Origin of the sequence: Larkinella sp. (assembly GCF_965227735.1) — a bacterium.
Classification (GTDB): Bacteria; Bacteroidota; Bacteroidia; order Cytophagales; family Spirosomataceae; genus Larkinella.
On sequence record NZ_OZ245776.1, the window covers coordinates 6,959,216 to 7,189,901 of the forward strand.

Below are 230,686 nucleotides of genomic sequence, written 5' to 3' on the forward strand. Positions count from 1 at the left end.
AACGATTCGCCCAGTTTCTCGGCAAATTTGGTTTCCTCCGGCGTGTAGATGACGCCACCCACCAGGCTCAGGTTTTTGTGCATCTGTTTCGCCAGGGTCTCAACGGGCAACAGGTTGTAGACACCGCCGATGATTTCGTATTCCATTTTGGTTTCCGTACCCATACCGGCTCCTTCAGCGGCTTTCACCATGCGCTTCCAGACATCCTGCAAAACCGTGCGGTTTTTGTGCCGGACGTAGTAATAGACCTCCGCAAAGTCCGGCACGACGTTCGGGGCCTCACCGCCTTTGGTAATGACGTAATGCACCCGCGTATCGGACGGAATATGCTCGCGCATCATGTTGATCATGTAGTTCATCGATTCCACGCCGTCGAGGGCCGACCGACCGCGATCGGGAGACGCGGCTGCGTGGGCCGCAATGCCCCGGAAACGGAATTTGGCGGTGATGTTGGCGAGCGAAGTCGACGGGTCCGCTCCGTTGCGGTCGGCAGGGTGCCAGTGTAAAACCACATCTACATCGCTGAACAGGCCGTCCCGCACCATGTACACTTTTCCCGAACCGCCTTCTTCCGCCGGGGTTCCGTAGAGCCGGATGGTGCCGCCTTTGCCGGATTTCTGCAACCAGTTTTTCACCGCAATCGCCGACGCTACCGAGCCGGGGCCGAACAGATTGTGTCCGCAGGCGTGTCCGGCTTTTTTGGTGTCGAGCGGTTTTCGGTCGGGCGTGGCATCCTGTGTAATCCCCGGCAGGGCGTCATATTCCGCCAGAATGCCGATGACCGGTTTGCCGCTTCCGAAGGTGGCCACAAAGGCGGTTGGAATACCGGCAACCCCGGCTTTCACCGAAAAACCTGCCTGGGTGAGTTCTTCCTGCAACAAGGCTGAGCTTTTCTGTTCCTGATACCCTACCTCAGCCCAGTCCCAGATCTGTTTGGAAAGTGTGCCGTAGTGGGCCGATTTGCTGTCGAGCCCCGCCAGAACCTCCTGCTGCTCTTTGGTTAGGGTCGATTGGGCGAGCAGGACGGTGGGGAGACAACCCAGTCCGAAGACCAGCAGTCGGAAAAGCGATTTTTTTTGCATGAGAAGTCGGTTAAGATGGGTTTGTAGACGTCATGCCGGCCGGAACCGGCACGACGCTACCGTTTCGCTGATGAAGGTATTGTTTTATTTCAAAGGTTGGTACAACGATTTCTTGTTATCCACGCGAATCACCAGACGACAATCGCCAACCTGCCCCCGGGTTTCGTCACAAATACCATCGTGAAACGCATCGAAACGACGACCGTCGTTGGTCTGGACAACAAATTTTAACTGAAACGTATCGTTCAGCACCAGACTCGTCGGCGACACGCCAACGGCCGCAGCGGCTTCGCTGGCTTTGATGGAAACCGTTGCCGGAAAGGTCGAGAAGGTCTTCCACAATTTATCGGTGGCGATCAGACGGCTGGGCAGCGGCCCCAGCGAACCACTCGGATACAGACAGCCGACACCGTTACCGCAGGAAGTCATGGAAGCCGCCAGCGTAATTTTGGGGCTATTCAGGCCGATCCAGACTTCGATGGCTTTGACGCCGACACCCTGCCCAAAATCCTCACCACTCAACTGAAACTCAAAATCCGTGGTCGCCAGATTCGTAACGTCAAAATACGCTTTGGCGGCATTGACCTTCGCCACCGCCACCGCTCCGGCGGGAGCCAGCGGAATGGGATCTTTGGTCTGGCAGGCGTCCGAAATGACCAGCGCGGTCATGAACAAGGTTATATAAACAAGTGATTTCATATGGTTCTGACGGTTTTTGAAACCGTGTTTTTAATGATAAATAGTTTCTCGCTTCTTGCCCCTAAATCCCCTAAAGGGGACTTGGACGCAGCTGATGCCAGATGAAAAGTCCCCTTTAGGGGATTTAGGGGCAATCCGATCTTACAAATCCCAGAAAACCGGGGTTACAAAATTGTTCTGGGCCGGGGCCGCCGTGTTGGTATTCAACTCACGCTGTGAATACGTAAACCGCAGCGGAAACGGATTCAGGGGCGAAATCGGTGCCATCAGCGTCGGGATGCCGGTTCGGCGGTAGTCGTTGTAGGACTCGATGCCGTTGCCGAACAGCGAAATGTACTTCTCGGTCATCACCACCGACAGTTTTCCGGCTGCCTGAGCCGCGTCGAATTTTGCCAGCCGGTCATTCACGAAATTGGTAATGGTCGTGGCCGATAGCTGCGTGCCGGAATTTCCCGGAGCCTGTACAAAGCTGTTGATGCTGTTGAGGTTCAGTGTCATCCCGTTCTTGAAATACTCTTTGGCATCGCCCGTTGTGCCGAGGGTCAGCGCGGCTTCGGCCAGAATGAAGTTGACCATCGAAGCCGTAACAATCGGGAAAATACCGGCGCCGGTGCCATCGGAGGTGGTCACCACCCGGAAATTGGCCGGGGTATTGACACCCGCATTGGTCAGAAATACGTTGGTAGTCGGCAAATTGCTGATAGGGTTGTTGTCGTACAAACCGCCGTAGGGATACAGTCCGAACGTAGCCCGAACGGCGTTGTCGGCGGGGGCACCGGTGGGATCACCCGTAAAGCGGCCGCCATACCCGTTGCTGGTGCGGGTGAAATTGACCCCGGCATTGCTCGTCTGGCGATATACGTAATAGCGTAGCCGCGGATCATCGGTATTGTACAGACGCTCCATAAAGCCCTGATCCATCCAGAAATCCTTCGTGGCGCGGTAGTCGCTGATGTGAATCGGGTGGCGGTTTTGGGGGGTCTCGGTCGCGCCAAATTTGAACGTGAAATCCTGCGCATTCGTCAGAATCAACTGTCCACCGGCAATGAGCGCATTGATTTCCTGCTTCACCCGCGCCTGTTCGCTCGGGACGAGCCGAATCTGATTCAGGAGTTTCAGCTTCAGGCTGTTGGCCGCCCGAATCCAGCCCAGCCGATCACCCCGGTAAAACAGATCCGCATTGCCCGGCGATACATACGGTGTTTTGTTCAGATCGGCAATGGCTTCGTCGATCAGCTTGAAAACAGCCGTGTAGATATCGGCTCCCTTGTCAAATTTCGGGCTGAGGTTGCCGTCTCCCTGCGACGCTTCCGAGAACGGCACATCGCCCCAGAGATCGACCAGTACACTGTAGACGTACGCTTTTTCGAGTTTGGCGATTCCGACGTAGCTCCACTGGCTTCTGGCGGTGCCTTCCCGGATGATGATTTCCAGGTCGTTCAGGGCTTCTGAGTAAATGCCGTTCCAGGGTGTCTGGAAGGTCGAACCGCTCATGTCGAAGCGGCTGGGGCCGTTTTGCGTGGCGTGTTGCATGATGACCGTCGCCACGCGGTTGGTGGCTCCCCCGCCGATGTGAACGCCGATGGAGACCTGGGTAGCCGGAAGAAGCAGATCCAGCACCGGTTGCGACGGGGTGTTTGGATCGACGTTAATGTCCAGAAAATCATTGCAACTGCTGAACGTGAGCGCGAAAAAGGCTCCGATAAACAGTTTAAATATTGTTTTCATAGTAAGTTTCGGTAAATGTTGGATGATTTGCTGTGCGCGATTTGCAATCGCGCACCACTCTGTCGCGGATTTGCAATCCGTAGCATTGTCACAGCCTTAGAACGTAAACCGCAGGTTGATGCCGTACCGTTTGGTGGTCGGAACCGCCACCAGTTCGAAGCCGTGGGCATTGCCCGCACCCAGTGAATTCACTTCCGGATCGAAGTTCATGTACTTGGGGAAGTTGGGGGCTTTGTACCACAGGTTGCGGCCGCTGAGCGAAATGGTTGCCGATCCAAAGGGCGTTTTCGCCAGCCAGAGCGCCGGAATCTGGTAGGCCAGCGACACTTCGCGCAAGCGGAAAACCGTCGCATCGAAAACCCGGAACTCGTCGGCGGTTCCCTGGCTGCCACTGAAAGCACCTGTACCGAAGTAGTATTCGTTGACCGAAATCGGAATGTTGTTGGGCTGTTTCTGGCCGTCGGCCGTCAGAATGGGCATTTTGGTATTCGGATCGCCCAACACGCCCACCGGCACCAGCACCTTGTTGCGGTCTTCATTGTCGCGCGTGATGCCGCGGCTCAGCATTTCGGCCACCGAAACCGACAGCAGATCCCCGCCCTGCTTCCAGTCGAACAACGCGCCGAGCGTGAAGCCTTTGTAGGTAAAGGTGTTGGTGATTCCCATCGTGAACTTCGGGTTCGGATTGCCGACCGGTCCCTGGCGATCCGCCAGAATGGCCTTGCCGGTGGCCGGGTTGATCAGCAGATTGCCTTCGTCGTCGCGCAGGTAATAGCTGCCCCGAATCAAACCGTAGGGCTGGCCCACGATGTGCATACTGCCGATTGTGTTGGTCGCATTCGCCTGACTGTAATAGAGTTCGGTGGCACCACCCAGATCCAGCACCAGGTTTCGGTTGCGGGTGAAAGCCGTGTAGATGTTCCATTTGAACCCGTTGGCCATCTGGATCGGCGTGATGTCCAGACCCAGTTCAATGCCTTCGTTGCGCACTTTTCCGAGGTTCACCACCCGCGTCAGGTACCCGGAGGACGGAGCGACATCGACCGTGAAAATCTGGGACGTGCTGATCTTCCGGTAATACGTCAGGTCGATTCCGATGCGGTCTTTCAGAAAACGCAATTCCGTACCGGCTTCAAATTCGCGGATAAACTCCGGTTTCAGCGTCGCACTGCCCAGCCGGTTGCTGTAGGTCATCGCGTTGACGCCGTTGAAGGGGGCCAGAATGTCGACCGGGCCGGGGTGGGTGAACGAAGGATTGATGTTATACACCGTCTGGGTCTGATACGGACTGGCTTCGTTGCCGACCACGGCGTAACCCAGGCGAATTTTACCGAATGACAGAATAGCCGGATTGGTTTTAAACAGTTCTGTGAAAACAAACGAGCCGTTGACGCCCGGATAGAAGTAACTGCGGTTGCCTTTCGGGAGGGTTGAGGAAATGTCGTTCCGGGCGACCACGTTCAGGAAGGCGAAGTTGCGGTACGACAACTGGAAATCCCCGAAAAACGCCATAAACCGCTGTTTGATCAGGTTTCCGCCGAACGTCTGCTGAATCCGGGTGTTGTCGAGGTCGTTGATGCCCGGCACAATAATCCCGTCGCCAAACACGAGCTGGCGGTCGGTCAGCCGTTGGTTGACGTTGTTGCCGATGATGGCCCGCAAGCTGAAATCCGGCCCGAAATCCCGGGTTGCCGTGATGAGCAGGTTGCCATCGAGTTCCTGGCGGTAGATGTTGTCGTCGGTGACGTTTCCGTTCGGATAAATCTCGCCGTTCTTCCCGTTTACGCTCCGGCGACGGTCGGTGTAGGCATTGAAACCCGCCGTATACTGGACGTTCAGCCACGAAAACGGATCGAAACCGAGGGTGAATTTTCCGTAATACCGGTCCACTTTGCTCGTAAACGGACTGTTTTTCACCGACCAGTAGGGGTTGTCGATACCGACCCGGTCGTAAATGCTGCCGCCGGTTTGCGGATTGGTGTTCGGGTAGTTGGTCAGGTCGTAGCTGGTTGGGGTCCAGGGCAGAATTTCGATGGCCGAGGGACCGTTCCCGATGCTCGACGTAAGCTGCGGAGAGCGCTGGTCGATGTTCACATACGTCAGCGACCCGTTGAGGTAGAAGCCGTTGTCCAATTGGGCATTCCCGCCGATGTTGAAACTGGTTCGGTTGATCTTGTTTTCAGGAACAATTCCTTTGTTGGCCGTCCGCGAAAAACCGGCGGTCAGACTGGCTTTTTCATTCCCCCCGGAAACACTGAATGCATTTTCGTAGACAAAACCGTTTTCGTAGAAATTCTCAAAGTTCTGCTGACCGAACGGTTCGTATTTGACCTTTTTATTGGCCAGTTCCGGGAAAACCGTTGGCAAACGAACGCCCAGCGGATGGAAAATGGAATCGATTTGGGAATAGGGGGCACCCCAGGAGCCAAATACCCCGTAGCGCGTATCCCACTCCGTTCCCTGGCCATACGTCGTCTGGTATTCCGGAGCTTTGGCGAGTTTTTCGTACGAGTAGGAGGTGTTGTACGTGATCTCCAGGCCCTTTTTTGACTTCTTGCGGTTGTTTTTGGTTGTCACGATGATGGCACCATTGGCCGCCCGCGAACCATAGAGCGCAGCCGCAGCCGCTCCTTTCAAAACCGTCATCGACTCGATGTTGTTGGGGTCGAGGTCAAAGGCGCGGTTGGTAAAACTCGCCCCGCCCTGCTGACCGCCATCGGTCAAAAAAGAGGAGTTGTCGAACGGCACCCCATCGACGACGAACAGTGGCTGGTTGTTGTTGGAAAGCGACGAGTTCCCGCGAATCGTGATGTTGGTCGAACCACCGGCGGCTCCGCCCGATCCCTGTACATTGACCCCGGCCACTTTTCCCGAGAGCGAACGAAGCGGGTCCGGTTCCGAAATCTGGGCAATCTTGCTGCTGTTGATGGTGCTCACCGAGTAGCCCAGCGCTTTCTTTTCCCGGGTAATCCCAACGGCGGTGACGACGACTTCGGTCAACTGCTTGGTGTCCGTGGGCAGGGAAACGTCGATGGTGGTTTGGGAACCGATGGTCACTTCCTGGGTCTGGAAGCCGATGGAGGAGAAAACGAGCGTGGTGGCACCCGCCGGGACGTTAATCTGGTACTCGCCCTGTGCGCCGGTCACCGTTCCAATTTGCTGGTTCCCTTTGACCGACACCGTCACGCCCGGCAAAACCGTGCGTTCTTCTGCTGTGATGACCTTACCACGAACGGCTTTCTGCTGAGCGTGGCTCAGGAAGGCACAGAGTAGCAGGAAAAATGTGAGCTGTACACATTTTGTCATAGAATTTAATAGAGTAAGTGAAAAAATAGGTTAGGTACAGTTCAAGACTGATTATTCCAAAATAAGCACAATATTTGGAATAATTGGTTTAATATAAAACACAATTTTTTTAAAATTCTATTTTTTAATATAAAATCATTGAATATTTAAACCTATTTTCTAATAATAGATAAAACTATATTTCGGATTTATTCGGTTTTATGTATTCGAAATGTGCAAAAATTTAGCTGGGATTGCAGGGTGGGCGGTAGTATTAATTTGAGCTAACCTCTATACGTCATTTTCATCCCTACGCGTAAAATGAATATCTTCACAATTCAAGGACGTTCGCTTTTGCCCCTTCGGGGTTTAGAAGCAAAAAATCCATCAAACGCAGAAGTTGTGGAAAATCAACTGAAGATTTTACTGGAAACGTTTCCCCGTTCGGGGCAAGTCGAGTGGATTGGGGTTCGACCGCAGAAACACGGCGCCATGGAGGTGGTCGGTGAGGTCGAAGTTTCGGAGAAAAAGGGCCTGTTGGGCGATCACTACAGCGGGCGGAATGGCAACCGGCATGTGACGCTGATTCAGGCCGAACACCTGCCGGTGGTGGCCGCCTTGACCGGGCGCGAATCGCTCGACCCGGCTTTGCTGCGGAGAAATATCGTCATCGCCGGGCTGAACCTGCTGGCGTTGAAAGACCATCAGATTCAGATCGGCGATGCGGTTATTCTGGAAATTACCGGACAATGTCACCCCTGTTCACGCATGGAATCCAACCTGGGGACGGGCGGTTACAACGCCATGCGCGGCCACGGCGGGCTCACGGCGCGGGTCGTCCGGGGTGGCAGTATTCACCTGAACGATCCGGTTACGGTTTTAAAAACCGATCAAACCGGGACCGAACGGTTGATCAATTCCTGAAATCGGTCGGGTGTCAGTTCCGTGAAGTCACGGATCACCTCGTCGGCTCCCACCCGGAGCAGTTCTTCGGCCGAGTCTGTGGTGGCCAAACCGATCACATAGGCGCCCGCGGCTTTGGCCGCCCGGATGCCGGTAGTTGAATCTTCAAAAATGACGCTCTCATGGGGTTCAACGCCCAGCAATTCCATCGCTTTCCGGTAAATTTCCGGGTCCGGTTTTGGCCGGCTGACCTTGCTTTCGTCGAGTAAAACCGTAAACCACGAACGCAGATCGAGCGCATCCATTACAAAATCAAGGTTTTCGAGCGGTGCCGAGGTGCCGACGGCTGTCAAAATACCGGCTTGGTGCAACGATTGGAGAAAGTCGGTCAACCCGGCCACCGGCCTGATGTCGGGCTGATACAATTCCCTAAACAAAGATTCCTTCTGGGCGGCCAACTGCCGGGATTCATCATCCGAAAGCGTGCGATCGGTGAAGAGGTGCGTCAGAATCTGGCTGTTGTGTTTACCCGAAACATACTGGACAAAATCAGCGTCGGACAACGGTTTACCGTAGCGTTCAAAATACTGGCGCCAGGCCAGGCGGTGGTGGGGATTGGTGTCGACAATGACACCGTCCATGTCGAAAATGGCAGCTTTCATGAAAGGATCTTGAGTGAATCTATAGGATAAAGCTATGAAATCACGTTTTGAATGTTTTAGGATTTTCGCTTTTGCCCCGTTCCCCTGAAGGGGACTTGGAGCATGCGGATTAAACCAAGTCCCCTTCAGGGGAACGGGGCAAAAGCGAAAGTTCTGGTTTTATCAGACGTTAACTTTTCGTGAAATAAAGGCAGAAACCAGCAGCACGACAACGACCAGACCCAATCCGTAGGCCAGCCCGTAGGCTTCGGCCACAAAACCGATGACAGGCGGCCCGGCCAGAAAACCGACAAAACTGAAGGTCGCAAAAGTGGCCAAACCAGTGGCAGCCGGAATGCCCGGAACGCGCATCGAAGCCGTATACAGAATAGGAGCGATGAGCGAACAACCCGCCCCCAGCAGAGCAAATCCCGCCAGCACCACCAGCGGAACCGGAATCAGAAGGGCCAGCAACAACCCCAAAGCTGCCACCAGACTGCCCACACTCAGGATGCGTTTGGCTCCAAAACGCGGAATGATGGCGTCGCCCATAAACCGGCCAATTGTCATCGCCAGCGAAAAACAGCCGAAACCCAGCGCGGCAATCTGGCTGGAGGCACCGGTGGATTCGTGGAGGTAAACGGCACTCCAGTCGAGGGCGGCCCCTTCGCCCATGGCAACGGCCAGGCCAATGAAAATCATGAGCAACAGCAGCATATTCGGTTTTACGAAAGCCGCCGACGATTCGGTAGGTGGTTGCGCCGGGATGGTCGCCAGAATGGGACGCAGCGCAACCGTCAGCACGAGCAGCGCGATGGTGACGGCGAGCATGTGAATAGACGGCGAAACGTGAACGGCAATCAGAATACCGGCCAGCAGCGAACCGACCATGCCGCCCAGACTCCACATGCCGTGGCAGGAGGACATGATCAGAATCTTATGCTCCCGTTCGACATCGGCTGCGCTGGTGTTCATCGCTACATTCAGCAAGGCCGCGCTCAGCCCCACCAGAAACAACCCAAAGGCCATCAGGGCTATATTGGGAGCATTGATAGGAATCAACGTGCTGAAACACAGCACCAGGGCACTTAGAAAACAGGTTCGGGCGGCTCCCAGCCGGGCAATGATCCATCCCGTCAGCGGGTTCATGAGCAGCAGCCCAACCGGCATGGCAAACAGGACCATTCCCAGACCGGCATCGGTTAGGTGTAATTTTTCTTTAACGTGCGGAATGTGCGCTACCCAGCCGCCCAGTGACAGACTTTCGGTGGTGAAAACGAGTCCGACGGCCCGCGCCTGCGGATTCGTAAAAAACGTTTGAAGGCTTCGGAAGAGGCTTGGTGTGGTGGTCGGTTTTTCGTCGAGTGTTACGTTCATTATATTCTGATTCATTCTGGTTACAAAAATAAGGCGGTTTTTCCACTTCTATTTTCGTTTAATTACCTTATTTTGGTGCTGCATTGATTTATTTTCTGAGGATCATGTTTCCAAAATGTTAACATTGCATCTATTTGGCCTTAAACAATGAAACCGCAGTTTGAAAAAATAGAACCGGAATTCGGGAGTTCGTTCCGGTTGATGCACCACACCCAGCCGGACAGTTGCTGGGTCTACTGGCATTATCACCCCGAATACGAGATTGTGTATATTCCGCGCGGCAGCGGCAAGCGCCACATTGGTCACCACGTTTCTACCTATTCGGATGGTGAACTGGTGTTTCTGGGACCGAACCTGCCGCACCTGAATTTCAGCCACGGAATCGTCGGGGAGTTTGAGGAAATTGTGGTGCAGATGCGCGAAGATTTTCTGGGGAAGGAATTTCTGCAAAAACCCGAAATGGAGGCCATTCGGCGGTTGTTCGAGCGGGCACACCAGGGCATGTCATTTTACGGGGAAACCAGGCGGAAGGTGGGGCAGCAGGTTGCGTCGCTGGTGACGCTGCCGCCCTTTGAACGGATGCTGGCACTGCTGACCATTTTTCAGCAACTGGCGGTTTCGACCGATTACCAGATCCTGAACGCCGAGAGCATTAGCCTCGATCTAAATGGTCGGGAGCAGGAGCGGATCAACCGCATTTATGGATTTGTGGAAACCAACTATGTTCAACCCATTGACATTCAGGATGTCGCATCATTGGCAAACATGACGGTACCGGCTTTTTGCCGGTATTTCAGGAAAATGACCCAGATGACGTTCACGGATTTTGTCAATGAGTTCCGCATCACCCAGGCTCGCAAGCTCCTGACCGGCGACCGCAGCATCGGCGAGGTCTGTTACGAAAGCGGTTTTAACAACCTGTCGCACTTCAACAAGGTGTTCAAACAGCGAACGGGGCAGACGCCGGGGCTGTATCGTAAGAGCCTGAAACTGTGAGTCGAACGAGCCTTTCCGGATGACCACTCGCTAAGACGCCGGGCCGGATGCGTAATTTTTGTCGTATACTTGCCCCGGTATGACCATTCACCAAACGATAAGAGTAGCCGTTGATGCCGTGGTTTTCGGGTATCGAAACCAGGCCTTGCACCTCCTGTTGATCCAGCGAAAGCTGGAACCGTATCGAGGGGGCTGGGCTTTGCCGGGTGGTTTTGTGTTGGATGACGAGAGCCTGGAAGCCGCCGTTCACCGTGAGTTGAGCGAAGAAACCAATGTGACTATTAATTACTTAGAACAACTTTATACCTTCGGTCGGCCCAATCGAGATCCCCGTTTTCGGACGGTTGCCGTTGCCTATTATGCCCTCGTAAAACCGGAAGCCTTTGCCATTGCCGCTTCGACGGATGCCGACGACGTCCGCTGGTTCGACGTCCGGGAGTTGCCCGGTCTGGCGTTCGACCATGCCGAAATCATTCAACACGCCTTGCAGCGTCTGCGCAGCAAATTGAGGTATGAACCCGTAGGATTTGGGTTGCTCAGCGAGAAATTTCTGTTCTCGGACTTCGAAAAACTCTACGCAACCATTTTGGACAAACCCATCGACCGGCGCAATTTCCGGAAAAAGGTGTTGAGCTTCGGGCTGTTGACGGAACTGGACGAAAAACGATCCGATGGGAAAGGGCGTCCGGCGAATCTCTTTCAATTTAATGAAAATCAGTACTTTAAGATGAAGGAGCACGGTTTTTACTTCGAGCTTTGAACGAGCGATTTACCGTTTGCTCAACAGTTGGCAAATTAAAAGCGCAAAATGTAGTTACTATGTGGTTTGTTTTGTTGATTTGCGTAAAAAATACGCAAAATGATTTATCTACACCTTTCTCCCGGTTTTGAACCCTACGGTCCGTCCGTGCCGTTCAAGGCGTTCACTTTCAATGGGGGAGAACCACATCTGAAATTAACCGGGCCTTTGCCCGAAACCAGCGTACTGATCACGACCCGCCTGAACACGTTTCAGGATGTGGGCCTGCTTCTGGTGGCAACGGATGCCCTGCGCCGGGCCGGTGCCGAACGCATCAGCCTCTTCGTTCCGTATTTCCCCGGCGCCCGCCAGGACCGGGTTATGGTGCCGGGCGAACCGCTGACGGTTAAAGTCTACGCCGATCTGCTGAACGCCCAGCAGTATCACCGGATTACAGTTTTTGATCCCCACTCTGACGTAACACCTGCTTTACTAAACAGGGTTCAAGTGATTGATAATCATCAATTTGTTGGAAAATGTCTCGCGGAGATCGGTGATTGTAAACTGATTGCGCCGGATGGGGGCGCCTTAAAAAAAATCTATAAGTTGTCCGAAGCTCTGGGCGGTATGGAGGTGGTGGAATGCAGCAAACGGCGGGATGTCAAAACCGGTAATTTGTCGGGCTTTTTCGTATCGGGGCCGGATTTGCAAGGCGCGTCCTGTGTCATCGTGGACGACATCTGCGACGGCGGAGGCACCTTTGTTGGCCTGGCCGACGAACTCAAAAAACACGGGGTTGGTGACCTGTATTTGATTGTCAGCCACGGGATTTTCAGCCGGGGCCTTGAGCCGCTGGCGACCTCGTTCAAACGGGTTTTTACGACGGATTCCATTCGCGAAATCACCCACCCACTTCTGAATCAACTCACATTTTCCAGCTTTTTACCACACCTTTCAAACCAATGACAACCCTCCATCTTTCCGACGGTTACAAAGTAGATCACCGTCGTCAATACCCCACCGGAACTGAACTGGTCTATTCGAACTGGACTCCCCGAAAAAGCCGCCTTGAGCAGGTCGATAGCGTGGTTTTCTTTGGCTTACAGTACTTTATCAAAAAATACCTGATCGAGGATTACAACCGGAATTTCTTCGCCCGCCCGAAAGAAACCGTCGTGGCCGAATACAAACGCCGGATCGAAAGCTACCTGGGGCCGGGCGCAATTACGTACGATCACATTGAAAAGTTACATGATCTGGGCTATTTGCCGCTCGAAATCAAAGCGGTTCCGGAAGGAACGCGGGTGCCGATGCGGATGCCGATGTTTACCTTCAAAAACACCCGGCCCGAGGAATTCTGGCTGACGAATTTTCTGGAAACCATCCTGTCGTGCATTCTGTGGTTGCCCTGTACCAGCGCGACAACGGCCTTCGAATACCGGAAAATCCTGAACGGCTATGCCGAAAAAACCGGTGGTGATCCGGCGTTTGTCCCCTGGCAGGGCCACGACTTCAGTTTTCGCGGGATGGGTGGTCTCGAAGCGGCTTTGTTGAGTGGAGCGGCTCATTTGCTGAGCTTTACGGGAACGGACACCATTCCCGCCCTGGATTTTCTGGAACAGTATTACGGTGCCAACTCCGACACTGAACTGATCGGCGGCAGCGTTCCGGCGACGGAACACTCGGTGATGTGTATGGGGATGCAGGATGGCGAAATTGAAACCTTCCGGCGGCTCATTCAGGATGTGTATCCGAAAGGTGTGGTCAGCATCGTGTCCGATACCTGGGATTTCTGGCAGGTCATTACCGGATATTTGCCCCAGCTAAAACCGCTCATTCTGGCCCGCGACGGCAAGGTGGTGATTCGCCCCGACAGTGGCGACCCGATCAAAATCATCTGCGGTGATCCGGATGCCCGGGAAGGAACGCCGGAACACAAAGGGGCCATTGAATGTCTGTGGGAGGTTTTTGGCGGAACCGTTACGGCCAAAGGCTTCAAGGTGCTGGACGCCCACATCGGGTTGATTTACGGCGACAGCATCAACCTCGAACGCTGCCAGGCCATTTGTGAAGGCCTGTACCAGAAAGGGTTTGCCTCCACGAACGTGGTGCTGGGCATCGGAAGTTACACCTACCAGTACGTGACGCGCGACACCTTCGGGTTTGCCGTGAAAGCCACGTATGGTGAAGTGAACGGCGAAGGACGCGCGATTTTCAAAGATCCCAAAACCGATGACGGAACGAAGAAAAGCGCGAAAGGGCTGATTCGTTTGGTGAGTGACGAAACCGGTACGACCGTGATGGAAGACCAGGTAAGTTGGGAAAAAGAAGGAACGGGTTTGCTGGAAACCGTTTTCAAAGATGGCCGGTTGCTGAAAGAACAGACCTTGCACGAAATCCGGGCCAGGCTGGCAACCCAGTAAGGAACCGTGCTAAAAGGAGCGGGTGATCGTCGGGGTGACGGATGCCCGCTCTTTCGTTTTCTTACAATTTTGGGCGGGGAAGAAGGTTGAAATTTGTCCTATCAAACCAACACAACCATGACACAATCAACTTCCCCTTCGATTCTTATTACGGGTGCCACCGGCACGATTGGTTCCGAACTCGCCACCCAACTTTCCGCCAAAGGCATCCCGTTCCGTGCCCTGGTGCGTTCTCTGGAAAATGCCAAAACGCTGGCGCAACTCGACGGTGCCGAACTGGTGGTCGGCGACTTGAACGATCCCGAAAGCCTGGCCTGCGCACTGGACGGTGTCGAGCGCGCCTTTCTGCTCACCAACTCGTCGGAACAGGCGGAAACGCTGCAAATGAACTTCGTTGCAGTGGCGCAACAAACTGGGGTTAAGCATCTTGTAAAACTTTCCCAATTTGCCGCCGACCTTCATTCGCCCGTCCGGTTTTTGCGGTATCATGCCGCCGTCGAGCAAAAAATCCGTGAATCCGGACTGTCGTTTACCTTTCTTCGCCCGAATCTGTTCATGCAGGCCCTGCTGGGTTTCCGTGATGCCATCGTAAACCAGGGAAAATTCTTCGCCACGGCAGGAGATGCCCAAATCAGTGCTGTCGACATCCGGGACATTGCCTTCGTGGCCGCCGAAGCCTTGACCAGGCCGGGCCACGAAGGCAAAACGTACAATCTGACCGGTCCCGAAGCGTTGACGCATCAGCAGATGGCGGCTCACTTTTCCGACGTTCTGGGCCGACCGGTTCTTTACATCGATGTGCCACCCGCCCACCTGCGGCAGGCGTTGCTTTCCGTGGGTTTCCCCGAATGGCAGGCCGATGGCTTGATTGAAGACTACGCCCATTATGCCCGCGGGGAAGCCTCGGCGGTTTCTTCGGCCATTCGGGAGGTGACGGGGAAGCCGCCCCGCGATTTCAAAAGTTTTGTGCGTGATTACACGGCGGTTTTTTCCTGATCGAGCCTACGGCAACGCAAAGGCGACGTAACTGTCGCCCTTTTTCGTCCCCAGCTTGGTGCCACCACAGGCGATGACGATATACTGTTTGCCGTTCACTTCGTACGTGCTGGGCGTTGCATAGCCAGCCGCCGGAAGCTCGGTTTGCCACAACATCGTCCCGGTTTTTTTGTCGATGACCCGGAACATACCGTCTTTGCTGGCGGCAATGAACAGCAAACCGCTGGCCGTAACGACCGGGCCGCCGTAACTCTCGGCCCCGGTCTGCGGAATGCCTTTGGCGGTCAGTTCCTTCAGTTCGCCGAACGGTTTTTGCCAGAGGTGTTCACCCGTGTTGAGGTCGATGGCGGTCAGCGTTCCCCAGGGCGGGCGGATGGCGGGGTAGCCCTTGCTGTCGAGAAATTTGGTATACCCGTTGAATTTATAGGGCACATACGGTTCCTTTTTGCCGGGTTTGGCGGAGGTTGCTTCCACTTTTTCATCACCGAACAGGAAGGAGGTCAGCGCCTGTTTTTCGGATTCGGAAAACCGGGTAAAACCGGGCATCATGCCTTTGCCGGAGGTGATGAGTTTACTGACAAACTCCCGGTCCCGGCGTTGCCCGATGGCAACCAGCGAAGGATAACCACTGGTCGGATTGCCTTTGCGGTCTGGCCGGTGGCAAACCGCACAATTGAGCGTGTACAATTTCTCGCCCGGACTCAGGTGAGCCAGTTCTTCGTCTTTTGGCGTATCGCGCAGACTCAGCAGCCACGCCATTTCATTGGCATTCACGTACATAATGCCATCGGGATCGACGGCGGCACCACCCCATTCGCCCCCGCCGTCCAGACCGGGATAAACGAGCGTCGGGGTTTTGCCGAGCGGTTGATACGGGCCGACTTTCGAACGTCGGTAGGTCGCCAGCAACGAATCCCGGTTTTCGGCCAGCGGACTTAAATCCGCTTCGGAGATGGTCTGGCGGGAAAAGGGCGCCGGTTTGGTCGGAACGGGTTGCGTAGGCCAGGTGTATTCATCGGGCAAGGATGATTTCGGATACGGGGTTTCCTTGATCGGGAAGAGCGGTTTTCCGGTTACGCGATCAAAAACAAAAACGTGTCCGGTTTTGGTGATCTGCGCGACGGCATCGACGGTTTTGCCCTGACTTTTAACCGTAATTAGATTGGGCGGAGCGGGCAGGTCGCGGTCCCAGATGTCGTGGTGAACAAACTGGTAATGCCAGATGCGTTTCCCGGTTTTGGCGTCCAGCGCCAGCAGGCAATTGGCGAACAGATTCTGGCCTTTGCGGTTTCCGCCGTAAAAGTCAAAAGCCGCCGAGCCGGTCGGAACATATACAATGCCGCGCTGTCGGTCGATCGACATCCCCGACCAGTTGTTGGCACCGCCGATGTGGGTATTTTTATAGGCGTCCTTCGGCCAGGTTTCATAACCGAATTCGCCGGGGTTCGGAATAGTCCGGAAAACCCAGGCGATTTTTCCGGTTTTGACATTGAAAGCCTGAATGTAACCGAGGGCCGCATCGGAGCCTTCGGAGAGACGCAACGGCATGATAATCATATCGCCAAAGATCGTTCCGGGCGTATTGGAGATGACAAACTTATCGGCAGCAGTAGGTCCCAGTCCGGCTTTCAGACTGGCTTTTCCATCCGTTCCAAAGCTGGGAATCAGAACGCCCGTTCGGGCATCGACGGCGCAGAGGTTGGAGCCGGAAGCGAAGAGAATCCGCTTGTCGTCGTTGTTACTCCAGTAGGTGACCCCCCGCGTCGTGTTGACTCCGCCCCGGTTGGCTTCTTTGTACCGCCACTTTTCCTGTCCCGTTGCCGCATCGAGTGCAAACACCTGACAGGAAGCCGTGATGCCGTATAATGTTCCGTCGACAATAATGGCGTTGCACTGCACCTGCCCGGAATCTTTGGCGTGATATTCCCACGCAATTTGTAACTTACCGACGTTGGACGCATTAATCTGGTCGAGTGGCGAGTAATGGTTCCGGTCGGGGCCGCCGAGGTATTCGGGCCATTCGCGGGAGGAAGCGGGCGATTGGTGGGCGTCGGAGAAGAACCGGGCCGCGGTCAACGATGCCGCCAGCACAACAGCCGCAGGGAATAAAAAACGTTTCATTCGATTTAGGAAAGCACGATCGTGCTAATGATTTCTTAATGATGACAAAAAAGCCACCCGTTACCCGTAAAAAGGTTCGGAAATATACAACTTCATCGACACTCCTGACGCTATTTCATGAATAATTCGCCCATTACTACTTCCATCTTCGATTTGTTTAAAGTCGGCCCCGGCCCGTCGAGTTCGCACACGATTGGACCCATGAAGGCAGCTTTTGATTTTCTGGAACGGTTGCGGCACCTTCCCGAGGCCACGGTAGAATCCGCGGATTCAATTCATGTTCATCTGTATGGTTCACTGAGTGCAACCGGCAAAGGCCACGGCACCGACCGCGCCATTGTGGCCGGTTTGCTGGGCTGGCAACCTGAATCGACGGACCCGGTGGCCTTGATGGCGATGCTGAAAGATCCGGCGGTGACGTATCCGGTGGTGGTTGGAAACCGGGCGTTTGACCTGGGCGCGGAGCACATCCATTTTGAGCGAAAAAAGTACGAGTCGCCATATGCCAACACCGTCGTATTCAAGCTGGTGGCGAATGGAAACGGGCTTTATGAGGAGGAATATTACTCGATCGGGGGCGGTTTTATTCTCCGGAAAGGGGAGGAGACCGTCGATCAATCTGACATCCAGTTGCCGTATAAGTATCAGACGATGAAGGAATTGAAAACCCGTCTGGCGGATCACCAACTGACGCTGGAGCAACTGATGCTGGCGAACGAAACCGCCGTAACGGGCCGCTCGGCCAAAGAGATCAACCTGCGGATTGATCAGCTTCTGGACTTCATGCACAAGGCCGTCCGGCGGGGTTTGCGGCATACCGGAACGTTGCCTGGTTCGATCAAGCTGCGACGGAAAGCGCCGGTTTTGTTTCAGCAGGCGCGGGGTTTGGCACAGTCGTCGGATAGTTTTCTGATCTTTTTGAACTCATATTGCCTGGCGGCTTCGGAAGAAAACGCGGCTGGCGGTATTGTTGTGACTGCCCCGACCTCCGGCGCTTCGGGCGTGATTCCGGGATTGACCTACCTGGCCAAACACCATTTTCATTACGATAAAACTACGCTGCGGAAAGGCATGTGGGCTGCTGCGGCTGTCGGTTTTCTGGTGAAACACAACGCCAGTATTTCGGGGGCTGAAATGGGTTGCATGGGCGAAATTGGCACCGCGTCGGCGATGGGAGCGGCTTTTCTAACCCAATGCGCCGGGCATTCCATCGAAGCCATCGAAGCGGCCGCTGAAATCGGCATCGAACACCACCTCGGCATGACCTGCGACCCGATTGGCGGGTATGTCCAGATTCCGTGTATTGAGCGCAACGCGATGGGCGCGGTCAAAGCCTACAATGCCTTTTTGCTGGCCACCGCCGGAACGCCCGCCAACCAGAAAATCTCGCTGGATGCCGTCATCAAGGTCATGAAAGCCACCGGACGCGACATGTCCACCAAATACAAGGAAACCTCGGAAGCCGGCCTGGCACTCAGCGCCACCGAATGCTAAAACTCCGAAGCCTGAAAGGCTTCCATCACTAGCCCCGGCTATAGGCCGGGGTGGCCATGGGGGCGGTATGCCGGGAAAAACCGGGGCGGTATGCCGGGGTGGGCATGGGTAGGATCGGAATTCGTGGAGGGGTTATTGTACGTAATGAGAGATTTCGTTTTTCTCCGGTTACGCGGTATATTCCCCCCGGTTACCGCGGTATATTCCCCCCGGTTACCGCGGTATATTCCCCCCTGTTACCCCGGCATATCACCCCGATCCCCCGGCCTATAGCCGGGGCTAGTGATGGAAGCCTTTCAGGCTTCGGGGATGGTTGGAATGGAGACGAATTTGCATTCTGCTCCCTAAACAACCGGTTCGGATCGTTAAAAACCGTACTCTGCAATTTTCTTTTTACATTACCGGCCACCTAATGGACCTTCGTGGGACATGAATCCGAAAACGGCCTACCGGTTAACCTCCCGCCAGATTGCGCAACTCGCTATGAGCGTGCTGGTGATCTATTACCCCATCCTCTTGTATGTCAACCTGCCGGAACGAAACGGGTCGTTTTTGGTGCAATCGCTACCGTTTTTGCTGGGGCAGGGCGTGGTGACGTTTGCGATCTACTACGTCTGGATTTACATCACGGAAATCATTCTGGATCGGACGTCCATCCGGTTTGGTGAGGAGTTTCTGGTCGATTTCAAATTGCCGATGCAGGTGCTGGCGTTGTTGCTGGCCATTACTGCCGGTCTGGTACTGAATCTGGCGGGAGATCAGGCCCGTCATCAACTGGTCCGGTACATTCCGCGACCGGAAGTGGGCAACCACCGGTCGGCTTCAGACCCGCAACCGGCGGAGGAACCACCCAACCGACCACACCGCTGGGAGTTTTTCGAACGATCCAACAACGGTTTGTCCATCGTAATCATGCTGTCGATCTTTTATCTGTCAGCCAACCGCCGGGCCAACCGACGACTAAAAGACGTTCAGATTCGGGCGGAGCGGCTGGAGAAAGAAGCGGTTTTGACCCAATTTGCGGCTTTGAAAAACCAGATCAGCCCGCACTTTCTGTTCAACAGCCTGAGTATTCTCTCGTCGCTGGTGCATGTTGATGCCGATTTGTCGGAACAGTTTATCGACCAGCTGTCGCGGGCCTACCGGTATATTCTGGAGCAAAAAGACAACGACAAAGTCCGGCTGAAAACCGAACTGGATTTCATTCGATCCTACACGTTTTTGCTCAAAATCCGCTTTGAGGACAGTTTCGACGTCAGGATCGATATTCCCGAAAAGACCGTCGATCAGTATTGCATTGCGCCGTTGACCTTGCAACTGCTGGTCGAAAATGCGGTGAAGCACAACCGGATGACGCCCGAAATGCCGCAGCACGTTCGGATTAGAACCGAGGGCGGGTACCTCGTGGTTTCGAACCGGATTCAGCCGCGCGAGCAACTGGAACACTCGACGGGGGTGGGCTTACAAAACATCATCAACCGCTACGCGCTCCTGACCGATCAACCCGTCTGGGTGGGTGAGCAGGACGGCGCTTTTGTGGTTAAAATCCCACTTATCGCATGAACGTAGTTATTTTGGAAGACGAAAGACTGACGGCCCAGCGACTGGAAAGTCTGCTGCATCGCTACGATCCCGAAATCCGGGTGTTGGCTACGCTGCCGTCGGTCGAAAAAGCCGTGGCCTGGTTTAGCCAACCCCAGCCGGAAAAACCGGATCTGGTGTTTATGGACATCCATTTGCAGGACGGTCTGGCGTTTCGGGTCATCGAGCAGGGGAAGCTGACGACGCCGATTATCTTCACGACGGCTTTCGATGAGTATGTGATTCAGGCCTTTAAGGTGAACAGCATTGATTACTTGCTAAAACCACTGAGTTACGACGAACTGGTTGCCGCCATTACCAAGTACAAAAAACTGAAGGAGCAGTTCGCTCAACCATCTTCGTCGCCACTACCGGTTGCTCCGATGGCGGTACCGGATATGGACGCGCTCGTTCGGATGCTGGGGGCGTTCAAGGAAACGACCTACAAAGACCGGTTTATGATTACCGTCGGATCGAAAATCCGGAGCGTGGAAACGAGCGAAATTGCGTATTTTTTTCTCGATGAACGCATGGCGTTTCTGGTGACCAGAGACGGCGCAACGCTGCCCGTCGATTACAGCCTGGACAAGCTGACGACGTTGCTCAACCCCAAACAATTCTTTCGGATCAGCCGGCAGTTTCTGGTGACCTTGTCCGCTATTCACACGATTCACACCTATTCGGCCGGGAAGTGGCGGCTTGACCTGCAACCCAAATCCCGGCTGGAAGCGTTCGTCAGCGGAGACCGGATTGCGGATTTGAAAGAATGGCTGGGGAAATAGACGGTTTTTCGGCACGACATCACCCGGCATTCTGCATTGAAAATCGCCGATTCAGCGCCCGAAAATCCCGGTTTTGCAACATTCTTTTTCGCCAGAAATTTTCGGCGGCAACCTTTGTAACCTGCTACGACAACGCAGGTCTATCATGAAAATCAAAGGATTTACGTCATCCATTCGCCCGGCCCTCCTCGCCGTATTTTTCTTCACCGGTCTCTCGGCTGCCGTGGCCCAGTTTGGCCCTCCCGGGGGTGGTCCTCCGGGTGGTGGTTTCGGCGGTCAGGACGAAAAGAAGAAGAAAGAATTTACCGGTGTAGCCGAGGATGCGCCCAAGGGAAACGGCAAAATTTCCGGTATTCTGATCGACTCGACGTCGGGAAAACCGGTCGAGTTCGCCACCATTGCCCTAATCAATCCCACCACCAATAAGCCCATCGACGGAACGACTTCCGACGAAAAAGGGAAGTTCTCCCTGACCAAACTGGCCCCCGGTCAATACCGCCTTCAATACTCGTTTATTGGCTACAAAAACACGGATTCCAAACTGATTACCATCGCCAAAGGCACGGAGTTAAATGTGGGAAATGTGCAACTTCAACCCGATGTTCGCCAGTTGAACGAAGTGGTCATCACCGGACAGGCACCCATGATTGAGGAGAAAGTGGACCGGCTGGTGTATAATGCCGACAAAGACGTCACGTCCAAAGGCGGTGACGCCACCGATGTGCTGAAACGGGTTCCGATGCTGTCGGTGGATCTGGACGGCAACGTGAGTCTGCGGGGTAGCCAGAATATCCGGGTGCTGATCAACAACAAACCGTCGACCATCGTCGCCAGTAGTGTGGCCGATGCGCTCAAGCAATTGCCCGCCGACATGATCAAGTCCGTAGAGGTGATCACCAGCCCGTCGGCCAAGTACGATGCCGAGGGAGCCGCCGGGATCATCAACATTGTGACCAAGAAGAACACACTGCACGGTTTGACGCTGAACGTCGACGCCGGAGCCGGGATTCGCGGTTCGAATCTGGGGCTGAACGGGTCGTATCGGCAGGGGAAACTGGGCATCAGTCTGGGCGGTTTTGGCCGGGCCTTCTACAACCGGGCGTCGTCGACCCTCGACCAGACGACGCTGATCGGTGGCGTCCCGATGCGAACCAGCCAACAGGCTACGGCCTTCGATAAACCGCTTTTCGGCCAGTATACGCTGGGTCTGGATTACGATCTGGCGAAAAACCAGTCTTTGACAGCAAATATCCGGTATGGCACCCGGAATTTCGTTCAGGAACAGAATCAGTTAACCAGCACCTATTTTGGGGATTCGCTGCTGGGCAAAACCAACCGCGATGTCGACCGGAAGGATTTGTCGAACTCGGTGGATATCAACTTGGATTACATCCGTACGTTCAAACCGCAGCAGGAGTGGAGCATTTCGACGCAATACAGCCGCACCGGTCTGGTGAATAATTTTTATGCCGACCTGCTCAACAACGGCGGAGAACTGACCGCCCGCCAGCGGAACCTGAACAACAACACCAACCAGGAAATTACCCTGCAAACCGACTACCAAACGCCGATTCAGAAAAACCAGTTGCTGGAATTTGGCGCGAAGGCGATTATGCGTCAGGTCGATAGCCGCTATCAGTATCAGGTGGGCGGCACCACCGGCGACCTGGTTTTTGACCCGACCAACCCATCCGGGTCGCTCAATTATTCGCAAAACATCGGTGCCGGTTATGTGTCTTATACCTACGTGACGCCTACGAAATACACCTTCAAAGTCGGGACGCGCTACGAACACACGGGCATCACGGCCACCAGCAACGAAACGACGCCCCTGGCCATTCCGAGTTACAGCAACCTGGTGCCGAGCATCAACGTGTCGAAGAGTTTGAAAGGGGGAGCAACGGTCAAAGCTGCCTACAACCGCCGGATTCAGCGGCCCGGTTTGCAACAGTTGAACCCGAACCCCAACGCGGCCAATCCGCAGAACATCAGTGTCGGAAATCCAACTCTGCGTCCGGAATTGACGGACAATGTGGAACTGAGCATCAGCTCGACCATCAGGAAAACGTACCTGAATGCCGCCCTGTTCGGACGCCTGACCAACAACGCCCTGACGCAAATCCGGCTGCCATCGGATACGCTGGCGGGGAGCATCATCACGACGTTTCAGAACATCGGCGTGCAGCGGACTTTTGGAGCCAACCTGTTTTTCAACACCAATCTGACGTCTAAATGGAGCATCAACGGTGGACTGGACGGTTATTTTGTATACATGCAGGGCATGACGGCCGGAGTCGACGGACGCTCGCAGCAGATTAGTAATCAGGGTTTAAGCATCGGTGGACGGCTGATGTCGCAGTGGACGCTCAACAAAGGCTGGGGAATTCAGGGATTCGGATTTTACCGCAGTCCGATGCCGCAGTTGCAGGGAACGATGGGCGGCATGTATATGTATTCGCTGGGTGTGAAAAAGGATTTTGCCAACAAGCGCGGCAGCATTGGACTGGCGGCTGAAAATTTCCTGGGGAATGGCGTAACCATGCGTACGACGCTCGACTCGCCCCTGCTTTCCCAGACGAGTGTGATGAATCTATACAACCAGAATGTGAAGGTGACCTTCTCGTATCGCATCGGTAAAATGACGTTTGAAGATAAAAAGAAGAAAAGCAAGTCGGTCAATAATGACGATGTGAAGGGCGAAATGAATTAATTTTCTGAATAAAAGTGCGTTTGGACTCACTTGCTGAAAAGGCGGGTGAGTCCATTATTATGTACAGGGTTTCCATAATTCTGTACGAAAAGCGGGGAATGAATCGCCGATCTTTGTAACGTGAAAATTTGACCATGCTGGTACTTAGGTCATTTATGAAAGACCGCTTTTTGATCCTGCTGATAATGACTTGTCTACTGAACTTAACGACTATTACCATGAAATCACTAAAAATAGGGATGGCAATCATGCTATTGCTAGCGTCATTTCTGTCGCAGGCAGCCATCAAAAACGCCGTAACCGAACAGGTAAAAATCCCGGGTGCGTGCTCCCAGTGCAAAGATGGCATTGAAGCGGCCGCATTTCAGAAAAATGCCTCAAAAGCAAGCTGGGATGTGAACACAAAAGTGGCTTCCATCACCTATGATCCGAAGAAGACGTCAGTGGATGCCATCCTGAAAAAAATGGCCTTGGCGGGCTACGACAATCAACAGTATTTGGCGCCTGACGATGCTTTTGCAAAACTGCCGGACTGTTGCCGGACTGCTCGGGCTGGTAAAAAAGAAGCACTGGTTGCCAAAAATGCGCCTGTTCATCAACGGGAGACGGCACCAGCTTCACCGGTCGAAACGGCTGATTCTGATCCTTTGAAACCGGTTTTGGAAGCATATTTCTCGGTGAAAGACGCCCTGGTCAATTCGGACGGAAAGGCTGCTTCGTCCCAGGCTGCCGTTCTGGTGCAGGCCATAAAAGCGGTGAAAATGGGGCAGTTGAGTACGGAGCAACACACGGTCTGGATGAAGGTGATGAAAGACCTCAGTCTGGACGCGGAGCACATCGAGGAAACCAAAGAGGTAAGCCACCAGAGAGACCATTTTACATCCCTTTCCGAAAATATGTACAAACTCATTAAGACCGGAAAACCGTCGGAAACGGTTTATTACCAGCATTGCCCCATGTTTAATGACGGAAAAGGAGCCAACTGGCTGAGCAAAATCTCTGCAGTCAAAAATCCCTATTACGGCGCACAGATGCTGAGCTGTGGTAAAACGACCGAAACCATCAAATAAAAACCGAGCTGTTCCAACTCCATTGCACTGCCGCGAATGAGCGACAACACAGTGGAATTGGAACAGCCCTTTTCTTTCCTCCTTTACAGAAAACATACGATGGATTTTGGTAAAAAACAGGCTGAAAGGCTGCTTCTCGCCTTCAGCCTGTTTCTGCTTGCCTTTCGCCCGGCATCGGCTCAAAAAGTAGTGCGGTACGACCTGTACGTGAAGGATACAACCGTCAATTTTACCGGGAAGCCCAAAAGGGCCATTGCCGTGAACGGGCAAATCCCGATGCCGACGCTCACCTTCACCGAGGGCGACACAGCCGAAATTTACGTGCATAATGAGTTGCATGAGGAGACTTCCCTGCACTGGCACGGGCTGTTTTTGCCCAACCGGTACGACGGTGTTCCCAATATGACCCAAATGCCGATCAAGCCCCACACGACCCATTTGTACCGGTTTCCCATTATTCAGAGCGGCACCCACTGGTACCACAGCCACACCGGTTTGCAGGAACAACTCGGCATGTATGGCTCTATGATTCTCCATAAGAAAAAAGAGCCGGTTATTCCCACGGTTCCGGTCATGCTGAGTGAGTGGACGGATATGAACCCCAACAATGTTCACCGGCTGCTGCACAATGCCAGTGATTGGTTTGCCATCAAAAAGGGGACGACACAAAGCTATTCGGAAGCGATCAGGCAGAGCTATTTTAAGACTAAAGTAGTCAATGAGTGGAAGCGGATGAACGCCATGGATGTCAGCGATGTCTACTACCACCAATTTTTAATTAACGGAAAAAACGAAAGCCAGCTTTCGCAGTTCAAAGCCGGTGACCGGGTGCGTTTGCGGATTTCGAACGGGGGAGCCTCCACGTATTTCTGGCTTACCTATGCGGGTGGAAAAATGACGGTGGTAGCCAACGATGGCAACGAGGTGGAGCCCGTGGAAGTCGACCGGTTGATTATTGCCGTTTCCGAAACCTACGACGTCATCGTTACCATTCCTTCGGGAAATGCCGACTCCCGCCCAACGGCGTATGAATTTCTGGTAACCTCCGAAGACCGGACTCGCTCGGCCTCGTTGTACCTTGGTGAAGGCGTGAAACAACTCGCATCGCCCCTGCCGAGATTGAACTATTTCGAGGGAATGAAAATGATGAACGGCATGATGAAAATGAACGGCGATCTGGATGATATGGGCATGAACATGAGCCTCAATCAGATGGATATGAACGTGGTCATGTATCCGGAAATTACCGGGTCTTCCAAGGGCAACCTGGTCCGGAAACGGGGACAAATGGATGGGATGAACACAGAAGATGAATATGCCCATCAGAACCGCTACAACAGCAATGCGTTATCGACGATTACCACCCTGAATTATGCAATGCTCAAATCGCCGGTTAAAACGTCTCTCCCCGGCAAGGCACTGGTCAGGGAACTGCGGTTTGTGCTGACGGGAAACATGAACCGGTACGTCTGGAGTCTGGATAACCGGGTGGTGTCTGAAACGGACAAAATCCGGATCAGAAAAGGGGAAACTGTTCGAATGGTGATTTACAACAATTCCATGATGCGCCACCCGATGCATCTGCATGGTCACGATTTCAGAGTGCTCAATGGGCAGGGGGAACAGGCTCCGCTGAAAAACGTCATCGACATCATGCCGATGGAAACCGACACCCTCGAGTTTGCCGCCACCGAAAGTGGCGACTGGTTTTTCCATTGTCATATTCTATACCACATGATGAGCGGAATGGGTCGGGTTTTTTCCTACGAAAACTCTCCTCCCAATCCGGAAATTCCCAACCCGAAACTAGCCCGGCGCAAACTATTTTCCGACGACCGGGAATTTCATTTCATGGCCGAAAATGATTTTGCTACCAACGGAAACGATGGGCAAGCGATGTTGCAAAATACCCGCTGGAGTGTTGGCGCCGAATGGCGACTGGGCTACAACGACCATCATGGCTATGAAACCGAAACCCACATCGGACGCTACCTGGGCAAAATGCAGTGGTTGATGCCCTTCATCGGTTTCGACTGGCGGTATCGAAAAATGGGGATTGACGAAGTCGAGCGCAATCTGTTCGGTCAGCGAAATACCAAAGACAAACGAGCGGTTTTCAGTGCCGGGATTAACTACACCTTGCCGATGCTGGTGGTAGCCCAAGCCGAAGTTTTTACCGACGGCAATGTTCGCTTTCAACTGGAACGGATGGATATTCCGGTTTCCAAACGCCTGCGAATGAGTCTGATGGTGAACACCGATAAGGAATATATGGCCGGACTTCGGTATATTCTCACGAAAAACAGTGGCATGTCGGCCCATTACGACAGCGATATGGGATTTGGGGTAGGGGTTACTCTGAATTATTGACCGCGGACAGGGCTTTCATAAACCGAAAGAAGATGGAACATCACCACGAGCATCATCACGACATGCAAAAGGAAACGACTTTGCATGCGCATTCCGCCAAACCCATGGACGACCATGCCGGTCATGACAAACACGCTGGTCACCACACCGGTGATTTCCTGAAGCGTTTCTGGGTATGTCTGGTTGTCACCGTTCCCGTCCTTTTGTTGTCGCCCATGATCCAGCACTGGGCGGGATTCCATTGGCGGTTTTCCGGAGATACGTATGTGCTCATGGTCCTGAGCAGCTTCCTGTATTTTTATGGCGGATGGCCTTTTCTGACGGGCCTGGTCGGGGAACTTAAAAACAAAAACCTGGGGATGATGACGCTGGTGGCCGTAGCGATTACGACGGCCTACGGATACAGTGTGGCGGTGGTTTTTGGCCTGGAAGGCATGGATTTCTTTTGGGAGCTGGCTACCCTGATCGACATCATGTTGCTTGGACACTGGCTAGAAATGAAATCCCAGATGGCGGCTTCGCGCGCGCTGGAATCCCTGGTGGCATTGTTGCCTTCAATCGTCCATGTGGAGAGAGGCAATCAGGTAATCGACATTGCTTTGAAAGACCTGCACACCGGCGATGTGTTGTTGGTAAAACCGGGAGAAAAGATTCCGGCCGACGGGCTGATTCTGGAAGGGACGTCGTATGTGAATGAAAGTATGCTAACCGGTGAAAGTGTTCCGGTGCAGAAACAGAAAGCGGGTAAGGTCATCGGCGGGGGAATCAATACGGACGGGGTTCTGAAAATCCAGGTCACCGACACCGGTGACGATACGTATTTGCAAAAAGTAATTAAAATGGTCAGGAATGCGCAGGGAGCCAAATCGAATACCCAGAATCTGGCCGACACGGTAGCGAAGTGGCTTACGTTGATTTCCATCAGTGTCGGCATCCTGACATTTGTCGTTTGGTACACGGGTGGTCAAAGCCTGGCCTTTGCGCTGGAACGCATGGTAACGGTGATGGTAACGTCCTGTCCACACGCTTTGGGTGTTGCGATTCCGCTGGTTATTGCGATTTCAACCACCCTTTCGGCTACACATGGGCTCCTGATCCGAAACCGAACGGCGTTTGAAAATGCCCGGAATCTTACCACGATCATCTTCGATAAAACCGGAACATTGACCAAAGGGTCTCATGAAGTCCAGGCGATCATCGTGCAGGACAAGCAGTTTTCGGACGACCAGATCCTGCAATTTGCCGCAGCGATCCAGCAAAATTCCGAACACCACATCGCGCACGGGGTGATCCGAAAACTGAAAGAAAAGAAGCTGGACCTGTGGCCTTCAACCAATTTTACCTACCTACCGGGAGTCGGGGTGACGGGAATTGTAAACGAAAAAAAAGTAATGGCGGTCGGCCCCACTTATTTTAAACAGGAAAACCTGCCCGTTCCCACCATTCCCGACCAAGTCGATCAAGCGACTGATACCGTCAATTTTATTTTGGTTGACGGAAAGCTCGCCGGTCTGATCACGTTTGCCGATAGTCTCCGGGAAAATGCGGCCGCAGCCGTGGCGGACTTAAAAAAAATGAATATCAAAACCTTCCTGTTGACGGGTGACAACGAGAAAATTGCCGAAGCCATCAGTAAAAAGCTACACATGGATGGGTATCTGGCGAATGTTTTACCCCACGAAAAGCAGGACAAAGTCAGGGCATTTCAGGAGAAAGGAGAGGTGGTTGCTATGACCGGCGACGGGGTGAATGATGCGCCAGCATTGGCACAGGCCGATGTGGGCATTGCCATTGGCTCCGGTACGGATGTAGCTGCCGAAACCGCCGATATTATTCTGGTCAACAGCGATCCAATGGATGTGGTGCGGATGATCACTTTTGGGCGGGCTACGTACCGGAAGATGGTGCAAAACCTGGCTTGGGCCGTTGGCTACAACGTAATTGCTATCCCCTTAGCCGCAGGCGTTCTGTATCCAACGTTTATGCTTAGTCCGGCGATGGGAGCCATTCTGATGAGTGTGTCTACCATTGTCGTTGCCATTAATGCCAAGCTGTTGCGAGTCCAATAATTCCCTAATGGGCTGTCGGTGGGGCTGGACTGAAAGAGAAATTCATTCCAAAGGTGATCTTATTCCAATTTACCTAAACAAAAACCAAGGGGAGTGGTGTTAATTAGATATATTACCTATTTCAACCGCCGATGGCCACCATTTATACCCCCAAACAACAGCGCGTTCTTTTAATTGTCAGTCTGATTATTATTGCCGGTTTTATCTTGATCGGACTGCGTCAATACACCATTGCCCTCCTGGGTTCCGGGATTATTTATGTCATTTTTCGTCCCTGGTTCACGAATCTGGTTCATAAACGGAAATGGAACCGCTTGCTAGTCACCATTTTACTCATCCTTTTTTCGGTTGTGGTGATCATCATGCCGTTTCTGGCGCTGAGCCTGTTGCTGATCAACCGGATTCAGTACTACAGCCAGCATACGGATCAAATTCTGCAATTGATCGAAAAACTGGAAAAAGCCACCGGGATTCAACTGACCAACCAGGCTAATATCAAGAATCTGGTACAGCAGGGTGCCGGTTTTGCCAGTCAGCAATTTCCTTCGATCTTGAGTGGTACTCTGGATGTTATTATTTCGCTGGGGTTGCTCTACGTTGGTTTGTATTTCATATTCATGGAAGAAGAGAAGTTTCTGAAGGGGCTGAGGAAATACCTGCCTTTCGAAGACGACACGCTCGACGAGCTGGGAGAAGACCTTAAAAACATGGTGAATGCCAATATTTTGGGGCAGGCACTGGTTTCTCTGGTTCAGTCGGTTTTAACCGGATTGACCCTCTGGATTTTTGGGGTGCCCGACGCAGCTTTTTGGGGAACGGTCGCCTTCTTTTTTGCTTTTATTCCCATTCTCGGAACGCCCATTGTCTGGGGACCTGCCGGTATTTTGATGCTTTCACAGGGAAATACCGGCGACGGAATTGGCATTCTGGTGGTGGGTGCGGTGGTGATTATCAACGTCGACAATCTGCTCCGGGTCATGCTGGCCAAGCGCATGGGCGATGTCCATCCGTTTGTCACCTTGACCGGCATCGTGCTGGGGGTACCCATCTTCGGCATTTTAGGTCTGGTCATCGGTCCGCTCTTGCTGGCCTATTTTATGGTTCTTTTCAAGGTCTTTGAACGCCAGAACGGCAAGTTGCGTCTGGAAGCCGCCAGAGAAGAAAAAGTGCTGGAGAAAAAAGCGGAGCGGATGTAAAGTAGGTTTAAATAGAAATCATAAATGAAAAATGATGAAGGTCGAATGTAAATGTGCTGGACCAGCCAATCCTTTTACATTTTACATTCATCATTTTTCATTTATGATTCATTTGTTTCAGACTAATTGAAACGTTATTTCGGCCGGTTTTTAGCCTTTTACATAATGTAACTCCATGAGTCCCCGCTCGTAGGTTTTGGTTTCTACCAACTGCCAGGGATGCGGTTTTTCCGTCGGCTGGAACATCGGAATGCCTTTTCCCAGAATAATCGGATGGACAAATACCTGAAGTTCGTCGATGAGCCCGGCTTCGAGTAAAAGGGCGTTGATCTGCCCACCACCCACCAGGAAAATGTCTTTCCCAGCCTGTTGTTTCAAATCCTGAACAAACGCCACCACATCGTCTGTTACAAACTGCACATAGGGTGCTTCGGGAGCGTTGGGATGGCGGGTAAAGACATAATTCGTCTGAAGCTTATACGGAAAATCAGGAAAGGTATCGATCAATTTGTACGTTTCATTCCCCATCAGTGTCGTATCGACGGTTTCCATAAACGCGTCGTATCCAAACTCTCCCTCAGTAAACAACCAATCGATTTCGCCGTTCGGTCCGGCAATGTAACTATCTAAACTCGTCGCGATGTACAGTATTACCTTTCTCATTGGAATTGTTTTTTGAGGCAAAAGTACACGATAGCGTCACCGGAGAATTGTATAAAAATTACCCATGATTGGCTGATGCCCGGATGTAACAGGGTGATGCGGGGTCGATGACGCCCGCCAGAACATGGTTTCGGTAGTCGCCCGGAGTCAGATTCGTCAGGGATTTGAAGAGGTGATTGAGGTGGGCCTGGTCGAAAAAACCGTGCTGGTGGGCGAGTTCCGTGAGCGACTGATGCGGTTTCTGAGCTAAATCGGTCGCGAGATCGTTGAGCAGTCGGAGGTGCAAAAAACGTCCGGGTGAAATACCGATGTGCTTTTTAAACGCCAGCGTGAGCGATTTCGGGCTGATTCGGAGGTCCTGGGCCAGCGCTTTGATGATTCCATCGTGCCAGTGGCTTCGCTGCAAAAAGTCAACTGCATATACCAAATAAGCCGGAATGTCTTTGTCGGTCAGGCGTTTGACCAGAAACCGTTCGAGCAATGCCAGTTTCTCATCGGCGGTTGATGCGTCCCGCATCCGTCCGTTGAGTTCATCCATCGACCGGCAAAAAACCGTACGCCCCGAAACGATTTGATTGGTGAGTTCCGACGCTGGAATTCCCGTCAGCGACTGCAAGGCCCAGGGTTTCAGAAAAACGCCGAAGGTTTCGTGCTGGCCCAATGTGACGGTTCGTTGCGGACGCGTATACAACCCGCTAACCCAGTTTTCCTCGTCCTGAACAATCAGCGCGTCGTTTGGATCGCTGACCGAAAAGTGTTCCGAAAAATTGAACATCAACTCGTACTGCAAAACGGGCAGGCAAATGTCCTGTTGATCGATGTGATCCGCCGAGATGTGCCAGAACTTGTGAACGAATATACGGAGAGATTCGGGTGGCTCCTGGACAATCACGTTCATGCGAATTTTTGGCGGTTTTTTCCGTCAACGCAGGCGGTTCCTGTTAAGTTTCTTCAGGAAGGAATTGGTGTAAACTGACTCTGAAAAATAATAAAATAAAAAAGTAACGCCGGGAGCGTTACTTTTCATGATTCGCTACGTCTAAGTTGACCGAATTTTAATATATGGAAAATAGCGCGGCAGTTTTTCAAATCCCATTATTTTCTTATTGAACCAAACCAAACTGCCATTTCAGTGGCGCCCCGGTTGTTCCAGGCATAATACGGAATCAGCGTAACCGGTTTTGCTCCCGCCGATTTCAAAACCGTTACACCACCCAGCAACTCTTTTCGAAATTCTGGCGTAAAAGACTGATTAATAGAAGTAGTAATGCCAAGTGCCTGCCCGTTGTTGTCTACTCCTTCGGCACAATACACAATCGGCCCCCGCTCGATGGCCACTTTCCCTTTGGTCGCTTTTACTTTCTCGTTTGCGACAACTTCACGAACCGGCATATCAAATGTCAGCGTCAGCACATCACCGGTTTTCCAGGTTCTGTACAATTTCAGATAGCCTTTTTCAACCGAAACCGGTGTCACTTTTCCATTAATTGTCAGCTTAATCGAAGGCGCGTTTTGCGTCGCATACCGATACAGATCCCCCGGCATGGGCTGGTTGGTGGCCCAGCCCGGAACGCGAATCAGGAGCGGGAAGGCCACGGCTTTTTTGGGCGAAACCGTCATCTTGATGGCACCATCCCAGGGATAATTTGATTGCTGCTGAATAGTGACCGGCGTCTCGTTCATTGTCACCTCCGTCTGGCTATCGGCAAAAAGGTTAACATACAGCTCGTTGTTGCGAAGGGCGTAGATATAACCCGGCAGCGACGGTAAAAACCGGGCGACATTGCTCGGGCAGCAGTTGATGCCGAACCAGGGCGAGCGCCGGGCTGGTTCGCCGTTGCTGAAGTCTTTTTTGCCGTTCGATGACATCGGATTGACGTAAAAAAACGAGTTGCCTTCAATCGAAACACCCCCCAGAAAACCGTTATACAACACCCGCTCGAAAACGTCCATGTACTTCGATTCGCCGGTCAACAGAAACAATCGGTGGTTCCAGAGCAAATTGGCCGTGGCCGCACAGGTTTCGGCATATGCCGCGTCGTTGGGCAACACATACGGTTCGTCAAAAGCTTCGCCGTTTTCACGCGCACCGACGCCCCCCGTAATGTACTGCTTGCGGGTCGTGGCATCTTCCCAAATTTTCATGACCGCATCCAGAATCGGCTGGTCGTGCTGAATGGCCGCCAGATCGGTCATGGCCGCATATAAGTATTGCGCCCGGACGGCGTGGCCAGCCGCTTCGGTTTGTTGGACCACTGGTTTCAGGTCCTGAAAATAAGTTGGACCCAGGTTGTGAGCATCCTGATACAACGACCGTTTATCGCCCCGGCCGCGCATGTCGACGAAAAACCGGGCCAGATCGAGGTAGCTTTTTTCACCGGTTAAGCGGTACAATTTAACGAGGGCGATTTCCGTCTCTTCGTGGCCCGGCACCACGATCATCTGTCCCGGTTTTGGGCCGATGGTTTTGACAAGGTGGTTGGCATTCTTGATGGCGACATCCAGCAGCGTACGTTTGCCGGTAGCCTGAAAATGGGCGATGGCGGCTTCGTAGAGGTGCCCCACATTATACAGTTCGTGACTGCCATTTTCGAACGAATACCGGCTTGGGCCGGCAATCCAGTCCTTCAAACCGGTGCTGTCTTTGAAAATCGTCCGGATTGTGTAAATGTAGCCGTCGGGTTCCTGAGCGGCCGCAAAGAGCGTAATCAGGCTGTCGAGGTAGCGGTCAAGTTTCGGATCATACTTGTTCTGGAGCGTATAGGCGGCTCCTTCCACGACCTTATACACGTCGGATTCATCGAAGCGAATGCCGTTGAACGTTCCCTTTTTCAGACCACCGGCCACGGCAAAATTGTCGAGTTTTCCGGTTTCTTCGATTTTATGAAACGCGTGCGGAATGGTGACGTTGCGGGCCGCTTCCAGGCGGTTATACCAGAATCCGGACTGAATTTTGACCTTGGAAAGCGGAACGGCGGTGATCGGATATTCCTGCGCAAAAGCGGCCTGCGTGGCTAAAAGAACCGATAAAAACCAAAAAGAATACTTCATAGGTTGAGCTGATTAAGTCAATTTAAGAACCGTGCCATTCTGAATGAACACCAGCCAGCCTTCCACTGAGGCATGGCCCATTTGATGATAGAGCTTCATGAAAGACCGCATTTTGGCCTGATCATTTTCGTCGGACTCTTCCGTCAGGTAGTTCACCAGAACCACTTTTCCCGGAAACTTGACCACCCGGTTGGGGCCATTCCGCTGCGGTTTTCCGTTTAAACCGGTGTTGACCAGAATCCGGCGGTTGTTATCCGCCCGGTTTGCCGGAGCAAAAAGTGGACTGATGTCGGGATGATTCAGCACGGTTTGCAAGGCTGACCACATCATATCCTGTTCCGACGCCCGCAAAAGCCCCTCGGCCACCATCCGCCGAATGGCGCGTTCAGTGTCTTCCGGTTTCTGAATCAGGGACAGGGCCGTACAGACTTTTTGCCGCCACGCCCGGCTTTTTTCAAAGGCTGAGGTGTCGATGGTCCGTTCGATGCGCCGGAGCCGGAGCGGTTGGTTTCCTTCGCGGTTGCCAACGGAAACCGCGAAAGAATCACTTAGGGTTAACGAATGTTTGGTCGGTTGGGTTACAAAATCGCACAGTGGATAGCTCATTTTCCCTTCTTCCCAAATGGGATCGCCCCGCAAATCAGTGAGATAGGTGTAGAGCCAGAAGTCGATGCCATTGGCATTTTTAAAGCTGCCGTCTTTGGCCGTTGGCGAAAAATCCTGCTTGGCCGCGATGATGTACAGCCGGTCGGTGGGGCGGGTGAAGGCCACATAGACCAGATTCATGCACTCGACAAACGTCCGGTACAGTTCGTCCTGGTACTGATCCGCCAGGGGTGTTTCGTCCAGGTCTTTTTTGATGGTGATTGATGCGGTTTGCAGCCGCCGGATTTCCTGGTGTCCCAAACCCGGAATGGTCAGTTCGTCCACCTCACCCAACGGCCACAAATCAGCCCACATGGTCTCGTTGTTACGCGGTTTATACGACCAGTCGGCATACGGAATGATAACGACGGGGTATTCCAGCCCTTTCGATTTGTGGATCGTCTGGATCGTGACGGCATTCTGATCGGCCGGGGTGCTGACCGACACTTTCTCCTGGGCGGTTTCCCAATACTTCAGAAAATCCGTCAGGTGACTGCTGTACCGGCTGCTGTAGGTCAGGACCTCGTCCATGAACCGGAACAGATAGGCACTATCCCGCTCATTTTCGTAGAGGTCGAAATAATCGGCCAATTTTTCGCACAATTCATAGATGCTGAGCTGCTGTAAAGCCGTCGGGTCGAGTTTGGCCTTGTCGATTTTTGAGACCAGCCCGAAAATATCTTCCTCATCTTCCGCTTTGGCCATCTTGTCCATGTACTCCATCCAGGCGGCATCGGGAAGGTTGGGGTTGATGAGCCGGTGGTACAGAAACAGCATATCGTAGCGCACCATCCGGTTTTCGGGCTGGTGCAGCAGTTGCAGCAGCGAAACCAGAAACCGCACCCGTTCCGACGATTGCAGCGTCAGCGAATCTTCTGAGGTGAGCGGAATGTCGTTGGCTTCCAGATAGTCGGCAATGCGCCGGGCGTTTTTCTTGAACCGGCACAAAACCGCTACATCGCCATACTGGTAGCCATCGGCCACGGCTTTCTGAATCAGTTGCAGGGTTCGCTCTACCATCTGCGCGTTGAAATCCGGCTCATCGACGTCCGCATTTTTTGCCGCAAACCGGTCCGGTTTTTCAATAAAATCAAGCTGAACGTGACCGAGTACACCCGCTTTGGCCGATGCCTGTCGGAATTGCTCATCGAACACTTCCGTTACCTTTTGGAAATCCGTATCAGCGTAGAAATCTGCCATGAACCGAAAAAAGCGGTTGTTGAATTCCACGATGGATTCTGCACTGCGCCAGTTGGTGGCCAGCCGGTCGGGTTGCAGGTGGTATTGCAGGCCCGACAACCGCTCAACCGTCATGTCACTGGTTTCGTGCGCCGACAAAAGCGAATCCAGTTTGCCGCTGTGGAGGGCGACGATCTGGTCCATGTCGCCCCCGCGAAACCGGTAGATGGCCTGCTTGGCATCGCCCACGGCGAGGTTAAACCGTTGGTAGGCTAAGTTATTGTCAATTAGCGGTAAAAGATTGACAAACTGAAGTTTTGATGTATCCTGAAACTCATCGATGAGGATGTGGTGAAACTTCTCGCCGAGTCGTTCGTAGATGAAGGGAACTGGTTCTTCGGTTACCACTTTCACAATCAGGCGGTTGAATTCCGAGATGTGAATCCGGTTTTGCTCGCGCAACAAATCGTCACACTCCTGTTTGATTTGCTTTAGCAGAGCCACTTTCTGCAAATGCTGTTCGATGGCTCCGAATGTCCGGTAGCGCAGAAGACTGTCCTGCCGGAGTTGTTCAATTTGCAGAATATATTCCCGCAGTTGTTCTTTAATAGCCTCAATCTGAAGTTGTTCCGGTGTCAGATTCTTCTTGCCCGAATGCCAGATGTCGTCGTCGATGGCTTTCCGCACATAGGAATTGGGATCTTCGGGGAAAGAAAAGAGCGAAGTTCGCTTCTTGAAATACGCGCCGACGCCTTTGTCGCCGTAATAAAAGGCCTTTTCGGGAATACCGGCATCCTGAATGAGTTGGTACCCTTCCTGAGCCAATTGCTCGATCATCGACTCAATTTCCCGGTTTTTCTCGCGCAGGTTGCGCCGAATGGTCCGGAAATTTTCGGGATTCAGTTCCTTGAGTTTCTGCACGAACTCGTAGTTCCGGTCGCCCAACTGGCCTTTGGAGAAATCGGCGAGCGTACCGGCGAGGCTATACCAGCTTTTTCCGTCGGACGCGTTATCAAGGTAAAACTCTTCCAGGGCTTCCGACAGATAGGGGTGATCTTCCTGGCCCACCTTCTCCAGCAGCCGGTCGATGGCCGTTTGCAAAACCGCATCGGTATCCATTTCGACCTCGAAACTATACGGCAATTCCAGATCGTCGGTGAATGCTGTCACGACGCGCTGTACGAAGCTGTCGATGGTCAGAACGGAGAAAGAAGAGTAGTCGTGTAGAATGGAGTGGAACGTCAGCCGCGCCCGGTTTTGCAGTTCAGAAGGTTCAAGCTGTAATTCGCTGGCTAATTCCGTAAGCTGGGAGTTCAGGTCGCCGGAGGTGATTTTGCGAAGTTGCTCCAGAATCCGGTCCTTCATATCCCGCGCTGCCGCGTTGGTGAAGGTCACCGCCAGAATATTCTTAAACTGGTGGGATTCAAAGCCTTTGCCGGATTGGGAACGGTCCCCCAGCGCCAGTTTGAGGTATTCTTTGGTCAGTGTATAGGTCTTCCCCGATCCAGCCGATGAACTGAAGATTTTGAACATAGAGGAAAGATAATTGATGGGAACGCGGATTAAACGGATGGAACGAATTTTCACAGATTAAAATTAGAATCCGTTCAATCCGTGTTCCCATTCAAAACGTCATAAATTCAGTCGTATCCCCAATCCGGATTGCAGACCCATGAAAAACGGAGCGGGAATCACTTCGACGTAAGCCCCGGTTTCGAGAAAAACGGAGAAAGGTTTGTTGGGCAGGAAATACTCCAGACCCGCAACGCCCGAGCCGCCAATCGAAATCGTGTTGTCGTAGGCATTCACGAGGCTAAACTGATCCGGATAATACCGTCGGCTGTTCAGTTGTCCGCCAAAGCCAAAATAATAATGCAGGGTTTCCGATTTGCCAATGCCGCCGTGCCAGAGGTAATGCCCCTGAACCGTAAAACCGACATTCTTGTACATCCCTTTGCGGTAACTGCGCCGGTTGCCATAAATACCGCCGTAGGTGCCGACATTCAGGTCGAAGGCGTGGTTTTCACCGAAATACTTCCGGATGTTGACGCCAGCCGGTTCGCCGATGCGGAAGCCGATGGCCCAGTTGTTGGTTTGTGCAGTGGCCCGCTGACTAATTGCCAAGCCAACCAACAATACGATCAGCAGAGAAAAATTTCTTTTCATACGATTTATTGATACTTAAACGGTTGTAGTCAAGCGATTTGCGTACGTTTTCAGCATGGCCAGCACTTGTTCGTTTTCCGAAGGTGTTCCGACGGTAATGCGCAAACAGCCTTCGCAGAGTTTAACCCGATGCCGGTCGCGAACAATAATTTGCTGGTCGATGAGGTAGTCGAAAACCGCTTTGGGATCGTCAAACTTCACCAAAATGAAGTTGGCGTCTGAAGGATAAACGTGACGAACCAGCGGTAAATTGAGCAGTTTCGCAATTAATTCTTCCCGCTGGGCCAGAATTTGGGCCACCATCGCATCTTTGGTTGGTAGCTGATTAAGTGCTTTCAGTAACAACTGCTGCGTTGGGCCGCTGACGTTATACGGCGGTTTTATTTTATTCAGCACCTCGATCAGGGCTTCGGACGCAAAGCACATGCCCGACCGCAAGGCCGCCAGCCCCCAGGCTTTCGAGAAGGTTTGCAGAACCACCAGATTGGGGTACTGATCCAGCAAAGCCGTGAACGATTCGGTATCCGAAAAGTCGATATAGGCTTCGTCGACCACCACCAATCCGTTGAAACGGGTGAGCAGCGTAATGATTGCTTCCCGGTCGATGAGGTTACCGGTCGGGTTGTTGGGCGAACAGACGAACAGCAGTTTCGTCCGGAGCTGAATGGCCTCCAAAACCGCCGGGACGTCGATCTGAAAATCAGTCGTCAGCGGCACTTTGATCAGTTGGACGTCGTTGATGGCCGCACTGACTTCGTACATCCCATAGGTGGGCGGCAGAATCAGGATGGAATCCGAACCGGGTGTGCAGGTTGCCCGAACCAGCAGATCGATCGGTTCGTCGGAGCCGTTGCCGATGAAAATCTGCGTGGGCCTGACGCCTTTGATCGGGGCCAGTTTGGCCTTGATCGCCAGTTGGTGCGGGTCGGGATAGCGGTTATAGTGATCCTCCGAAGCCGACCCGTCGAGTGTCGACCCAGCGAGTGTCGATCCATCGAGCGTCGATCCGAATGCGTTTTCGTTGGCGTCCAGAAAAATTCCTTCTTTTCCGGTGTATTCGTCGCGGGCGGAGGAGTAGGGCGTCAGCGTGATGATGTGGGGGCGGAGGATGGTATTGAGGTTAAACATAAAATAAAAAAAAATGCTTACGTAATCGATTGTAATGAAATTACCTGCAAACCCGATATATCTTCGAAGTCGGCGGTATTATTCGTTAGAACGGGTAAATTATACAGCAAAGCCGTCGCGGCAATGATGGAATCGGCCAAGGAGCGTTTGCGCTGTTGACGTAAACGAATGGCTTCGGTGATTATCGGATCATTGATGGCAAAAGATGGGACAATCTGAAAGAAAACTTCAAACTTTTTCTGATCTTCTGGGGTGAGTTTATGATATCCTAATGTTTCAATTTTAGTAATCATTGAAACCCGAAGACTCTGTTGGTTTATTTCCAGATAGTCTCGGAGGACACCAAACTCCGATTGGATAGAATAAATAACAATATTTGTATCAATAATCATCATTCACGTCCAGGTAAAGGTCGGTCGGCACGGATTTGTCGTTGCCATTCTGATGGATCACCATATTTCTCGGCAATTCCACTTTTGGAAAGTTCTTCTAACACATCTCTCAGTGAGGGCCTTACGTGTTCCTTTTTTTCCAGCACCCTGCCATTCAGTTTAGGAAGTAGTGACAGTAAAATGGCTTCATCTTCTGGGGAATCTATTTCAATCAGTAGCTGGCTCATGCTTTTCGTATTTTAAGCAATATAACAAATCTATTGCCAACCTCATTCCAGACTCGCCAGCCGCAGACTCACGGCGCGCTTGTGGGCCAGCAAGGATTCGGCTTCGGCCATGGCCTCAATCGTGGGTCCGAGGTTGCGAATGCCTTCCGATGAAATGTGCTGTACGGTGATTTTCTTGACGAAACTGTCGAGCGAAACCCCACTGTAGGCGCGGGCAAAACCGTTGGTCGGCAGAGTGTGGTTCGTGCCGGACGCGTAATCACCCGCGGATTCGGGGGTGTAATTGCCCAGAAAGATCGACCCGGCATTGGTAATGCGGTCGGCCACGGCTTCGGCGTTTTCAATACTCAAAATCAAGTGTTCAGCGGCATAGTCGTTCAGCAGATCGATGGCGTCTTGCTGGGTTTCAACAAGAATGGCTTTGCTATTTTCGATGGCTTTGGCGGCCAGGTCGCGCCGGGGCAGGCGTTCCAGTTGTGTTGTTAACGCCAGATTGACCGTCGTCACCATTTTTTTACTTGTCGATACCAGCAACACCTGGCTGTCGGCACCGTGTTCGGCCTGCGACAGCAGATCGGCGGCCACGAAAGCCGGAACGGCGGTGTCGTCGGCATAAACCGCCACTTCCGACGGCCCGGCGGGCATGTCGATGGCCATGCCTTCCTTCGCGACCAGCATTTTCGCTGCCGTGACGTATTGGTTTCCCGGTCCAAATATCTTGTAGACTTTCGGGATTGAGGCTGTTCCATAAGTCATTGCCGCAATGGCCTGTGCTCCACCAACCCGGAAGAGCTGGGTCACACCCACCAGTTGGGCGGCATACAGAATCGCCGGGTGATCGCTGGGTGTACAGAGGATAATCTCTTTGCATCCCGCCAGTTGCGCCGGAATGCCCAGCATCAAAACCGTGCTGAACAAGGGAGCCGTTCCGCCCGGAATGTATAATCCAACCTTCTCAATGCCCACACTCCGACGCCAGCAGGTGACGCCCGGCATGGTTTCGATCTTCTCGACCGGTTGCCGCTGTGCTTCGTGAAACGTCCTGATGTTCTGGTACGCCTGTTGAATGGCGGTTTTCAGTTCATCGGAAAGCTGGCTTTCGGCGGCTGCGAGGTCGCCGGGCTGGAAGGGCAAACCGGTGTAGGCGATTTTGTCAAATTTCAAAGACAGTTCCGCCAGCGCCTGATCACCCTGATTCCGAACCTGTTCCAGAATGGGGGCCACCGCTTTTTCAATCGTTTCGGTAGACTGCACCGGCCGGGCCAGCAGCGCAGGCCAGTCGGTGCGCGGAGGAAAAGAAAGGATTTTCATGAGAGACGAGGGACGATCGACGATCGACCATTGCCAATCGACAATGGTCAATGGTCAATGGTCAATCGACAAGTCTATATCAATAAATCATTTTTTCGATGGGAATCACCAGAATGCCCTGCGCTCCGGCGGAACGGATGGCTTCGATGTTTTCCCAGAAATCGTTTTCGTTGATCACCGAATGCACCGAACTCCAGCCTTCGGTCGCCAGGGGCGTCACCGTGGGGCTTTTCATGCCCGGCAACAGCGATTTGATCTGATCCAGGGCCGCGTTCGGCGCGTTGAGCACAATGTATTTGTTGTTCTTGGCGGCCTGAACGGCTTTGATCCGGAAAAGCAGTTTGTCCAGCAGACTCTGTTTTTCGGTCTCCAGCGTCGGACGGGCAATCAGGATGGCTTCGGAGCGGAAAATAACCTCCACTTCTTTCAAGCCGTTACTCAACAGCGTACTGCCGGAACTGACAATATCGCAGATGGCTTCGGCCAGCCCGATGCCCGGCGCAATTTCAACGGAACCGCTGATGACGTGAATATCCGCCGAAATGTTCTGCTCGCGCAGGTAATTCCCCAGAATGAGCGGGTAGGAAGTCGCAATGTTTTTGCCGCTCAGGTCCTGAATGCCGTTCCATTCGTTTCCGCGGGGAATGGCAAGCGACAGGCGGCATTTGGAAAAACCGAGCCGATGGACGGTGTCGATGTTGCGGGCCGATTCGACGGCCACGTTTTCACCGACGATGCCCAGATCAGCCACGCCGTCTTCGACGTAACCCGGAATATCATCGTCGCGCAGGAAAAGAAACTCGGCGGGGAAATTCGATGAAACGGATTTCAGCTTGCCGGTGCCGTAGTCGAAGCGGATGCCACACTCTTTGAACAACTGGTACGAGTCCTCGCTCAGCCGCCCGGACTTTTGTAATGCAATACGAAGGATAGAAGACACTTTGAATCGGGTCTGGATTTGAAAGCGCAAAGGTACGAAAAAAACGCACCGCATAGCCGCCACTACCGCAAGATCGGCGGATTTGCTGAAAGCGGTTTTTCGGAGAGGACGTTCAGCCCGGATCAGCTAAAATAGCTTTCGGCTTTGTACACTTTGTTCTGAACGCTGGCCGAGGTGACCGTATAGCTGAATCCTTTCTGCACCGAAAACGCCCCCACCTCACCCCGGCGGTTCAGGGCGATGAACCCGACCTGAAAGTCTTTGGCCTTCACAGGATCACGCTTGATGATTCGTTCGACGGCCCGCCGACAGGCTTCCGTGGGCGTCATTCCCTGGCGCATAAACTCAACGACCAGGTGCGAACCACACATCCGGATCACTTCTTCGCCCTGACCCGAGCAGGTAACGGCACCCACTTCATTGTCGACGTACAAGCCCGCGCCGATGATGGGCGAATCGCCGACGCGCCCCCGCATTTTGAAGCCCATGCCGCTGGTCGTACACATGCCCGACAGATTCCCGGCGGCATCGAGCGCCACGGTTCCCATCGTGTCGTGGTTGGGCGTTCCGTCCTCTAGTTTGTTGGGTGCGAAGGCTTTTTTGCTTTTGGAAGGAGACGGTTTTTGATTTTCGACGTTGATAATGGGTTTGTATTCGGATTTTTCGAGCCATTTCCGGTAGGTCTTATCGGCATCGGCGGACAGGGTGCCGGGTTCTAGCACAAAACCGTTGGCCACCGCAAATTGCTGTGCGCCTTCGCCGACAAGCATGACGTGGGGCGTGGTGTCCATTACTTTCCGGGCCACCGAAACCGGGTGTTTGATTCGTTCCAGAAACGCCACGGAGCCACAGTTAAACTGATCGTCCATGATGCAGGAGTCGAGCGTAACGCGCCCATCGCGGTCGGGATTACCACCCAGTCCGACGCAGCAATTGATGTCGTTTTCAATGGCAATACCGGCCTGCTCCACGGCGTCGATGGCTTTGCCGCCACCTTGCAACACCGGCCAGGCACCGCCATTGGCGATGGTGCCACTGTCCCAGGTAGAAACCACCAGGGGTTGACCCGCGATTCGACTACCCGTTAAACCCGGCAGGCTCTTCAGGCTAAAATGAGACAGTGGAAATAAAGCTCCCAAACGGAGAAACGAACGCCGGCTTTTCATACTAAAATGAAGAAATGTCAATGAAGGTGAAACTGGGCTGCAAGTTAACAGCAAAGTAGTTTCAAAAAACCGACGGACCGTCCTTTAGAGTGAATTGTAGTACGCAAATACGTCCATCAAGGCCGTTCGGGTTTTTAAATCCGGTTTTTTTTCCTTCAAATACGCAGCGATGGGGTCTTCTTTGTCTTTCATGATGCTCAACAGACCTTTGCGGCCGGGTGAGAATTTGGTGAGCGTTTTGCCGTCGCTGGTATACCAGATGGCTTCCTTGATCAATTCGGTATCCTTCGATCCGGTGCTTAAGGCGACGTTGTAGGTGGGTTTCTTGACGTAAATCTGGTGGCGGATGAGGAGTTTCAGCTTTCCGTCGCTCACCTGTTCGAAAAAACCGCGAACATCCGCCGGGGCACCGGCTTCGGTGGCATTGATGAAAGTCGTCGTCTGTCCCTTCTGTTCCATGGTAAACTGTTTCACGCGTTCGCCACTGACGGCTTTCACGGTTCGGTTGTCCATCAGAAATTCGAGGTCGTTGGCTGTGATGTTGTAGCGAACAGGTACGTTGACCAGCTCCTGAATCGGTTTAACACCCGGTTTGGCGATGTTCTGGTAAAACAAAACCGTCGTTTTGGCAAAGGCGGTATCCAGATAGGGGTAGCCCAGAATTTTCCCTTCCGGCCCGGCCATGGTGTAAATAGGCGTGATGTCGTAATTCGACGCACGGAAATAAGCCCCCTGATTCAGCAGGTCGCGGGTCACGTTGGGAATCTGGGCCTGAGCACCGGAAAAAAAGCCGGTCAGGAGAAACGACAGAAAGAGTAAGGAGCGTTTCCGGGTATTCATAAACGGTTGCCGATGTGGTTAGGGTCGCAATATGAACAGTAAATCGGGGCCTTTCAAGACTTTTTACAGAAACGTACATTCTCAATCAATCACCGAATGAAAAATACCGTAGTCGTTTTGTTATTTCTGGTTAGTCTGGGGCCGGTTTTTGCCCAGAAGAAGTTATTTCCGCAGGCCCCCGGCATGGTGTCATATACCTATCGACACAGTTTTCAGAAAAACGTGGCGGCCACGCTCGATACGATCAAGGCACTGGGAATCACCGATATGGAGTTCTCGAATCTGTTCGGAAAAACAGCCGCCGAACTGCGCAAACTCCTCGATGAGCGCGGCATGAAGTGTTCGTCGTTTGGCGTGGGCTATCCCGATGCGCTCAACAAAACGCAGGAAGTGGGCCAGAATGCCAAAACCCTCGGTGCGAAGTTTGTCCGTGTGGCCTGGATTCCGCACGAAGGCCCGTTTACGCTCGATATGGCCAGGAAAACCGTCGCCGATTTCAACCAGATTGGCAAGAAGCTGAAAGACGATTTCGGGATCATGTTCTGTTACCACAACCACGGCTTCGAGTTTCAGAAACACGAGGACGGAACCCTGTTCGATTATATCGTTCAGCAAACCGACCCGAAGTATGTGGGCTTCGAAATGGACATTCTGTGGACGGTTTTTCCGGGCCATGACCCCGTTGCGCTGTTGAACAAATACGGCAAACGGTTCAAGCTGATGCACCTGAAAGACCTGCGCAAAGGAATTGTCGGCAACCTGTCGGGTGGCACGCCGGTGGAAAACGACGTGGCCCTGGGAACGGGGCAAATTGACCTGCCAGCGGTTCTGAAAGCCGCTAAAAAAGCGGGGGTCGAACACTATTACATTGAGGATGAGAGCCCCAGCATTGCCTCCCAAGTGCCGCAGAGTATTGCTTACCTGAAAAGTCTGTAAGGCTGCTTTAGCAGTGCCGGTTTCGGCAACGGTTACACCCCACGTAACCGTTGCCGAAACCGGGCGGGGGTAACGCCCTGCTTTTTTCGAAACGCCTGGACAAAATAGGAGATGTTCTCAAAACCGGACTGTTCGCTGATGAACGTAATGCTTTCATCGGTTCGGGTCAGGAGGTCACAGGCGTAGCGGATGCGCAGGTCGGTGACAAACTGCGTGAGCGTTTGCCCCATTTGCGATTTGAAATACCGGCAGAACGCAGCCGGATTCATGTTGGCTAATTCGGCAATTTCCGCCAGCGAAACGGGTGCTTCGACCTGCTGCATCAGGTGTCCGATCACCCGGCTGAGCCGCTCACTTTGCCGGGTTACCTGCTGATTGGGAACGTAGCCCGGAGCGATGGGCAGCACGGCTTCGGAGTGGGCAATCTGGTCGAGGATGTGCAGCAAAGCGGTCAGTTGCGCCAGCCCTTCGTTTTCCAGCAAGGCCACGAGCTGGCGGGCCACGTCCGTCCGAAGCGGTTCCAGGAGTTTCAGGCCGATGCCGGCCCGGTTCAGGAGCCGCTGAATCGGTTTGGTTTCGGGGAGTTCCCAGAACGGCTCACCCGCAAACTGGGGCGCAAACCGGGCCACAATGGCTTCGGCCGGTGCCGGATTTTCTGCTTCCGGATGCACCACATCATTCTTCCAGTAGTGCGGCAGGTTAGACCCCAGCAACACAATCTCTCCACCGGAAAACCGCTCGATGGTGTGTCCGATAAACCGCATGCCGGTACTGTTTACGACGAAATTTAATTCGATTTCCGGGTGAAAATGCCACGGATTGGTAAAAAACGGCAGCCGCTCGTGTCGTAAGTCGAACGAGCGGTGGGGTTGTTGCGGAACCAGGAGACGATCAGGGCGCATCGGGTGATGAATGAGGTATGATTTGCAACTTTTTTCAGAATAAAGGATAAGATGCAAATTTTGTGATAGTATTTGCAAATGGGCTGTCAAAAAAATGAAATAAATTAGCAGAATTTTGCTGCTATGAATGGAATCACCCTGAAACTCATGATGGTTGGGATCGGCCTGTCGTCGCTGACCCTCGCGCAACCAGCCAACACCCTCAGCCCGGCCGAAAAGAAAGCGGGCTGGCAACTGCTCTTCGACGGCAAAACCACCACCGGCTGGCGGGGTGCCTACGCCGACCGGTTTCCCGCCAAAGGCTGGGTCGTGAAAGACGGTGAGTTGCGCGGGGAACTCCAGGCTGGGGCCGAATCCGGCGACGCCGGGGACATTGTTACCCTGAAAAAATACCGCCACTTCGAACTGGTTTTCGAATGGAAACTGGGCAAAGGCGGCAACAGCGGGGTGAAGTATTTCATCGAGGAACGACTGCCCAAACCCGCCATCGGCTCGCAGGCGGGATACGAATACCAGCTCATCGACGACGCCGACTATATTTATAACGGCAAAAAGCTGCCCCAGGACCTCAAAACCGCATCCATCTACGATGTGGTGGCCGCTACCAAACCGGACGTGAAAATGGACGTCTGGCACCAGTCGCGTATTGTCGTCAACAACAACCAGATCGAACACTGGCTCGATGGCGTGAAAGTGCTGACCACCAACCGGACCACCGATGCCTTCCGGCAGGGAGTGGCCGACAGCAAGTTTAACAGCTATACGGGTTTTGCCGACATTCCGGAAGGCCACATTCTGCTCCAGGATCACGGCCACAGTGTCGCGTTTCGGACCATCAAAATCAAACCCTTGCCATGAACCGACGTCATTTTCTGAAAAATAGTGCCGTTGCGGCCAGTGCCGTGTCAGCGGTAGGGATTCCTACGATCGTACCGGCTTCGGTGTTCGGCAAAAACGCCCCTTCCAACCGCATTGCCGTTGGCCTGCTCGGAACCGGTCGCCAGGGCTACGGACAGAATCTTCAGGGTTCCGACCTCAAAACCATCGGAGCGCGGATTCCGGGTCTGCTCGATGTGTCCGACACGCAGGTGGTGGCGGTTTGCGACGTGGATAGCTGGCGGATGGGCAAAGCCAAAACGGCCGTTGAAAGCCACTACGCCCAAAAAACCGCCAGCGGAACCTACAAAGGCTGTTCGACCCACCGTGATTTTCGGGAGATTATTGCCCGCAAGGACATTGACGCGGTGATGATTTCGACGCCCGACTACTGGCACGTTCCGATGGGGATTCTGGCGGCCCAGGCCAAAAAACACATCAGTTGCGAAAAACCGCTCAGCATGAGTGTGCATCAGGGCCGCTCGCTGGTCGATGCGCTGAAAAAATATGGCGTCGTGAACCGAACCGATAGCGAGTTTCGCTCGGTGCGTCCCCAGAATCAGGCGGTTGAACTGGTTCGGAACGGGCGCATCGGCAAGCTCCAGAAAATCGAAATCTCGTTTCCGTCGGACCCCGACCCCGTTCCGGCGCAGGCCGATATGCCCGTTCCGAAAGAACTGGATTATGAGCTATGGCTGGGACCGATGCCCTTTGTACCGTATACCGAAATGCGGGTTCACTCGCCCTCTGATCTTCAGAAACGGCCGAACTGGATGCGCGTCGACACCTACGCACAGGGCATGATTGCCAACTGGGGGGCGCATTATTTCGATGTGGCGCAATGGGCCAACAACAGCGAATATTCGGGGCCGGTGGAAGTGGAGGGGAAGGGTGAATTTCCGAAAAGCCTCTGGAATTCGATGATCAATTTCAAGGTCACCTACCGCTATGCCAACGGTGTTGAAATGACCAGTGTGCAAAGTCCAACGAGTAAACCGAGCATCAAATACATCGGGTCAGAAGGCTGGATTCTGGTCGATAATTATCCGGGTGTCATTAGCAGCAGTAATCCATCATTGTTGACATCGAAGCCGACCGGGAGTGAACTGGATTTGTCGAAAACGCTCTGGGACAAGGTGGATTTTGTGGAGGCCGTCAAAACCGGTCGCAAAACACTGGAACCGATTGAAGTGGGCCACCGCACGATTTCGATTTCGCAGATTGGCCTGATTGCCTGTCAGATCGGCGAAAAACTGACCTGGAATCCGGAGAAAGAACTGTTTGTCGGGAACAATGCCGCCAATGCACTGCTGGCGGCTCCGCTGGCGCGGAAAGAGTGGGCGATGTAAATTCATCAGGAGGAACTTATGAAAAAACTAGCATTCTTTTTCGCTGCGGTATTGCTGAGCGGTTTCGGACTGGCGCAGAAGGGTTCGAAAATTCAGAACCATTTCTTTGTGCTGCACAACGCCATCCGGGGCGATTCGACCTACAAAACCTTCGATCAGCAGGTGGCTTTTATCAAAAGTCTGGGCTACGACGGGGTTGAAATCAACCTCCTGGATTCGTTCGAAGGCATGAAAGCCGCGCTGGACAAACACCAGTTTACCGGCTCGTATTTTTACATCAAAATCAACCTCGATTCGCCGACGCTTGACCCGCGCATCGAACCGTATATCCGGGCTTTGAAAGGCTCCAAAACCGTGCTGGCTCCGTTTATTGTCAGTGACAGCAAGCGGTTTACGTCGCCCTCCGGTACGGCAGATTCCATCGTGGTCAGTCAACTGCGGCAAATGGGTGAGTGGGCCAAAGCCGCTAATTTACAGGTAGCGGTTTATCCGCACGTAAGCTTTTACGTCGAGAAAATCGACCATGCGCTGCGGCTGGTTCAGCAGATTGACCGGCCCAACGTCGGGCTGACGTTCAACCTCTGTCACTGGCTGGCCACGACGCCCAAGGCAGAACGGGGCGACTGGAAAGGCTTGTTGACGACTCTGAAACCGTACCTGAAAATGATGACCATCAGTGGAGCGAACGATGTGGATGCCGCCGGCATGGACAACGGGCCGACAGGCATCTGGAATCAGTACATTCTGCCGCTGGGAACGGGTAGTTTCGACACCTACGAACTGGTTCGGTTTGCGGTTCAGGACTTGAAATTTCGCGGGCCGATCGGGGTGCAGTGTTACGCCATGAAAGGCGACAAACCGACCAACCTGCGGAATACGATGGCGGCCTGGCAGCAGTTTCAATCCCGTCTGGCAAAACGCTGAAACCTTTAGTCTTTTCTCTCTTGTCTCATCTCTATCATCACCCATACACCCATGCCCTTTACCAGCGAACATCTCCAGACTTACCAGCGCGACGGCTACGTGATCGTGCGAAACCTTTTTTCCAAGGCCGAAGTGGAACGGCTGTACAGCCTGGCCGTGGGCGACACGGTATTGAGTACCAAAACATACGACCGCGTCGATGCCTCGGGGATGAAAACCAAGCTGGCGTTGTGGTATGCCCTGGACGAGAGTTTATACAGCAAGTTTGCCCGGTCGGCGCGGATTGTGGCGGGTGTGGAGCAGATTCTGGGGGGGCGGGCGGCCCATTACCACTCCAAACTGATGCAGAAAGAACCGCGAACCGGCGGAGCGTGGGAGTGGCATCAGGACTACGGCTATTGGTATAAAAACAACGGGTTTCTGTTTCCCGACATGCTCTCCGTGCTGACGGCGTTGACCCCTGCGACGAAAGAAAACGGCTGTTTACAGATGATCAAAGGCTCGCACAAAATGGGCCGCGTCGAACACGGTTTTTCGGGGGAACAGGTGGGGGCCGACATGGAAAAAGTAAATGAAGCCCTGAAAATCATGCCGCTGGAATACCTGGAAATGGAGCCCGGCGACACGGCGTTTTTCCACTGCAACACGCTGCACGCATCGGCGGCCAATTTGTCCGACAAACCCCGCTGGTCGATCATCACGGCGTATAATCTGGCGAGTAACAAACCGTATAAGGACGTTCACGAAAGCAGCTACACGCCTATCGATTCTTTCGACGGCGATCTGCTGGCCGAAACCGAAGCCGGTATTTCAGAAACGGCGGATTTTTTGATAAAAAGATAAACTAGGTACATTTGCTTTCGCCCCTAAATCCCCTAAAGGGGACTTGGACGCTGAATTTGCCGAATTAAAAAGTCCCCTTTAGGGGATTTAGGGGCGAAAGTCGTTACTCTCACTAAAAAAATGACCCTCCAATTTTTTGCCCCCGCCTGGGGAAATACGCTGCCCTTCGACCAGTTTTGCCGGAACGTGAAAGCGGCTGGATACGACGGGGTTGAAATGGCGCTGCCGTTCGAAACCGGCGAGAAAAACGCCATTCTGGATAGTCTGGCGAAACACGGTTTGGCCTTGATTGGGCAGTACTGGCAATCGTTTGAAACCGATCTGGACGAGCATGCGGCCAGTTACGAAAAATACCTGCGTCACCTGATCGACGCTCGCCCGTTGTTCATCAATTGCCAGACCGGGAAAGACTTTTTTACCTTCGAGCAGAACCGACGGCTTTTTGAACTAGCCGACCGGATTACGGCGGAAACCGGTGTTCGGATCACGCACGAAACGCACCGGGGAAAAGCCCTGTTTGCCGCTCATATCACCCGGGATTACCTCGAAAAACTGCCGGACATCCGGCTGGCCCTCGACATTTCCCATTGGTGCAACGTCCACGAATCGCTGCTCGAAAACCAGGGCGACGCCGTTAAACTCGCCATTGGGCATACCGACCACATTCACAGCCGGGTGGGGCATCCCGAAGGGCCGCAGGTCAACGACCCCCGCGCCCCGGAATGGGCCGACGTGCTGCAGGCGCACCTGAACTGGTGGGATCAGGTCGTGGCCATACACCGTGAAGCCCAAACGCCCTTGACCGTAACCACCGAGTTCGGCCCCGCGCCGTATTTGCCCACGCTGCCGCATACGCAAATGCCGGTTGTGAACCAGTGGGAAGTCAATGTGTTCATGATGAATTTGTTGAAAGAGCGGTATTGAACAGCGCGTTTTTGCCCCGTTAGGGGCCCAACAGCGTAGCGTCGGTAGCAAATGGGAGTGTTTTGACAGTTTGTGTGCCGTGAGGTACACAACGGTTCGCAATGGTCGCGTACCTCACGGCACGCGGGGATGGCGATTCACATTTTCCTTCTACCGACGCTGCGCTGTTGAACCCCTGACGGGGCTTTTATTCAAAAACCGCAATGGCTTGACGGCAATCAAAAACCGTTTGCCGGAAACACCGGGCTGGTGGCTTTTCGCCGTTTTATACCTACATTTACAGCCCATTATGCGACGTCTGAATGCAGGTAATTGAGGTTGGCCAAAACACGACATACCAGAAGGAATTTATCCGGTTTCCGGTGCGCCTGTATCGCAACGATCCCAACTGGATCCGGCCACTGGACACGGATGTCGAAGAGGTTTTTGATCCGGCCCGCAACAAGCGGTTCGAAAACGGTGAATGTGTTCGGTATCTGTTACTGAACGACCAGCAGGAAACCATCGGGCGGGTTGCGGCCTTCGTAGACCGGGACATTGCGAATCTCGATAACGATCAACCGACAGGCGGACTGGGTTTCTTCGAGTGCATCGACGACCGGGAGGCCGCGTTTTTACTCTTCGACACGGCCCGGAGCTGGCTCCAGAACCGGGGGATGGAAGCAATGGACGGCCCCATTAACTTCGGCGATCGCGACCGCTGGTGGGGTTTGCTGGTCGATGGCTTCGACCGGGAGCCGAATTATTGCATGCCTTACACCAAGCCGTATTACATTGCTTTCTTCGAGGAATACGGTTTTCAGGATTACTTCAAGCAGTTTACGTTCGGGATTCCCACCACCTGGTCCAAGCTGACCGGGATGTCGCAGGCCGTGAAAGACCGTGCCCGGCGCATTTATGAAAACCCCGACTACAGCTTTCGGACGATCGACAAGCGGCAACTGCCCGCAGCGGCCGAGCAGTTCCGGCACATCTACAACGCGGCCTGGGGTGGCCACAGTGGCGTAAAGGAAATGACGGCGGCTCAGGCCCAGGTGCTGATGCAGAAACTAAAACCGGTCATCGACGAGAACATCATTTACTTTGCTTACTATGGCGATGAGCCCGTCGCCTTTTTCGTTTGCCTGCCCGAACTCAACCAGGTGTTCAAGCACGTCAACGGCAAGCTAGACCTAATTGGTAAGCTAAAGTTTTTGTGGCACATGATCCGGAAAACCAACCGGAAAGCGTTCGGGGTCGTGTTTGGCGTGGCGCCCGCCCACCAGGGCAAAGGACTCGAAGCGGCCATCGCCCTCCGAATGCCCCACGAAGCCGATCACAATCCGGCTTTTCAATATACCGAACTGGAAATGAACTGGGTAGGCGATTTTAACCCCATCATGGTACGGTTTGTCAGCCAGTTAGGATCGACCATTGTCAAAACCCATGTGACGTACCGTTACCTCTTCGACCGAACCAAACCGTTTAAACGGTGCCCGGTGATAGGTAAGAAAAAAGAAAAAAGCTGAGGGAGAAGTAACCTTGGCATATTGCCCCTAAATCCCCTAAAGGGGACTTGGACGCCAACCCTACGGGTGCCAAAAGTCCCCTTTAGGGGATTTAGGGGCGATTTTTTAAAATCCGGTTTTGTCCCTAAAACTTCCTGTTTTCATCATAAGTCGTTTATTTTCCGTGTAAAAAAATTGATTATGCAAGGAAATTGCCGGGATTTAGTTCATTTTGATAGGTCGATGACGTTACTCCTTTCGTAGATTTGTAACATTGACATCCTTTCTCATCACCTAACTAATTCCCTACATGAGGAAAATTTTCCTGACCGGTATGCTGACCTGGGGTCTTGCCCAGATCGGCTGGTCGCAGGTTACCTTTCCCCGGAATGGCGTCTATGACGAGCGACCGGGATTGTATGCCTTCACCAACGCGACACTGATTGTCGATCCCCAAACGACCCTTGAAGGGGCCACCTTACTCATCCGCAACGGACGCATCGAAGCCGTTGGAAAAACCGTCAGCATTCCGGCGGGAACCGTAGTGGCCGATTTGAAAGGGAGACGCATTTATCCGGCCCTGGTCGACATCGACTCGGATTACGGGATGCCCGAACTCCGGCGAACCCCGCCAGCCGGTGGCCGGGGTGTTCCACAATACGACTCCAACAAAAAAGGAGCTTTCAACTGGAACCAGGCCATTCAGCCCGAAACCGACGCCGGAACGATTTTCAAAGCCAATGTTGCCCAGGCCAACGAACTCCGGAAACTGGGCTTCGGGGCGGTGGTGACGCACCCGCACGATGGCATTGCCCGGGGTAATTCGGTGCTGGTCACGCTCGCCGATGACCGCGAAAACAACGTCGTGATCCGCGACCGGGTTTCGGGCCATTATTCGTTCAGCAAAGGCACCTCGACCCAAACCTACCCGAACTCGCCGATGGGCGCGGTGGCGCTGTTGCGGCAAACGTATTACGACGCCGACTGGTACAAAAAAGCCGGCAAAACGACCGAATCCAACCTGTCGCTCGATGCCTTCAACCAGTTGCAAACCATCCCCTCTGTTTTTGAAGTACCCGACAAACTGGGTGTTCTGCGGGCTGATAAAATTGGCGAAGAGTTTGGAATTCAATATATTATCAAAAGTGCCGGGGACGAATACCAGCGGATTGACGAGGTGAAAGCCACGGGGGCCTCGCTGATTGTTCCACTAAACTTTCCGCAGGCCTACGACGTGGAGGACGTCTGGGATGCCGACAACGTGACGCTGGCCGAACTGAAACATTGGGAAATGGCCCCGGCCAATCCGGCGATGCTGGCGAAAGCCAGTGTTCCGTTTGCGCTGACGACGGCCAACCTCAGGAACAAAACCGACTTCTGGGCCAACCTCCGCAAAGCCATCGAATACGGCCTGACCGAGCAACAGGCACTGGCGGCACTGACGACTACCCCCGCCCAACTCCTGAAAATTGACAATGAAGTCGGCAGCCTGAAACCGGGTTTGCTGGCGAATTTTATCATCACCTCCGACAACCTGTTCAGCGCCGATAACGTCGTGCTGGAAAACTGGATTCGGGGAAAACAATACGTCTATACCGATAAAAATGCGGCTGATCTGCGCGGAACCTACAACCTGACCATCGGCGACCGCAGCAACCTGAAACTGAACATTACCGGAAAACCGGGGAAACCGGAGTATGCCGTGATGGCCGATACGGTGAAAATAACGCCGAAAGTAGCCTTGACGAACGACCTGATTTCGCTCCAACTTCAACTCGACAAGAAGCAACCGGGAACCACCCGCCTGACTGGCTACCGCGAGGGTACGACGCTGAAAGGCGAAGGCGAAATGCCGGACGGAAAAACCGTCAAATGGACAGCGGTTTTGGCGCAACCGTTCTCTTCAACGGCCATTGCCAAAGCTGATACCGCGAAGAAAACCGCCCCGCAGTTCGGGAAATTGCTGTATCCGTTTATTGGCATGGGAAATCTTGAAAAACCCAAAGCGCAGACCCTGCTGATCCGGAATGCGACGGTCTGGACCAACGAGAAAGACGGCGTGCTGCCGAGTGCCGACGTGCTGGTGCAGAACGGTAAAATCGCGCAGGTGGGCAAAAGTCTGGCAGCACCGGCGGGCGCGCAGGTGATCGACGGAACGGGCAAACACCTGACTACCGGCATCATCGACGAACACTCGCACATTGCGCTCTACTCCATCAACGAAGGCGGACAGACGAGTTCGGCGGAGGTGCGGATGAGCGACGTCATCAACTCCGAAGACATCAACATTTACCGCCAACTAGCCGGGGGCGTCACGACCTCGCAACTGCTCCACGGTTCGGCCAACTCCATCGGCGGGCAGTCGGCGATTGTGAAACTGAAATGGGGCGAAGCTCCGCAGGAAATGCTGGTGAAAGGAGCCGACGGTTTTATCAAATTTGCCCTCGGCGAAAACGTCAAACAGGCCAACTGGGGCGATGGTGTTCGGATCCGGTTTCCGCAAACCCGGATGGGGGTGGAGCAGGTCTATTTCGATCATTTCACCCGCGCCCGCGAGTATGACAGTGCCTGGAAAGCGTATAACGCAATGAACGCCAAGGAGAAAGCCAAAGCCGTGCCGCCCCGCCGGGATGTGGAACTGGATGCGCTGGCCGAAATCCTGAACAAAAAGCGGTTTATCACCTGCCACAGCTACGTGCAATCGGAAATTAACATGCTGATGAAAGTGGCGGATTCGCTGGGCTTCAAAGTCAACACGTTTACGCACATTCTGGAAGGCTACAAAGTGGCCGATAAGATGGCGAAACATGGCGTCGGCGGCTCGACCTTTGCCGACTGGTGGGCGTATAAAATGGAGGTGAAAGATGCCATTCCGTATAATGCCGCCCTGATGGCGCGGGCGGGGGTGCTGGTTTCGATCAACTCGGATGATGCCGAAATGGCGCGTCGATTGAATCAGGAAGCCGCCAAAGCGGTGGAATACGGCGCGATGTCGGAGGAAGATGCCTGGAAAATGGTGACCCTCAATCCGGCGAAACTCCTGCACCTCGACAGCAAGCTGGGCAGCATCCGGGCCGGTAAAGACGCCGACCTCGTGCTCTGGAATAACAATCCGCTGGCGATTTATGCCCGGCCCGAAAAAACCATCATCGACGGCACGGTGTATTTCGACCTGCAGGAAGAAGACCGCAAACGCGACGACCTGCAGAAAGAACGCGCCCGGCTGATTCAGAAGATGTTATCGGCCAAAACCGGTGGTGCCTCAACCCAGCGGCCCACCTTCCGCCGTCAGCGGATGTGGCATTGCGAAGACGTGGAAGGCGTCATGGCGGAAGGGGAGGAACGGGAAGCAGAAAAATAATTGTCCCAAATCCCCTGCATTTGCCCCTAAATCCCCTAAAGGGGACTTGGACGCAGCATCTTCCGGATGCGAAAAGTCCCCTTTAGGGGATTTAGGGGCAAATGCAGGAGGACTGGGTAAAAGACAAACGATAAGACACATGAAACAACTAACACTCTCCATACTTCTCCTGGCATCCCTCAGCGGGTTTGCCCAGAACCCGGCTCCGGCGGGGCCGCAGACGCGGGCCATTGCCCTGACGGGCGCGACGATTCACGTCGGCAACGGGCAGGTGATCAACAACGGCGTGATCCTGTTCGACAAGGGAATCATTACGGCCGTCGGCGACGGCAACACGCCCACCAACGGCGCGGAAGTGATCAATGTGGCCGGAAAACACGTCTATCCGAGCATCATTTCGCCCGCTTCGACGGTGGGGTTGCAGGAAATCAGCGCGGTTCGGGCCACGGTCGATTTTCAGGAAACCGGCTACATCAACCCGAACATCCGGTCGTTGATTGCCTACAACACCGATTCGGAGGTTATTCCAACCATCCGGAACAACGGCCTGCTGCTGACGCAGGTGATGCCGATGGGCGGGGTCATTTCGGGGAGTTCGTCGGTGGTGCAGTCCGACGCCTGGAACTGGGAAGATGCCGTGCTGAAAGCCGACGACGGTATCTGGCTGACCTGGCCGGGGTATTTTGCCCGCAGCTTCGATTTCGAGGATTTTTCGGTCAGTCTGAAAAAGAACGAACAGCGGCAGGAAAGCATCAACGCCCTGAAGGCGACGTTTTCCGATGCGGTGGCCTATGCTGCCCTGAAAAATCCGGCTCCGAAAAACCTCAAATTTGAGTCGATGAAGGGCTTGTTCGACGGCACGAAAAACCTGTACATCCGGGCCGATTACGGCAAAGACATCATCGAAGCCATCAAATTTGCCAAGCAGATGGGCATTCGGAAACCGGTGATTGTGGGTGGAGAAGACGCCGGTCGGGTGATCGATTTTCTGAAAGAGAACAACGTCGCCGTGATTCTGGGGCCGATGCACCGCCTGCCCAACCTCCAGGACGAGGACGTGTATCTGCCGTATAAACTGCCGGGAATGCTCCAGAAAGCCGGTATCTCGGTGAGTCTGAGCTACGACGGAGCCTACTGGCGGACGCGAAACCTGCCGTTTCAGGCCGGAACAGCCGCCGGTTTCGGGGGCATCGACAAAGAGGACGCGCTGAAAATGATTACGTCTACGACCGCCAAAATCATGGGCATCGACAACGTGGTGGGCACGCTCGAAAAGGGCAAACACGCGACGCTGGTGGTCTCGAAAGGTGATTTGCTGGACATGCGCACCAACGTCATCGAGCACGCGTATATCCAGGGCCGTCACATCAATCTGGACGACAAACACAAGCGGTTGTACCACATGTACCGCGAGAAGTATGGACAGCCGGATTTAGGGAAATGAATTTGATTTTGCTTATCATTGGGAGCCCGAGGGATTGGGCTCCCTTTTTAGTATCAGAAAGTTTACCTAATAAATGACCGAAGGAAGTCAGCAATCTCAGCGATTGCTTCTGGCATTTTAGGCGTTTCAACCGTTTATGATCCTAAATAGGACTAATTCATTACCCTTTCGCTTTTGCCCCTAAATCCCCTAAAGGGGACTTGGACGCAGCTTGATCCGGATGCTAAAAGTCCCCTTTAGGGGATTTAGGGGCAAAAAGTAAAGGCCCTACTAAACATAAATCAGTATGTCTTTTCAAGCCTACATCGACAACATTAAAGTCAAAACCGGAAAAACACCAGCGGACTTTAAAAAATTAGCGGAAGAAAAAGAATTTATCATTGACGGAATACTTAATCCAAAAGTAAAAGCGACAGAAATAACCAACTGGCTGAAAGAGGATTTTGCATTGGGCCACGGCCACGCCATGGCCATTTATGCGACTTTCAAAGGAAAAACGGAATGAAACGGTTCGCAATACTGGTTATATTCCTATTCTTTTGCGCTTCTGGAACGGCCCAGAAAAGGCCTGCCAGCCTCCTGGACAGCATTGCGATTGCAGGGAACAATAGCACCTATCCCAACCTGGAAGGCGTTACCATAACCCAACATGGCAAACTTGTTTTTGAAACCTATCTTCATGGGTTACGGAAGGGCAGTCTGCACGATACGCGTTCTGCTTTGAAGTCCGTGACGGCGCTCTTGATTGGCATTGCGATCGACAAAGGGCTTATTAAAAATGTACATCAAAAAGTATATCCTTTTTTCCCGGCGTATAAGCCCTACAGAAACTGGACTAGTTTAAAAGACAGCATGACCATTGAGCATTTGCTGGAAATGAAATCCGGTTTTGACTGCGAAGAATGGGATGGAAGCAAAGATTGTGAAGACGACATGGAGAATACGCAGGACTGGATAAAATTTTGTCTGGATTTGCCCTTAAAAAATAAACCGGGGACGAAGTGGGATTATACGTCGATCAATGCCATGCTATTGGGTGGCATCCTTGCGCATGCTTCCCATAAGTCGGTTTCGGAGTTTGCCGATCAGTATCTCTTCAAACCGTTGGGAATTACCCAGTACCGGTGGACAAAAGATCCGCTCGGTCATGAAACGACGGCGGGTTCTTTTTACATCTCTCCGGGCGATATGAATAAAATTGGGCAGGTGGTTTTAAATGATGGTGTTTATAATGGGAAACGAATTGTTTCCGGGCAATGGGTTAAAACAATGACGGCTGGACGTACAAAAATTGAAGACTTTTCAAACGTGCGGATTTCCAGAAATAAAACCGCTATTCCGCAACCTACGCATTATGGCTATGCGTGGTATACGGAAGAAATAAAGACGGACCAATGGAAGCACACGGTCGTTTTTGCTTCCGGGAATGGCGGCCAGTACATCATGGTGATAAGGGATCTGAATTTGGTGGTAACCTTTACGGGTAATAGCTACAATTCTGCCAAATCAAAACTGACTTTTGATATCCTGATCAACTACATTTTACCCCATTTTTCCCGGAAATAGTACGGTTGGCAGCAAACGGTTTTGCGAAAGTTGGGAGACATAAGAGCAAGGCGTGTTAGCCTGCCAGTTTTCAAACGGCTTATCGAATTGTAGGGCCGGTGAAAAACCTAAAATGAACACAAACTGCAAGATTATTGACCCCAGAGGGGTCGAATGTTAGTAGCAAACCGGTGTGCTGAGCCCTCTAGGCGTGCCGGAGGTACGCGACCACGCTGTCAATGGTTGCGTACCTATCGGCACGCCAGGAGTGCTCATGAATACCCATTTGCTATTAACATTACGTGCCGCTGGCACTTAAACAACTGGTAGGAAAGGCAATAATCTCATCGTTCGCGTTAAAATTGTAGCTGACGAAGAAGTTACGAATGGTCTTTGGTATCAACAAGGTGGTGGGCGCAATCGAAAAAGGTAAATGCGCGATGTTGGTGGTGTCGAAAGGCGATTTGTTGGACGTAATGCACGCGTTTGTTTAGGGCTGTAACATTAATCTGGATGATAAGCACAAGTGGTTGTATCACATATACCGCGAGAAGTTTGAACAGCCGGATTTAGGGAAATAATTTTGTTTTTCCTTATTATTGAGAGCCTGAGGGATCGGGCTCCTTTTTTGTTGGGAGGTTGCATTGTGTATTATTGGTATCCGATTGGCGAAGGTTTATCCAAGTAAATGCTTGAGAGGATATGATTTTTATTGGATTGGTGGCTCTTGATTTATAAAGAACTAATCCTGTATTGACATTAATATACAAAACCTCCGTCTGTTTATGAGTTGGCCGTAATCAAGTAACACTGCAAAGAAGATAGTCAATGTATTATAATGCACTGACTATCTTTTTCAAAAAAAAGCCATATTAATCAAATACCAAAATTTACTCAAAGAGATGTCAGATATTTTAGAATTGACAAAAATTATTAAAGAACTCTGCGCCGATTATTCATTGCTTCTAGAAACTCCAAGTGAGGGGAATTTTAAAATATTTACTGACCATGCTTCTGGTATTACATTATTTCTAAAAATTCAGGGTCCAACTGACTTCTCATTTTATTTCTTACAAAGAACTTACGATATTGTCTATCATGGCGACAGGTCTGATGTACATGTGATTATAAGCTTAATGTTTTCAAGTTTCTTAAGGTCAATGGATTCAGGCATATCAAGCTCACAATTTGACATTGCGCATCCCATTGTAGACGATGAAATTTGGGGTAGGTATATAATGCCTATTCAAGGTTCTGTTCTATTGGGAATTTCAAGCTGGGAAAAGATAAAAGAAGCTGTTTTTAAAATTATACCACTATTAGCTGTTTGGAGAGAAGTTTTTTGGAAATTTGCAGGTTGTCCATGTGAGGAATGTCTTAAAAAAGACAATATTAACAACTATAGAGAATATGAAGTTCCAAATGAAATATTAGCAACAATAAATATGGTATTTAAGAAGCATTCTAATTTCAATTCGGGGAATAGGCAAAGACCCAATTGGAGTTATTATTATGACATTAATAATGAAGTTACAATTATAAAATCTGAAATGCTTTGCTTTTACCTTGAATCAATTTTAAAATTTACGAATCGTAAATATGAAACAATTGAAGGGATTAATGGGGTTTTAATTTTGGATGGGGAACTAACCAATTTTATTAAAAAGAAACATGTAAAAGAAATTGAAAAGGTACTGGCTAATTTAATGAAAAGTAAAATGAAGCATAAATTCAGTGTAATTCCATTGGAAAATATGGTTATAGCTGTGAAAAATCCTTATATTATTGCTTTAGGTAGACTTTGTGGCATAGAAGAATACAAGATAGAGCGAGAACACTTAAGAAATAGACATAATAAAGAGTCACAACTTTTATTTCCTGTCTCCTTATTTGAATGGAATGAAATTGTTTGTCCAGATGAGTTCGAAGCTTTAGTAAAAAGTTTACTAGAAAGAGAACCAAACGTAAAGTTTGTTCGAAAGCCGGCACCAATAAATCAAGGTGACAAAGGAAGGGATTTATTGATTGAATGGTACATTCTGGATTCCCAAAGTATTTCAAAAACTACACCACCATCATCATTGGTAAGAATAGTTGGGCAATGCAAAGCCAGTAATAAAACGATTGGGAAAAATAAGGTCTTAGATATCAGAGATACGGTAGAGACTCACAATGCATCTGGATATTTTTTAGCTGTAAGCGCTCAAATTTCTGGACCTCTGACAGAGAAGTTAGAAGATTTAAAGTCAAAGGGGATATGGACACATTGGTGGAATCGTGATGACATTGAAAAGCGACTTTCCAAGAATCAAGATTTAATTCCATATTTCCCAAAAGTTTTGAAAGCTAAAAATAAAGTGAAATTTGTGGACAAAGGTTAGAAATGTTCTGTCAGCCTACTGCAAACAAAAGCTTTGTTAGTCTATTCACCCGTGTAGGCCAACATCATCGAATGCGCGTTTTTTAGCAGCTAAAGATGGAAGTTGACAGTCACGAAATGGCAGATGCAGCCCCTGTTTTTGACTAAAAAAACGTTATTACAAAAGTAAAACTATTAATTGCCCTTCCTTGATGAGCGCGATACCACAACCAAAAAAAGAATCCGCCCCAACTATTCAGCCCCAACTCATTCCCTCAAAATCAAAAAAGATAAACTGATCTGAATATTGACTTATTATCGATAGCGGCATCCATCCCAGATTGAGATCGATGCTCAGAAAAAAGCTCTACAGGTTCCATTAGAAAATCTGGTACAAATCAATACGTTAGCCGAAAAATAAGCATCACAAACACCGAATTCAACAAGGAAGCAAACCCATGAAAAAACACTCCGTCTTACTCTGCATCGTTATTTCGGTGCTATTAATCATCACAGCAACCTTGCTATATCCGGGAGGTTCCTTGTTTGATAAAAATTCGGTGGGATTTGACTGGACTAAAAACTTCATCAGCAATCTGTTTCCGGCAAAAGCAATCAACGGTTCAGACAATCCGTCCCGAATCTGGGCCATTCTGGGCCTGGCATTCCACTCAATTGGGTCTGGGATTTTCTTTATCCATATGTCAAAAAAAATGACGGATCGCCATTCGGCTAAGGTTTTAAACGCCGTAGGGATTGCCACCATCGCGTTGGATGTCCTGATCGTCACGCCCTTGCACGACGTGATGGTTATGGTATCGAGTACGTTGTCGTTGCTGGGTCTTTTTTATTGCACGGTGTTTATTCTAAGGTCAAAACGTCACGTCTTAAAATTCGCCTGTGTTATCTGCCTGTTGATTTTTTACTATACCCTCTACTTATACGGTTTTGGAAACTGGGCATTACTGGCCATCATGCAGAAGGTATCGTTCATCAGTTCAACGCTGCTGGTTTTGGGAATGGAGTATTTTACCAACAAGGAAGACTTCATTCAACGTAAACCGGATGGACAAACCATTCCGACGACAAACCGGTAACGCCCTTTCAGCTACAACATTGCGACTTTTGGCTACAGCGGTTTTCTGATCCCTGCTGAACTTTGCAGCAACAAACGATCAGAACGATGAACTTACAGAACAACACCATTTTAGTGACTGGCGGAACCAGCGGTTTCGGCATCGAATTTGCCTCCAGATTGCTCGCGCTGGGCAACACCGTTATCATCACCGGCCGGAATGCGGAAAAATTGCAGGAAACGAAACGCCAACTCCCGGCTGTTCACACCATCCAGAGTGATGTGAGCAATGCCGACGACATCATCACGCTATACAATCAGGTAACCCGGCAATTTCCCGACCTGAATATCATCATCAACAATGCCGGTGAAATGCGGAAAATCAGTCTGCACCAGCCACACGAACTGACCGACATCACCCGCGAAATTGAAATCAACCTGATGGGGCCCATCCGAATGGTGCAGCAGTTTCTGCCCCACCTGAAAAAACAGAAAAACGCGGCCATTGTGAATGTCACCTCGGGCATTGCACTGATGCCTTTTCCAATTTCACCCATTTACAGCGGCAGCAAATCGGGACTGCGGGCCTATACCCAGGCTTTAAGGGTACAACTCAAAAACACGGACATTCAGGTGATCGAATTGGTAGCGCCGGGAAGTTCGACACCCTTGAATGATAAATTCAGAAACGAAGACGGATTTAGTGCCAGCGCCCTGATGGCTCCTGAAAAAATTGTGGATGCCGCCATCAAAGGCATGGAAAATGATAAGGATGAAATCTATCCGGGACTGGCGAAAGTCATGCGGGTGATGAGCCGGATTGCGCCCCGGTTTTTGATCGCACAAGCCGGAAAAATGGGCGCTTCGACGATGTACGGGAAATGATTTTTTTCTAATGTAGGACTTTTTGCTTTTGCCCCGTTCCCCTAAAGGGGACTTGGACGCGGCACCATCCGGATGCGTAAAGCCCCCTTTAGGGGAACGGGACTTTCAGCGAAAGTCCTCTATTTGTAACTTAATTAAATTAATAAAATGAAAATCATCAGCATTATTCTTCTTCTGGTATCCGCTTTTCTGGGTATCAAACACGGGTGGGATGCCTTCCAGCCCGGCAATGCCGAACAGGCAAAAATGATGGCAACCCTGGGCATTTCCCAGGCCGTTTTACCCTATTTCGGGGTGGCTTCCATTGCAGCGGGTTTGCTGTTGCTGTTTCCGCAAACGTTTTTCGTGGCTAACCTAATCAATGCCGTTTCCATTGTGCTGATCATGGCATTGGCGTTGCGGGCGGGGGATTACAGAATGGCCTTGCTGGAAATTCCGTTTCTGGCCATTCCCTTGCTGTTAATTTGGCTGAAATATCCTTTTAAATTTTAGCGTCTGTACCATGGTGAATACAACACCGTACCGAATAAAAACCATATCGGAAGGGCATCGGTTAACGGGGCTTGAAAAACCGCATCATCCGCTGATCAGTGTGGTGGATGTATCTCAATTTAAAAATCATTCCGATATTCAGGCGGTTATTTTTGACTTCTACGTCGTATCGCTGAAGCGGGGCTGCGACAACCTGTTGTACGGGCAGCAGAAATACGATTTTGACGAAGGCCTGATGGCTTTTATGGCCCCCGGACAGATTTTGCGGGGGGAAGAAAACGGTCGTCCACCCAACCTCCAGGGCTGGATGCTGTTTATCCATCCCGATTTTTTGTGGAATACATCCCTGGCTAAAAAAATAAAGAAGTACGACTATTTTGGGTACGCCACCAACGAAGCCTTGTTCCTTTCCGATCGGGAAGAAACGCTGATGAACGGAATCATTGACAACATTAAACAGGAGTATAACGCACCGATCGATAAATTTAGCCAGGATGTCATCATTGCCCAGTTGGAGCTGCTGTTCACGTATGCCGAGCGGTTTTATGAACGCCAGTTCATCACCCGGAAAATGACCAACAGCCGGATTTTAACCCGATTGGAAGACGTATTGGATGACTATTTCAGCAATGAAGATTTACTCTCAAAAGGATTACCCACCGTGCAATCCGTGGCGGATAGTCTCAACATTTCCAGCAAGTATTTAGGCAGTCTGCTGAAACAGCTTACCGGGCTGACGACCCAGCAGCACATCCACGAAAAATTGATCGGGAAGGCCAAAGAAAAGCTCTCCACCACCGAATTGTCGGTCAGTGAAATCGCTTTTGAACTGGGGTTCGAACATTCGCAGTCGTTCAGCAAATTATTCAAGACCAAGACAAACCAAAGTCCGTTGGAATTCAGGGCTTCGTTTAACTGATTGACAAATGCGTGGCTAACTTTGACGGAAATATCCTTTATTTTTGGCTAAAAAAACGCAGTTATGACATTTATCGGATGGTTTGCCCTGTTGATTGCCCTGTCGGGAGCGTTGCCACAAGCTGAAAAAAAAGCGGCCCCCAACGGTTTCGGGATCGACCAAGCCCGCAACGTCACCAACGATCAGAAGGTCTGGATGCTGACGTATTTCCGGCAGCGGTATCCGACCCGGATTGAGATCGATGCGCAGGGAAAAACCGTGGAGGTGCCGCTGGAAAACCCGATGCTGATCAACAAACTGCACATTGCCTTGTCGACCGATGGGCGGCACTGGACGCCGTTGAACGACAACAATCCGGTCTGGGAGCAACCCATGCGCGACCCGTATGTTCGGCGCGGGCCGGACGGGCTTTGGCGCGTTTTGACCACCGGCGGGGGCGGAAAAGACCGCGAGAAAGTGGGTCCACGTTGTCAATATGCTACTTCGAAAGATCTGATTCACTGGCAGGTGGAAGCGTCGTTGCCGTTGATGAAAGACGTGCGGAATGCGTCCGGCGCATTGGCCCGTAACATCTGGGCACCCGAATGGTTTTATGATACCAAAACCGGGGAGTATGTTCTGTTCTGGTCGTCGTCCTACCAGGATGCGGGCTGGAAAGAGAGCCGGCTCTGGTATTGCCGGACGCGGGACTGGAAAACCTTCACCCCGGCCAAAATCCTGTTTGAACCGCCCTACTCCGTGATTGACGGCACCTTGCTGGAACACAAAGGCACCTATTACCTCTACCACAAAGAGGAAGAATTTGGAGCCAAAACCGGTGAGCGCAGGGCCATTCGGGTGGCCACCTCGAAGAATCTGGAAGGTCCCTATACCGTGGTGGAAGGCCCGATGAACAAAGGGCAGATCGTTCCGGTCATCACCGAAGGTCCTACCGTCATGGAAGACCCCCGCAAACCCGGCTGGTTGTTGCTCTACGATTATTGCATGACAAACCGCTTTGGGGCGTCGTCCTCGCCGGATTTGATTCACTGGACGGTGGAAGAGGACGTCAGTTTTCCGTCGGAAGCCCGGCACGGCTGTGTTTCGATGGTAACAGCCGCAGAAGCCGAGACCTTGCGGAAGGTTTACAACGGTAAAAACTAACGTTGTATTGGAACTAGGACTTTTGCCCCGTTCCCCTAATAGGTTGAATCCTAAAACGGATCTATTGGTACTTGAGGGCGCTCCGGGAATGGGACTCCTATTTTTGTTGGCAAAATTGCCTTTTGTTTGTCCGAAAAAAACCAACCCAAACTTCGTCCCGTTGCCAGATGTTGGTAATTTTACAAACCATCAGCAACTAATTCAGACAAACCGTATGCGGACCCGTATCTTGACCATCGCTTTCCTTTTTACATTAACCAATCTGTTTGGACAGGCAAAACCGGAAAAACTTAAAATAGCGCACCTGACGGGGGATTTTTATATTTACACAACCTACAACACCTACCAAAACTCTCAAGTACCGGCCAACGGAATGTACCTCGTTACGAAAGAGGGCGTTGTTCTGTTCGATACGCCCTGGGACACCACGCAATTTCAACCCTTGCTCGACAGCATACAAATAAAGCACAACCGGAAGGTGGTCATGTGTTTTGCAACGCATTGGCACAGCGACAAAACGGCTGGACTCGAATACTACCGGCAGCAGGGCATCAAAACCTATACGACGGTTCTTACCGATGAATTGAGTAAAAAGAACGGTAAAAAAAGGGCAGAATTTTTGATGACAAAAGATACGGTTTTCCAGGTCGGCCCTTATTCTTTTGAAACGTATTACCCCGGACCGGCACACACCGAAGACAACATTGTCATCTGGTTTAAAAATGAGAAAATTCTCTACGGTGGCTGCCTGATCAAAGGGGTTGATGCGGATAATTTGGGCTTTTTAGACGATGGAAGTGTGACCGAATATGCGACAACGCTGGAAAATGTTCAGAAAAAATACCAAAAACCAAAATACATCATCATTGCCCACAGCGATTGGAACAACCTGAATTCATTGAAGCACTCTTTGAAGATGGCAAAGGAACTTAAAAAGAAACAGGACCGCTAAAATCGGTTTGGTAACAGAACAAAAGCCGTTGTCAAACCCATAAACAAATCAATCAATCGACGATGTCAATAACGACAGAAGCGGAACTCATCGGAATACAGAAAGCCAGTGAAGCGGTTGCGTACACCTTGAAGGCGATGCGAAACTATGCGCAACCCGGTATGACCACCAAACAGCTAGATGACTATGGCGCAACCATCCTGGCGGATTTTGGGGCCAAATCAGCACCTTATTTAACCTACAAATTTCCCGGTTGGACCTGCATCAGCGTGAATCACGCGTTTTGCCACGGTCTGCCGTCCGACAACACCATCCTGAAAGAGGGCGATTTGGTGAATATCGATGTTTCTGCCGAACTGAACGGTTTCTGGTCGGACAACGGAGGGTCTTTTGTGCTGGGCGAAGATGTCAACCAGCACCAGAAACTGATCGACGCTTCGAAGCAGATTTTACAGAAAGCCATCCACACGATTAAAGGCGGGGTTCGTGTTGCCGACATCGGGCATCTGATCGAAACGGAAGCCAAAAAACGGGGGTACAAAGTCATCAAGAACCTGACCGGACACGGCATCGGACGAAGCCTGCACGAAGAACCCCGCGAAATAGCCAATTACCGGGACCGCTCGAATCCGACCCGCTTCAAGAAAAATTCGGTCGTTGCCATTGAAACCTTCATTTCAACCACTTCCACCTATGCCGAAACCCTGCAGGATGGTTGGACGATGGTAGGAAACAAGGGCGGTTTTATGGCCCAGCACGAGCATACCATTGTGGTTACGGACGGAAAACCGCTGGTGCTGACCGAAATGAATGACATTTGGGCGTAAAGCCCAAACTCGTCTTTTTGCCCCTAAATCCCCTAAAGGGGACTTGGACGCAGAATCCTCCTGATGCTGAAAGTCCCCTTTAGGGGATTTAGGGGCAAAAGCGAAAGTGTAAAGAATTATCAAACGTAAGTCCTACAAACGGACATCTTTACTAAACCGGCCTTTTAAACAAAGCATATTCGGCCTTTTAAACAAAGTCGCTCAAAACCGCCCTGACTAATTTTGTCCCAACAAAACAATTAACGGTTTTAAATCATGGGACAAAATAACAATCAGGGCGCGTTGCAGCAGCCAGTCGGTTCAGGATTCAACGCTACCGCCACAGCCAGCGACGTCATCAAAAGCATTGACCTGACCGGCAAAATCGCCATCGTAACCGGTGGGAACACCGGCATCGGGTTGGAAACCACCAAAACACTGGCAGCCGCCGGGGCCAAGGTCATCGTTCCGGCGCGGGACACCGAAAAAGCCAGGAGAAATCTGGCGGGCATTCCCAACGTCGAATTGGAAACGATGGATTTGATGGATACTGATTCCATCGACGCCTTCGCCGAAAAATTCCGGGCGTTGGGCCGGCCGCTTCATCTGCTCATCAACAACGCGGGCATCATGTGGGTGCCACTGCGCCGGGATAGCCGGGGGATCGAATCGCAACTGGCCACTAATTATCTGGCCCAGTTTCAATTGACAGCCCGGCTTTGGCCCGCCCTTAAAAAAGCCGATGGTGCCCGGGTAATCAACGTTTCCTCGCACGGGCATCACTTCGCCCCCTTCAATTTCGACGATCCCAATTTCCTAAACCGGGACTACGAAACGCTGCAAGCCTACGGGCAATCGAAAACCGCCGTCAATTTATTCGCCCTTGAACTCGACAACCGGGCCAGCGTCTTTCACGTTCGGGCCTATTCGTTGCACCCCGGTTCGATCGGCGGCACGGAATTGGGTCGGGAAGCACCCCTGGAGCTGTTTCAGCAAATGGGGTTTCTGGATGCCGACGGGAATATGCTGCCGGAAGTAGCGGCTTCCCTCAAAACCGTTCCCCAGGGCGCAGCCACAACGGTTTGGTGCGCCACCAGCCCCTTGCTCAATGCCATCGGTGGGGTGTATTGTGAAGATGCTGAGGTCGCCGGGCTGGCTTCCGACACGGAAATGTCAACGGGCGTAAAACGCTACGCAGTGGATGGAACCTTTGCAAAACGCCTGTGGACCTGGAGCGAAGAAATGGCCGGAATCACCTTCGAGATCAACTAATCAGATTAAAAATCGTAACAATGAAAACGTTAAAAGATAAAGTTGCCGTCATCACGGGCGGCAACAGTGGTATCGGCTATGCCACTGCAAAGACGCTCCGTGAAAAAGGGGCCAACGTCATTATCACCGGCAGACGAAAAGAAGCGGTTGAACAGGCGGCAGCAGCCTTACAGGTGATCGGTTTACTGGCCGATCAATCCAGTTTAGCCGACATCGACCAGTTGGTTGCGGATGTGGCCGAACAATGGGGTAAAATCGATATTTTGCTCATCAATGCAGGCATCACCAAGTTGGCGCCCATTGAACAGATGACTGAAACTACGTTCGACGAAATCATGAACGTAAACTTCAAGGGGGCCTATTTTACGCTGAGTAAATTTATTCCTGTTCTGAATGACAACGCATCTGTGGTGTTGTTATCGTCCACATCGGCCACCATTTCTCCGCGAAGTGCGTCGGTCTATGCGGCCAGTAAAGCAGCCCTCAATGCCGTTGCCAAAATTGCTGCGCTCGAACTGGCATCCCGGAAAATTCGGGTCAATACCGTTAGTCCGGGACCGATCGCTACCGAAATTATGCATAAAATTGGCCTGGACGATCATCTCGAAAAGCAACTGGTCAACAGTATCCCGTTGTCAAGATTAGGCAAGGCTGAGGAGGTAGCGGATTTGATTACGTATTTATCCCGTGACGAATCCGCCTATATCACCGGTTCGAATTTTTTGATCGACGGCGGACAGTCCGTATAGCCCGAAGCGTTTTAATTGAATCAATTTTTGAAGTATTCAATTTCCTTTTATTTAGGTTGATAAAAACCGATTGGTTTTTTGCCCCGTCAAGGGCACAACAGCGGAGCGTCGCCGGGCCGCCGTAGCGGTAGATAATTCGATCATTCCGTACCCCGGCATGCCGTCAGGTACGCGACCGAATTGTTCCAAGAATTGTTGCGTGCCTGACGGCACGCCGGAACAACGGGTCATCCTTATCTACCGACGCTTCGCTGTTTATTCCCTATGGGAATGAATCGCTTGTTTAATTTATCAAAGCAAAAAACATGGACTATCAGGCCAAATACATCACCGACGACATCAAACTTTCCTGGTATGAAGATCGGTTTTTCAAGTCGGACATCCTGTTCGACCACCACATGCTGATCTGGTTTATTTCGGGGGAAACCAAAATTGTGCAGGCTGATGCCACGTATTTTTTTGGGAAAGGCGACATCTTTTTGATTCCCCGAAATCAACTGGCCACGATAATCAATTATCCGAAAGACGGCCAGCCGCATAAAACCGTCGTCATGCATTTGACGACCACCAAGCTCCGGGATTTTTACGCCAACCTGCCGGTGAAGCCCCATGCTTCGGAATCGCCGAAAATCTATGGGTTCAGCAATCACCCGTTGCTGGAAAGCTGTCTGGCTTCGCTGGTTCCGTATTTCGACATGACGGATCTGCCTGAAACGATTGCGTCCCTGAAAATTACCGAAGCCATCCACATTCTCCGGGCGATCGACCCGGGAATCGACCACGTATTGGCGAACTTCGAGGAACCCGGCAAAATTGATCTGGTCGGCTACATGGAAAAGAATTTTATGTTCAATTTGCCGCTGGAAAAATTCGGCTACCTGACGGGCCGCAGCCTGACGACCTTCAAACGGGATTTTGGCAAAGCGTTCAACGCCACACCGCAGCGGTGGCTTACCCAAAAGCGGCTGGAACTGGCGCACTACCAGTTTATCGAAAAAAAGAAGAAACCGATCGATGTTTGCTATGAAGTGGGGTTCGAAAACCTGTCACACTTTTCGTATGCCTTTAAAAAGCATTTTGGCTATGCGCCGACCACCTTGCTCGGGCAAACAGCGGGTCATTAACCGGTTTTGCGTAAGGAGTCGTCACCACTAATTTTTCAGAAAAATGGTAACAGCATTGCTATTGATCCTCAGGCGGTTTTTCGCAAAAAGAAAACGGCCAGCCATTCAAAGCTATACCTCCAATCCGGCCTTAACCACCCTGATGCCGGACTGGTTAGGCACGCCTTTGGACCAGAATGGATTGTTTATCAACTACGAATATCCAACCGTACTGAGTTACAGCGCCATCCTGACGTTTATGCTGCAAAGAAATCCGCAGCGGGAAGTGAAAAAAAAGGATACCTGGCGGATAACCGTTCATAAAAAAGAGGATTGGCTTTCGGAATCATCCGATCAAATTGTGTGGCTGGGACACGCCAGTTTTTTTATTCAGCTGTCCGGTATTCGCATCCTGATTGACCCTGTTTTCGGGACGTTGCCGGTCGGGAAACGCTATTCGGAGTTGCCGGTGGAGCCGGAAAAATTCCAGAACATCGATTATGTACTGGTTTCCCACGCACACTACGACCACTGCGATAAAGACAGTATCAAAACCATCGCGCGTATGAATCCGCAGGCCCGGTTTTTGGTGGGGTTGAAGCTCGATGAACTGGTGGCCAAATGGGTTACGAACCCGATTCAAGCAGCGGGTTGGTATCAGCAGTATCAGCTCACCGACACGATGAAGATTACGTTTTTACCCTCCCGGCATTGGGCGAACAGAAGCCCTTTCGATGTCAACACCAGCCTGTGGGGTGGGTTTATGATTCAATCCGACACTAAAACCGTCTATTACGGGGGCGATTCAGGTTATGGGTCACACTTTAAATCCATTGGCGCGCTTTTCCCGACCATCGATGTGGCTTTGATCGGTGCGGGAGCGTATTCGCCAACGTGGTTTATGGGGCAGCATCATCAAGATCCCTACAAGGCCTTCGAAGCTTTTCAGGCCACGGAAGCGAAAACATTCATTCCTTTTCATTACGGAACGTTTGATTCTGCCGATGAACCGATGGGAGAACCCGAAACGGTGTTGAAAAATCTGTACGCGGAAGGCAAAATCAAAAACCAACTCAGGATTTTAGCGTTGGGAGAACCTTTTCTGGTGTAGGACTTATGTCTGATAATTCATTGTGATTTCGCTTTTTGCCCCTAAATCCCCTAAAGGGGACTTGGACACAGCTTAATCCGGATGCTAAAAGTCCGGCAGCGGCCGACCGTCCTTTAGGGGATTTAGGGGCAAAAAGCGAAAGTCCTATGTTGTAAAAATGAAATTACTTTATTAAAAAGCATGTCGGTTAATCTGTGTTTTTTTCGTCGGGGTTTCTAGCATCATGAAAGGATTTTTATTGGAACACGGATTCAGCGGATCGAACGGATTAAAGGTTCTGACCGCCCGACACCTCGATGCGCTGGGCGTTGATCCACCGGGCTTCTTCGGTACAGAGAAACGCAACAACCCCGCCAATGTCGTCCGGAAGTCCAACCCGGCCCAGGGCGGTTAAACCGGCAATGTGCTGATTGACCTGCGGGTTGTCGCGCGTTACCCCACCACCAAAATCCGTTTCAATGGCTCCCGGTGCTACGGTGTTGACGGCAATGCAGCGTGCGCCCAATTCCTTCGCCAGGTAGCGCGTCAGCACCTCGACGGCCCCTTTCATGGACGCATAGACCGAATAACCGGGCAGGCTGAACCGGGCCAGTCCCGTCGACAGGTTAACAATCCGCCCACCGTCATGGATCAGGGGCAGCGCTTTCTGGGTCAGAAAATAGACGCCTTTCAGGTGGATGTTCATCAACTGATCGAAGGCTTCTTCCGTCGTTTCGGCAAACGACCCGTAGAGTCCAATACCGGCATTGTTGATTAAAAAATCGAAGTGATCCGTCTTGAACGTGTCGTGTAAAACCGCCGAAAGGTCGGTAAAAAAAACGTCGAAGCTTTTGACGTCGCCGGTATTGAGTTGCAGGGCGGCTGCCTTTTGACCGGTTTGTTCAATTTCGGCCACCAAGGTCAGAGCTTCTTCTTTTTTGCTGTTGTACGTTAGAATGACATCGATTCCTTTTTGAGCCAGACGCAGGGCCATGTTTTTCCCCAATCCGCGGCTACCGCCCGTTACCAGGGCTATTTTACGTTGTGATTTCATCGCTTTTTTTGTTTCAATTGACTGAAACAAAAGTAGCGGGCCAAGGCCGGGTACGGTTTGCAAGCATCAATCCATCGTTTGCAAAATTCAAATCAGATGGTTCAGGACCGGAAGGCGATGGGAGCGAAGGTGGTCTGTTTTTTGAAAAAATTAGAGAAGTGAGCCACCTCTTCGAATCCCAGCGAATACGCAATCTCGGAAATGTTCCAGTCGGTCTGCTTCAACAGGATCTTGGCTTCCTGAACGATCCGGCTGCTGATGAGATCGGTGGTGGTTTTGCCGGTACTTTCTTTCAGCACTTTGTTGAGGTGATTGACGTGAACCGCCAGCCGTTCCGCATAATCCCTGGCCGTGCGCAGGCTAAGTTTCTGGTGTGGGGATTCGATCGGAAACTGCCGTTCCAGGAGTTCGATGAACAAAGACGACACCCGGGCCGAGGCCGTGTGCGACGGATAGAGGGCGGTTTCGGGCTGTAACTTTTGTCCGTAATGAATTAGTTCGAGGACGTAATTTCGCAGCAGATCGTATTTAAAGGCATAATTAGAGGCCAGTTCCTTGTCCATTTTGCGGAATATATACGCAATATCTTCCGACGCTTCGTCGGTAAGCTGGAAGATGGGATAACCGCCGGGCTGAAAGATCGGGAGATCGTCCAGCACCACCCCGCTTTTGGTCTGAACCAGAAAATCGGCGGTGAAAATGCAGAAGTGACCTGACTGGTTTTCGTCCTGCGGGACCCAGTTGTACGGTATTTTCGGCGTGGCAAAGAGCAACGCATTCTTCTCAATGTGGATCACTTTGTCCGCATATTCGGCTCGGTTCCGCCCGCTGATGTGGCTGATTTTGTAATACGCCCGCCGGTTGTAGGGCATCACTGGTTTCACTTTGAGCTGGGCCGCAACCTCGTCGATTTTGAAAACATTGAAATGGCCGATCTCTTTGCCGATTCCTTCCGGGATTAGCGAAGCGGTTTCCCTATAAAATTCTTCCAGTGTCGTGGTTTCCATGCATCGGCTCGTTTGCGAAATTCAAATGTAAGGAATATGGATTGGACTTTCGTCTGTTACTTTTTTTAAATAAAAGACGTGCCATCCGTGGAGTAACTTTGTCAAATTCAAACAGAATGGAGTAGATTTGGCAATCGCTCTGTCAGCGACCTTCCTCCTTCATTTTAGCCACTTTCCAACAAGCGCATGAACACACGATTTACCACCCGAATCCTTGCCGTCGTTCTCACGGTTTTGATGGCTCCGTACGCCTTCGCCCAGAAAAAGGCGGAGAAAATTGAGGAACTTATGCGCCAGTACGTCGAAAACCGGCAATTCAACGGAACCGTGCTGGTGGCCGAAAACGGCAAGGTGATTGTGAAGAAAGGCTACGGTCTGGCCAACATGGAGTGGAACATTCCCAACACGCCCGACACCAAATTCCGGCTGGGTTCGGTCACCAAGCAATTCACGGCTTTTCTCATCCTGCAACTGGTCGATCAGGGGAAATTGAAAGTCAGCGAGAAAATCACGACCTACCTGCCCGATTATCCCAAAGCCACCGGCGATAAAATAACCGTTCACCACCTGCTCACGCACACGTCGGGCATTCCGAACTATACCAATTTTCCCCGGTTTTTCGAAACCATGAGCCGCGACCCCTACGCGCCCGAAGCGTTTGTGAAGAAGTTCTCCGATCTGCCGCTGGATTTTGAACCTGGTTCAAATTTTTCCTACAGCAATTCCGGCTATTTTCTGCTGGGCGTTCTCATCGAAAAAGTAACCGGCAAACCGTACGCGACGGTTTTGCAGGAAGCCATTCTCACCCCGGCACAACTGAAAGACACGGGCTATGACCTGCCCGGCCCGATTCTGCCCAAACGGGCGGCCGCCTACGAAAAACGGGGGAGCGGTTATGTCAATGCGCCCTATCTGGACATGACAATCCCGTATGCCGCCGGGTCGCTGTATTCAACGGTAGAGGATCTGTACCGCTGGGATCAGCTTTTGTATACGGACAAATTGCTGTCAGCAGCTTCAAAAAAAGCCCTTTTTACGCCCGCGCTGGCGCACTATGCCTACGGTTGGGGCGTGGGTAACGCGAAGATCGGCCAGCGGAAAGACAGCGTTCTGATCGTTTCCCACGGCGGAGGCATCAACGGTTTCAATACCCAGTTCACCCGGATTCCCAACGACAAACACACGGTTATTTTGCTGAACAATACCGGCGGAACGGTTTTGGGGGCGATGCAGGCCAATATTCTGAACATTCTGTACGATCAGCCGTATGAGAAACCGAAAAAGTCCATCGCGACGGCCCTGCGGCAAACCCTCGCGACGGCATCACTGGAAAAAGCTCTCCAGCAATTTGCACAGTTAAAAACGGACAAAGCCTATTCTCTGAACGAAGACGAAATGAACGAATTGGGCTACGATTTAATGCGGGAAGGAAAAATGAAAGAAGCCCTGGCGGTTTTCAATCTCAATGTGGAGGCCTATCCCCAGTCGTCCAATGTGTATGACAGCCGGGGTGAAGCATACCTGAAAAATGGTGATAAAGAACTGGCTATCAAGGATTACAAGAAGTCGGTGGAACTGAATCCGCGCAACACCAACGGCGTGGATGTGCTGAAGACGCTGGGCGAAAAGGTAGCAGGCCCGAAGGATGCGACGGTGTCGGCCGAAATCCTCGAAAAATACGTTGGTAAATACGAGCTGGCGCCGACTTTCAGCATTACCGTCACCCGGACGGACACGCAACTGTTTGCGCAGGCCACCGGTCAGGACCGTTTTGAGCTTTTTCCGGAATCAGAAACCAAGTTTTACCTGAAGGTGGTTCCGGCGCAGGTGACGTTCGTGAAAGACGAAAAAGGGCAGGTGACACAACTGGTGCTTCACCAGAACGGACGCGACATTCCGGGCAAGCGTGTTCCTTAAATGATTGTTTAGAGATGTAACCGCATTCTATGATTCGCATATTCCAACAGGATGAAGCCGCTGTTCGGAAGGTTCGGGACATTGACTCGTTTTCCGATACCGAGCGCACCCTCTGGGTTGATTTACAGAACCCGACGCGCGAAGAAACCAAGAGCGTAGAAGATAAATTTGACGTTAATTTTCAGACGCAACAGGAGCAATCCGAGATCGAGAGCAGTTCGCGCTACATCGAGGAAGATGATTTTCTGATTGCGAACTCCAATTTCATGGTTCCCGACAAGGAACAGATGTACGTGACGGTGCCGGTCAGTTTTATGCTGAAAGACGAGACGCTGTTTACGTACCGGAACGCCGATCTGAAATCGTTCGCCGATACCGTCAAACGGATCAAATCGCGTCGGTCGATGTTCAACGACGGGGCGCAGATTCTGATCACGATTTTCGAATCCCGGATCGATTATGACGCCGATTTGATCGAGGTGGTGTCGCTGGAAATCAAATCCATTAACCGCCAACTGGATCTGGAAGCCAACCTGGATCGCGAAATGCTCTTGAAAATCAACGACTATCAGGAGTTAACGATGTCGATTCGGGAAAATGTGGTCGATAAACAGCGCGTGATCACCTCCATGATTCGCAGCGACGGCTGGTTTACGGATGAGGAGCAACAGCGGCTCCGAACGCTGATCAAAGACATCAATTCTCTGATCGACCACACGAATTTCATCTTCGAACGGCTGGAGTTCTTGCAAAATACGTACCTCGGTTTGATCGATCTGGAGCAAAACCGGATCGTCAAAATCTTCACCGTGGTGTCGCTGGTTTTTCTGCCGCCGACCTTGCTGGCGAGCATCTGGGGGATGAACTTCGCCAACATGCCCGAACTGAGCTGGCAGTTGGGCTATCCGATTGCGCTGGGTTCCATCGTCCTGTCATCGCTGGTTACCTTATTAATTTTCAGACGAAAAAACTGGCTTTAAACACGCTGGAACGAATAAATATTCATTGACCTGTTACTTTTTGGGGTTCTCTGCTTCTTAACTGTAGAAACTAAAACTACAACTGCATGGAACCCACCCAATCGTCCTTTCAAAATGTTATCGACCAGATCGTCGCGTTTGCCACCCTGTACGGTTTCAAAATTCTGTTAGCCATTGTTATTCTGATTGTTGGCCTGTGGCTGGTCAATCAAGTGGTGAAAATGCTTTCCACCGTGATGAACAAACGGCAGGTCGACCGGGATGTGCAGCCTTTTCTGCTGTCGCTGGTGGGTGCTATTTTAAAAGTGCTGGTGTTGCTGAGTGTAGCCAGTACGCTGGGCGTCGAAACAACCTCGTTTGTTGCCATCATTGGTGCCGCCGGTTTGGCGGTGGGTCTGGCGCTTCAGGGGAGTTTGGCCAATTTTGCCGGCGGGGTGCTGATTCTGACGTTCAAACCGTTCCGGGTGGGCGATCTGATTACGGCTCAGGGCTTTACGGGCAATGTGGAAGCCATTCACATTTTCAACACCATTCTGGTAACGCTCGACAACCGCACCATCATTCTGCCCAACGGGGCACTATCGACGTCGCCCGTGACCAATATTTCCGGGAAAGGAACGATTCGGGTCGACATGGTTTTTGCCGCCGGGAATTCCAACGCCGTCGATGCGGTCAAGGCGTCGATCAAACGCGTGGTGGATGCCTGCCCGACGGGACTCAAAAACCGGGAGCACGACATTCTGGTGACCAAGCTAACCGAACTGGCGTTTCATTTCGATGTCCGGGTCTGGTGCAACAGTGCCGATTATTGGGACACCTATTACTTTGTTCACGAGGGCATCGCGCGCCAGTTTGGCAAAGACGGTATCAAAGGGCCGGAGCCGAGTGTAACGGTGATTGGCGATTTTAGCTCGGTCGGCAAGCTGAAATAACGCACATCATCAATCTTTTTTAATAAACCAACCGACTCAAAACCGGCCAGTGGTCGGAAATGAAAACCTGATCTTTCAGAATGGGCAGGTAATCATGGCGTTTCACCGCCACGTCCTGGCCGACAAAAATGAAGTCGATCACCGGGCCGCGCTGGTCGGTTTTGAAGTTGTTGAAGGTGCTGGTGCCGCCGGTATGCGGGTTTTCAGACAGGCTTTCCGAGTTGGTGAGTTTGAACGTCGGATCGCTCGTCAGGGTCTTGATGGAAGGCGACGCGTCGGGCGTGTTAAAATCGCCGGTCAGGATTACCGGGAGGTCATTGCTCAATTCTTTGATCTTGCTGATGAGCAGCTTTGCGCTGTTTTGGCGGGCGGTTTCGCTGATGTGGTCGAAGTGCGTATTGATGACAAATACTTGACTTTCATTGCGTTTATCCTGAAAAACCGCATAGGTGGCGATTCTTGGCAAAGCGGCATTCCAGGATTTGCTGCCCGGCACCTCGGGTGTTTCGGAGAGCCAGAACGTGCCCTGTTTCAGCACCTCAAATTTCTGTTTGTTGTAGAAAATCGGCGAAAACTCGCCCTGGGTTTTTCCGTCGTCACGACCCACGCCAACCCAGCCATACGCTGGCAATTGATCCTGTAAATCGGCGATCTGCCCGGCGAGTGCTTCCTGTAAACCGGCAAAATCAACCTGATAATCCGTGAAGACTCGGGCGGCTATTTCCTTGCGGTTTGGCCAGGCATTCAAACCGTCCTGTGGCGTGTTGTATCGAATGTTGAATGACAAGACATTCAGTGGAAACCGGGAAACCGTCTGGGCTGACACAGCCGACAGCATACAAAATAAAAAGGTCGTTAATACGCCCAATCTCATAAGGGTGCGGATTTGGTTTGATCGCGACGAAGTACGCCGTCGATAACCGGAAAACCAACCAAACGGGATAATATTTCAGGCATGGGCAAAATGGTGCTGATGCCCGCTGGGGGCCGGAGCCTAATTATAAAATGTATTCCTCAACATTTACGCAGTTTCGTCGCTTAGTCTGGTACGTTATGAACCACGCACCATGCAAACGACCCTATCTCCCGAATCCGAAATGAGTTTGGCAACGAAGTTGCCGGACAAACACACCGTTAAGTTCACCATCAATGGCACTGTTCAACACCTGGAATTGGCACCCTGGACGACTTTACTCGATGCCCTCCGCGAATATCTGCACCTGACCGGTACGAAGAAGGGCTGCGATCACGGGCAGTGCGGAGCCTGTACGGTGCTGGTGGATGGCAAACGGATTAATTCCTGCCTGACGCTGGCCGTTATGAAGGATGGCTCCGACATTACAACCATCGAAGGATTGGCTGGTGAAAGCGGCCTGCATCTATTGCAAACCGCCTTTATCGAACACGATGCTTACCAGTGTGGTTACTGTACGCCCGGTCAGATTTGCTCGGCGGTGGGACTGATGCAGGAGGGTCGTGCGAAAACCGCCGACGAAATTCGGGAATTGATGAGTGGTAACATCTGCCGCTGTGGAGCCTATCCCCACATTGTCGACGCCATTCAGGAAGTAATGCAACTTAACCCTAACGCCTGACGCTATGAATAGTTTCTCGTATGCCCGACCCGGCGACATCGGCCTGGCGGTGGGCGAACTGGCCACCCATGAGGGAGCCAAATTTATTGCGGGAGGAACCAACCTGCTCGATTTGATGAAGGAAAACGTCGAACGACCGAACCGGTTGGTAGACATTAATCGTCTGGAATTGAATACGATAGAAGACGCCGAAAACGGCGGCCTTCGACTCGGGGCCTTGGTGACAAATGCCGATACGGCGTATCATCCGACCGTTGAAAGCCGGTATCCGCTGTTGTCGCGGGCCATTCTGGCGGGAGCCTCGGCGCAGTTGCGCAACATGGCCACCAACGGCGGCAACCTGTTCCAGCGAACCCGCTGCTATTATTTTTATGATCTGGCAACACCCTGTAACAAACGCGAACCGGGTTCGGGTTGTGGGGCTCTTAACGGGTTTAACCGAATTCATGCCATTCTGGGCACCAGCGATCAAAACGCTGAAACAGCCTGCATCGCCACCCATCCCTCGGATTTGTGCGTGGCCCTGGCGGCTCTCGATGCGGTTGTTCGGGTGACCGGCCCAAAGGGCGAGCGGACGATACCGTTTGCGGATTTTCACCGCTTGCCGGGCGATGAACCCTGGCGCGATAACACCGTTCAGCCGGGTGAGTTGGTAACGGCCATCGATCTGCCCGCCAAAGGTTTTTCGGACTATAATGCATATATAAAAATTCGTGACCGGACTTCCTACGCCTTCGCACTGGTGTCGGTGGCTGTGGGTCTGGAGATTGAAAATAACCACATCACCGACGCCCGGATTGCGCTGGGCGGGGTGGCGCACAAGCCCTGGCGCAAGCCCGAGGCAGAAGCCATGCTGGTGGGCAAAAGTCTTTTGGAAGCAGATTTTCAATCGGTGGCCGAAGCCCTTCTGGCCGGTGCCAAAGGGTATGGGCACAATACGTTTAAAATTGAACTGGCCAAACGCGCCATTGTCCGGGCGTTGAAGCAGGCCGCTAAACTTGAACCCGCATCATGACACCCTACATTGGAAAACCCATGAACCGCGTCGATGGCGTGGCGAAAGTGACGGGTAAAGCAAAATATGCCGCCGAATACAAGGCTGCGGATTTAACACACGGCTGGGTGATTTCCAGTTCGATTGCCAAAGGGAAAATAACCCGCATCGACGCCGAAGCGGCACTTCAACTGCCGGGCGTCATTCAGGTGTTTTCGCACGAAAACCGCCCCGGTCTGGCCTGGTTCGACATGAGCTACAAGGACCAGGATGCGCCACCGGGTTCACCGTTCCGGCCGTTGCGCGATGCGACGGTGAAATACAGCGGCCAGCCGGTGGCTTTGGTTGTGGCCGAAACGCTGGAACTGGCCCGGTATGCGGCTTCGCTGATCCGGATTGCGTATGAAGAAGAAGAACACGAAACAGCGCTGGAGCACAATCTGCACCGGGCGCGGGAGCCGAAATCGGGCGTCGCCAGCTTATTGAAACCGCCACCACCCAAACCGCGCGGTGATTTCGAAAAAGCTTTCCAGGCGGCAGCGGTACAGGTTTCGGCAGAGTATATCCATTCCGCCGAGCACCATAACCCGATGGAAATGTTTGCCACAACGGTGGTGTATGAAAAAAACGACAAGCTGACAATTTACGACAAAACGCAGGGCGCACCCAACAGCCAGTTGTACGTTTCGCAGGTATTTGGCATTCCCTTCAAGGACGTCCGGGTTATTTCGCCCTTCGTCGGGGGCGGTTTTGGTGCGGGTCTTCGTCCGCAATACCAGTTATTTCTGGCGGTTTTGGCCGCCCGTGAACTCAAACGATCGGTTCGGGTTGTGCTCACACGCCAGCAGATGTTTACGTTTGGACACCGGCCAGCCACGGTTCAGAACGTTTCGCTCGGCGCTTCGGCGGATGGAAAACTGGAGGCCATTCGGCACGACGCCGTCGGGGAAACTTCTCAATTTGAAGATTATACCGAAATTGTCGTGAACTGGGCCGGTATGTTGTATCCGGCTCAAAATGTGACGCTTACCTACAATCTGGTGCCTCTGGACGTCTACACCCCGATCGACATGCGCGCACCGGGTGGCGTAACCGGCCTGTCGGCCCTGGAATGTGCCATCGATGAACTGGCTTATAAAGTGGGTCTGGATCCCGTTGAATTTCGCCTGAACAACTACACGGAACGGGATATGAACGCTGACCTGCCCTATTCGAGCAAGGAATTGCGGGAATGTTTCCGGCAGGGTGCCGAGCAGTTTGGCTGGGCAAACCGAACTCCCGAACCCCGTTCGATGCGGAACGGCCAAACGCTGGTTGGCTGGGGCATGGCCACCGGAATTTGGGAGTCGATGCAGATGCCCGCACGGGCTGAGGCTGTGCTGACAGTCAACGGAAAACTCCGGGTCAGCAGTGCTACCGCCGACATCGGAACCGGTACGTATACGATCATGACCCAGATTGCCGCCGATACCCTTGGCATGCCCATCGAAGACGTTATTTTTCGTTTGGGCGATACGGACATGCCGCTGGCACCCATTCAGGGCGGTTCCTGGACAGCGGCCACGGTGGGTTCGGCGGTGAAAACTGCCTGCGAGGATTTGGGAAAGAAGCTCTTCAAAATGGCGCAGAAAATGCCACATTCGCCATTTGCCGGTGTAAAAATAGAGGAGATTGTTTTCGAGAATGCCCATATCCGCCTGAAATCCGATTCGTCGGTAGCGGTTTCGTTGCTGGACATTGTGGGAACGAACGGCGGGCGGGCTGTCAGCGAAACATCGACGTCGTTGCCGAATATGCTGGAGCAACGCAAGTATGCCCGGGCGGTTCATTCGGCGGTTTTTGTGGAAGTGGAAGTCGATGAAGATTTCGGAACAGTTCGGGTGACCCGGGCGGTGACTGCCGTGGCGGGTGGACGAATCCTGAATCCCAAAACTGCCCGGAGTCAGATCATCGGCGGCATGGTTTGGGGCATCAGCAAAGGGCTGGAGGAGGAAAGCGTGATGGACCACCAGTTTGGTCGGTTTATGAACCATTCGCTGGCCGAATACCACGTGCCGGTCCATGCTGACATTCAGGGCCTTGATGTGATTTTTGTGGAAGAAACCGATACGGTCGTGAATCCGCTGGGGGTGAAAGGGCTGGGTGAAATCGGGATTGTCGGCATGCCGGCGGCCATTGCCAATGCGGTTTTTCACGCCACCGGAAAACGGATTCGGAGTTTGCCCATAACGCTGGATAAACTGTTGTAAAGTAGATTAAACCTTTGGCTCTTTCGTTTATCAAAGGAGCAGTTCTACTTTTAACGTCCGACGGGCCATGAAAACACGACGAATCATACCGGCTTTTGGGTTGATCCTATTCTTATTAATTGCACTGGCGGTGCCACAAAAAACGATGGCTCAACCGGGCGTCGACATGCCTGTCGAGTCGTTTTACGACGATCTGGCCCCTTACGGACAGTGGACCCGGAACCCGACCTATGGTCAGGTCTGGATGCCGGATGTGCCGGGTGATTTTCAACCGTATGCTACCAACGGACATTGGGCGGTAACGGAATATGGCAACACCTGGGTGTCGGACTACGACTGGGGCTGGGCACCTTTTCACTACGGACGCTGGCTGTTCGATGACTATTATGGACGCTGGGTCTGGGTTCCGGACAGTGAGTGGGGACCGGCCTGGGTAAGCTGGCGTTCCGGTGGTGGCTACTACGGCTGGGCTCCGCTCGGACCGGGCATGAGCATCAACGTGAATATCAATCTGCCCTTCAATTACTGGACGTTTGTGCCGCAGATGTACATCACCAGCCCGCGCGTTTACAGCTATTGCATTCCCAGAACCCGGGTCGTCAACGTCTACCACAACACGACCATCATCAACAACGTATACCGCTATAACAACCGGTCGTATGGCTACGGCCCGCGTCGGGATGAGATGGAACGCTATACCCGCCGGAGTGTACCTGTCTACCGGGCCAACGATATTGCGAGTCGCAGCGCCTATGGAGCCCGGGGTGGAAACGGAAATTACAATCGCGGGGATAACCGGGGAAATTACAACGGAAATGGAAATTACAACGGCAATAACCGGGGTGAGGTAGCCGGGAATTATCCGAACGCCAACCGTTCGAACCGCTATGACAATGACCGTAATGGAGCTAATCGGGGTGACAATTCGATGAACCGCAACGATGGTTTCAATAACCGGCCGAATGCCGATAACGCAAACCGCCCGGATTATGAGAATCGATCCAATTCTTCGGGTTCAAATCGTCCGGAATTTGATAACCGCTCAAACTCCCGTCCTTCAAACCGTCCGGATTTCGACAACCGGTCCAGTTCCGGAACGATGCCAAACCGGGTGGAAAGCCCTTCCGAAAACCGTGTGAACCGCAGCTACAATCCGGGTGCGGGCTCTCCGTCGGTCGAGCGCCGGGCCGAAAGTCGAAGTTATCCCCAGCCGGATCAGTCTGGTCAGCGTTCCCGCTGGTCGGGCGGTGGCGGAGGTGAAAGCACTCCGCAACGGGTAGAACGCCCCCAGGGAGGCCAGTTTCAGCAACGGTCTGCCGACCAGCCTCCCCGTCAGTATCAGGAGCGTCAAAACTCTTCTAATCGGGGTGAGGGCGGTGGTGGCCGTCGGGGGCCGCAATAACGATTGAAATGCCAACAAAGCGGTCACGAACAGTCTAACAAATTGTTCGTGACCGCTTTGTTATTGGGCTTCCTGACGCGACAGAATTTTATAATCTACGTAAAACGTGCCAAAAGGAATCAGGCAGGCGAGGAGTACCTTCCAGGTTGTTTCCTGAAATTTCCATTTGTGCTCGATTCCAAAGCTCAGGGTATTCAGGATAAAAAGCAGGAACAGTAAACCGTGAACCGGACCTATGGGTTTCACCAGCGAAGGATCTCCTTTGGCGTATTTTAAAGGAACCGCGATGCCGATTAAGATGAGAAGGGAGATGCCTTCTAAAAAGCCGATCAGCCGCAAGCGACCGATTTTTGTGGTCAGAAATTTCATGAGTTAAAACGAGCGGAAGTAAGGCCGGTTGGCCAGTGGTGAAAAAGGCCAGGGAATGGCCGACAGCAGAATTAATAAGGCCAGGAAGAACCAAATCGTCATGGTTTTAAATTTATTCCTATCAGAATGCATGCGTTTCGAAGCTGATGACCCAATCGTGATCAAAACGATTGCTACACTCATCAAAATGATGTGGATCATCCCGAAAAAGAGCAGATCAAATTGCTTCCGGGCTTCGTCGAAGTGGAGCCGAAAATACTGAATCAACGGGCTGTTAAAATAGAGGACGTAGCCGATCAGGAGCTGAATATGGCAAATGGTGGCGGTAATGTGGCGGGTGGCGTTATCGGTTCGGGTAAACGACCGCTTGCCAAACCAGCCCCGGAACCCCCGATAAATACCGTACAAAACACTCAGGAGAACCAGCCATCGGAAGGCAGAGTGAGCACTTAAAAGAAAGAAATACATTGATCGATTGCATCTATTGATGATGCAAAGGTCGGTTTTTGGAAGAATGGGGGTTAGGATGGATAAGGCAAGTTTCAGGATTTTTCAATCATTCTTCGAAACTCGGTTGGCGTTTGCCCCTCTAACTTTTTAAACAGACGGGCGAAATAGGAGGGATCGTCTAAACCGACTTGAGTAGCGACTTCATTGATAGACAAACCGGTTTGGCTCAGCAGCACTTTGGCTTCGAGCAGAATGGCTTCGTCGATCCATTTGGTCGGAGATTTTCCGGAAACGGTCCGAACGGTTTTATTCAGATGATTTGAGGTAATATTAAGCAGGGCGGCATATTCGGAGACTCGCTGTTTCGTCCGGAAAAACGAGAATACCAACTCCCGAAAACGGTTTGTCAGGGTAACTGCCGCGATGGGATCAGGGGGTAAAACGGATTGGTAAACCCGGTTTACCTCACACAGCAATGCGAATAAATAGGCCTGTAGAATGCCAGTGTTCTGAAGGCCGTTCTGGGAGTAATCAATTAGAAGTCGTCCGTACAGAGACTCAATAAACTGAGCAGATTGCTCGTCCGGTTTGATAAGTGGATTTCCCCAGATCTGTAAAAAATCAAATTCTTTCAACAGGTTATTTTTTAGCCATTTCCCCACCAGGAAATCGCCGTGAAAACCGCACAAATAGCCTTTATTAACATCATTTTCCTGAAATGAGAAAACCTGTCCAGCGGGTACAATCAGTAATTCCTGGCTATGAATGGTATACAATTCACTCCCGATTTTCATGCTTGCCGCGCCTTCGGTGAGGTATAAACAGGAATAAATCGTTGATCGGGAAGGCGGAACCGGGCGGTGGACATGGCGATACATTTCTTCTACCCGAACGACAAAAAACTTGCTGCGATCCGCTTTTAAAATCGCATTTAATTCCTCCGAGGGCATGAACTTCGCCGTAAATTCCGGGGCATCGTATAGTTTTATTTCGCTCATGATTACTGGGAATAGAACGGCAATCCGATAAAATAAAAAACCGTACGGGAAGACGGTACGGTTTTTAACTGCAAAATTCAGCACTAAAGTTAGTTCGTTTTCAACCGGTCAATCATCATGATGGCGCGATCCACACGGATCTGGATGTTTTTAGCTCCGTCGATGTAATACATGATGCTGCGTTGCTTGCCGGGCGTTAGGGCCTGAAAATACCGGTTTCCTTCTTCGTCGATGGCCAGCAACTCCTGAAGTTCTTCCGGCATTTTTCGACCATATTCACTGTCATCTTTCCAGATAACCGCCTTCACCGTGTCGCCCAACCGCACTTTAAGCTGCTGCCGGATGGGCGTTCCGATGCTGATCATAAACGAACCGTCGCCTTTGGGCCGGAGGGCACAGTGAAACTCAACGGCTTCATTGAGCAGGCACATGACGCGTACCGCCGACTTTTGCGTAAACTGCTGCACCACTTCGTCCGGAACACCAATGTAATGCGCTCCTATGGAATGCGTAAATCGCTCGATTATAGCCTCAAAACCGATCGCATCGGAAGGAGCTTCCATGAAAGGATTACGTTAAAGAACCGGTTCGGTTTCCTTAAGCCCCAGCACTTCGCTCGTCCAGGCCCGGGTTTGGTGTGCCAGTTCCGCATTCGTCGCCAGCGATTGTCCGTACGACGGAATCATCTGCTTCAATTTGGTCTGCCAGGCTTCTGTACGAAGTTGGGTAGGGAAACACCGGTTTAGTAGGTCGAGCATGATGGAAACGGAGGTCGAGGCACCCGGCGAGGCTCCCAACAGGGCCGCAATGGAACCATCAGCCGCACAGACGACTTCCGTTCCGAACTCCAGAATACCGCCCTCTTCGGGGTCTTTCTTGATGACCTGAACCCGCTGACCGGCGGTTTCCAGATCCCAGTCTTCCATTTTAGCCGCCGGGAAGTAGTCTTTCAGCGCGGCCAGCCGGTCTTCCGGCGATTGCCGCACCTGATCGATGAGGTATTTTGTCAGTGGAATGTTGTGCAAACCGGCCGCCATCATAGGCAACAGGTTGTTGGCTTTAATGGATAATGGCAGGTCCATGAATGAACCATTTTTTAGGAATTTCGTGGAAAAACCGGCGTAGGGGCCAAACAACAGGGCTTTTTTGCCGTCGATCATCCGCGTGTCGAGGTGCGGAACCGACATCGGGGGGGAGCCGACGGCCGCTTTGCCGTAAACTTTCGCTTCGTGCTGTTCAACGATGTCCGGATTGTTGCAGACCAGCCACTGGCCGCTGACCGGAAAACCGCCAAAGCCTTTGCCTTCGGGGATGTCGGCTTTTTCGAGCAGGGGCAGGGAGCCACCGCCCGCACCGATGAAAATAAACCGGGTTCTCAGCTCCCGTTTCTTCCGTGTCGACCAGTTTTTTACCGTGATTTTCCAGGTGCCGTCTTTCTCCTGTTCCAGGTCGCGAACGTCGTGGGCCAGCCGGATCGTAAAACCGTCCATTTTCCGGAGGTAGTCGAATAAAGCGCGGGTCAGAGCCCCAAAATTAACGTCGGTACCAATGTCCATGCGGGTAGCGGCCACTTTCTGATCCGGTTCCCGCTCATTCATCACCAGCGGCATCCACTCTTTCAATTGCGCCGGATCTTCGGAATAGAGCATTCCTTTGAACAGGTGGTGATTGTCGAGCGCGTCGTGCCGCTTTTTCAGATAGTCGACGTTCTTTTCTCCCCAGACAAAGCTCATGTGGGGAATTTCGTTGATGAACGTTTCGGGCGAGGGCGTAATGTTTTGCTGAACCAGATAGGCCCAAAACTCTTTGGAAACCTCAAACGATTCGGCAATTTTAACGGCTTTTGAAATGTCGACCGATCCGTCTTCTTGCTCCGGGGTGTAATTCAATTCACAAAAAGCAGAATGACCGGTTCCGGCGTTGTTCCATGCATCCGAACTTTCGGCGGCCAGAACATCCAGTCGTTCGAAAACTTCGATGGTCAGCGTTGGGTCCAACGCTTTGAGCAACATGCCGAGCGTGGCACTCATGATTCCGGCCCCGATCAACACAACGTCCGGATCTTTCTGCATAAATCGACTACTTTGAGGCATAATCAGTAAAACACGTGGTCTATTCTATAAAACTATATTTACTACGATGTAATTCACTGTTTTTTAGTAACTTCTTTGGAATGTATGTTGTTTTTTCAGGCATTTTTTGAGGCTCATTTGACCAGTACAATTTATGTCGGTATTTATTCAATCGGGGCCAATCGGGCATAATAAACCGAATCGAGAAAGCGACCGTTGAAGAATTTATTTTCTTTGAAATGCCCCTCTTTCCGAAAACCGCTTCGTTCCAGAACGTTGGCGGATGCGGTATTGTCCGGATCGACAATGGCTTCGATGGAATGGAGTCGTAGCGTCCGAAAACCGTAGTCGACCACCGCCAGCAGGGCTTCCTGCATCAACCCGCTTCCGTGGTGGTCCGAATGCAGCAAATAGCCGACTTCGGCCCGGTAGTTTTCTTTCAGAAAGCGGATAAACCCAATGGTTCCGATCACTTTGGGTTCGTTTTTCAGCGCGATTCCCCACGTAATGCTTTCGCCGGTCCGAATCAGTTCGTCAAATCCCCGGATCAACAAAACCGCATCGTTGATATTTTGAGCCAAAGGTCTGGGAATAAACCGCATCAGGGTTTGATTGGAACGAAGGGCAAATAAATCATTTGCGTCGCTTTCGACCAACTGCCGGATTCGTAGTCGGTCAGTGGTCAGAATGGGGGAAGGGTCGAAGTTTATGGTTAGCATAAATCAAGATGTGGTTTCCTTCACTTACTGTTCGATATTCGTTATTCAATATTCACTGTTCGATATTTATTGATTTAACCTTTATAACATCGAACAATGAATATTGAATAACGAATATTGAAGTGTTTAGCTGTCAGGCAATCAACGGTGTATCCAACTCCGCCAGCGACTCCAGAATTTCTTCCTGAGTCACTTCGTGTTCCACCAGTTTGCCCGACAGATACTGCTCGTAAGAACTCATGTCGAAGTGGCCGTGGCCGCAAAGATTGAACAAAATCGTTTTGGCAGTTCCTTCTTCTTTGGCCCGTTGCGCTTCCCGAATGGCCGTGGCAATGGCGTGCGTAGCTTCCGGTGCCGGAATAATGCCCTCAGTTTTGGCAAATTTGATCCCCGCTTCGAAACACTCCAACTGCTTGAGTGCCTGCGCTTCGATCAAGCCGTCTTTCAACAACTGGCTCACGATGGCCCCCGCGCCGTGGTAGCGCAAACCGCCCGCGTGAATCGGGGCCGGAATGAAATTGTGGCCGAGCGTATACATCGGCAGAAGGGGCGTCATGCCCACGGTGTCGCCCAGGTCGTAGCGGAACACCCCACGCGTCAGCTTGGGGCAGGAAGCCGGTTCGGCGGCAATGCAACGGATTTTTTTGCCTTCTTCCAGGTTGTAGCGCAGGAACGGGAACGTAATTCCGGCAAAGTTGGAACCACCGCCAAACGGAGCCACAATAATATCCGGGAAATCACCGGCCTGCTCCAGTTGCTTGATGGCTTCGAGACCGATGACCGTTTGGTGCATCAGCACGTGGTTGAGCACCGAGCCGAGGGCGTATTTGGTGTTTTCGTCCTGAAATGCCAGTTCGACGGCTTCCGAAATGGCAATGCCCAGGCTACCCGGCGAATTAGGGTCGCCCGCCAGAATTTTCTTGCCGGCTTCGGTGCGGTTCGAGGGGGAGGGATACACCGATGCGCCCCAGGTGTTCATCATGATCTTGCGGTATGGTTTGCCATCGTAACTCGCCCGAACCATGTAGACCTCACACTCAATACCAAACAGTTGACAGGCAAAACTCAATGCGCTGCCCCATTGACCCGCACCGGTTTCAGTCGTAATGCGCTTAACGCCAGCTTGTTTGTTGTAAAATGCCTGCGGAACCGCCGTATTGGGTTTGTGCGAACCAGCGGGGCTGCCCCCTTCGTACTTGTAGTAAATTTTGGCGGGGGTGTCCAGCAATTTCTCCAGACCGTAGGCGCGGAACATCGGCGTAGGACGCCAGATTTTATAAATTTCTCGGACTTCATCCGGAATATCGACCCATTTGTCAGTCGTAACTTCCTGTTTAATCAATTCCATCGGAAACAGCGGAGCCAGCATGTCAGGGCCAATGGGCTCTTTTGTTCCGGGATGCAGGGGTGGCAGCGGCTTGTTGGGCATGTCGGCCACGATGTTGTACCATTTTTCGGGAATGTCGGCTTCGCTCAGGATAAATTTTTTCTTTGCCATGCGTTATACGGGGTCTGGAAAATAATGAACCCCTAACTTAGCAATTTACCTGATGTATTGCGATGACGATTCGACAAATTAAACCGGAACAGACGCATGCCCTGCGTCACGCGGTGCTGTGGCCCGATAAACCGTTTGACTACGTGATGCTGGAAGAAGACGCCGAAGGGCTTCATTTTGGGGCTTTTCGTGACGCAGATCTGGTGGCGGTTATTTCACTATTTGAAGAAAGTGGCGTCGCCCGTTTCCGAAAATTTGCCACCCGCCCCGATTGCCAGCGGCAGGGCGTTGGCACGCACCTGTTGAATCGGGTCATTGAAGAAGCCCGGAATCGGGGTGCCCACACGCTCTGGTGTGATGCCCGGCTTTCGGCGGCTGATTTTTACCGGCGGTTTGGCATGGTGCCGGAAGGAGAGGTGTTTTACAAAGGAGAAATACCGTATTCGAAATACGTGTTACAATTGAACGTTTCGCCCCCAACCCCCTAAAGGGGGCTTTGCCACCTCTGGTGTTAAAAGCCCCCTTTAGGGGGTTGGGGGCGAAACGCTATTTGAAACTATTCACCATGCTGTTGTGCAACGTCCGGGGACTCCAGTAACCGCTGGCGATGATCCGGCGGACGGACAGCAATGGATTTTCGTCGTCGCGTTTCTTTTCGGCGAGCTGATAGGCACCCAGATAACCCCGTTTCTTCAGTTCAACGGTCGCTTCGTTGTTCCAGAGACCGAACGGATAGGCAAAATGTTTGACCGGTTTTCCGGTGATGGCTTCCAGCTTTTTGGTTGGTTCTTCAATCTGCGTCACCCAATCCTGGCCCTGGTATTTCTTGACGTTGTGGTGATCCCAGGTATGACAGCCGATGGTGTGTCCCCGGTCGGCCAAGTCCTTGATCTGCTGTTTGTCCATGTAAGGCTGGTAGCCGCGCCGTCCGATGGCCACCGTCATAATGAAAAAGGCGGCTTTGTAGTTGTGCTTCTCCAGAATGGGAACGGCGGTTTCATACTGATCCAGGTCCCCGTCGTCGAAGGTGATCATGACCGGTTTACTGGGCAGCGGGGCGCCGGTGGTCAGGTATGCATACAACTGATCCGGCAGAATGGCGTGGTAGCCGCTATCGGCCAGCATTTTGATCTGGGCTTCAAAAACTGGGGTGGGGCAGATGTAATCCTTTGCACTTTTGGAATCCTTGGCGCGCCATTCCCGAATCTGGTGGTAACACAGAATCGGCACCTGTTTGCGGCTCAGGATGGTGGCGGCATCGGCGATTTTGTCGGCAGGAATCGTTGCCGGGTCGAGCGTGCTGGTGGTTGATGAAGCAGGTATGGCAGTCGCTACAACCGCACTATCGCTTTTACTGTCAGTAGTTTGTGAAGTTTCTTTGGTCTGAGAGCAGGAAACCAGGGTGGCGGTAGTCAATAGCGAAATGGCAAGGGGTACTAAGGCACTCTTTGTAATACTCATCTTCTTCCGGGCGACACAATTGGATGGTGAAATGGAGTTGGTCTGGGGAAATATACGCAAAAGGTTTTGTTGGTAACTCCGGAAGTTATTTAAAGTGCCGACTATTTTTTTGTCAAAAGCGTTTCGCTCTGACTATGAGACAGATTGTTCCTCTTCCTTTTTCAAACGCCCTTCCAGCCAGAACGTGCCGAAGGGTACTAAGGAAGCAATAAAGGCAACGACCACGCGAATGAACGACCAGCGACGGTCAATAGTAACCGCAAGTAAAGCAACAAGATACGCGATAAACAGAACGCCGTGCGCCCAGCCAACGTACTTAACGGCCAGCGGCCAACCCGCCCAGTATTTTAACGGCATGGCAATTCCCAGTAGAACGAGATAGGAAATACCTTCCAGAATACCAATGAAACGGAATCGATCCAGTGGGGTTTTGAGGGAAAGGGACATAACGGTTAGTTTGGGAAAGATTCCGGTTACATATCGTACGCAAAAGTACGGCAGCCATTCTTTATATCTCGGATGTGTTGCACAAGTATCTCAAAATTCAGAAAGATCCGGCGAATTTCATGGCGATAGGTTTATCAATAGAGATGCACGGATGGATGCTTTGGTTTCATCCGCGTTCCCATCCGAAAACTTAAAAAAAAAGGCAAGCCGGAGCCTGCCTTTCATAAAATATAACCGTTGAAGTGAAGATTATCCCACACTTCCTTCCAGACTGATTTCCAGTAACTTTTGAGCCTCCACCGCAAATTCCATCGGCAACTGGTTCAAAACTTCTTTGGCATAGCCATTGATGATCAGCGCCACGGCTTGCTCCGTCGGAATACCGCGTTGGTTGCAATAAAACAGTTGATCTTCACCAATTTTGGATGTTGTCGCTTCGTGCTCGACAGTCGCCGTCTGGTTGTTCACTTCGATATACGGGAATGTATGCGCTCCGCAGCGGTCGCCCAGCAGGAGGGAGTCGCACTGGGAGTGGTTCCGGGCGTTTTCGGCGCGCTTGAACACCTGCACGAGACCCCGATAGGAATTCTGGCTTTTACCGGCCGAAATCCCTTTCGAGACAATCCGGCTTTTGGTATTCTTGCCGACGTGAATCATCTTGGTTCCGGTATCGGCCTGCTGGTAGTTGTTGGTCACCGCCACCGAATAAAACTCACCAATCGAATAATCACCTTTCAGGATCACCGACGGGTATTTCCAGGTAATGGCCGAACCGGTTTCGACCTGCGTCCAGGAGATTTTCGAATGAGCGCCTTCACAAATACCGCGTTTGGTCACGAAGTTGTAAATACCACCTTTTCCTTCCTTGTCGCCCGGATACCAGTTCTGAACCGTCGAGTATTTGATCTGGGCTTCCTTAGCCGCAACCAGTTCAACAACAGCCGCGTGCAACTGATTTTCGTCGCGCATCGGGGCCGTACAACCTTCCAGATAACTCACATAAGAGCCTTCGTCGGCCACGATCAGCGTTCGTTCAAATTGCCCGGTTCCGGCCGCATTGATCCGGAAGTAGGTCGAAAGTTCCATCGGGCAACGAACCCCTTTGGGAATGTAGCAGAACGAGCCGTCGGAGAAAACCGCTGAGTTGAGGGCCGCAAAGTAGTTGTCCCTCGGCGGAACCACCGAACCTAAATATTTCCTGACTAGTTCGGGGTGTTCCTGAACGGCTTCGGTCATCGAACAGAAAATGATGCCGAGTTCTTTCAGTTTGACTTTAAAGGTTGTGGCAATGGAAACCGAGTCGATCACGGCATCGACCGCAACGCCCGACAGCCGTTCCTGTTCCTGCAACGAAATACCCAGCCGCTCGAAGGTCGCGCGCAACTCGGGGTCGATCTCGTCCAGACTATTGATGGTTTTTTTCTGCTTCGGAGCCGAGTAATATTTAAGTCCCTGGTAATCGATAGCGGGGTAGTTGAGATTAGGCCAGTGAGGTTCTGACAGCGTCACCCAATACCGATACGCTTTCAACCGCCATTCCAGCATCCATTCCGGTTCATTCTTCTTGGCAGAGATAAACCGAACGATGTCTTCGCTCAGGCCAATCGGTGCCTCATCCGCTTCAATCAGCGTTTCGAAACCGTACTTGTATTCGGAATTGGTAATACTCTCTAAAATTTCAACGTCTTTGCTCATGATGGGTTGCGGGCTAATACACGCAAAAGTCTATAGGATAACACAACGGACTGGGGGACTGTTCCATTCTGATGAGGCAAATATCGGAAAGTTTCCCTTTATTTGGTAAAACCGATTAAACTAAGCCTATTTATTCCCCATGCAATCAGACGAACCGGCTAGTCCTAAAAAATCGATCAACATTGAACTGCTGCTTGGGTTGTCGGCCACTTTTTTGAGTGTTGCGGCTTTGATTGTTTCTATTTTCCAGACCCGTATTGCCCGGGAGCAGCAGCAGGCTTCGGTGTGGCCCTACGTTCAGGTTACCAGCAATCACCTTGACAATAATTTCGAACTTCTTCTGAAAAACAACGGCGTCGGCCCGGCATTGATCAAAAAAGTTGAATTCAGTTACCGCGGAAAAAGCGAATCTTCCCATACGAGGTTGCTAAACCACATCGTGAACACAGAGACGCTCCAGGACTCGGTCAGGAAAGCAGGTCGTTTCTGGAATGCGGTTGTTCCGGGCGATGTTGTTAAAGCCGGTGACCAAATTGAACTCTATAAAGCGGTCAACAGTGGTTACTTAGCTGAGTTTTTGGGCCAGGTTACCGGTGATTCAACGTTTCAGTTTCGAATTACCTATTCCGATGTCTACGGAAAATGCTGGCTTCTTGATCGGGGGAAGGTGATTCAACTGGACGATTGTCCGGAATAAACCGTTAATCTTTGTCGGCAGGCACATTAACGCCAAACGGAATGGGCCTCGAAATCCGTTCTTCCAGCGAAATAAACGTCTCGGTTCGTTGAATACCGCTCACTTTCTGAATTTTATCGTGTAAAACTTCGCGCAGGTGCTGGGTGTCACGGCAGACAATCTTGGCAAAAATGCTGTAAATACCGGTCGTATAATGGATATTGACAACTTCGGGAATCTTCATTAATTCGGTGGCAACGTCTTCGTAAAGGGAGCTTTTGTCCAGATAGATGCCCAGGAAACCGCTGATGTCCCAGCCTAATTTGGTGTGATCGATGACCAGTTGGGAGCCGCGAACGATGCCCATCTGCTCCATTTTTTTCATTCGGACGTGAACGGTACCGCCCGAAACAAAAATCCGTTTACCGATTTCCGTGTAGGCCATGTTGGCGTCTTCCATCAATAACGTGAGGATCTTGAGATCGACATTGTCAATCTCTAAATTTTTTTCCATTTGAACCGTAAAATTTTTAATATCCTCAACAAAATAAGTGATATTTTGAGAAAACAGAAATTTTTCTAAATTTTTTCTGGAGAATTTGTAAACTTGTACAGAATTGTAGTAACTTTGCATTGTTCAAACGGCGAGCAGGTCAAGACGCTGGGCGAATTGAGTTCTTTTATCTTGTAGGATGTCGAAATTGGCAGACGTGCCCTCCTGTCTCGGGGGTGGTGAGTTCGGGATAAACGCAGCATAATGCCGCTTGCAAAAGCGACTGGGGTTGACCACCAGAAGTTGTACTGTAGCTAACCGCACCGTGGGTGGTTCGAGTCCCCCTCCTACAGCATATGGCCTGATTTATCAGCCACAACATAATTAAGGCTTCGGCAGCTCAATTTGGTTTCTGTAGCTGCATTCCGATTGGTTTTTAGTTTGTTGATGAAGTGTAATCTTAACACGCCGGCTCAGGTTGAGGCCGGCGTTGTTTGTTATAGCTCAGATGTCAGACCCCATTACCCTCGGCGCCCTTTTTCTGATTTTAGCAGCGGTTCTGACCACCGCCGACAGTGCGCGTCCGTTCTGGCAGAAATTCTACCACTACGTTCCGGCAACCCTTCTTTGTTACTTTATCCCGTCCTTATTAAATACGTTTGGCCTGGTCGATGCCGACAACACCGAATTATACCCCGTGGTGTCGCGCGTCCTGTTACCGGCTTCTTTGGTTCTGTTCACGCTCAGTGTCGATTTCAAGGCTTTTCGTCGGCTGGGTCGTAAATCCGTTCTGATGTTTGCCGCTTCGGCCATCAGCATCATGCTCGGCGGTCCGCTGGCGGTTTGGGCCATCGCCCGGGTTGCGCCGGAACTGGTCGGCGGACAGGGTCCGGATGCCGTCTGGCGCGGACTGGCCACGCTGGCCGGTACCTGGATTGGTGGCGGTGCGAATCAAACCGCCCTGAAAGAGGTCTTTCAGCCAAGCAGCAATTTGTTTTCCGCCATTGTTACCGTCGATGTGTTTGTGTCCAATCTCTGGTTAGGCGCGTTGCTGTACGGCGCAGGCCATTCCGCTGCCATCGATCGCTGGCTGGGTGCCGACGCCAGTGCGGTGGAAGAAGTGAAGCAACGGATTCAGAATCAGGTCAATGCCATTCGCCGAATTCCATCCGCCACCGATTTGGTCGTGATTTTGGCGGTCGGTTTTGGTGCCACGGCAGTTGCCCACGCGCTGGCCGATCAGATTGCGCCGTATATCGACCGGAATTCCCCGCTACTCAGCCAATTTAGCCTGAATGCGCCGTTTTTCTGGATTGTTGGTCTGGCCACAGCCATCGGCATTGGGCTTTCTTTTACCAAAGCCCGGAATCTGGAAGGGGCGGGGGCGTCGAAAGTAGCCACGGTTTTTCTGTATCTGATGATTGCCACCATCGGCCTGAAAATGAACATTCTGGCCATTGCCGATCACCCCGGTTTAATTCTGGTTGGCGTGGTCTGGATGCTTTTTCATGTGCTTTTGATGATCGGTTTCAGCCGGTTGATCCGCGCGCCCTATTTCTTTCTGGCGGTCGGTAGCCAGGCCTGTATCGGTGGCCCGGCTACGGCCCCCATCATTGCGGCCGCTTTCCATCCGGTTCTGGCGCCGGTGGGGGTGTTGATGGCGATTTTAGGCTATGCTGTTGGAACCTACATGGGCTATCTTTGCGGAATATTGATGCAATTGGCATCGCCCTAACCCTGTCAGCGGTCGATAGACCCTGACAGCGGTTCATTAGCTATGATCTTCTAACCGCCGTCAGGGTCTTTAACCGATGCCGGGAACTTTACCCTGTCAGGGTCTGCGACCGCTGACCGGGTGACGAGAATCTGCGGTTTTTTAAGTATTTTTGCATTTACACCGAGACAGACAACCGTTTTCACAGCGTGAAGCATATCCGTAATTTTTGCATTATTGCCCACATCGACCACGGCAAAAGCACCCTGGCCGACCGATTACTCGAGTTTACAAAAACCATTGGGGAGCGCGACATGCAAGCCCAGTTTCTGGACGATATGGATCTGGAGCGGGAGCGTGGGATTACCATCAAGAGCCACGCCATCCAGATGGAGTATCTGTACCAGGGTGAAAAGTACACGCTGAACCTGATCGATACACCGGGTCACGTCGACTTTTCTTACGAGGTTTCCCGGTCCATTGCCGCCTGTGAAGGTGCTTTGCTGCTGGTGGATGCTGCGCAGGGAACCGAAGCCCAAACCATTTCGAACCTGTATCTGGCAATGAATAACGATTTGGTTATCATTCCGGTACTGAACAAAATTGACCTGCCCGGCGCTATGCCGGAAGAGGTGAAAGACGAAATGGTGGATCTGATCGGCTGTGAACGCGAAGACATCATTCCGGCCAGTGGCAAGGAGGGCATCGGGATTGAAGCCATTCTGAATGCCATCGTCGAGCGGGTACCACCGCCGACCGGAAATCCCGAAGGTGAACTCCAGGCACTGATTTTTGACTCCCAGTTTAATTCCTACCGGGGTATCGAAGTGATTTTCCGGGTCAAAAACGGCCGCATCCGCAAGGGTGATAAGGTTAAATTTATGGCGACCGGGAAAGAATATTTTGCCGACGAAATCGGAACGCTTAAACTGAGCCAGGTACCTAAAGAGGTCATCGAGTGTGGCGACGTAGGCTACCTGATTTCGGGGATTAAAGTGGCCAAAGAGGTGAAAGTTGGGGATACCATCACGCATCTGGCTAATCCGGCTTCAGCAGCCATCCAGGGTTTTGAAGAAGTCAAACCGATGGTTTTTGCCGGTATCTATCCGGTCGATACCAGCGAATATGAAGAACTTCGGGAAGCGATGGAAAAACTTCAGCTCAACGATGCGTCGCTGGTTTGGGAACCGGAAACCTCGGCGGCTTTGGGCTTCGGATTCCGTTGCGGTTTTCTGGGAATGCTGCACATGGAAATTGTGCAGGAACGTCTGGAGCGCGAATTCGACATGACCGTCATCACCACCGTGCCGTCCGTGCGGTTTGAAGTGATTACGACAAAAGGTGAAACCCTGCAGGTGAGCGCACCGGCCGAAATGCCCGATCCGAGTAGCATCGACTGGATTGAGGAACCTTTCATCAAAGCGCAAATCATCACCAAAGCGGAATACGTTGGCGCGATTATTGGTTTGTGTATGGACAAACGCAGTCTGTTCAAAAACCAGGTGTATCTGACCGCCGACCGCGTCGAACTTCAATTTGAAATGCCGCTGGCGGAGGTGGTTTTCGACTTTTTCGATAAGCTGAAAACCATTTCACGCGGCTACGCTTCCCTTGATTACGAGTTCCTGGGCAACCGGGAGTCGACGATGGTGAAGCTCGACATCATGCTGAATGGTGAAGGTGTCGATGCGCTTTCGGCCATCGTTCACCGCGATAAAGCGTATGAATGGGGCAAGAAACTCTGCGAAAAACTGCGGGAATTGCTGCCCCGTCAGCAGTTTGAAATTGCGATTCAGGCGGCCATCGGCCAGAAAATCATCGCCCGCGAAACCGTAAAAGCCCTGCGCAAAGACGTTTTGGCGAAGTGTTACGGGGGCGACATCAGCCGGAAACGGAAGCTGTTGGAAAAACAGAAAAAAGGGAAGAAGCGGATGCGCCAGGTCGGCAACGTCGAAATTCCACAGGAAGCCTTCATGGCAGTTTTGAAAATAAACTAACCGGTTTACGGTTTTCAGTGGCTGACGCAAGCATATCCCTCTCGCGTCAGCCACCGTAAACTGAAAACCATAAACCAATTCGCAAAATCACAATGCGTTGCTTTATAATACTTGTTTGGCTAATCATGTTTCCGGTTTCTGCCTGCCTGGCACAATCCGGGGCCAAACTGTTGAAGAGTCATACGACGGATTTTGTGATCAAAGCATTGGACGAACAAACGAAAGTCGAAGTTCCGGCGACCTATCAGGTGCAGGCGGTTCTTTCGAAGAGAAAATTCAGTGGACGAAGCCAACCGGGTCGGGCGTTTGCTTTTACGCTGGGCCGGAGTGATACTGTTGTCATCAATACGCTGGCCAAAGGCTATTATGCGATGGAAGAAGTATTGTTTGTGCCTTGTGATACCTGCGCGAATTATGAACACCTCGCGTTAATGGAGAAAGTGGGCGTGACCAAAACCGCGCAGCCCGACAGTGTTTTTCGGGATTTAAAAGTCAATGACAAGATCCGGCTCGACAACGTGTATTTCGACCAGAGCAGTTACATCCTGCGGAAAGAATCATATCCACAGCTCGACATGCTGCTGAATACGCTGAAAAGTTACCCCAAACTGGTCATCGAAATTGCGGGCCATACCGACAATGTGGGCGACCGGCGACTGAACCAGTCCCTGTCTGAAAACCGGGCGCGGGTCATCACCAACTACCTCATTCAGCGGGGAATTCCCGAAAACCGTCTGCAATACCAGGGCTATGGAGACAACCGACCGGCGGCTCCGAATGACAACGAAGCCAATAAAAAACTAAACCGGCGCGTCGAATTTACGGTTTTGAAATTATAAGCGTTGTCACCGCTGTCGGGGTTTGTCACCGCTGTCAGGGTTTACCACCGCTGTCAGGGTTTTCACCGCTGTCGGGGTTTATCACCGCCTGTCAGGGTTTTCACCGCTGTCGGGATTTATCACCGCTGTCGGGGTTTATTACCCTGTCAGGGTCTTCGACCGCTGACAGGGTGAGGCATTTTTTTGGAAAAAATACGTTATCAGGGTAGAAACCATCTGACTGCTGACTGTACTGATGCGCTACTTTGTTCGTGAAGATTCAATCGTTCGAAAAATCTGGGGAGATGCGGATGTAATCCTGCTCATTTTTGCGGGTGGAGCCGCTGAATTTGCCCTTAACCGAGCGGTCGACTGGCTGTTTTATACTGGAAAACTGCCCGCCGATCCGATTGGCCGGTTATTCTCAACGGTTAAATACGCCCAGGAAATTGTGTTCATGCCGCATGAAAAAGCCGTAGCGGCCATCAACCGGATGCGGGCCATTCACGGGGGCGTTGAAAAAAGCCGGGGCTATTCCATTCCCGACTGGGCCTATCGCGACGTCCTGTATATGTTGATCGACTATTCTGAACGGGCGTTTCAACTCCTGCACCGCCCGCTGACCAACCCGGAACGCGAGGAACTTTTTGATACTTTTCTCCGTGTGGGTGAGGGCATGGGCGTTCCGGAAATTCCGCAAAACTATGCCGACTGGCAACTCGACCGCCAGCTTCATCTGGATCGGGATTTGGCGCATAGCCCGTTTACCGACAAACTTTTTGAACGGTATCGGGAAGAGTTGGGCAACTGGCGGTACGGCCTGCTGTTGCAGGCACAATCGTTGCTGGTACCCAAACCGGTTCAGGAACGACTCTCCTTGCCGGATCGGCCTGTACTGGCTTCGATGATGTGGCTTTATAAGGTTCTGGAACGATTGCAGCTACGGTCGCTCACCCAACGGATTTTGCTTCCCCCGGCCTATCTGAAGCAGGTGCGGGAACTGGATCGGGATAAGGTGCCGGTTTAATGGCTCATCACTTAAATTTCATTATTCGTTATTCAATATTCGTTATTCAATATTCAATTCTTGATCGAATAGCGAATAGCGAACAATGAATAGCGAATATTGAATAACGAACACTGAATAACGAATGGTTGTCCTTGGCATTGCTAAATCAACCCTGTTTCGGCCACTGGGTTTCTATTCCCTGACTTCTCACTACGTTCTGAAACTCCTCCAGCAGCGGTTTTTGTTCCCGAATCGCCCGGGGAATCACGTTTTTACCGAGTGAGAAAGCAACCAGTTGACCGACAGCTTCGCCAATGCTCCACTCCACCGGATGGAGCCGGTAACAACCGTTGGTGATGTGCGTCGTGCCGATGTTTTTATTGGCCGGTAGCAGATTTTCCATCCGTTGGGGAAGAAGGGCACCCAATGGAATTTGAAACGGCAGTGAACCAAAATCGATGTAATTGTTGCCCCGGCTGCTGGGATGCAGGTCGATGTGGTAATAGCCGGTGCCCACGCTGTCGTAAAAATCAGCCGCCGTGTTGCCGGTTTTTTGCCCCGTTATCAACGCCCGGTGGGCCGCGCCGACGTGTTCTTCCAACACGGTGAAAACCGCCTTGATCCGGCGCGATTCCCGGACATACGGGTATTTCGCCATGCCGTCTTCCGTACCCATGATGTCGGGACGAAGCCGCAAACCGGGCCAGCCCTGACCACCGTCGGGCCGGGGGGCTTCGGTCTGGAGCCAGTACAAAAGTGAAAGGCTGAGCTGCTTGCCACCATCAACGTGCTTTTTGAATTCCTTCTCACCGACGCCCACCAGATTGCCCAGAAAATAATCGTTCTGCGGCCAGTTGACAACCGTAATATCACTGAGAAAAGTACCCGGCTTAAAATTGTTTTTGTTGATCAGACGGCGGTAATTCCACAAATTGAGCGCCGAACCCGTCGGAATGCCTTCGGGGTGGAAACCCAGTTTTTTGGGTTCGAGTGTCGAGGGGTTCGAATAGGAGAGATCCAGGAGTTTGCCCGACCAGGCGGGCGTTAGTTTCGGAACCAGATTTCGCCAGAAAGTGTAGTCTTTCGGTTTTTCGATCACATGTTCCGATTTCTTTTTATTGAGTTCAGGCACATAATCCATCGCAAAACAAACCGTAAACGATTGTTGGTTGTTCGGGTCGGCTTTTTCGGGCGCGTGTAACTCGCCGGTTTCCTTTTTCGACTCCGTACCGGTAACAAATTCGGTGCCGGTCAATGGCAGCAAATCACCCAATTCTGTGGCGTCGACGAAATAGGGAGCCGTCAGCACTACTTCTTTTCCGCTGCGGTAACTAAGGGCTTTCAAGGCCCGAACCCGGTCGCCGGACGTGTCGGCCCCCGTGATTTTGTGTTCCAGCAAAACAATCAGTTGCTGCGAACTCTGGTAGGGTGCCAGCATGTCCTGCAAAACCGCCACGGCCACCCGGGGTTCGTGACAAAGCCGCGAAACCGCACCATCGCCCGGATTGAGGTGTTTGCGGTTTTTGGCTTCGTCGGTTAGCGGATAATTCCGGATGTAATAATCGCGAACGGCGGTGCGGAAGGTCCGGTAAAGCTGCGTGGCACCGTGGGTTTCGATCCACTGGTGTTCGTCGGGTGGTACGCCCTGCTGCGAAATCTGACCGCCAATCCAGTCGGTTTCTTCCGTCAAAATAACCCGTAAATTGTTCCGAAGAGCCGCCAAAGCGGCCGCGCAACCCCCTAATCCACCACCCGCGACAACTACATCGGCCGAAAATTCGTTACTACTTTTAGAAGGGGCAGACCAGCCTGATGCTGTCGGCACTGGCGTTGAAGCAGAAAAAGAAGTCGAAGCGGCAGCCGTAAGACCGCCAACTACAGCAGTTTCAATGAAATTTCTACGATTCATAGGTGAGATAACCGGAAAAGGCGAAGTGAACCATTATTTGGCGGCAATTTGCAAATCAAAGCGGATAAGTGGAAACTTCGCCTTAGATTAACCAACTTTCCCCGCTTTCTTCTAATTTTGAACACTCGAAGCAGAACTACTGATATACTTGCACAAAACCGCATATGGCAGAATTAATCCGAATGCCCAAGATGAGCGACACCATGACCGAAGGTGTCATCGCTGAATGGCATAAGAAAGTAGGCGACACCGTCAAGTCGGGCGACGTGCTGGCCGAGGTCGAAACCGATAAGGCGACGATGGATCTGGAGGCTTACGACGAAGGGACGTTGTTATACATTGGCGTTGAAAAAGGCCAGTCTGTACCGATCGACGGCATTCTGGCCGTAGTCGGAAAGTCCGGTGAAGATTTCAAGGCCTTGCTGGAGGGTAATGGTTCTTCCAACGGTTCTGCGGAACCGAAGGCTGAAGCTCCCGCCGAAAAACCCACACCAGCGCCCGCTTCCAACGGAACGGAACAACCAGCCCCCAAAGCCCCGGCCCCTGCGGCTCCGGCCGCCAACATCAACGCGTCGATCATCCGGATGCCGAAGATGAGCGATACGATGACCGAAGGAACGATTGTGGCCTGGCATAAAAAAGAAGGTGATACCGTGAAATCGGGCGATGTGCTGGCCGAAGTCGAAACCGACAAGGCAACGATGGATCTGGAAGCCTACGAAGAAGGTACCCTCTTGTACATCGGCGCCAAAGAAGGAACGGCAGTAGCCGTCGATGACGTGATTGCCGTCGTTGGCGAAAAAGGTGCCGATTTCCAGGCCCTGCTGCAAGGCGGTGGACAACCCGCTGCGGCTGCTCCGGAACCGGAAGCTCCTAAAGCCGAGGTCCAACCGGCGGCTGAGGCAGCCGAAGTTCCAACCGGCAACGGACACGATAGCCGGGTGTTGGCATCTCCGTTGGCCAAGACGATTGCCAAAGAAAAAGGCGTTGATCTGGCGCAGGTGCAGGGCTCTGGTCCCGACGGGCGCATTGTCAAACGCGATGTTGAAACCTTCCAGCCTGCCGCTCAACCAGCCGCGACCCCAGCGGCTCCGGCCCCTGCCGCCAAACCGGCTGCTCCCGCTCCCGTTGCGCAAACCGCACCGGCGGCTCAGGAAGGTGGTTACGAAGATATTCCGCTGAGCCAGATGCGCAAAACCATTGCCCGCCGGTTGTCGGAAAGCCTGTTTACTGCGCCACATTTCTACCTGACCATGGAAATCAACATGGACAAGGCGATGGAGCTGCGCGGCAAAGTGAACGAGGTGAGCGCGGTGAAAGTGTCGTTCAACGATTTCGTGCTGAAAGCCGCTGCTTTGGCGCTGAAGAAACACCCGGCGGTGAATTCATCGTGGCTGGGCGACAAAATCCGGCGGTATTCGTACGTCAACATTGGCGTTGCGGTGGCCGTTGATGAAGGTCTGCTGGTTCCGGTGATTCGCAACGCGGATCAGAAAACGCTGTCGACCATTGCCGCTGAGGTGAAAGACCTGGCTGGCAAGGCGAAAGATAAAAAACTCCAGCCGAAAGACTGGGAAGGCAGCACATTCTCGATTTCCAACCTGGGAATGTTCGGCATCGACGAATTTACGGCGATCATCAACCCGCCCGATTCCTGTATTCTGGCGATTGGCTCGATCAAACAAACCGTCAAATTTGAAGGCGAGGTGGCCAAACCCACCAACGTCATGAAAGTGACCCTTTCGTGCGATCACCGTTCTGTCGATGGCGCAACGGGCGCGTCGTTCCTCCAGACGTTTAAAGGTCTGCTGGAAAATCCGTTCGGGATGCTGGTATAAAATGGGTTTATGGTTTACAGTTTACGGTTTATGGTTGACGGTATATTTTCCCGACTAGACACCATAAACTGTAAACCATAAACCATAAACTGAAAAAATCGAATGCAAAAAATACACGCTACAACCGTCATTGGCATTCTGCACAATGGCGAGATTGCGCTCGGAGCCGACGGTCAGGCGACGATGGGCAATACTATTGCCAAAAGTAACGTTCGGAAAGTACGCAGCCTGATGAACGGCAAGGTGCTGGCCGGTTTTGCCGGTTCTACGGCCGATGCCTTTACGCTGATCGAACGCTTTGAAGAAAAACTCAATGCTTACGGGGGCAACCTGAAACGGGCCGCTATCGAACTGGCCAAAGACTGGCGCACCGACCGGTATCTGCGGAAGCTGGAGGCCATGTTGATTGTGGCGTCCAAAGACGATCTGCTGGTAATTTCCGGAACCGGTGATGTGCTGGAACCGGACAACCAGATTGCCGCCATCGGCTCCGGCAGCATGTATGCCCAATCGGCGGCCATCGCCCTGAAAAAGCATGCTTCTCAATTAACGGCCGAAGAAATGGTTCGGGAAAGCCTGCACATCGCGGCTGATATTTGCATTTACACCAACCACAATCTGGTGGTGGAAACGATTCGGTAACTGAAAACCACAAAACCGTATACTACAAACCGTAAACTGAAAACCGTCTATGAAAGGTTTGCGTGCTGTTTTGCCCAAAGCAGTTAGAAAGCGGATCACCTTCGGTTTCGGTACGGCCTTGTTGCTGATTGCATTGGGGTTCGGGCTGACCTTGTACAGTTACAACCAATACCGGAAAGCCAGCGACCGGATCGAGCACAGCCAGCAGGTTACCAACCGGCTGGGGCGCATCCTGTCGTTGATTACGGACGTCGAAACTGGTGAAAGGGGGTATCTGGCTTCTTCCGGGGACGGGATTTACCTCGAAGCTTTCGATGTGGCCGTGCCGAAGTTTACGCCGGAACTGAACGAAATTCGCAGCCTCGTCGCAGACAACCCGCAGCAACTCCGGAATGTCGATTCCCTGTCGAAGCGGATCGATACCAAAATCGCGACTGCCTACCAGCAGGTCGATGCCGTTAAAAAGAAGTTGCCGATTTCCATTGCGCGGACGTATATGCTACTGGGGAAATCCCGCATGGATCGGGTTCGCCAGTTGCTGAAAACCATGAACGAAATTGAGCAGGCCCGGTTTGAAACCTACTCCGAAGCCGCCGAGAATTCGTTTCGCAATACGTTGATTATCATTTTTACGTTGTCGCTTCTGACATTCGTAACCCTGATTGTTTCGTATAACCTGCTTGAAAATGAGCTGAATACCCGGCAAAAGACGGAAGATCAACTGCGGGCTTACGAGGACGAGCTACAGGATAAAATTCAGTTGCTGGAAATCTCGAACGAAGAGCTGGAACGGTTTGCCTTTGTGGCTTCCCACGACATGCAGGAGCCGTTGCGCAAGATTCAGTCGTTTGGTTATTTGCTGCGCGACCGGCACGAAGAAGGGCTGACGCCGGATGGGGTGATGTATCTGAACAAAATTCTGCAATCGGCGGAGCGGATGTCGAAAATGATCAAGGACCTGCTTAATTTTTCCCGGATCTCCAGCAAAAAAGAACCGTTTCGGATGGTGCGGCTGGCCGATGTGGTGCAGGGCGTTCTGTCGGATCAGGAACTGAAAATAAAAGCTGCGGAGGCCGTCTTTCACATCGATAAACTGGCCGTGATTGAAGCCGTTCAGAGCCAGATGGATCACCTTTTTTCCAATCTGATTTCAAACGCACTAAAGTTTACGCAGCCCGGCAAGGCTCCGGTTATTACGATCAAGGGGGCGGCAGTGGATGGCGATACGTACCCGGAATTGATTCCCGGAAAAAAATATTACCAAATTACGGTTGCCGACAACGGGATCGGTTTTAACGAAAAATACATCGACCATATTTTTAAAATTTTCCAGCGCCTGCACGGAAAAAGCACCTACGAGGGAACCGGCATCGGGCTGGCCATCTGCAAGCGCATCGTTACCAATCACAAGGGCCTGATTACGGCACAAAGCCAGCCCGGTGTTGGAACGACCTTTATCATTCTATTACCCGAAAAGCAGACGCAGTCTATTCATGACAATGCAGCAACCCACGAAACCAGTACATATACTATTGGCTGATGACGACGAAGACGACCGGTTTTTAACGCGGGAAGCCTTTCGTCAGCAGTTTCCGGTGACCGAGATGAATGTTGTTGAGGATGGGGAAGAACTGATGGAATTTTTGCGTCGGACGGGCCGGTATGAGTCGTCGAATCATTCGTTGCCGGAATTGATTCTCCTGGATTTGAACATGCCGCGGAAAGATGGCCGCGAGGCTTTGCAGGAGATTAAATCAGACCGTGAACTCCGGCACATTCCCGTTGTGATTCTGACTACCTCCGACGCCGGTATCGACATTGACAATTCCTATCTCTGGGGAGCCAATAGCTTCATTACCAAGCCGTCTTCTTTCAAGACCTTGATGGACATTACGCAAACGATTGGGGATTACTGGTTCAATGTCGTGAAAGTGAGCGGCCGGAACTGAGAAAACCGGGCTTATTCATTGACTTTCAGAGCGGTCAACTGGGCCATGATCTGCTCCAGATACCCCATGACGCCCTTCAGGGAACCGGGATTATATTTATTTACCAGAACCGTAAAACTCAGGAGTTCGCCGTCGGCGGAGGTGGCATATCCGGCATAGGCCCGCACCCCTTCGATGGTTCCGCTTTTGGCCCGCACGTTCCCGACGGCCGATGTGCCGCGCGCCAGGCTTTTGACCGTTCCCGACTCGCCCACCACGGGAATGCTGTCGTAGAACGGAAGAAAACTTTTCTCCTTCGACATGGCCGCCAGAATGCCGGAAAGGTTGGCCGCCGTCAGCGCCCCAACCGGCGACAAACCGCTGCCGTCTTTGGGTCGAAAACCGCTCAGATCAATGCCCTTGCCCTGCCAGAACCGGGTCAGTTGCTGAACGGCCTGTTCGGTGTTTACCGGAGCCTTTGCCAGTGCGTTGCCTGCCAGAATCAGCAGCGATTCGGCATACAGATTGATGCTCTGGTGGTTGGTCAGCCGCGCAATTTCGGAAAGCGGTACCGATGTATGGAGGTGCAAAGGTTGTCGTTTGGTGGCGGGGGTAATCAGCGGTGTTCCGGCAGAAACCGGTGCTCCGATCCGGCCGGGGCCAATGGATTGGGGCAGGCCGTTGACGAAAATACCGGCTCGCGTTAGCTGGTCGTGCAGGGCGAAAGCCGTGAAAAAGGCCGGATCGGGCAGGGAGCCTTTCACGCCAAACTCGTTGACACCCGTCGGCACCGTTCCCTCCAGAAACACCTGGGACGAAGGCGGAGCGTTGTAGATTATCACTTCGTCGCCCGAGCCTGCGGGGCCGGTTCGAACGTTGTTCTGAAGCTGGAGAAAAGGCGTTGCGGGCTCGGTGCGCAGGAGTCCGGCGGGCTGACCCACGGTTTTGGCGGGTTTAAAAACTGCCCGGTACAAGTTCTCATTGAAGTTTAGCCCGGAAATACCGGCCCCGTAGTAGTTGCCGATGTCACCCCACACCCAGGTGTTTGGCACCGGCAGAGACTGAATGACCGTGGCATCGCCAATGACCGACCCCCGGATTTGTTTGATGCCTGCCCCCTGCACCATTTCCCGCCAGGTGCGGAGGAGGGTAGGGGCATCCGCAAATTCGGCAAAGCGGTTGCTGCCCAGCGTCGGATCGCCGGAACCCCGGATGTAGAGATTTCCGGTCAGAATGCTATCCCGGATAGAACCGTCTGTTTCCAGAACCGTACGGAAGGTGTAATTATCGCCCAGGACGGCCAGCGCCGTCGCCGTTGTAACCAGTTTGAGCGTTGAAGCCGATGGCAAGCTGAGCTGGGCGTTTACCTCCAGCAACGCCACGCCATCGCGAACCCGACGCACCGAAACGGCGGCTGTCCCGTTGCGAACAAACGGGCTGGTTTGCAGTTGAATGACCGTCGTCTGAAGCCGTTTCAGTGCCAGCGAATCCGTTGCCGGGTGGGCCTGACAAAACGAAAGGATAACAAAAAAATAACCTATTAGTAATGGTGTATACCGATTCATGGAAATAAAAATAGAGAACACACGGCCAGTTGGTGCAATGAACTGGAAAAAGAGAGCCCTTTTTTTCGTTCGGCCGGTGTGCCGATTCCTGATAGTTTATGAAAGCGGATTTCAGTAATATTGCAAAAATAGCCAGAATTTATAGCCCTTTTCTGTTGTTCTACCGAAATAAAAACTAGTTGTAGCTTCCTTTGAAACTGCAGGATCGTGAGAATCAGTCGCAAAGGCATTAATCGAATCGAATGAAGTTAACATTTTGGGGGGCGACCCGTCAGGTAACCGGTAGCATGTTTCTGTTGGAGACAGAGGACCAGTACCGAATATTGATTGATTGCGGGGCTGACATGGATAAAAAAGCCGCCTTGAACGGCAACGGTCAGGATGAGGAATCGCCGAAATCGGTTGCCGGTTTTTTTCCGTTTGAAGCGTCCTCGATCAACGTTGTTTTGCTGACCCACGCCCACATGGACCACAGTGGTAATCTTCCCAACCTGTATCGGGAAGGCTACGAAGGTCAGATTTTGTGTACAGATCCTACCTATTCATTGACCAACCTTCTGCTCCAGGACGCAGCTTCGCTCAACCACCGGCGGCTGAACGAAATGGGAAAAAGCAAAAAACAGAAGGTCCGGAAAAAAATGGCGAGCCTGCAAAAGGATTTGTTTCTGGAAAAGCAGGTGCGGGAATCCATGGACAACGTGGTTCCGATTCAGTATAACCGGAAATTCCGGCTCGGCGACAGCATCGACGTGACCTTTGTGCCGGCCGGTCATTTGCTCGGAGCGGCCCATATCGTTATCAACGTCTACGAAAACGGTGAGAAAAAAAGCCTTTGTTTTTCGGGCGACATTGGTCGTAAAAACTACCCGCTGCTGGGCGATCCGGAACCGATTCCGCAGGTCGATTACCTGATTTGCGAGTCGACTTACGGAAACCGGCTGCACATTAATAGCGAAACTCCGGAAGCGATGCTCGCCGATGTGATCAAGCGGACCTGCATCGACATTCCGGGTCGGCTGATCATTCCGTCGTTCTCGGTGGGCCGGACGCAGGCGCTGCTCTATACGCTCAACCGCCTGTATACTGAACAGGGTTTTCCGCCCATTAAAGTCTTCTCCGACAGTCCGTTGGCCCTCGAAAGCACGAAAGTATACCAGAAAAACCTGCGGTTGCTGAACAAGGAAGCGAAGGCGTATCAGGAAGAAAATGAATCGTTGTTCGATTTTGTCAATTTTGAATATCTGGAAAGCTCGAAAGCCAGTCGCGAAGTTTCGAACTACAACCAGCCCTGCATCATCATTTCGTCGTCGGGTATGGTTCAGGGCGGGCGCGTGGAACAACACGTAGCCGCCAACATCAGCAATCCGTATTGCACCATCCTGATCATTGGGTATTGCGCCGAAGGAACCCTCGGCTGGCGGTTGCTGAACGGACAGCCCACCATTTCGATCAAGGACAAGGAGGAACCGGTTTTGGCGAAAGTCGAACGGACCGACGTGTTCAGTGGTCACGGCGACCGCGATGATCTGGTGCGGTTTGTCAAACACCAGTCGCCCGAAAAGCTGAAAAAAGTGTTTCTGGTTCACGGCGAATTCACCAGCATGTCGGCTTTTCAGCAGACGCTGGCAGACGAAGGATTTACCAATGTGGAGATTCCGACCAAGGGCCAGACGTATGAGTTATAAGCTCGAAAGGTTGCTGAACCGGATTTTCCGCTAACTTTGCCAATCGAAAAAGTTGCCCCGTCCGTTTCCGGTTTTTGTTTTGAATCAAGTGCAACCGGATGACGACACCTTAAACGGGCAACAGACAACCAATTCTTGAATGAGGACGTATTTGGACTTCGAAAAACCTATAGCCGATTTAGAAGTACGACTGGTCGAAATGAAGAAACTGGCCGAAACCAGTAACGTAGATGTTACGGGTGCTGTAGCGTCGCTGGAAATCAGTATTGAAAAACTCCGCAAGGAAATTTTTGAGAACCTGACCCGCTGGCAGCGCGTCCAACTTTCCCGCCATCCCGACCGGCCCTACACGCTCGATTACATTTCCCTGATGGGCGATCAGTTTGTTGAACTGCACGGCGATCGAACTGTTCGGGATGACCCCGCGATGGTCGGCGGTTTTGTCGAAATGGATGGCCAGACGGTCATGCTGATCGGTCAGCAGAAGGGGCGAAACACCAAGCAGCGCCAGCAACGCAACTTTGGCATGGCCAACCCGGAAGGCTACCGGAAAGCCCTTCGGCTGATGAAACTGGCCGAAAAATTCAATAAGCCCATCGTTACGATGATCGACACGCCGGGTGCTTATCCGGGGCTGGAGGCCGAGGAGCGGGGGCAGGGCGAGGCCATTGCGCGCAACCTCAAGGAAATGTTCATGCTTCAGGTGCCGGTGATCTGCATCGTGATTGGCGAGGGAGCCTCGGGCGGTGCGCTGGGAATCGGCATTGGCGACCGGGTACTGATGCTCGAAAATACCTGGTATTCAGTGATTTCGCCCGAAAACTGCTCGACTATTCTCTGGCGCAGCTGGGATTACAAGGAGCAGGCGGCCGAAGCCATGAAGCTGTCGGCGCGGGATATGGAAAAAAATAAACTCGTGGATGGCATCATCGAGGAGCCGGAAGGAGGAGCCCATACCGATCACGCCGAAATGGCCCGACGCATCAAAAAAACCATTCTGGAGAAAATCACGGAACTCAACCAGTTTACGCCCGAAGAACGCATCGATCAGCGCATCGAGAAGTTCTGTTCGATGGGGGTTGTGGTCGAATAATTGTAAATGCTATGGCAGGTGTCTTAAAACCGAGTATTAAAAATATCATTTTCGACCTCGGCGACGTCATTATTCCCATCGACCTGCGCGCACCCATCCGCAATTTCGCTTCGCTTTCGGGCATGAGTGAAGAGGCCGTGGAATCGCTCTGGAAAGAACACGGCCTGACGATGCACTACGAAACCGGGTTGATCGACGATGACGGTTTTCGGCAGCACGTCCGCACGTTGCTCAAAAATGATAGCTGGGCCGACGAGGTGATCGATACCGCCTGGAACACGGTTTTGCTCGATTTGCCCGTTGAGCGGGTCGATCGCATTCGGGAACTGCACGGAAAATACCGGCTGTTTCTGTTGAGCAACACGAGTGCCATTCACATTCAGGGCGTTAACAAAATTTTCCAGGCGTTGGGGCAACCGTCGCTGGAAGAACTCTTTGAGCGGGTCTACTACTCCTATGAAGTGAAAATGGCCAAACCGTCGCCCGACATTTACCGGCATGTGCTGACTACCTCCGGACTGGTGGCCGAAGAAACCCTGTTTTTAGATGACAATCCGCATAACATTCGCTCGGCGGCTGAGTTAGGTATCCATGCTGTGCAGGTGCAACCGCCCCTGTCGATTCTTGATTATCTTCGCGATGAATCCACCAACGAGGACATACCTCATTCAAGCTAGCCTTTTTGTTCTTACCCTGATTTCAACGACTGCGGCTGGTGCGGAATGGATGTATGGCCGTTCTTTTCTGGATCCGAAACACGGTATTGGCTGGCCGGAATTCTGGGACGGTCTTCACTATTCAATTCCGTTTCTGGCCATTCTGACGATTCACGAATTCGGGCATTTTTTTATGGCCCGCTACCACCACGTTCGGGTCACCTTGCCCTACTACATTCCGATGTGGTTCGGCTTCGGGCAAACGCTCGGCACGCTGGGGGCTTTTATCCGGATTCAGGATTTCATCAACAGCCGCAAGAAATTCTTCGATATTGGCATTGCCGGGCCGTTGGCGGGGTTTGTGCTGGCACTCATCGTTCTCTGGTACGGTTTTACGCACTTGCCGCCACCGGAACACATCTTCTCGATTCACCCCGAATACCAGAAATACGGGCTGGCTTTTGGTCAGCATGTTTATAAAAACCTGCCGCCCGAGAGTGTTATCCAGTTGGGCGATAACCTCTTGTTCTGGTTTTTCAAAACCTACGTCGCCGACCCGGCCCGTTTGCCGCATCCGTACGAGATGATCCATTATCCGTATTTGATGGCGGGTTATTTTGCCCTCTTTTTTACGTCACTCAACCTGATTCCGATTGGTCAACTGGACGGTGGTCACGTGCTGTACAGCCTGATTGGCCGCCGGGCGTTTCGGATGATTGCGCCGGTTTTGCTGGTGGGCTTTGCGTTTTATGCTGGTTTGGGCTTCATCAAACCCTCCGATTTCATCGTCGCCAACGACGGCGTTTTTACCAACGAACTGGGTTATCTGGTGTTGTATGTCATCGGGTTGTTCGTCAGTTTCCAGAGTATCAGCGAAAACCGGATGACTGCCCTGACGCTGGCATTGAGTGTGGTGGCCGGTCAGTTTTTAATCTCGTTTTTCTTCCCGACGGTCGAAGGCTATCCCGGTTTTCTGTTGTTTATCCTGATTCTGGGGCGTTTTCTGGGGGTTTATCACCCCGATACGGAGGACGATCAGCCGTTGGGAACCGGTCGGGTGGTGCTGGGCTGGCTGGCTTTGCTCATTTTCGTCCTGTGTTTTAGCCCCAAACCATTTATTTTTTCTTAAAATTGCCGCCGTCAATATAGACGGTTTTAGCGGATATGTTTAGCGCACTGGCCCGGTGGCTTTATAAAGTAGCCGGGTGGAAACTTCTCGGCGTGGTTCCAGATCTTCCCAAAGCGATTTGGGTGCTGGCTCCGCACAATACCAACTGGGATTTTCCGGTGGGTGTGGGCGCGCGGGCGACAACGCGCGTCTGGATTCAATACCTGGCTAAAAAAGAATTGTTTACGTGGTATGCCGGCTGGTTTTTCCGGCTTCTGGGAGGCAAACCCGTCAACCGGAGCCGGGCCAACAACCTGGTGGATGCGATTGTGGATGTCTTCATCCAAAACGAATACCTGCACATCTGCATTCCACCCGAAGGCACCCGTAGTGATGTGGAGCGGCTCAAAACCGGGTTTTATTACATCGCCCTGAAAGCGGATGTCCCCATCATTCTGACCGGAATCGACTATCCCCGGAAAGCTGTTGTTTTGAGCGAACCCCTCTACATGACCGGCGACTACCAGAAAGACATGCGCCCGATTTATGAGTTTTTCAGCCAGATTCAGGGGAAGAAAAAAGAATGGCTGAAACGGTATGAACAGACCGGCTTAATTTCGTAAATACTTTACCATCAGTTCACCCGCGCGATCCGATGCGCCCGGCCCGCCCACTTGCTCCCGCAACTCCGCGTAATCCGCCCGTTGTCGCTCGTGATCCAACCCGCCGGGAAGAATTTTTGTCAGTTCGTCAACCAGACGTTCCGTGGTCAGTTCATACTGCTTCAATTCCCTGACGGCTTCCCGACCTAGAATAAGGTTGACGAGTGAAATAAAAGGCACCGCAATGAGCCGACTGGCGACCTGAAAAGTTACCCACGACATTTTGTAGCAAACCACCTCCGGCACATTCAGGAGGGCGGTTTCCAGCGTGGCCGTTCCTGAAGTAACCAAAGCGGCCTCCGCAACGGCCAGCAGATCGTAGGCAGCATCGGTGACCACCGGTACATCCGGCGTGGTTTTCAGCAAGGTTTCATACAGGGATTTCGGCAGATTGCTAACGCCGGAAACCACAAACTGGTGATTGGGGAAATGCCGGATGGTTTCCAGCATGGCGGGCAGCAGCATCGAAACTTCCTGGTGGCGGCTGCCGGGCAGGAGCGCAATGATCGGTTTGTCGCCCAGCTTGTTCTTTTTCCGAAAAACCGGGTCGGGCTGGAAGGCGGCAATGGCATCCATCAACGGATTGCCGACGTAATCGACCGGGTAGTCGTATTGCCGGTAAAACGCCACTTCAAACGGGAAAATGACAAAAAGCCGATCGACCAAGGCCTTAATTTTCAGCGCTCGTTTCTGGTTCCACGCCCAGACTTTGGGCGAAATATAATAGAAAACCGGAATCCCGTGTTTTTTGGCAAAACCGGCCATTCGCAAATTAAAACCGGCGTAGTCGATCAAAATCAGGACATCGGGGCGGGTTTCGAGCAGATCCCGCTGGCAATCGCGCAGGTTTCGGCGGATGGTTCCCAGGTTTTGAACCACTTCGAGAAAGCCCATGAACGCCATCGAGCGATAATGCCGCACGAGCGTGGCCCCGGCTTGTTCCATTTGCTCACCACCCCAGGCCCGAAAGCGGGCGTCCGGGTCGTGGTGGTAAATGGCTTTGATCAGATTGCCGCCGTGGAGGTCACCGGAGCGCTCTCCGGCAATAAGGTAGTACGTCATCGGTTATTCCCCATAATAATCCACGTAATTTTTCGGGGTCTCGTATAAGCGGATGCGGTGGAGCCGGGCGTCGGTAATTTGACCCAGTGCGCGATCCAGAATTTTCCAGATTTCGACGATAAAGATCTCACAGCTAGCCATTTTCCCCTGCATGAAATCGACATCCAGGTTGAGGTTTTTGTGATCGACTTTGTCGATCACTTCGGTTTTCACCAGATCGCCCAGCACTTTCAGGTCGATCACGAAGCCCGTGTCTGGATTGGGTTCTCCTTTGACGGTTACAATTAACTCAAAGTTGTGACCATGTCCGTTCACATTGGCACACGGACCAAAAACTTCTTTATTTTTCTCGTCAGACCAGGCCGGGTTGAATAACCGGTGGGCTGCGTTGAAATGCTCTTTTCTGCTAATATATACCATTATCCACCATCGCCGGGGCGATTCGTCGTTTCGGGCGGGCTTTACGCCACCACTTGATTTGATTGCAAAATTACGGCCTTCGGAGCGTTAATAAAAATCCAAATTTTGATCGGTTGCTGTTCCGTTATTATGAACAAACCAGAGCGGTTTTACGGTCATTCAGGAAAATCAATGTTGGAATAATTCTATTTTTTCATCAAAACGTGGATTGGTTGGTGTAGTGATTTATCCTAACTTTACACCCTGTTTACTGTGTTGACACCTATTTTTAATCTAACCTAAAACAATCGTTGCTCAATTTCTACGGAGTATGATCATTGTTACGGGCGCTACAGGCTTTATCGGAAGCTGTCTGATTTCAAGACTGAATCAGGAAAATTTCAATGCTATCATTGCCGTGGATGATTTTTCACGGGAAGATAAGCTGGTCAATCTGGAAGAAAAACGCATTCTTGAACGGGTCGACCGGGAGGAGTTTTTCGACTGGTTAGACAACAATTACCACGAGATTGAATTTTTATTCCATATCGGTGCCCGAACCGACACGACGGAGTTTGACCGCAGTATTTTCGAACACCTCAATGTCGAGTATTCCAAAAAAATCTGGCAGAAATGCATCGAGTACCAGATTCCGCTGGTCTACGCATCCTCGGCGGCAACCTACGGTCTGGGCGAATTGGGCTATGATGACAATGAATCCCTTATTCCGCAGCTAAAACCGCTCAACCCCTATGGCGACTCCAAAAACGAGTTCGATATGTGGGTTTTGGAACAGGAAAAACACCCTTTCTTCTGGGCCGGTTTGAAATTCTTCAACGTCTACGGGCCGAACGAATACCACAAAAGTCGTATGGCTTCCGTCATTTACCACGCTTTTTGCCAGATTCAGCAGAAGGGGTCGATGAAATTGTTTCGATCGCATCACCCGAATTTCGCGGATGGTGAGCAAATGCGTGATTTCATTTATGTGAAGGACGTTGTGGAGGTCTGCATGTTTTTGATGCACCACCGCCGGAACTCCGGGATTTACAACCTGGGCAGCGGCAAAGCCCGCACCTTCCTGGATTTGGCCAACAATACCTTTCAGGCCATGGGCGTGACGCCCCAGATCGAATTCATCGATACGCCCGAAGACATCCGTGACAAGTACCAGTACTATACCCAGGCCACGATGAGCAAACTTCGCTCCATCGGCTATTCCCAACCGTTTCGTTCGCTGGAAGCCGGTGTTGAGGATTATGTGAAAAATTACCTGGTGCCGGGGAAATATCTGTGAGGTTTCCACGGTTGGAAGACCGTGGAAACTGCCCATTTACTGCCAGATAATTTCGACCACTTCCTTCTTTAAATCCACTGTAGTCCGTTTTTCATCGTGGTTTCGGCGCAGGAGAATCGCGCCGTTCTGAATCCGCATGGATTCCTGTTGCAGAACACGGGTGTCATCTTTTTTGTGGAAAACCGACACCGATGCATCGGCATAGTCGGGCAGCGGCAGCGAATACGTTTTGCCCGTCACTTTGATGGATTTTGCCGAAGCGGGCAACGTCTGCCCCTTGGCCATTGCCAGCGCGCGCGACGCCTGCGGGACGCCATAGCCGATGTAGTTGTTGCCGTAGGGATAGAGGTGTGACGATTTTTCGATAATGGCAATCAGTTCTTTGTTGGTCAGCTTCGGATTGGCCTGCATCAGACAGGCGGCAAAACCGGTGATGACCGGAGCCGAAAGCGAGGTGCCGTATAGCGAAAAGCAGGAAACGTTCGGTTTCAGATAGGGGAGAAATTCCGGGCCAATGCTGCTGTAACCGATGCGGTTCCAGACCTTGTTGTTGGTGGCTCCCACGGCCAGCACGCCCTGTGCGTCGGCCGGGGTGGAAATGATGCGCCAGGAGCGGTCGTCACCTTCATTGCCGGCCGACACGATGACCAGAATGCCCTTTTTATCGGCGGCTAGCTGCGCGGCTTTGCTGATCAGGCTCGTGTGGCCGTCCATCTGGTTGGGCTGGTAGTTTTCTTTGGGGTTCGTAAAGCCTTTGGCATAGCCCAGCGAGGTGTTGATGATGCGCACGCCCAGGCTGTCCATCCACTCCATGGCGGCAATCCAGTTGTCTTCTTCACCCCGGAATTCGCGCGCGCCGTGGTCGGTGCGGGCGAGGTAAAACGTGGCATCGGTGGCCAAACCGTACTGAATGTTTTCGTTCGGATCATGGCCCGAAATGGCCGCCATCACTTCCGTGCCGTGGAAGTCGGAAAGGGTTTCGAGCGAACCGAAAAAGGCGTTGCGCGGGCGGTTGGTATTCACGTAGTCGCGCACTTCCCTGATGCCGTTTCGCTGAAAAATGTGTTTCAAAGCACTGGCCGAATCCGCGCCGAAATACCCCGCATCGATCACGCCAATGGTTACATTTCGAGCCGTCATGCCAGCGCGACCGAACACCTCCGCCTGAATTTGCGACATCACCGGAGCCATCTGCACCTTTGAAATATCGTGGTCGAGGCTGTTGATAACAAGGTGCTGATCGATGGGAACGAGGTCTTTCACAAATGATAAGGCCTTGACCTGTTGCGCCTGTTTGTCGGTTAGTTCGGCCGAAACCGCGTTGAGCCAGCGCGAACGGAAGAGCGGACGAACGCCCTGGTGGGAGAGGGCCTGCAAATAGGCCGGATTGAGCGGCAGGTCCGTTTCATCGACGGAGAGCCCCATCGACTGGCGATTGGAAAGGGTAAGGGGAGACAGCGACGGTTTCTCAGCAGAAGGCTTGTCCTTCAGGGTGATCCAGTATTTGGATTGGGCGTTTGTGATACCGGCTCCGAAGAGCGTGATCCCAAAAAGAAGCGCAACAATTTTTTTCATTGAAACGAAAGCATCAATTTTAGGCATTAATATACAAAATGATATTGATATTACCGAATTGGGCGATTTGAAACCTTACACCGCATGAAGTATACACCCATCAGCAACGAATTGTTTATCCGAAACCGCCGACGACTGGCGGAAGTCCTGAAACCCAAATCCGTCGTGGTTCTGAACGCCAACGACATCATGCCGACCAATGCCGACGGCACGATGGGGTTCCGGCAGAATAACGACCTCTTTTACCTTTCTGGCGTCGATCAGGAAGAAACCGTTCTGGTGTTGTTTCCCGACCATCCGGACGAGCGGTTTCGTGAAGTGCTGTTCCTGCGCGAAACCAGCGAGCTGATCGAAATCTGGGAAGGCCATAAACTGACCAAAGAAGAAGCGGAGCAAACCTCGGGCATTTCCCGGAAGTCGGTTTTCTGGACGCATGAATTCGACCGCGTGTTTATCCAGATGGTTTTTGAAGCGGAACACATTTATCTGAACACCAACGAGCACACCCGGAATTCGTCGGAGGTGGAAAGCCGCGAAGCCCGGGGCATTCGCCAGTTTCAGGAAAAATATCCGCTTCACCGGTACGAACGACTGGCGCCCTTGATGCATTTCCTGCGGGCAATCAAACAGCCCGAGGAAGTGGCCCTGCTTAGCGAAGCAATCCGGATTACGGAAGCCGGTTTTCGGCGGTTGTTGCCGTTCATTAAACCTGGCGTGTGGGAATATGAGATCGAGGCCGAACTGCTCCACGAATTTGTCCGGCAGCGGTCGCAGGGGTTTGCCTACACGCCAATCATTGCATCCGGAGCCAGTGCCTGCGTACTGCATTACATCGAGAACAACCGCCCGTGCCAGGATGGCGAGATTATCTTGCTGGATGTGGCCGCTGAATACGCGAATTACAACGCCGACCTGACGCGCAGCCTACCGGTGAACGGGCGGTTTACGGAGCGGCAGAAAGCCGTTTATCAGGCGGTGTTACACGTGATGAAGGAAGCGAAAAAACTGCTGGTGCCGGGCAATGTCTGGGACGATTACCACAAGGAAGTCGGCCGCATCATGGAATCACAATTGATCGGGCTGGGCCTGCTCGACCGACAGGAGGTGGCGAAACAGGACCTGGACAATCCATTGTACCGCCAGTATTTCATGCACGGAACTTCCCATTTCCTGGGGCTGGATGTGCATGATGTGGGTAACAAATACCGCAAATTCGAAGCCGGAATGGTATTTACCTGCGAACCGGGTATCTATATACGCAAGGAAGGATTGGGCATTCGGCTGGAGAACAACCTGCTGATTACCGAAACCGGTAACATCGACCTAATGGATTCGATTCCCATCGAAATCGAAGAAATTGAGGATTTGATGCATCAGAAACCCTGATACACCCTGACAGCGCCGGGCCGTCGTACGGTCGAAGACCCTGTCAGCGGTATATGAGCTACTTCACACCCTGACAGGGTCTTCGACCGTACGACGGCCCGGCGCTGTCAGGGTGTGTCAGGGTGCGAAGGTCAGAGTGTGAGCGTATCGCAAATCTGGTGAATGGCTTGTTCAATCCGCTTCCAGCCTTCATCCGATTGCAGATCGAGGGTCATAAACTGGTTCTGATTGGGGGCAATGAGCAAAAGCATGGTGATGCCCGAAACCAGGATGGCGGTTACGGCGCTCTGGTCTTCCCTGTCGTTGGTAAAAAACTGATCGAGAACTTTTTGGAAAGACTCGTTGCGGGCGATTGCCAACTGTTGACTCAGGTAGGAACCGGGATTGCTGATTTCCCATTTGAGCATTTCCTGGGCGGGCATCCGTCCTTTCAACTCGCGCAGCAGTCCAACCAGATAGTCGACCCGGGTTTGTTTTTTGATGGTTGGATCGACCACCGGGTGTTTTTCCAGAAACTGCCGGTTGTAGTCGGTCAGGAAATGGCCCTCGTGCAGAAACCTTTCCATCAGGCCTTCCCATCCTCCAAAATACCGGTAAATAAGCACTTTATTGACTCCCGCTCTTTCGGCGACCGCATTGATTCCAACCCGGTTGACACCCCGTTCAGAAATCACTTCCCCTACAGCCTGAAGTATGCGCGCCATAGTCTGTGTGCGACTCCTTTTCCGAACTTCTATCATTCCACTAGGCTTAAACGTCCGGGGGCAAACAGGCCCCATTTCGGTTTGGTTTTAAAGCTAAACTTGATTACGTATCGGAAGCAAAGGTAGGTGTTTTCGGCTAAACGGTTTCTGTTTTTAGGAATTGTCAGACAAAAATTTGGGAAAAGCTAGAAAACGGTAAACCGATAAAATTTGTATAATTTGACTTAACGCTCCGGAAAAAGGGCCAGTTGATTGACTAAATCCCGGATGGCTTCGCGCAGTTGGAACCGGGTTAAGGTAACATCCATCAGGAGTGGAAAATCGGGGTAAGGATGCCAGGAGGGCGTTAGCGTGCCGTCCAGTTGGATTTGCAGCCGGTACTGTTCATTGGGCAGGGAAGAGGCTTCGACATTCAGGCCCGGTTCCGAAAACGAGACCGTAACGTGATTGATGGCGCGGCTCCAGAGCAGTTTGAGACCATTGATCAGCCGCTTAATTTCGTAGGTTTGCAGCGGTGCCGATTGGGTGTAGGATTCTTTTTGCCATTCGGTCGACAGTTCACAAAGCAGGCTGTTGCGTTCCCGCCAGTTGGTAGCTTTTACGCCGTAGCCTTTGATCGATAGTTCAAACGAACCGGTAGAACTCTTCAGTTTCATAGCGTTGGGGAGGGTTTTGTTGCAAAAATAGACTATTGCCTATCTACCAAATATACTATAACAGTCGCTGGTGTCCAAATCAAAAACCGGAATCTTTTTTAATGACCCCGTTCAATCTTTTTCCGGTATTTCTGTCAACAACGCGGCCGGGCTGGCTATCTTTGCGCGAATTTGTTCAACCTTGTTTGTTGGTTCCTGCCGGTAGTATCGGACTGATAAAAATCCGCAGAACGTGACAAATCTTAAACACGTATACGAAATCAAATGGCTAAAGTGCTGATTATTGGTGCCGGCGGAGTCGGGAGTGTTGTGGCGCACAAATGTGCGTTGAATGCGGACGTCTTCACAGACATTATGCTGGCCAGCCGGACACTTTCCAAGTGCGATAAGATTGCCGCCGAAATTCGGGAAATGCACGGCGTGGAAATCAAAACGGCCAAAGTCGATGCCGACGTGGTGGCCGAAATGGTCAAGCTGATCAAGCAGTTTCAGCCGTATCTGGTCATCAACGTGGCGCTGCCTTATCAGGATCTGCCCATCATGGATGCCTGTCTGGAAACCCGGACGCACTACATGGACACCGCCAATTATGAGCCGAAGGATGTTGCCAAATTCGAGTATAGCTGGCAGTGGGCCTATCAGGAGCGGTTTAAGGAAGCTGGAATTATGGCACTGCTGGGTTGCGGCTTCGACCCGGGTGCCACGCAGGTGTTCACGGCCTACGCAGCCAAGCACCATTTCGACGAGATGCACTACCTGGACATTGTCGATTGCAATGCGGGCAACCACGGCAAAGCGTTTGCTACCAATTTCAATCCCGAAATCAACATCCGGGAAATTACGCAGCCCGGGCGGTATTGGGAAAATGGCGAATGGATCGAAATTGAAGCCATGTCGATTCATAAACCGATCGTTTACCCCGAAATCGGCCCGAAAGAGTCGTATGTGCTCTACCACGAAGAACTTGAATCACTCGTCAAAAACTTCCCGTCACTGAAACGCGCCCGGTTCTGGATGACGTTCGGGCAGGCTTACATCACTCACCTCCAGGTGCTGGAAAACGTGGGCATGACCAGCATCAAACCGATCCAGTTTCAGGGAGTCGACATTGTTCCGCTGGAATTTCTGAAAGCCGTGTTGCCGGCTCCCGACTCTCTTGGTGAAAATTACACGGGCCAGACTTCGATCGGTTGCCAGATCAAAGGCATCAAAGATGGCCGGGAAAAAACGTATTTCATCTGGAACAACTGCGACCACGCCGAGACCTACAAGGAGGTTCGCGGGCAGGCCGTGAGCTACACCACGGGTGTTCCGGCGATGATCGGGGCCATGCTGATGCTGAAAGGCGTCTGGATGCAACCCGGCGTCTGGAACTGCGAAGAGCTTGACCCCGACCCGTTTATTGAGCAAATGAACAAACAGGGCTTGCCGGTGCAGGATCAGGTTAACGAACCGCTGAGCGTGGAGAATTAAGAGTTAGGAGTTAAAGAAGGAGATCGGCGGTTTGGCTGAAGTTCGGAAATCCGGATTGACAGACAGATCGCCGTTTTTATGAACTCATTACTAGTTTCTGACTGCATGACGGCTTACGCCTGCGCGACCGCCTTTTTGGTGATGGGTCTTGAAAAAACCGTTCCGATTGCCCGGGCGCGGGAATAGAACTCTTCGGCATCTCTTACGGGGCCGGGGGAAATTTACCGTAGTGGCAACTGCGGGGTTTGGCAAGTAAGCATTACGGATTGGCAACAGCCGCCGGTTCTGTATTTTCGTCCGTTTTGGCACACGCTTTTGACTTTCGCTAATTGGTTCATGATTTGATCATCATCTGTTTTTTTACCGTAAACTTGCTCCTGATATGCTTTCCGTAAAAAAACTACTTCAACTAAAACATCAGGTTGGTGTTTTTAGCGTTCGCATTGAGTCTCTTGAGCAATACATCGCCGGCAGCTAACCCTACGCATTTCATGTCTATCGCGATCGTTGCTGTTTTTGTCATCGGATACATTCTGATTGCGCTCGAACACCCGCTCAAAATCGACAAAGCGGCTTCGGCCCTGTTGACGGGCGTTTTTTGCTGGCTGGTTCTATTGATGGGATTTGACCAGATGCCAGCATTCCAGGCTACGGCCGGGGGAACGATATCGGAACCGGCGATGCACAAAATACTGGACGAGTCGCTGTTTGAACACCTGGGCGAAATTGCCGGTATTCTGTTTTTTCTGCTGGGCGCCATGACCATTGTGGAACTGGTGGACGTACACGATGGCTTTCGGGTCATCACCGACCGGATTGCCACGACCGATCGCGTTAAACTTCTCTGGATTATCTCCTGGGTGTCGTTCTTCCTGTCGTCGGGATTAGACAACCTCACCACGACCATCATCATGTGCGCACTGATTCGCCGGATTGTGAAGAATCGGGAGGATGTCTGGTTGCTGGGCGGTTTTGTGGTTCTGGCGGCCAATGCCGGAGGAGCCTGGTCGCCCATTGGCGATGTAACGACGATTATGCTCTGGATTGGCGGGCAGATTACCACGCTGAACGTCATGAAATCGCTCTTCATTCCATCGGTGTTGAGCCTACTGATTCCGCTGCTGGCGGCCACCTATTTTTTCCGGGGCCATTCCGACATGCAGCAGCCCGATAAAGTATACGGCGAAAAAATGATGACCACGCTTTTCGAGCGGAACAGCCTGTTCGTGTTGGGCGGTGTTGGATTGGTGTCGGTTCCGTTTTTCAAAACCGTAACCCATTACCCGCCCTACCTAGGTATGTTGCTGTCGGTTGGCTTGTTGTGGTATGTGACGGAGTTCATGCACCGTAGCAAGGAGGAACAAAAGAAGCAGGGGCTATCGGTTGCCAATATTCTTCACCGGATCGATACGCCGAGTATTCTGTTTTTCCTGGGTATTCTGCTGGCGGTAGGGGCGCTGGACACCTCCGGCCACCTGCGGCTGATGGCCAATACCCTCGATCAAACGATTGGGAATATCTATTTCATCAACATCCTGATTGGCATGTTGTCGTCCATAGTCGACAATGTTCCGTTGGTGGCGGCTGCAATGGGGATGTATGCCATGACTGAATTCCCCCCCGATCATTCTTTCTGGAACATGCTGGCCTATTGTGCCGGAACAGGGGGGAGCATTCTGATTATTGGTTCTGCCGCCGGGGTAGCGTCGATGGCCGTTCTGAAAATTGATTTTATCTGGTACCTCAAGCGAATCAGTGGGTATGCCCTACTTGGCTACCTGTCCGGAGTATTGGTTTATTATCTGCTGTTTTAAAAAACAGCGTAGATCATCCCTTAAGCCATCCACCCCGAAAACCGGCCCGGAGTAATCCCCGCCGAATGATGGGGTTGCGCATCATCAGGTTCCAGATCTGGTTGGTACGGTAGTTTTCGGTCATCAACAGAATCGGGCCGCTGTCGATGCCCAGGTAGTCTTTGTCGAACCACCCGCCCGGGTAAGACAGGTTGTAGGCGTCCTTGAAACCGTAGGAACCGTAGATCTTTTTTCCGTAGCGGTATTTCATCAACTGGAGCGCCCGGATGCTTTCTTCCGGCGTAAACGGCATCGACCCACCGGCTGCCGTGGGCGCAATCGTTCCGTCGTCCACAATTTGTGTTGCGGCTGCACCCCGGGCACGGTAGGAGAAGAACTGCCGCCCGTTGATCAGCGTGTCTTTCGGGCCGTCGCTGGTGGTCAGGCCCCAGAGGTCGGTTTCATACCCGGCAAAACCCTGCGGATTTTCAATGGCATAGGCGCGGTTGGCGAGCGTGGCCCGGCGGCTGTTTTCAAAATAGTCGATTCCCTGCTGCCGCATGTAGGCGTCTTTGATGCTTCGGAAGTCAATCCAGATGTGCGAATACTGATGGCCGAACAACGGTTCGAAGTTGACGTGGGCATAGTCCTTGAATTCTTTCCATTCGTAGGTCGCCGTCCACGCCGTCCAGGCTTCGGGGCCAATCGGATAGGTGGGCGACGCCAGGGCCAGCACATACAGGATCATTGCTTCGTTATATCCCTTCCAGTCGGATTGGATAAAACCGCTTTCGGGATGCCAGCCCATCGACACCAACGGTTTTCGGGCCTGCATCCAGGGCCAGTCGACCCGGCGATAGATCCGGTCGACCAACATCCGGATTTCTTTTTCTACCGCATTATTTTGATCGAAATACGACTGACTGCTCAGCATTCCGGCCAGCAGCAAGGCCGTGTCGATGGTCGACAACTCCACCTGTTTGAAACGCAGCCCGGTTTTCATATCCAGAAAATGGTAGAAAAAGCCGTGATAACCGGCAGCGGTTTTTTCGTCGGCCGATTGGGGGGCGTAATTAAAAAAGCGCAGGGTTCGAAGCGTTCGTTCGGCGGCTTGGTGGCGGCTTACATAGCCCCGCTCGATGCCCACCAGATAGGCTGTTAGCCCAAAGCCCGTGGCGGCAATGCTCGCAAACGAGGGCGTTGGATACCGGTCGGGAATCAGCCCGTTCGGATTGTCGCCCAATTCCCAGAAATACAGAAACGTTTCCCGTTGCAGTGAATCCAGAAAGCGCTTCGAACTGGCCACACCCCGGGGCTGGGCCTGCGAATGCAGGGAGCAAAAGCACAGCAAGAGAAAAAGGGATAACACAACAAAATGGGCAGGGAAACTACACCGGTATCGGTATCCTTCGACTTTCATGGCACAGGAATCAGCGGTATGGAAAGGAAAGATAAGGGAAAGAAAACAAAAATGATTAGCCTTAACTTGTATATATAATTTTCTTATATATATTTGTATCAGTCACTAATATTGATTTGGCTATGACACCCGAACAGCTAAACGTCGCAACGCTCGACGACATCGTGTTTGAAAACCGCAACAAATTGTATGGCGCCTACGATTTGCGCCAGGTCTATCAGCGCAGTGCCAACCGGGCGCTGTGGTTGGGAATTGCCTTGTTCTGGGCCGCTCTGGCCACACCGACGCTCTATAACCGGCTGAAACCGGCCGAGACGCCGGATCAGTTTATGAATGAAGTGACGCTGGAAGACATCAGAACCTTACCGCAGGAAGAACCGCCCATTGTGATTCCGCCGAAAGTGGAGATTCCTGTCCAACTGCCAACGGTGCGAAATCTGCCTCCGGAGGTAGTGACCGAAGCGCCCGATGACGTGACGGTGCCGACGGTGGAGGATCTGGAAGACAAGGTGTCGAGTGATAAAACCCAGGAGGGCGACCCCAACGCGCTGGATGTCATCGAAGCCCCCACGGAAACGGCAGGTCCGGCTCCGGTAGAAAAATCGATTGAAGTGGAACGCAAACCGGACGAGGTATTTTTGAAAGTGGAACAGGACCCCCAGTTTCCGGGCGGTATGCGAAAAATGGCTGAATTCCTGGAAAAAAACCTGCGCTATCCGCCGGCAGCTTCCCGGGCGAGTATTTCCGGAAAGGTCTACCTTCAATTTGTGGTGAACACGGATGGGAGTATTGTCGATGTTAGCGTCGTAAAAGGCATCGGCTTTGGTTGTGATGAGGAAGCGCTGCGGGTGGTGAAGAAGATGCCGCCCTGGCAGCCCGGCAAGCAATCGGGCCGGCCGGTGCGGGTCCGGTTTACGCTGCCCGTGGTGTTTGCCCTGGAATAACGCATCCACACTGTTGACAGCATGCCCGCCGGTTGCAACCGGCGGGCATTTTTTATGCTGAACAAAACCGTCGTTTTCCCTATTTTTGTGATAAAAAACCGCCCCCATGTGGCGTCTCCATCACTGATGATCGACTACTCCCAGATTCCCTCGCCCTGTTTTGTACTGGAAGAGGCCAAACTCCGCACCAATTTAAAACTGATCGATAGCGTACAGCAACAGGCTGGGGTTCAGATAATTCTGGCTCTCAAAGGCTTTTCGATGTACAGTGCTTTTCCGCTGGTGAAACAATACCTGTCGGGGGCCACGGCCAGTTCGCTCAACGAAATCAAGCTGGTCAACGACTACCTGGGCGTTCAGGCGCACACCTACATCCCGGCCATTCGCGACGACGAATTTGACGAAGTTCTCGAACGGAGCAGTCACCTCACGTTCAACTCGCTGAGCCAGTGGGAGCGGTTTAAAAACCGGGCAATCGCATCGGTTGTTTCCTGTGGCATTCGCGTCAATCCGCAGTATTCGGAAGTCGCAACAGACATGTACAATCCCTGCGTGCCGGGCTCGCGGCTGGGCGTGACGCGGAATCTGCTCGGCGACCGGCTGCCGGATGGGATGGAGGGCATTCATTTTCATACGCTCTGCGAAAACGACTCCTACACGCTCGAACGCACCCTCGAAGCACTGGAAAGCCGCTTTGGCGACCTGCTCCACCAGGCGCGGTGGGTCAACATGGGCGGAGGACACCTGATGACGCGCGAAGGCTACAATACCGAACACCTGATCGGGTTGCTGAAAGCGTTCCGGGAAAAATACCAGGTCGAAGTCATTCTGGAACCGGGCTCGGCCATTGGCTGGCAGACCGGCGTGCTGGTGTCGTCGGTTCTGGATGTGGTTGACAGCCAGGGGATTCAGGTGGCTATTCTCGATACCTCCTTTGCCGCCCACATGCCCGATACGCTCGAAATGCCGTATAAACCCCGGATTCTGAATTCATACCACGAACCCGTTGCCGGAAAGCCGACCTATCGCCTGGGCGGTATGACCTGTCTGGCGGGGGACTTCATGGGCGACTACAGTTTTGATAAACCGCTTCAGATCGGGGATAAAGTCATTTTCGATGACATGATTCACTACACAATGGTGAAAACGAGCACGTTTAACGGCGTCAATCTGCCCTCCATCGGCATCTGGCAGGAAGACAAAACCTTCCGGTTGGTAAAAACGTACGGGTATGAAAGCTTTAAAGACCGCTTGAGTTGAGCTAGGCAGTGAGAAATAAAAAAGACAAATTTATTGCTGGTAGAAAAATATAAAAGAGACCAGGGGAGTGTGTATTGTCAGACAAATTTACTGGCATAATTAATGTGACTATGAGATAGATATGTTGTATATTTTCGGCAAATCTAAACTCATATGAACATCCTGAAAAACCTGACCGTTTACTCACTTATTTGTGTTTTATTTCTATTCGAGAGGTGTTCGGTTAACGATCACCTTCAACCCGTTACCATCAATGTAAGCGGTCTTTCTTCCCTGACCGGAAACTGGTCTTCCCTCGGAATGACTACCCAGGCCGCCATGGAGATTGCGGAGGAAGACATCAACAGCTATTTTGCGGGCAAAGGCAGTGGGTTCCGGCTCAGCGTCACGGGTTACGACACCCAGCTCGAAGCTGAAAAAGCCGTTAGTTTTTTCACCACAGCCACCAGCTCCGGCACCCGGTTTTTCATTGGCCCACAGTCCAGCGCCGAGCTAGCGGCAGTGTTACCCCTTACCGGTACGACCAATTGCCTTGTCATCAGCCAGGGCAGCACAGCGGGTAGTCTGGCCATTGCCGACGATCCGGTTTTCCGGTTTTGCCCGGCCGATAAAATTGAAGGGGCAGCCATTGCCAAAACCATTTACGGGCAGGGAATTCGCGGACTGGTAACGATTGCCCGCGATGATGCCGGCAACAAAGGACTTCAAATATCAACGGGATCTTCCTTTACCACTCTAGGCGGGACGATTCAGGCATTGACGCCCTACGGCACCTCGGTCAGTGATTTTACGACGGAAATTGCCGCGATCAAAGCCCAGATTACTACATTGACCACCTCCTACGGTGCTGACAAAGTCGGTGTTTATCTGGCTTCTTTCGACGAATGTGTCGCCCTGTTCAAACAGGCCGCTGCGGACCCGGTTCTGAGTTCTGTGCGCTGGTATGGTGGGGATGGCGTGGCGCTGAGTGCCGCCCTGATCGGCGACCCGGATGCCGCTGATTTTGCGATTAGCACGCAGTTTTTTACGCCGACCTTCGGTTTGCCGGACGCGTATAAAACCGCCTGGGAACCCCTGATTGCCCGGATAAAAACCAAAACCGGTATCGACGCCGATGCGTTCGGCATTGCAGTATACGATGCGATGTGGGTCATTGCCAAAACAATCGAAGCCAGCAATGGCGTTCCGGCCGACCTCAAGACTTTGGAAAGTCAGTTTATCAAGCAGGCCAATGCCTATATCGGTGCTACGGGCCCCACGAATCTCGACAGTTTCGGAGATCGGGCTAATGGCTCATTCGATTACTTTGGAGTTGAAAAAGCAGGCAGTGTGTATCAGTGGAAATTAGTTGGGAAATCGAATTAAAAGGTATACGGTTTGAGTTTAACGCGGGCTGTGAGAGTAATTGTTAGATGATGCGGTAGTTAATGCTAACGACATTCGTCCGCATTGCTGCGGCCAATCATCCCATAGCTCGCGTTAGTTCAGATTTTAATTTTTAATTATACCGTCCAGTTGTTCCGACAATCGCTGGAACCCGGTCAATCCTTCGTCTTTAAAAACAATTTTGCCGGATGGATCAATGACGACGAAAGAGGGATAGGCGGTTATACCAAACTGCTTGCTAAGGGTTGGATTCGTTTGCGGGTCAAAGAGTTGCAACGACGTAATTTCTCGCTTTTTAATGAAGGCTTCTACCTTGCCGGGGTCCTTGTCGTAACAGACGCCGATCATGGCTACTTTTTGTTCATCAATGGCTGCGTGCATTTTCTTGATGGATTCTAAAATCTGTAGGCAGGGAGCGCACCAGGTGCCCCAAAAATCCAGTACGATGTATTTTCCTTTCAGGTTTTTCGTACTCACGGAGTCTTTTGAAAGGATGTCTCTTCGCGAAAACGCATGGGCCATATAACCCACCTTGCTTCCGTAAGTGTCTTCCTGTGAGGTGATTGTTCGCAGGGAAATGGAGTCTGCCAGTGGCGATAATTTCTCAAACAGCAACTTCTTCGTACCAGCGAGTACAATATCGCCTTCTACGTATTTATTGTACTCGTTGGCACTGGCTTTTACGCTGCGGGGATCAACATTTGGAGGAACAACAACCAAAAAAGTAGATTTTTTTGTGTAGTCAAAAACGGTTTTTGAAAACAGCATCAGCGTATACGTTGCCGTGTCGACTTTGAGCATTGCCTGTTTGTATTCGTAGGGACGGACGAAAAAGTGTACTTTATTCTCGGTAGAATCGCCATGATCAATCTGGAGTTTGGGCGGTTTTATAATCGAATAATCAAATACGATCGATTCATTTTTGTACTTGCCTGCCGTTGAATTGATTTGTAGACTTTTATAATTTCCCCGGGCAGGGCTCGTCAGGGTGTCTGAAAAATACACCACTTCATCATCCGATAAGTCTCTGTTGAAATTTCGATCGATCACAATGTAGTCTTTGTTGCTGGTCGTTCTCCCGATTAAAACGATAACGTCTTTCTCCAACGCTTTTAATTTAAAACTTCTTGACAAAGTGGAATACTTCGATGGAATGGCGGGAAGCGTCACCTTCAGCGTATTTTTAACCGGATGAATGTAAGAAAATGAGTAGGCAGTTGAATCATAAACCGGTTTAAGTGCCAGGGACGTAGCCATTGGTTGAGAAAACAGGGCTGATGAGACGCTTAAACTCAGGAGAATACAGCCAAATAGAGTCCGTACTTTCATAACGTTTGCGGGATTAGGGGTTAATTTACATTAGTAAGTTGTAAACCAACTAATTTATACGTTACGAAACTAATATAATAGTTGAATGTTTTTGTTTTTTACTTTTTTCTGGCCTTATACCATCAATTCATTTGGGTAATGCAAATGCCACAATAGAACCGGCCGGGTTTTCTTTGCTTCCGCCCACCGAGAGTGCGACGAATTGCCGGTTGCCACTGAAATACGTGCAGGCCGTTGCGTTGGCAACACCCGGGAGCGCGGTTTCCCACAGCAGTTTGCCCGTCGATTTGTCGAAGGCTTTCAATTTCTGATCCCTGGTTCCGCTGATAAAAACCAAACCACCGGCGGTGACGATGGGACCAGCAGAGCCTTCCAGCCCGGTTTCGGCCGCGCCTTTCTCCTGTAATTCCGGATGATTTCCCAGCGGAATCTGCCAGACGTAATCGCCGGTCGTCAGGTTAATCGCGTTGAGTGTTCCCCAGGGCGGTTTGATGGCCGGATGTCCTTTTGGGTCCCGGAAATGGCCGTAAGCTGTCAGATTCAGGTATTTGTCGGCCCCGGCCAGGGTCTGACCGGTTTCCATTTTGGTGGCTTTACCGGAGTTCTTTTCCCGGTCGAACAGGAAAGCGATGATGCCCTGTTCTTTCCCTTTAATGACGCTGGCAAAGGCCGGCATTTTGCCACCACCCTGTTTGATTTTGGCCAGCGCAGCCTCGCGGGTCATCCGGTTTCGGAGGCCGATCAGTGACGGATAGGTGGGCTCGTCGCCATTTTTGTCCTTTCCGTGGCAACTCACGCAATACGTCATATAAAGCGTTTTGCCCTGGGCAAAAACCGTCTGGTCTTTGGCTTCTTTCTCCGGATCAACTTTTTGCATCGACTGAATTTCCGGCGAATCGTTCGACTTGACATACAACACGCTCGTGGTCGGGTCATAGGCTGCGCCACCCCACTCGGCACCGCCCCGGGTTCCGGGCAGCATCAAGGTGCCTTTCAGATCCGGTGGGGTGAAGAGTCCCTCGTAGCGCATCGACCGGAATTTTTTAACGATGGAATCATGCCCCGCCGTCGAATACCGGGTCAAATCCGCTTCCGTCATGTGTTGACGGGCAAACGGTTTGGGCTTTAGCGGAAAAGGCTGCGTGGGCCAGGCTTCTTCGCCGGGGAGGTGAGAAACCGGCACCTTCCGTTCTTCAATCGGGAACAAGGGCTCCCCGGTTTCGCGGTTGAAGACAAATACAAAACCGTGTTTGGTCACCTGAGCTACGGCGTCTATTTTTCGGGGCCGACCGTCGGGGCCAGCACGTTCCACCGTGACCAGATTGGGCGGAGCGGGCAGGTCATAATCCCACAAATCGTGGTGGACGGTTTGAAAATGCCAGCGGTATTTCCCGGTTTTGGCATCGAGGGCCACGACACTGTTGCCATACAGATTTTTGCCTTTGCGGTCGGCACCGTAAAAATCGTAGGATGGCGAGCCCAGGGCCAGAAATACCATGCCGCGTTGGGTGTCGACACTCATGCCCGCCCAATCGTTGACGCCACCAGCGTATCGATAGGCGTCCTTCGGCCAGGTTTCGTAGCCGGGTTCGCCGGGCAATGGAATGGTGTGAAAGGTCCATTCGAGTTTTCCGTTCCGGATGTTGTAGGCCCGGATGTAGCCGGGTTGCGCCCCGTACAACTCCGACACTTCGGCTCCCATGATCAGCAAATCCTGGTAGACAATGCCGGGCGAAGTCGGTATGACCGAGATGGTTTCGGGAGCATCTCGCAGCCCGACGTTCATGCTCACCTGACCGTTTTTTCCGAAGCCCGGAACCGGTTTTCCCGTGCGGGCATCCAGCGCGAACAGCACATCGCCACCCGTTACCAGAATCCGTTTGTCCGCGCCATCTTCCCAATACGTAACGCCCCGGCTGACGCCCCCGCCAACCCCGCCGTCGAACGGATCGAACGACCATTTTTGCTCCCCGGTGGTGGCATCGACGGCATAAACCCGGTGCCGGGCCGACGTGGCGTATAACACACCGTCGATGATGATGGGGTTGCACTCACTGCTGCCAGGCCGCGCACCAGCCTGGGCGTCGTTCGGGTGAAACGTCCAGGCGGGTTGCAACTGGCTGACATTGTGGATCGTAATCTGATTCAGTTCGGAATAACTCGTGCTTTCGGCGTCGGCTTTGTAGAGGCTCCAGGTGCGGTTTTTATCGTCGTTCGACTGATAACCGGCCAGGAGCAGGAAGGCCGACAAGGCAAGAAAAAAGCCCAGTTTCAGACCGAGCCGGTTTTTAAAAAAGAGAGCGAGGTGGCGCATGGGAGGCTGCGATGAGTGACGGCTTCGTACCATACCATAAACAAAATGGCGCCTGATTTTACTCGTGAGTTCCGGTATGGAGTTGGCCCGGACTAAAAAATCCCGTGGGCTAGGGGAAAATCATCCGGCAGAACCTCCGCCGTAAACCCGAAATCCTGTACCAACGAAATCACGAAACCCGGTTCCACCAGACCGGTTGACGAGTGGATGCGCAGAATCCTGTCACAATCGTCCAGGTCGAAATTGGCGGTATACTGCGTAAACGTTTGATGGATGAGATCAAGAAGCCGGTTGGCATGACGGGCGTCCCGCACATTGGTTTTAAAAACTTCGACCATACTACCTGCGTTTGTCTTCATACCTGGGGGAACAATAACCCTGCCGAATGCCTACCGGGCTGGTTCAGGGTGGTAACAAAGAACCACAATGCCGACGCTGCTGACGGTGGTTTTCACTAATTTCAGCGTCAGTCGGTCGGCCATGTCCTGCCAGATCGGCAGGCCGGTTTTCAGGGCGACGGGGTTGATAAAAAGATGATATTCGTCGATCAGGTTGTCCTTGATAAAAGCCGAAACGATGCGGGCTCCCCCATAAATAATCAGGTCTTTGCCCGGCTGTGCTTTGAGTTCGGCCACTTCTTCGACAGGGCTTTTTTGAGTCAGCCGGGAATTTTTCCACTCAACCGTTGAAAGCGTCGATGAAAAAACCACTTTTTCGATTTCGTTCATCTGGTGCGCAAAGGCCAGATCATCCGGATTGGCATCGGGATTGGTGGCGGCAGTAGGCCAGTAATTCGCCATTCCCTCGTAGGTGATACGGCCAATCAGCATCGTGTCGGCGGAGTTGGCGAGATCGGCGGCATACTGATTCAGAACCGCATCCCAGTTCCATACCATCCAGTCCTGTTCGCCCGTTGGGCCGGCCACAAAGCCATCGAGGGTCATTTGCATCTGTAATTTCACCTTTCTCATGATTCAGTCAGTCGTACTCATCCGTGGAACAACGCCCGGTTTGAAGCCGGGCGCTGCTGATTTTAAAAAATGAGGAAGGTTGTTGTTACTGTTCAGAAATCGTTCAGGCGGCCGGTTTTTCATCAAAACTGATCATCCACTGGATACCAAAAGGATCGGTTAACATACCAAAATAAGCCCCCCAGAATTCTTTTTTCATTGGCAGCACGGCGACCCCGCCAGCCGAAAGTTTGCTGTAGAGAGTGTCCGCTTCTTCTTTACTGTCGGTGTCGATGGAGAGATGGAAATTGCTGCCCATGGTTACGGTATGACCCATCGATTCCAGGGCATCGGTTGCCATCAGAAGCGTTCCGGGGCCGAGCTGTAACGCAATGTGCATGATTTTTCCGGCCTCCGAGGCCGGGAGTTTTGCGCCTTCGGGCGTGTCTTTAAAACGTTGGAGCGCTATGAATTCACCCCCAAAAACCGACTTGTAAAACGTGAACGCTTCTTCGGTGTTGCCGTTAAAGTTCAGATACGGATTGAAAGTTGCCATGGTTGGAGTGCTTAGATTCGGGCGGTTTTTTCCGCCTTGCGTATAGTACAAACGTACGGGAATGATTTGACACCGGCAGGGGGCAAACGCGGCAATAAAAGGGGTTGATTACGACAATCCCTTTCCTTATTTTTGACGCATGAAGCACATATCGATTTTAGTCCCAAAAGGGGCTATTTTAGGTAGCCTGGAGGGCACCCGCCAGTTGTTTACGCAGGTCAACCAGTTTTTTGCCGCCAAGGGCCAACCGCCTTTGTTCCGGGTGCAACTGGTCGGTCTGACGAAAGAAACGCCCCTGAGTGGCGGTGCTTTTACGGCCCATGCGGATGCGGTTCTGGCTGACGTGCAGAAGACGGATTTGATCGTTATTCCCGCACTGGACGGTGATCTGCGACTGGCGATTGAAAAAAACCGGGCGTTTATTCCCTGGATCACCGAGCAGTACCGGGGCGGTTCGGAAGTGGCCAGCCTGTGTCTGGGTGCTTTTTTGCTGGCATCGACCGGTTTGCTGAAAGGCCGCCAGTGTGCAACGCACTGGCTGGCGACAAATGATTTCCGGCAGTTGTTTCCCGACGTAAACCTGGTGACCGAGCGGATTATCACCGACGAACTGGGCATCTATTCGAGCGGGGGGGCGTTCTCGTACCTGAATCTGATTTTGTACCTCATCGAAAAATACGCGGGCCGCGACATTGCGGTGCTGTCGGCCAAAGTCTTTGCCATTGAAATTGACCGGGAAACCCAGTCGCCGTTCACGATTTTTCAGGGGCAGAAAGAACACGAAGACGAGCCGGTGAAGAAAGCCCAGGAGTTTATCGAGAAAAATTTTCAGGACAAAATCACGATCGATCAACTGGCCGACATGCACGCCCTCGGACGGCGCAATCTGGAACGGCGGTTTAAGAAAGCCACCTCCAATACCGTCGCCGAATACATCCAGCGGGTAAAAATTGAAGCGGCCAAGAAGAACCTGGAAATCAGCCAGAAGAACATCAACGAAATCATGTACGAGGTGGGTTATTCCGACACCAAAGCCTTCCGGACGATCTTTAAAAAAATCACCGGATTGTCGCCCATCGAGTACCGCAACAAATACAACAAAGTTGCCGCCGTGGCCTGAGCGCACCACAGGCTGACCCTCAACCGCTTACTACCGGTCTGTAACTTTTTCCATCCTCATACCCACCTTTTCTCCGTAAGTTTCCCTACCTTTACATCCCGTAACAACCACATTTCGTTTTCAGACATGGCTCCATCCGGTCAGAAAACCGCTAAGTACATATTCGTTACGGGCGGTGTAACTTCTTCGTTGGGCAAGGGCATTATTGCCTCTTCGCTTGCAAAATTGCTTCAGTCTCGCGGCCTGTCGGTCACGATTCAAAAGTTTGATCCTTATATCAATATTGACCCCGGTACGCTCAATCCATACGAGCACGGCGAATGCTACGTCACCGACGACGGCGCGGAAACCGATCTCGATCTGGGCCACTACGAACGGTTTCTGAACATTCGTACGTCACGCGCCAACAACATCACCACGGGCCGAATCTACAACAACGTCATCACCCGCGAACGCAAGGGCGATTTCCTCGGACGGACGGTACAGGTTGTGCCGCACATTACCGACGAAATCAAACGCAACATCCGGCTGCTGGGCGAAACCGGTGAGTACGACATCATCATTACCGAAATTGGGGGGTGTGTGGGCGACATCGAATCGCTGCCGTTTGTCGAAGCTGTCCGGCAGTTGAAGTTTGAACTGGGCGAAAAAGATACGCTCGTCATTCACCTGACGCTGATTCCGTACCTGGCCTCGGCGGGTGAGCTGAAAACCAAACCGACCCAGCACTCCGTTCGGATGCTGCTCGAAAACGGCGTTCAGCCCGACATCATCGTGTGCCGCACCGAACACCCGCTACCGCCCGACATTCGCCGGAAAATTGCGCTGTTCTGTAACGTACAGGTCAATTCGGTGATCGAAGCCATCGACGCCGAAACGATTTATGACGTTCCGCTGCTGATGCGGAAAGAAAAACTCGACCAGCGGGCGTTGTACATGCTCGATCTGTACAACGATCAGGATGCCGATCTCGATAGCTGGAAGGAGTTTCTGGGCCACCTCAAAAATCCGACGGATTCGGTTACGATCGGTTTGGTTGGCAAATACGTCGAACTGCGGGATGCCTACAAATCCATCGCCGAGTCGTTCATCCACGCCGGGGCTAAAAACGAATGCAAGGTCAATATCGAGTGGATTCAGTCCGAAACGTTGGGCGATTTCGATCAGGTTTCAGAACGGCTTCGGGATCTCGACGGCATTCTGGTCGCCCCCGGTTTTGGCGAACGCGGCATCGAAGGCAAGATCAACGCCATCCGTTTCGCCCGTGAAAACGGGATACCGTTTCTGGGCATTTGCCTCGGGATGCAGTGTGCCTGCATCGAGTTTGCGCGCAACGTGCTGGGGTGGTCCGACGCCCATTCCTCGGAAATGAACGCAAATGCATCACACCGGGTTATCGACATGATGGAGAGCCAGAAAAAGGTGACCAACAAAGGCGGAACGATGCGGCTGGGCGCGTATCCCTGCAAAATCAAGAAAGATTCGCTGGCGTTCCAGATTTATGGAAAGTCGCCGATCAGCGAACGGCACCGCCACCGGTACGAATTTAACAATGAATTTATCAGCCAGTTTGAAAAAGCCGGGCTGGTGCCAACCGGGATCAATCCGGAAACCGGGCTGGTCGAAATTGTAGAGCTGAAAAACCACCCCTGGTTCGTTGGTGTGCAGTTTCACCCCGAGTTGAGAAGCACCGTGATGGACCCGCACCCGCTGTTTGTACATTTCGTGCGGGCGTCGATGAGTCACTCACAGGAGAAACGCCTGGTCGACACCACGGCGAGTGTTGGTTAAGCCTTTGCTTCTCCGTACTTTTGCGGACTAATTATTACGTTTAAAGTTTAAGGTTTAACGTTAGAAGTGCTCGTTAGCCACGTTAAACCTTAAACTTTATACTTTAAACCAAAGAAATGGATCGTAATCAAATTATTGGTATTGTATTGATTCTGGGGATGTTGCTGGGGTACCAGTTGTTAATGCCAAAGCCCGCCCCGGAAACAAAACCCCAACAGGAAACAGCCACCACTGCCCCCACGCCGGAAGCCGCCAAACAGGCGGAGCAGCCCCTCGACTCGGCAGCCTCCCGAATGATGTACGGCGATTTTGCAGCCGCAGCAACGGGCCAGAGCCAGGATATAGTCGTCGAAAACCCCGACATCCGGGTTACCTTCAGCACCAAGGGAGGACGCGTCAAAGAAGTTCTTCTGAAAAATTACAAAACGTACGACCAGAAACCGCTGGTGCTGCTCAATGAAGAAAGCAGCGAAATGGTGCTGGAACTGCCCACCAACCGGGGGAAAGTCAACGTCGAAAAATTGTATTTCGAAACGGCGACGCCACCCCGGACAACCGTTCAGGGAAACGCCCAAACCGTAACGTTCAAACTCGCCCTGTCGCCCACCGAATCCGTTGAACAGACCTACACCGTTCCGGCGAAAGGCTTCGTGGTCGACTACGATCTGAAACTGAACGGTCTGGATAAAATGTTGACCAACAATGATATCCGGTTCCTGTGGCAGGACAAGATGCGGCAGTTTGAAAACGATATGGCCGAAAACCGCAAATCGGCAACCATCAATTACCTGTCGGCCGACGAAAATTTCGATGGTCTGTCGGAAGGAGCCGCCAACCAGGAAGCAACGCTGGAGGAGCCGGTGCAATGGTTTACCATCAAGCACAAATACTTCCTGGCCGGGTTTATTTCGGAAAGCAGTCCGTTCAAAAAGCCGGTTTTCAAAACAATTGTGAACGAAGCGGATTCCAGTACGGTTAAAACCGCCATCGCCGACGTGCTGATTCCCATCGCCGATGTGAAGGCCGGCAAAGGCAATTACCGCTTCTATTTTGGCCCGAACGATTACCAGTTGCTCGACGAAGTCGCACCCGAATTCGACCGGAACGTTTACCTGGGCTATGCCATTCTGAAACCGGTGAACAAGTACTTTTTTGTGCCGGTGTTTAGCTTTCTGGAGAAATTCATTTCCAACTACGGCTTGCTGATCATTGCGCTGGTGGTGTTCGTAAAACTGCTGCTGACGCCTTTGACGTACCGTTCATACGTTAGCATGGCGAAAATGCGGGTTTTAGGCCCCGAGGTGAACGCGATTCGTGAGAAGGTGGGAGACGACATGGCCAAGCAACAGCAGGAAACCATGAAGCTCTATCAGCAGGTGGGCGTGAGTCCGCTGAGTGGGTGTATTCCGGTTCTGGCCACGATGCCGGTTTTGATGGCGTTGTTTTTCCTGTTTCCGAACCTGATCGAGTTGCGGCAGAAGGGTTTTCTGTGGTCGAGCGATTTGTCGACCTACGATTCGTTCATCAAATTTCCGTTTACGATTCCGTTCCTGGGTTCGCACCTGAGTCTGTTTACGATCTTCATGACGGCGTCGAGTCTGGCCTATGCCTACTATAACAACCAGATGACGCCCGCCCAGCCGAACAGCCCGATCAACATGAAAGCGATGAGCTACGTGTTCCCGCTGATGTTTATGTTCGTGCTGAACTCGTTCCCGGCCGGTCTGACGTTTTACTACTTTGTGTCGAACGTCGTAACCATCGCCCAGCAATTGCTGATTCGCAAGTTTGTCGACGAAGACAAGATCAAGGCGGTGCTGGAAGAAAACCGGAAGAAGTTTGCGAAGGGCGATGTCAAAAAATCGAAGTTTCAGGATTTGCTGCAACGCTCGCTCCAACAGGCCGAGGAAGCTAAAAAGCAGGCTGAAGAGGCCAAAAAACGACCGAAAAAATAAAAAAGATGACTCACTAATCCGTCTTCTTTCTAACAAAACCAACACGTCTGTGTTGGTTTTGTTAGTTTTGTGCCACGCTTCTTAATCCAGCCCCATGAACAGGTCTTTTGCTTTCCATACCGGTTTCAGGTCATTTAGCCTCTGTGTCCTTCTGTGGACGACCGCGCAGGCGGCTGTGGCCCAAACCGATAACGCTGAACGACGCTACCAGTATGCGGTACGCTTTATTCAGCAGAAAGACTATGTGAAGGCCAAAGCAGAACTCAAGCCGCTGACCGAGATCCGAACCAGTGCCATTGCGCCCTACGCACACTACTACCACGCGCTGGCCGATTTCAATTTGAAGCGATTTTCGGAAAGTCGGCTGATGTTGAAGCAGTTGATCGACCGGTTTCCGGACTGGAAAAAAATGGACGATGTTTATTATCTGCTGGGGGCGGCTTTTTTTGAAAACGGACAATACGAAGAAGGCATCGAAAACCTGGGCCGCATTGGCGATCCGGCTCTCAAACCGGACGTCAGCAAGCTCCAAACCTATTATTTCAGCCAGATCAACGATTTGAACCGGTTGAAGCTGATGCAGAAAGAATTTCCCAACAACCGCGAACTGGCGCTGGCCCTGATCGATCAGATTCAGCGGACCTCGACGGCTCCGGCCGACCTCGAACTGTCGGATCGGCTGACCAACCGGTTTGGTGTTCCGGGCGTTGCGCGGCCTGTTACGACCGAAGCGTCATCCAGCACGGCAACCGTTGCCCGACCGGAGAAAAACCGTAACAAGGGGTATTATAACGTGGCTGTACTGTTTCCTTTCCGGCTGAACGACATCAATCCGTACGACCGCGCCCGCTCGAACCAGTATGCGCTGGATTTGTACAACGGCATGCGGCTGGCGAAGACGAAATTGCAGTCGGAAGGCATTACAGTGAATCTGTTTGCCTACGATGTCGATAATGACGGCACCAAAATGACGACGCTGGTCAACAATCCGGGGTTCATTCAAAACGATTTGCTGATCGGCCCGCTTTACGCCGAACCCAACCGGATTGCCACGGAATTTGCCAACCAAAACAACGTGTTGCTGGTCAATCCGATTTCAACCAGTAGCGAACTGGTCGTCAATCAACCCCTGGCTTTTCTGGCCAGTCCGTCGCTGAACCAGCAGGCGCTGAAAACCGTCGCTTTCGCCCGGACGTTGTCAATGGTGAAAAAAGCGGCTATTTATTACGGAAATTCCCGGAAAGATTCCACGCTGGCGACCTTGTACCAGAACGAACTGAAACGAATTGGCTATGCGGTGCAGGATTTTCGGAAAGTCAGCAGCAGTGATCTGGAAACCATTCGCCTGTCGGAAACGAACAAACCCGGCCACATTTTTCTGGTGAGCAGCGACGAAAACACGGGGGCCAAATTGCTCCGGCTGCTCGCGCAACGGCAGGTGGAAGTCCCGGTGATTGCCACCTCGTCTGCTTTTAATTTTGACAAAGATCCACTGTCGATTTTTTCGAGGAATGATTTGTACCTGGTGTATCCCGAATTTGTCGATCCGGAGCGCCCCGGTTCGGACGAATTTGAGGAACTGTATCTGGACCAGCGTAACCTGATTCCGTCGACCTACGCGTACCAGGGGTACGATATGCTGCTGTTTTTTGGCCGGATGCTGGCCCGAACCCGCGGACAGATTACGAACCGGTCGCAACTCAAAGCCGCCCCCGAAGAAGGCTATCTGCTTTCCGGCTACGATTACACCGCCAGCAACGACAACCAGGTCGTCCCCATCGTAAAATACGACGGAACACGGTTTACACTAATTAAATAATTGCGAATGAGCGAATGAGCGAATGAGTGAATAACCTGCCGGATTCTTAGCACCTTATTCACTCATTCACTCATTCACTCATTCGCTCATTGAATCATGACAACGAGCGAGCAACTCTTCGAGAAAGCAAAGACATTGATTCCGGGCGGGGTGAATTCACCGGTTCGGGCTTTTCGGGCCGTGGGTGGAAACCCGGTTTTTATTAAATCCGCAAAAGGACCGTATCTTGTTGATGAGGACGGAAACCGGTACATCGAACTGATCAACTCCTGGGGGCCAATGGTGTTGGGCCACGCGTTCGAGCCGGTGGAAGAAGCCGTTCGGGAAGCGATTCAGCACTCGTTTTCGTTCGGCGCACCCACCCGCAAGGAAGTGGAAATGGCCGAATTGATTACCAACATGGTGCCGTCGGTCGAGATGGTGCGGATGGTCAACTCGGGCACCGAAGCCACAATGGCGGCTATTCGGGTGGCGCGCGGGTTTACCGGGCGCGACAAACTGATCAAATTTGAAGGTTGTTACCACGGCCACGGCGACTCGTTCCTGATTGCAGCCGGTAGTGGTGCCATTACGATGGGAACGCCCGACAGTCCCGGCGTCACCAAGGCCACCGCATTGGACACATTGACGGCTCCGTTCAACGATCTATACGCCGTTGAACGGCTGATCGACGCCAACGCCAACCAGATTGCCGCCATCATCCTGGAACCCGTTGTGGGCAACATGGGTTGCGTACTGCCCGAACCCGGTTTTCTGCAGGGCTTGCGGGAGTTGTGCGATAAAAATGATATTCTGCTGATTTTCGACGAAGTCATGACCGGTTTCCGGCTGGCCAAAGGGGGCGCTCAGGAGCGGTTTGGCATCCGGCCCGACCTCACCACGATGGGAAAAATCATCGGGGGCGGCATGCCGGTGGGGGCTTATGGCGGACGACGCGACATCATGAGCATCGTTTCGCCCGCCGGGCCGGTCTATCAGGCCGGCACCTTGTCCGGAAATCCAATTGCCATGTCGGCAGGTTTGGCGATGTTGCGGCATTTGAACGACCATCCGGAAGTCTACACGCGCCTGGAGGAACTGGGAACGCGGCTGACCGATGGCATTCGGGCCAGCATGGTCAAACTGGGGCTGGATTTTACAATTAATCACCTCGGTTCGATGTACACGCTGTTCATGACGGAGCGGCCGGTTTCTAATTTCGTCGATGCCAAAACCTGCGATTTGCCGTTGTTTGGACGGTATTTTCAGGCCATGCTGAAGCGGGGCGTTTACCTGGCACCCTCGCAGTTTGAGAGTCTGTTTCTCTCGGTGGCCCTGACAGACGAGTTGATCGATCAGGTGATCTGGGCGAATGAAGAGGCATTGAAGGAAGTTATTTAATCCCGTTCGATGCGTTTTTCCGTCATCATTCCCGTTTACAATCGCCCGGACGAGCTGCGCGAACTGCTCGAAAGCCTGAGCCGTCAAACCCGTGTTCCCGACGAAATCGTGGTGGTGGAAGACGGGTCCGTAATCCGGGCCGATGAGGTGGTTGAGTCATTCAAGAACCGCCTGAGCATTCACTATTTCTTCAAACCCAACGGCGGTCAGGGGTTTGCCCGCAATTCCGGTTTTGAACGGGCAACGGGCGATTATTTCGTAATTTTCGACTCCGATGCGCTGGTTCCACCGCATTATTTTGCCGCCGTCGAGCAGCGGTTGCAAACGGACTGGCTGGATGCGTATGGCGGCCCCGATGCGGCTCACCCCAGTTTTACGCCCATTCAAAAAGCGATCAGTTATTCGATGACCTCGCCTTTTACGACCGGCGGTATTCGGGGCAGCAAGAAGAACCTCGGCGGTAAATTTCATCCGCGCAGTTTTAACATGGGTTTTTCGCGGCAGGTTTACGAGAAAATCGGCGGGTATAAAATCAGCCGGATGGGGGAGGACATTGAATTTGCGATTCGCATTATTGACAACGGCTTCAAAACCGGTCTGCTCCCGGAAGCCTTCATTTACCACAAGCGCCGGACGAATTTCGGGCAGTTTTACCGCCAGCTCCGGTTTTTTGGCCGCGCCCGCATCAACATCGCCCGGTTTTTTCCGTCAGAACTCCGGCTGGTGCACACCTTTCCGGCCTTGTTTACGCTATTCGTCTTCTCGGTGCCTGTCTGGTATTTCGTTCATCCGGTTCTGTTCGGACTGGCGGTTTCAGTGTTGCTCCTGTTCTCTGTGCTGATTTTTGTCGATGCCGTGCGGAAAGAAAAGAGCCTGAACGTAGGGTTTTTAAGCATTGGAGCGGCCTTTGTGCAGCTCATTGGCTACGGCGTCGGTTTTTTGAGCGAAGGCTGGAAACGACTCCGCGAGCCGAAAGGCCACCAGGAAACCGGTGCCAATATGGAATATCCATCATAATTCCTATTTTTGGCCCATGAAAGTCTTAGTTACCGGAAGCGCGGGACACCTGGGCGAGGCACTGGTGCGCACGTTCCAGCGTTTGGGAGATGAAGTCGTCAGCATCGACATTCTAAACGCTCCATTTACTTCGCACGTCGGCTCGATTACCGACCGTTCGTTTGTTCAACGTTGTCTTGAAGGGGTTAAGGCGGTTTTTCATACGGCAACCCTCCACAAACCGCACGTCGCGACCCACAGCCTGCAGGATTTCATTGACACCAACATCACCGGTACGCTCAATCTGCTACAGGAGTCGGTGGCCGCTGGTGTAGAGCGTTTTGTGTTCACCAGCACCACCAGTGTTTTTGGTGATGCACTGGTCCCGCCCGCCGGAGAGCCCGCAGCCTGGATCACGGAGGAGGTGACGCCCGTTCCCAAAAACATTTATGGCGTTACAAAAACGGCCGCCGAAGATCTCTGCCAGCTTTTTTACCGAAATCAGGGGCTGCCCTGTATCATTCTGCGAACTTCCCGGTTTTTCCTCGAAATTGATGACAATAAAGGCGTGCGGGATGCCTATGAAGACGACAATGTAAAGGCCAACGAATACCTCTTTCGGCGCGTGGATCTGGAAGATGTGGTGAGTGCGCACCTGCTGGCCGCCGAACGGGCACCGGATCTCGGTTTTGGTACCTACATCATCAGTGCAACCACACCCTTTTTGCCGGAAGACACAGTTGCTTTACGGTTTGCTGCCCCTCAAGTCGTTCAGCGGCTGGTTCCGGACTATGAAGCAGAATACGGACGTCGGGGCTGGCGGATGTTCCCCGAAGTTGACCGGGTGTATGTAAATAAAAAGGCCCGAACAGAACTGGGATGGGAACCGAGGTACGATTTTAGGTATTTGATTGAACGCATGAAAGCGGGGGAAGATCTGCGAAGCCCGTTGGCCCGGCAGGTTGGCTCGAAGAAATACCATCCGAAAACCTTTTCCGAGGGACCTTACCCGGTCGAATGCTAACGGCTTACTTTTTGCAGAGATAAATGACCTCCCCGGCTGGCAGCGAAAACCTCTTCACTTCTTCTTTGGGGAGTTCGAACACAAAGCGGTCTTCCACGACGGTAAAACCGCCTTTGGCCAGCCGTTGGGCATAATCGCGGCCAAAAAGCCGGACGTGGTCGCTTTGCCAGAAAAGCCGTTCCCGCTCTTTCGGGTCGGTAATGCTGGCGTCCTCGAAGGTGGTTTCGCGGGTGTAGTCGATCGGCGACTGGATGATGGCCCAGCCCCCCGGTTTCAGCACCCGATACAGTTCACTGCTGGCTTTGGCGTCATCCTCGACGTGTTCCATCACGTGGTTACAAAACGCCACATCGAAGGTGTTGTCCGGAAATGGAATCTGGTGGATGTCCATTTTTATTTTTGCCAGGGGCGATTCGATGTCGGCGGTGATGTAGTCCAGATTCGGCAGTTTCTCAAACCGGTCGATAAAGCAATGCTCGGGCGCCACGTGCAGGACTTTCAGCGGATCGCGGTAAAAATTGGTTTTCCGTTGCAGGTAGAGGTTCATCAGCCGGTGGCGTTCCAAAGCCAGGCAATTCGGACAGAGGGCGTTCGGGCGCGGGATGTTCCGGCCGTAGGGCATAAACTCCCGAAAGTGTTTGCTGCAAACCGTGCATTCGACGTTGTTGCCCCGGTAGAAAACCATCATCACCTTCATGGCATAATGGCTGACCCGCTGCAGAGCCGGGCGCGGTACGGTTTTTAAAATAAAGCTGATGAGATGTTTCATACCACGGAAAAACACCGCCGGAACACGGGACACGCTCGTTGATCCCCAACCGGCGATGGGGCCGAATACGCAATAATTAACAGATTTACCGCTAAAATGAGATTTAGTCTGTTAAATTAGAGCTTTGATCACTTGTAGTTTTACTTACGATGGCCGTTGCCCCCTCTAAACCGCCCGGTCGGCGTCTCATCAAGCGGATGAGTACACGCACCAAATGGCTTCTGCTGGCTCCCTTCAGTCTGATTCTGATTGGCTATGGCTTGTGCGTTTTCAGCGAAGCCGCCAACCTGAAACATACCGGCGAACCCTTCAGCCGGTGGTTTTTGCTGGGAACCTACAGTCTGGTCGTTATCAACGCCGGACTTTCCCTGTTTGGTCAGGCCATTATTTTTCGGATGCAGATCGAAAACCGCCGAACCATCCGCCGGTATCTGAAAAAGATGCTGCGGGATCGGCGCAAAAAAGAAAACCCCGTCCGTCGAGCGTGACGAGGCAATCGAATGACCCTCCGTTTTCAGCAAACAGTGCGATACTACCCACTGAGAACCGCTTTTCACTTACGCTGCAGCCTGGCTTTTCTTTTCGGCAAAAGACGCCTTAATGGCTTCTACATCAACGTTTTTCACGTCCGGACGACGCAATAATTGTTTGATACGCGCAATTTTGTTGTTAGCCCGGGCTTTATTTTTTTGGTCTTTGCGTTTCAGTGCTGTTACTCCCATGATTGTATGTAATTAGTCCGTTTAATCCAAATTGTCCGCAAAATTAGCGGAAATACCGCAGAAAATCAATTTTTTATTGGTACTAATCTGACGCGATGCCGGGGTAAGCGCAGGTTCCTGCCAACAGCCCGCTGAAAACTCCGTCCGGCTTGCTATTTTTGCAACATGCAAAAACCGAGTTTACCCCGCGGCACGCGCGATTTTGGGCCGGAACAGATGAGCAAACGGCTTTTTCTGCTGGAAACCATCCGGCAAACGTTCCGGCGATACGGCTTTCAGCCCATTGAAACCCCCACCCTCGAAAACCTGTCGGTTCTGATGGGAAAATACGGCGAAGAAGGTGATCAGTTGCTGTTTAAAGTGCTTAATTCCGGCGACTTTGCCAAGGATTTGACCGAAACCGACTGGCAGGAAAACGCCCGCAAATTAACCCTGAAAATTTCGGAAAAGGGCCTTCGGTACGACCTGACGGTTCCGTTCGCCCGCTACGTGGTCATGAATCGTCACGCCTTGACGATGCCGTTCAAGCGGTATCAGATTCAGCCGGTCTGGCGCGCCGATCGTCCCCAGAAAGGGCGCTACCGGGAGTTTGTCCAGTGCGACGCCGATGTGGTCGGTACGGATTCGTTGTTGTGCGAAGCCGAAATTGTGTTGATGCTGCACGAAAGCCTGCGAAATCTGGGCATTCAGGATTTTACCGTAAAAATCAACAACCGCAAGATTCTGACCGGCATTGCCGAGGTGGTGGGAGCCGCCGGGCAGGAGGGTCTACTTGCCATTGCCATTGATAAACTGGATAAAATCGGGAAAGAAAAAGTCGTTGAGGAATTGAAACAACGCGGTTTTTCCGATGAATCGATTATTAAACTGGACCCGATGTTCCAGTTTCCGGACCAGGCGCAGGCGGTTTTTGAACAACTAAAAAGCTGGTTGGCACCTTCGGAGGTGGGGCTGAAAGGCGTTGCGGAACTCGAAGAAGTCTGGCAGTTGGTCGCCCAATACGGGTTGAACGACGCCCGGATGCAACTGGACGTGACACTGGCGCGGGGCTTATCGTACTATACCGGTGCCATTTTCGAAGTGAAAGCCAATGGCGTACAAATCGGGAGCATCAGCGGGGGAGGGCGCTACGACAACCTCACCGGCGCGTTTGGTATGCCCGGTTTATCGGGCGTCGGCATTTCACTGGGCGTCGACCGGATCTACGACGTGATGGAAGAACTGAACCTGTTTCCGGAAACCGGCTTGCAATCGACGCAGGTGCTGGTGGTTCATCTCGATACCGAAGGCCGTTCGCTTGGCTTGCCGTTGCTGAGTGAATTGCGGGCGCAGAACATTTCAGCCGAAGCCTATCCTGATTCGGCCAAGGTGAAAAAGCAACTGGATTATGCGAACGCAAAACGCATTCCGTACGTCGTTCTAATCGGTTCTGAGGAACTGCAAACCGGGCTATTGGGGCTGAAAAATATGGTGACGGGGCTGCAGGAGAAGCTGACGGCAGACGAGATTGTGGCGCGTTTGAAGGGCGAGCTATGAGCAAGTAACTAAACCGTAGAATTAAACTAAACTGCTGACAGAGCCTTTGGCCGCTGTCAGGGTTACAAAAACGGCGTCCCGACTCAAAGTCGGGACGCCGTTTGCATTGGAGTTAGGCTGCGAATTAAAACTTGAAGCCTACGTTGACACCCAGTGCCCGACGCTGCGAATTGTTGAATCCGCTGATGGCATCGGAAAAGCCGTGGTGATAGACGAGGTCGATCAGGACCGGACCCATGTCGAAGCCCAGATTGACCAGACCCTGAAAAGCTCCGCTTTTGATCTCATCTTCGTCCACATTGACGGTGTTGTTGCTGCTCAACCGATTGGCATATTCAGCACCGACGGCGAGCCGAACGGCCGAAATGCCCCGGTCCGACTGCGCCAGTTTTATACCGACGTAAGCCGGAATCTGCAACCATTTGGTGTTGATACGGCCCGAAATATCCTGAATTGTAGCGCCATCACCCGGTGTGAAATAGTTCGAACTGGAAGCAAAATACTCCACACCCAGTTGACCGTAGATTCGGCCGCCACCGCGAACGAAACCGCCAATCTGGTAGCCCAGACGGCCAGAAGGATTGTCGCCATCCACATCTTCACCCCGGTACCGGGTCGTGTTGGCACCCACATAAATACCACCGGTAAAGGCCTTATACGGTCTGTCCGCTTTCACCCGGCTTTGCCGACTGCCGTAGTCAGACGTCGTGGTCGTAGAAGAATACGAACTGGTCGTGGCAGGAGTCGACGAATACGTCGAGCTGCTCGTTGGCGTAGTGGCGGTGTCCGTTGGCGTGACCGTAGTCGCGGAGGTTCTGGTAGTGTCTGAAGAAATGTTGTTCTGAGCAAAGACGCTCCACGTTCCCAAAAGGCACACCGCAAGCAGAATACTGTTGCGTTTCATGATGATAAGATTGTTGAAATTGTAAAAAAATAAGGTGTATGCGTAACATACACCTTATCAACAATGCTTATCTTGGATTGTTTAAAGTTGACGCCATTCTTTGTAAGAATTGATCAGGCCGTTGGTGGAGCTGTCGTGCGACGAAACCGGCCGGTTGTCGGCCAGTTCGGGCAGAATGCGATTGGCCAATTGTTTGCCCAGTTCAACGCCCCACTGGTCAAAACTGAAGATGTTCCAGATGATGCCCTGGGTGAAAATTTTGTGTTCGTACATCGCAATCAGGCTGCCGAGTGTCCGGGGCGTGATTTTCTTCACCAGAATCGAATTGGTAGGGCGGTTTCCCGAAAATACCTTGAAAGGCATCAGTAAAGCCACTTCTTCTTCGGTTTTTCCGGCTTTCACCAGTTCCCCCACCACTTCTTCCCCGGATTTTCCGTTCATCAGGGCTTCGGTTTGGGCAAAGAAGTTGGACAGCAGCATGTTGTGGTGTTCGCCCAGGGGACGCTGGCTGATGGCCGGGGCAATGAAGTCGCAGGGAATCAGCTTGGTACCCTGGTGAATCAATTGGTAGAAGGCGTGTTGTCCGTTAGTTCCGGGTTCGCCCCAGATCACCGGCCCGGTTTGGTAAGCTGTTGGCTCGCCGTTGCGGTCGACGGATTTGCCGTTGCTTTCCATATCGCCCTGCTGGAAATAGGCAGCAAACCGGTGCATGTATTGGTCGTAGGGCAGAATGGCGTGCGATTCGGCTCCGAAAAAGTTGTTGTACCAAATGCCCAGCAGGGCCAGTGTCACCGGAATATTTTCTTCAATGGGGGTATTTTTGAAGTGCAGATCCATCGCATGGCCCCCTTCGAGCAGTTCGGCAAAGTTGTCGAAACCGATGTAGCAGGCAATCGACAGACCGATGGCCGACCAGAGGGAGTAGCGTCCACCGACCCAGTCCCAGAACCCGAACATGTTTTCAGGATCGATGCCGAATTTTTCGACCTCGGTTTTATTGGTCGAAATGGCCACAAAATGTTTCGCCACCGCCGATTCGTCGTTGGCGTGACTCAGAAACCAGTCGCGGGCCGAATGCGCATTGGCCATCGTTTCCTGCGTCGTGAAGGTTTTCGACGCAATCATGAACAGCGTGGTTTCCGGATCGAGCTTTTGCAGGGTTTCGTAGATGTGAACGCCATCGACGTTCGATACGAAATAAACCTGCAACTGCGGTTTCCCGTCTTTCTGAACCGCATACGGTTTTAGGGCTTCCGTGACCATCACCGGCCCCAGATCCGAACCCCCAATGCCGATGTTGACGATTTGTGTGATCGGTTTGCCGGTATACCCTTTCCAGTCACCCGAGCTGATGCGATGCGAAAAAGCTTCCATTTTGTCCAGAACCGCATTGACATCCGGCATCACATCCTTTCCATCGACCAGCACCGGCGTGTTGGAACGGTTCCGCAGGGCGACGTGCAGCACCGAACGGTTTTCGGTAACGTTGATTGCATCGCCGGAGAACATCTTTTCAATGGCTTCGTATAGACCCGCCTGACCCGCCAGTTGACGCAGCAGTTGCAGGGTTTCAGCGGTAATCCGGTTTTTGGAGAAATCGACCAGAACGTCTTCAAACCGCAGCGAAAAATCAGTAAATCGATTGGGATTTTGAGCAAATAAATCCCGCAGGTGCTGTCCCTTTAGTTGCTCGAAATGGTTCTGGAGTTCCTGATAAGCAGGGAGTTGAAGAAAAGAATGGGTCGGTAACATGGTAGATGGGTTCAAAGAGAAATTTCGTTCAATCGTTCCGGTTCACAGACAAACACGTTAAAATCGACTTTCCCGCGAATGCCATCCACGGAGCCTTTTTCATTGTGTTGCCAAATGTACAACCGCTCCGCTTTAAAATGGCGGGGATGGTCGGAAGAATAATCGGCGATCCAGAGGGGATAGTCGTCAAAATTACCGGCAATGTAGAGCAAATAAAAGTGCCGGTTGACATAAATGATCGGTTTGGTGCCATAATGGTCTTCCACCAGCCGCAGCCAGACCCGGATGTCGGCAATAAGCCGATCGGCCGGAACGGTGCCTTTGGCATTCCGTTCAAAGTCGAGCACAGGGGCAAAGTCGCCGGGTTTGAGCGTTACGGTTTTGATGAAATTCTGGGCCTGTTTTACAGGATCGCGTTTCGGGTGGAAGAAGTGGTAGGCGCCCCGTTTTAGCCCTGCTTTCCGGGCTTCCTGCCAGTTGTGTTTAAATCGACGGTCGACGAGCGATGCGCCTTCGGTGGCTTTGACAAATACAAATTGCAGGCCAACACCCCGGGCTTGTACCTGCGAAACCCGCTGCCAGTTGATGCGGTTGTTGTGGTGAGAAACATCGATGCCGTGAATCGTGTACTTCAACGGCATCCGTATCCCGTAACCGTTTACAAATTCCCATTGCAACTCATTGACTTTCTTCAGCGAACGGTTCCACCACAGCCCAACCAGAACCAACGAAAGCACCAGAAACGGCCAGACCAGTAATCTCCTCTTCCTATAAATAAATAGAATAATCCGGCTCATGCTGAGCAAAAATAAGTAGAAAAAGGGGGCGGGTGTCGGTTTTGCGGAGAAACGTTTTGGGTAAGCCGGACGAAAACAAAAAATTTCAAATGATAAATGATGAATATTGAATGTAAAAGGGATCTCATAGTTGGTCACTTTTACATTCAATATTCATCATTTATCATTTGAAATTTAACGCAAATGACGCTCTATTTTTACTTATTCGGCTGTGGGGTGGTCCGCAGGTACGGTTTAACAATGGTAACGCCTTTCGGGAATTTCTTGATGGCATCTTCCGTGCTAACTGCCGGAACCACGATCACATCCTGGCCTTCCGTCCAGTCGGCGGGAGTAGCCACCTGGTAGTTGGCGGTCAACTGCAGCGAATCGATGACCCGGAGAATCTCCGTGAAATTCCGGCCTGTTGAAGCGGGATAGGTCAGCGTCAGTTTAATTTTTTTATCAGGACCGATGATGAACACCGACCGAACCGTTGCTTTTTCGCTGGCGTTCGGGTGAATCATATCGTATAATTCGGCCACCTGGCGGTCTTTATCGGCAATCATCGGAAAATCGACCGTCGTGTTTTGGGTTTCGTTGATGTCTTTCACCCATTCAGTGTGCGAATCAAGCGGGTCGACGCTCACTGCAATGACTTTCACGCCCCGCTTCGCAAACTCATCTTTTAATTGGGCGGTTCGGCCCAATTCGGTCGTACAAACCGGCGTGAAGTCGGCGGGGTGAGAAAAAATCATGCCCCATGAATTTCCCAGCCATTCGTGAAAATTAATTGTACCCGCGGTAGTTTCTGCCGTAAAATCCGGGGCGATGTCACCTAATCGGAGTGCCATAATAAAAGAGGTTTGGTTACTACTATAGTATAACTATAGTGTTGGTTACACAAATGTAAAACGAATTATCAACAGTGCGTATCTTTGAACGACAAAGACCGCAATTTGATAACACTACCTTTGCATAAAATGGTTTTTCAAATCAATTTTTCTTCGACGGCCATCTTCACCAGCTCGGCGGCATTCTTCACCTGAAGGCGACGCATCATGTTGGCGCGGTGGTTGTCGACGGTTCGGACCGAAAGCTGGAGTTTTTCGGCAATTTCCCGGCTGCTCATCCCATCGACCAAAAACTGCAGAATTTCTTTCTCCTTTTTTGAAAGCTTGGAACGCCGGATTTTGCTGCTCCGCTCCGTCTTTTTCAACTGGTGCATGTAGCCATTGAGAATAATGGTGGCTACGGGCGAACTGAAGTATTTCTCCCCGCTGGCAATGGTTCGCAGGGCTTTCATCATCTCATCGCTCGATGAGTCTTTCAGAATGTAGCCAAAGGCCCCGGCTTCCACCGAGCGAAGAATATAGTCTTCGTTGTTGTGCATCGACAACATCAGCGTTTTGATGTTTTTATACAGACGTGAAATGATCTGCGTCGTCTGAATCCCCGACATGCCCGGCAGGGAGATGTCCATCAAAACCACATCCGGTTGCTGGGTTTTCAGTTTTTCAAGGGCTTCCTCGCCATCGCCGGCTTCATCGACAATTAAAAATTCATCGTTCTGTTCCAGCAGAGAGCGTATTCCGTTTCGGACGATAGAGTGGTCATCAACCAGCATCAACTTGAGTGTACTCATATTCCTGGTGTGCGAGTTTAAAAGGTATACTGACTTGTACTTTTGTGCCTTTATCTGGCGCAGATGATATTTTAAATTTCCCGTTGATCAGAGCGGCCCGTTCATTCATGTTGTGAATGCCCTGTGAGGGCCGCTTGCTGTCTTCCTTCCGACTGCGGTGGATGCGAAAGCCTTTGCCATCGTCGTTGACAATCAAGTGCAAATAATTGTCTTTTTCGAACAGATCAATCGTGATCTGGTGCGGTTCGGCGTGGCGAAGGGCATTACTGACCGCTTCCTGCGCAATGCGGTAGACACCAATCTCAACGCTCTTATCTAAACGTGTATTTGACAGATTAGTATGAAAAATTATATCGATGGTACTGTCTTTGTCGTGTGTGTCGGCCAGCATCTTCACCGCCGGAACCAGCCCGAAGTCGCTTAAAACCGTCGGCATCAGGTTGTTCGACACGTTTCGGGTTTCCTGAATGGTCTGCGAAATCAGGTTTTTCAGAACCGTTAAATTTTTAGTTCCTTTGGTCTCGCCACTCAAACTTTTCTCAAAACTTTCGACCTGTAGCTTAATCGCCGTCAGCATTTGACCGATGCCATCGTGCAACTCGCGTGAGAGCCGTTTGCGCTCTTCTTCCTGTCCGGCAACCAGGTAGGAGGTCCGCAATTTCTGCTCGTCCATCTGTTGCTGGTATTGCTGGCGGGTGGCGTCGAAGAGTTGCTGGCGGGTTTCCTTGAGGGCGCGGTTCAGGGAGAGGAGTTTGCGGTTGGTGGTAGCGGTTCGGGTTTCGGCATCGACCAACTGGCCAATAATACCCTCGAATTTGTTCACGGCGGGGCGCAGAATGAACCAGCCTGCAAACACCAGGGCCAGCAGAATAAAGAGGTAAATGACGAAACCAATGAGTCGGGTGTCCTCTACATTCGCCAGCGTTTCGCGGGTATATTGCTGAACGACCTCATCCATTTTGTCCAAAAAGGGCTTCTCGTTCGCCAGCAAAGCGGTTAAATCGGCTTCGGCGATGAATTTTCCGGGCTCGGTAGCACGATCGGCCTGGAGGATGAGTTGTTGCAGGCTATCCCGAAAACCCGTATAATAGGGTTTCAGGGCCTTGTACCGGATTCTAACGCTGTCGCTGTTCTGAAGCATGACCGGATACCCGGGTACGGTACCCTGTTCAATGTGCAGTTGATTCGTCTGAAACTGCGCGAACAGTTTCTTGATCTCGGAAAGGGTACGCTGAAAATTGGGTAACTCAGACGGGCGGGTCAGTTGGAGAACCTGGCTGACAAGTCGCTGACTCTGATGGCGTTGTGCGGAAGCCATTCGAATGACCAATACCCGTTCGGATTCGCGCCGGGTTTGAAACTGGCTCACGATTTCAGCAACCGTTAACAGCACGGCAATGAACACCAGCGTTGTTAAAAACAGGCGGTTGAAATGGCGGGCCGAAGGCTGAGAGGTCTGGGGTATAACGTTAACTACGTCCGACACGGTTTTATGAGGCAACCACGTTGATTAAGGTAAAGGTAACAAAAATTGTGATAATTGCAGGATGGAGGTGGTAACTTCTGATTTTCGCGCTTAAAAACCCGAACCAAACCCCACCGAGTGTTGTTTTTAAACCAGAAAACGACGTAGATTTGTAATTATCTGAACGCGACCTCATCATGAAAAAAAATGTCTGCTTCATCGCTCTTTTAGGACTGCTGACCCTGGCAGCGTTTACCCCCGTTAAAGTGGTGAGTAACCGTTCGGCGGCCACCGTCGCTGAACCCGTCAAATTGTCGTGGGAAACGCTGCGCGATGTGACTTTCAAGAAAAAATGGTATCCCGAAGAATCCGTTTATATGTTGTATCCAACCTTCGGTGCCGGTATTCAGAAACTGAGCGGCAAACCGGTCGAACTGACGGGGTATGTGTTACCGGTTGATTACGAATCCAATCTGTACGTTCTGTCGGCATTCCCGTATAGCGCGTGTTTCTTCTGCGGAGGAGCAGGGCCGGAATCAGTGGTATCCCTGAAATTCAAGAAAAACGGCCTCAAGTTTAAAACCGACGAGCGCCGGACCTTCCGGGGAACCCTCAAACTGAACGCCGATAATATCTACGAACTGAACTACATCATCGCGGACGCCGAGATGGTGGAGCAATAATAGAAACGCTTCAAAATCAGTACGCCATGCCATTGCGTGGCGTTTTTTTTTGAAATGTGTAAAAAGCTTCATTGCTTTTTCTACAAAATTTCTCATCTTTGCACCACGAAAAAAAGGGGGTATAGCTCAGTTGGCTAGAGCGCTACAATGGCATTGTAGAGGCCGTCGGTTCGAATCCGACTATCTCCACCAAAATTCGTTAAAAGCCCCGGACTTGTCGAGTCTGGGGCTTTTTTAATATTAAATGAGCAATGCTGAACGCTAAATGTAAAAGTGCTGAGCGGCAACTCCTTTTACATTTGGCGTTCAGCATTGCTCATTTAACATTCTCTTCCTTTCTTTTCCCCGGCAGAAAACTTTTTTTCGTATTCTTGGGTGATACCGGCGCGGTATTCTGATTAACCACTAAAAAAGCGTATGAATTCAACCCAAACTCTGCCGAGGGAGGCCGCCCTGGTTGCTGACCGGGAACGAACGATGGAACGAATCTATGCCCAAACGTATCCGATGGTGCGCCATTATATCCGGGAACACGGTGGTACGGAGGAGGACGCGAAAGATGTTTTCCACGAGTCCATGATCGTCTTTTACGAGAAAACCGTGCAGGACCAACTGACGTTAACGTGTTCGGTCAGTACGTATCTGATGGGGATTTGTAAAAACCGCTGGCGGCAACAGGTGGAAAAACAGCGTCGAAAAACGGCTTTGGATGACACCCGGACCGATCTCGTTTGGGAGGAGCCGGAAGACGAAAACGAACTGCCCGCACTCAACCTGATGAGCTTTGTGGAGCAGTTGGGGGAAACCTGTCAATCCATTCTGGTTAGCTTCTATTATTTCGGCCAGCGGCTGGAGCAGATTGCAACGCGACACGGTTATCAGTCGGTTCGCTCGGCCACCGTGCAGAAATACAAATGCCTGGAACGGCTGCGCAAAGCCGTCAGTCACCTATCGATTGATCACTTTAAATCCTGATGGCGATGCGTCCCGAATTAGAAGAAGTTCAACTGCTGGAAGCCTACCTGCGCGGAAGCCTGTCTGAAGAGCAACGGATTGACGTCTCCGTCCGGCTGCTCTGGAATCCGGACTGGCAACAGAAACTGGCGGCCCAGAAACTGGCGTATCAAGCCCTTCGCCTGGCCGGACGTCAGCAATTGCGTCGCGAATTAGACGCGATTTACGTTCGTCTGTTCGGCTAAAACCGGCAATCCCAAACTCCTTTCATCAACTGATTCAACGGGCTTTTATAGAGCCGCAGGGCATTGCCATGCCTGAATAAAGCATTTTTTTATCCCAAACCATTTCCTGATTTATGTATTATCCCGAACTGAGCCAACGTGAGTTCCGTAACTTCGCTGTGCACGGACAAAATCTGAACGGTCTGACGGTTGACCGCTACCTGCACCAGGTGGAGAACATGACCCGGTCGGTCATTGAAGAGCGACCCATGAATTTCCGCGAGGTCGATGTATTTTCCCGCCTGATGGCCGACCGGATTGTTTTCCTCGGTTCGGCCGTTGACGACAACATTGCGAACATCATCATCGCCCAGTTGCTGTTTCTGGAATCAGCCGATGCCAAAAAAGACATCTTGCTGTATATTAACAGCCCCGGCGGTTCGGTCTATGCCGGGTTGGGTATCTACGACACCATGCAATATGTCCGGCCCGACGTCGCGACGATCTGCACCAGTGTGGCCTTGTCGTTCGGGGCGGTTTTGCTCTGCGCCGGAGCACCGGGCAAACGCTCGGCTTTGCCCCACGCCCGCGTCATGATTCACCAGCCGCACGGCGGAGCGCAGGGCCAGTCCGTCGATATTGAGATAACGGCGCGGCAGATTGTCATTCTGCGCAATGAACTCTACGAAATCATGGCCCGGCACAGCGGTCGTTCGGCGGAAGAAATTGAACGAAATGCCGACCGTGATTACTGGATGAAGGCCGCAGAAGCGAAGGACTTCGGTTTCATCGACGAAGTGTTGCAACGGTAATTCATCGGTTCTGATTTTTGCCCGATTTTATGGTCAGAGTTGGCGGTTGAAAGCCGGAAATAGCCATCTTTGTGACACTGCATCACAAACCGGTCAGACCCAGCCGGTCTTCGGAGAATTTAATCAGCCGCAGTGATGCGGCTTTTTTTATGGACTTACTTGAAATTTTTGACGCCCATAATCAACCGCTGGGCTTTACCAAACCCAAGAAAGAAGCCCATCGCGACGGCGACTGGCACCGCACCTCTGAAATCGTGGTGTTGAATGATCGCGACGAAGTGTTGCTGAGTCTTCGTCACCCGGACAAGGCGGTTTTGCCTAATTTCTGGGATGTGTGCGTCGGTGGACACGTTGATCCGGGCGAGAGTTATGAGCACTGCGCGATGCGGGAAGTGGAAGAAGAGATTGGCGTGCGGCCAAAAACCGGCGAATTGCAGTTTCTGGGCATGGTGGCCGTGGAGGTGGTCGACCCGGCGGCTTCGCTGATTGACCGGGAACACGCGGCTGTATATGTTTTTCGAACCCGTCGTACGCTCGATCAGTTCGTAATGCAATCGGATGAAGTGGCGGATTTGCGGTTTATACCGATCGCTACCGTGCTGGAAGAGTTTCGTATGGGGAACAATTCACTTCGGTATACGCCACCGCAGCATACCTATTTACGAACGCTCGAAATGGCAGCCGCTTTCCTGAATAGCAGGGTTTAAAAAGGCCGGACGGCTTTCACAAACCGGCCTTTGAAATAACTCGAATACAGATTGTCTTCCCGAACCCCCCGTGACGAAGACGCGTGAATAAACATGATGTTAGATGCTCCGCGAACTTCGGTAACAATCCCGGTGTGCGAAACGTACCCGGATTTTCCATCATCCGGTACGAAAAAAACGAGATCGCCCGGTTGAATCTGGGGTACTTCCACTTCATATCCCACTTCCGACTGCTGCCAGGAAACCCGCGGCATTTGCAGCCCAACGGTATTGAAAGAAGCAAAAATCAGCCCCGAACAATCCATACCTTCCGAGGTCTGACCACCCGTTCGATACGGCGTTCCGGTATAGGTTCGGGCAATTTTTACCACCTGCGGCACATACCCCTTCTGGTAGGTTTGTGTATCGACGGTTTTCATCGGTTTGCTGACCGGTTTTCGATTAGCGGTCACCGGTTTTCGCTGGGCAGGCGGGGTGTAGTGCGAAGTTTTGAAAAAAGAGCAGGATGACAGCGTCAACACCAGAAGAGCGGCAGGCCAAAAGGGGCGTAATAAAGTCGTCATTCGTAGTGATTTAAAAGGTATCATTCAAGATTCGGCTGACTAACTGAGGCAAAGTGCCGGGCTACCATGCAAAATCAGTATAAGCTATTAAAATTTCATCGTCAAGGCAATACGCTTGCGCTGCAAATCGACTTCCAGCACCTTCACCTGCACTTTCTGGTGAACACTGACAACCTGACGCGGGTCGGAAACGAACTGATTGGCTAGCTGCGAAATGTGCACCAGCCCGTCCTGTTTTACGCCGATATCGACAAAAGCACCGAAGGCTGTCACGTTTGTCACCACGCCCGGCAGCAGCATGCCCTCCCGCAGATCTTCCGGTTTTCGGACCCGCTCGTCATATTCGAAAACGGCCAGCGTTTCCCGCGGATCACGGCCCGGTTTTTCCAGCTCGGCCAGAATATCGCGCAGGGTTGGCAGCCCCACTGTTTCGGTAACGTATAATTCGGGCTTTATCTGCTTCTGAAGTTCCTTTTTTTTGACTAAATCGGTCACCGTGCATTTCAGATCGCGGGCCATGCGTTCTACCACGGCGTAACTTTCCGGGTGAACGGCGCTGTTGTCGAGCGGATTTTTGGCTTGATCGATGCGGAGAAAACCGGCGCATTGCTCGTAGGCTTTCGCACCCAGCCGGGCCACTTTCTTCAACTGGTCGCGGGATTGGAACGGCCCGTTTTGCGCCCGGTATTCGACAATGTTCTGCGCCAGTTGCGGCCCCAGGCCCGAAACGTAGCGCAACAGGTGACTACTGGCCGTATTGAGCGAAACGCCTACCTGGTTCACGCAGCTTTCCACCACCCGATCCAGGCTGCTTTTCAGGTCATTCTGATCGACATCGTGTTGGTATTGCCCCACACCAATCGATTTGGGATCAATTTTAACCAGTTCGGCCAGCGGGTCCATCAACCGGCGACCGATGGAAATGGCGCCCCGCACGGTTATATCCTGATTCGGAAATTCCTGCCGGGCCACTTCCGATGCGGAATAAATCGATGCGCCCTGTTCGCTCACCATGAACAGCGGGATGGTTTTGCCGAAATTCAGACTCCGGACAAAATCTTCAGTTTCGCGCCCGGCGGTTCCGTTGCCAATCGTTATGGCTTCAATCTGGTGCTGAGCGACCAGCTTCAACAAGGTCTGTTGCGCCTGTTCGCGACGGCTGTCGGGGTAAATAACGTCGTTGGTTAACAAATTTCCCTGGGCATCCAGACAAACCACTTTGCAGCCCGTTCGAAAACCAGGGTCGATGGCCAGCACCCGCTTCTGCCCGAGCGGGGGCGACAGGAGCAACTGGCGCAGGTTATCCGCAAAAATCTTGATGGCTTCCTGATCGGCTTTTTGCTTCGATACGTTTTCAAATTCGGTTTCAATCGACGGTTTGATGAGTCGTTTGTAGCTGTCTTTGATCGCCATCGCAACCTGGTCGATGCATTCGGACGAACCATGCCGCAAAAACTGCCGGTCCAGCCGTTCGAGGGCGGTTTGTTCGTCCGGCGAAATACTCACCGCCAGAATTCCTTCCGTTTCCCCACGCCGGATGGCCAGCAAACGATGGGAGGGTACCCGGCGGAGCGGTTCGGCAAAGTCGAAATAATCCTTGTATTTAATCCCGGCGGTTTCCTTGTCTTTTTTGACAACGGCCCGGATAATAGCCTCCCGTTCAAACAGATTCCGGATGCGTTGCCGGGCGTCGGCGTCCTCGTTGATCCATTCCGCCATGATGTCACGGGCGCCCTGCAAGGCGTCCTGAACGGTGGCCACCTGGTCGTTCAGAAAGGACGCGGCTTTGCGTTCCACCGTATTTTCGCGCTGACTGAAAATGAACTTGGCCAGCGGTTCCAGGCCTTTTTCAATGGCGATGGTGGCCCGGGTTTTTCGCTTGGGTTTGTAGGGCAAATACAAATCTTCCAGTTCGGTGACTGAGGTAGAGGATTCGATTTTCTGGCGCAATTCCGCCGTCAATTTGCCCTGATCGGCAATGGATTTCAGGATGGTTTCCCGACGTTTGTCGAGTTCGGCCAGTTTTTGGTAAGTATCTTTAATGGCCCCAATCTGCACTTCGTCCAATTGACCCGTGGCTTCTTTCCGGTAGCGGGCAATGAATGGCACAGTGGCACCGTCGTCGAGCAACTGTACGGTTTGGGCAACCTGCCGGGCGTTCAGTTGGAGCAAGGCGGCAATGCGCGACGTCAGATTGCTGGAGTCAGAGGATGGGCTCATGGAGTCGATTTACTGAATGAAGCCGCAAAAAAAGCACGAAAGGATGGTTTGTCAACAAAAAAGAATCAGAAATACCGGCTGACAGCGGTAAGGGGTTCTGATTCAGCGGGCAAAAAAAAACATGCCACCAGGCATGTTTTCTTCTTGAAACTCAAACGGCTCTATCTTTCGATTATACCAGTTCTACGTTTACAGCGTTCAGACCCTTTTTGCCACGTTCAACTTCAAATTTTACTTTGTCGTTTTCGCGGATCTGGTCGACAAGGCCCGTCGAGTGAACAAAAATGTCCTCGCCTGGTGCATCCGGCTTAATGAAACCGTATCCTTTGGTTTCATTAAAAAATTTTACTACTCCTGTTTGCATTGAATTATGATTGAAAGAATTTGTATAAAGGACTATTTTTTTATATTTCTTTCCAAATTTTTATAACATTTTTTTGCGGGCAAAGGCCACTTATTTAGGCAGTAACCGTCTATTCAGCTACGTTTTGAATGGGAGTACCGCTAAATAAGCAAAGAAAATCCGGTTTGCTCCTTTGCGTTTTTGCCGTTAAATCCGACAATCCAGACAAGTTTCGTAATCCTCATGTCCGGGCGCATATACCCCGTTGACGTTCACCAGCCGATTCACCGGGATTGATTCACCGGATGCCAGCGTGACGGAATCGCCCTCGGGTCTGGTGGTCAGTTCGGTCATGATGGACGTAATCGAAATCAGTTCATTCAGGTCGGTGGTGTAGAATATCTTGACATATTTTCGAAGCGCAATCAGCGAGCGGAGCATGTCCATGTAGGGTTCTGTGAGCGTTGTCATGTGTAACAAACTAGAGTTCTACCCAGATAACAAAATTTGATTGAAACTGGCTCCTGCGTGGTGAATTATTTCACCGTGTATCTCTGTTCTAAGTATAACTATTGTGAGATTCAGGCTTCCCGGCTTTTTTGTACTTTTAATCTTGTTTTAATATCAATAGATCAAACTATGCCACTTTTAAGGTTTGCTTAATCTGGTTTACATCTTTTTTTAATGCCGTTATGCTTCCTTTGTGGTAATAAATAATCCTATCCTCATGAAATGCGATCCATTCTTTTTTCTCTCCTGCATTATGGGAGATGAGTTGTATAAATTGAATTCTGCCAAGACAGAACAACTCGACTACCAGGCACTTGAAGAACGCTTCAAGCAAGTTTGGAATCAACCGATTGATGATTTTTACCTAAGCGGTTTACCACCGGTGATCCGCCGGAATGCGAGACGCGATTTTATCCGGTAATTGCCCGATTCCGTTGCCCCTGTAAACTTGTGAAAGACCACTCCAACCTCCGGTGAGAAGGCTGTGCAGAGGGAGGTTGGAGATTTGGTCAGGCAGCGTGAAATTGCTGAATGCAAAGGTGCTGGAGCAGCATAATGGTTTTTCCGTCGACAATTTCGCCCTCGGCAATCATCTGCATAGCCTGCGGCAGTGGCATTTCCAGCACGTCGATCTCTTCTTCCTCAATGCCGCCCCCGGTTCGTTTTTCGGTGGAGTCGGAATAATGTGCGGTGAAAAAATACAGTTTCTCCGTGACTGATCCCGGACTCATGTAGGCTTCAAACACCTTCCGGATGTTGGTCACAACAAAACCGGTTTCTTCTTCCGTTTCCCGGCGAATGGCGTCTTCCGGATTGTCATTGTCCAGCAAACCGGCACAGGATTCGATCAGCAGACCGCTTGCATTGCCATTAACGTAAGTCGGCATCCGGAACTGACGGGTCAGAATAACGGTATTTTTTTCCGGATTGTGCAGCAGAATCGTCGCGCCATTTCCCCGGTCATAAGCTTCCCGCGACTGCGTTTCCCAAACCCCATTTTTGCGCTGGTAGTTAAAAGTCACTTTCCGCAACGTGTACCAGTTATCCGATAATACTTCCTGCCTGATGAGCTGCACTCGAGAATTGTTCATTCGTATTGATTGTTTTTGATTGAATTTGATTATTTTTGAGCAAATTAAAAACGAACCAATGAATTTTCCAACCAGAAAGCGGCTTATTTTACAAACGGTCGAAGAGAAAGAGTCTGTCGAGGTGAAAGAGTTGGCTGACCTCTTGCAAACCTCGGAAATTACCATTCGCCGGGATTTAACGGCACTGGCAGCCGACGGCCTGATTTACCGAACACACGGTGGTGCCATGAAAGTGGGACTAGCCGTCAATCCAGTGCTGTTTGTGAACAAAACCGCCGTCAATTCTGAGAATAAAGACCACATTTGTCGGCTGGCGGCCCAGGAGATCAACGAAGGGGAGGTGGTGTTTATGGATTGCGGGAGTACGGTTTTCCGGCTTTGTCAGTTTATCCGAAACAAACGTATTCAGGTGATTACGAACTCCTTACCGGTCGTCAACGAACTGATGCAGTCGGAAGTGACGGTGAATCTGGTGGGGGGAGAAGTCGATCCGAAACGGCAGGCCGTTCACGGATTAATTGCCCATGAACACGTGGCCCGCTACCACGCCCACAAAGCGTTTCTGGGTGTCGACGGCATTTCGGCGCAGCACGGCTTGTCGGCTCATAGCGAAACCGAAGGCGGGATGACGCTGGCGATGGCCGCACAGGCCGAAACCGTGTATCTGTTGTGTGATTCGACGAAGCTGGAAAAAGACAAATACGTGCAGTTTGCTCCGCTGAGCCTAGTTCAGGTGCTCGTAACGGATGCCAATGCCCGGCCGGAGGTGCTGGAATTGTACCGTGAAAAGGGCGTTCGGGTGTTGAACTAATTCAGGGAAGTATTGCCGTTCGAGCGTTTGCGGCTCGATAAATCCTCATAATTCCCGGTCAGAATTGCCGCCTGGTGGAGCAACTCGACGGCCTGGATTTCATCGTACAGAATATCGAGTTTGCGTTCGATTCGTCCGATTTCGGCAACGGCATTCTGATACGCAAAGAAATCGTCCTCCTCGCTCCGGTTTTGCATGGATTCGGCCAGGAGGTATTTACCCGCCTGGAGCACGCCCCACGATGCCCGTAATTCGTGTAAAATCGGGCTGTATTTGGTCACTTTCAGAACTCGCATTCTCAACAGCGGTTTTCGCACGCAAAGATATACAAATTTGGAAGCCGACCATTACGATCTTGCTTAGTTTACGGTTTTGTGGTTTTCGGTTTTCGGTATACGGTATTCGGTATACGGTATTCGGTTTACGGTGGCTAACGCAAGAACAGGATGAATGCGCCAGCCACCGTAAACCGTAAACCGAATACCGTAAACGTTTTCACATCAATTCGAAATCAACGCATTTCCCCGCTTCGACCGTGAAAGTTTCGGAGAAGCTCTGGCCGTTGGCGGCCCGGAATTCGAGTTCGTGTTCCCCCGCTTTAACGGTGGTGACGGGCGAACCAGTCGCGTCGCAGGAAGGAGCAGAGCCTGTTACTTTGCTCAGCGTTCCTATTTTGGTGCCGTCGACGTAGCAATCCACTTTGATGGTTTCGATCGCGTTGTTGGACGACCAGAATATCACCCGGCCTGAATCCGGTTCAACTTCTGTTTCTTTTTTACAGGAAATCGTGACGCTCAGCAAAAGCACGGCACACAGGGATTGCAGACAAAACCGGGTTAAAAAATGGCTGGAAAAGGTAGGCAAGAAGTTCATAGCAGTAGTCGTTGTTGTCGTTTGTCAGGACAAAGGTGCGTACGCTGGCTGCGATCCGAAAACGAATTTTATCTGAACTGTTGAATTGAATATGTGAAACGGTAAATAACTTATGTCAACAATCCGGGGTGGATCAGGTTAAAAAAACAAACAAAAACAAACGTGGGGTATGGAAAGGCAGACACTCGAAAATCTGACAACCCGTGAAGAACGGAGTCCGTATGACGTCGCCGAAGACGTGAGAGGAATCAAAAATGGCTTTGTTAACATCTATTTTATCGGAGAATCGCAACCCGGCGGGAAATGGGTTCTGGTCGATACCGGAACACCATCCGGCGCAGACCTGATTCTGAAAAAAGCCCGCGAATGGTTTGGCGACAACAATCCGCCCCAGGCCATCGTGCTGACGCACGGCCATTTTGACCACGCCGGATCGCTGGAAGCTTTGTTGAAAACCTGGGGAATGGTTCCGGTTTATGCTCACCCCCTGGAAATGCCGTTTTTGCAGGGGAAATCGCATTATCCACCGCCAGACCCATCGGTTGGAGGTGGGGCAATGGCCTATCTGTCGTGGATGTTCCCAACAGCCCCCTATAATTTTGGCGATCGCATCCGGCCGATCCCGGCGGATGGTTTGATTCCGGAATTACCCGATTGGAAAGTCATGCATACACCCGGTCATTCGCCCGGCCATATTTCGTTGTTCCGCGAAAGTGACCGGAGTTTGGTGGCGGGTGACGCATTCACCAATACTGATCAGAACTCGGCGCTGGCGGTAATGACCCAGAAGCAGGAGCTACACGGCCCACCGGCTTATTTCACGATTGATTGGGAAGCCGCGAAACGATCGATTCAGGAATTGGCGGCCCTGAACCCGACATCGGCCGGTACCGGACACGGAAAAGCGATTCAGGGCATCCAGCTTCCGCAACTCCTGGAAGATTTGGTTCACCATTTTGAAACTCGGGAAGTGCCGAAAGGTGGTCGGTATGTGAAGCAGCCGGTGCATTCGGATGAAAGGGGCATTGTCGATATGCCGGCTCCGATTTCGTACCACGTCACCCGCATCCTCAGTATCGGCGTCATCGTCGGCACGGTGATGCTGCTTCTGGGAAGCAAGCGGAAGAAATAAGCGATTGCACGGGTCATTGACGCGCAAAAATCTCGAAAGCCCCGACTGTTACTGCTAAATCCGGTACGATCGGGGCTTTTTCGTGCAAATCATTTAAACACCGCAGTATAGAATGGCGTTTTAGCAGTAAGTTAAATTGAACTCACGTATGGAACGCCGAAATATTATCATTTTAATAGGAAGTGCCGTTATTGTTGTCCTGGTTGCCTGGTTCTCAATCAGACACTTTGGATTATTGAATAAAAACGATGTTCCCGCCGAGGGTTGGGACCGCTCTCAGGCCGAAGTCGTTATGCGGCAGTTGTGCCGGGCCGCAGATTCGGTCGGGATCGACACCAACCGGTATTCATTTCTGGAATCCGACTCCAAAAAGGAGTTTGGGGAGAAGTTCACCGGTTTGCTGCTGGAACTGCGCTACGGGTTAAAACCGTCCCGGATAACCTACAACAAGATTCCAGAAAAAATCGATACCGTCTGGGCGATTGCCATGCTGAAAAAAGACGAAGGAAAGTCGGCCCTGGATTCGCTGCGGAAAACACCGGTTTTCGGACATTACACGACGCTCGTCAGTGCCTACACCAAATTGAGGAAAAACGCACCCTCCGACACCGGAAAATACATCCGGCAAACGCTGAATTTTTACCGCTACCTGAATCGCTTCGATTTTGACCGGTTTCTGGTCGTTAACGTGCCAGCCGCTCAATTGAACATCTACGACCGGAGCGGTAAATGCCTGCTGCCAATGGATGTTATCGCGGGAAAAAAAGACACCAAAACGCCGTTTTTTACAACCTATCTCACCGACATCATCACCTATCCTTACTGGAATGTGCCGCGTGGCATTGGCCTGAAGGAAATTCTGCCCAAGGTGCAGCAAAATGCCGATTATCTGGAAAACCAGAACATGGAAGTGCTGGATGAAAAAGAACAGGTGGTCGATCCGTCCGAAATTGCCTGGGAAGAAATGTCTGCCGAGAATTTTCCGTACCGGTTTCGGCAGGCTTCCGGGTGTAATAACTCCCTGGGTTTGATCAAGTTCAACCTGACCGGTCCGGGAGCGATTTACCTGCACGATACCAACGCCCGCGATCTGTTCACCCAGACCAGCGACCGCTGGCGGAGCCACGGCTGCATGCGGGTGCAGAAACCGGTCGAACTGGCTAATTACCTGATGGGAACGCCCGTGCTGGACGAGGGATTCATGAACCGCTGCATGGTCGATCAAAAACCGCAGACGCTGACACTGCCCAAACCGTTCCCGGTTTTTGTGGTCTACAACCGGGTTGATGTTGATGAAAGAGGGCAGTTGCGCTACTACAACGATGTGTACGGTCTGGACGGTCGCCCGATGTAATTACAGAAGAAACGTTGATTTCTGCAGATAATCCGGGCTAGGCGAATAGACAAACAGGCACGAACCGCCTTTGATGGCCTGAATAATGTCTTTGCTGACCGCGTTGGCGATGGCCGGGCAACCCTGGCTGCGGCCCAGCCGACCGGTTTTGCGAATAAAATCCTCGCAGACATAATCCGCTCCGTGCATCACGATGGCGCGGCTAAAAGCGTTATCATTAAAACCCTGTTCCAGTCCTTTCAGTTGCAACGACAAACCGTGTTTGCCCTGGTAGGTATTGAGAGTCTGGTAGAATCCCAGGCTGGATTGGAAAGACGAAAACGTATTTGAAAACGAAGCCGCCATCAGTTCGCCCGAGTTCCGGCCGTGGGCGACGTAGGTCTGAAACAATAATTTCTGTTGATCGAGATCGATGATATATAACCGTTTCTTGTTTGATGGCTGGCTCAGGTCAACGATGCTCAGAATGGATTTCGCAAACGTGCTTTTCTGTAAGCCACGCAGGGCATAATTAAACACGTCCTTGTGCAGACCCATGCGTTCCAGGTTCAGCTCGTCGTAGACCCCCGCCCAGAGGCTGGTTTTGTCAACCGTAGTACGGGCATCGGCTTTCACCGTTGTGCCTACACTGGCGAGGCTAAGCGGGAGAATGGCAAGGAGAATCAGCAGCGCTTTTTTCATAAAACGTTGGTTAACTGGTTAGTATGTAAAAAGGGATGTAGCTATTTAACGCCAACCGTGCCATAATAATTCGATAGTCCCATGAATTTCTGCCTCATGCCCCGTCATTCTGTTTTCATTTTAGTCCTTATGCTCTGGGGTTCAGCGACTTTGGCATTGCCGGTCGTTTCCATTGTAAAGTACAAAAAAAACGGCGAAACTGAGTATACACAGGCGGCCGTTCGGGCAATCGCCGATTTGAAAAGGCAGGGTGGAGGCACATTGACCTACCCAGCCGGGCAATTTGTGCAGGGGCCGGTCGAAATCACCGGATCGGGAATCAGCGTTCAGGGAGCCGGTCTGGGAAGGACGTTTCTCATCCGGAATGCCCAGCGCGGCTATGCGTTCTGGGCCAACCAAAAGCAGCGGGTTTTTATTCTGGATCTGTCCATTGACTGCGATAAAAGCCCGATTGAGGGCGGTATTTACTTCGGCGGCTGTACGGCCAGCGGGGCAGATCGGGTTTCCATTCAAAATGCCGATGCCAGCACGTTTGTCGTTGAAAATCAACTGTTCAATGCCGGAAACTCAACAGCGGTTTCAGACCGCAATGTGTTTCGGAACTGCCGGGCCAGTGGACAGAAACGGTACCACGAAGTCGGTGGAAAATCACCGTTTATTGCCGGTGGCTACGCCCGAAACACGCGGTTTGAATCCTGCACCGTCACCGATTGCGTGGGTGATGCCTTCGACAGTGACAATGCGCCCGGCACCGTATTTGTGCGTTGTGTGGCCCAAAATACCAAAGGAATCAGCCCCTATGCCGGTTTCTGGTCGGAGGGTGAGCAAACCGATTCAGACCACCGCGTGACCTGGAACGCTTGCAAATCGGTTGGCTACCGGGTTGGGTTTGGCGTTTCGGAGCGCGTAAAAGCCGCCATTCAAAACGGAGAGGCTGAAAATTGCGTGAATGCCGTAAAAGGGTTACATTACCAATACCGCATTGTGATCACCAACTTTACGGCCCGGAAGTGTGGCAAAGGCCTGGAAGCGACCGACACCGACGGCGTTTTGACGTTCAGTGGCCCGGTAACGCTGACCAAAGTCCGCACCCTGAATACCGTCGCCCGAAACTCTTTTTCCAACTACGGCGGAGGCACTTCCACCAAAGAGGAGACGATTATCGGGCCGGGTTGCGATTTTGACAAAGACGCCTACATCAGTTACGAAAATTCCGGTTCGCGCCGGATTACGGTCGATGGCGCCACCTTTCGGGGCAGTAACATCCGGTATTACAACGGACAACTGACCGAGTTGCTGGTCAAAAACAGCCAGTTTATCGACGGGGGCATTGTGGGTGCGCGAATCAAACAAAGCCGGATTACAGCCGGTAGTCGGTTCAGGACGACCGACAGTACCAAAACCGCTATTCAATTGAGTCTGGATTCGTATAATACTACCGTCGATAACGCAACCTTTGAAGGGTACAACCAGGTGTCGAACAACGCAAAAGTGGGAACCGGTGTCCGGCAAACCAACCGTCGGCAACCGCGATGAGCCTGAAACCAACCAAAAACTATGTCCCCTTACGAAGACGCCGTAGTGCGTGAATTACAGGTCTGGCGACAGAAAATGATGCGCAGGCCGTCGGCCGTCAACCGGCTTTCGAAGAATCTGCAGACGCGGATGAACCGGTTCATTCCCGAAAAAGTACACCAGGCTATTACAGCGACGATTAAGCAAATGACGCGAGCAGTGTTGTTTGGCGCGGAGTTTCTGACCCGGCAGCCGGTGCTGGAACCGCTGTCGCTGGAAGAACGGGAGGAGCGGGTTCGGGATCGCATTGCGTTCTATAAAACCGCCGGAGCGGCAGAGGGGGGCGTCACCGGCGCGGGCGGCATCCTGCTGGGGTTGGCGGATTTTCCGTTGTTGCTGGCCCTGAAAATGAAGCTGTTGTTCGAAATTGCGGCCATTTACGGGTATCCGGTCAACGAATACAAAGAGCGGCTTTATATCATGCACATCTTTCAGCTGGCGTTTTCGAGCCAGGAACGCCGGCAGTTCGTTTATCAACAGATGATCAACTGGCAGGCCAAAAGCCAGCAACTTCCCGACGACATCAACCAGTTTGACTGGCGCACTTTCCAGCAGGAATACCGGGACTACATCGATCTGGTCAAAATGGCCCAGTTAGTCCCCGGCATCGGAGCCGCCGTTGGTCTGGTTGCCAACTACCGCCTGCTCGACTCCCTTGGCAAAACCGCCATGAACGCCTACCGGATGCGATGGGCGGAAAGGAGGGAACTGGAGATTGGTTTGTAGTATACGGTTTTCAGTTTACGGTATACGGTGGCTGACGCACACTGGCTCAATGAGTTGAACGCGTCAGCAAGCATGCGTCAGCCACCGTAAACCGTAAACTGAAAACCGTAAACTTATTTTATTTCCTTGCCGGATTGATCATGATGTGCGCCCGGTGGGTGCCGGGGTCCATGATCCAGGGCATGCCGGGGGCTTCGGCTTTCAGGGGCAGACCGGTGCTTTCGGAGGTGGCGTAGGGAATGTAGACGACTGACCGGAGGTAGCCATTTTTTACTTCACCCGTTGCCGCATTGTAGCTGGAGTCGGGAGCCGAATAAACGAAAAGGGAAGACGGCTGTTTGGGCATTTTCCACTTCCCGGCTTTTTCTTCTTCCTCCCGGATTTTCATGATTTCAGCCGGAGATTTTCCTTCTTTTTTCAATTCCCGACCGCGGGCCATGAACGGTTCCAAACCCTGGTGGTAGCAGGAAACGTTGAGTCCTTTCTGCGTTGGATCATCCGCCAGGCAGACGTAATCGTTCGTTCCTTTTCGCAGCACAATCATTTCATTTTTACCTGAATAACCCAAAACCGTTGCCCCATCACGTTTGTCGGAGGGAGCGGCCAGGACGGCGGTTTTGATTTGCAGATCGGGCGTCGGGGTGGTCGTTTGAGCCAGGGCGTTGAAAGCGCAAAAGCCCGAAAGTAGAAAGAAGGTAAATTTTTTCATGGGACTAAAAAGAGAGGGTTTGTCAGCCATAAATCGATCGATCACCGGCAGTAATCCAAATTTAGGAAAAAATACCGGTGATCGACAGACTATTTACGCAGGAGTGGCTCAGTGATGATGTCCACCCGGTCCGTGTACGTGTTTGTGCGTCACCTCTTCTGCCGTGGCGTCCCGAACTTCGATGATTTCGACATCGAAGTTCAGCTCCTGACCGGCAAGCGGGTGGTTGGCATCGATCATTACCTGATCGTCGTTCACTTCCGTAACCGTTACCACCTGCCCCTGATTGGTCTGGAACTGCATTCCGATCTGCACTGGCTGACCGCCAAAAGCACTGATGGGAACCGCCTGAATCATTTGCGGATCAGAAACACCGTAGCCGTCTTCGGCAGGCACCTTGATCTGAAATTTGTCGCCGACGGATTTTCCGGCCAGTCCGTTTTCCATACCCGGGATGAGGTTGCCCTCGCCGTGGAGATAATATAATGGATCCCGTCCTTCGCTGGAATCGAGAATATTGCCGTCGTTGTCGCGCAACGTGTAGTGTATGCCGGCAACTTTGTGTTTGGAAATTTGCATGTTTAAAATATTGAATAGAAAAACAAAGGTGATATAGTTTGAGAAAGGATGCAACTAATTGCCCGATTCTACGCTAAGATTAAGGTCGTAAGATGACCCAAAATGAAATATTCAGCCGTCATGCCCCGTTAACCCAACTACATTCAGACAACAAAAGGAAGGCTGAATGTGTTAAAAAGGGATAGTAAATTCTCGACGTTTTGTTTAACTAACTAATTTTCATCATGCAGAAAAAAGCAGTTTTCGCAATGGCACTGGCCCTGGGCTTGCTGATTGGTGCCAACAAAACCGTGGTTGCGCAAACGGTTCAGGACACTACTTCGCGCCCCGCATCGCAATCGAACCCGTTGGGAAGCAGCACGTCGGTTTCGACCCAAAGCAGTGCCAACGCCTATGGACCTATGGGTGCAGGACGGGAATCGCGGGGTGGCATGGCACCCGGTGGCTCAACCGGCCGCGATCTGGCCATCAGCGCGGCCAAGTCGGCCGATCATACGGTTTTATTCCGGGCGATGCGGGTTTCCGGATTGTCGGAACAGGCTGCGGGAAAAGGCCCTTACACGGTTTTTGCACCCACCAACGAAGCGTTTGATAAGCTCCCGGCCGGAACACTCGACGGTTTGTTGCAGCCCGCTTCCAAATCAAAGCTGGTGAAGCTGTTGTCGTATCACGTCGTCAAAGGCAATTATACTTCCGATCAGTTGCAGGATGGACAGAAACTGAAAACCGTTACGGGCGGAACACTGACCGTCGGCAAGCAGGGTGACGCCATCACCATTACGGATGGACAAGGCAATGCCGCCACCATCAACCGCGCGGACCTGGAAGCCACGAACGGGGTTATTCATTCGGTGGATGCGGTGCTGATGCCCGCTGAAAAAAAGAAGTAGAAGCGCTAACATAAAATGAAGAAGGTAAAATGACGTGAGCTATGAAATTATTGACCCCGGAGGGGGCAGATGTTAATAGTAAATCGGTATTGTAAGACCTCCAGGCGTGCCGGAGGTACGCAACTAAGCCTTTATCGCGTACCTCCGGCACGCCTGGAGGTCTTACAATACCGATTTACTATTAACATTACGTGCCTCTGGCACTTAAAACAACTGTTAGGCAAAGTCATCATTTCATCGTTCGCGTTAAAATGCTAACTGTAAAAGTTTTCGCCCGCAGCGTTTCACTTTTACATTTAGCCTTTTACATTCTTCATTTTACATTTATTACTACCTTTCCGGCAAAAGAAAATTTCTCTCTCTGCCTTTGCCATGTTTTTTCTGTTCCTAAGCATTCTGCTTTCGGTTGTACTGCTGCTCAATTTCCGGCTTTTTCCCCGCTACCGGGTCAATACCGTTCAGGCTATCGTTTTCAACTACCCGGTTTGTTTTCTGACCGGTTTCCTGCTGCTGCCCCGCAATCAGCCTTTTTCCGTTGATTTTTCCCAAACCTGGACGTGGCTGGCCCTGGGTCTGGGCGTTGGGTTCATCATCACGTTCATCCTGTCGGGTCTGTCGACGCAGCGAATGGGCATCACGGCCACCTCACTGGCGAATAACATGTCGCTGGTGATTCCGGTCTGTTTCAGTCTGTTCGTCTTTCAAACCGGTGGAAAAACCTTCGATACGCTGAATTATATGGGTTTGATTCTGGCGGTGGTGGCCGTCGGATTGAGCACGTACAAGAAGCAGGAAGAACAAACCGTAATGGCCGTGGGCTGGAATACCCTCTTGCCGGTAGCGGTTTTTGTGCTCTACGGCGTCACCAATACGATGATCAATTACATGAACATCCGGTATATTCCATCGACTGACAAAACATTACAGGTGACGCTGACCATGGTACTGGGTGCCATTATTGCCGGTCTGGTGTTACTATCGAGCCGACTGATTCTGGATAAAGAAAAGATTGAACGCCAGACCTTCGTGGCAGCCATCACCCTGGGAATTCCGAATTTCCTGAGTTTTTACACCCTGCTGCTGGCACTTTCCGAATTTGGCGGCAACGGTGCTTTCGTCTATCCGCTCTACAACATCGGCGTCATTCTGGTGGCGGCTTTGTCGGCTCTGCTCTTTTTCAAAGAAAAACTGCTGGTTGTCAACCGAATCGGGCTGGCACTCGCCATTGTGGCCATCGGTTTGATTTCCTGGCAGGAACTGGCCCAATTGATGCAGTAAATGGTTGGATGGGAACGCGGATGGAACGGAATTAAACGGATTTACACCGATTAAAATCCATTTTGATTCGTTCCATCCGCTCAATACGTGTTCCCATCCAAACTCTTCACCCAATATTTCTGTTACTCCGAAAAACCTTCCAACTGTTGTCTTTGTGAATACCGAAACCAAGAGTGGTCAGATTTTTGACTGGATTACCCTGCGACGGCTTTATGCCTTTGTAAAACCGTACCAGCTCCAATTTTACGGGCTTATTCTGATTATTCTGTTGAGTGCAGTGCTGGCTCCTGTGGGTCCGTTACTGATTCGCTACACCATTGACTCCAAAATTGCCACCGGCGATTATCCGGGACTGACCAAAATGCTGATTCTGATGATCGGGATTCTGGTTTTGCAGGGCATCATTCAGTTTTTCAACACCTACCTTTCCGGCTGGCTGGGGCAAAATGTGATTCGGGATATCCGGGTTCAGCTCTACCAGAAAGTTCTGAAACTCCGGCTGAAATTTTTCGACAACACGCCCATCGGCCGACTCGTGACCCGCACCATTTCGGACGTTGAAACGCTTTCCGACGTCTTCAGCGAAGGCATGGCCGCCATTGTGGGCGATATTCTGCAACTGGTGCTCATCATCGCCGTCATGTTTTATACCGACTGGCGGCTTTCGGCCATCAGTTTGTCGATGATTCCGCTGATGTTACTCAGTACATACGTCTTCAAGGAAAAGATCAAAGTATCGTTCAATGAAGTGCGGACCGCCGTGGCCAACCTTAGCTCGTTTGTGCAGGAACACATTACCGGCATGAACATCGTGCAGATTTTTGGCAGCGAAAAGATCGAAGAAGAGAAATTTCGGCAAATCAACGACGAACACCGTAAAGCCAACATCCGGTCGATCTGGTACTATTCGGTCTATTATCCGGTGGCCGATATTCTGTCGGCAGCCGCCACGGGCCTCGTGGTCTGGTATGGTGCGAAAGCGATTCTGAACCAAGAAGTTACGTACGGAACGGTAACGGCTTTCATCATGTTCATCAACCTGTTTTTCCGCCCCATCCGGATGCTCGCCGACCGGTTCAATACCTTACAAATGGGAATTGTGAGCACCGACCGGATTCTGAAATTGCTGGACAGCGACGATTTTACGCCCAACACCGGTACGTATGCGCCCGCAACCTGGCGGGGTGAGGTGGCGTTTAAAAATGTCTGGTTTGCCTACAACGACGACAACTACGTCCTGAAAGACATCAACTTTACCGTGAAAGAAGGCGAAACCGTCGCCTTTGTTGGTGCTACGGGAGCCGGGAAGTCGTCCATTATCAACTTGTTAAGCCGGTTTTACGACATCAATCGGGGAGAGATCAAAATTGACGGCGTCGAGGTGCACGAGTATAAACTGGAAGCGTTGCGCCAGAGCATTGGCGTCGTTTTGCAGGATGTCTTTCTGTTTTCGGATACGATTGAAAACAACATTACCCTCGGCAATAAAGCCATCAGCCGGGAGCGCATTGTTGAAGCGGCCAAACTGGTGGGCGTGCACGAGTTTATCGAACGATTGCCTGGCGGTTATGAATACAACGTTATGGAACGCGGTTCGACGCTTTCGGTAGGTCAGCGGCAATTGATTTCGTTTGTACGGGCGATGGTTCATAATCCCCGTATCATGGTGCTCGACGAGGCTACCTCCTCGGTCGATACCGAAACGGAAGGGTTGATTCAGGCTGCCATTGGAAAACTCATGAAAGGGCGCACAGCTATCGTGATTGCCCACCGGCTTTCCACCATCCGCGAAGCAAATAAGATTATCGTTGTCGACAAAGGTCACATCGTGGAACAAGGCAACCACGAAGAACTGCTGCAACTGGAAGGCACCTACGCGAACCTCTATCGGATGCAGTATAAGGAGATGGTTTAGTTTGAATGATGAACGATGAATTGATGCATCCATTCATCGTTCATCATTCACAACTCATCATTCTTTTCTATTCGGTTCCGCGCCAACCAGGGCGTAGGCGATTTTCTCGTTTAGATTTTCATCGTTGGAAGGATCGTCTTCCAGGCCCGACGGGATGCGACCGCTTGGTTTCGGGCTGGGTTGCAAATCCGTTTCTTCTTCGCTGGGCGTTGGCCCGGTTTGATCGATTACTTCTTCATCGGCATTCGGATCGTTGTCCATATCCGACGGAATATCCTTTAAAGGAGTCGTTTCCCTAACCGGATGAAGGTTCGGATTTTGTGATGGTGTCATAGCCTGAGTTGATGGTATCCCCTTATAACCACCGCTTTGCCCGGGTTGTTTACAAAACTGGGCCATAAAAAAGGTCAACCCGGAAGGAGTTGACCTGAAATCTTAGCGGAATGGCTGGGCGCGCTGGGTGGTATCGGGCGGATCGACCTGCTCCGGAGCCGACGGTTCAATGAACAGCGAATCGGCAGGAATGTCTACATCGGTTGAGTCTGACTCGTCCTCTTCGTCATCATCGTTTCCACCGGGACAATTCAGATAATCCTTCGTTATTTTAACCGTCGGTTTATCAAACGGCCCCTGATACAGCTTCAGGGCTTTATCCTGATAGACTTTCTCCAAAAACCGTCCCACCAGCGGCAAGGCGGTTTTGGCGCCTTCGCCCATGTCGGTCGACCGGAAGTGGATGCTGCGGTCATCGCCACCCACCCAGGCGCCCACCACCAGGTCGCGGGTGACGCCCATGAACCAGCCGTCGGAGTTGTTGGAGGTAGTGCCGGTTTTTCCGCCCACCTGGTTGCGGTTTTTGAATAAATCGTACGACCATAAATTCTGCGACGTGCCGCCCGATTCTTCCAAACCGCCTTTCAGCATGTGAAGCATCAGAAAAGCGGACTCTTCCCGAATGGCCTGTTTCTTCTCCGGCACAAATTCTTCAATAATTTTGCCATTGCGGTCTTCGATTCGCGTCACCAGCAACGGTTCGGTGTGTACGCCGTTGTTGGCAAAGGTGCAGTAAGCCGCTACCATTTCGTACAGCGACACGTCTGAAGAACCCAAACCGACGGACGGAACAGCCGCCAACCGGCTTTTAATACCGAGCCGGTGGGCATATTCCACCACCCGCTGGGGCGTTGCGACGTCATTGGTCAACTGGGCCGTCACCGAATTGATGGAGCGGGCCATGGCCCGGCGCAGGGTCATATTGGAATAGGAGAACGAGCCGGCCGAATTTTTGGGTGCCCAGAAATCTTCTTCCCCTTTTTCGTTGATGTATTCCTTCCGGAAGGGTTCGTCGCGCCGACGATCGCAGGGGCCTAGATTGATCGTTGAATCGTCGATCACCGTGGCATAAACGAACGGTTTAAACGTCGAACCCGGTTGCCGTTTTCCCTGTTTGACGTGATCGAACTGGAAAAAGTTATAGTCGAGGCCACCCACCCACGTCCGGATAAAACCGGTATGCGGGTCCATGGCCACCAGACCGGCCTGCAAAAACCGCTTGTAATAGGCGATGGAATCCATGGGTGACATGTATTTCTTTTTCGGGCCATTCCAGGAGAAAACTGTCATGCTGTCTTTTTTCTCCTTCATGTAATACTGGATGGAATCCGGCTGATTCGGGAATTTCAACTGGAGCGCCTTATACCGTTCCGTCCGCTGGGCGACTTTGTCCAGAAAATCCGGAATTTCCTTGCCGTCTTCATCCGTCCAGGGGTTTCGGCCCGACCAGTGGTTGTCGAACGTCCGCTGCAACAGCTTCATTTTCTCCGCAACGGCTTCTTCGGCCAGGGCCTGCATCCGGGAGTCGACGGTGGTATAAATTCGTAAACCGTCGGTGTACAGATCATAGCCATTTTCTTCCCCCCACTTTTTGACGACCTCGACCACCGCATTTTTGAAATAATTGGCCGGACCTGAATACGGATTATCGGGGCTGTAGCGCGTTACGAGGGGCAGTTCACACAGCGAATCGGCTTGCGCTTTGGTCAGGTACTTGTATTTTTCCATTTGCCGGATCACTACATTCCGACGATTGCGTGACTTTTCGAAGTTTCGTTTGATCAGCGGATTATACGTCGTCGTTGCTTTCTGCAAGCCCACCAGAACGGCAGATTCCTGCACATTCAGCGTCTCCGGCGATTTGCTGAAATACGTCCGGGCCGCCGTCTTGATGCCGTAGGCATTGCTGCCGAAATCGACGGTGTTGAAATACATGGTCAGGATTTGTTCTTTCGAAAAATTCCGCTCCAGTTTGATGGCCATCAGCCATTCTTTGGTTTTCAAAATGATCGTTTTCACCAGCGGAACATTGTACAGCAACCCTCTCGATTGCCGCCGACGGGTTTTGAACAGGTTTTTGGCAAGCTGCTGTGTAATCGTGCTGCCTCCGCCGGAGTTGTTACCAGTCAATACGCCGTAAACCGCCCGGCCCAGACTTCGGGTATCGATGCCCGAGTGTTCGTAAAACCGCACGTCTTCGGTGGCAATGAGCGCATGAATAAGAGAGGGCGACAAGTCTTCGTATTTGATGGGGGTGCGGTTTTCGGTAAAAAACCGGCCGATCATGACTTTGTCGTAGGAATAAATTTCGGAAGACTGGGAAACCTTGGGGTTTTTCAAATCCTCGACGCTTGGCATTTCACCGCTGAGGTAGAGGAAATTGGATTCAATCGAAAGGATGTACAACAGAACCAGCACAAAGCCGAAAATCAGCGTTTTGGTGGTCTGGTAAAAGATACGGAAAGCGAGTGATCGGGTGTCGAAGCGGGCGTTGATCCAATTTCGGTAGCGTTGTCGAACGCCCCGGTAGTGACCGATTGCCGAATCGACGCGCTCTTTTCCTAGAAGACCCGACATCATGCGGTAAACCAGTCGTCTAAAGCCGTTGCTTATGAGACCGAAAAAGCCGGTGATGCCTTGCCAAAGGGTACGAAGCTGCCCCCAGAATTTACTCATGCCTGGTATTTTGACGGTTAAAATTGACGAACGGGTTCAGTTGACGTCGCACCATTGAGCGGATGCGTCTGAGGTCCGTCTGATTTCAAAAAAGTAAAATTAATGCGATAGGCAAAAAAGACGGATTGAAAAATCCGTCCCTTAGAGCAAATATAACGGAAATTTGGACGATATAATATGAAAAAAGCCAGCCCGTTCATCGGGTTGGCTCAAAACCAGGGGGTTAGCATCCGCTTATTTCTTTTCAAATTCCAATGCTACACCGTTCATGCAATACCGCAGACCGGTTGGCTTGGGTCCATCGTCAAAAACGTGTCCCAAATGCCCGCCACAGACGCCACATTCAACCTCCGTGCGGACCATGCCGTGGCTGCGATCCACCTTCTCGGCCACGTTCTGTTTCGACAGGGATTTATAAAAACTCGGCCAGCCCGTTCCGGATTCAAACTTGGTGTCGGAACTGAACAGGGGCGTTTTGCAGCCCGCACATTTGAATATGCCTTTTTCGTGGTTATCAACCAGCGGACTCGTAAAAGGCCGCTCGGTACCTTGTTGGCGCAGAACGTAAAATTGCTGGGGTGTTAGAATTTTCTTCCACTCCGCTTCTGTTTTGACCACTTTACGGGGTGTAGCATCGTCGATACGCGGACGCAATGAAATGGATGCGACGGAGCCGGTGAGCACCAGCCCACACAGAACTCCAAGAAAAAGGTTGCGGTTCATAGTTAATTAACGCAAGAAATGGGAGGATAGTTTGCGAGTTAAAAAAGCCACAGCGCAGTTGTGCGTGTGGCTTTTTTAAGGCTTCAGTTGCCTTTGGTTACATCGGCATCAAAACCGTATCGATCGAATGAATTACGCCGTTCGACTGGTACACATCGGAAATGGCAACGGTAGCGGTCCCGCCTTTGGCATCGGTCAGGATCAGTTTTTTTCCACTCATTTTAGCGGTCAGGTCACCACCGGCTACGGTTTTCAGCGTGGCGGTTCCGTTACCGGCTTTGATGAGCTTGCCGATTTCCTTGGCGTCCAGACGACCCGCAACCACGTGATACGTCAAAATACCGGTCAGGGTCGCTTTGTTTTCGGGCTTCACCAGTGTTTCAACGGTACCGGCTGGTAACTTACCAAAGGCATCGTTGGTGGGGGCGAAAACCGTGAAAGGACCAGCTCCCTGTAAGGTTTCGACCAGGCCTGCGGCTTTCACGGCAGCAACCAGCGTGGTATGATCTTTTGAATTGACGGCATTTTCAATGATGTTCTTATTGGGATACATCATGGCACCACCGACTTCTTTCGGTTTTTGAGCATAAGAAACCGTAAAAAATGCGCAAAGAATAGCGGCAATAATTCCTGTTTTGATGAAGGCTTTCATGGCTGAAATACGTAATAATTGAAGATGGAAAAAAATAGAACCGGGTTATTCCCGACTCTCAATAATACCTACGCCATCGACTTCTATTTGGATTCTTAAGTGTTGAAAAAAAACTTGTATAACATAAAAAATGGCCCAGACAACATTGCCGGGGCCATTTTAAGGAAAGGAATAAATTATAAAATCTGAATATGTTTTTGATTGAATCGACGTATAAGTGTCCTTTGGAAAACGTATAACCCTGGCGAAAAAAGAGAATTATAAATATCAAATTATAAATGGCAAATGTAAAAATTTATGCAAACCTGCTACTTTTACATTTATTATTTATCATTTGATATTTATGATTTAGATATTCTCTTTTCAGATAAGGAGAAATCAGGAGGTGACATTTCCGACCACCACCATTGCGGAGAGCGTGGGAGTGGGGCTGCCGCCCCGGCGTTCGAGCGTGATGGCAAAGGCATCGGCCTTCAGGAATTTTTTAGCCTGCTGTACCACCCGGGTATTGTCGCCCACATCGAAAACGCCGGCATCGACCGGCTTTCCGTCCACAATGGCCCAAAGCTGGTATTGCTGGGTTTCGGGCGGGCGAACCAGCGAATCAATTTCGAGATTGACCTGGCCCGTGCTGGCATTCCAGTAAATGGTTGCGAAATTGGCGGTTGTGGTGTCGGTGGGATTCAGCCGGATAACCCGCGTGCCTGGTTCTTTCAGGATGGCCAGCGTTTGATCGGCCTGCGACTGTTGCGCCCGCAGAACCCGAACCTCTTCCGTTAAGGCTTCATTTGAATTGCGGAGCGAACTGAGCGTTTGCTGACTTCCCTGCAATTGAGAATACAGGAAGTAGGCAAAAAACAGGACAACCAGACCCAGCGAAGCCGCTACCAGCCAGGTAACGCGAAACGTGGGTCTTGAATCGAATGCGTCTTCTCTGGAATTTAATGTACGAATGGGCGTTCCCGTATTTTCTTCGCTGGTGAGGAGGGGCGTTGGGTTACCTTCCTCGACCGCTTCGGCTTCCGGAGTGCCAAACTCCAGTTCTTTCAGAAGCCACTCTTTAATGTCAGTCGGCGGATCACGGCGCAGGGTCTGGGCATACTGTTCCACCGCAGCCGACAGCGTGTCGAGCTCCTGGCGGATCTCAGGGTAAATGCTCGACATACACTCGACCTCCCGCTTTTCCTGCGGGCTGACGGTGCCGAGCACATACTCTTCCAGTATTCCGGACTCTATGTATTCTTTCGTGTTCATGTGCCGAATAACTTCTTCAATTCCTGTAAAGCAGACCGAACCCGTGTTTTGACCGTTCCGAGCGGCAAATTCAATTTCTCCGCTACTTCTTCGTGGGTGTATCCATAGAAGTAGACAAGGTCGATAACCGTTCGTCGATCCGGGTTTAATTGATTTACCTTGTCGGGTAAATCAAGTGTTTCCACAGCGGGCTGATAGGTTTGCTGATGCTGATCGACAATATCTACGATATCGGTGCTGGTTTGGATTGACTGACCTGAATGACGGGTGCGGATGGCGTCGATGGCGGTATTTCGGGCAATGTTCAGTAACCACGTAAAAAGACGGCCTTTCTGAGCATCGTAAGAAGGAATGTTCCGCCAGATCTTTACGAAAGAGTCCTGTAAAACGTCGCGGGCGGCTTCTTCATCACGAACGACCTTCAGGATTACGCCGTACAAAGCCGGTGAATACTGGTCGTAGAGCAAGTGAAATGCCTGTTCCTCGCGCTGCTGGAGCTTCTTGACCAGTACGTCTTCCGTAAATGGGAGGTTTGAACGCTTCAAGGTAATGGAGTAATTCAGTAACCAAAAGGGTCAGTGTCAAAAATACGAATAAAATGATGCGGGCAAACATATGAATGCGTATTTAGTCCTGAATTTCAAAAAAAAAGCCATTTCCTTCATCTGGAAATAGCTTTTTCTTTCGAAACCAGGAATGCATTTTCCGGAAGGCTAATCAACTGGTTTTTTCGTTTTCACGGTTTTTGTCGTTTTCTTACGAACTGTCGTGCTTTTCTTCGTCACGGCATCCTCCGACCGCCGGGCATTCCGGCTCGACTGGGTACCTTTAACCAGTTTGCTTTTCAGGGAATCCTGTTTGGCCGTCGGTTCACCTTGCGGGAACGACTGTGCTGCCTGTCCGGGCGCGTGGGCGTTGGGCGAAGGCGTCTGGGCTTGTCCGTGACTGGTAATCCAGAGCAGGGCGGCAGTAAAAAGTGCTATTTTTTTCATAACCGTTCAGTTCAGCGTTGCGTAAGAATTTAACCCGAATCCCGGCGAATTGTTCGATGCGCTCTTGCTGAACGTTCGGATTTCGGAATCGCTTATTTTCGGAAAAAGTAAAATCAGAGCCCGATTGGGGTTGGGAAGCGTTGCCAGAAATGGCATAAAATCGTTTATATTTGCACCTCAAAATTGGCAGACACCCCTGCGTATGCAGCTCGATCAAAACCGTTATCAAATTCAGGGCATCGATGTGCCGGAGATGGCCGAAGCGTTTGGCCTTCCCCTGTATGTGTATGATGCCGACAAGATTATTGAAAAAATAGGCACGCTTCAGTCGGCTTTTCAGGGCGTCAACCTAAAGATTAAATACGCAGCCAAAGCATTGACCAACGTATCGATTCTGAAGTTGATGCGCAGCCGGGGAATTGATGTGGAAGTGGTTTCGGTGAATGAAATCCGGATGGCGTTGCTGGCCGGTTTCGATCCCGAACAAATCATGTATACTCCGAGTGGCGTTTCCTTCGCCGAAATTCAGGAGGCACTCGCGCTGGGCGTTCGGCTGAACGTCGACAGCCTGCCCTTGCTGGAATTTATGGGGCAGCAATACGGCAGTCGAAAACCGGTCGGCATCCGGATCAATCCGCACATCGCGGAAGGCGGCAACATCAAAATTCAGACCGGTCACGCCGATTCCAAGTTTGGTATTTCGATGGAGCAACGGAGCCAGATTCGCGCCCTGGTTGAGCAATATGCCATTCCGGTGGTTGGACTGCACATTCATACCGGCTCGGATTTTAAGAATGCCGATGCGTTTCTCAAAGGTGCCGAGGTGCTTTTTGAGCTGGCTAACGACTACCCCAATCTGCAGTTCCTCGATTTTGGCAGCGGTTTTAAGGTGGCCTACAAAGAAGGGGATCATAGCACGGATGTGGTGGATCTGGGCCGGAAAGTGACGGCGGCCTTTCAGAAATTCTGTCAGCAGTACGGGCGGGAAATCGAACTGTGTTTTGAGCCCGGCAAGTTTTTGGTAAGCGAAAGCGGTGTGTTGCTGGTGAATGTCAACGTGGTGAAGGAGAACCCCAACCGGACGTTTGTGGGGGTCGATTCGGGATTGAACCACCTGATCCGGCCGATGATGTACGATGCTTACCACGAAATTGTCAATGTTTCGAACCCGACGGGCGAGAAACAGACGTACAGCATCGTGGGGTATATTTGTGAAACTGACACGCTGGGCTGGGATCGTTCGCTGAACGAGGTACGACCCGGCGATGTGCTGGCCCTGAAAAATGCGGGAGCCTACGGTTTTAGCATGAGTTCCAACTACAACTCGCGGGTCAGACCCGCCGAAGTGCTGGTCTACGACGGAAAACCGCACCTGATCCGCCGACGCGAAACCTTCGAAGACCTGGTGCGGAATCAGATTGAGGTGGATTTTGAAGAAGAAATCAGTGTTAAAAAATAAATGATGAGTTATGAATGATGAACGATGAATTAAAACGCTGACGCGACAATTCATTGTTCATCATTCATCATTCATAATTCAAGCCATGGGACGCGCATACGAATACCGGAAAGCCAGAAAATTCAAGCGGTGGGGGATGATGGCCAAGACCTTCACCAAAATTGGAAAAGACATTGCCCTCGCGGTGAAAAGCGGTGGTCCTGATCCAACGACGAACGGACGACTGCGGGCCATTATCCAGAATGCCCGGGCGGCCAACATGCCGAAAGAAAACGTTGATCGGGCGATCAAACGGGCGGTTTCGAAAGAGCAGGAAGATTATAAGGAAATCACCTACGAAGGCTATGGACCACACGGCATCGCCATCGTGGTGGAAACCGCCACGGATAATATCAACCGGACCGTGGCCAACCTGCGGAGCTACTTCAGCAAATGCGGGGGCGCCCTCGGTACCTCCGGGATGCTCGACTTCATGTTCGACCGTAAATCCGTCTTCCGCATTCCGGCCGGTAATATCGATCTGGATGAACTGGAACTGGAGATGATCGACTTTGGCGCGGACGAAATCTCACTGGACGAAGAAGCCGAACAGATCGTAATCTACGGCGAATTCACGGCTTTCGGGGCGATTCAGAAACACCTGGAAGAAAAGGGATACGAACTCAAACAGGCGGAATTCGAACGCATTCCGAACGATACGAAAGAGCTGACCGAAGAAGAATCCGCCGATCTGGAAAAACTGCTGGAGAAGATCGAAGAAGACGAAGACGTTCTGAACGTCTTCCACAACATGCGGTAATCAAAATAAGATGCGGTAAGCAACCCAAAACCGCTTATCGCATCTTGTTCAATAATTGCGTTCGCGTGGGGCGCTCACTGACCACTTCATAGTCCAATCCTTCCAAATCCAGCGCATCGACAAAATGCCGGTAGTTCGTCCCGTCCACTTCGAAGAGGCATAGATTCTCATACGGTTCGTTAAAAATCTCCACCTCCGTCAAAACCGCTTTCTTTTGCAATAGTTGATACTGCTGGTTGGATAAATCGTTCTTCCGAATGGTGAAATACCACATAGATTTTGATGTAGATGACGAATGACGGTTGACGGTTGACCATGGACGATTGATGATTGACGTCAGACCAGGGACCGGGGAATAAAGATGTTTCCATCTATGGTCAATGGTCAATGGTCAATCGTCAACCGTCAATGGTCCATCCTACATCCCCCATTAATTTGCCCCCGATTCGCGCAGGAGCTCGACCCAGCCTTTGACGATTTCGGCGGGGGCTGCACAATTCAGCCGCTTGTATTTTACGGTTACCTGATACAGATACACACCACCCGGCACGTCTTTTCCCTGATTATTCTTACCGTTCCATTGGATAGAGAGGTCGTTGCTCTGGTAGACTTTGACCCCCCAGCGGTTGACCACCGTCAGTTCCGCCGACTCGATAAACCGGGGGCATTGAGATGGCTGAAAAATATCATTTCGGCCATCGCCGTTGGGCGTAAATACATTGGGCATCATCAGATACGGGCAATTGTCTTTGCAAACCCGGTTGGAAGCCGCGCTTTCCCGACCGCTCCGACTCACCGCCCGAACTTCATAACAACCCGCAAAGGAAGTCAGATTCTCGTGCCGATAGGTCATCTGTGGGGCATTGACGGAGTCGATTAAAACGAGATCCTGGCCTTCACAGGGACTGTAGTAAATCCGGTATTTCACCACGTTGCGGTCGCAATCGCCGGTGGTCGGATTTTGCCACGTCAGGTTGTTGGCAAACGTCGTCTGGTTGCAGAATGAGGTGGGCGTCAGCGTAGAACAGTTGAGCGTATCGACAGCCAGCCGGGGTGGACAGGGGCGGGTTGTGTCGATCGGCGACGCACAAACGCCCTGTGAGAAGTTGTTCAGCAGAATCGTCGTCAGCGGGGCTGCATATTGCCCAACGGTTTCGACCCGGTAGCAATAACTACTGTCCACCGACATCGTAACCGGCTGAACCCCATCGCCCGCGAACGTATCGGCTCCCTGGTCGAGGTAAGCATAGGTATTGGCCGTGGTGACCGGAACAACGGCCACCAGGTTGAACGGGCCGTTGGGGCCGGTTTTGCTGCGATACACCCGGTGCTGTTTGTTGTCATTGCTCCAGGGCACATTGGCCTGCCAGTTGAGCTGAACACGTCTGACGCCGGGGGTCGCCGTCAGCCGGACCGAACTGGCGTTCTCGGTCACATCGAGCCGTTGCAACTGCCCCGAACCGGGATCGGTGTAGAAAAACTCAATGCGATACCGGTAGGCGTTGGCCACGGTATTCAGTCCGCGGTCGGTATAAACCGTATCCACAATGGCAGATTGCAGGGTGGTGTTGATGGCGGCAATCTGGGTAAAATTGGTGCCGGTAAGTCCGGTGGCCCGGAACAGGCGGTATTGGAACGGGCCGGTGCCGTCGTTGGGGTTGATGCCGGGAGGGCGGGTCCAGCGGACGGTGATCACCCCCCGCGTATCGAAGGTACTGTCGACCGTAACGTGCGTAATCAGGGGGACCTGCTGCGGTAAATTCACACAAACCTGCTGGGAAATGACGCTTTGCCCGTTGTTGGGACGGGGCAGCAGGACAATGATTCGGTAGCTGTACTGTACCCCCCGCTGCAGACCCTGGTTGTTGTTGTTATCGGTATACGAAGTCTGGTTGATGCCCACGGTATCGACCCGGACATAGCCACTGGCTTCCAGTTGACCGGGGTCGCTGCACGGATCGAATGAGGTGTTTTCACAGCCTATCTTGCGATAAATGGCCATTTTCGTGTTGGCAGGCAGCGAGGCAGCACAGGAGTAGGCGGCCCAGTTGAGCAGAATAGCTCTTCCGGCCGCATCGGCGGCTGGCCGGGCCGTAAGGTTCTGGGGTTGGGGCGCATAAATCTTGATGCGGAACGACTCCAGGGTGGCCAACTGGGTTTGCCCGGCGGTTCGGGGTAGATCGACCACTCGAAAAACGACATCATAGGGTTCGGCGCGGACATGGGCGCAACTGGTTTGCCAGCGGAACGTACCGGAAGCCGGCGAGTTCTGGGCGGTTTTTGGCGCAAAAGTGGCGTATTGAGGAGATATGATGTTGATCGGCGTTGTTCCGTCGGGACCCACGTTGAAAGGACCACCGTAGGCCGAAAGCTCCAGACGGTTGTTATCGGGATCGGTAGCGGTTATGGCTTGCTGGATAAGCGTCCCGGCTTCGACGCACAGATCGGGCGGTACCACGATGGCAGGCCGTCGGTTGGTAGAGGGCGTAACGATGATCTGCATGTCACGGATGATCTCCCCGATTTTGACGCCATCCCGCCATTCCTCCACGATAAAAGCAATGTTGTACTGGCCCTGTTCGGCGGGTGCGTCCCAGCAGACATCACCGGTTATGGCATTGACCGTCAGGGTAGCCGGACCGGTTCCGGCTTCGTTTATTCGGTTGACACCGATGGCCGTTGGATCGGAATAACCAGCTACAGGTCTGAGCGTACAGTTACCCTGTTCATCGGCAATTCGTCCGGAAGGAACGTAAAGCCGGTAGGCCAGGCTATCCCCGTCGGCATCGAAAGCCGCCGGATTGTGGCACCATTTCTGGCCGATGCGGGCAGAATCCAGTGGCGGGTTCAGCAAAACCGGCGTACTGTTCAGGCCCAGAGCGGCATTGACGACGATGGTCGTCTGGAGTTGAAAGCTGGTTTGAATGGAAGACGGAATGTTCCGGACGTTTTCGTTGCGGTTCGTAATCGTACAGGTAATCTTGTAAGTACCCGGTCCCGGATAGGTATAAGTTGCAACGTAGGTATTGGCGGTGGTGGCCCGGTTGATGATCGTCCGGCTTCGGCGGGGAACGGCCACGGCATTTCCGATTCCAAAACAAAAATAGGAGGGATCCTGCTGGTCACTCGCCGTCCGTCCCCCGATTTCATCGTGGTAGGTGGTCATCGTAACTTCATACGTCAGGGAGGTACTGGAAATACGGCGGGTGGTAATTTCGCCGGCCCGCAAGTGCGTGGCCTGCGTTTCAGAGATTGCCAGGATTCCCAGCAACAAGACCCACAAAAACGTGAGGAAATATGTTTTCATAACCAATTCATTTCTATACCTACAAGAACGTACAAGTGCCTGGGTTGTGTATACGGTTTTCGGCCACCGGGGACAATTATAGCAATAAAGTTTGGGAGTTGACGGGTTTCGACAGGCGGCTTTACCCCAAAATCCCCTGAAGTGGACTTTATCCATCCGATGTAGTAGTTTCTGAGTCCCTTTCAGGGGATTTCGGGGCATTTAAATTTTATAAAATCCCTTTTGATTAAAGACGGTTTTCCAGAAAAAGCGCAGGAAAATACCCACATGCCGGGCAAATTCCCGCTGGTTTTCCAATTCCGAAAAGGGGGCGCGTCGTTTGAGCAGATTAACGACGATTTTCCAGCCAAAAATCATGGGAATCAGGGTCAGGTAGTGCAGAATCAGGACCAGGTAAGCCCCCAAGCCATATTGTTTCCGTACCCAGAGCAAATTGGAAACGTGCATCTGCGGTTTGAAGCGGTTGATGTGTGTCACCTTCCGTTCCTGATAATCGGTGCTGCTGCCATATTCGAGGTGAATGTAGAACGCATCGCGGAGGAGCAGCATTTTGCCCTGTTTGCCCAGCCGGTAACACCACTCCACGTCTTCGGCATACATGAAAAAGTTATCGTCCAGCATCCCGGCTTTCTGAATCGTTTCCCGCCGGGTCATAATGAAGGAGCCAATGAGCCAGTCCACTTCGTTCGGATCCGTATAATGGTTGTCGGGCAGCAGACGATGAAGCAGCTTTTTGAAAAAACCGGAACCGGGAACAATGTAAAAATACCGGCGCAGTTGGGAAAACCCGTCGTAGGCTTCGGTGTGTACCTTGCCGTCGCGCGTAATCTGCATGGGACCAACCGCGGCCACTTCCGGGCGGCTGTCGAGCAGGTCGGCGCAGCGTTTCAGCACGTTGTCGATCAGCAGCGTATCCGAATTGAGCAACAGAACCAGCCGGCCTTTAGACTCGGCGATGCCCCGGTTGTTGGCGCGGGAGAAACCGGCGTTATACCCCATTTCGATCCAGCGGGTGGTGGGAAAGGCGTTCAAAACAACCGCCTGGCCGGAAGGGTCCGGGTCATTATTGACTACCAGAACCTCGTAGGTGAGTCCGGAAGTGTGTTTTTCAACCGAATGAAGGCAGTCGACAATGAGGTGCGGGGTTTTGTAATTGACCAGGATGATGGAGAGAATGGGCGTCGTAGGTGCTTGCATACAGGATGCAAAGGTAAGAGTTATGCGTTAAGAGTGATGAGTTAGCTGACGCATTCATCAGTAAACACTACATTCTTAACGCATCACTCTTACGGATTTATTCTTGACTAGTATAAAACCCAGGTATCCTTTCCACCCCCGCCCTGCGACGAGTTGACCACCAGCGACCCTTTGCGCAGGGCCACGCGGGTAAGTCCGCCGGGAATCACGTTGATGCCGTCGCCGTAGAGGATGTAGGGCCGGAAATCGACGTGGCGGCCTTCCGTGTGATCGCCCACGATGGTCGGAACGCGGGAAAGCGAAATCGTCGGCTGGGCAATGTAGTTGCGGGGGTTTTCCTTAATCTTTTTCCGGAACAGCTTGTGGTCGGCTTTCGTCGCTTTCGGGCCGATCAGCATACCGTAGCCACCGGCTTCGTTGGCTTCTTTCACCACCAGTTGCTCGATGTTTTCCATGACGTATTTGCAATCTTCCTCCTCCCGGCAAATGTAGGTTTTCACGTTCGGAATGATGGCTTCTTCGCCCAGGTAATATTTGATGATGCGCGGCACGTAGGCATAAATCACCTTGTCGTCGGCCACACCGGTTCCGGGCGCATTGGCCAGCGCCACGCGCCCTTTTTTGTACACTTCGAAGATGCCCGGTATGCCAATCAGCGATTCCGGATTGAAAACGTGCGGGTCCAGGAACGTGTCGTCGATCCGGCGGTAGATCACATCCACCGTCTGGAAACCCTTCGTGGTGCGCATTTTGACATAACCGCCCGAAACCACCAGATCGCGGGAGTCGACCAGTTCAACGCCCATTTGCTGGGCCAGGTACGAATGCTCGAAATAAGCGGAATTATAAATACCGGGGGTTAGCACCACCACCGTAGGATCGGGGCGGTCGGCAATGTGTTGCAGCAATTGCAGCAGGCGGGTCGGATAATCGGAAACCGGCCGGACGCCCGTGCGGGCCAGCACTTCGGGAAACGTCTGTTTCGACAACTCCCGGTTTTCGAGCATGTATGACACGCCCGACGGACAGCGGAGGTTGTCTTCCAGCACCATAAATTCCCCGTCTTCGCCCCGAATCAGGTCGGTTCCGGTAATGTGACACCAGATATCTTTCGGCGGTTTGAGGCCCATGCAGGCCGGGAGAAAACACTTGCTCGACTCGATCAGGTCGCGCGGCACTATGTTATCGTTCAGAATGTGCTGATCGTTGTAAACGTCGTGAATGAACATGTTAATCGCCTGGATGCGCTGAATCAGTCCGCGTTCCACCCGGTTCCATTCTTCCGACGGAATCACGCGCGGAATGATGTCGATGGGCATGATGCGTTCGGTTCCTTCTCCTTCCGAATAAACGTTGAAGGTAATCCCCATCGACATCAGCGCCCGCTCGGCCGCATGTTGACGGGAAATGACATCTTCACGGCTCAACTGCTCCACCCGCTGTTTAAACTGTTCGTAGCCGGAACGAACCTGACCGTCGGCCGTAAACATTTCATCAAAAAAATTATCCGTCTGATAGTCAGTGAATGAGAAAGAATTTCCCTGCGCTTGCGACTGTGTTTGGTTTCCTTGTGACTGCGATTGAAATTGCATAGGTGGGTTGGTGATTTTGGCGAATAAACCCTTAAAATTGCAATAATATACAAAATTATATATGGTTGGCGTTGAAAGGAGATAGTTTATTATTTATTTCGGTGAATCAATTCCGGTTTTACCGTTCAGTAACTCTCTCTTCATTTCCGTAAACATCCTGTATCTTTAAAGGCTCAACAACGCATAAAAAGTTTGAATCATGTCTATTATTAGTTGAATGAGAGAGAGATACGGTCGACTACTCGCAACGTTGGCAATTCTGGGAATTTCGATTCCGGGCAGTAGCCAATACCTAATGGGAATTGCCAACAGCAATTACGGAGGAACCCAGTCCATCTATCGTCACCCGTCGGAAGCCGCCGATTCGCGCTACCGGTTTTACCTGAATCTGGCATCCGTCGATCTGTATGCTTCCAACAATCACGTGCGTTGGGTGGCCCCTTTTTCGGTGGTGCGCTACATGACCGGACAAATTCCGGACCAATACCGGAGTGAGCGGGGGAAGAGCCTGGGCCGAACCGGTTACCTCAAAGAGCAGTTAAATGGCCGCGACAAGCGCTTATCATTTGGGGGGGAAGTCCGGGGGCCGTCGGCGCTCATCACCCTGAACGACCGGTTTGGCATTGCCCTTTCGACGCGGGTCAGAACGGCGGTCACCTACCGCAACACATCGGAGGCCACTGCCCGGCTGATGTTATACGGTACGCAGATTGTTGAACTTCAACGGGTTCTGAACGAAAACCAGCACGGCATGGCCAACGTTAACGGCTATGGCGAACTGGCCGCGACGTTCGGGGCGGTTATTTTCGATAACGACGACCGGTTTTTGAAGGCGGGGGTGACTGTCAAGCGGGAGGTGGGCTTTTACAATGCCCACGTTCGGGTCGACGATGGAACCCACCAGATAGTTCGGGATCCCAGTCTCTCCGGGTTTCAGGCCCTGCGCATCCGCCAGTTCAACGGCGTCTATGGCTACACCAGCGAACTGGCCTTTCAACGGGCGGGCTTTTCGCCGGGCTGGTTGTTTGGGAAACAGTCGGCCGGTGGTGGCTGGGGATTCGACCTCGGCATGACCTACGAATACCGTCCGAACTTCCGCAAGTATACGTATCGGGAAAAGGGAGAACTCCGCCGGGATCCAACCAAAAACAAATACCTCTATCGCATCTCGGCTTCGCTGGTCGATCTGGGGGGCATCCGGTTCAGTAACCCGGAGATCGTAAATCTATATCCGGTTTCGGTAACCAACAAACTCATCACCAACACGACCTTCGAGGGGGCCAAATCGCCTGATGCCATTAACCAGCGAATCGTGAATACGTTGATGTTGCCGCTGATGGAAAAGACGACCTCGTATCGCTCCGGATTGCCAACAGCCCTGAATGTGAGTGCTGATTATCAGGTGAAAAATAACCTGTATGTCGGACTTTTGTGGACCCAGAGTCTGGTGCCGTCCAACGCTGTCGCCATGATTGCGCCCTCGATGGTAGCCGTGGTTCCCCGGTGGGAGAGCCGTTGGGCCGAAGTGTCGATGCCGGTGGCCTTGCAGGACAATTATTCGATGCCGACGATCGGGCTGGCATTGCGGGCGGGACCGGTTTTTGCCGGCACCGATCACCTGGGCGGACTGGCCAACATCGGTAATCCGCGCGGGGCGAATTTTTATGCCGGAGCCACCATTCCACTCTTTCGCCGGGGACCCAAAAACCCGACCGACTGTTATTTTCCCCCGCAGGAAGGCGGCTATTGGAAACGCTTCGGCAGAAAGCGGTAATCCATTACTTCCGAAGTAAATACCGGTAAAAAAAAGACTCCCTTTCTCCGACATACTGGAGGGCATAATCCGCATCGGCATCGATGGCTTCGTGCGGTTTCATCCGGCTCATGTCCGGTTCTCCGAAATTGGTGGTGGCGTTGGCCATCGAACGGTCAATGGGTTGTGGAACGTGAATCGACCAGATCTTGTAGGCCAGAACCCGCAGCGGCACATACAGCCCGATCATGACCCAGACAGCAAAAACCCAACCGGCCGTTGTTCGTTTTGAAGACCGGTACCAATGCACCAGTCCGTTGGCAAGGGCCAGATAATAAACGAATTGCGCCGGAATCATCGTGCGGTTCTGAAAGTCGTTCCAGCGTCCCATGTAGATCAAACTGAGAAGTTGAATGGAAACAGCGGCTGTGAAAGCCACGTTTACCCAAACCGTGTTTTCGTTCGATTGCCGGTTATACCAGCGGTACAGGAAAATGCCCACCCAGAGTTGCAACCCCCAGAACAGAACGTACAAAAGCACATCGGCGGGTTTATTGAATGCTTCGACCAGAAAACCGGCATACGGTATCGGCGCATGAGCCTGGTAAAAGAAACCCAGAAGCGCGCATATTGCCAGACAATTGACCAGAAAAACCGGTTGCCACCAGGCCGAAATCATAAACACCTTGCGTTGCGTAAACAACAACCATAAACCCAGTCCAATGCTCACAAAAGGCGACCACAACAGGGTGGCCGCAGCGACAAAAGCCAGGGAAACGGGCGCGGCCTTCCGGCGTTGCCCATAAACGATCAGGCCCATGGCAATCCAGCCGCCGAGGGCATGTTGCGGAACCGCCTGCAACTGCATGACGAGGGGAGCGGGGTCGAGGCTCTGCGCCCAGTTGTGGTTGCTGAACGCCAGTCGGGGTGTTTCGTAGCGGGTGTAGCCCGGAACCTGATTGGTAAAAACGGCGGTGAGCCAACGGGCGGCATCCCACTTAAAATCAATGACTAAGGACCAGAATAACCGGATTGCTACTTCGACACCGGACAGAAACGGCAAGCCAACGGCAATCCAGGCCCTGAGCGGTTTGCTCAACCGGGCCGCCCAACTCAATGCCAGCAGTATGCCCACCCAGCCCCACAGGAAAGACACCCATTCCGCCGATTGAAATGACAGATAAGCAATTTTGGCAATGGTTGCCGTGGGCAGATAATAAGCAAAGTAGTAACACAAAAACGGATCGTCGAGACGCGGATTCTGGTACAAAACCGGCCACGGGCGAGTGATGAGGTCGTGAAAAAGCAGATTGTGTTTGTCGTAATCGCCATACTGCGGCACGAAGGCACCAATGCCGCTCACCCACGTCCAGAACAAGGCACCCGTTGCCAGAATCAGCCATTCGGTTCGGGAAAAGTGTACAGGCTCTTCGGCTGAAAAAACCGGCTGGCGAACAAATTGCCAGACGCCCAGCGCAATCAGAGCCGACAGTGGAAAGGCCAGCAGGGGAATGATCCAGAAAGCCAGAAACAGGCAAACCGGGACATAGAGATAACCGAGTGAAACAAGCGTTAATCGATCGGTTTTCATCGCGGAATCTGGACCTTTAAGGGATGGGTATAAAGTTGTATGAACAAAAGTAAAAAAGGCCGGGCGGATTTTTGGCGTTTTGATTATATTCGCTCAAATGAAAATCGCCATGCAACACACTACAGCTCCGGCATTTCCGCAGACATTCGATGAATTCCTGACGTGGGAACCCGTCGATGGGTATAAATATGAATGGAAAGATGGGGAAATGATCCGATTTTCTGGTATGAAGAAAAAGCAATATTTTATCTATAACATCCTGAGTAAACTTTTCTATGAAAAAGGATATCATCAGACAGGAACATTTATAGCTGAACCCGACGTCATGCTAACCGCTTTTCAAATGCGCCGACCCAATATCGCTTATTTTACGGATTCGCAAGTTGAACAGGGCCGGAAAGGCGAGGATGTCATCCCGGCTTTTGTCGTCGAGGTGCTGTCTGAAACCGACCAGGCCTATCGAATTGAGGAAAAAATTGCCGAATACTTCAAGGCAGGTGTGCAGGTGGTCTGGAATATTTTTCCGGAATCGGAGGTCGTCTACGTCTATACATCCCGCAAACACGTCACCATTTGCCTGGAAAGTGATGTCTGTTCAGCCGCCCCGGTTTTACCCGATTTTTCGATCCGAGTGAATGACTTGTTTGCACCTACTGAAGCGTAAACGATAAAACCGCCATCCCCATGAGGGCGGAAATGGCGGTTTAACGTACACACAGACGATATTCCATAAATAGCTTACAAAATAAACTGGCTCAAATCCCGGTTTTTCACCAGTTCGTTGAGTTTTTCAGAAACCATTTCTTTCGTAATAACTACTTTAGAACCCGCACCAATGACGTCCGGAATGTCGAACATGAAATCGTTTAGCAAATGGCTCATGACGGTCTGGAGACGGCGGGCACCAATGTTTTCGACTTCGGAATTGACCTGAAACGCGATCCTGGCAATTTCGCGCAGAGAGTCTTCGTCGAAGGTCAACTCGACCTGCTCCGATTCCATCATGGCGACGTATTGCTTCGTCAACGCATTTTTCGGGGCTTTCAGAATCTGGAAAAAATCATCTTCCGACAAACTCTGCAACTCCACCCGAATCGGGAAACGCCCCTGTAACTCCGGAATCAGATCCGACGGTTTTGAAACGTGAAACGCCCCGGCGGCCACGAACAGAATGTGGTCGGTGTTGATGCTGCCGTATTTGGTGTTGACCGTCGTTCCTTCCACAATCGGCAGCATGTCGCGCTGCACACCCTCGCGGCTCACGTCCGGCCCGCCCGAACCGCTGCCCCGGCTGGTGGCAATTTTGTCGATTTCGTCGATGAAAATAATCCCGGTATTTTCGGCTTTGCGGATGGCTTCGTCCTTCACCTCGTCCATGTCGATGAGTTTGGCGGCTTCTTCTTCCAGCATGATTTTCTTGGCTTCGGCAATGGTCACCTTGCGTTTTTTACCGCGCCGGGGCATCATGCCACCAATCATTTCCTGGATGTTCATCATCGACAGTTCATCCACCGTTCCGCCGATCATGCCGATGTTGGGGGCTGCATTCTGCTGCACATCGATCTCGATTTTCCGCTCGTCCATCTCACCCTTGCGGATTTTTTCCCGAAACCGCTCACGGGTCCGCTCGTTCAGTTCGGCGTCCGTGTCGGGAATATCATTCTTATCGTTCGGCTCGTCCAGCATAAAACCGGACGGTTGTTTGATGGGCGGAATCAGAATGTCGAGAATCATGTCTTCGACAATTTGCAGCGCACGGGTTTTCACCTGCTCTTTTTTGGCGGCTTTCACCATACTGACCGACTGTTCGACCAGGTCGCGCACCATGCTCTCGACATCCCGGCCTACATACCCCACTTCGGTAAATTTCGAGGCTTCGACTTTGGTAAACGGTGCGTCGGCGATTTTGGCCAGCCGCCGGGCAATCTCGGTCTTTCCGACGCCCGTGGCCCCAATCATCAGGATATTATTGGGTGTAATTTCCTGCTGCATTTCGGGCGTACTGTTCATGCGTCGCCAGCGGTTGCGGAGGGCGATGGAGACGTATCGTTTCGCATCGTGCTGACCAATAATGTATTGATCCAGTTCCGCAACAATCTGCCGGGGGGTTAAATCTTTCAGTTCCTGTGTCGTCATTCGTAAGGTAGTTGCATGATGCAGAGGGCATGGGAAACGGGGTAAAGGATGTCGACTGTTGATTGCCCTTTGCCCGGTATCCCATGCCCTCTGTTCTTACAAAGAAACGTAGGAAACTGAAATTTGTACGGGGATTTGGTCATTTTTTTGGCAAGATGCGATTTAAGTTTATCGAAAAGGACAAATGACTGCTACCACCCACCACCGGCGTTGCCAGGGCGCGGGCATAGGTCAACTGAAACCCTTTGGCCTGAACCGCAACGCCGAACGACAACCCGGCGGCTCCCGAACCCGTTGCCAGCTTCGCTTCCTGTCGGCGCAAATGATTGTAGCCCGCCAGCAGGTTGACATTCCGGTGAATCAGAAACTCCAGTCCAACCGCCAGGTGCCGCAGGATTTTTTCAGGAAGGGCGGTTTTCTTCGGAACCGGATTGCCGTTCAGGTCGTAGGTCACGTTCAGGGCCGGGTCGTTGTAAACGATGTCGAACTGGTGAAGATGGTGGGCCGTCAGGGTCGCCCGGATGGGCAAATGCTCCGGTTTTACCGTCACACCAGCCTGTAAATCGAACGGCAAATCCGGCGATTGCCCGGGTAAATCCGTTTTCAGTCGAAAACCGGCATTCTTAGCCACTAAACCCAAGGTGAGTTCTTTTTTGGGGTGACGCCACGTTCCGCCGACGTCGAACAAAACCGCAAACGCCGAATAAGTTTCGATGGATGAACCGACGGCTTTGAGCGTTGCGCCGAGGGTGAAATTACCTTCTGTTCGGGCGTGCGTCAGGCTCAGGGCGTAATCACTGGACGTGAAGGTTCCGGTAGGGTTGCCCAGCAAATCCGTCTGGTCGAAGGTGCCGTAGGTTAAATATTGCAAACCGGCCGCCCACTGGCCTTTGGTTTTGATGGGTAAACCATAGTGCAGCGTGATAAACCGGGTGTCGGCGAAATAGGGGACAAAGGTCATAGCCAGTTGGTTGCGACCTGACGAATCCAGCAAAGCCGGATTTTGGAGAAAAAATAGCGCGCCCGGTTGGGTATTGGATGCTGCCAGTCCGCCCAGCGCGGCCACGCGGGCGTGGGTCGGAACGTTTAGAAAAGCGAAACCCGCCTGCCCGCCCGGCGGCTGGGCTACGACAATGCCTGGAATCAAAAAGAAGAAAAACAGGAGAAGCGATTTCAAAGGCTGTTCTTTAGTTCACGAAGCGCTTGCACGTCGGGTTGCTAAAGTACAATTCTTGCGGGATCAAGCCAAATCGCCTGGTTCCCGTTTCGACGGCCCGGCCTCGTTGATTTTAAAAATAACCGCCGAATACCTAGTTTGGCTTACCAGCCCACTGCTTTAGCTGTGGGTAATAAAGCGAAAGTTTCCCTTGCTTCCGGAACCGTTTTAACGGTTTATCGGCCAGAAAACCGTTAAAACGGTTCCGGAACGATTCGATTTCGTTTCAATATCCCACAGCTAAAGCAGTGGGCTGGTAAGCCAAACTAGGTATTCGGCGGTTATTTTGTTTAAATCAATAAGCAGTGGGCTAGAAACATTTATTTCGGCGGTTACTTTATTTAACTCAAGAACGTGGGGACTTTGTTACGGGGCTTTTAGCGTCCGGGTCCAGTTGCGTATAAGTCCGGCACCGGCCTTTTGAGTGGGCCATCAATACGGGAACAGGGCAAAAGCGAGAATAATTGACCGAAATTATTTACATTGGCCGGGTATAGCTGGTCGTTCTAAACAACTGGTTTTTCTTTCCGTATTCTAACCTTGTTCCGTATGAAAAAAATAGTCGTTATCGCACTGCTTGGTTTATCATTACATACCGTTTCGTCCGTTCAGGCGCAAAAAATCGAACTGACACCCGTTTGGGAAACGGATACGACGCTGCGGACACCCGAGAGCGTTTTCTTTGAACCCGGCAAAAAAGTATTGTACGTGGCCTGCATCAATGGTGGTCCGTCACTGGATAACAAAGGCAGCTACATCGCCAAGGTGGGCCTGGATGGCAAGGTGATGCAGTTGAAATTTACCGAAAACCTGAATTCTACCAAAGGCATGGGCGTTTTGGGGAATAACCTGTATGTAACCGAAATGACCCAGGTCGTGGAAATCGCGCTGGCAACCGGCAAAATTCTCAACCGCTATCCCGTCGAAGGTGCCAAATTTCTTAATGATATTGCCGTCGATGCCAAAAAGGGAGTGGTCTACATCACGGACTCGGGCAACGGCAAAGTGTGGGCTTTGACCGGGGGAAAAACCAGTCTGGTTCTGGAAGGTGCTCCGCTCAAAGGCACCAACGGTCTTCTCGTAGAAAATGGTCAGGTGCTGATTGGCAACGGTGACGGTTCTTTGCTGAGCATGAATCCAACAACGAAGGAACTGAGCACGATCGCCAAAGTATCGGGTGGTATCGATGGCATTGTGGCTTTGGGAAACAAGCAGTATATCGTCACCGAGTGGGGTGGAAAGATTTGGCACGTTCAGGCGGATGGATCGACCGAACTAAAATTGGACACGTCAAGTGAGAAAATCAACTCGGCTGACATTGGGTATAATCCAGCTACCAAAACGCTGTTTGTTCCTACTTTTTTCCACAATACCGTAAAAGCGTATTCCCTCAAATAAACCTTACCACCACAAGTTGTTTTGAGTTAATCGGGGAAAGCCCTGGAAGGGCGGTCTGTCAATAGGCAATAGCATACATCAGTAGTGGTAGCTCCGGAGGAGCGGCCTGAAGATATTTTTAGACCGCTCCTCCGGAGCTACCACTACTAATGTATGCTATTGCCTATTGACAGGACAGGCCTCCGACCTTAATTCAAATAACTTCTTACAAGACATAACCCAACTTCAGGCCCAGCGTCGCACTCGGGAACAAGCCGCCCTGGCGGGTATTCCAGGTGCTGAACGTGTTGGGCGTAATGACATCGTCGTTGGTTGAATTCGTGAAGCGATACGGACTGACATTTCGGAAGCCCAAACCGACAAAAAAATCCAGCAGCAGACGGTTGTCGCCCGGCATCGTGAGCACATACTGACGCCCGAACTTGCCATGAACGCCCCAAACCGTTCGGTACATCGGGAAGGTGCCGCGTTCGAAATAGGCACAGGTGCCGTCGACGCATTCCCGGCCAACGGATGTGTTTTCCAGAACCGTGCGTTGTTTGAAAAACGTTTCGATCGCAAAATACCGGCCGATGGGCGGGGTGGCGAAATGCGGTCGGCGGTAACTCCGGTACCGGCCGGAATACCGTCGCCACTCGGCGCGGCCACGCCAGACTTCAAAATTCTCGAAGTCGTCCCGGCGATCTGGATACAGGTTGATGGCCTTCCAGCCGTAGCCAAACTCCGCCTGAACGGTGTGTCGCCCGCCAAAAAGCCGCTCGGCACCGAACTGAACCGTATTGTCCAGATCGAACAAAGCCAATGGCGCAAACTTGACCACCCAGCGCGGAGGGTGATTCAGGACCGGTGTGAGCGTATCGGGCAGCAGCAACGACTGAGCCAAAGCGCTCAGCGGAAGCCAGAACAAACCGACGAAAACAGGCAGAAAACGGTATTTCATCAGTTCTCGACTGGTAATGTACTGAGCAGCGTCAGTTGTTGGGACGCACCATAGCGGTATTGAAAAATACCGTCTTTTCCGGTGACGATCAGCACCGAACGGTTCGGGATCACGTCGTAGGAACGAATATCCTCGAATGTTTTGATCAGTTTCAGCTTCACCGGATCGCTGGCGTCGAAGACTTTCAAACCGGCATCGCCTTCGCAAACGAACAGCAGATTGCCGTCGATGCCCAGGCCGTGTGGGTTCGTCATCGAAATTGAATGGACCTGCACCGGATTTGCCAGATTTGAGATGTCCACCACCTCCAGGCGGTTGGGGCCGGTATTGCAGGAGGTTCCGCTGCGGAGAGTGACATACGCGTAATTACCCTGGGCAACCACCGGATCGCAACTAAAAATGTGCCGGTACAAAGCGGTTTGCTGCGGTTTAGCCGGATTTTCCAGGTTCATGATGTACATTCCCGTTTGTGTTCCGATGAACAGGTGGTTGTTGTACGGAAAAATCGTTTCGACGCCAAAACCGAGCGATACCTTGCTCAGACTGTTTGGGTCGGCACTTTTTTGCACATCGTATACCTGCAAACTATGTTGATTGACGACATACAGGAAATTGCCCGCAACGGCAAACCGGGCCATCGAACCGCCCGTTCCGCTGCCGCCATTGGGACTGACGGAAGCACCGTCTTTGCTTCCCATTTCGGAACAACCGGCCAGAGTAGTCAGTCCGATCAGTATAAAAAGTAGAGGATTTTTCATGGTGCAGGATGTTAACGGTAACATTTTGGATCGGTAAGTTGGGCGGTTTCCCAGCGAACGACCACGCCCTTTTCGGGATTGGCGCATTCAAACTGCACCCCACGTTGTTGTGGATACAACGGATAAGGGTAAGCGTCTTTTATTCGCTTTAAAACCGTTACCTTCCGGGGATCGGTGATGTCGAGGGCAACCAGATCGACGGCATTGTCGACGTAGAGCACATTATCCTTTACGGCCATGTCGACGTTTGCGGGAACCGAAACGAAAGCCAGTTTTTTGGGATTGGCCGGATCACTGTTGTCGACAATGTGAATTCCTTTTCCCGGTTCGTTGATGAACAAATACCCGCCTTTGATGTAAATTTTGCCGGGATTTTTCAGCGGTTGGGGCGCCAGGGTCTGGATCGTGCGGATTTCTTCATACGTAGCATACACCGGGCGAAGGGCCTGGAACGTTCGGTCGGTATCACTTTCGCGGTTGATTTCGCAGCCGAAAACCGCCAGCAGCAGCAGCGGGCTCAGCAATCGGCGAAGGCAGAGAGGAGGGAAGAGGTGTTTCATGGAAGGTGCAGGTTTTTGCAACAAGGATTCAAATTCGGATAAAAACGTTGGATTCCGTAATAAAAATTATTTTTGTCGCTATACATTCAATTCAGCCCGTGCATGGACGCAGAAATTAAGTCAGCCAAAACCGAAATTCTTGATCACAAAAATGCCGAAGCCGAGCAGGGCGGGGGCCAGAAGCGCATCGATGCCCAGCATAAAAAGGGGAAACTGACCGCCCGCGAGCGCATTGCCCTGTTGGTCGACGAAGGTTCGTTCGAGGAAATCGGCAAGTTCGTCATGCACCGCACCCGCGATTTCGGGCTCGACAAGGAACACTACCTCGGCGACGGTGTGGTGACGGGTTACGGCACCATCCACGGGCGACTGACCTACGTTTTTGCGCAGGATTTTACGGTTTTCGGTGGAGCCCTGTCCGAAACCCACGCCGAGAAAATTTGCAAGATCATGGATCTGGCCATGAAAAACGGCGCTCCGGTGGTCGGATTGAACGATTCGGGGGGCGCCCGGATTCAGGAGGGCGTGTTGTCGCTGGCCGGTTATGCCGATATTTTTTACCGCAATACGCTGGCATCCGGCGTCGTTCCCCAGATTTCGGCCGTAATGGGGCCGTGCGCGGGCGGGGCAGTTTATTCACCGGCCATCACGGATTTTATTCTGATGGTCGAAAACACGTCCTACATGTTCGTGACCGGGCCGAACGTGGTGAAAACCGTGACCCACGAAACCGTGACGGCGGAGGAACTGGGCGGAGCGAGCACACACAGCACGAAATCCGGGGTCACGCATTTTGCCTGCGCCAACGAACTGGAGTGTATTCAGTACATCAAAAAACTGTTGAGTTACGTTCCGCAAAACTGTGAGGACGACCCGATTCGGTTGCCGTATGAACCGGCGGACGAAAACCGCCCGAAACTGAACGCGATCATTCCCGAAAACCCGAATCAGCCGTACGATATGCGCGAGGTGATCGAGGAAATCGTGGATGCCAGCAGCTTTTTTGAAGTGCATAAGGCGTTTGCCGAAAACATTGTCGTCGGTTTTGCCCGGCTGGCGGGGCGCAGCATTGGCGTCGTCGGGAATCAACCGGCGATTCTGGCGGGGGTTCTGGACATCGACGCCAGCACCAAAGCCGCCCGGTTTGTGCGGTTTTGCGATAGTTTTAACATTCCGCTGCTGGTGCTGGAAGACGTTCCCGGTTTTTTGCCCGGCACCGACCAGGAGTGGAATGCCATCATTACGAACGGCGCGAAACTGCTTTATGCCTTCTGCGAAGCGACGGTTCCGCGCGTGACGGTGATCACCCGCAAAGCCTACGGCGGGGCCTACGACGTGATGAATTCCAAGCACATCGGGGCCGACATGAACTACGCCTGGCCGACCGCCGAGATTGCCGTCATGGGCGCAAGCGGGGCCGCCGAGATTATTTTCAAACGCGAAATTGCCGAAGCCGCCGACCCGCAGGCAAAATTACAGGAGAAAGTCCTGGACTACACCACCAAGTTTGCCAACCCCTACCGGGCAGCACACCGGGGCTACATCGATGAGGTGATTTACCCCGGGCAAACCCGACAGAAACTGATCCGGGCGTTTCAGATGCTGGAAAACAAAGTGGCGACCTTGCCGAAGAAAAAACACGGGAATATTCCGTTGTAAACCGAATCGAATATCGAAATGGAAAAGCAGCATTTAACCTACTTCAAGATTGAGAATTTCAAGCGGTTCGATTCGTTTGAAATGTCCAATCTGGGGCAATTTAATTTGATTGTTGGGGATAATAATGTGGGGAAGACGTCGGTTTTGGAAGCGTTGACGTTTGATGAAAATGCTAAAAAAATGGTTTATAATTATATTTTATGTGCTATTTTTAGAGAGAATGGAGTTTTTGGGATTGATGATAAAGACGAAACCAGAGCTAAGAAAATTGAATTCTGGAAATTAATATTTAAAAATTCAGAAGATCCGATCAAGATTTATATTAATAATGAGCAATATCAATTTGAGGTAAAACTTAAGGAGAATTTAACTATTGATGAAAAAAAATATATTCAGGATAATTTAATACTTACTTCAGTTAATGGGCTGATAATTGTATTGAAAAGTAAAACGAATAAATATCAATTTGTAAGCATAAATAATTTTTTTATAGATGTTGGATCATACTGTGCTTTTATTCCTGCAAACATTGGTATTGAGACAGATATGGTAGGTTTTTTTTATAACTATTTTAATAATAACAAAGAAAATAGGAAAAAACTTGAAAGTATTATTCGCAACTATATTCCAAATTTGGAAGAGATAAGGGTGCATAGAATCTCTGAAGACAAAGAACTCATTGGTTTTACACTTACTGATAGAAATGATATTCGTTACATCACTCAGTATGGAGAAGGTACTGTCAGGATGGCAAGAATAATAATGGAGATAATTATTTCGCAAAACCAGCGGTTAATGATTGATGAAGTTAGTAACGGCATTCATTTTAGCGGGCTAAAGCAATATTGGAAAACTATAGTCAACTTATGTAAACAGTGCAACGTCCAACTGTTCGCTACAACCCATAGCCTAGAATGCCAGCAAGCTTTCATAGAAGCTTTGCAGGATAACGACATGCAGCAATTTCAGGCTGATGCCCGAAACATTCTAATGGCAGAGGATAAAAATGGTATTGTGCAATCGTACACATACACATTTGAAGAATTTGAGTTTTCTATTGCAAATAATATAAATACCAGAGGAGGTCGCCGATGATTGCTGTTCAGTTTTTTGTTGAAGGAATTAGTGACAGGAAGTTCTTACAGGATCTGATCAAAGCTTGGTATAAGGTAGAATTGACTGAAGCGGATATCAATTTGTTGAACGGAATCGATGTGCGATTGGAAAAATTACGGTTATCTAGAATGAATTTTGCGCAAAATCGGGACAGCGGTGTTCGGAGCATTGTTATAGTCGATGCGGATCAGGATGCCGATGCTAGGAAAGAAATTCTGGCTGGATGGGCTGCCGAGTTTATTTTTGATTTTTATCTTTGGCCCAATCATACCGATTCAGGCGATCTGGAATCCGTACTCGAGAAAATATACAATACGTCGAATCACGATTTCTTCGACTGCTGGCGTGGTTATGAAAATTGCTTGTTAGCTTCCGGAAAATACACAACGCCCAATCGCAAAGCCAAGATTTTTGCTTATTTAGAATCGTTGCATGGCTCATCAAAGAGCCAGAAAGAACTTTTGAAGGAAGAAAAGCGGGATTTCCTAAATGAAAAGCTTTGGAATTTGGACGCCAGCCAACCGGTTTTATACAATTTGAAAGTTTTCCTGGATCGTTATTTCATCGGATAGATACGCATCAAGCCCCAGCCGTTTCCCACCCAACGCCCGCCATGGAACCCCAACTTTTTCCATTCCCAAGCCCGCTTAGCGCACCTTTGAATAAAACGCGTTAAAATTTCCTGCCGTTTAGAAAAAAAATCTACCATTCATGGGGGGATTCTACCATTTGGGTGTCATACCGGTAGTTGCAGTAGATACGGGTTCAAAAAAGAGTAGTAGATTTGCCACGAAAAAACGGACGCAACTACGTGCAACGGACCGATCAGGAATTAATTCATGCGATACGACTGGGCGACGAACCCGCGTTTGAGGCCGTGTTCCGGCAACATTACGCTTCGTTGTGCCAGTATGCCCGCACATTCCTGCACGATTGGGATGATGCCGAAGAAGCGGTGCAGGCGGTTTTTCTGGCGGTTTGGGAAAAACGCGACACCCTGGAAATTACGGTTTCGCTGAAGTCGTATTTGTATCGTTCGGTGCACAACCGTTGCCTGAACCGCATCCGGCATCTGTCGGTGCAGTCGGAACACCGCGAGCAGGCGGTTTATGAGGTCGAGATGTACCAGTCGTCGGCGGAAGCGCCCATGCAGTCGCTGATTGCCGGCGAGTTGTCGGATCGTTTGCAGGTGGCCATTCAGCGGTTGCCGGAACAATGCCGGCTGATTTTTTCGATGAGCCGGTTTGAAGAGATGAAATACCAGGAAATTGCCGACCAACTCGGGCTTTCCATCAAAACCGTGGAAAACCAGATTGGGAAAGCCCTGCGCATTTTACGAACCGAACTGGCGGATTTTCTGCCCGTTTTGATGGTGCTTTTTTTAAATTAAGAAAGTAGAGGAGAGACAAGAGAATATAGACTAAAAAAACGGGTATCTCGCTGAAAATCATTTTATCTCTAATCTCATGTCTTGAATCTTTACTCTAAGAAATAAATGCCTGATCAACCCGAAAACCGAATCGACGACGACCTGCTGGGGAAATTCCTGGCCGGGGAGACCGATGCTGCCGAGACGGAACGGGTTCAGCGCTGGCTGGATCAGGATAACTCCGAACGTCAGGAATTCGACCGCTTCGAGCGCATTTGGGATACGGCCGGGAAACTGAGTCAGAAAGCCCAATCGCCCACGATTCCGGTCAATACCGATGCGGCCTGGCAGAAAATGCGGGGCAAAATGCGGTCTTCGTCCGAAACTGAGGATAAATTCAGCCCGACAAAACCGGCCGAAGCCCCGCCGGAAGCCGTCATAAAACCGCTGCCCATTACCCCGATACGGAGCAACCGGACCAGTAGCTGGTGGCAATCGCCGGTCTGGGCCGTAGCCGCAACGGTGGTTTTGTTGTCGGGATTGTTGTGGTTTTTCACGAAAGAAACCGAAACCGTTCCGGTGGCTCAGGTGGCTGCCGTAACCGCCGATCAGAAAATTGAGAAAATTCTGCCGGATGGCAGCCGGGTTTTGTTGAACCGGGATAGTAAACTGACGTATCCCGAGTCGTTTGCCGACGATAGCCGCGAGGTTCAACTGACCGGCGAAGCTTTCTTCGATGTCAAACCCGACCCGACCAAACCCTTCCGGATTCAGGTTCGCAACACCACCGTTCAGGTGTTGGGAACATCGTTCAGCATCCGGGCGTATACAGCGGACGTACGGGTGGCGGTGCGAACCGGAAAAGTGAAATTTTCAACCAAAACGAAAGAGGTTACCCTGGTCAAAGATGAGCAGGCGGTTTTTGATGCTAAGAAAGACACCCTCATCAAAGCACTCCGGTTCGACGCCAATACATTGTCCTTCAAAACCGGGCGGCTGGTGTTTGACAAAGAACCCCTGAGCAAAATCGTGGAGACGCTCAACGAGGTGTATCATGCTGATATTCATCTGGCAAACGAACGGTTGGGCCGTTGCGAATTTACGTCTACCCTGGCTTTCGAGAATGAAAAACTGGACAATGTTCTGTCAATTACGGCGGAAGCGATGGGTTTACTCATTAAGCGGGATGGTAACCGCATTACACTAGAGGGCAAAGCGGGCAACGAGTGCAGTAAATGAGTCAAAGAATGCTTGCCTGCATAGGGGTAACGACTTTTCAGGGTGTCTTCAACCCAAACGTATCATTGACGATGTACCCAATCCGTATCTTGCTCTTCCTGCTGATTTCCTGTGGTTTACTGCATAAAACCGTTGCCCAGTCGACTCCACCCCTGGAGCGCGTTGTTTCGGTCGATTTTACCAACGAGCGAATCGATAATGCCCTGAAAATCATCAGTAATAAAGGTCAATTTTCCTTTGCCTATAATGCCGCCCTCATCAATCCCAACAGTACGCTGAGTCTGAGGACTACCAACTCCGTCCGGGCCTTGCTGAACCAGATTTTTCGGGGAACCATCACCTACAAATCACGCGGGAATCACATCATTCTGCAAAAAGCCGAACCGCCCGCCGAGGCACCCAAAAGTTTTATTCTGGACGGGTATATTACTGACCGCCAAACCGGGCAGCGGGTCAGTCAGGTCAGTATTTACGAAAAAACCACGCTCGCGTCCACCGTTTCGAACCCGTACGGCTATTACCGCATCAAACTATCGACTGAAATTCCATCGGTGCGGCTGGAGGTTCGCCGGAAATATTATTTCTCCGAAACCGTTTCCATCAACGCCCGGCAAACGCATAAACTCGACATTGGGATGACGCCCCTGCCGTCGCAAACGACCCTGCAACCCATGACCGTCCGGACGTCGATCGACACCACGCGTCCGACGCCCATCCTGGTGCAGCCGGTTGCCGTAGCCATCCCGGTCGATTCGACGCCCGCGCCCCGCAACAGCACGCCCGGCCCCACCATCTGGGATCGAAGCAAGTCGGTGCTGGAAGAAACCAAAAGCGATTTTGCCGACTGGTTTAAATCGACCCGACAGGCCGTTCACGACGCCAACCTGGCAGGCGACACCATTCACCGCGACATCCAGTTTTCGCTGTTGCCGTTTGTGGGCACCAACCACACGCTGAGCGGGCGGGTCATCAACCACTATTCGCTGAACCTGATCGCCGGGTATTCGCTGGGGGTTACCGCCCTGGAAGTGGGTGGATTTATGAATATGGTCCGGGGCGATGTCGGTGGGGTTCAGGTCGCCGGGTTTGCCAATGTCGTGGGTGAAAACCTGGGTGGGGTTCAGGCGGCCGGTTTCTTCAACGGGGTTCGGGGCGAGGTGCTGGGCATTCAGGCCGCCGGTTTTGGCAACACCGTTGTTGGAAACGTGCAGGGCATTCAGGCGGCCGGTTTTTACAACATGACGATGGGCAAAATGTCCGAAAGCATTCAGGCGGCCGGTTTTGGCAACATCGTTGTCGACGACATGAGCGGTTTTCAACTGGCGGGCTTCACCAACATTGCCGCCCGCTCGATGACCGGTTTTCAGTTGTCGGGCTACGGAAACATAACCGGTGGAAACATGGCGGGTTTTCAGTTGGCGGGCTTCACCAACATCGCCGTGGGCGAACTGTCGGGCTGGCAGCTCAGCGGTTTTCTGAACTACGCAACGAAGGTGGTTCGGGGACACCAGATTGCATTGGTCAACATCGCCGGTTCGTCGGAAACGACACCTTTCGGTCTGTTCAGCTACGTTCACCGGAACGGCTACCGGCGGCTGGAAATTTCGACCGACGAGGTGATGACGACCAACCTGACTTTCAAAACCGGCGTTCAGCGGTTCTACAACATCTTCACCGGCGGTTCTAATCTGGGCGTAACCGGAAAACCGCTTTGGAGTCTGGGCTACGGACTCGGTACGGCGGTGGACCTGAAGCGGGGCTGGATGCTGAATTTTGACCTGACCGGAAACGTACTGAGTGCGGACGACCAGTTCAACTGGGGCGAGTGGAACACGCTGGTTCGCCTGAACATGGGAATCGAGAAAAAACTGACCCGGGGCATTGCCCTTGCCGTTGGACCTTCCGTCAATTTATACCTGAGTGACTACACCCGCGCCAAACCGGCCACGCGCTTCGATGTGCCACTCTTCAACAATTCCTCCAATGTGGTGAACACATTTTCGACGGGCTGGGTCGGTTTTCAGGCGGCATTGCGGTTTTGCAACCGATAAACTATTATTTGATCCAGAGCTTCGTTTTCACGACCTGTTGAATAATTTGCTCCCGGTAATGTCGGCTGATGGGAATGCGGTGTGATTGAATGATAATCTCATTTCCATCGATGGCTTCAATTTTATCGATAGAAACAAGGTAGGATTTATGCACCCGGATAAACGATTTCGAGTCTAAATTCTGCTCCAGATTTTTCAGGTAAAGGAGCGTTACATACTTTCCTTTCCGGGTATAAATGGTGACGTAATTCTGTAATCCCTGAATATAGAGAATATCACAAAACTGGATTTTTTCGTATTTATTCTCGCATTTAATAAAGAAATAATCCGCATTCAGGTCGGCTTTTTGCAGGTCGGTATGCGCCGGTTTTGTGATGAGCTGAAAGTATTCTTTGGCTTTGTTGGCCGCTTTAAAAAACCGGTCGAAAGTGATGGGTTTCAGTAAATAGTCCAGCACATTCAACTGAAAACTTTCCAGGGCGTAGCTCGGAAAGGCCGTCGTGATGATCACAATCGGCGGATTTTGTACGATTTTCAGGAAATCGATCCCGTTCATTTTCGGCATTTGAATGTCCAGAAAAAGCAGATCGATCCGGTGTTCATCCAGCAATTTGATCAGCTCAACGGGATTTTGGCAGGTCTGAACCAGATTCAGAAAATCGATCTCCCGCACATAATTGGCAATGCCTTCCCGGGCCAGTGGTTCATCATCAATAATCACACAATTCATCATGGGATGCGGTTTTTAATACATCGTTTTTTGTAGCATCAGCTCGCCGTTTCCAGCACGTGATGAATTTCCAGTTCAGACAAGGTGAGCTGAAGCTGCACATCGAATCGGTTATCCCGGTTTAGAATAGACAGAACGTGACGATCCGGGTAGATTAAATCCAGCCTTCTTTGTACGTTTTTAATGCCAATACCGCCGTAGTGCATCACATCGCTGGCGCTACTGGGTGAAGTGCTGTTCGAAACCGCGAAACAAAGGTTGCGCTGATCAAGCCGGAGATCGATCCGAATCCAGTTGGGTTGATCGGTTAGTTTCGAAACGTGCTTAAACGCATTTTCTACAAAATTCATCAGAATGAACGGCGCAATTTCCAAAGGTTCGTCGGGTTGAAAATCCGCCTGAAAAGTGACCTCGATGTTGTTGTTCTGACGGAGTTTTTCCAGTTCGATAAAGTTTTCCAGATACGTGATTTCTTTGGTCAGTGGTATTTTCTGGTCATTGCATTCGTACAGTTGATGCCGCAGTAATTCCGAAAATTTAGCCAACGAATCCGATGCCATATCCGGGTTTTTATGAATCAGAAAAAAGATGGAATTGATGGTGTTAAACAGGAAGTGCGGATTGAACTGGTATTTTAAAAACTTCAGTTCCGTCTCCAGTTTTTCTTTTTCGAGCAATTGTTGCCGTTGTCGGGTTTCCACCCAGTTCTTGGTGAGTTTTATACTCATCGCCAGGGTCATACTCGCTACGGTTGATGAAAACGCATTGTTCAGAAACTTGTAAAAACAGTCCGCTTCAGAGCCACCCCCGTACAACTCATTAAGTGTTTTTCCGGACAAATAAGCACTAAAATAATACCCCGGAATGATGCAGAATGAGGCAACGACTATGGTCAGCAACAGGAATGTCATATACGCCAAAAGGCGGTTTTTCTCCAGATACTTTGGAATGAGATAATAGAGATTGAAATAGGCTGCCAGTGCCTGGAAAATGAAGTAGAAAAGAAATTTTACGGAAAAAGGTGTAAAAAAAATATTGGCCGCAGCTTTATACGGATTGCCCACGGCAATGGCCCACCAGAGGTAATTGTAGAGAAACCAGAACGGAATGTGGTAGAGTCTGTATTTAAAAAACCAGTGCTGATTTGATCTGCCGAGTGCCAGTGCGTTCATTTCAAAAATGATTAACCCATACCCAAAATACCCAATTCCCGGCGGATTTATTCATTTTCGATATGAAACGCCTGAACTAATTGACAAAGGGGTTGCGTGGCTATATGAAAGGCATTCCGCTTCACTTTTTGAGCCTTCCCATTCATTTTACTCTGAATGCTGTCGTTCGTCAATCGGATGCTACGGGTTGTCAACCGGTTTTCAGCATGGTTTAAACAACGGCTTTCTTGTCGATCGATTGAAGCGGTGACCCGGTTTGTCCGGTGTTTCCGTGAAAATCGATCACCCTGAAAACAGCAACTACCGATGATGCGATTTTTTTTCTCCTGCCTGTTTACCAGTTGCCTGCTGGCGAACGGTTTTGGTCAACTGACCGGCACATTCACCACCTCAGCGGGGCAACCCATTCCGTTTGCCAGTATTCTCCTCTTAAATCCGGTCGATTCTACACTGGTCAAAGGTTCATTAACGGACGAACAGGGCGCGTTTCGAATGGACAACAACACGCCCGGAACCTACCTCCTGCGGTTTACGAGCGTGGGGTATCAGACCTGGCATTCGCCGGTTTTTGAACTGGCAGCATCACGATCAGGCAAAGATTTTGGAACCCTGATGATGCGGGAAGATACCCGGCAACTGGGCGAAGTGGTGGTTCGGGCGGAAAAACCGCTGTTTGAACAGCAGGTTGCGGGCACTATCGTCAACGTAGAAAGCAGCCTGATGAGCAAAGGGAGTTCGGTTTTGGGTGTTTTGGAGCGGTCGCCCGGTGTGGTGATCGATTACCAGAACAACAGCCTGATGCTGAACGGGAAAAGCGGGGTAATGGTGATGCTGAACGGAAAACTGATGCGACTCCCGCTGGCGCAGGTGGTCGTTTTGCTCAATGGCATGAGTGCCAATGAGATTTCAACGATCGAGTTATTGACCACGCCCCCGTCGCGGTATGATGCGGAAGGAAATGCCGGTTTGATCAACATTGTCACGAAGAAATCGAAACAACAGGGCACCAATGGTTCCGTCTCCGCAACGGGCGGATATGGCTGGGGCGAAAAAGGAAGCGGCAGTGTTACGCTTTCTCATAATACCGGAAAACTGGATCTGTACGGTTCGTATTTATTTTCCCACGACCGGACGTATACGGATCTGTTTATTCTGAGTTCGCAGGACATGCCGGTGTTTGGAGGACGACTCGATGTTGTGGCCTGGGATACGACAACGGCGGTGCAAAATAACCACAATGCCACCGTAGGAATCGATTATAAAATCAATACAAAAACCGGTGTCGGGGGGAGTATTAATTTCAACAGGAACACCTCATCTCCCGCCCGCTATGCCGGGGCTACCTATACCATTTTACCCGATTCCCTTTTGTTGTTTAAGGGCGAGGTGAAGGGCGTTAATCTGTGGAATACGCTTACGTCTTCGGTTTATCTGGAACGGGAATTACGACCGGGCGAAAAAGTTACGACCGATCTGGATTATTTATATTTTAAAAATGATAACCCCTCTGAGGTACAAAATTCATTTCAAAACCGAGACGGAACAGCGGTCGGTACGGATAATAGTCTCTTTTCTCCCCGTCAGAAAAGTTTCGCTCATACGTTATTTCACGTGGGCGTTTTTAAAACCGATTATACCAGACCGATTACCACAAAACTAAAAATTGAAACCGGTTTGAAAGCGACGTATTCCGGCGGTTCCAGCGTTTCGGGCATTGAGAGCCAGGTTGATGGGGAATGGATCGGTCGGTCTGAAACGACGACTACCATCCGAATGAAGGAGCGGATCGGGGCGGCTTATGCTTCCGTTAATACGCAGTTCAATACCACGATTCAGGTGGCGGCTGGGGTTCGGTACGAGTATTCGCAGACGCGGATGGACGACCCGAAAACCGGTGACAATACGATCGATCGGCGGTTGGGGGCGTGGTTTCCCACGGTGTTGGTTTCCAAAAAAGTCAATCCGAACGCGGAATGGCAGCTTTCGTATACCAAACGAATCAGCCGGCCTTCGTACAATGATCTGGCTTCCTACGTGTTGTATAGCGATCCCACGGCGGTTTACAGCGGGAATCCGGCTTTAAAACCGACCCTTACCAGCAATCTGAAACTCGGATATACGTTCCGGAGTTACTCGTTTTCCCTGCTTTTCAGCCGCGACAAGCACCCCATTGCCCGGTATCAGATCACCGAACGCGAAGCCCGGAATTTGCTGTATGTTTCTCCACAAAACCTGGCTTGGCAGAATAACCTGACATTTCAAACCAGTCTTCCCTGGAAGCTTAACAACTGGTGGATGATGAATTATAGTTTTATAGGCGGTTTGCGACAATTTCGTGTCGAGCACACGCGAATACCGATCGAGAAATCGTATTTTGGGTATTCCGTCAATTTCAGCCAGACGTTTAAATTACCGGGCCGGTTTTCGGCTGAACTATCCGGATGGTACAACTCAACCGCCTATAACGGATCGATAAAAGTAACCGGATTTGGTGCTTTAAATGCTGGTGTTAAAAAGGAGCTAAGAAACGACGCTGGAAGCTTTCAGTTTTCGATAACGGATATTTTAAGAACCCTTCAAATTAATCCTTATTACGGAACGCTGACACAGGAAGCTTTTTCAATTAAAAACCACGTTCAGGTCAATACCGAATCGACCCAATGGCCTATTATAAAGCTGACCTATTCCCGCTCGTTTGGCGATATACATTCGAATAAAAAGAGCCAGCGGAAGGCCGGATCGATGGACGAACGGGATCGGGTTCGGAAAGAATAGGCGCTTTAAAAAAAATGGAAGAAGATTCAGGCGAGATAAAAAATACAGCAACGGCATAGGGGTAATGGACAAGGTAGCTGTCATGACGGCATACCTACAACAACAAATCCTCATGCACGTTCGGACCTTTATTCTCGCCATTCTAACGGGTGTTTTCCTGCAAAATGCCTACGCCCAAACCTACACACAAACCATTCGGGGAACTGTGGTCGACCAAAGCCTGCAAACCGCCCTGCCCGGCGCAACGGTTCTTGTTCTAAACTCCAATCCGCTCAAAGGCATCACCACCGACGCTGATGGTTCGTTTCGACTGTCGCAAATACCGGTAGGGCGACACAGTTTGAAAATCACGAGTCTGGGCTACAAAGAACTGATTTTGTCGAACATCGTGGTCGATGCCGGGAAAGAACTGGTGCTCAACGTGGCGCTCGAAGAAGCCATTGTGACGGTGAATGAAGTGACGGTTCGGCCGCAAATCGAGAAAGACAAACCGCTGAACGAGATGGCCGCCGTGAGTGCCCGGACGTTCTCGGTGGAGGAAACCCAGAAGTTTGCGGCCGCCGTCAACGATCCGGCCCGGATGGCGACGGCCTACGCCGGGGTGGTCAGTGCCGACGATGGCAGCAACCTGATCGTGATTCGCGGCAACGCGCCGACGGGTCTGCTGTGGCGCATGGAAGGCGTCGAAATTCCGAACCCCAACCACTTTGCCAACCTGGGATCAGCCGGGGGCGGTATTTCCATCCTGAGCGCCCAGCTTTTGGCCAATTCGGACTTCATGACGGGCGCTTTCCCGGCCGAATACGGCAATGCACTCTCCGGCGTCTTCGATTTGCGACTGCGGAAAGGAAACAATTCCAAACGCGAACACACCATTCAGGCGGGTGTTCTGGGCATCGATGTGGCCAGCGAAGGCCCGTTTTCGAAGAGTTACAAAGGGTCGTATCTCTTCAATTACCGGTATTCGACCCTGGGCTTGCTGTCAAAAATAGGCGTCAATATTGGGGGAGCAGCCAATGTTTTTCAGGATTTGTCCTTCAATCTATCCTTTCCGGCGGGAAAAGCGGGCCACTTTACAGTTTTCGGCTTCGGCGGTTTGAGCAACAGTGACATGGATGCCGTGAAAGATTCGACGAAGTGGGAAAATGATTATGAACGCTACAACGACCATTTTTTTGCCAAAACCGGTGCCGTTGGTGCTACGCATTCGATCAGCCTCAGCAAAAAAGCCTTTCTGAAAACCGTTGCGCTATTCTCGGGCTACCAAACCGGTTACGAAAATGAATCGCTGGAAACCGGGTATGTGCCGCTGCTGCAAATGCGCGAAGCCTACCGCATTCGGAAACAAATCGCGTCTTCCACCCTGACCTATAAATTCAACGCCCAACACACGTTGCGCGCCGGGGTAACGGGCTCGGTTCTGGGTTTCAATCTGGAGCGGAAGGAGCGGTTGGAAGGGCAAAATGCGCTCACCACGCAAATTCAGACGAACGATCAGACGGCCACGGTGCAGGCCTACGGACAATGGAATTACCGCATGACCGAAAAACTGACGTTCAACGCCGGGCTACATTACCTCCGGCTGATGCTGAACAATACCGATGCGCTCGAACCCCGCGGATCGGTGCGCTGGGCAATGGTGCCGGGTCATTCACTGAGCCTGGGCTATGGGTTACACAGTCAGATTCAGAATCTGGCAACTTATTTTGCAGCCCAACCGGCGGAAAATGGTGCGCCGACCAACCGCAATCTGGGCTTTACGCGCTCGCACCACCTGGTGCTGGCCTACGACTGGCTGCTCAACGATCACCTACGCGTGAAAGCCGAATCATATTACCAGTCGCTGTTCAACATTCCAATCAGTGCCGACGCGAAGGATGCTTTTGCGATGGTGAACAGCATCGACGGCCTGACCACCGACCGGCTTGTGAACAAAGGAATTGGTAAAAATTACGGCCTGGAATTGACGCTGGAGCAGTTTTTACACAACAACGTCTATTTTCTGCTGTCGTCTTCACTCTACGATTCCCGCTATCGGGGGTCGGATGGCATCTGGCGCGACACCCGGTTTAACGGCAAATACGCCTTTAGTTTTCAGGGCGGGAAGGAGTGGGTGCTGGGCGAATCGGGCCGGAATGTGCTGGGGCTGAATCTCAAACTGACCTATTACGGCGGTTACCGGACCACACCCATCGACATCGTCGAGTCCATTCGTAAACAGGAGACGGTGTATGTTGACAGTCAGTCGTATACCCGGAAATTGCCCAATTATTTCCGGACCGATGTGCGGCTGAGCTGGAAGCGAAACCGCCCGCATTCGACCCGCACGCTGTCGCTGGACCTTCAGAATGCGACCAACCGGCAGAATATTTTCGGGCAGTATTTCGAACCCCGCACCGGGTTGATCAAAACCAGTTATATGACGCCCCTGATTCCTGTTTTGAGTTACCGCGTGGCATTTTAAAAAATACCGCTTCAAAAAACGGTCGGCAAGGTGGGAATTGTCGACCGTTTTTGTTTGGTTTGGGATCACACTGCCCCGTTCCCCTAAAGGGGACTTGGACATCACTTAACCGGATGCTAAAAGTCCCCTTCAGGGGAACGGGGCAATTGATCAACTAAATAAGCAAATGACCGAATCCAGTAAAAATTTCCTTTATACGTACCTCAACAATGCCTCCCCCACGGGCTTCGAATCGTCGGGACAGCAAATCTGGCTGGATTACCTCAAACCGTATATTGATGAGTACATTGTCGATACATACGGAACCGTCGTCGGGGTGATCAATGGCGTAACACCCGCCGATCAGACGCCTTACAAAGTCGTGATCGAAGCGCATTCCGACGAAATTTCGTGGTTTGTCAACTTTATTTCCGACGACGGCTACATTTACGTCCGGCGCAACGGCGGTTCCGACGCCCTGATTGCGCCGTCGATGCGGGTGAATCTGCACACGGCCAACGGTCAGGTGCCGGGCGTATTCGGCTGGCCGGCCATTCATGTGCGTGATCTGGCGAAAGACGTTGCCCCGAAAGTGACGGATCTGTTCATCGACGTGGGTGCCCTGACAAAAGACGAAGTGCTCGAAATGGGCATTCACGTCGGGACGGTTTGCACCTTCGCTGAAGGACTATTCGAGCTGAACAACCGGTATTACGTCGGTCGGGCACTCGACAACCGGATGGGCGGTTTCATGATTGCCGAAGTGGCCCGGCAATTAAAGGAAAACGGTGTACAACTGCCTTTTACCCTGTACATTGTGAACGCCGTACAGGAGGAGATTGGCCTTCGCGGTGCCGAAATGATTGCCCGGCGGCTCAAGCCCGATCTGGCCATTATCACGGATGTGACGCACGATACGCAGTCGCCCAAGTACGACAAAAAGGAGCAGGGCGACCTGAAAGCCGGTGGCGGCCCGGTGATTTGCTACGGCCCGGCGGTGCAGAACAAAGTGCGGGACTTCATCATTCAAGTGGCGCAGGATAAAGAGATTGCCTTTCAGCGTCAGGCGGTTAGCCGTTCCACCGGAACCGATACCGACTCGTTTGCCTATGCCGCGGAAGGCAGTGCTTCGGCCCTGATTTCGTTGCCGCTCAAATACATGCACACGACGGTTGAAACCGTACACATGGACGACGTTCAGGCGGTGATCAAACTGATTTATGAAACCCTGCTGGCGGTAAAAGGAAACGAAGACTTCCGGTATTTGAAATAACGCGAACGATGGGATTATTGGCCGCGTAGCGGACTGATGTTTCCGGGTCGCCGGTGCGATAGCAAAACGAATCACCCGATTCCTCCCTCGTGCCCTTGGGTACGAGGGAGGAATCGGGTGATTCGTTTTGCTATCGCACCGGCGACCCGGAAACATGTCGTACCTCTGGTACTTAATAAGCTTGTGGTTAATGAATAAATCTCATAGCTCGCGTTAAGATAAGTCCAAAAACACTAAAGTCGGTCGGTTGGAATTACCTAACCGGCCGACTTTGTTTTAGTTGATGATACTGGCGGGGTCATTCAGGGTGACATACGCACCATTGTAAGCGGCAAACACGCCATAGCCACCGGCAATGTTGGAAAACAACACCGTTGGTTCCACAAAATACTGCCCCTGGTTGGTAAACTGCTCCCGCAGTGTGGTGTGGTAACGGTAATAATTTTCGTCGGTTGTCAGCAGTCCCACCCGAATTCGGTTGGTCCGGGTGATGGTGTTGGGGGCAGTGAGCAGCGAATGCGAACCCGTCATCAGTCGCTCGACGCCAGCGCGGCCGGTTTCGCGGTCCACAAAAAACGTGGGCCGACCCAGCCGGTTTTCCAGAACACGACCAGTGCCTTCTTCGCAAATGGCCTGATCGATTTCTGCCCAGCCCCGGTAATAATTCGTACGGTTTCCGGCGATCTCTTTATCCGGTGAATTCCAGAAAATCGTCGTCGTGTAGTTGGTCAGGGCGGCATTGGCGCTGTTTCGGGTGACCACCGAGTCGAGGGCGATGCGGTCGATGGGCACAGCGTGGGGGACGGTAGCTTCGGCTGTCACCCGGCGGTTTCCGGTCATGCTCACCGTCAGCCGATACGTCACGCCCGGCCGGATGGAAAACCGGCCCTGGGGCAAGGCACGGTAATAATTCAGCTTGTCGTCGTAGATCAACTGAATGGTTCGGGTGCTGTCGCTCAGGAACACCACCGCATCTTTCACCACCAGCGAGGGCGCAAAGGAAGACACGATCTGGGGCTCCGACATGGCAATTTTGGCTGCTAAAACCGTGTCCTGCGGGGAAATAAAACAGATCACGTTGGGTTTAGTCACCCGGTCGATGGGCAGCGCGTCTACGGACAGTTCATCGACCGAGCGAATGCAGCTACCCGTTAGAACGATCAGAAACAGGGCGAGGAGTGGGCGCATCGGTTTAGAATGAAATCAGGTAGTTGAGCGATGGAACAAACGTAAACAAAGCCACCCGACGGAGTGAAAGCTGCCCGGCGGGGTTGATCATCAGATTATACGAAAACGGATTCCGGCGTCCGTAGGCATTGACGGCCCCCACTTCCACCCGGTGTTTGAACCGCCGACGCCCTAAATCGGCTTGAAGATTCAGGTCCAGCCGGTGGTTGGCTTCGGCCCGGAAGTTGCTGAACGACGTCCGGACCTGAACCAGCGGTGATTCGGTGCCAAAGAGTTGTTCCGTTGGGGTGATGACCAGATCCGCCTTGCCGAGTCCCAGATGACCAAAACTGGGAACGCCCGAAACCGGCACCGAAAACGGGTTGCCGGAACTGAACGTCCAGGCCGCCGACAGCCGGAGCCGGGGGCTGAACGCATACAAACCCGTGACCGAAACGCTGTGACGGCGGTCGTGCAAGGGATAAAAGGCGTTGCCGTTGTTGAGTTCGGGAAACTGCCAGCGCGTCACGGACCAGGTGTAATTGAGCGATCCGGTCAGGCGTCCCGAGCGAGATTGCAGCGTCGTTTCAAGGCCGGATGCCTGCCCATTACCAGCGGTGATGTTGCGCTCCCAACTGATTTCGCTGGCGCGAACGGCACTGGTGATGCCGATGAAATCCGCGCCCTCCTGGTAACTGATGACATGGCGCATCCACTTGCGGTAGCCTTCTACGGTCAATTGCCAGCGTGGGTTGAAATCGTGGATGAACCCAAGCACGACCTGCCGCGACCGCTGCGGTTTGATAAGGTCGGTGGCCGGTACCCATAAATCCGTCGGCAACCCCAGGCCCGTGTTGGAGAGAAGATGAATGAACTGGTTCATGTCAGAAAATGATGCCCGAACCGCCTGCTTTTCCCGGATCTGAACGGCCGCCGAAACGCGGGGTTCGGCGCGCAGGAAGGCTTTTTGCCGGATGCGGTATTGGGTGATATGCCCCCCGGCGCTGAGTTTGATGCGTTTGCCGAGGGTCCAGTGGTCTTCGGCGTAGGCGGCTGTTTCGACCGACTCGGTTTTTTCCAGACCCGACTGATTGCCGAGGGCCGAGAGCGTGACAACCTGAACGCCATTGAGCCGATACGACCGAACGGTATTGATCAGCCCGAATTGAAGATGGTGGTTGGCGGAGGGAAAGTAGTCAAAGTCGGTTTTCAGGGTCAGGTCTGTGATGCCATCGAAATACCGCCACAAATCCGTCACTTGTCCGGACGTTTCGCCTTCGGTGCTGATGTTTTTCCGGTGCGTTTCAAAGTTGTACCGGCTGAAAACCAGCGCGGTATTGCTGAATAATTTTTCGGAAAACAGGTGATTCCAGCGCAAGTTCCCGGTCTGGTTCTGCCACGTCAGCACGTTCACCCAGCGTTGCGACCGGTTCAGGCTGTCGCCACCACCGAAATAGTTGCGCCCGAAATACCCGCTGAGGTACAGCTTGTTGCGCCGGTTCAGATCGAAATTCATCTTCGCGTTGATGTCGTAGAAATTGGCCCGCCAGGCGGTTCCGGTATAATCGTCGATGACCGACGCGACGAAGTCGCCGAGAACCGGGCTGAGGTTGGAGCGCCGGGCCGCGAGCAGAAACGACGCTTTCTCGCGGATCAGCGGACCTTCGAGCAAAAGCCGGGAAGCCACGATGCCCGTTCCGACGGCGCCATGCCATTGCTGTTTGTTGCCTTCGCGCATGGTCATGTCGACCACCGACGACAGGCGACCCCCATAGCGGGACGAAAAACCGCCTTTTTGCAGCGTAACGGTTTGCAGCGCATCGGCGTTGAAGGCCGAAAAAAAGCCGAACAGGTGATTGGCGTTGTAAACCGGGGCCTCGTCCAGCAAAAGCAGATTCTGATCGGCACCACCCCCGCGAACGTGCAGGCCGACCTGACCACTCAATCCCGGCTGAATACCCGCCACGAATTGCAGCGTTTTCAGGACATCTTTTTCACCCAGCAAGGCCGGGGTGTTCCGAATCTGGAGGGCCGGGAGCGTCAACTGGCCGGTCTGCGACGAACTGAACGCCCGCGCCCCGGCGGTATTGGTCAGCACCACTTCGTCCAGCAAGGTGTTGGAAGTCAGTTCAATATCAAGGGAGGTCGAGCCGGGTAAAGGCAATCTCCGGTAAAAACGCCGGTAGCCTACCATCGAAACCACCAGTTCCACGGTGTCGCGTTCGGCGATGGTCAAGGAATAATACCCGTATGGATTGGTGGTGGCGACGGTTTTGTCGACGTAAACTGTGGCGCCGTTCACCTGCTCCCGGCTACCTTTTTCCCGCACAAATCCACTGATTGTAAACCGTCGGGCAGGCGTCTGGCCAGTGGGCTGGGGGCGGGGCAACGGGCGCGCTGCGGGTTCGATCAGGTAGCAGTCGTCGACGCGCCGGAAGGTCAGGCCGGTTCCCGACAGGGCGCTTTCCAGCAGGGTTCGGGTGTCGGCTTTCCACGGGATCGGAGCCGTTACCCGGATGGTTTTCAGCAGCTTTTCGTCGTACAAAAAATACGTTCCGCGTTTCTGGTTCAGAGTTTTCAGGAAATCTTCCAGGGTCTGTTCCGACTGCGCACGGGTCTTCGTTCCGGTCAGCAGTGACCCGATCAGCAAACCGCATAGCCCAACCTGGAACGGTTTGTTGGCAAACCTGAAAATCTGTCGCAGCACCTTCACCGGTTCAGCAAATAGGCGTCTCCCTGTCTGGTTATTTTCAATTGATGATAAACCGCTAGTGTCTTCACTACTGTTTCAGGGTCTTTCAGCGGTAAAATACCCGAAAACCGCCGAGTACCGGACTCCGCCGGATCGAATCGAACGTCGATCCCAAACTGCTCTTCCACCTGCCGAACGGCTTCCGGAAGAGTGACCTCATCAAAAACCAGTTGATTCCGAAGCCAGCCTGAATAGCGTTCCGCCGACACGTTCCGCCGGATCAGTTGGCCGGTCGCGGAGTCAAGCTCGGCCAGTTGCCCCGGCACCAGCGTCAGGGCCGGGCTGCGGTCCGAACCGCTGACCTGCACTTTACCCCGGTTCAACACCACGCGGTGAAGGTCGCTGCGGCTGGTCATGCTAAATTCCGTACCCAAGACTTCCACCGTGAACGCGCTTTTGCTGTGAACCCGAAACGGTACATCGGCTTCCAAATGGCGGACCGAGAAATAGCCTTCGCCGGTGAGGGTGACGTCGCGGTTTTCGCCGGATGCCCAATGCCGCCGGTGGCTGAGTTCAGAATGGCTGTTGAGCGTAACGGTGGAACCATCGGGCAGGGTGATCGTTTTCTGCTGGGCGTAGTCGGTGCGGTACGAAACCGTCTGGTTCTGCCAGAGCCAGTAGCCACCCAATCCCAGCATGACCAGCACCGAAGCCGCAGCGACCCACCAGCCGGTTTGGAAACGGGTTCGTATGGGTTGAAAATCGACGATGGTGGGGGCGGTGTTCGATTGACGGTCGGCCAGGAGGGTTTTCAATTCCTGCAAGGACGCTTCCAGACCCGGTTTGTGGCCACTGAGCAGGCTGTGCAGCCGTTCGGCTTCCCGAAACGCTGGCAGATTATCCGGTTTGCGACGCTGCCATTCCGTCCAGTAGGCTGTTGCCGCCGGGTCGGTTCCCTGGCGATAGGCCACAAAACTATCATCGAGCAAAAAGTCGTCGGCCGTGTAAAGGTCGTGGTTCATTGCGTTCATCGACATCCCGAAAGAGGACCGGGGGTGTTAAGTTCAGATAATAGTACGCCGAAGTAACGAAATCTCACAAACCCAGCAATGAAAAAATGAGCAGCCAGATTGGTACCAGACTCCTTTTTTCTTTCCGATTCAACGTCTGTCGCAGCAGTTTCAGGGCTGAGGACAGCGTATTATAAACCGTATTGATGTGCATGCCGGTGGCTTCGGCAATTTCCTCATTCCCTTGATTTCGGAAAAACCGCAGTTCGATGAGTTGCCGCTGCCGGGGTGTCAACTGGCTGAGGGCCTGCTGGAGCGTATGTTGAAGATGTTGTTGTTCCTGCGCCTGCACGATCACCTCCTCGTAAGGCGGTTCGTAGCCGGGTTCGCGTCCGGTCAGTTCCGTAAAACGATCATCCCGATTAAAATCTTTCAGAAGCTTCCGGCGCAGGGCCGTGATGAGGTACGACCGGATGTTGCCGACCGTCGGCAGTTTCTCTCCGCGTTCCCACAATTCCAGGAACACCTGGTTGATGGCGTCTTTGGCCTCGGTGGCCGAAAAACCAAAGTAGATGCCAAAATTGAGTAAGTCGTTGTAAGTCAACCGGTATAGATCGCTCAGGCTGGCATCATCGCGCTTGCGAAGACCCTCCCAAAGCGATGGTGGAATTTCCGGTACAGGACTGGGCATACGGCAGAACGGGTTTGCTGGGGATTGACTATTGGCTGTAACGAATTGATCAGTCAAAATGTTAGCCGCGATTTGTTCATAAAACTTTCGTTTTTTATTCCTGAAGCCCCTAAATCCCCTAAAGGGGACTTGGACGTACCTTGATCCGGATGCCAAAAGTCCCCTTTAGGGGATTTAGGGGCTCCAAGGATAAAAGCGATTTTTTTTGAAAAAAATCAAAAAGTTTTGTGAGAAACTTACCGGGCTCCGCACTATAGTTCGAAAGCAATCCAAACCCCTCCAAAGGTCGATTGCGGAGTATTTCAACACACAACCTTAAATCTGTTTATGAAACGTAATCCATCCATTTTTCGAAAATTCAACCGTATCAAGTTTGTGGTAGCTGTGCTTTTGGGATCGACATTGCTTTCCCTGACGTCTTGTGATGACAAGGACGATGAAGAAACCCCGGCTCCCCAGACCATTACCGATGTTGTTGTCAATACCGCCGAATTCTCCCTTCTGGAAGCTGCCGTGGTGCGTGCCGGACTGGCCGAAGCACTCAGAACGGGATCGCTGACGGTTTTTGCGCCAACGGATGCGGCTTTTCAGGCGGCTGGATTTGCCGATGTGGCCGCGATCAATGCTGCACCGGTGGCGACCCTCCAGGCAGTTTTGCAATACCATGTCATCGGTCAGCGGACGGCTGCGGCTGATATTCCGACGGCAGCCAACACGGCAGTGCAGACGCTGGGCAACAGCAATGTATACATCACTAAAACCGCTTCGGGGGTTTCCGTCAATGGCGCACGGGTGACGCAGGCCGACGTTCCCGCATCGAACGGCGTCATTCACGTCATCAACAAAGTGCTGATGCCGCCTACCCAGAACATCGTGCAACTGGCACAGGGTAACCCGAACCTGAGTTTGCTGGTGGCTGCGGTCACCCGCGGAGGTGCGCCGGTTTTGAATGCCTTGACGGCTGCGGGGCCGCTGACGGTACTGGCTCCGACTAATGCCGCTTTCCAGGCGGCCGGTTTTGCAGATGCGGCTGCGATCAATGCCGCGCCGGTTGCCACGCTGACCAATATATTGACCTATCACGTTATTGCCGCCCGGGCTTTTTCTACTAACCTAACCGATGGAGCTGCCGTTACCACGGCTCAGGGAACCACCGTTCGAAGCAACGTAACCTCTTCCGGAGTGAGTTTTCTGGGAACGGGTAACGCCAACCAGGCTTCGAACGTGGTTTCTGCTGACAATGTGGCTACCAACGGTGTCGTCCATGTGATCGACCGGGTGTTGCTGCCTTAAGTTTAGTTGATTCTGTGGGGATAATTGTATACGGACAACCGGATCTGATCGGTTGTCCGTTTTTGTTTGGCAGCGGATCGGGGATTTACGCCAGAATCGGTTTGACCACTTTCCCGGCCACATCGGTCAGGCGGTAGCGACGCCCCTGGAATTTGTACACCAGTTTTTCGTGATCGAGGCCCAGCAGGTGCAGAATCGTGGCCTGCAAATCGTGGACATGAACCGGTTCTTTGACGATGTTGTAACTGAAATCGTCGGTCTGGCCATACGTCATTCCTTTTTTAATACCGCCCCCGGTCATCCAGACGGTGAAGCAGCGCGGGTGGTGGTCGCGGCCATAATTGTCCTTGGTGAGCTTTCCCTGCGAGTAATTGGTGCGGCCAAATTCACCCCCCCAGATCACCAGCGTATCGTCCAGCAAGCCCCGCTGTTTCAGGTCTTTCACCAGCGCAGCCGTCGGCTGGTCGACCGAGTCGGCCATGATTTTGATGTCTTTCGGCAAATTACCATGCTGATCCCAGCCCTGATGATACAACTGGATAAACCGCACGTCTTTCTCGGCTAATTTGCGGGCCAGCAGGCAGTTGGCCGCATACGTCCCCGGTTTTCGGCTGTCGGGGCCATACAGATCGAAAATATAATCCGGTTCTTTGGAAAGGTCGAGCGTTTCGGGAACGGAGGTTTGCATTCGGTACGCCATTTCGTACTGTTGCATCCGGCTGTTGAGTTCGGGGTCCAGCACGTGTTTGTACTGATCCTCCGTGAGTTTGGCAAGGTAGTTCAGCATCGTCCGCCGGGAGGTTTTGTCGACGCCATCCGGGTTGTTCAGGTAAAAAATCGGATCGGGTCCCGACCGGAACACCACGCCCTGGTGGGTGGAAGGAATAAAACCGTTGCTCCACAATTTGGCATACAGCGGCTGGTCACCACTACGCGCCCGCGACAACAGCACGACAAAAGCGGGCATGTTTTTGTTCTCCGAACCCAGTCCATAGCTCACCCACGACCCCATCGACGGCCGTCCGCCAATCTGGTTGCCCGTCTGGATAAAGGTGACGGCGGGGTCGTGGTTGATGTGTTCGGTGTGCATGGATTTGATGAAACACAGGTCGTCCACCATCGTGCTGTGGTGGGGTAGCAGTTCGCTCACCCACGCCCGGCTTTTCCCGTATTGCGCAAATTTGTAGACCGATGCCGCCAGTGGAAATGAACTTTGGCCCGCCGACATGCCCGTGAGCCGCTGTCCCTGCCGCACCGACTCGGGCAGGTTTTGGCCCCACATCTGTTCGAGTTTCGGTTTATAATCGAAGGTTTCCAGTTGCGACGGCGCCCCGCTTTGCAGCAGGTAAATCACCCGTTTGATCTTGGCCGGAAAATTCGGCAAATCCAGACCCGAACCCGCACTGGCTACGGCATTCTGGGGCAAGAGAGAAGAAAGTGCGGCCGCGCCGAGACCCAAACCGCTGCTTTGCAGAAACGTCCGGCGGCTCATTTCATCGTGGATGCGGTCTTGCAATTCGTTGGTCATGGCACTTTATCGTTTAATCGTCGCTTCGTCGTAGTTCAGAATGGTGTTGGCAACCATCGTGTATGCCGCCAGTTCCGGGCTTTTCAGCGTCGGATCCCGTTCGTATTCACCGGTTTTCAGCAGCGATTCGGCCCGTTGCGGTGCGTTCGCAAAACCCTGATAGGCTTCATCGTACAAGGCTTTCATCAACGACAACTCCCGCGGACGCGGGTTTCGGGAAACAATCGCCTGAAAGAAATACCGGATTCGCTCGTCTGCCGACGGTTTGGCCCGCATCGTTCGTTGAGCCAGCACCCGGGCAGCTTCCACAAACTGCGGATCATTGAGCGTTACCAGCGCCTGCAAGGGCGTGGCGGTTTTCTGCCGCCGAACCGTACACAGACTCCGGTCGGGTGAGTCAAAATTGAGCATCATCGGCGGAGGGCTGGTCCGTTTCCAGATCGTATACATGCTGCGCCGGTACAAACTGTCGCCGTGCTGCTGGCGGTAACTGATCGTATTGCGGGTTGCCAGGGCTTCCCAGATACCGGCTGGCTGGTACGGATAGACACTCGGGCCGCCAATTTTTCGAACCAGCAAACCGCTGGCCGCCAGGGCATTGTCGCGAACCTGTTCGGCCGAAAGCCGGTAGCTGCTGCCCCGGGCCAGCCACTTATTGTCGGGATCGCGTTCAATTTCTTCCGGCGTGGCTTTGGACGACTGCTGGTAGGTGGCCGACAACACCATCCGTTTGATAAACCGCTTCGTGTCCCAGCCTTCTTCCCGGAACTGAACGGCCAGCCAGTCCAGCAATTCGGGGTGCGAAGGCAAATCGCCCTGACTGCCAAAATCTTCCTGCGTTTTGACAATCCCGTTGCCGAAGAAGTTCTGCCAGAGTCGGTTGACCATCACGCGGGCAAACAGCGGCTGGTCGTCTGCCAGCAGCCATTGCGCCAGACCCAGGCGGTTTTGCGGATAGTCGGCGGGCAGTTTCCCCAGCCGGAGCGGGGTTTGGGACGAAACCGCTGCACCGGGTGCATCGTAGACGCCCCGGTTAAGAATAAAACTTTTGCGTTGCTGGCTGGCTGGCAATTCCTGCATCACCATGACTTCGGGAATGTCGGACAAAACCGCCACTTCCTGTCCGCGAACGACCGACAGTTGCCGCCTGGTCTGGGCGAAGGTGGAATCGGCCGTGAGCAAATAATGTTCGAGCAGATTCTGCCGTTGCTGAGCGGTTCTATTCCGTTCAGGTATCCGTACCAGATTGGCCACGGGATTGGTGCCATCAGCCAGCGCCTGCACTTCCAGCGCCGACAGCCGCCGGTTGTAGATCCGGAGTTCGTCGACGGCAACGCCGTGAAGGGTCTTTTCCTGGGAGTCGTGACCGAGTTCAAAACCGAAGAATTTGCCCTGCTTGTTGGAGTTGAATTCGCCGTGCAACAAACCTTTGGTCAGGTTGTCGGTAACGACAGTCATGCGGGCGGATTTGCCGTCCACAAAAAACCGCACACCGGCGGCTTTCGCTCCGCCGTCGTAGGTCAGCGTCAGGTTTTGCCAGCGATGAAGTGGGAGTTTATCGACGGTTTTGAGTTCGATGCAATTGGCGGGCCAGACGTAGCTCAGTAAAACCGTCAGCGTCTGGTCCGGATTCATCCTGACCGAATAACCCCGATAGCCTTCATTGGCGTAATTGGTTCGGCGGAAAATCGCCCCTTCAACGCCTTTTTCCGCCGGATTGACCCAGATGCTAACCGAAAATTCCTGATTCCGTTCAAAGTTGAGCCCCTTGCCAAACCGCTTTGGCGACTCTACTATTTTCCCGTTCACGCGGTCGATCGTCTCAGACAGGATGCCAATGCCGCACTCGCCCCGCAACGCCACCGCCTGACCCAGTTTTCCGGCGGTTGGTAACGGTTTTCGTTCTTTATCACCGCTCAGAAACGCGACAAACGACGGGTCGGCCCGGTTTTCGTAGGTGCCATTCACCTCGGCATCCAGTGGCAAATGCACCAGCAAGCCCCGGTTGAGCGTGGAGGAGAGAACCGGATTCGTGGCCCAGTTGGTAAACGATTTTTCGTAAAGTTGCGGTTGCAGACGGTTTTCCAGCCGGTGGATTCTGGTTCGGATGAACTTCAGTGTTTGATCGACCTGCGGAGACGGTAACATCACCGTCGGGCAGGCTTCGCCGTTGTGCGTGATCTGCCCGGTTTCCTTATTCTGGTTAAAAAAAGCGAACAGCGAATAATAGTCTTTCTGGCTGATCGGGTCGTATTTGTGGTCGTGGCAGCGGGCACACTCCATCGTCAGGCCCAGAAAGGCTTTGCCAAAGGTGTTGGCGCGGTCGGCCACGTATTCGATGCGGTATTCTTCAGGAACAATGCCATTTTCGCCACTTTGCGAATGCAGGCGGTTGAAGGCCGTGGCCAGTTCCCGCTCGCGTTGAATTGCCGGATTGGCCGATTTGGGTATTAGATCTCCTGCAATTTGCTCCTTCACAAACTGGTCAAAAGGTTTATTCCGGTTGAACGAATTGATTACCCAGTCGCGGAACGGATAGGCGTTGCGCATCGGGTCGTCCTGATAGCCCTGCGAGTCGGCGAATCGGGCCAGGTCCAGCCAGCTAACGGCTTGTTGTTCACCATATTGCGGAGAGGCCAGTAGCTTGTCGACCACCTGTTCGTAAGCGTTGGGGGCGGAGTTTTTTCCGAATGCTTCGACCTCGGCGGGCGTGGGCGGGAGGCCCGTCAAATCCAGGTAAACGCGCCGGAGCAGGGTTGCTTTTTCCGCTTGGGGCGACGGTTTTAAGCCCAGCTCCTTCATTTTCGCCAGCGTAAACCGATCGATATCATTCCGAACCCAGTCGGTTTCTTCGTCGGAAGTGACGCCCCAGCGCGACAGGAAACTTCGCCCTACTTTCGGAACCGCCGGTTTTTCGATTTTCGTCAGCGACCAGTGTTCCTTGTATTCCGCGCCCTGTTCAATCCACTTGATCAACACGGCTTTTTCTTCCGTCGTCAACGTCAGGTTCGACTGGGGCGTGGGCATCACTTCTTCCGGGTCGTGGCTCAGAATCCGCTTCACCAGTTCACTTTTTCCGGCGTCGCCCGGCACAATCGCCCGGCGTCCTTCCTTGTTTTCCTGCGTGGCACCTTCAAAATTCGCCAACTGCAAATCGGCTTCGATTTTGGCCTTATCGGGGCCGTGGCATTTGAAACAACGGTCCGAAATGATGGGTTTGACGTGCAGGTTGTAGTCCACCGTTTCGGGCGTTTTTTCCAATGCCAGCGCCACCTCTTCGGGCAGTTGATCGGATCGACAGCCCACCAGACCCAGCACGGCAAAAAACAGGAAGAAGCGAATCGTTTTCATACGCAAGAGACTACCACACGAATTACCATCACCCGGTTTTGGCTAACAGTTGAATCAACCGATCAACCTGTTTTACTACAAAGTCAGGAGCGGAACATTTTTACTACCTTCTCAACCAAACGAATGAACACCCCTAACCAGACTGAAAGGCTGTAATACCATAGCCCCGGATGCAATCCGGGGAATGCGGGATGTTGGTAATACGTATTCGGGGAATGCGGGACGTCAGTAGTACATCTCCGGGGAATGCGGAATGTCGGTAATGCGTCATCCGGGGAATGCGGGATGTCGGTAACATCATCCGGGGAATGCGGGATGTCGGTAACATCATCCGGGGAATGCGGGATGTGGGAAATTCGTCATTCGGGGAATGCGAAATCTCCATTAATTCATGCGCGCCGGTCGTGGCATCCCCCGTTGCGGGAAATTCTGATCCCGGTTTTGCCGGTCGGTTCGGGGCTGCGGGCCGCTGCCAAACCTCCGCAGGTTATAGGTAAAGCTGAGTATAAAATACCGGTTCAGCACCCGGCTTTGCGTTTCTTCTGTGTAGGTTTCCGTCACATTTCGGCTGATGCTGCGGTTTTGATTCAGCAAATCATAAACCTGTAATTTCAATTCTCCCTGGCGGTTTTTGAAAAATTGACGGGTTAAGGCCACGTTCCAGAGCGCAAAATTCTGAACTGATCCGGCCGATTTACCCGAGTAATTATTGTATGTAACATCCGTTGTAACAACCAGCCGGAAAGGCAGTTGATAATACAGGTCGCCACTGAGTGACTTGTTGAAGTACTCTGTATTCTGATTCGATTGCAGGGAATATAAAGCTGTCTGATAACTGAGGTTGCCGCTCAACCCAAATTCGAGCTTTTCATCGAAATTCGAGTTGATGCGGGCACCCTGGCTGAACGTCCAGTTTTGCGAGCGGTTGGTCTGGCTATTGACCAGACTGACACCCCGGTTGAAGTTCACATTGCTCGTCAGGTTCACATTGGCTTTGAGGGGCTGGATGCGTCGACCGATGGCCAGGAAGGCCATCAGGTTGTAATAACCGTTGGTGTTCACGGGTTGGGTCGTTTGCGCTCCCTGGTTGCTAAACGTCGTGGCATTCACGATTTTGTTGTTGGTTTGGGTCGCATTCAGCATGGCGAATACACTGCGGAAGGTTGTTTGCTGAAAATTGTTGTAGTTCAGCGAAACGGTATTGCTAAACTCCTGTTTCAGATCTGGATTACCCAGCCGGATGTTCAGCGGATTGGTATTGTCGGCCACCGGCTGCAACTGCGACACGGAAGGGGCGTTGGTGCGGCTCCGGTAATTGAACCGCAGCGTCCGGTTTTTACTGAAGTTATACGTAAACATCGCATTCGGCAGTACGTTGGTAAAGCTTTTGTTCAGACTGACGTCTCTTGTCTGGTTATCGCTGTGTAGATTAGCCTGCTGCATGTCGAAGCCCAGCGCGTAGGTATACTTCAGCCGTTTGTTTTGCAGCGTAGAACCGACCCGGTTTGTTAGGTAGTTATTCACAAAGTTATTGCTCAACGATGGGTTTAATTCCGTGTAGTCTTTGGTTGCTTCATCGTAATCGTTTACCGTTCGGTTGGAGGTGTTGCGGGTATTGGAATAGTTGTAATGAAACTCCAGCGTTTTGCTGAGCGAAAGCGGTTCGGTATACGTCAGGTTAATCGAGTTGGTCACCGACTTACTGGTCTGTTCATTCCGTTGATCGATGTTCTGATCAGTGCGGCCGCCGGTTTGCCCGAAAAACTGGTTGAGGGATTGGTTGATGCCATCCGTATTCTGGTTGTTGACGGCAATGTTCCAGTTCAGGGATAGCGTCCGCCCTTTGCGTTTGAACTTCCGCATCAGGAGCGCGTTGTTATTCCCCGAAATCCCGTTTCCGGTCGAATGATACTTCGTGTTGCTGGTGTTGATCAGGTTCGTCGAATCCAGTTGCTCAACGCTGGAAATCGCGCCGTTCGTCAGCGTTTGCGACTGATTAATACTTTGGTATTCAGAATTCTGAAGGGTAAAACCGGGGGTAATCCGCAGCGTGGTCAACGAATCGATCTGGTAATTGAATCGCAGGTTAAACCGGTGGCTGGTGACCTGATTGCGCGATGTGCTGTTCTGGTTGACCTGGTAGGAAGTGTCGGGCAGTGCATACTGTCGGCGGCTTTGCTGATCGGTTACGGTATTGAGGTCGTTCAGGAAGTAACTCCCGGCCACGTCCACTTTCTTACTCCACTGGTCGCGGTAGTTTAAACCACCCGCCAGCGTCCGGGTGATGGCATTGGTATTGCCGCCGTTGCCTCCTCCGCCACCCCGGCCATCCGCCACAATCAGGCCCCCACCGCCAAAATTGGCACCCAGTCCGGCACCTCCGCCGAACATATTCTGCCCCGTAAAGCCCTGCTGGTTGATGTTGTTCGCTTGCCCGATCAGTGAAATCTGCTGGTTACCGTTAAACCGGTTCAGGTTGAGCCGGGCCGCGTAGCGGACGTCGTCGTTCGTCTCGTTCGGTCCGGCACCAATGGATTGCTGGCCGAAATACCCCTTCCGCTTGTCTTTTTTGGTAACGAGGTTGATGGTTTTGTTCCGGTCGCCGTCATCGATCCCCGAAAATTGCGACTGATCGGACTGCTGGTCGTACATCTGGACTTTGTCGATGATGTCGGCAGGGAGGTTGCGGGTGGCCATTTTTGGGTCATCACCAAAAAACGGTTTTCCGTCGACCAACACCCGTTTTACTTCCTGACCCTGCGCCTTGATGGCTCCATCGCGGTCCACTTCCACGCCCGGCAGTTTCTTCAATAGGTTCTCTACCATTGCATTGGGCTGCGTTTTGAATGCCCCGGCATTGAACTCGACCGTATCCTGTTTGATGACAATCGGCGGCCCTTCCTGCTTCACCACCACTTCGTTGAGGTTAACCGCCTGGGTTGTCATTTCGAGTGTTCCGGCGTCGGTCACCGGTTTGCCGGCGGTGATGGTGATTCGCTTTGATTTGTTCCGGTATCCTACATACGTAATCAGCAGCCGGTAGGTCCCCACCGCCACATTTTTAAACGTAAATTCCCCGTCTCCGTTGGTAATCATGAACATAACGACCGACGAATCACGCACCGACAGCAGAGAAACCGTCGCTTCCATCAGCGGTTTTCGCGTAATGGAGTCGACCACCGAACCCCGGAGCTGCGACTGGGCGACGGCCGTCGTCAAACTGATCATAAAAAAGAAAACAGGGAGAAGTGATCGCATGGTAATCGTTCAATTTCAGGTTGGTATTCGGTTTACGGTATTCGGTGGCTGACGCATCCGTGGAAGCTTGCGTCAGCCACCGAATACCGTAAACCGTACACTAATTCCGGTTTTGAAAAGTATTCATCATTTGCTGGCGCATGTCGGCCATTGCTTTTTGCCGGATGGTGTTCAGCTCTTCGGGTGTTACAACCCGGGCGGTTTGGGGCGGCATCACATCACTTTCCTTCACGTCCTGGGCGGCAATTTTGGTCGCTTTAAATGCTTCGTTGTCGCTTTCGATTTGCAAAACAACCCCTTTTTCGGGCGTCAGGCTGCTGATGGGGGAATACGTAAACGGGAGTTCTGTGGTATACCAGATTGTATAAGGAATGTTTTTAAAGGAAACCGTTGCTTTCCTGCAGAGATACCCCGCGATCTTCTTCGTTTTGTCGGTTTCCTGCCAGACCGTCACCCGTTTCAGCGGGATTTCGGTCTGGTAGTGGCTGGTAACCGAATCTTTTTTGATGGTTAATACCTCGACGGTTTTCTGGGCTGCCAGATCGAAATACACGGCGCGTTCGAAGGGGCGGCCGTTGAAATTGCGATTTCCGCGTCCTTCGGGGCCACCCGGTCCACCGGGTCCGGGGCCTGGTCCACCACCACCATCCTGAATCACTTGCCGGACCATAATACCGCCACCGCTGTTGCGGTCCTGTTCTTCCTTG

196 protein-coding genes and 1 tRNA gene (2 of these 197 cut by a window edge) are annotated in these 230,686 nt (G+C 52.0%); 105 read left to right on the forward strand and 92 right to left on the reverse strand.

The annotated features are described in order from the left end of the window. The 4 genes from ACO064_RS27410 to ACO064_RS27425 form a co-directional block, all read right to left on the reverse strand. Positions 1-1,082: the 5' portion of an amidohydrolase gene (locus ACO064_RS27410; protein ID WP_421830380.1), read on the reverse strand. The gene continues 385 nt to the left of window position 1, outside the view; only the first 1,082 of its 1,467 coding nucleotides appear in the window; its start codon is at positions 1,080-1,082; its stop codon lies beyond the left edge, outside the window. A gap of 84 nt (positions 1,083-1,166) precedes the next feature. Continuing rightward, positions 1,167-1,781 carry a hypothetical protein gene (locus ACO064_RS27415; protein WP_421830381.1) on the reverse strand — a complete coding sequence of 205 codons (615 nt, stop codon included), beginning with the start codon at positions 1,779-1,781 and terminating at the stop codon, positions 1,167-1,169. Positions 1,782-1,922: 141 nt separating this feature from the next. Then, entirely contained in the window at positions 1,923-3,509 is a 1,587-nt protein-coding gene (locus ACO064_RS27420; RefSeq protein ID WP_421830382.1) for a SusD/RagB family nutrient-binding outer membrane lipoprotein, read from the reverse strand. 96 nt (positions 3,510-3,605) lie between these two features. Further along, positions 3,606-6,815: a SusC/RagA family TonB-linked outer membrane protein gene (locus ACO064_RS27425; protein ID WP_421830383.1), complete on the reverse strand. Its 3,210-nt coding sequence runs from the start codon at positions 6,813-6,815 to the stop codon at positions 3,606-3,608. A gap of 381 nt (positions 6,816-7,196) precedes the next feature. On the opposite strand from ACO064_RS27425, the gene ACO064_RS27430 reads away from it, so the two are divergent. Then, on the forward strand, positions 7,197-7,718 hold the full coding sequence (locus ACO064_RS27430) for an MOSC domain-containing protein (protein ID WP_421830384.1): 522 nt from the start codon (positions 7,197-7,199) through the stop codon (positions 7,716-7,718). On the opposite strand, the gene ACO064_RS27435 is transcribed toward ACO064_RS27430, so the two are convergent. Together ACO064_RS27435 and ACO064_RS27440 are read right to left on the reverse strand one after the other, a co-directional pair. Then, on the reverse strand, positions 7,685-8,359 hold the full coding sequence (locus ACO064_RS27435) for an HAD family hydrolase (RefSeq protein WP_421830385.1): 675 nt from the start codon (positions 8,357-8,359) through the stop codon (positions 7,685-7,687). The two genes, ACO064_RS27430 and ACO064_RS27435, sit on opposite strands and share 34 nt — an antisense overlap. 162 nt (positions 8,360-8,521) lie before the next feature. Then, the gene (locus ACO064_RS27440; RefSeq protein ID WP_421830386.1) at positions 8,522-9,730 is read right to left on the reverse strand and encodes an MFS transporter; all 1,209 of its coding nucleotides are present in this window, start codon (positions 9,728-9,730) and stop codon (positions 8,522-8,524) included. 132 nt (positions 9,731-9,862) lie between these two features. Here ACO064_RS27440 and ACO064_RS27445 point away from each other — a divergent pair, with 132 nt between their 5' ends. The 5 genes from ACO064_RS27445 (at position 9,863) to ACO064_RS27465 (ending at position 14,869) form a co-directional block, all read left to right on the forward strand. Continuing rightward, positions 9,863-10,711, forward strand: coding sequence for an AraC family transcriptional regulator (locus tag ACO064_RS27445; RefSeq protein WP_421830387.1), 849 nt, complete (start codon positions 9,863-9,865; stop codon positions 10,709-10,711). Positions 10,712-10,790: 79 nt separating this feature from the next. Further along, positions 10,791-11,471 carry an NUDIX hydrolase gene (locus ACO064_RS27450; protein WP_421830388.1) on the forward strand — a complete coding sequence of 227 codons (681 nt, stop codon included), beginning with the start codon at positions 10,791-10,793 and terminating at the stop codon, positions 11,469-11,471. A gap of 99 nt (positions 11,472-11,570) precedes the next feature. Beyond that, on the forward strand, positions 11,571-12,416 hold the full coding sequence (gene prs / locus ACO064_RS27455) for a ribose-phosphate diphosphokinase (protein WP_421830389.1): 846 nt from the start codon (positions 11,571-11,573) through the stop codon (positions 12,414-12,416). Beyond that, positions 12,413-13,873 carry a nicotinate phosphoribosyltransferase gene (locus tag ACO064_RS27460; protein WP_421830390.1) on the forward strand — a complete coding sequence of 487 codons (1,461 nt, stop codon included), beginning with the start codon at positions 12,413-12,415 and terminating at the stop codon, positions 13,871-13,873. The genes prs and ACO064_RS27460 overlap by 4 nt, the downstream gene beginning before the upstream one ends. Before the next feature lie 117 nt (positions 13,874-13,990). After that, positions 13,991-14,869, forward strand: coding sequence for an SDR family oxidoreductase (locus ACO064_RS27465; protein ID WP_421830391.1), 879 nt, complete (start codon positions 13,991-13,993; stop codon positions 14,867-14,869). 6 nt (positions 14,870-14,875) lie between these two features. Here ACO064_RS27465 and ACO064_RS27470 read toward each other — a convergent pair whose 3' ends face one another. Further along, entirely contained in the window at positions 14,876-16,990 is a 2,115-nt protein-coding gene (locus ACO064_RS27470; protein ID WP_421830392.1) for a PQQ-binding-like beta-propeller repeat protein, read from the reverse strand. A gap of 117 nt (positions 16,991-17,107) precedes the next feature. Here ACO064_RS27470 and ACO064_RS27475 point away from each other — a divergent pair, with 117 nt between their 5' ends. From ACO064_RS27475 to ACO064_RS27510, 8 genes are all read left to right on the forward strand, one after another. Further along, entirely contained in the window at positions 17,108-18,484 is a 1,377-nt protein-coding gene (locus ACO064_RS27475) for an L-serine ammonia-lyase (RefSeq protein ID WP_421830393.1), read from the forward strand. Positions 18,485-18,913: 429 nt separating this feature from the next. Further along, positions 18,914-20,047, forward strand: coding sequence for a sensor histidine kinase (locus ACO064_RS27480; protein ID WP_421830394.1), 1,134 nt, complete (start codon positions 18,914-18,916; stop codon positions 20,045-20,047). After that, positions 20,044-20,847, forward strand: coding sequence for a LytR/AlgR family response regulator transcription factor (locus ACO064_RS27485; RefSeq protein ID WP_421830395.1), 804 nt, complete (start codon positions 20,044-20,046; stop codon positions 20,845-20,847). The genes ACO064_RS27480 and ACO064_RS27485 overlap by 4 nt, the downstream gene beginning before the upstream one ends. A 145-nt stretch (positions 20,848-20,992) precedes the next feature. Beyond that, on the forward strand, positions 20,993-23,557 hold the full coding sequence (locus tag ACO064_RS27490; RefSeq protein WP_421830396.1) for a TonB-dependent receptor domain-containing protein: 2,565 nt from the start codon (positions 20,993-20,995) through the stop codon (positions 23,555-23,557). A gap of 218 nt (positions 23,558-23,775) precedes the next feature. Then, on the forward strand, positions 23,776-24,627 hold the full coding sequence (locus ACO064_RS27495) for a DUF3347 domain-containing protein (RefSeq protein WP_421830397.1): 852 nt from the start codon (positions 23,776-23,778) through the stop codon (positions 24,625-24,627). A gap of 99 nt (positions 24,628-24,726) precedes the next feature. Beyond that, complete coding sequence (locus ACO064_RS27500) at positions 24,727-26,997, forward strand: multicopper oxidase domain-containing protein (protein WP_421830398.1); 2,271 nt, start codon at positions 24,727-24,729, stop codon at positions 26,995-26,997. A 32-nt stretch (positions 26,998-27,029) separates the two neighbouring features. Next, positions 27,030-29,066: a copper-translocating P-type ATPase gene (locus tag ACO064_RS27505; protein WP_421830399.1), complete on the forward strand. Its 2,037-nt coding sequence runs from the start codon at positions 27,030-27,032 to the stop codon at positions 29,064-29,066. A 131-nt stretch (positions 29,067-29,197) separates the two neighbouring features. Further along, complete coding sequence (locus ACO064_RS27510; protein ID WP_421830400.1) at positions 29,198-30,262, forward strand: AI-2E family transporter; 1,065 nt, start codon at positions 29,198-29,200, stop codon at positions 30,260-30,262. A 150-nt stretch (positions 30,263-30,412) separates the two neighbouring features. Here ACO064_RS27510 and ACO064_RS27515 read toward each other — a convergent pair whose 3' ends face one another. The 12 genes from ACO064_RS27515 to ACO064_RS27570 form a co-directional block, all read right to left on the reverse strand. Beyond that, the gene (locus tag ACO064_RS27515) at positions 30,413-30,925 is read right to left on the reverse strand and encodes a dihydrofolate reductase family protein (protein WP_421830401.1); all 513 of its coding nucleotides are present in this window, start codon (positions 30,923-30,925) and stop codon (positions 30,413-30,415) included. 58 nt (positions 30,926-30,983) lie between these two features. Continuing rightward, the gene (locus ACO064_RS27520; RefSeq protein ID WP_421830402.1) at positions 30,984-31,823 is read right to left on the reverse strand and encodes a helix-turn-helix domain-containing protein; all 840 of its coding nucleotides are present in this window, start codon (positions 31,821-31,823) and stop codon (positions 30,984-30,986) included. Between the two features lie 197 nt (positions 31,824-32,020). Continuing rightward, positions 32,021-33,976 (reverse strand): glycoside hydrolase family 127 protein, encoded by a 1,956-nt coding sequence (locus ACO064_RS27525; RefSeq protein ID WP_421830403.1) that lies wholly within the window; start codon positions 33,974-33,976, stop codon positions 32,021-32,023. 12 nt (positions 33,977-33,988) lie between these two features. Further along, the gene (locus ACO064_RS27530; protein WP_421830404.1) at positions 33,989-37,333 is read right to left on the reverse strand and encodes a UvrD-helicase domain-containing protein; all 3,345 of its coding nucleotides are present in this window, start codon (positions 37,331-37,333) and stop codon (positions 33,989-33,991) included. A gap of 99 nt (positions 37,334-37,432) precedes the next feature. Beyond that, positions 37,433-37,966: a hypothetical protein gene (locus ACO064_RS27535; RefSeq protein ID WP_421830405.1), complete on the reverse strand. Its 534-nt coding sequence runs from the start codon at positions 37,964-37,966 to the stop codon at positions 37,433-37,435. A gap of 15 nt (positions 37,967-37,981) precedes the next feature. After that, entirely contained in the window at positions 37,982-39,094 is a 1,113-nt protein-coding gene (hisC, locus tag ACO064_RS27540) for a histidinol-phosphate transaminase (RefSeq protein ID WP_421830406.1), read from the reverse strand. A gap of 17 nt (positions 39,095-39,111) precedes the next feature. Further along, the gene (locus ACO064_RS27545; protein ID WP_421830407.1) at positions 39,112-39,489 is read right to left on the reverse strand and encodes a type II toxin-antitoxin system VapC family toxin; all 378 of its coding nucleotides are present in this window, start codon (positions 39,487-39,489) and stop codon (positions 39,112-39,114) included. Beyond that, entirely contained in the window at positions 39,486-39,713 is a 228-nt protein-coding gene (locus ACO064_RS27550; RefSeq protein ID WP_421830408.1) for a hypothetical protein, read from the reverse strand. The genes ACO064_RS27545 and ACO064_RS27550 overlap by 4 nt, the downstream gene beginning before the upstream one ends. A gap of 42 nt (positions 39,714-39,755) precedes the next feature. After that, positions 39,756-41,024 (reverse strand): histidinol dehydrogenase, encoded by a 1,269-nt coding sequence (gene hisD / locus ACO064_RS27555; protein ID WP_421830409.1) that lies wholly within the window; start codon positions 41,022-41,024, stop codon positions 39,756-39,758. 79 nt (positions 41,025-41,103) lie between these two features. Beyond that, entirely contained in the window at positions 41,104-41,964 is an 861-nt protein-coding gene (gene hisG, locus ACO064_RS27560; protein ID WP_421830410.1) for an ATP phosphoribosyltransferase, read from the reverse strand. Between the two features lie 122 nt (positions 41,965-42,086). Further along, positions 42,087-43,130, reverse strand: coding sequence for a N(4)-(beta-N-acetylglucosaminyl)-L-asparaginase (locus ACO064_RS27565; protein WP_421830411.1), 1,044 nt, complete (start codon positions 43,128-43,130; stop codon positions 42,087-42,089). Between the two features lie 84 nt (positions 43,131-43,214). Then, on the reverse strand, positions 43,215-43,970 hold the full coding sequence (locus ACO064_RS27570) for a hypothetical protein (RefSeq protein WP_421830412.1): 756 nt from the start codon (positions 43,968-43,970) through the stop codon (positions 43,215-43,217). Positions 43,971-44,066: 96 nt separating this feature from the next. On the opposite strand from ACO064_RS27570, the gene ACO064_RS27575 reads away from it, so the two are divergent. After that, positions 44,067-44,906 carry a sugar phosphate isomerase/epimerase family protein gene (locus ACO064_RS27575; RefSeq protein ID WP_421830413.1) on the forward strand — a complete coding sequence of 280 codons (840 nt, stop codon included), beginning with the start codon at positions 44,067-44,069 and terminating at the stop codon, positions 44,904-44,906. A 32-nt stretch (positions 44,907-44,938) separates the two neighbouring features. Here the strand turns inward: ACO064_RS27575 and ACO064_RS27580 are convergent, their stop codons facing one another. Next, positions 44,939-45,808 carry an AraC family transcriptional regulator gene (locus ACO064_RS27580; RefSeq protein WP_421830414.1) on the reverse strand — a complete coding sequence of 290 codons (870 nt, stop codon included), beginning with the start codon at positions 45,806-45,808 and terminating at the stop codon, positions 44,939-44,941. Positions 45,809-45,931: 123 nt separating this feature from the next. Here ACO064_RS27580 and ACO064_RS27585 point away from each other — a divergent pair, with 123 nt between their 5' ends. The 22 genes from ACO064_RS27585 (at position 45,932) to ACO064_RS27690 (ending at position 71,427) form a co-directional block, all read left to right on the forward strand. Then, positions 45,932-46,666, forward strand: a complete 735-nt coding sequence (locus ACO064_RS27585) for a 3-keto-disaccharide hydrolase (protein ID WP_421830415.1) — start codon at positions 45,932-45,934, stop codon at positions 46,664-46,666. Next, complete coding sequence (locus ACO064_RS27590) at positions 46,663-48,033, forward strand: Gfo/Idh/MocA family protein (protein WP_421830416.1); 1,371 nt, start codon at positions 46,663-46,665, stop codon at positions 48,031-48,033. The genes ACO064_RS27585 and ACO064_RS27590 overlap by 4 nt, the downstream gene beginning before the upstream one ends. An 18-nt stretch (positions 48,034-48,051) precedes the next feature. Continuing rightward, positions 48,052-48,957, forward strand: coding sequence for a sugar phosphate isomerase/epimerase family protein (locus tag ACO064_RS27595; protein WP_421830417.1), 906 nt, complete (start codon positions 48,052-48,054; stop codon positions 48,955-48,957). Between the two features lie 51 nt (positions 48,958-49,008). After that, positions 49,009-49,800: a phytanoyl-CoA dioxygenase family protein gene (locus tag ACO064_RS27600; protein ID WP_421830418.1), complete on the forward strand. Its 792-nt coding sequence runs from the start codon at positions 49,009-49,011 to the stop codon at positions 49,798-49,800. A gap of 120 nt (positions 49,801-49,920) precedes the next feature. After that, a complete protein-coding gene (locus tag ACO064_RS27605; RefSeq protein ID WP_421830419.1) occupies positions 49,921-50,724 on the forward strand; it encodes a sugar phosphate isomerase/epimerase family protein in 804 nt (267 codons plus the stop codon). 302 nt (positions 50,725-51,026) lie between these two features. After that, positions 51,027-52,232 (forward strand): hypothetical protein, encoded by a 1,206-nt coding sequence (locus ACO064_RS27610; RefSeq protein ID WP_421830420.1) that lies wholly within the window; start codon positions 51,027-51,029, stop codon positions 52,230-52,232. A 289-nt stretch (positions 52,233-52,521) separates the two neighbouring features. Beyond that, positions 52,522-55,572: an amidohydrolase family protein gene (locus ACO064_RS27615; RefSeq protein WP_421830421.1), complete on the forward strand. Its 3,051-nt coding sequence runs from the start codon at positions 52,522-52,524 to the stop codon at positions 55,570-55,572. 139 nt (positions 55,573-55,711) lie between these two features. Next, positions 55,712-57,016, forward strand: a complete 1,305-nt coding sequence (locus ACO064_RS27620) for an amidohydrolase family protein (protein ID WP_421830422.1) — start codon at positions 55,712-55,714, stop codon at positions 57,014-57,016. Between the two features lie 286 nt (positions 57,017-57,302). Continuing rightward, positions 57,303-57,521, forward strand: coding sequence for a DUF4287 domain-containing protein (locus ACO064_RS27625; protein WP_421830423.1), 219 nt, complete (start codon positions 57,303-57,305; stop codon positions 57,519-57,521). Then, positions 57,518-58,582: a serine hydrolase domain-containing protein gene (locus ACO064_RS27630; protein ID WP_421830424.1), complete on the forward strand. Its 1,065-nt coding sequence runs from the start codon at positions 57,518-57,520 to the stop codon at positions 58,580-58,582. The genes ACO064_RS27625 and ACO064_RS27630 overlap by 4 nt, the downstream gene beginning before the upstream one ends. 881 nt (positions 58,583-59,463) lie before the next feature. Further along, a complete protein-coding gene (locus ACO064_RS27635; protein ID WP_421830425.1) occupies positions 59,464-60,942 on the forward strand; it encodes a hypothetical protein in 1,479 nt (492 codons plus the stop codon). A 436-nt stretch (positions 60,943-61,378) separates the two neighbouring features. Then, positions 61,379-62,017 carry a hypothetical protein gene (locus ACO064_RS27640; protein ID WP_421830426.1) on the forward strand — a complete coding sequence of 213 codons (639 nt, stop codon included), beginning with the start codon at positions 61,379-61,381 and terminating at the stop codon, positions 62,015-62,017. Between the two features lie 86 nt (positions 62,018-62,103). Further along, positions 62,104-62,880, forward strand: a complete 777-nt coding sequence (locus tag ACO064_RS27645; RefSeq protein WP_421830427.1) for an SDR family oxidoreductase — start codon at positions 62,104-62,106, stop codon at positions 62,878-62,880. Between the two features lie 147 nt (positions 62,881-63,027). Further along, a complete protein-coding gene (locus tag ACO064_RS27650) occupies positions 63,028-63,372 on the forward strand; it encodes a hypothetical protein (protein WP_421830428.1) in 345 nt (114 codons plus the stop codon). Between the two features lie 10 nt (positions 63,373-63,382). Continuing rightward, positions 63,383-64,291, forward strand: coding sequence for a helix-turn-helix domain-containing protein (locus ACO064_RS27655; RefSeq protein WP_421830429.1), 909 nt, complete (start codon positions 63,383-63,385; stop codon positions 64,289-64,291). A 63-nt stretch (positions 64,292-64,354) separates the two neighbouring features. Next, positions 64,355-65,434, forward strand: a complete 1,080-nt coding sequence (locus ACO064_RS27660; RefSeq protein ID WP_421830430.1) for a glycoside hydrolase family 43 protein — start codon at positions 64,355-64,357, stop codon at positions 65,432-65,434. Between the two features lie 214 nt (positions 65,435-65,648). Then, positions 65,649-66,386: a BlaB/IND/MUS family subclass B1 metallo-beta-lactamase gene (gene bla, locus ACO064_RS27665; protein WP_421831073.1), complete on the forward strand. Its 738-nt coding sequence runs from the start codon at positions 65,649-65,651 to the stop codon at positions 66,384-66,386. Between the two features lie 62 nt (positions 66,387-66,448). Further along, positions 66,449-67,213 (forward strand): type I methionyl aminopeptidase, encoded by a 765-nt coding sequence (map, locus tag ACO064_RS27670; RefSeq protein WP_421830431.1) that lies wholly within the window; start codon positions 66,449-66,451, stop codon positions 67,211-67,213. A gap of 255 nt (positions 67,214-67,468) precedes the next feature. Beyond that, positions 67,469-68,464 carry an SDR family NAD(P)-dependent oxidoreductase gene (locus tag ACO064_RS27675; RefSeq protein WP_421830432.1) on the forward strand — a complete coding sequence of 332 codons (996 nt, stop codon included), beginning with the start codon at positions 67,469-67,471 and terminating at the stop codon, positions 68,462-68,464. A 20-nt stretch (positions 68,465-68,484) separates the two neighbouring features. Next, positions 68,485-69,213 carry an SDR family NAD(P)-dependent oxidoreductase gene (locus ACO064_RS27680; protein WP_421830433.1) on the forward strand — a complete coding sequence of 243 codons (729 nt, stop codon included), beginning with the start codon at positions 68,485-68,487 and terminating at the stop codon, positions 69,211-69,213. 305 nt (positions 69,214-69,518) lie between these two features. Next, positions 69,519-70,337, forward strand: coding sequence for a helix-turn-helix domain-containing protein (locus tag ACO064_RS27685; RefSeq protein WP_421830434.1), 819 nt, complete (start codon positions 69,519-69,521; stop codon positions 70,335-70,337). A 142-nt stretch (positions 70,338-70,479) separates the two neighbouring features. After that, the gene (locus tag ACO064_RS27690) at positions 70,480-71,427 is read left to right on the forward strand and encodes an MBL fold metallo-hydrolase (RefSeq protein ID WP_421830435.1); all 948 of its coding nucleotides are present in this window, start codon (positions 70,480-70,482) and stop codon (positions 71,425-71,427) included. A 268-nt stretch (positions 71,428-71,695) separates the two neighbouring features. Here ACO064_RS27690 and ACO064_RS27695 read toward each other — a convergent pair whose 3' ends face one another. Further along, entirely contained in the window at positions 71,696-72,460 is a 765-nt protein-coding gene (locus ACO064_RS27695; protein WP_421830436.1) for an SDR family NAD(P)-dependent oxidoreductase, read from the reverse strand. 101 nt (positions 72,461-72,561) lie between these two features. Further along, positions 72,562-73,467 carry a helix-turn-helix domain-containing protein gene (locus tag ACO064_RS27700; RefSeq protein ID WP_421830437.1) on the reverse strand — a complete coding sequence of 302 codons (906 nt, stop codon included), beginning with the start codon at positions 73,465-73,467 and terminating at the stop codon, positions 72,562-72,564. A 186-nt stretch (positions 73,468-73,653) separates the two neighbouring features. On the opposite strand from ACO064_RS27700, the gene ACO064_RS27705 reads away from it, so the two are divergent. From ACO064_RS27705 to ACO064_RS27715, 3 genes are all read left to right on the forward strand, one after another. Then, positions 73,654-75,384 carry a serine hydrolase gene (locus tag ACO064_RS27705; RefSeq protein ID WP_421830438.1) on the forward strand — a complete coding sequence of 577 codons (1,731 nt, stop codon included), beginning with the start codon at positions 73,654-73,656 and terminating at the stop codon, positions 75,382-75,384. Positions 75,385-75,413: 29 nt separating this feature from the next. Beyond that, positions 75,414-76,364 (forward strand): magnesium/cobalt transporter CorA, encoded by a 951-nt coding sequence (gene corA / locus ACO064_RS27710; protein ID WP_421830439.1) that lies wholly within the window; start codon positions 75,414-75,416, stop codon positions 76,362-76,364. An 86-nt stretch (positions 76,365-76,450) separates the two neighbouring features. Next, positions 76,451-77,296, forward strand: a complete 846-nt coding sequence (locus ACO064_RS27715; protein ID WP_421830440.1) for a mechanosensitive ion channel family protein — start codon at positions 76,451-76,453, stop codon at positions 77,294-77,296. 19 nt (positions 77,297-77,315) lie between these two features. Here ACO064_RS27715 and ACO064_RS27720 read toward each other — a convergent pair whose 3' ends face one another. Next, a complete protein-coding gene (locus tag ACO064_RS27720; protein WP_421830441.1) occupies positions 77,316-78,170 on the reverse strand; it encodes an endonuclease/exonuclease/phosphatase family protein in 855 nt (284 codons plus the stop codon). A 193-nt stretch (positions 78,171-78,363) separates the two neighbouring features. On the opposite strand from ACO064_RS27720, the gene ACO064_RS27725 reads away from it, so the two are divergent. The 4 genes from ACO064_RS27725 to ACO064_RS27740 all read left to right on the forward strand — a co-directional run bounded on the left by ACO064_RS27725 (position 78,364) and on the right by ACO064_RS27740 (position 83,536). Then, positions 78,364-78,891, forward strand: coding sequence for a (2Fe-2S)-binding protein (locus ACO064_RS27725; RefSeq protein WP_421830442.1), 528 nt, complete (start codon positions 78,364-78,366; stop codon positions 78,889-78,891). Positions 78,892-78,895: 4 nt separating this feature from the next. Further along, entirely contained in the window at positions 78,896-79,906 is a 1,011-nt protein-coding gene (locus ACO064_RS27730; protein ID WP_421830443.1) for an FAD binding domain-containing protein, read from the forward strand. After that, entirely contained in the window at positions 79,903-82,134 is a 2,232-nt protein-coding gene (locus ACO064_RS27735) for a xanthine dehydrogenase family protein molybdopterin-binding subunit (protein WP_421830444.1), read from the forward strand. The genes ACO064_RS27730 and ACO064_RS27735 overlap by 4 nt, the downstream gene beginning before the upstream one ends. A gap of 67 nt (positions 82,135-82,201) precedes the next feature. Next, the gene (locus tag ACO064_RS27740; RefSeq protein ID WP_421830445.1) at positions 82,202-83,536 is read left to right on the forward strand and encodes a DUF6600 domain-containing protein; all 1,335 of its coding nucleotides are present in this window, start codon (positions 82,202-82,204) and stop codon (positions 83,534-83,536) included. A 60-nt stretch (positions 83,537-83,596) separates the two neighbouring features. On the opposite strand, the gene ACO064_RS27745 is transcribed toward ACO064_RS27740, so the two are convergent. From ACO064_RS27745 to ACO064_RS27775, 7 genes are all read right to left on the reverse strand, one after another. Then, complete coding sequence (locus ACO064_RS27745) at positions 83,597-83,905, reverse strand: DUF3817 domain-containing protein (protein ID WP_421830446.1); 309 nt, start codon at positions 83,903-83,905, stop codon at positions 83,597-83,599. Between the two features lie 3 nt (positions 83,906-83,908). Next, on the reverse strand, positions 83,909-84,373 hold the full coding sequence (locus ACO064_RS27750) for a hypothetical protein (RefSeq protein WP_421830447.1): 465 nt from the start codon (positions 84,371-84,373) through the stop codon (positions 83,909-83,911). Positions 84,374-84,447: 74 nt separating this feature from the next. Then, a complete protein-coding gene (locus ACO064_RS27755; RefSeq protein WP_421830448.1) occupies positions 84,448-85,353 on the reverse strand; it encodes a helix-turn-helix domain-containing protein in 906 nt (301 codons plus the stop codon). 89 nt (positions 85,354-85,442) lie between these two features. Then, positions 85,443-85,916: a DUF1905 domain-containing protein gene (locus ACO064_RS27760; protein ID WP_421830449.1), complete on the reverse strand. Its 474-nt coding sequence runs from the start codon at positions 85,914-85,916 to the stop codon at positions 85,443-85,445. 12 nt (positions 85,917-85,928) lie between these two features. Beyond that, complete coding sequence (locus ACO064_RS27765) at positions 85,929-87,446, reverse strand: malate:quinone oxidoreductase (RefSeq protein ID WP_421830450.1); 1,518 nt, start codon at positions 87,444-87,446, stop codon at positions 85,929-85,931. Between the two features lie 143 nt (positions 87,447-87,589). Continuing rightward, positions 87,590-88,144 carry a GNAT family N-acetyltransferase gene (locus tag ACO064_RS27770; RefSeq protein ID WP_421830451.1) on the reverse strand — a complete coding sequence of 185 codons (555 nt, stop codon included), beginning with the start codon at positions 88,142-88,144 and terminating at the stop codon, positions 87,590-87,592. Between the two features lie 133 nt (positions 88,145-88,277). Beyond that, on the reverse strand, positions 88,278-89,642 hold the full coding sequence (locus ACO064_RS27775; RefSeq protein WP_421830452.1) for a TrpB-like pyridoxal phosphate-dependent enzyme: 1,365 nt from the start codon (positions 89,640-89,642) through the stop codon (positions 88,278-88,280). 62 nt (positions 89,643-89,704) lie between these two features. Between ACO064_RS27775 and ACO064_RS27780 the strand changes: the two genes are divergently transcribed. After that, complete coding sequence (locus ACO064_RS27780; RefSeq protein WP_421830453.1) at positions 89,705-90,130, forward strand: GNAT family N-acetyltransferase; 426 nt, start codon at positions 89,705-89,707, stop codon at positions 90,128-90,130. Between the two features lie 58 nt (positions 90,131-90,188). On the opposite strand, the gene ACO064_RS27785 is transcribed toward ACO064_RS27780, so the two are convergent. From ACO064_RS27785 to sufB, 3 genes are all read right to left on the reverse strand, one after another. Next, complete coding sequence (locus ACO064_RS27785; protein WP_421830454.1) at positions 90,189-91,103, reverse strand: polysaccharide deacetylase family protein; 915 nt, start codon at positions 91,101-91,103, stop codon at positions 90,189-90,191. A gap of 132 nt (positions 91,104-91,235) precedes the next feature. Then, a complete protein-coding gene (locus ACO064_RS27790) occupies positions 91,236-91,550 on the reverse strand; it encodes a DUF3817 domain-containing protein (protein ID WP_421830455.1) in 315 nt (104 codons plus the stop codon). A 249-nt stretch (positions 91,551-91,799) separates the two neighbouring features. Continuing rightward, positions 91,800-93,245, reverse strand: a complete 1,446-nt coding sequence (gene sufB, locus ACO064_RS27795; RefSeq protein ID WP_421830456.1) for a Fe-S cluster assembly protein SufB — start codon at positions 93,243-93,245, stop codon at positions 91,800-91,802. A gap of 139 nt (positions 93,246-93,384) precedes the next feature. Between sufB and ACO064_RS27800 the strand changes: the two genes are divergently transcribed. Continuing rightward, positions 93,385-93,942 carry a hypothetical protein gene (locus ACO064_RS27800; RefSeq protein WP_421830457.1) on the forward strand — a complete coding sequence of 186 codons (558 nt, stop codon included), beginning with the start codon at positions 93,385-93,387 and terminating at the stop codon, positions 93,940-93,942. Positions 93,943-93,946: 4 nt separating this feature from the next. On the opposite strand, the gene ACO064_RS27805 is transcribed toward ACO064_RS27800, so the two are convergent. Continuing rightward, positions 93,947-94,435 (reverse strand): Lrp/AsnC ligand binding domain-containing protein, encoded by a 489-nt coding sequence (locus ACO064_RS27805; RefSeq protein WP_421830458.1) that lies wholly within the window; start codon positions 94,433-94,435, stop codon positions 93,947-93,949. Positions 94,436-94,922: 487 nt separating this feature from the next. On the opposite strand from ACO064_RS27805, the gene ACO064_RS27810 reads away from it, so the two are divergent. The 4 genes from ACO064_RS27810 to ACO064_RS27825 all read left to right on the forward strand — a co-directional run bounded on the left by ACO064_RS27810 (position 94,923) and on the right by ACO064_RS27825 (position 99,970). After that, positions 94,923-96,149, forward strand: coding sequence for a DUF819 domain-containing protein (locus ACO064_RS27810; RefSeq protein ID WP_421830459.1), 1,227 nt, complete (start codon positions 94,923-94,925; stop codon positions 96,147-96,149). Positions 96,150-96,337: 188 nt separating this feature from the next. Continuing rightward, entirely contained in the window at positions 96,338-98,125 is a 1,788-nt protein-coding gene (gene lepA / locus ACO064_RS27815; RefSeq protein ID WP_421830460.1) for a translation elongation factor 4, read from the forward strand. Between the two features lie 125 nt (positions 98,126-98,250). Then, positions 98,251-98,964: an OmpA family protein gene (locus tag ACO064_RS27820; protein ID WP_421830461.1), complete on the forward strand. Its 714-nt coding sequence runs from the start codon at positions 98,251-98,253 to the stop codon at positions 98,962-98,964. A gap of 235 nt (positions 98,965-99,199) precedes the next feature. After that, positions 99,200-99,970 (forward strand): oxygenase MpaB family protein, encoded by a 771-nt coding sequence (locus ACO064_RS27825; RefSeq protein WP_421830462.1) that lies wholly within the window; start codon positions 99,200-99,202, stop codon positions 99,968-99,970. 148 nt (positions 99,971-100,118) lie between these two features. Here the strand turns inward: ACO064_RS27825 and ACO064_RS27830 are convergent, their stop codons facing one another. Next, entirely contained in the window at positions 100,119-101,861 is a 1,743-nt protein-coding gene (locus ACO064_RS27830) for an FAD-dependent oxidoreductase (RefSeq protein ID WP_421830463.1), read from the reverse strand. Between the two features lie 164 nt (positions 101,862-102,025). Between ACO064_RS27830 and ACO064_RS27835 the strand changes: the two genes are divergently transcribed. From ACO064_RS27835 to ACO064_RS27850, 4 genes are all read left to right on the forward strand, one after another. Next, entirely contained in the window at positions 102,026-103,699 is a 1,674-nt protein-coding gene (locus ACO064_RS27835) for a pyruvate dehydrogenase complex dihydrolipoamide acetyltransferase (RefSeq protein WP_421830464.1), read from the forward strand. Between the two features lie 102 nt (positions 103,700-103,801). Further along, on the forward strand, positions 103,802-104,341 hold the full coding sequence (gene hslV, locus ACO064_RS27840) for an ATP-dependent protease subunit HslV (RefSeq protein ID WP_114404681.1): 540 nt from the start codon (positions 103,802-103,804) through the stop codon (positions 104,339-104,341). A 49-nt stretch (positions 104,342-104,390) separates the two neighbouring features. Continuing rightward, positions 104,391-105,881, forward strand: coding sequence for a sensor histidine kinase (locus ACO064_RS27845; protein ID WP_421830465.1), 1,491 nt, complete (start codon positions 104,391-104,393; stop codon positions 105,879-105,881). Further along, entirely contained in the window at positions 105,874-106,290 is a 417-nt protein-coding gene (locus tag ACO064_RS27850) for a response regulator (RefSeq protein WP_421830466.1), read from the forward strand. Before ACO064_RS27845 ends, ACO064_RS27850 begins: the two co-directional genes overlap by 8 nt. An 11-nt stretch (positions 106,291-106,301) precedes the next feature. On the opposite strand, the gene dacB is transcribed toward ACO064_RS27850, so the two are convergent. Continuing rightward, positions 106,302-107,834: a D-alanyl-D-alanine carboxypeptidase/D-alanyl-D-alanine endopeptidase gene (gene dacB, locus ACO064_RS27855; protein ID WP_421830467.1), complete on the reverse strand. Its 1,533-nt coding sequence runs from the start codon at positions 107,832-107,834 to the stop codon at positions 106,302-106,304. 242 nt (positions 107,835-108,076) lie between these two features. Here dacB and ACO064_RS27860 point away from each other — a divergent pair, with 242 nt between their 5' ends. From ACO064_RS27860 to ACO064_RS27880, 5 genes are all read left to right on the forward strand, one after another. Then, entirely contained in the window at positions 108,077-109,519 is a 1,443-nt protein-coding gene (locus ACO064_RS27860) for an MBL fold metallo-hydrolase RNA specificity domain-containing protein (protein WP_421830468.1), read from the forward strand. Positions 109,520-109,658: 139 nt separating this feature from the next. Continuing rightward, positions 109,659-110,612 (forward strand): acetyl-CoA carboxylase carboxyltransferase subunit alpha, encoded by a 954-nt coding sequence (locus ACO064_RS27865; protein ID WP_421830469.1) that lies wholly within the window; start codon positions 109,659-109,661, stop codon positions 110,610-110,612. Between the two features lie 11 nt (positions 110,613-110,623). Continuing rightward, positions 110,624-111,289, forward strand: coding sequence for an HAD family hydrolase (locus ACO064_RS27870; RefSeq protein WP_421830470.1), 666 nt, complete (start codon positions 110,624-110,626; stop codon positions 111,287-111,289). Then, entirely contained in the window at positions 111,252-112,397 is a 1,146-nt protein-coding gene (locus ACO064_RS27875; protein WP_421830471.1) for a site-2 protease family protein, read from the forward strand. Before ACO064_RS27870 ends, ACO064_RS27875 begins: the two co-directional genes overlap by 38 nt. A gap of 35 nt (positions 112,398-112,432) precedes the next feature. Further along, on the forward strand, positions 112,433-112,999 hold the full coding sequence (locus ACO064_RS27880) for a 1-acyl-sn-glycerol-3-phosphate acyltransferase (RefSeq protein WP_421830472.1): 567 nt from the start codon (positions 112,433-112,435) through the stop codon (positions 112,997-112,999). On the opposite strand, the gene lpxB is transcribed toward ACO064_RS27880, so the two are convergent. Together lpxB and ACO064_RS27890 are read right to left on the reverse strand one after the other, a co-directional pair. Beyond that, positions 112,988-114,100 carry a lipid-A-disaccharide synthase gene (lpxB, locus tag ACO064_RS27885; RefSeq protein ID WP_421830473.1) on the reverse strand — a complete coding sequence of 371 codons (1,113 nt, stop codon included), beginning with the start codon at positions 114,098-114,100 and terminating at the stop codon, positions 112,988-112,990. The genes ACO064_RS27880 and lpxB overlap by 12 nt on opposite strands. A 3-nt stretch (positions 114,101-114,103) precedes the next feature. Next, positions 114,104-114,520, reverse strand: a complete 417-nt coding sequence (locus ACO064_RS27890; RefSeq protein WP_421830474.1) for a 6-pyruvoyl trahydropterin synthase family protein — start codon at positions 114,518-114,520, stop codon at positions 114,104-114,106. 310 nt (positions 114,521-114,830) lie between these two features. Here ACO064_RS27890 and rfaD point away from each other — a divergent pair, with 310 nt between their 5' ends. Further along, positions 114,831-115,796 (forward strand): ADP-glyceromanno-heptose 6-epimerase, encoded by a 966-nt coding sequence (rfaD, locus tag ACO064_RS27895; protein WP_421830475.1) that lies wholly within the window; start codon positions 114,831-114,833, stop codon positions 115,794-115,796. A gap of 36 nt (positions 115,797-115,832) precedes the next feature. Here the strand turns inward: rfaD and ACO064_RS27900 are convergent, their stop codons facing one another. Continuing rightward, the gene (locus ACO064_RS27900; RefSeq protein WP_421830476.1) at positions 115,833-117,371 is read right to left on the reverse strand and encodes a S8 family serine peptidase; all 1,539 of its coding nucleotides are present in this window, start codon (positions 117,369-117,371) and stop codon (positions 115,833-115,835) included. An 84-nt stretch (positions 117,372-117,455) separates the two neighbouring features. Here ACO064_RS27900 and ACO064_RS27905 point away from each other — a divergent pair, with 84 nt between their 5' ends. After that, positions 117,456-118,757 carry an aminopeptidase P N-terminal domain-containing protein gene (locus ACO064_RS27905; RefSeq protein ID WP_421830477.1) on the forward strand — a complete coding sequence of 434 codons (1,302 nt, stop codon included), beginning with the start codon at positions 117,456-117,458 and terminating at the stop codon, positions 118,755-118,757. A gap of 131 nt (positions 118,758-118,888) precedes the next feature. On the opposite strand, the gene ACO064_RS27910 is transcribed toward ACO064_RS27905, so the two are convergent. Next, positions 118,889-119,461, reverse strand: coding sequence for a TetR/AcrR family transcriptional regulator (locus ACO064_RS27910; RefSeq protein WP_421830478.1), 573 nt, complete (start codon positions 119,459-119,461; stop codon positions 118,889-118,891). Positions 119,462-119,685: 224 nt separating this feature from the next. Beyond that, positions 119,686-120,117, reverse strand: coding sequence for a WapI family immunity protein (locus tag ACO064_RS27915; protein ID WP_138990488.1), 432 nt, complete (start codon positions 120,115-120,117; stop codon positions 119,686-119,688). Between the two features lie 264 nt (positions 120,118-120,381). Between ACO064_RS27915 and ACO064_RS27920 the strand changes: the two genes are divergently transcribed. Together ACO064_RS27920 and nhaD are read left to right on the forward strand one after the other, a co-directional pair. Continuing rightward, positions 120,382-121,590 (forward strand): saccharopine dehydrogenase family protein, encoded by a 1,209-nt coding sequence (locus tag ACO064_RS27920; RefSeq protein ID WP_421830479.1) that lies wholly within the window; start codon positions 120,382-120,384, stop codon positions 121,588-121,590. A 491-nt stretch (positions 121,591-122,081) separates the two neighbouring features. Then, positions 122,082-123,404: a sodium:proton antiporter NhaD gene (gene nhaD, locus ACO064_RS27925; RefSeq protein WP_421830480.1), complete on the forward strand. Its 1,323-nt coding sequence runs from the start codon at positions 122,082-122,084 to the stop codon at positions 123,402-123,404. Positions 123,405-123,417: 13 nt separating this feature from the next. On the opposite strand, the gene ACO064_RS27930 is transcribed toward nhaD, so the two are convergent. Next, entirely contained in the window at positions 123,418-124,734 is a 1,317-nt protein-coding gene (locus ACO064_RS27930; protein WP_421830481.1) for a glucoamylase family protein, read from the reverse strand. Between the two features lie 191 nt (positions 124,735-124,925). Between ACO064_RS27930 and ACO064_RS27935 the strand changes: the two genes are divergently transcribed. From ACO064_RS27935 to ACO064_RS27945, 3 genes are all read left to right on the forward strand, one after another. After that, positions 124,926-125,747 carry an energy transducer TonB gene (locus tag ACO064_RS27935; protein WP_421830482.1) on the forward strand — a complete coding sequence of 274 codons (822 nt, stop codon included), beginning with the start codon at positions 124,926-124,928 and terminating at the stop codon, positions 125,745-125,747. Between the two features lie 126 nt (positions 125,748-125,873). Next, entirely contained in the window at positions 125,874-127,007 is a 1,134-nt protein-coding gene (gene nspC, locus ACO064_RS27940; RefSeq protein ID WP_421831074.1) for a carboxynorspermidine decarboxylase, read from the forward strand. Positions 127,008-127,160: 153 nt separating this feature from the next. Further along, complete coding sequence (locus ACO064_RS27945; protein WP_421830483.1) at positions 127,161-128,372, forward strand: ABC transporter substrate-binding protein; 1,212 nt, start codon at positions 127,161-127,163, stop codon at positions 128,370-128,372. 126 nt (positions 128,373-128,498) lie between these two features. Here the strand turns inward: ACO064_RS27945 and ACO064_RS27950 are convergent, their stop codons facing one another. The 5 genes from ACO064_RS27950 to ACO064_RS27970 form a co-directional block, all read right to left on the reverse strand. Beyond that, positions 128,499-129,650 carry a TlpA family protein disulfide reductase gene (locus ACO064_RS27950; RefSeq protein ID WP_421830484.1) on the reverse strand — a complete coding sequence of 384 codons (1,152 nt, stop codon included), beginning with the start codon at positions 129,648-129,650 and terminating at the stop codon, positions 128,499-128,501. 199 nt (positions 129,651-129,849) lie between these two features. Further along, positions 129,850-132,036 (reverse strand): PQQ-binding-like beta-propeller repeat protein, encoded by a 2,187-nt coding sequence (locus ACO064_RS27955; protein WP_421830485.1) that lies wholly within the window; start codon positions 132,034-132,036, stop codon positions 129,850-129,852. A gap of 92 nt (positions 132,037-132,128) precedes the next feature. Then, positions 132,129-132,374 carry a hypothetical protein gene (locus ACO064_RS27960; protein ID WP_421830486.1) on the reverse strand — a complete coding sequence of 82 codons (246 nt, stop codon included), beginning with the start codon at positions 132,372-132,374 and terminating at the stop codon, positions 132,129-132,131. 51 nt (positions 132,375-132,425) lie between these two features. After that, complete coding sequence (locus ACO064_RS27965) at positions 132,426-133,007, reverse strand: dihydrofolate reductase family protein (RefSeq protein WP_421830487.1); 582 nt, start codon at positions 133,005-133,007, stop codon at positions 132,426-132,428. Positions 133,008-133,110: 103 nt separating this feature from the next. Continuing rightward, positions 133,111-133,542: a VOC family protein gene (locus tag ACO064_RS27970; RefSeq protein WP_421830488.1), complete on the reverse strand. Its 432-nt coding sequence runs from the start codon at positions 133,540-133,542 to the stop codon at positions 133,111-133,113. A 139-nt stretch (positions 133,543-133,681) separates the two neighbouring features. Here ACO064_RS27970 and ACO064_RS27975 point away from each other — a divergent pair, with 139 nt between their 5' ends. The 7 genes from ACO064_RS27975 to ACO064_RS28005 all read left to right on the forward strand — a co-directional run bounded on the left by ACO064_RS27975 (position 133,682) and on the right by ACO064_RS28005 (position 143,627). Beyond that, on the forward strand, positions 133,682-134,662 hold the full coding sequence (locus tag ACO064_RS27975) for a GlxA family transcriptional regulator (protein ID WP_421830489.1): 981 nt from the start codon (positions 133,682-133,684) through the stop codon (positions 134,660-134,662). 126 nt (positions 134,663-134,788) lie between these two features. Continuing rightward, the gene (locus ACO064_RS27980) at positions 134,789-136,453 is read left to right on the forward strand and encodes a CTP synthase (protein WP_421830490.1); all 1,665 of its coding nucleotides are present in this window, start codon (positions 134,789-134,791) and stop codon (positions 136,451-136,453) included. A gap of 116 nt (positions 136,454-136,569) precedes the next feature. Further along, positions 136,570-138,408: a membrane protein insertase YidC gene (gene yidC, locus ACO064_RS27985; RefSeq protein WP_421830491.1), complete on the forward strand. Its 1,839-nt coding sequence runs from the start codon at positions 136,570-136,572 to the stop codon at positions 138,406-138,408. 94 nt (positions 138,409-138,502) lie between these two features. Beyond that, a complete protein-coding gene (locus ACO064_RS27990; RefSeq protein WP_421830492.1) occupies positions 138,503-140,227 on the forward strand; it encodes an ABC transporter substrate-binding protein in 1,725 nt (574 codons plus the stop codon). Positions 140,228-140,323: 96 nt separating this feature from the next. Next, positions 140,324-141,607 (forward strand): glutamate-1-semialdehyde 2,1-aminomutase, encoded by a 1,284-nt coding sequence (gene hemL / locus ACO064_RS27995; protein ID WP_421830493.1) that lies wholly within the window; start codon positions 140,324-140,326, stop codon positions 141,605-141,607. Between the two features lie 9 nt (positions 141,608-141,616). Continuing rightward, the gene (locus ACO064_RS28000; protein WP_421830494.1) at positions 141,617-142,624 is read left to right on the forward strand and encodes a glycosyltransferase; all 1,008 of its coding nucleotides are present in this window, start codon (positions 141,617-141,619) and stop codon (positions 142,622-142,624) included. A 16-nt stretch (positions 142,625-142,640) separates the two neighbouring features. After that, complete coding sequence (locus ACO064_RS28005) at positions 142,641-143,627, forward strand: NAD-dependent epimerase/dehydratase family protein (RefSeq protein ID WP_421830495.1); 987 nt, start codon at positions 142,641-142,643, stop codon at positions 143,625-143,627. 4 nt (positions 143,628-143,631) lie between these two features. Here ACO064_RS28005 and ACO064_RS28010 read toward each other — a convergent pair whose 3' ends face one another. Then, entirely contained in the window at positions 143,632-144,396 is a 765-nt protein-coding gene (locus tag ACO064_RS28010; RefSeq protein WP_421830496.1) for a methyltransferase domain-containing protein, read from the reverse strand. A 197-nt stretch (positions 144,397-144,593) separates the two neighbouring features. On the opposite strand from ACO064_RS28010, the gene ACO064_RS28015 reads away from it, so the two are divergent. Continuing rightward, positions 144,594-144,884 (forward strand): hypothetical protein, encoded by a 291-nt coding sequence (locus ACO064_RS28015; protein ID WP_421830497.1) that lies wholly within the window; start codon positions 144,594-144,596, stop codon positions 144,882-144,884. Between the two features lie 69 nt (positions 144,885-144,953). Here the strand turns inward: ACO064_RS28015 and ACO064_RS28020 are convergent, their stop codons facing one another. Continuing rightward, a complete protein-coding gene (locus tag ACO064_RS28020) occupies positions 144,954-145,118 on the reverse strand; it encodes a hypothetical protein (protein ID WP_165840860.1) in 165 nt (54 codons plus the stop codon). A gap of 165 nt (positions 145,119-145,283) precedes the next feature. Here ACO064_RS28020 and hisS point away from each other — a divergent pair, with 165 nt between their 5' ends. Then, on the forward strand, positions 145,284-146,654 hold the full coding sequence (hisS, locus tag ACO064_RS28025) for a histidine--tRNA ligase (RefSeq protein ID WP_421830498.1): 1,371 nt from the start codon (positions 145,284-145,286) through the stop codon (positions 146,652-146,654). A gap of 124 nt (positions 146,655-146,778) precedes the next feature. Here hisS and ACO064_RS28030 read toward each other — a convergent pair whose 3' ends face one another. The 6 genes from ACO064_RS28030 to ACO064_RS28055 all read right to left on the reverse strand — a co-directional run bounded on the left by ACO064_RS28030 (position 146,779) and on the right by ACO064_RS28055 (position 153,217). Further along, complete coding sequence (locus ACO064_RS28030; protein ID WP_421830499.1) at positions 146,779-147,558, reverse strand: PorT family protein; 780 nt, start codon at positions 147,556-147,558, stop codon at positions 146,779-146,781. 81 nt (positions 147,559-147,639) lie between these two features. Beyond that, positions 147,640-149,310: a glucose-6-phosphate isomerase gene (pgi, locus tag ACO064_RS28035; protein WP_421830500.1), complete on the reverse strand. Its 1,671-nt coding sequence runs from the start codon at positions 149,308-149,310 to the stop codon at positions 147,640-147,642. Between the two features lie 11 nt (positions 149,311-149,321). Beyond that, the gene (locus tag ACO064_RS28040) at positions 149,322-150,107 is read right to left on the reverse strand and encodes a glycoside hydrolase family 25 protein (RefSeq protein WP_421830501.1); all 786 of its coding nucleotides are present in this window, start codon (positions 150,105-150,107) and stop codon (positions 149,322-149,324) included. Between the two features lie 197 nt (positions 150,108-150,304). Beyond that, positions 150,305-150,940, reverse strand: a complete 636-nt coding sequence (locus ACO064_RS28045) for a peroxiredoxin (protein WP_421830502.1) — start codon at positions 150,938-150,940, stop codon at positions 150,305-150,307. Positions 150,941-151,077: 137 nt separating this feature from the next. After that, on the reverse strand, positions 151,078-151,713 hold the full coding sequence (locus ACO064_RS28050) for a response regulator transcription factor (protein ID WP_114404725.1): 636 nt from the start codon (positions 151,711-151,713) through the stop codon (positions 151,078-151,080). Continuing rightward, a complete protein-coding gene (locus tag ACO064_RS28055; protein ID WP_421830503.1) occupies positions 151,703-153,217 on the reverse strand; it encodes a sensor histidine kinase in 1,515 nt (504 codons plus the stop codon). Before ACO064_RS28055 ends, ACO064_RS28050 begins: the two co-directional genes overlap by 11 nt. A 176-nt stretch (positions 153,218-153,393) precedes the next feature. On the opposite strand from ACO064_RS28055, the gene ACO064_RS28060 reads away from it, so the two are divergent. The 6 genes from ACO064_RS28060 (at position 153,394) to ACO064_RS28085 (ending at position 156,576) form a co-directional block, all read left to right on the forward strand. Beyond that, complete coding sequence (locus ACO064_RS28060) at positions 153,394-153,879, forward strand: DUF3299 domain-containing protein (protein ID WP_421830504.1); 486 nt, start codon at positions 153,394-153,396, stop codon at positions 153,877-153,879. A gap of 115 nt (positions 153,880-153,994) precedes the next feature. Then, positions 153,995-154,071, forward strand: a tRNA-Ala gene (locus ACO064_RS28065). Between the two features lie 225 nt (positions 154,072-154,296). After that, the gene (locus ACO064_RS28070) at positions 154,297-154,854 is read left to right on the forward strand and encodes an RNA polymerase sigma factor (RefSeq protein ID WP_421830505.1); all 558 of its coding nucleotides are present in this window, start codon (positions 154,297-154,299) and stop codon (positions 154,852-154,854) included. 5 nt (positions 154,855-154,859) lie between these two features. Then, positions 154,860-155,078 carry a hypothetical protein gene (locus ACO064_RS28075; RefSeq protein ID WP_421830506.1) on the forward strand — a complete coding sequence of 73 codons (219 nt, stop codon included), beginning with the start codon at positions 154,860-154,862 and terminating at the stop codon, positions 155,076-155,078. 113 nt (positions 155,079-155,191) lie between these two features. Continuing rightward, positions 155,192-155,869: a ClpP family protease gene (locus ACO064_RS28080; RefSeq protein ID WP_421830507.1), complete on the forward strand. Its 678-nt coding sequence runs from the start codon at positions 155,192-155,194 to the stop codon at positions 155,867-155,869. 149 nt (positions 155,870-156,018) lie between these two features. After that, on the forward strand, positions 156,019-156,576 hold the full coding sequence (locus ACO064_RS28085) for an NUDIX hydrolase (RefSeq protein WP_421830508.1): 558 nt from the start codon (positions 156,019-156,021) through the stop codon (positions 156,574-156,576). On the opposite strand, the gene ACO064_RS28090 is transcribed toward ACO064_RS28085, so the two are convergent. The 4 genes from ACO064_RS28090 to ACO064_RS28105 all read right to left on the reverse strand — a co-directional run bounded on the left by ACO064_RS28090 (position 156,573) and on the right by ACO064_RS28105 (position 160,173). Then, on the reverse strand, positions 156,573-157,139 hold the full coding sequence (locus tag ACO064_RS28090) for a C40 family peptidase (protein ID WP_421830509.1): 567 nt from the start codon (positions 157,137-157,139) through the stop codon (positions 156,573-156,575). The genes ACO064_RS28085 and ACO064_RS28090 overlap by 4 nt on opposite strands. Positions 157,140-157,226: 87 nt before the next feature. After that, positions 157,227-159,359 carry a Tex family protein gene (locus tag ACO064_RS28095; protein WP_421830510.1) on the reverse strand — a complete coding sequence of 711 codons (2,133 nt, stop codon included), beginning with the start codon at positions 159,357-159,359 and terminating at the stop codon, positions 157,227-157,229. A gap of 172 nt (positions 159,360-159,531) precedes the next feature. After that, positions 159,532-159,723: a cold-shock protein gene (locus tag ACO064_RS28100; RefSeq protein ID WP_114404734.1), complete on the reverse strand. Its 192-nt coding sequence runs from the start codon at positions 159,721-159,723 to the stop codon at positions 159,532-159,534. Between the two features lie 186 nt (positions 159,724-159,909). Next, on the reverse strand, positions 159,910-160,173 hold the full coding sequence (locus ACO064_RS28105) for a hypothetical protein (RefSeq protein ID WP_421830511.1): 264 nt from the start codon (positions 160,171-160,173) through the stop codon (positions 159,910-159,912). A gap of 256 nt (positions 160,174-160,429) precedes the next feature. On the opposite strand from ACO064_RS28105, the gene ACO064_RS28110 reads away from it, so the two are divergent. Then, positions 160,430-160,633 carry a hypothetical protein gene (locus ACO064_RS28110; protein ID WP_421830512.1) on the forward strand — a complete coding sequence of 68 codons (204 nt, stop codon included), beginning with the start codon at positions 160,430-160,432 and terminating at the stop codon, positions 160,631-160,633. 88 nt (positions 160,634-160,721) lie between these two features. On the opposite strand, the gene nudK is transcribed toward ACO064_RS28110, so the two are convergent. Then, positions 160,722-161,303 carry a GDP-mannose pyrophosphatase NudK gene (nudK, locus tag ACO064_RS28115; protein ID WP_421830513.1) on the reverse strand — a complete coding sequence of 194 codons (582 nt, stop codon included), beginning with the start codon at positions 161,301-161,303 and terminating at the stop codon, positions 160,722-160,724. A gap of 58 nt (positions 161,304-161,361) precedes the next feature. Between nudK and ACO064_RS28120 the strand changes: the two genes are divergently transcribed. After that, a complete protein-coding gene (locus tag ACO064_RS28120) occupies positions 161,362-162,114 on the forward strand; it encodes a DeoR/GlpR family DNA-binding transcription regulator (protein WP_421830514.1) in 753 nt (250 codons plus the stop codon). Here the strand turns inward: ACO064_RS28120 and ACO064_RS28125 are convergent. Both ACO064_RS28125 and ACO064_RS28130 read right to left on the reverse strand, forming a co-directional pair. Continuing rightward, positions 162,111-162,410 (reverse strand): hypothetical protein, encoded by a 300-nt coding sequence (locus ACO064_RS28125; RefSeq protein ID WP_114404737.1) that lies wholly within the window; start codon positions 162,408-162,410, stop codon positions 162,111-162,113. The genes ACO064_RS28120 and ACO064_RS28125 overlap by 4 nt on opposite strands. Positions 162,411-162,609: 199 nt before the next feature. Next, positions 162,610-162,987, reverse strand: coding sequence for a hypothetical protein (locus tag ACO064_RS28130; RefSeq protein ID WP_421830515.1), 378 nt, complete (start codon positions 162,985-162,987; stop codon positions 162,610-162,612). Between the two features lie 169 nt (positions 162,988-163,156). Here ACO064_RS28130 and ACO064_RS28135 point away from each other — a divergent pair, with 169 nt between their 5' ends. Further along, positions 163,157-164,119 carry an MBL fold metallo-hydrolase gene (locus ACO064_RS28135; protein ID WP_421830516.1) on the forward strand — a complete coding sequence of 321 codons (963 nt, stop codon included), beginning with the start codon at positions 163,157-163,159 and terminating at the stop codon, positions 164,117-164,119. Positions 164,120-164,354: 235 nt separating this feature from the next. Further along, positions 164,355-165,473 carry a L,D-transpeptidase family protein gene (locus tag ACO064_RS28140; RefSeq protein WP_421830517.1) on the forward strand — a complete coding sequence of 373 codons (1,119 nt, stop codon included), beginning with the start codon at positions 164,355-164,357 and terminating at the stop codon, positions 165,471-165,473. On the opposite strand, the gene ACO064_RS28145 is transcribed toward ACO064_RS28140, so the two are convergent. Further along, positions 165,474-166,154 carry a murein L,D-transpeptidase catalytic domain family protein gene (locus ACO064_RS28145; protein ID WP_421830518.1) on the reverse strand — a complete coding sequence of 227 codons (681 nt, stop codon included), beginning with the start codon at positions 166,152-166,154 and terminating at the stop codon, positions 165,474-165,476. 129 nt (positions 166,155-166,283) lie between these two features. Between ACO064_RS28145 and ACO064_RS28150 the strand changes: the two genes are divergently transcribed. Beyond that, a complete protein-coding gene (locus tag ACO064_RS28150; RefSeq protein WP_421830519.1) occupies positions 166,284-167,690 on the forward strand; it encodes a hypothetical protein in 1,407 nt (468 codons plus the stop codon). Between the two features lie 21 nt (positions 167,691-167,711). Continuing rightward, on the forward strand, positions 167,712-168,455 hold the full coding sequence (locus tag ACO064_RS28155; protein WP_421830520.1) for an EcsC family protein: 744 nt from the start codon (positions 167,712-167,714) through the stop codon (positions 168,453-168,455). Positions 168,456-168,573: 118 nt separating this feature from the next. Here the strand turns inward: ACO064_RS28155 and ACO064_RS28160 are convergent, their stop codons facing one another. Together ACO064_RS28160 and ACO064_RS28165 are read right to left on the reverse strand one after the other, a co-directional pair. Beyond that, positions 168,574-169,164, reverse strand: a complete 591-nt coding sequence (locus ACO064_RS28160; RefSeq protein ID WP_421830521.1) for a hypothetical protein — start codon at positions 169,162-169,164, stop codon at positions 168,574-168,576. 108 nt (positions 169,165-169,272) lie between these two features. Further along, entirely contained in the window at positions 169,273-169,743 is a 471-nt protein-coding gene (locus ACO064_RS28165; protein WP_421830522.1) for an FKBP-type peptidyl-prolyl cis-trans isomerase, read from the reverse strand. Positions 169,744-169,967: 224 nt separating this feature from the next. On the opposite strand from ACO064_RS28165, the gene ACO064_RS28170 reads away from it, so the two are divergent. The 3 genes from ACO064_RS28170 (at position 169,968) to ACO064_RS28180 (ending at position 173,826) form a co-directional block, all read left to right on the forward strand. Then, the gene (locus tag ACO064_RS28170) at positions 169,968-170,633 is read left to right on the forward strand and encodes a fasciclin domain-containing protein (RefSeq protein WP_421830523.1); all 666 of its coding nucleotides are present in this window, start codon (positions 169,968-169,970) and stop codon (positions 170,631-170,633) included. A gap of 372 nt (positions 170,634-171,005) precedes the next feature. Beyond that, positions 171,006-171,911: an EamA/RhaT family transporter gene (locus tag ACO064_RS28175; RefSeq protein ID WP_421830524.1), complete on the forward strand. Its 906-nt coding sequence runs from the start codon at positions 171,006-171,008 to the stop codon at positions 171,909-171,911. A 154-nt stretch (positions 171,912-172,065) separates the two neighbouring features. Beyond that, the gene (locus tag ACO064_RS28180) at positions 172,066-173,826 is read left to right on the forward strand and encodes an ABC transporter ATP-binding protein (RefSeq protein ID WP_421830525.1); all 1,761 of its coding nucleotides are present in this window, start codon (positions 172,066-172,068) and stop codon (positions 173,824-173,826) included. A 57-nt stretch (positions 173,827-173,883) separates the two neighbouring features. Here the strand turns inward: ACO064_RS28180 and ACO064_RS28185 are convergent, their stop codons facing one another. The 7 genes from ACO064_RS28185 to ACO064_RS28215 all read right to left on the reverse strand — a co-directional run bounded on the left by ACO064_RS28185 (position 173,884) and on the right by ACO064_RS28215 (position 180,456). Then, positions 173,884-174,159, reverse strand: coding sequence for a hypothetical protein (locus tag ACO064_RS28185; RefSeq protein WP_421830526.1), 276 nt, complete (start codon positions 174,157-174,159; stop codon positions 173,884-173,886). Between the two features lie 102 nt (positions 174,160-174,261). Next, a complete protein-coding gene (locus ACO064_RS28190) occupies positions 174,262-176,835 on the reverse strand; it encodes a penicillin-binding protein 1A (RefSeq protein WP_421830527.1) in 2,574 nt (857 codons plus the stop codon). Between the two features lie 234 nt (positions 176,836-177,069). After that, positions 177,070-177,558, reverse strand: coding sequence for a peptide-methionine (R)-S-oxide reductase MsrB (gene msrB / locus ACO064_RS28195; RefSeq protein WP_421830528.1), 489 nt, complete (start codon positions 177,556-177,558; stop codon positions 177,070-177,072). Positions 177,559-177,655: 97 nt separating this feature from the next. Beyond that, positions 177,656-178,210: a fasciclin domain-containing protein gene (locus ACO064_RS28200; protein WP_421830529.1), complete on the reverse strand. Its 555-nt coding sequence runs from the start codon at positions 178,208-178,210 to the stop codon at positions 177,656-177,658. A 378-nt stretch (positions 178,211-178,588) separates the two neighbouring features. Further along, positions 178,589-179,464 carry an anti-sigma factor gene (locus tag ACO064_RS28205; RefSeq protein ID WP_421830530.1) on the reverse strand — a complete coding sequence of 292 codons (876 nt, stop codon included), beginning with the start codon at positions 179,462-179,464 and terminating at the stop codon, positions 178,589-178,591. Beyond that, a complete protein-coding gene (locus ACO064_RS28210) occupies positions 179,461-180,009 on the reverse strand; it encodes an RNA polymerase sigma factor (RefSeq protein WP_421830531.1) in 549 nt (182 codons plus the stop codon). The genes ACO064_RS28205 and ACO064_RS28210 overlap by 4 nt, the downstream gene beginning before the upstream one ends. A gap of 168 nt (positions 180,010-180,177) precedes the next feature. Continuing rightward, positions 180,178-180,456 carry a hypothetical protein gene (locus ACO064_RS28215; protein ID WP_421830532.1) on the reverse strand — a complete coding sequence of 93 codons (279 nt, stop codon included), beginning with the start codon at positions 180,454-180,456 and terminating at the stop codon, positions 180,178-180,180. 202 nt (positions 180,457-180,658) lie between these two features. Between ACO064_RS28215 and lysA the strand changes: the two genes are divergently transcribed. Then, positions 180,659-181,915 (forward strand): diaminopimelate decarboxylase, encoded by a 1,257-nt coding sequence (gene lysA / locus ACO064_RS28220; protein ID WP_421830533.1) that lies wholly within the window; start codon positions 180,659-180,661, stop codon positions 181,913-181,915. A gap of 85 nt (positions 181,916-182,000) precedes the next feature. Next, positions 182,001-182,714, forward strand: coding sequence for a YebC/PmpR family DNA-binding transcriptional regulator (locus ACO064_RS28225; RefSeq protein ID WP_114404763.1), 714 nt, complete (start codon positions 182,001-182,003; stop codon positions 182,712-182,714). Between the two features lie 34 nt (positions 182,715-182,748). On the opposite strand, the gene ACO064_RS28230 is transcribed toward ACO064_RS28225, so the two are convergent. The 4 genes from ACO064_RS28230 to ACO064_RS28245 all read right to left on the reverse strand — a co-directional run bounded on the left by ACO064_RS28230 (position 182,749) and on the right by ACO064_RS28245 (position 188,810). After that, positions 182,749-182,988 (reverse strand): hypothetical protein, encoded by a 240-nt coding sequence (locus ACO064_RS28230; protein WP_421830534.1) that lies wholly within the window; start codon positions 182,986-182,988, stop codon positions 182,749-182,751. Positions 182,989-183,144: 156 nt separating this feature from the next. After that, the gene (locus ACO064_RS28235; RefSeq protein ID WP_421830535.1) at positions 183,145-186,021 is read right to left on the reverse strand and encodes a gliding motility-associated C-terminal domain-containing protein; all 2,877 of its coding nucleotides are present in this window, start codon (positions 186,019-186,021) and stop codon (positions 183,145-183,147) included. A gap of 201 nt (positions 186,022-186,222) precedes the next feature. Continuing rightward, positions 186,223-187,218 carry a glycosyltransferase family 2 protein gene (locus ACO064_RS28240; protein WP_421830536.1) on the reverse strand — a complete coding sequence of 332 codons (996 nt, stop codon included), beginning with the start codon at positions 187,216-187,218 and terminating at the stop codon, positions 186,223-186,225. Between the two features lie 107 nt (positions 187,219-187,325). After that, complete coding sequence (locus tag ACO064_RS28245; protein WP_421830537.1) at positions 187,326-188,810, reverse strand: circularly permuted type 2 ATP-grasp protein; 1,485 nt, start codon at positions 188,808-188,810, stop codon at positions 187,326-187,328. A 250-nt stretch (positions 188,811-189,060) separates the two neighbouring features. On the opposite strand from ACO064_RS28245, the gene ACO064_RS28250 reads away from it, so the two are divergent. Further along, the gene (locus ACO064_RS28250) at positions 189,061-190,584 is read left to right on the forward strand and encodes a DUF5723 family protein (protein ID WP_421830538.1); all 1,524 of its coding nucleotides are present in this window, start codon (positions 189,061-189,063) and stop codon (positions 190,582-190,584) included. 4 nt (positions 190,585-190,588) lie between these two features. Here ACO064_RS28250 and ACO064_RS28255 read toward each other — a convergent pair whose 3' ends face one another. Then, a complete protein-coding gene (locus ACO064_RS28255; RefSeq protein WP_421830539.1) occupies positions 190,589-192,154 on the reverse strand; it encodes a hypothetical protein in 1,566 nt (521 codons plus the stop codon). 109 nt (positions 192,155-192,263) lie between these two features. Here ACO064_RS28255 and ACO064_RS28260 point away from each other — a divergent pair, with 109 nt between their 5' ends. Then, positions 192,264-192,818, forward strand: coding sequence for a Uma2 family endonuclease (locus ACO064_RS28260; protein ID WP_421830540.1), 555 nt, complete (start codon positions 192,264-192,266; stop codon positions 192,816-192,818). Between the two features lie 74 nt (positions 192,819-192,892). On the opposite strand, the gene hslU is transcribed toward ACO064_RS28260, so the two are convergent. Together hslU and porQ are read right to left on the reverse strand one after the other, a co-directional pair. Then, the gene (hslU, locus tag ACO064_RS28265; RefSeq protein WP_421830541.1) at positions 192,893-194,290 is read right to left on the reverse strand and encodes an ATP-dependent protease ATPase subunit HslU; all 1,398 of its coding nucleotides are present in this window, start codon (positions 194,288-194,290) and stop codon (positions 192,893-192,895) included. 139 nt (positions 194,291-194,429) lie between these two features. Continuing rightward, positions 194,430-195,467: a type IX secretion system protein PorQ gene (gene porQ / locus ACO064_RS28270; protein ID WP_421830542.1), complete on the reverse strand. Its 1,038-nt coding sequence runs from the start codon at positions 195,465-195,467 to the stop codon at positions 194,430-194,432. Positions 195,468-196,055: 588 nt separating this feature from the next. On the opposite strand from porQ, the gene ACO064_RS28275 reads away from it, so the two are divergent. Beyond that, on the forward strand, positions 196,056-196,904 hold the full coding sequence (locus tag ACO064_RS28275; protein WP_421830543.1) for a hypothetical protein: 849 nt from the start codon (positions 196,056-196,058) through the stop codon (positions 196,902-196,904). Positions 196,905-197,109: 205 nt separating this feature from the next. On the opposite strand, the gene ACO064_RS28280 is transcribed toward ACO064_RS28275, so the two are convergent. The 3 genes from ACO064_RS28280 to ACO064_RS28290 are packed head-to-tail and all read right to left on the reverse strand — an operon-like array spanning position 197,110 to position 199,162. After that, positions 197,110-197,844 carry a hypothetical protein gene (locus ACO064_RS28280; RefSeq protein WP_421830544.1) on the reverse strand — a complete coding sequence of 245 codons (735 nt, stop codon included), beginning with the start codon at positions 197,842-197,844 and terminating at the stop codon, positions 197,110-197,112. Further along, positions 197,844-198,602: an LVIVD repeat-containing protein gene (locus ACO064_RS28285; protein ID WP_421830545.1), complete on the reverse strand. Its 759-nt coding sequence runs from the start codon at positions 198,600-198,602 to the stop codon at positions 197,844-197,846. The genes ACO064_RS28280 and ACO064_RS28285 overlap by 1 nt, the downstream gene beginning before the upstream one ends. A gap of 11 nt (positions 198,603-198,613) precedes the next feature. After that, complete coding sequence (locus ACO064_RS28290; protein ID WP_421830546.1) at positions 198,614-199,162, reverse strand: hypothetical protein; 549 nt, start codon at positions 199,160-199,162, stop codon at positions 198,614-198,616. 102 nt (positions 199,163-199,264) lie between these two features. Here ACO064_RS28290 and ACO064_RS28295 point away from each other — a divergent pair, with 102 nt between their 5' ends. The 6 genes from ACO064_RS28295 (at position 199,265) to ACO064_RS28320 (ending at position 206,596) form a co-directional block, all read left to right on the forward strand. Further along, positions 199,265-200,821, forward strand: coding sequence for an acyl-CoA carboxylase subunit beta (locus ACO064_RS28295; protein WP_421830547.1), 1,557 nt, complete (start codon positions 199,265-199,267; stop codon positions 200,819-200,821). A gap of 18 nt (positions 200,822-200,839) precedes the next feature. Beyond that, positions 200,840-201,916 carry an AAA family ATPase gene (locus tag ACO064_RS28300; protein ID WP_421830548.1) on the forward strand — a complete coding sequence of 359 codons (1,077 nt, stop codon included), beginning with the start codon at positions 200,840-200,842 and terminating at the stop codon, positions 201,914-201,916. Continuing rightward, positions 201,913-202,509: a DUF3226 domain-containing protein gene (locus ACO064_RS28305; RefSeq protein WP_421830549.1), complete on the forward strand. Its 597-nt coding sequence runs from the start codon at positions 201,913-201,915 to the stop codon at positions 202,507-202,509. Before ACO064_RS28300 ends, ACO064_RS28305 begins: the two co-directional genes overlap by 4 nt. 212 nt (positions 202,510-202,721) lie before the next feature. Then, entirely contained in the window at positions 202,722-203,327 is a 606-nt protein-coding gene (locus tag ACO064_RS28310; protein WP_421830550.1) for an RNA polymerase sigma-70 factor, read from the forward strand. A 105-nt stretch (positions 203,328-203,432) separates the two neighbouring features. Next, positions 203,433-204,545 (forward strand): FecR domain-containing protein, encoded by a 1,113-nt coding sequence (locus ACO064_RS28315; RefSeq protein ID WP_421830551.1) that lies wholly within the window; start codon positions 203,433-203,435, stop codon positions 204,543-204,545. 71 nt (positions 204,546-204,616) lie between these two features. Next, a complete protein-coding gene (locus ACO064_RS28320) occupies positions 204,617-206,596 on the forward strand; it encodes an STN and carboxypeptidase regulatory-like domain-containing protein (protein ID WP_421830552.1) in 1,980 nt (659 codons plus the stop codon). Positions 206,597-206,600: 4 nt separating this feature from the next. On the opposite strand, the gene ACO064_RS28325 is transcribed toward ACO064_RS28320, so the two are convergent. Beyond that, positions 206,601-207,329, reverse strand: coding sequence for a LytR/AlgR family response regulator transcription factor (locus tag ACO064_RS28325; protein ID WP_421830553.1), 729 nt, complete (start codon positions 207,327-207,329; stop codon positions 206,601-206,603). Between the two features lie 35 nt (positions 207,330-207,364). Further along, a complete protein-coding gene (locus ACO064_RS28330; RefSeq protein ID WP_421830554.1) occupies positions 207,365-208,498 on the reverse strand; it encodes a sensor histidine kinase in 1,134 nt (377 codons plus the stop codon). Positions 208,499-208,804: 306 nt separating this feature from the next. On the opposite strand from ACO064_RS28330, the gene ACO064_RS28335 reads away from it, so the two are divergent. The 3 genes from ACO064_RS28335 to ACO064_RS28345 all read left to right on the forward strand — a co-directional run bounded on the left by ACO064_RS28335 (position 208,805) and on the right by ACO064_RS28345 (position 214,989). Further along, entirely contained in the window at positions 208,805-211,273 is a 2,469-nt protein-coding gene (locus ACO064_RS28335) for a TonB-dependent receptor domain-containing protein (protein ID WP_421830555.1), read from the forward strand. Positions 211,274-211,355: 82 nt separating this feature from the next. Then, entirely contained in the window at positions 211,356-213,737 is a 2,382-nt protein-coding gene (locus ACO064_RS28340; protein WP_421830556.1) for a TonB-dependent receptor, read from the forward strand. A gap of 166 nt (positions 213,738-213,903) precedes the next feature. Continuing rightward, the gene (locus tag ACO064_RS28345; RefSeq protein ID WP_421830557.1) at positions 213,904-214,989 is read left to right on the forward strand and encodes a M42 family metallopeptidase; all 1,086 of its coding nucleotides are present in this window, start codon (positions 213,904-213,906) and stop codon (positions 214,987-214,989) included. Between the two features lie 276 nt (positions 214,990-215,265). Here ACO064_RS28345 and ACO064_RS28350 read toward each other — a convergent pair whose 3' ends face one another. The 4 genes from ACO064_RS28350 to ACO064_RS28365 all read right to left on the reverse strand — a co-directional run bounded on the left by ACO064_RS28350 (position 215,266) and on the right by ACO064_RS28365 (position 220,549). Further along, positions 215,266-216,177 (reverse strand): DUF4249 domain-containing protein, encoded by a 912-nt coding sequence (locus ACO064_RS28350; protein WP_421830558.1) that lies wholly within the window; start codon positions 216,175-216,177, stop codon positions 215,266-215,268. Between the two features lie 4 nt (positions 216,178-216,181). Further along, positions 216,182-218,863, reverse strand: coding sequence for a TonB-dependent receptor (locus ACO064_RS28355; protein ID WP_421830559.1), 2,682 nt, complete (start codon positions 218,861-218,863; stop codon positions 216,182-216,184). Between the two features lie 2 nt (positions 218,864-218,865). Further along, entirely contained in the window at positions 218,866-219,870 is a 1,005-nt protein-coding gene (locus tag ACO064_RS28360; protein WP_421830560.1) for a FecR family protein, read from the reverse strand. Positions 219,871-219,943: 73 nt separating this feature from the next. After that, the gene (locus ACO064_RS28365) at positions 219,944-220,549 is read right to left on the reverse strand and encodes an RNA polymerase sigma factor (protein WP_421830561.1); all 606 of its coding nucleotides are present in this window, start codon (positions 220,547-220,549) and stop codon (positions 219,944-219,946) included. A gap of 327 nt (positions 220,550-220,876) precedes the next feature. On the opposite strand from ACO064_RS28365, the gene ACO064_RS28370 reads away from it, so the two are divergent. Beyond that, positions 220,877-221,842, forward strand: coding sequence for a fasciclin domain-containing protein (locus ACO064_RS28370; protein WP_421830562.1), 966 nt, complete (start codon positions 220,877-220,879; stop codon positions 221,840-221,842). A gap of 85 nt (positions 221,843-221,927) precedes the next feature. Here the strand turns inward: ACO064_RS28370 and ACO064_RS28375 are convergent, their stop codons facing one another. The 4 genes from ACO064_RS28375 to ACO064_RS28390 form a co-directional block, all read right to left on the reverse strand. Continuing rightward, the gene (locus ACO064_RS28375) at positions 221,928-223,370 is read right to left on the reverse strand and encodes a DUF1501 domain-containing protein (protein WP_421830563.1); all 1,443 of its coding nucleotides are present in this window, start codon (positions 223,368-223,370) and stop codon (positions 221,928-221,930) included. Positions 223,371-223,376: 6 nt separating this feature from the next. Further along, a complete protein-coding gene (locus ACO064_RS28380; RefSeq protein ID WP_421830564.1) occupies positions 223,377-226,721 on the reverse strand; it encodes a DUF1553 domain-containing protein in 3,345 nt (1,114 codons plus the stop codon). Positions 226,722-227,105: 384 nt separating this feature from the next. After that, the gene (locus tag ACO064_RS28385; protein WP_421830565.1) at positions 227,106-229,979 is read right to left on the reverse strand and encodes an outer membrane beta-barrel protein; all 2,874 of its coding nucleotides are present in this window, start codon (positions 229,977-229,979) and stop codon (positions 227,106-227,108) included. Between the two features lie 100 nt (positions 229,980-230,079). Beyond that, on the reverse strand, positions 230,080-230,686 hold the 3' portion of the coding sequence (locus ACO064_RS28390) for a GLPGLI family protein (RefSeq protein ID WP_421830566.1). The gene runs 239 nt beyond the window's last position; 607 of the gene's 846 nt are visible here — the last part of the coding sequence; its start codon lies beyond the right edge, outside the window; the stop codon is at positions 230,080-230,082.

Coding starts and splice junctions, on each gene's coding strand:
- ACO064_RS28260 (WP_421830540.1), top strand. CDS start 192,264: ATGCAACACACTACAGCTCCGGCATTTCCGCAGACATTCGATGAATTC.
- ACO064_RS28380 (WP_421830564.1), bottom strand. CDS start 226,721: ATGAAAACGATTCGCTTCTTCCTGTTTTTTGCCGTGCTGGGTCTGGTG.
- ACO064_RS28100 (WP_114404734.1), bottom strand. CDS start 159,723: ATGCAAACAGGAGTAGTAAAATTTTTTAATGAAACCAAAGGATACGGT.
- ACO064_RS27865 (WP_421830469.1), top strand. CDS start 109,659: ATGAGGACGTATTTGGACTTCGAAAAACCTATAGCCGATTTAGAAGTA.
- ACO064_RS28285 (WP_421830545.1), bottom strand. CDS start 198,602: ATGAAAAATCCTCTACTTTTTATACTGATCGGACTGACTACTCTGGCC.
- ACO064_RS27870 (WP_421830470.1), top strand. CDS start 110,624: ATGGCAGGTGTCTTAAAACCGAGTATTAAAAATATCATTTTCGACCTC.
- ACO064_RS27915 (WP_138990488.1), bottom strand. CDS start 120,117: ATGAAACTGAAGAGTTCTACCGGTTCGTTTGAACTATCGATCAAAGGC.
- ACO064_RS28335 (WP_421830555.1), top strand. CDS start 208,805: ATGATGCGATTTTTTTTCTCCTGCCTGTTTACCAGTTGCCTGCTGGCG.
- ACO064_RS28155 (WP_421830520.1), top strand. CDS start 167,712: ATGTCCCCTTACGAAGACGCCGTAGTGCGTGAATTACAGGTCTGGCGA.
- ACO064_RS28150 (WP_421830519.1), top strand. CDS start 166,284: ATGCTCTGGGGTTCAGCGACTTTGGCATTGCCGGTCGTTTCCATTGTA.
- ACO064_RS28190 (WP_421830527.1), bottom strand. CDS start 176,835: ATGAGTAAATTCTGGGGGCAGCTTCGTACCCTTTGGCAAGGCATCACC.
- ACO064_RS27420 (WP_421830382.1), bottom strand. CDS start 3,509: ATGAAAACAATATTTAAACTGTTTATCGGAGCCTTTTTCGCGCTCACG.
- ACO064_RS28255 (WP_421830539.1), bottom strand. CDS start 192,154: ATGAAAACCGATCGATTAACGCTTGTTTCACTCGGTTATCTCTATGTC.
- ACO064_RS28105 (WP_421830511.1), bottom strand. CDS start 160,173: ATGACAACGCTCACAGAACCCTACATGGACATGCTCCGCTCGCTGATT.
- ACO064_RS27960 (WP_421830486.1), bottom strand. CDS start 132,374: ATGGTCGAAGTTTTTAAAACCAATGTGCGGGACGCCCGTCATGCCAAC.
- ACO064_RS28375 (WP_421830563.1), bottom strand. CDS start 223,370: ATGACCAACGAATTGCAAGACCGCATCCACGATGAAATGAGCCGCCGG.
- ACO064_RS27745 (WP_421830446.1), bottom strand. CDS start 83,905: ATGAAATTTCTGACCACAAAAATCGGTCGCTTGCGGCTGATCGGCTTT.
- ACO064_RS27810 (WP_421830459.1), top strand. CDS start 94,923: ATGTCAGACCCCATTACCCTCGGCGCCCTTTTTCTGATTTTAGCAGCG.
- ACO064_RS27500 (WP_421830398.1), top strand. CDS start 24,727: ATGGATTTTGGTAAAAAACAGGCTGAAAGGCTGCTTCTCGCCTTCAGC.
- hisD (WP_421830409.1), bottom strand. CDS start 41,024: ATGAAAATCCTTTCTTTTCCTCCGCGCACCGACTGGCCTGCGCTGCTG.
- ACO064_RS27645 (WP_421830427.1), top strand. CDS start 62,104: ATGAACTTACAGAACAACACCATTTTAGTGACTGGCGGAACCAGCGGT.
- ACO064_RS27760 (WP_421830449.1), bottom strand. CDS start 85,916: ATGGAAGCTCCTTCCGATGCGATCGGTTTTGAGGCTATAATCGAGCGA.
- ACO064_RS28315 (WP_421830551.1), top strand. CDS start 203,433: ATGCCTGATCAACCCGAAAACCGAATCGACGACGACCTGCTGGGGAAA.
- ACO064_RS27620 (WP_421830422.1), top strand. CDS start 55,712: ATGAAACAACTAACACTCTCCATACTTCTCCTGGCATCCCTCAGCGGG.
- ACO064_RS27520 (WP_421830402.1), bottom strand. CDS start 31,823: ATGAACGTGATTGTCCAGGAGCCACCCGAATCTCTCCGTATATTCGTT.
- ACO064_RS28040 (WP_421830501.1), bottom strand. CDS start 150,107: ATGAGCCGGATTATTCTATTTATTTATAGGAAGAGGAGATTACTGGTC.
- ACO064_RS27495 (WP_421830397.1), top strand. CDS start 23,776: ATGAAATCACTAAAAATAGGGATGGCAATCATGCTATTGCTAGCGTCA.
- ACO064_RS27535 (WP_421830405.1), bottom strand. CDS start 37,966: ATGAAAAGAAATTTTTCTCTGCTGATCGTATTGTTGGTTGGCTTGGCA.
- ACO064_RS27515 (WP_421830401.1), bottom strand. CDS start 30,925: ATGAGAAAGGTAATACTGTACATCGCGACGAGTTTAGATAGTTACATT.
- ACO064_RS27690 (WP_421830435.1), top strand. CDS start 70,480: ATGCCGGACTGGTTAGGCACGCCTTTGGACCAGAATGGATTGTTTATC.
- ACO064_RS27490 (WP_421830396.1), top strand. CDS start 20,993: ATGAAAATCAAAGGATTTACGTCATCCATTCGCCCGGCCCTCCTCGCC.
- ACO064_RS27580 (WP_421830414.1), bottom strand. CDS start 45,808: ATGCGCCCTGATCGTCTCCTGGTTCCGCAACAACCCCACCGCTCGTTC.
- bla (WP_421831073.1), top strand. CDS start 65,649: ATGCGGACCCGTATCTTGACCATCGCTTTCCTTTTTACATTAACCAAT.
- ACO064_RS27675 (WP_421830432.1), top strand. CDS start 67,469: ATGGGACAAAATAACAATCAGGGCGCGTTGCAGCAGCCAGTCGGTTCA.
- lysA (WP_421830533.1), top strand. CDS start 180,659: ATGCAGCTCGATCAAAACCGTTATCAAATTCAGGGCATCGATGTGCCG.
- ACO064_RS27565 (WP_421830411.1), bottom strand. CDS start 43,130: ATGAAAAGCCGGCGTTCGTTTCTCCGTTTGGGAGCTTTATTTCCACTG.
- ACO064_RS27890 (WP_421830474.1), bottom strand. CDS start 114,520: ATGGTATATATTAGCAGAAAAGAGCATTTCAACGCAGCCCACCGGTTA.
- yidC (WP_421830491.1), top strand. CDS start 136,570: ATGGATCGTAATCAAATTATTGGTATTGTATTGATTCTGGGGATGTTG.
- ACO064_RS28085 (WP_421830508.1), top strand. CDS start 156,019: ATGGACTTACTTGAAATTTTTGACGCCCATAATCAACCGCTGGGCTTT.
- ACO064_RS28305 (WP_421830549.1), top strand. CDS start 201,913: ATGATTGCTGTTCAGTTTTTTGTTGAAGGAATTAGTGACAGGAAGTTC.
- ACO064_RS28215 (WP_421830532.1), bottom strand. CDS start 180,456: ATGAAAAAAATAGCACTTTTTACTGCCGCCCTGCTCTGGATTACCAGT.
- ACO064_RS27615 (WP_421830421.1), top strand. CDS start 52,522: ATGAGGAAAATTTTCCTGACCGGTATGCTGACCTGGGGTCTTGCCCAG.
- ACO064_RS28370 (WP_421830562.1), top strand. CDS start 220,877: ATGAAACGTAATCCATCCATTTTTCGAAAATTCAACCGTATCAAGTTT.
- ACO064_RS28205 (WP_421830530.1), bottom strand. CDS start 179,464: ATGAACACGAAAGAATACATAGAGTCCGGAATACTGGAAGAGTATGTG.
- ACO064_RS27965 (WP_421830487.1), bottom strand. CDS start 133,007: ATGAGAAAGGTGAAATTACAGATGCAAATGACCCTCGATGGCTTTGTG.
- ACO064_RS27880 (WP_421830472.1), top strand. CDS start 112,433: ATGTTTAGCGCACTGGCCCGGTGGCTTTATAAAGTAGCCGGGTGGAAA.
- ACO064_RS28165 (WP_421830522.1), bottom strand. CDS start 169,743: ATGCAAATTTCCAAACACAAAGTTGCCGGCATACACTACACGTTGCGC.
- ACO064_RS28240 (WP_421830536.1), bottom strand. CDS start 187,218: ATGCAAGCACCTACGACGCCCATTCTCTCCATCATCCTGGTCAATTAC.
- ACO064_RS27605 (WP_421830419.1), top strand. CDS start 49,921: ATGACCCTCCAATTTTTTGCCCCCGCCTGGGGAAATACGCTGCCCTTC.
- ACO064_RS27860 (WP_421830468.1), top strand. CDS start 108,077: ATGAAGTTAACATTTTGGGGGGCGACCCGTCAGGTAACCGGTAGCATG.
- ACO064_RS28280 (WP_421830544.1), bottom strand. CDS start 197,844: ATGAAATACCGTTTTCTGCCTGTTTTCGTCGGTTTGTTCTGGCTTCCG.
- ACO064_RS27730 (WP_421830443.1), top strand. CDS start 78,896: ATGAATAGTTTCTCGTATGCCCGACCCGGCGACATCGGCCTGGCGGTG.
- rfaD (WP_421830475.1), top strand. CDS start 114,831: ATGATCATTGTTACGGGCGCTACAGGCTTTATCGGAAGCTGTCTGATT.
- ACO064_RS28170 (WP_421830523.1), top strand. CDS start 169,968: ATGCAGAAAAAAGCAGTTTTCGCAATGGCACTGGCCCTGGGCTTGCTG.
- ACO064_RS28095 (WP_421830510.1), bottom strand. CDS start 159,359: ATGAGCCCATCCTCTGACTCCAGCAATCTGACGTCGCGCATTGCCGCC.
- ACO064_RS28145 (WP_421830518.1), bottom strand. CDS start 166,154: ATGAAAAAAGCGCTGCTGATTCTCCTTGCCATTCTCCCGCTTAGCCTC.
- ACO064_RS27530 (WP_421830404.1), bottom strand. CDS start 37,333: ATGTTCAAAATCTTCAGTTCATCGGCTGGATCGGGGAAGACCTATACA.
- ACO064_RS27440 (WP_421830386.1), bottom strand. CDS start 9,730: ATGAATCAGAATATAATGAACGTAACACTCGACGAAAAACCGACCACC.
- ACO064_RS27705 (WP_421830438.1), top strand. CDS start 73,654: ATGAACACACGATTTACCACCCGAATCCTTGCCGTCGTTCTCACGGTT.
- map (WP_421830431.1), top strand. CDS start 66,449: ATGTCAATAACGACAGAAGCGGAACTCATCGGAATACAGAAAGCCAGT.
- ACO064_RS28110 (WP_421830512.1), top strand. CDS start 160,430: ATGAAATGCGATCCATTCTTTTTTCTCTCCTGCATTATGGGAGATGAG.
- ACO064_RS27820 (WP_421830461.1), top strand. CDS start 98,251: ATGTTTCCGGTTTCTGCCTGCCTGGCACAATCCGGGGCCAAACTGTTG.
- ACO064_RS28350 (WP_421830558.1), bottom strand. CDS start 216,177: ATGCGCCCACTCCTCGCCCTGTTTCTGATCGTTCTAACGGGTAGCTGC.
- ACO064_RS27875 (WP_421830471.1), top strand. CDS start 111,252: ATGAATCCACCAACGAGGACATACCTCATTCAAGCTAGCCTTTTTGTT.
- ACO064_RS28160 (WP_421830521.1), bottom strand. CDS start 169,164: ATGAAAAAATTTACCTTCTTTCTACTTTCGGGCTTTTGCGCTTTCAAC.
- ACO064_RS28060 (WP_421830504.1), top strand. CDS start 153,394: ATGAAAAAAAATGTCTGCTTCATCGCTCTTTTAGGACTGCTGACCCTG.
- ACO064_RS27695 (WP_421830436.1), bottom strand. CDS start 72,460: ATGAAATCACAACGTAAAATAGCCCTGGTAACGGGCGGTAGCCGCGGA.
- ACO064_RS27545 (WP_421830407.1), bottom strand. CDS start 39,489: ATGATGATTATTGATACAAATATTGTTATTTATTCTATCCAATCGGAG.
- hslV (WP_114404681.1), top strand. CDS start 103,802: ATGCAAAAAATACACGCTACAACCGTCATTGGCATTCTGCACAATGGC.
- ACO064_RS27525 (WP_421830403.1), bottom strand. CDS start 33,976: ATGAAGTATTCTTTTTGGTTTTTATCGGTTCTTTTAGCCACGCAGGCC.
- ACO064_RS28235 (WP_421830535.1), bottom strand. CDS start 186,021: ATGAAAACATATTTCCTCACGTTTTTGTGGGTCTTGTTGCTGGGAATC.
- ACO064_RS27980 (WP_421830490.1), top strand. CDS start 134,789: ATGGCTCCATCCGGTCAGAAAACCGCTAAGTACATATTCGTTACGGGC.
- ACO064_RS27445 (WP_421830387.1), top strand. CDS start 9,863: ATGAAACCGCAGTTTGAAAAAATAGAACCGGAATTCGGGAGTTCGTTC.
- ACO064_RS27590 (WP_421830416.1), top strand. CDS start 46,663: ATGAACCGACGTCATTTTCTGAAAAATAGTGCCGTTGCGGCCAGTGCC.
- ACO064_RS27640 (WP_421830426.1), top strand. CDS start 61,379: ATGAAAAAACACTCCGTCTTACTCTGCATCGTTATTTCGGTGCTATTA.
- ACO064_RS27770 (WP_421830451.1), bottom strand. CDS start 88,144: ATGCTAACCATAAACTTCGACCCTTCCCCCATTCTGACCACTGACCGA.
- ACO064_RS27655 (WP_421830429.1), top strand. CDS start 63,383: ATGGTGAATACAACACCGTACCGAATAAAAACCATATCGGAAGGGCAT.
- ACO064_RS28245 (WP_421830537.1), bottom strand. CDS start 188,810: ATGCAATTTCAATCGCAGTCACAAGGAAACCAAACACAGTCGCAAGCG.
- ACO064_RS27510 (WP_421830400.1), top strand. CDS start 29,198: ATGGCCACCATTTATACCCCCAAACAACAGCGCGTTCTTTTAATTGTC.
- ACO064_RS28045 (WP_421830502.1), bottom strand. CDS start 150,940: ATGGCACTCCGATTAGGTGACATCGCCCCGGATTTTACGGCAGAAACT.
- ACO064_RS27765 (WP_421830450.1), bottom strand. CDS start 87,446: ATGCCTCAAAGTAGTCGATTTATGCAGAAAGATCCGGACGTTGTGTTG.
- ACO064_RS28200 (WP_421830529.1), bottom strand. CDS start 178,210: ATGAAAGCCTTCATCAAAACAGGAATTATTGCCGCTATTCTTTGCGCA.
- ACO064_RS28300 (WP_421830548.1), top strand. CDS start 200,840: ATGGAAAAGCAGCATTTAACCTACTTCAAGATTGAGAATTTCAAGCGG.
- ACO064_RS28385 (WP_421830565.1), bottom strand. CDS start 229,979: ATGCGATCACTTCTCCCTGTTTTCTTTTTTATGATCAGTTTGACGACG.
- ACO064_RS28230 (WP_421830534.1), bottom strand. CDS start 182,988: ATGTGGTATTTCACCATTCGGAAGAACGATTTATCCAACCAGCAGTAT.
- ACO064_RS27485 (WP_421830395.1), top strand. CDS start 20,044: ATGAACGTAGTTATTTTGGAAGACGAAAGACTGACGGCCCAGCGACTG.
- ACO064_RS27415 (WP_421830381.1), bottom strand. CDS start 1,781: ATGAAATCACTTGTTTATATAACCTTGTTCATGACCGCGCTGGTCATT.
- ACO064_RS28050 (WP_114404725.1), bottom strand. CDS start 151,713: ATGCTGGTTGATGACCACTCTATCGTCCGAAACGGAATACGCTCTCTG.
- ACO064_RS28070 (WP_421830505.1), top strand. CDS start 154,297: ATGAATTCAACCCAAACTCTGCCGAGGGAGGCCGCCCTGGTTGCTGAC.
- ACO064_RS27785 (WP_421830454.1), bottom strand. CDS start 91,103: ATGAGTATTACAAAGAGTGCCTTAGTACCCCTTGCCATTTCGCTATTG.
- ACO064_RS27735 (WP_421830444.1), top strand. CDS start 79,903: ATGACACCCTACATTGGAAAACCCATGAACCGCGTCGATGGCGTGGCG.
- ACO064_RS27460 (WP_421830390.1), top strand. CDS start 12,413: ATGACAACCCTCCATCTTTCCGACGGTTACAAAGTAGATCACCGTCGT.
- ACO064_RS28360 (WP_421830560.1), bottom strand. CDS start 219,870: ATGAACCACGACCTTTACACGGCCGACGACTTTTTGCTCGATGATAGT.
- ACO064_RS27725 (WP_421830442.1), top strand. CDS start 78,364: ATGCAAACGACCCTATCTCCCGAATCCGAAATGAGTTTGGCAACGAAG.
- ACO064_RS27910 (WP_421830478.1), bottom strand. CDS start 119,461: ATGGCGCGCATACTTCAGGCTGTAGGGGAAGTGATTTCTGAACGGGGT.
- ACO064_RS27475 (WP_421830393.1), top strand. CDS start 17,108: ATGAATAATTCGCCCATTACTACTTCCATCTTCGATTTGTTTAAAGTC.
- nudK (WP_421830513.1), bottom strand. CDS start 161,303: ATGAACAATTCTCGAGTGCAGCTCATCAGGCAGGAAGTATTATCGGAT.
- corA (WP_421830439.1), top strand. CDS start 75,414: ATGATTCGCATATTCCAACAGGATGAAGCCGCTGTTCGGAAGGTTCGG.
- ACO064_RS27595 (WP_421830417.1), top strand. CDS start 48,052: ATGAAAAAACTAGCATTCTTTTTCGCTGCGGTATTGCTGAGCGGTTTC.
- ACO064_RS28175 (WP_421830524.1), top strand. CDS start 171,006: ATGTTTTTTCTGTTCCTAAGCATTCTGCTTTCGGTTGTACTGCTGCTC.
- ACO064_RS27740 (WP_421830445.1), top strand. CDS start 82,202: ATGAAAACACGACGAATCATACCGGCTTTTGGGTTGATCCTATTCTTA.
- ACO064_RS28275 (WP_421830543.1), top strand. CDS start 196,056: ATGAAAAAAATAGTCGTTATCGCACTGCTTGGTTTATCATTACATACC.
- msrB (WP_421830528.1), bottom strand. CDS start 177,558: ATGAACCGCAACCTTTTTCTTGGAGTTCTGTGTGGGCTGGTGCTCACC.
- nhaD (WP_421830480.1), top strand. CDS start 122,082: ATGTCTATCGCGATCGTTGCTGTTTTTGTCATCGGATACATTCTGATT.
- ACO064_RS28030 (WP_421830499.1), bottom strand. CDS start 147,558: ATGAAACGCAACAGTATTCTGCTTGCGGTGTGCCTTTTGGGAACGTGG.
- ACO064_RS27750 (WP_421830447.1), bottom strand. CDS start 84,373: ATGTATTTCTTTCTTTTAAGTGCTCACTCTGCCTTCCGATGGCTGGTT.
- ACO064_RS27905 (WP_421830477.1), top strand. CDS start 117,456: ATGAAGTATACACCCATCAGCAACGAATTGTTTATCCGAAACCGCCGA.
- ACO064_RS28020 (WP_165840860.1), bottom strand. CDS start 145,118: ATGGGAGTAACAGCACTGAAACGCAAAGACCAAAAAAATAAAGCCCGG.
- ACO064_RS27480 (WP_421830394.1), top strand. CDS start 18,914: ATGAATCCGAAAACGGCCTACCGGTTAACCTCCCGCCAGATTGCGCAA.
- ACO064_RS27505 (WP_421830399.1), top strand. CDS start 27,030: ATGGAACATCACCACGAGCATCATCACGACATGCAAAAGGAAACGACT.
- ACO064_RS28080 (WP_421830507.1), top strand. CDS start 155,192: ATGTATTATCCCGAACTGAGCCAACGTGAGTTCCGTAACTTCGCTGTG.
- ACO064_RS27800 (WP_421830457.1), top strand. CDS start 93,385: ATGCAATCAGACGAACCGGCTAGTCCTAAAAAATCGATCAACATTGAA.
- ACO064_RS28005 (WP_421830495.1), top strand. CDS start 142,641: ATGAAAGTCTTAGTTACCGGAAGCGCGGGACACCTGGGCGAGGCACTG.
- ACO064_RS27550 (WP_421830408.1), bottom strand. CDS start 39,713: ATGAGCCAGCTACTGATTGAAATAGATTCCCCAGAAGATGAAGCCATT.
- ACO064_RS28090 (WP_421830509.1), bottom strand. CDS start 157,139: ATGACGACTTTATTACGCCCCTTTTGGCCTGCCGCTCTTCTGGTGTTG.
- ACO064_RS27900 (WP_421830476.1), bottom strand. CDS start 117,371: ATGAAAAAAATTGTTGCGCTTCTTTTTGGGATCACGCTCTTCGGAGCC.
- ACO064_RS27950 (WP_421830484.1), bottom strand. CDS start 129,650: ATGGCTACGTCCCTGGCACTTAAACCGGTTTATGATTCAACTGCCTAC.
- lpxB (WP_421830473.1), bottom strand. CDS start 114,100: ATGACGTACTACCTTATTGCCGGAGAGCGCTCCGGTGACCTCCACGGC.
- ACO064_RS27825 (WP_421830462.1), top strand. CDS start 99,200: ATGCGCTACTTTGTTCGTGAAGATTCAATCGTTCGAAAAATCTGGGGA.
- ACO064_RS27435 (WP_421830385.1), bottom strand. CDS start 8,359: ATGAAAGCTGCCATTTTCGACATGGACGGTGTCATTGTCGACACCAAT.
- ACO064_RS27600 (WP_421830418.1), top strand. CDS start 49,009: ATGCCCTTTACCAGCGAACATCTCCAGACTTACCAGCGCGACGGCTAC.
- ACO064_RS28340 (WP_421830556.1), top strand. CDS start 211,356: ATGACGGCATACCTACAACAACAAATCCTCATGCACGTTCGGACCTTT.
- ACO064_RS28345 (WP_421830557.1), top strand. CDS start 213,904: ATGACCGAATCCAGTAAAAATTTCCTTTATACGTACCTCAACAATGCC.
- ACO064_RS27635 (WP_421830425.1), top strand. CDS start 59,464: ATGTCAGATATTTTAGAATTGACAAAAATTATTAAAGAACTCTGCGCC.
- ACO064_RS28000 (WP_421830494.1), top strand. CDS start 141,617: ATGCGTTTTTCCGTCATCATTCCCGTTTACAATCGCCCGGACGAGCTG.
- ACO064_RS28135 (WP_421830516.1), top strand. CDS start 163,157: ATGGAAAGGCAGACACTCGAAAATCTGACAACCCGTGAAGAACGGAGT.
- ACO064_RS27715 (WP_421830440.1), top strand. CDS start 76,451: ATGGAACCCACCCAATCGTCCTTTCAAAATGTTATCGACCAGATCGTC.
- hisS (WP_421830498.1), top strand. CDS start 145,284: ATGCAAAAACCGAGTTTACCCCGCGGCACGCGCGATTTTGGGCCGGAA.
- ACO064_RS27470 (WP_421830392.1), bottom strand. CDS start 16,990: ATGAAACGTTTTTTATTCCCTGCGGCTGTTGTGCTGGCGGCATCGTTG.
- ACO064_RS28325 (WP_421830553.1), bottom strand. CDS start 207,329: ATGATGAATTGTGTGATTATTGATGATGAACCACTGGCCCGGGAAGGC.
- ACO064_RS28015 (WP_421830497.1), top strand. CDS start 144,594: ATGAGTACACGCACCAAATGGCTTCTGCTGGCTCCCTTCAGTCTGATT.
- ACO064_RS27845 (WP_421830465.1), top strand. CDS start 104,391: ATGAAAGGTTTGCGTGCTGTTTTGCCCAAAGCAGTTAGAAAGCGGATC.
- dacB (WP_421830467.1), bottom strand. CDS start 107,834: ATGAATCGGTATACACCATTACTAATAGGTTATTTTTTTGTTATCCTT.
- ACO064_RS28130 (WP_421830515.1), bottom strand. CDS start 162,987: ATGAACTTCTTGCCTACCTTTTCCAGCCATTTTTTAACCCGGTTTTGT.
- ACO064_RS27920 (WP_421830479.1), top strand. CDS start 120,382: ATGGCTAAAGTGCTGATTATTGGTGCCGGCGGAGTCGGGAGTGTTGTG.
- ACO064_RS27425 (WP_421830383.1), bottom strand. CDS start 6,815: ATGACAAAATGTGTACAGCTCACATTTTTCCTGCTACTCTGTGCCTTC.
- ACO064_RS28320 (WP_421830552.1), top strand. CDS start 204,617: ATGTACCCAATCCGTATCTTGCTCTTCCTGCTGATTTCCTGTGGTTTA.
- prs (WP_421830389.1), top strand. CDS start 11,571: ATGATTTATCTACACCTTTCTCCCGGTTTTGAACCCTACGGTCCGTCC.
- ACO064_RS27575 (WP_421830413.1), top strand. CDS start 44,067: ATGAAAAATACCGTAGTCGTTTTGTTATTTCTGGTTAGTCTGGGGCCG.
- ACO064_RS27650 (WP_421830428.1), top strand. CDS start 63,028: ATGAAAATCATCAGCATTATTCTTCTTCTGGTATCCGCTTTTCTGGGT.
- ACO064_RS28010 (WP_421830496.1), bottom strand. CDS start 144,396: ATGAAACATCTCATCAGCTTTATTTTAAAAACCGTACCGCGCCCGGCT.
- hslU (WP_421830541.1), bottom strand. CDS start 194,290: ATGACGACACAGGAACTGAAAGATTTAACCCCCCGGCAGATTGTTGCG.
- ACO064_RS28225 (WP_114404763.1), top strand. CDS start 182,001: ATGGGACGCGCATACGAATACCGGAAAGCCAGAAAATTCAAGCGGTGG.
- ACO064_RS27570 (WP_421830412.1), bottom strand. CDS start 43,970: ATGAATACCCGGAAACGCTCCTTACTCTTTCTGTCGTTTCTCCTGACC.
- ACO064_RS28075 (WP_421830506.1), top strand. CDS start 154,860: ATGCGTCCCGAATTAGAAGAAGTTCAACTGCTGGAAGCCTACCTGCGC.
- ACO064_RS27970 (WP_421830488.1), bottom strand. CDS start 133,542: ATGGCAACTTTCAATCCGTATCTGAACTTTAACGGCAACACCGAAGAA.
- ACO064_RS27790 (WP_421830455.1), bottom strand. CDS start 91,550: ATGTCCCTTTCCCTCAAAACCCCACTGGATCGATTCCGTTTCATTGGT.
- ACO064_RS27585 (WP_421830415.1), top strand. CDS start 45,932: ATGAATGGAATCACCCTGAAACTCATGATGGTTGGGATCGGCCTGTCG.
- ACO064_RS28365 (WP_421830561.1), bottom strand. CDS start 220,549: ATGCCCAGTCCTGTACCGGAAATTCCACCATCGCTTTGGGAGGGTCTT.
- ACO064_RS28330 (WP_421830554.1), bottom strand. CDS start 208,498: ATGAACGCACTGGCACTCGGCAGATCAAATCAGCACTGGTTTTTTAAA.
- ACO064_RS27660 (WP_421830430.1), top strand. CDS start 64,355: ATGACATTTATCGGATGGTTTGCCCTGTTGATTGCCCTGTCGGGAGCG.
- ACO064_RS27755 (WP_421830448.1), bottom strand. CDS start 85,353: ATGAGCGAAATAAAACTATACGATGCCCCGGAATTTACGGCGAAGTTC.
- ACO064_RS28290 (WP_421830546.1), bottom strand. CDS start 199,162: ATGAAACACCTCTTCCCTCCTCTCTGCCTTCGCCGATTGCTGAGCCCG.
- nspC (WP_421831074.1), top strand. CDS start 125,874: ATGATCGACTACTCCCAGATTCCCTCGCCCTGTTTTGTACTGGAAGAG.
- ACO064_RS27625 (WP_421830423.1), top strand. CDS start 57,303: ATGTCTTTTCAAGCCTACATCGACAACATTAAAGTCAAAACCGGAAAA.
- ACO064_RS27935 (WP_421830482.1), top strand. CDS start 124,926: ATGACACCCGAACAGCTAAACGTCGCAACGCTCGACGACATCGTGTTT.
- ACO064_RS27630 (WP_421830424.1), top strand. CDS start 57,518: ATGAAACGGTTCGCAATACTGGTTATATTCCTATTCTTTTGCGCTTCT.
- pgi (WP_421830500.1), bottom strand. CDS start 149,310: ATGTTACCGACCCATTCTTTTCTTCAACTCCCTGCTTATCAGGAACTC.
- ACO064_RS28120 (WP_421830514.1), top strand. CDS start 161,362: ATGAATTTTCCAACCAGAAAGCGGCTTATTTTACAAACGGTCGAAGAG.
- ACO064_RS28295 (WP_421830547.1), top strand. CDS start 199,265: ATGGACGCAGAAATTAAGTCAGCCAAAACCGAAATTCTTGATCACAAA.
- ACO064_RS27680 (WP_421830433.1), top strand. CDS start 68,485: ATGAAAACGTTAAAAGATAAAGTTGCCGTCATCACGGGCGGCAACAGT.
- ACO064_RS27610 (WP_421830420.1), top strand. CDS start 51,027: ATGCAGGTAATTGAGGTTGGCCAAAACACGACATACCAGAAGGAATTT.
- ACO064_RS27975 (WP_421830489.1), top strand. CDS start 133,682: ATGAAGCACATATCGATTTTAGTCCCAAAAGGGGCTATTTTAGGTAGC.
- ACO064_RS27700 (WP_421830437.1), bottom strand. CDS start 73,467: ATGGAAACCACGACACTGGAAGAATTTTATAGGGAAACCGCTTCGCTA.
- ACO064_RS27780 (WP_421830453.1), top strand. CDS start 89,705: ATGACGATTCGACAAATTAAACCGGAACAGACGCATGCCCTGCGTCAC.
- ACO064_RS27450 (WP_421830388.1), top strand. CDS start 10,791: ATGACCATTCACCAAACGATAAGAGTAGCCGTTGATGCCGTGGTTTTC.
- ACO064_RS27685 (WP_421830434.1), top strand. CDS start 69,519: ATGGACTATCAGGCCAAATACATCACCGACGACATCAAACTTTCCTGG.
- hisC (WP_421830406.1), bottom strand. CDS start 39,094: ATGTTTAACCTCAATACCATCCTCCGCCCCCACATCATCACGCTGACG.
- ACO064_RS28185 (WP_421830526.1), bottom strand. CDS start 174,159: ATGACACCATCACAAAATCCGAACCTTCATCCGGTTAGGGAAACGACT.
- ACO064_RS27990 (WP_421830492.1), top strand. CDS start 138,503: ATGAACAGGTCTTTTGCTTTCCATACCGGTTTCAGGTCATTTAGCCTC.
- ACO064_RS27465 (WP_421830391.1), top strand. CDS start 13,991: ATGACACAATCAACTTCCCCTTCGATTCTTATTACGGGTGCCACCGGC.
- hemL (WP_421830493.1), top strand. CDS start 140,324: ATGACAACGAGCGAGCAACTCTTCGAGAAAGCAAAGACATTGATTCCG.
- ACO064_RS27775 (WP_421830452.1), bottom strand. CDS start 89,642: ATGGCAAAGAAAAAATTTATCCTGAGCGAAGCCGACATTCCCGAAAAA.
- ACO064_RS28125 (WP_114404737.1), bottom strand. CDS start 162,410: ATGCGAGTTCTGAAAGTGACCAAATACAGCCCGATTTTACACGAATTA.
- sufB (WP_421830456.1), bottom strand. CDS start 93,245: ATGAGCAAAGACGTTGAAATTTTAGAGAGTATTACCAATTCCGAATAC.
- ACO064_RS27805 (WP_421830458.1), bottom strand. CDS start 94,435: ATGGAAAAAAATTTAGAGATTGACAATGTCGATCTCAAGATCCTCACG.
- ACO064_RS27830 (WP_421830463.1), bottom strand. CDS start 101,861: ATGAATCGTAGAAATTTCATTGAAACTGCTGTAGTTGGCGGTCTTACG.
- ACO064_RS27720 (WP_421830441.1), bottom strand. CDS start 78,170: ATGAGATTGGGCGTATTAACGACCTTTTTATTTTGTATGCTGTCGGCT.
- ACO064_RS27955 (WP_421830485.1), bottom strand. CDS start 132,036: ATGCGCCACCTCGCTCTCTTTTTTAAAAACCGGCTCGGTCTGAAACTG.
- ACO064_RS27945 (WP_421830483.1), top strand. CDS start 127,161: ATGAACATCCTGAAAAACCTGACCGTTTACTCACTTATTTGTGTTTTA.
- ACO064_RS27835 (WP_421830464.1), top strand. CDS start 102,026: ATGGCAGAATTAATCCGAATGCCCAAGATGAGCGACACCATGACCGAA.